Origin of the sequence: Streptomyces aureocirculatus (assembly GCF_000720475.1) — a bacterium.
Lineage (GTDB): Bacteria > Actinomycetota > Actinomycetes > Streptomycetales > Streptomycetaceae > Streptomyces > Streptomyces aureocirculatus.
In genome coordinates, this window is the sequence record NZ_JOAP01000002.1 from 114312 (window position 1) to 293687 (window position 179376).

Here is a 179376-nt window from a genome sequence, read left to right on the forward strand (position 1 = left end):
GGGAACACACCGCGACACCCGTCTGACGCTCCTGAACCTGATGCACAACCCGGCCACCCGGACCACCAAGACGCTGGCCTCCCTCATGATCGTGGCCCGCGCGGTCGCCCACATCCAGCGCACCGGCGAAGCCGTCATGATCATCACCCCGTCGAGTGCCAACAAGGCCACCGCGCTGCGCGACGCCGTGCGCCGGGCCCACGAGACCGGCCTCACCGACCCCGGACACCTGCGCATCGTGTGCGTCCTGCCCACCTCGTCGAGCCACAAGGTGTGGCGCTCGCCCCTGACCGACGACGCGGACCTGCGCGCCAGGAACCCGCTCGCCGTGCGCGACAGCGCGGGGTCCCACGAAGTGAAGGAGCTGGCCCGCGCGGTGGCCGACCAGGAGGCCGACGCGGTGTTCGCCCGGCACGGGACACGCCTGTGGCACACCCTGGACCTCGACAACTATGTCGTCGCGGACACCGCGAGGGCCCTGTTCGAACGCGACCGGCTGCCGTCCGTCCCGCGGGTCCACGCCCACGCCGTGTCCAGCGCGTTCGGGCTGCTCGGACACTTCTACGGCCAGCAGCAGCACACCGGGCGCGAATGGCCCGACACCGGCGCCCAGTACTTCCTCGTACAGCACCTGGACACGGCCGACATGGTGGCCAGCTACTATCACGGCGCCTTCGACCACCGCCCCGCGTGGCAGCACGGCGACGGCGTCTACACCCAGCACACGGATCCGCACTTCCCGCAGCGGACCTACGCCCCCGACGAACGGCTCGACCCCACCTTCTACACCCGCACCCCCGCGACATCGCCACGCATGAACGAGATCATCCGCAAGCAGGGCGGCGGCGGAATCGTCGTCTCCCTCGCCGAGTGCCTCGACCGGTACCCGCACATCCGGCGGCTCCTTGAGCCCGCGGGCGTCGAACTTCCCGCCGATCCGCGGCAGTTGCGTGAATGGTCCCTGGTGATGGCGGTGACGGGCGTCCTCAACGCCGTCGACCGCGAACTCCTCGACCTGCCGGAGGTGCTCGTCCACGGCTCCGGGTCGTACCACGCCGACCACTACCGGCCGCCGGAGAGCCACCATCTGCACCCGGTCGCCGGCTACGACAGCCTGCGCGACCTCGTCCACGCCGCGGCGAGCGGCTGAGGACCCCTCATGACCACGCAGCACGACGCCGCGCGCCCCACGGTCGCGGCCCCGCCGTCCGGTGCCGCGGCGCGGCACGGCGGCGGGGCCGCCCCGGCGCCCCCGTTCGGGCCCACGCGGGCCCGGCTCGCCTACTGGTGGAACAACACCCCCTCACCCGCGGGACGCGCCGCCCGCCGCGCCGCCGACAGCCTGCCGGGCACCGTACCGGCACTCGTCTCGCACGCCCACAACGGCGGGGTGAGCATCGCCTACGCCGGGCTCGGCATCGGCCGCACCAACATCCTCCAGCTCCTCGAACAGCAGCGGGCACAACTGGGGGCGCCGACGAGCCACCGCACGGCCGCACGTCTGCGTCGGCACGACCTCGCCGCGGGGTGCCTGCCCGACGCCGACCTGGTGGTGCTCGGCGCCGAGGAGCACACGCTCCGCGGACTGCCAGGACACGGCGCCGTCCTCGCGCCCTTCCGCCTCCATCTCGTCGTGGACATACCGGCCACCCATGAGGAGTTGCAGCGGCTGATCTCCAAACGCGAACGAGGGCAGTTCCGGCGCGATCAGCGCGCGCACGACTGGGACCTCGAAGAGGATCCCTCACCGGAGGCCCTCGCGTTCTTCTACGAGCGTCTGCACACGCCGACCATGCGGCAGCGGCACGGCGAACGCATCCGCACCGAACGCTTCGACGTCGCCCGCCACGCCGTGCTCCCCCGCGGCACGCTCTTCTTCCTCCGGCAGGCGGGCACGCGGGTGGCCGGGGTCCTGTGCCACTGGTCGAGGGACCGCCGCACCCTCACCACCCGGCTCCTCGGCGTCCTCGACGGCCTGGACGAGCACTACCGCAGCGGCGCGTTCAAGGCGCTCTACCACCATCTGCTGCGGTGGGCCTGCGACCACGGCGTGCCCCGCGTGGACTTCTTCGGCACCGAGGCGTTCCTCAGCAAGGGCATCTTCCAGTGGAAGCGCAAACTGGGGGCCCGCCCCGAACTGCCCCCCAACCACTTCTCCACCAAGCGCGTCAGGATCGAGGCCCGGCGTGACACACCCGCCGTCCGCGACTTCCTGGTGGCCAACCCCCTGCTGCGGACGGGCCCGCCGCGCCCAGGACCCGGCGCCGGTGTCCTCACACCGGTCTACTTCACCGACGACGACCGCCCGCCCCGCCTGGACCTCAGCTCCCGCTGCCCCGGCCTGCCCGCACCGGAGATCGTCCACCTGGACACCTTCTTGAAGGGCACCCCCCTGACGGCGGCGGCGCAGCAGCACCCCCAGACACCGGGAGTTCTGCCGTGAATCCCGCCCACGACATCCACGACATCGTCGTCCTCGGCACCGGCGCATTCGCGGGCGCCCTGGTGCGGGCCATCGCCCAGCGCGCGAGCGGCCCCACCCGGGTGCACCTGGTGAGCCAGGACCGCGAGCGCGCCGAGCACCTCGCCGGGGTCGCCCAGGCGCACGCCGTCATCGCCGGGCGGCCCGTCCGGTTCTGCCGGCACCGGCTCGACGTGCGCGGCGGCGCCGATCTGCGCCCCCTGCTCGCCCGCCACCGGCCACGGGTCCTCGCCGTCTGCACCTCCGACCTGTCGCCCGCGGAGACCCGCGGGCCCGCCTCCGCGTGGACGGACCTGGTCCGGGCGGCCGGGTTCGGCGTGACCCTGCCCCTCCAGGCGGCGACCGCGCTGCGCGCCACGTCGGCCTGCGCCGAGGCGAGCCCGGGCACGGCCGTGGTCAACGCCTGCTTCCCCGACGCCGTCAACCCGCTCCTGCACGCGGCGGGCCTTCCCGTCCTGTGCGGCCTCGGCAACGTCGCCACACTGGCCGGACTGATCCGCCGCGACCTGCTCATCGCCGACGAGTCACGGCTGAAGGTCCTCGCCCACCACACCCATCTGCACAGCCCGCCCACGCCCGCCGAAGAGGCGCAGGCCTGGCTCGACGACAAGGCCCTGACCCCGACCCACGACATCCTCGAAAGGGGCCGCCGCCACCCCCGCGCCGACCTCAACGAGATCGGCGCGAACGCCGGCGCCGACGTCGTCGACGCCCTGACGCACCCGCGCGACTACTACGCCGGACACGTACCGGCACCCAACGGCCTCCCCGGCGGCTACCCGGTCACCGTCACCGGCCACAGCATCGCCCTGCGGCTGCCACCGGGCACGTCCGAACGCCAGGCGGTCGCCCGCAACGAGCAGTGGTCGGGGCTCGACGGGATCACGGTGGACCGGCGCGGCAAGGCACAGTTCACGTCCGCGGCCCTGCACGCCCTGCGGGACCGCTGGCCCGACGCCCCCGCGACCTTCGCGGCACCGGACGTCGAAGACCTGCGCACGCTCCAGCTCGCTCTGCGCGACGACCTGCGCAGGCTTCCCGCGGCGCCCGTCGCGGCGGCTCCCTGACACCCGGCCGGGCACCCGCTCCCCGTACCGGGAGCCTCCGACACAACGGCACACAGCCTCCGACACACAGCCACACAGCGGCCGCCGGTCCGGCGGCCGCGGAAAGGACGCGCATGTGCGGCATCGTCGGCTGGATCGACTTCACCCGCGACCTCGGCCGGGAACAGGCCACCCTCCAGCGCATGACCGACACCATGGCCCTGCGGGGCCCTGACGACACCGGCACCTGGCTCGGCCCGCACACGGCGCTGGGTCACCGGCGTCTTTCCATCATCGACCTGGAGGGCGGCGCCCAGCCCGCCGTCGCCACGGCGGGACCGCACCGGGAACCCGTCGTCCTCGTCTACAGCGGCGAGGTCTACAACTTCCGCGAACTGCGCGAGGCCCTCAAGCAGCGCGGCCACCGCTTCACCACCCGCTCCGACACCGAGGTGGTGCTGCGCTCGTACCTCGAATGGGGCGCCTCCTGCGTCGACCGCTTCAACGGCATGTTCGCCTTCGCCGTGTGGGACGCCGCCCGTGAGGAAGTCGTCCTCGCCCGCGACCGCGTGGGCATCAAACCGCTGTACTACTCCACCTATCCGGGCGGCATCCTGTTCGCCTCGGAGCCCAAGGGCATCTTCGCCAACCCGCTCTTCCGGCCCGTCGTCGACGAGGACAGCCTGCCCATCCTCTTCAACGCCCGGCTCGCCCTGCCCGGCGAGACACCCCTGCGCGGTCTTCGCGAGCTGCGCCCCGGGCACGTCCTGCGCTTCTCCCGCAGCGGCGCCCACGAGTACCCGTACTGGCGCCTGGTCAGCCGCGAGCACCACGACGACCTGGACACGACCGTCGCCACCGTCAGGGACCTGATGGAGGACATCGTCGAGCGGCAGCTCGTCGCCGATGTGCCGCGCTCGGCGATGCTGTCCGGCGGCCTGGACTCCACCATCATGTCCGCCCTCGCCCACCGGGACCTGACCGCCGCGGGCGAGGGGCCGCTGCACACCTTCGCCGTGGAGTTCGCCGGTGACGAGCGGGACTTCAAGCCGACGAAGCTGCGGCCCGAGCGCGACGCCCCCTATGCCCGGCTCGCCTCCCGGTACCTCGGCACCCACCACCACAACATCGTCCTGCACACCGACGACGTCCTCGCGGCCCTGCCCGCCGCCCGCCGCGCCCGCGACCTGCCCTCGCTCGGCCAGTTCGACACCTCGATGCATCTGCTGTTCAAGGCCATCCGCGGCGAGTCCACCGTGGCGCTTTCCGGCGAGGCCGCCGACGAGATCTTCGGCGGCTACCCCTGGTACCACGACGAACGCCTGGTGTGGCGCGACCGGTTCCCCTGGATCGGGGACGCCCCGCGCCTCGCCGACGCCTTCGCCCCCGACCTGCACCGCCGTGTCCGCCCTGCCGACGCGGAGAACGACCGCTACCTCACCCTGAAGGCGGAGGTCCCCCGGCTGCCCGGCGAGGACGGCCTCAACGCACGCATGCGCGAGGTCATGTACTACAGCCTCAAGGGCCCGCTCGCCTACCTCCTCGACCGCAAGGACCGTATGAGCATGGCGGTGGGTCTGGAGGTGCGGGTGCCCTACTGCGACCACCGGCTTATCGAGTACGTGTGGAACGTGCCGTGGGACATGAAGAACGCCGACGGCCGGTGGAAGAGCCTGCTGCGCCTCGCCTTCGCCGACGTGCTGCCGCAGGAGACCCTCGACCGGCCCAAGAGCGGCTACCCGGGAACCCATGACCCGGCCTACGACGCGGACGTCATGCGCTCCATCGACAAGATCCTCAGCGACCCCTCGTCACCGCTGCACGGAGTCTTCGACCCCGAGCGCGTCGAGGGCCTCACCCGGGCCGGATCGAAGACGATGACCTGGCTCAACTCCAGCCATCTGCTCCTTCCCATCCTGGAAGTGGACGCCTGGATGCGGGAGTACGGGGTCACGCTCGCCTGAGCCCGTCCGTCCCGCTCCCGAACTTCCCGAACGGGTCCCGCGTCAGTCAGGGGCCACTTCCACGCGCTCGCTCCCGCCGTCCGAGAGGAACGCCGCGAGGACCTGCCCCTCCTCGGTGACGGCGGCGTGTTCGGTACGGGAGAGGCGCCGCAGCGGGGTGACCGACACCGTGCCCGCTTCGTCCTTGCCGCTCTTGCCGCTCTTGCCTCCCGTGCCCCTCTTGTCGCTCCTATCACCCCTGTCGCTCTTGTCGCCCTTGCTGACGGTCCAGGTCGCCGCTACCCGGCCGTCGACCAGGACGACGCGTGCGCCGTCGACCGACAGGTGGCGGTGGGCGTCGTCGATGATCCGGGTGCGGTCGTGGTAGCCGAGGATCGCGTTGTCGAACGCGGGCAGGAAGCGCACCGGCGCGGGCACATCGGGGTCCGGGCGCGGCGCGTCGGGGAGGTCGAGCAGCTCACGGCCCCGTTCGTCACGGAAGGCGACCAGTTCCCCGCGCGTCGCGGCGACCGCGGCCGGCAGCCCGGCGAGGCCGCTCCAGGCCCGCAGATCGGCCGTGGCCGCCGGACCGTAGGCGGCCAGATAGCGGCGCACCAGCACCTGCCCGACGGGGTCGGAGCCGTCATCGGGCAGTGGGTCGACGTCACGCCCCAGCCAGCGGGCGAGCGGAAGGTTGCGTACGCCGCCCTTGGTGCGCCACAGCCCTCGCGGCGGCACCTGGACCATGGGCAGGACACCGGCGATCAGCATCTCCCCCAGGGCGCGGGGCGCCGTCGCGGGCCAGCGGTCGGCGACCGCCCGGACGAGCTCGGCCATCGTGCGGGGCTCGCCGTCGGCCAGCGCCTCCCGGCCCGCCGCCGCGAGTTCGTCGAGGTCCACGTCCTTGAGGTCGCGGCGGTAGACGCCGAGCACCCGCTGGCGCAGCATCGCGTCGTGCCGGGACCGCCAGGCCAGGACGTCGTCGGCGGTGACGAGGTGAACCGTGCGGCGCATCAGATGCGTACGCACCACGCGCCGCTCGACGAGCAGGTCGGAGAGCGAGTCCGGCACGAAGGCCCGCAGCCGTGACCAGAGGCCGGTGAACGGCTCCTGCGGCTCCTGCGCCTGTAGGCCCCCGAGGTGGGCGACGGCGTCGACGACCGGCATGTCCGCGCGGTCCAGGAGCAACTGGCGGGCGAGGGTCGCGCGGTTCAGGGCGCGGGCGTCGAGCACGGTCCCCGGCTCACCGCCGGGTGCTTGAGGGCGCATGGGGCTCCTGAGGGGCTTACGGGTCGGTTCATCGGTGGCCGGCGCCGGGGTGCCTCGGCCTCCTCCGGCGGTGACCACCGTCCCAGAAGTTGCGGTCAGGGTCTGTCCGCTATGCGCCGTGTGGCTGCTCGGCGGGGGGCCGGGGCGGTCGGCGCAGTCCCGCGACGAGGAGCCCGACCAGGCGGCGCGTGTCGTACCGGGGGTTGCCGCCCGCACCCGCGCAGAGGCTCGCGACGCCGCGCAGGAGTTCGTAGGCGTCCTGGCCGGAGCGGATCTCACCCGCGGCCGCCGCGGCGTCGAGCAGCCGGGTGCACACGGGCAGGAGCCGGTCGAGGAAGTAGGTGTGCAGGGGGTCGAAACAGGGGTCGTCGGACTGCAGCACGGCGGCGAGTCCGTGTTTGGTGACGACGAAGTCGACGAAGAGGTCGATCCAGCGTGCCAGCGCGTCGTGCGGGGACGCCGCCGCCACGAGGAGTTCGGGTCCTGCCTCGGCGAGAGCCTCGACCTGGTGCCGGTAGACGGCGACGATCAGGTCCGCCCGCGTCGGGAAGTGCCGGTAGATCGTGGCGGTCCCCACGCCCGCCTGCGCCGCGATGTCGCGGATCGGCGCTTCCACGCCCGACGCGACGAAGACGGCGGCGGCCGCATCGAGCAGCGCCGCCTCGTTGCGCCGCGCGTCCGCCCGCTTGGGCCGCCGCGCCGCACGCGAGAGATCCCGTTCACCGGGCTCCATCCGCACTCTCCCTTCGCCCCGCCCAGACTAAACGGGACAGCGTCCCGTATCGTTCCCCTCAAGCGGGACAGCGTCCCGCTTCCATCGTCATCCCGCGATCAGCGAAGGATGGAACGAAGTATGCCGACTTATCTTCTGGTGCACGGTGCCTGGCACAGCGGGCGGTGCTGGGACCGGGTGGTGCCGCTGCTCGAGGCGGCGGGACACCGGGTGCTCGCCCCGTCGTTGACCGGCTACGGCGACAAGGCGCACCTGATCGGCCCCGATGTGGGCCTGGACACGCACGTCGCCGACGTGGTGGGGCTCATCGCCGAGCAGGACCTCACAGACGTGGTGCTCGTGGGGCACAGCTACGCCGGGCTTGTCATCTCCTCCGTCGCCAACCAGGTCCCGGACCGGATCGCGCATCTGGTCTACCTGGACGCGATGGTCCCGGAGGACGGCGAGACGGCGGTCGACGTCCTACCCGTCACCCAGGCCCTCATCGACCTGGCCACACGGTCCGAGAGCGGGTGGCGGGTGCCGCCGCCCGCGGGCCTGTTCGGGGTCACGGACCCCGCGGACGTCGCCTGGCTGCGTACGCTGCTCTCGGACCAGCCGGTGCGCTGCCTCCAGCAGCCCGTACGCCTGGACAACCCGGCGGTGCGCTCCGTCCCGCGCGCGCACGTCCACTGCGTCGTGGGCGTCCCGGAAGGCATCACCCGGCGCCCGGTCCCCGCGATCCAGCCGAACGGCTCCCCGTCCCGGGTGTGGGAGCTGCCGACGGGCCACGACTGCATGATCACGATGCCCGCCGAACTCTCCGGACTGCTGCTCGGGCTCGCCTGATCAGCGGCCCCGACCCCCCGGCCCCCGGTACGCGCCGAGGGGCCCGGTGCCGTCGCGACACCGGGCCCCGAGCCGTGCGACCGCTGATCAGGAGCCGAGTGCCGTCAGGGTCGCCGTCGCGTCCGCCAGGCCCGCGCCGCAGCCTCCGGAGCAGGACCCGGCCAGCGGGCGGGCGTTGCTCTTGACGGTGGACTCGACCTGGGCCGGGGTGATGCCGGACCGGGCCTGGTACATCAGCGCGGCCAGGCCCGCGATGTGCGGCGCGGCCATGCTGGTGCCCTGGTACGGGACGTAGTTCTCGCTGCCGACGCCGCGGGTGCCGGAGTTCAGCGTGGACAGGATGCCGTTCGCGGTGTTCGGCGACGTCTCGCCGCCGGGGGCGGTGATGTCCACGACGCTGCCGTGGTTGGAGTAGGAGGCCCTGTCGCCCTCGCGGTCACTCGCCGCGACGGCGATGACGTTCTTGCAGCTCGCGGGGTTGAAGTTCGCGGCGTTGGCGTTCGAGTTCCCGGCCGCGACGACGATCGTGGTGCCACGGCCCACGGCGGCGTCGATGGCGCTCTGGGTGCCCGCGTCGCACGCACCGCCGCCGCCCAGGCTCATGTTGATGACGTCGGCGGGGTACGGGTTGTTCGTCACGCCGCGTACGGTGCCGCCGGACGACCAGGTGATGGCGTCGATGATGTCGGCGGTCGTGCCGCCGCACTTGCCGAGCACGCGCACGGGCTGGATCTTGGCCCGGTGGGCGATGCCCGTGATGCCCTGGGCGTTGTCGCCCGCGGCGGCGATGGTGCCGGCGACGTGCGTGCCGTGCCAGGAGTTGTTGGTGTCGCGGGCGGGGACGGGCTGCCCGCCCGCGTCCGTGCCGCACTCGCCGCGGTTCATCCAGTCGCCGGGGTCCGCGGCACTGCTGTCGCGGCCGCCGCCGTCCTGGGCCATCCAGGGGTCGGAGATGAAGTCGTACCCGGAGACCACGTTGGCGGCCAGGTCGGAGTGCGCGACGTAACCGGTGTCGATCACGGAGACGTTGACGCCCGCGCCCGTCACGCCCTTGGCCCAGGCCCCCGGGACCCTCATGCCCGCGCGGTTCTCGAACAGGTCCCACTGCTGGGAGTAGTGGGAGTCGTTGGGGTCGGCCGCGGCGTACATACGGCTGTCCGGAACCACATAGGCGACGTCGGGGTCGGCCGCGAAAGCGCCCATGACCTCCTTGACGTCCTTGCTGCCGAGCTTGTCGCCGAGGTCGACGAGGGCGGCGCCGGTGCCGAGGCGCCGGTCGAAGCCGAGGCTCTCACCGACGTCCTCGCCCTTGGCGCGGACGTCCTTGTCCGCCTCGGCGTTGGACTTCGCCTCCTCGGCGCGTGCGGTGTAGCCGACGATGATGCGCTCGGACGGGACCGCCTTCGCCACGGACGCGCCGGGTGCGTCGGCGCGGTCCGGGCCCGGAGCTGCGAGGACGGTGGTGACTCCGGTGCCGAGGACGGCCGCGGCCGTCGCCGCGGCCAGGAGGGATATGCGGGTGCGTCTGGAACCCTTCAAGGAACTGCCTCTCACGGGCCGGTCCGGGACGTGCCGGACCGGCGGTTCGTACCGTGCATGACAAATGACCCGCGCCTGCTGAAAGGTGGAACCTGGGGTGTGGGGGTTCAGCAGGCGCGGCGGTGCGCGGGCAGCGCACGGTTCGCGTGCCGGGTCATCGGCGCCCGAGCCGTGCGTCGTGACGGCAGAGTTCCCCGCCTCGCCGTCAGGTGGGCGAGACAGTTGGCATGGATCCCTGCTGAGCGCCTTTGCACGACACCGGTCGGCCGAACGGGCGTCCGCCACGAATGGCCCGCGACAGATGAACGTTCGACTAACCGGATGGCAGGGAACTTATGGCCGAGCGAACACCACGCCTATCCGGAGGCCCCAACCTACGGATACGCAATTAACCAGCGCTTCGGGCTGGGCTGGTCTAGTCCTGACCTGGGGTTTTGGAGGTCGCGCTGTTGCCCAGGCCGTCAACTCCGCCCGCCGCAGGGGTGGTTGCACGATTCTCCGCCTGGGCTGCTTCGGCCGCTTCAGCGGCTTTGACCGCCTCGGCTGCTTCGGCGGCTTCGGCTGCTTCGGCTGCTTTGGCCGCTCCGGCTGCTTCAGCCGCTTCGACCGCTTCGGCCGTCTCGTCCGCGTAACTGCCGACGACTGCCAGTTCCTGCCGGGTCGCCGTGCCGAGCTTGCGCATGGCGCGGGCGACATGCTGCTCGACGGTACGGGGCGACAGGTGCAGGGTGGTGGCGATCTCGCGGTTGGTGAGACCGTTCCCCGCCAGTTCCGCGACTTCGCGCTCCCGGGGTGAGAGCTGGTCGCGGTACGAGGGCCGCCCCGGCCTGCGCCGGTCCTTCTCGGGCTGGTGGGCACGGGACACCGCGCGTACGCGGGCGGCGTCCCAGGCCGCGCCCAGGTCGCTGAACTGCCGGGCGGCGAAGGCGAGTTCCGTCAGGGCCCGGTCGCGGCCTCCGCCGTGCGCGCCGCCACCCGTGGCCCGGGGGCGTGTGCCGCCCCCTTCCGTGTCCCCGTCCCCGTCCCCGTCCCCGGCCCCGTCCCCGTCGTCGCCGTACGTCCCGGAGTTCGCCATCTCCAGGCCGCAGCGCCCGGCTCCCTCGGCCGTCAGGGCCCGGGCGTACGGCCGGGGCAGCGCGGCGAACGCGGCCCCCGCCTCCTGGTAGCGGGTCACGGCCTGCTCCAGGTCGCCCGTCACTTCGGCGAGCACGGCACGGGTCCACACCAGGGACGCCTCGGCGGTGGGGGACTCAAGGCCGCTCAGACCGCGGGCGAAGGCGTCCACGATCCCGCGGGCCCCGGCCGCGTCACCGTCCCGGGCCAGCGCTTCCACGGCCCACGGCGCCAGTTCCGCCGCCCATACGAACACGCCCTTGGCCAGAATGTTCGCCCACGCGGTACGGGCCTGGTCCGCGGCGCCCGCGAAGTCCTGCCGTGCCAGGGCCAGCCGGATGAGGGCTCCTGCGAGGGTCGCTCCGAGGGGTGCGGCGGCGTGCTCGGCCAGGGGCGCGTCCTTGCCGGACAGCCATGACGCCGCCGGGCCCCAGCCGCCCCGGGCGAGGTTCAGCAGGCCGAGGACGGTGCGGGCGTCGGCCGAGATGACGGGCATGTCGTCGGTCTCCCTGACGAACTCCTCACAGCGCTCGCCGAGGCCTTCCCAGCGCCCGGTGGCCCATTCGAGCAGCAGCCGGGTGCCGAGTGCCGTCCGCTCGGTGTAGGGGGCGCCGCTGCGGGCGGACAGTTCGAGGCCGTCGGCGAGGAGTTCGCGCGCCCGGTCGTAGTAGCCGAGCCAGACCGCGGAGTCCGCGGCGTTGCACAGGCCGCGTGCCACATGCCTGCGGCAGCGGGGGTCGGGGCTGTCGAACGGCAGCGCCTGCAAGAGCTGCCAGCCTTCGGGGTTGCCGTAGCTGAGGGCGAGACCGGCCCGGTTCGCGGCCACCGCGGTCTTGACGACCTCGTCGCCGCTGTCCGCGCTCGCCGCCTCGGCGTCCCGCATCCAGGCCAGGTGGACCTCCAGGGAGTTCCCCGGCCAGTACGGCATCGCCAGTGCCGACATGGCCCGGGCCGCCAGCTCCGGCCGCTCCTCGCGCAGCTCCGCGGCCGACTGTTCCAGCTCGGCCCAGCCGTGGGTGCTCATGCCGACCTGGTTGCACAGCAGCAGTCCCAGGTCCAGGCGCATCTCGCCGCGTACGGCCGTCGGCAGTTCCTCGTCCTGCACGATCTGCGTCAGCACTTCGACCGTCTGGTCCGAGCGCAGGCCGACGACGGCGCTGCCCGCGAGTACGGGGGCGAGGCGCGCTCGCGCGTGCCGCGGTACCAAGGGGGAGGCGAGGGCGCCTTCGAGCAGGGCGATGGCGTCCTGGTGGCGGCCCTCGGCGGCGGCCTGCCGGGCGGCCTCCTCGACGGTCCGCAGCCAGGCTTCCACCCGGCCGCCGGCCCGGTGGTGGCGGGCCAGCGCCGCCCAGGGCACCGGCTGTCGGCGTTGCAGCACGTCCGCCGCCCGGCCGTGCAGTTCCTGGCGTACGGGTCCCGGTACCGTCTCCAGGACGGCCGCCGCCGCGAGCGGGACCGGCAGGGCGTACCGGTGCTCCGTGTCCTCCACCAGGGCGGCCCCCTCCAGCGCGGCGAGCAGCGCACCTTGCCCACCACCTCCCACCCCCAGGGCCGTGGGCACACCCAGGCCGCCGCCCTCCACCCCCGCGACCTCCAGCAAGTCCTCGGCGGACGCCGGCTCGCCGAGGACCGCCGCTGCCCACACCACGCGCCGTGCGAGCCGGGGCAGGGCGTGTGTGCGGCTCAGTATCAGGTCGGCGAGGCGGACGGGTACGCCCGCCGCGTCGACGTCGGCCGGGGTGCAGCGCCTTCCCGCGCTGTCCCGCAGCACGGCCAACAGGTCCGTCACCACCTGGGCCACGCCGCCCGACCGCTCGTGCAGCCGCGCCACCGCCTGGGGCGTGCACCCCTCCCCCAGGATCTCCTTGGCCGCCTCCTCCACCTGCCCGGCGTCCCACGGCCGCACCAGGTGGCGCAGCACGACCAGGTCGTCCCCGTACCGGAGCGGCGCCGGGCCGAGCGGCAGACCGGGGCAGGCCAGTTCCTCGGGGCGGTACGTGACGACGACGGCAAGGCGCGGCCAAGGTCGCCGCAACAGGCCCCGTACCCGGGTCAGCTCCTCGTCGTCCGCCCGGTGCACGTCGTCGACCAGCACCAACGCGGGCCGCTCGGTGTCGATGGCGGGCGGCGGTTCGTCGCCGCACCGCCAGGTCGCCACCGTGCCCGCGGCCTCCGGCAGCGCGGCCAGGCGGCGCAGGAAACGGCTCTTGCCGGTGCCCGCGGCCCCGCCGACGAGCACGAGCACGGGACCGGCGCCCTTTTCGGTCAGCGTCCGCCGGATCCGGCCCACCCAGAATGCCTCACCCTGTGTGACCACACCGCTCCCGAACGCTGTCCACCAGGGCTTCCGGCTTTCTTTGCGTATCCGTAATTCGCCCGGCACTGATTGTTTTTGGCCCCTGCCGGTTGTCAGCGTGAGAGGCACCGGCGTTGCGACACCGCGGGCCAAGCAAGCGGGAGGACCGCATGATCACCGCCCAGCACGAGCACCAGCCCCGAACGGGCACCGGTGCGGCCCCGGCCGACGCCATGGCGTTCCCGGGGCGGACGGGCGCGCGGCGCGAGGCGCTCACCAGCCTGCCGGCCACGGCGGATGCCGCCCCGGCCATGCGCCGCTTCGCGACGACGTCCGCGCACGCCTGGCGCCTGGGGGACGGCGCCTGCGAGGCACTGACGCTCGTCGTCACTGAGCTGGTCACAAATGTCATACTGCACAGCGGCAGCCCCCGTGTCACCCTGCGGCTCAGGCTCCTCCCCGGCGCCCTGCAGATCGAGGTCCACGACACCGGCTGCTGGCACCGCCGCGTGACGCGGCGCCCCGGCGGGGACCCGGCGGACCTCCTCCACGCCGAGTCCGGCCGCGGCCTCGCCCTCGTGGAGGCGTACACGGCCCACACCACGATCCGCCCCTCACGCACCGGTACGACCGTCCTGGCCGAGCTGCCCCTCATCTGAACCACCGGCCGCGCCCGAGCCCCCGGCGCACCGCGAGACTCACACCTGCCGCCGCCGGGCGGACGCGGGCGAAGGGGGCGACCAGGGCGATGACGACCGGTATGCCGGAGATCAGGGCGAACTGGGCGAGCACCATGACGGCTGTAACTGGAGCGAGAAGCCTTCGTCAATAGCTTTCGTGATAGCTTCTAACTGGAACATGGGCCTATAGCTGACGAGGCAGGGAAAGCGGCACGCCATGGCGACGACGACCAGCACGACGACTCCGCGCGAGCGCTACCGCGCCCAGATCCGGGCGGAGATCAAGCAGCACGCCTGGGAGCAGATCGCCACCGCCGGAGCCTCCGCCCTCTCGCTCAACGCGATCGCCAAGCAGATGGGCATGAGCGGCCCCGCCCTCTACCGGTACTACCTCAACCGCGATGAGCTGATCACCGAACTCATCAGGGACGCTTACCGCAGCCTCGCCGACGCCATCCGCGCGGCGTCCGGGCCCGGCACCGACCTCGGCGTCCTCGCGCACGCCCTGCGCCGCTGGGCCCTGGACGATCCGCAGCGGTACTTCCTGATCTACGGCACGCCGATCCCCGGCTACCACGCGCCCGACGACACCACCGCCATCGCCGACGAGATCATGACGGCGCTGCTCGACGCCTGCCCCCCGGCGCTCCCCGACGCCCCCGCGTCCCCGCTCGAAGCCCACCTCGAAGAGCACCGGGCCTGGGCCGCCGACCACCCCGCACCCGCCGCCACCCTGCGCCGGGCGCTGTCCTTCTGGACCCGGTTGCACGGCGTCCTGTCCCTGGAGCTCGCCGGGCACTTCACCGGCATGGAGTTCGACGCCGCCCTGCTGTTCGCGGCGGAGCTGGACGACCTGCTCGCCGATGCGGGCGGGCCGCCCGGCCCCCGGTGACCTACCCGTTCACGGTGTCGCACTCAGCGGTGCTCGGGGCCGCCCGCACCGCAGCACACCCGGCGCAGTGCCGTCGGGCCGAGGTCTTCGATGGTGGGGTAGCCGTCGACCGCCATGATCAGGTCCGCCTCGGCGAGCAGCGAGCGCAGTATGTGCACGACGCCGTCCGTGCCGTCCAGTGCCAGACCGTAGACGTAGGGGCGGCCGACGCCCACGGCCGTGGCGCCGAGGGCCAGGGCCTTGACGACGTCGGCGCCTGAGCGCACCCCGGAGTCGAAAAGGACGGGCAGCCCGTCGACGGCTTCGACGACCTCGGGCAGGACGTCGAGCGCGGGCAGCCCGCCGTTCGCCTGGCGGCCGCCGTGGTTGGAGACGTAGATGCCGTCGGCGCCCAGGTCCTTGGCGCGCCGTGCGTCGTCGGGGTGACAGATGCCTTTGAGGATCAGCGGCAGCGTGGTCAGGGACCGCAGCCAGGGAAGGTCGTCCCAGGTGAGGGGCTTGCCGAAGATCCGGGCCCAGGTCAGGGCGAGATCACCCGGGTCGTTCTCGCGTCCCGGGGTGCGCAGGGCGCGGAAGGCGGGGTCGCTGGTGTAGTTGGCCAGGCAGTGGCCGCGCAACTGCGGGAAGTTGGCGATGGCCAGATCGCGGGGGCGCCATCCGGATATCCAGGTGTCGAGGGTGACGACGATGCCCGCGAAGCCCGCTTGCTCGGCGCGGTGGACGAGGCTTTCCGCCAGGGCCCTGTCCGTCGGGGTGTAGAGCTGGAAGTAGCCGGGAGTGTCGCCGAGTTCGGGTACGACCTCCTCCATCGGGTCGGCGCCCAGCGTGGAGGCGATCATGGGCACGCCGGTGCGGGCGGCGGCACGGGCGGTCGCCAGGTCCCCGTGTCCGTCCCTGGCGCAGATGCCGAGGACTCCGACGGGTGCCATGAACAGCGGCGAGGGCAGTGTCGTACCGAACAGGTCGACGGACAGGTCACGCCGTTCGGCGCCCACGAACATGCGCGGGACCAGGCCCCAGCGCGAGAAGGCGGCGCTGTTGGCGTCCTGGGTGTACTCGTCCCCGGCCCCGCCGGCCACGTACGACCACACACCCGGCGCCATGGCGTGCCGGGCCCGTTCCGCCAGCTCGCGGAAGCTCATGGGGTGTTCCGGGGCGATGCCGAACAGGCCGTTCAGATGGATCTCGTTCTGGTAGTCGCTGTAGGGCTGTGGTGCGTCGGAAAGGTGGGACAACGTGATCATGGCCTCTCTCAGCAAGTGCGGGCGGTCCTCGGTGCGTTTGCGGTACATGGGACGCGGACCTTCTTACACGCTTGGGCGGCCGTTTCCAGGCCCCGGGCGTCGCCTGCGTGGCTCACGCCCGTCCGTGGTCGAGGGTCACGACGTGGTCGGCGGCGGCGATACCGGCTTGCTCGTGGGTGACCAGGAGCGTGGTGCGGCCGCGGGTGGCGTCGAGGATGTCGGCGAGCACGGCGGCGGCGGTCTCCGGGTCGAGCCCCTCGGTGGGTTCGTCGAGGACGAGGACGGGCGGGTCGGCGAGGAGCGCGCGGGCCAGGAGCAGCCGTTGCCGCTGGCCGCCCGACATGGTGGCGCCGTCCCCGCCGACGAGGGTGTCCCAGCGGTCGGGCAGCGACTCGACCCAGTCGATGAGCCGGGCCCGGCGGGCCGCTTCGCGCAGCTCGGCGTCGGTGGCGTCGGGGCGGGCCAGGAGCAGGTTGGCGCGGATCGTGGCGTGGAAGACGTGCGCGTCCTGGGTCATGCCGGTGATCAGACGGCGGACGTCCTCGCCCGCGCAGTCGCCGAGTTCGCGCCCGGCGACGCGGATGCTTCCCGCTTCGTACGGGACGAACCGCATGAGGGCCGCGATCAGCGTCGACTTGCCGGATCCGCTGGCGCCGAGCAGGACCACCCGGCGGCCTGGCGGCAGCCGCAGGCTCACTTTGTCCAGGACCGGCGGGCCGAAGGGGCGGTGGCGTACCCGCAGACCGGAGATGTCCACGCCGAGCGGCCCGGCGCCGGGGGCGGGGAGCGGGGCCGGGGCCGCCGGCTCGACGACGGGCGGCGGCGTGTCGAGGAGGTCGGCCAACCGCCGTGCCGAGGCCCGCACTTCGGCCAGGCGCCGGGCCGCGGCGGGGAGCGGGGCGAGGGCTTCGAAGGAGACCAGTGCGAGGACCGCGAGGACGGTGAGGTGTACGGCGGGCAGCGCACCGGCCGCGTGCGCGTGCAGCGCGAGCCAGGTCACGCCGACGGTCGCACCGCCCTGGAGCAGCAGGACGACCGCCGAGGCGAGCGAGGTGGTGCGGGCCCGGTCCCGTTCGAGGGAGGCGATCCGGGCGGCGGCCCGCTCCATCCCCTCTTGGGCGCGCCCCCGGGCCCCGTACGCGGCGAGGTCGGCCGCTCCCTGTGTCAAGTCCAGGGCGCGTGCCGCCAGTTCGGCGCGAGCCGCCTTCTCCGTGTGGCCCGCGCGACGGGACAGCGTGAGCACGAGCGCGGGTACGAGGAGTCCCGCGACGGTGAGCAGTACACCGAGGAGTACGCCTGCCTCCGGCAGCAGCGCCGTGGCTGTCGCGGTGGCGGCCACGGCCACCGTGCCTGCGGCCGCGACCGGGATCAGGACGCGGAGCAGCAGGTCCTGGGCGGCGTCGACGTCGTCGACGAGGCGGGTCAGCAGATCGCCGCTGCGGAAGGCGGGGGTGCCCGCGGGGGCGAGCGGCACCAGCGCCTCGTACACCCGGGTGCGGAACCCCGCGACGGCCCGCAGCACCCCGTCGTGACCGAGGAGGCGGTCCACGTACCGCAGCGCTCCGCGCCCGAGGGCGAGGGCGCGCACCACGACGATCGCAAGGCTCACCGAGGCGAGCGGCGGCTGTTCCGCGGCACGGGTGATCAGCCAGGCGGCGGTGGCCGTCAGGGCGGCGGCGGCCACCTCGCTGCCGGCCGCGGCGAGCGCCGCGGGCAGCAGCCCGCGCCGGTACGGGAGGAGGTGGCGCAGCAGGCGGAAGGTGGGACTTGGCGCCCGCGCCGGGGCGGGGGCTTCGGGCCCGGGACGGCGTGCGGGGGCGGGGAGGAGTCCCACGGGGGTTTCGGTGGTGGTGGTCACGGGGTCACCGGGGGTTTCGGTGGTGGTCACGAGGTGGCCAGGGGTTTCGGTGGTGGTGGTCACGGGGTCACCAGGGGTTTCGGTGGTGGTCACGGGGTGGCCAGGGGTTTCGGTGGTGGTGGTCACGGGGTGGCCAGGGCTTCCGCGGGGGTCGGTTCGGGGTGGTGCAGGGCGCCTGCGTGGACCGTGACGACGCGGTGTGCGTGGGGCAGCAGGGTCGTGCGGTGGGCGACGACGACGGCCGTGCGGCCGTGCATCAGGTCGACCGTGGCGCGGGTGACGGCGGCCTCGCTCTCGGGGTCGAGATGGGCGGTGGGCTCGTCGAGGAGCAGTACGGGGGCGTCCTTGAGGAACGCCCGTGCCAGGGCGATCCGTTGGCGCTGCCCGGCGGAGAGTCCGGCGCCGTGCTCCCCGAGCACCGTGTCGTAGGCGTCCGGCAGCTCCGCCACGAAGCGGTCGGCCGCCGCGGCCCGCGCTGCTTCCCGTACCTCGGCGTCGCTCGCGTCGGGCCGTCCGAGGCGGATGTTGTCCGCGACGGACGCGGCGAACAGGTGCGGGCGCTGCGGCACCCACGCGAGGCGCTCCCGCCACGCGTCGGGGTCGAGGTCGGCGAGGTCGGTACCGCCGACCGCGACCCGTCCCGACGCGGGCGTCACGAACCCGAGGAGCAGCGCGAGGAGGGTGGACTTGCCCGCACCGCTCGGGCCGACGAGGGCCACGTGCTCACCGGGGCGCAGGGCCAGGGTCACGTCGCGGAGGGCGGGCTCGGCGCGACCCGGGTACCGGACCGTGACCGCGTCGAGGCACAGGTGCGCGGAGTGGACGTCGGGGACCGGGGGGTAATGGTCGGTGCGCTGGGCGGGGGCCGGGGTGCGGTCGGTGCGCTGGGCGGGGGCCGGGGTGCGGTCGGTGCGCTGGGCGGGGGCCGAGGTGCGGTCGGTGCACTGGGCGGGAGCCGAGGTGCGGTCGGTGCGCTGGGCGGGGGCCGAGGTGCGGTCGGTGCGCTGCGCGGGAGCCGAGGCACGGTCGGTGCGCTGCGCGGGAGCCGAGGTGCGGTCGGTGCACTGCACAGCGACCCCGGTGCGATCCACGGGCTGCGCAGCGACCCCGGTGCGATCCACGGGCTGCGCAGCGACCCCGGTGCGATCCACGGGCTGCGCAGCGACCCCGGTGCGATCCACGGGCTGCGCGGCGACCCGGGCACGACCCGTATGCCGCACAGCGACCGGAGAGCGGTCCTCGCGCCGCACAGCGACCGGAGAGCGGTCCTCGCGCCGCGCGGGCGTGTCGTCGTCGAGGGTCGCGAAGACCTGTTCGGCCACCGTCACGCCCTCGGCGCTGTCGTGGAAGGCCGCCCCCAGGGCGCGCAGCGGCAGATACGCCTCGGGGGCGAGGAGCAGGACGGTCAGGGCCGTGCGCAGGCTGACGTCGCCGTCGAGGAGTCGCAGCCCGACGGGTACGGCCACCAGGGCCACGGAGAGGGTGGCGACGGTCTCCAGGACGAAGGAGGACAGGAACGCCACGCGCAGCGTCCGCAGGGTCGCCCGCCGGTGCGCGTCGGCCATCTCCCCCACCACCCGGGCCTGGTGCCGCTCGCGCCCGAACGCACGCAGCGTCGGCAGCCCCGCCACCACGTCGAGGAAGTGACCGCCGAGACGGGCGAGCAACTGCCACTGGCGGGCGGTGCGCTGCGCGGTGTGCAGGCCGACCAGCGCGCCGAACACGGGAATCAGCGGCAGGGTGACGACGACGATCAGCGCCGACGTCCAGTCGGTCCACAGCAGCCAGGCGACCACCGTGAGGGGCACCACGGCGGTGGCCGCCATCGTGGGCAGGTAGCCGACGACGTACGGGTCGAGGGCGTCCAGGCCGCGGGTGAGCAGCGTGGCGGTCTCGCCGTGGCGGCGGGCCGCGAGGCGCAGCGGGTCCGTGTGCCGGAGGCGGGCGGTGATCCGGTCCCGCAGCGTGCGCTTGGCGTCGGCGGCGGCGCGCTGGGCGAGCGCGCCGCGGGCCCAGGTCGTCAGCGCGCGCAGCGCCATGACGACGGCCAGCGCGGCGGTCGGCAAGGCCCGTACGCCGTGCCCGGCGAAGCCGTCGGCGAGGAGGGTCGCCAGGAGGGCCGCCTGGGCGACGACGAGCCCGGCGCCAAGGAGGGCGAGCGCCGCGGAGCGCGCCAGATGGCGCCGCAGCGCGGGAACGTCCCGCAGCAGACGGCGTTCGACGGGTTTCATCCGGGTTCCCTCTCGTTGCTCCGCGTGGCGGAGAAGTGGCTGCGGCGCAGAAGTGGCTTCAGAAGTAGCTGGGGTGGCGGCGGCCCGTACGGCCCCGGAAGGCCCACCAGCTCCACGACTGGTACGCGAGGATCACCGGGACCACGAGGACCCCGAACCCGCTGAGGATCTTCAAGGTGGCGCCGTCGGTGACGGCGTGGCCGATGTCGAGCCCCGTGCCCGCCGAGCTGATCAGGAGGTACGGGTAGTGCCCCGCCCCCACGAGGAGCACGGGAAGGGCGGTCGCGCAGCAGGTGGCCGCGAACGCCCGGACGCGGTGCTTGTGGGCGAAGGACCACCAGGCTCCGGCGAGCGCCGCCGTGAACAGGGCGGCGACGACTGCCGAGGTCACGCGGTTGGTCATCGAGGCGCCCGCCCCGAAGAGCGTCAGGAGCAGCGCGAGCGCGCCGACGGCGGCGACCCCACGCAGCAGACGCGCCCCGACCCGGCTTGCGCGCGCGGCGAGTTGGGGTCCGGAGCGCAGCGCGACGAATCCCGCGCCGTGCGCCGCGAACAGGAGCGCGGTGGTCACGCCGCAGGCCAGCACGAACGGCGAGAACACGGCACCGAAGCCGATGTGGAAGCTCCCGTCGGCCCGGCGCGGCACGCCGTGCAGCAGCAGGCCGATGACGAGCCCCCAGCACAGGGCGGGCACCGCGCCGCCGAACACGATCAGGGCGTCCCACACCCGGCGGGCGCGGGCCCCGCCGGAGCGGCCGCGCAGTTGGATCGCCGCGTTGCCGAGGACGAGGCCGACGAGGATCGCCACGATCAGCGGGTAGAGGCCGGACAGCAGGGTGCCCTCCAGGTGCGGGAAGGCGCCGAACAGGACGCCGGTGAAGGCGACGAGCCAGACCTCGTTGCCGAGGAAGAACGGCGCGATGGCGTCGAGGGCACCGTTGCGGCCCGCGCGGTCTTCTCCCGCGCCGCCCCGACTGCCGAGCCAGGGGTGCAGCATCTGCACGCCGTAGTCATAGCCGCCGAGCACGAAGTACCCGGCGAGAAGCAGGCCGAGGAGGGTCAGCCAGAGGGTCTCCAGACTCATCTCGCTCAACTTTCCGTGACAGAAGAGAGGGGGGAAGAAGGTGCCGAAAGGGAAGCCGTGGCGTGCGGCAGGGGCGCAGGCGTTCGCGGTGCCAGTCCCGCGGGCGGCTGCGCGGGGAGCGGCTCGGTGGCGCCGAGCTGCGTGGCGTCCGGTCCACGCCGGGCGAAACGCGTGATCAGCGTCCAGTTCGTCACCGCGAGCGCGACGAACACGGCGACGAAGACGGCGCACGACACGGCCACCTCCGTCGTGCTCACACCGGAGAACGCGTCCTCCACCGTCAACTGGCCGTAGACCAGCCAGGGCTGCCGCCCGACCTCACGCACCACCCAGCCGCCCACGGAGGCGATGAAGGGGAAGGGGACCATCGCCACCAGGACGTACAGGGCGAGGCGGCGGCGCAGCAGCCAGTCCTTCCACAGCAGGACGACGGCGATGAGCGTGATGGTGGACACGGTGTTGCCGATGATGGTCATCACGTCCATCGAGATCCGCACCGTGTCCTGCCAGGGCACGTAGTCGCCGGGCCCGTGCTCCCTGACGAGCCGCGCCTGCGCCTCGGCGACACCACTGTTCCGCAGCACCGCGTCCTTCATGGGCTGGGTGCGCTCGATCACGGGCCGCTGCATCTCGCCGACGACGACAACGAAGAAGGAGGTGACCGTGGCCACCCAGAGCCCGAGGCGCAGTGACCCGCGGAACAGTTCGGTCTCCGTGGTGCGCCGCAGGAAGTGGTAGGCGCTCACTCCGGCGACGAAGACGCCGCCCGTCGTCAGCGCGGCGAGCGCGACATGGACGAGCGCCACCAGGGCGCTTGAGTTGCTCAGGAGCGCTCCGAAGTCGGTCAAGTAGGCGGCGCCGTCGCGGACTTCGTAGCCGACCGGGTGCTGCATGAAGCCGTTGGCGATCATGATCCAGTACGCGGAGACATACGCGGTCAGGGCGACGAGCCAGATGAGCGTGACGTGCACGCCCCTGCGCAGCCGGCCCCAGCCGAAGATCCACATACCGAGGAAGGTGGACTCGGCGAAGAACGCGATGAGGGTTTCGAGGGCCAGGGGGGCGCCGAAGACATTGCCCGCGAACTTGCTCAGGCCGCTCCAGCTCAGGCCGAACTGGAACTCCATGACGAGGCCGGTGACGATGCCGACCGCGTAGTTGATGACGTAGAGCTGGCCCCAGAAGCGCGTCATGCGCTCCCGGACCGCTCTCTTGACGGGATCACGGGTGAACGCGGCCCTGGTGTGCATGATCGCCACGAGGGGGACGAGCCCCATGGTGAGGATCACGAACAGCCAGTGGATGCCGGTCGTGGCCGCGAACTGGAGCCGGGCCAGATCCGCAGCGCTCATGGTGCGACCTTCCTGCTTCGACATACGACGAGGGGATGTGGACGAGGGGATGTGAGGGCCCCCGCATCGCGTGTGCAGGTGTCGGACGCCGTGGTCCGGAACCTGCGCGGTGACCCGTTGACGACCGTAGGGAAAATCGCTTATGCGTTCCAAGACCGGTTTTGCTATGTCAAGATAACCGTGAAGGCATGAGTAGAGGTGGACCGTGGATCTTCTGCAGTTGCGTTACTTCCAGGTCGTCGCCCGGTACGAGCACATCAGCCGGGCCGCGGCGGAGCTCCGCGTCGCCCAGCCCTCGCTCAGCCGCACCATCGCGCGTCTGGAGGCCGAGCTCGGCTCCCCGCTGTTCGACCGGCAGGGCCGCCGCATCCGGCTCAACCCGTACGGCGCGATCTTCCTGCGGCACGTCGACCGCGCCCTGAGCGAGCTGGACGACGGCCGCAGGGCGCTGCGCGACGCCCGTGACACCGGGCTCGGCCGGGTGGGCGTCGCCTCCGAGACCCTGCTGACGATCACTCATCTCCTCGGCAGCTTCCGGGCCGCCCATCCCCGGGCCGACGTGCGGCTCTTCCAGTCGACGGCACAGGAGATGGAACGCCAGCTACGGGCCCGCGAGGTCGACTTCTGCGTGGCGTCGCAGCCGCTGACCGGCACCGGCCTGAAGTCCGTGGAGCTGGCCCGCGAGGAGGTGCTGCTCGCGGTGCCGCGCGGGCACTGGCTCGACGGGCGGGAGAAGGTGACCGTCCCCGAGATCGCCGACGAGCCGTTCGTCACCACACGCCGGGGCCACTGGCAACGCACCCTGCTCGACCGGCTGTTCGCGGCCGAAGGTCTCACGCCGCAGTTGTCCTGCGAGGGCGACGAGCCGGGCGCCAGCCAGGACATGATCAGCGCGGGCCTCGGCATCGGTCTGATCCCGGCGATCTCCCGCCGCGTCGGCACGGATGTCGCGGTCCCTGTCGCCTGGGTGCACATGGACGCCCCGGGCTGCCACCGCGTCCTGTCCCTGGTGTGGAACGAGGACGGCTATCTCTCCGAAGCCGCCCTGAAGTTCCAGGAGTTCTGCACCAGCAGGCCCTTCATGACCCACCGCCTGCCCGACCCCCAGCGCGGCCGCGCCCGCCGCACCGCCCCGGCAGAAGCCCCGTAGCCCGACCCGGACTTCCTCTGCTACGCTCCGCCGCACCGCCATTCCCCCGGGCCCCGGACTTCGCGTGTCCCCACGGCCCATGACTGGCGGCGAGCCGTCAGGGGTGTCGCGTCCCCCAACGGCGACGATCACGTCCCACACTTCCCTTCGGTTCTTCGCTGCGTTTTTCCCTTCGGTTTTCCCCTTCTTCCCAGTGTCCGGCGTCCGTGCCACGGCGCGCTCCCGCGCGCGGCCCGACGCCGTCGAGGAGTTCCGTCATGCCCAAAATCACGTACATCACCGTCGACGGCACCGAGCGTGTGATCGACGTCCCGGTCGGTACGAGCGTCATGCGCGGCGCCGTACTCAACGACGTCCCCGGGATCGTCGCCCAGTGCGGCGGCAACGCCCAGTGCGCCACCTGCCACGTCTACGTGGACGAGGCCACCCTCGACAAGCCGGAGCCGGTGCGGCCCGACGAGGACGACATGCTCGGCTTCACCGCGGACCCCCGCAAGGAGGGCAGCCGGCTGAGCTGCCAACTCCAGGTCACCGAAGACCTGGACGGCCTCATCGTCCACCTCCCGGAACGGCAGTACTGATGACCGGCGGCGCACAGCCCGCTTCCGTGGTCGTCATCGGGGCGGGGCAGGGCGGTCAGCAGACCGCGGTGTCCCTGCGCGAGCACGGCTACCAGGGACGCATCACCCTCATCAGCGGCGAGGACGCGCTCCCCTACGAACGTCCGCCGCTGTCCAAGACGTACCTCAAGGACGGCGCGTACCTCCGGGGCGACAAGCAACTGTGGCTGCGGCCCGCCACGTACTACGTGAACCAGTCGATCGACCTGGTCGCGGGCACCGTGACGGGGATCGACCGGACGGCGCGGGCGGTCCGCCTCGCCGACGGGTCCTCGTACGAGTACGGCCATCTCGTCCTGGCCACCGGGGCCCGGGCCCGCACACTCGGCGTGCCGGGGGCCGGGCTGCGCGGGGTGCACACCCTGCGCACCGTGCGGGACGCCGCCGCGCTCGGGGCGTCGCTCGCCGCCGCCCGGCGTGCGGTGGTGCTCGGCGCCGGGTTCATCGGGCTCGAATTCGCCGCCGTGGCCCGGGAGTCGGGCTGCGAGGTGACGGTCGTGGAGACACGGAGCCGCCCGCTCGCCCGCGTCGTGTCGGCGCGGGCCGCGGCGCACTTCACACGGCTGCACCGGGAAGCGGGCACCCACTTGCTGTTCGGCCAGGGCGTGGCGGCGCTGCACGGCGACCGCCGCGGGAAGGTGGCGGCGGTGGAGACGGCCGACGGCCGTCAACTGCCCGCCGACCTCGTCCTTTTCGGCGTCGGCGCCGCCCCGCACACGGAGCTCGCCGCCGCGGCCGGTCTGCCGGTGGACGACGGCATCACCGTCGACGCGCGGCTGCTGACCGCCGATCCGCACATCTCGGCCATCGGTGACTGCGCGTCGTTCCCGGCGCCCCGCACCGGGGGCCGGCTGCGGCTCGAATCGGTGCAGAACGCCGTCGGCCACGGCAGGCTCGTCGCCGAGCGGCTGACGGGGAGCCTTCGCGCGTACGACGAACTGCCCTGGTTCTGGAGCCGTCAGTTCTCCACGACCCTGCAGATCGCCGGGGTCGACGAGAGACCCGACCGCGAGGTGGTGCTCGGCGACGACCCCGACGCGTTCTCGGTGCTCCTCTTCCGGGGGAACGAGCTGCGGGCCGTCGAATCCGTGAACCGCCCCGGCGACCACATCGCGGCCCGCCGCCTCCTCCACCGGCGGGTCCCACTGAGCCCGGCCGGAGCGACCGCACCGGGCTTCACCCTCAAGGGGTACCTCACGGGGGCGTCGACCGGGTGATCGTGGCGAGGGCGGCACGGAGTTCCGTGTCGCCCGGCCGCGGCAGGGCGTGCCTGTGGGCGGCGATGTGACCGTCCGGCCGGACGAGCAGCGCCCCGTGCGGGCCGATACCCCAGTGGGCGGCGTGTTCCCCGGGGAGGGGCTCGACGCGCACCGGCCACGGTCCGGTGCCGAGCCGCTCCCAGGAGGCCGGGTCCGCGGTGAGCAGCGTGAACCACTCGCCGCAGGCGTCCAGCGTGGAGCGACCGGACGCGGTGCCATCGGCGCCGGCCCCCGCCCCTCCCCCGGGCTCGGGCTGGGGCTGGGGCTCGGGGCCTTCGGACGTGAGCCAGAGGTGCGGCAGGCGGTGGCCGGGCCCCACGGTGGGGACGTAGTCCGTGGCGTCGTCGGCCGACGTGTCAGCGGCGTCGTCGGCCGACGTGTCAGCGGCGTCGTCGGCCGACGTGTCAGCGGCGCCGTACGCGACACCGAGAACCAGGCCGAGCTGGGCGAAGTACCGGTCCGACCAGGGCAGTTCGACCGGCTTCGACGCCGACCCCGCGGTGCCGGAACGGAGCTGGGCGCGGCGTCGGTGCTGCACGTTCAGCATCAGCCGGGTGTTCTCCACGGCCCGGTGCAGGGTCCGGTGGGCGACGGGCAGGCGCTCCTGCGCGTAGGTGTCGAGAAGGTGCGGTCCCGCCCACCCCTGGCGGACGCCCGCCAGTTTCCAGCACAGGTTGTGCACGTCGGCCAGGCCGGTGTTCATGCCGAGGCCACCGGTGATCGGGACCGCGTGCGCGGCATCGCCCGCCAGCAGGATCCGGCCGTGTCGGAGGCGTTCGGCGACGAACGCGTTCATCACCCAGTGCTGCACCCGCACCACCTCGACCCGCACGTCGGTGCCGGGGCCGAGGGCCCGGGCGACGGTCGTGGGCCAGTCGGCGCGCGCCGGGTCGTCGGGGGTGAGGCCGAACCAGATCCAGCCTCCTTCGGGGTGGACGGGGGCGAAGGAGCCGTGGGCGGTGAAGTAGACGCCTGCGGGCCGGTCCGCGCACCAGCGGTCCAGGTCCGCGTCGAAGACGACGGTGGTGAAGCTGCCCATCGCGCCCGGGCCCGTGGTGCCGATGCCGAGCAGTTGCCGGACGGTGGAGTGCGCGCCGTCCGCGGCGAGTACGTGCTGGGCCCGCACCCGCGTCCCGGCGCCCCGCTCGTGGTCGACGAGCGAGGCCACGACGCCGTCGCCCTCGGGGTCCTCGGTGAGGCCGACGAGTTCGACGCCGAAGCGCACGGGTGCGTCCGCCGCGTCGAGGAGGACGGGCTCGATGCGGTCCTGCGAGGTGACCACGCCGCGCACCGGGCTCTCCGGCACCCGCGCGTCGATCCCCACCATCGCGGCGGTGGCGAACTCGGGGCCGCGCAGGGTGTCGCGGAAGCGGATGCGGCCGTACTCGGGTGCGAACGCCTCGGCGGTGATCCGGTCGGCGAGACCGAGCCCGCGGAAGATCTCCATCGTCCGCACATTGACGAGCCGGGAGCGCGGGAACGGGGACAGGCCCCGGCGCTTCTCCACGAGCAGCGTCCGCACGCCCCAGCGTTCGAGGAGCACCCGGGCGGCGAGCCCGACCGGACCGCCCCCGACGATCAGCACCGGCACCTCGTCACCCACCGTCATGGGTTCAACCTTCCGTACCCGGTGCCCGGCCGCAACGCCCGTGCGCCGAGGTGCGCCAGGTGCACCCGAACGCGCCCAGGACCGCCGGGCCGCCCGGCCAGTCTCCGCGCCCGGGACCGGTTCCAGGGTGGTGAACTCGTGGTGGGACCGGATCAGCAGGGACGCCTCCTCCGGGCAGGGAGCGGTGTGCGGCGCGGCGTCGAAGACGTGGGTCAGCCGTTCCCGCGCCCGGTACGGGGGCCGACCCGGGTCGCCGGTCGCGGCGAAGGCCGTCCACGCGGCCCCCATCCGCGCCGCCAGTCCCCGGTCCCGTCGGCCAGGTTGTCGGGACCCGCGACCAGGCCCAGCGCGAGGGACTGCGGCGGGCTCTCGGCGAAGGCGTCGGCCTGCCGTGTCCCCTCCCAGGGCGGGGCGGGCTCCGGTGGCACCAGGCGCAGCGCGCCGACCGGCGGCCCACTCTCCCATCTCTGACCGGCACACGTCTCACATATTGTCATGTACAGGCCTATCCTCAGGGGTCGTCAGTGCCCCGTACGGAGTCGGCGTCGGCCTCCCGAGACCTCGGAGAGCCGTCGACGCCGGCACGCCCGTGCGCGGCAGCTCGCCCCCACCGAGGAGACATCTGTGTTGAAGCGCCTGTTCATGGCCGCCGCCCTCGCGGCCGCGGCCACCCTGGTACCCGCCGCGCCGACGTCGGCGGGCGACACCGCACCGCCACGCGCCGAGGCCTCGCCGGTCCCGGCCGTCGGCGAGGAGAGAGCCGTCGACGTCGCACTCGGGTCCGCCGGTAACCGGACACGGCACGAGATCCGGCACCCCGGAGCGGCCTACGTCAAGGTCCACTTCGCCCGCCTCGCACTGGCGCCCGGCGACCGTCTGACGGTGGCCGACCCGGCCGGACGCGAGGTCCACACCTACCGCGCCGACCCCACCCGGGGGCCCGCACCGCGCGGCGACGCGAGCTTCACCCGGCACGGCCGCACCGGCTTCGCCGCGATGTCCGTGGACGGGGACACCGCCGTGGTCACCCTGCACACCCGCCAGGGACGGGATTCGGCCGCGCACATCGACCGGTACTGGCGCGGCTACACCCAGACGGAGATCGACACCAAGAACCCGAGGAGCGTGTGCGGCGCCGACGGCCGCCGTGACGCCGTCTGCTACCGGACCAGCCATCCGGCGCAGTACGCGGCGTCGCGCGGGGTGGCCCGCATGCTCAAGAACGGCGGCGGCTGGTGCACGGCCTGGCGCGTGGGCCGGGGCAACCACATGATGTCGAACAACCACTGCGTGAAGAACCAGGCCGAACTCGACACCATCGAGGTGCAGTTCGACTACGACTGCGCCACCTGCGGCGGCAACGACCCGCGGCCGGGCACCAAGGTCGGCGCGAACGCCCTCCTGCGCACCTCACCGGGCCTGGACTTCACGCTGTTCAACGTCGACAACTTCGACCGGATCACCCAGTTCGGCACGCTGTTCCTGGAGACACGCGCGCCGATCGCGGGCGAGCAGACCTACATAGCAGGACACGGTGACACCAAGCCCAAGCGCATATCGATCTACGAGGAGCGCGACGGCGGCGCCCTGTGCGGGGTGCGGAACGCGCAGCTCGGCACCGAGGACGTCGGGTACAACTGCGACACCTCGGGCGGCAACTCCGGCTCCCCGGTCCTCGCCTCCTCCTCGCACAAGGTGATCGCCCTGCACTGGGGCGGCTCCTGCCCGAACAACGTCGGCACCCGCATGGACAAGATCTACCCCCAGGTCCAGGACCTGATCGACAACCGCCCCTAGGGGCCTGTCCGACAATTCCCGTCGTCGCCCGGAGGGCGGCCCCGCGGCGTCAGGCGCGTGCTCACGTCGAGCCGGGTGCATCGCGTCGCGGGGCAGGAGGGAGTCTGACGACAGGCCCTGGGCGAGGGCGGTCGGCCCGAGGGCCCGGGAGGGCGTCCTGGGCCGCCTCCTCCCCCTCGGACGGCGATCTCAGATGGCGATCGACTGCTGCAACCAGCGGCTGACGCGGTACGGGAGCCACCAGGCGTACTCCCCGACGTCCAGGACGAGTTGCTCGGCGCGGAAGTCGTCCAGGGCGGCCTGCGGGACGGTGTCGGCGCGGGCGCCGTGGTCGAGCAGGACGACGGCCCGCTCGTACTCGGGTTCGTCGGCGGTGAAGCGGCGCAGCTCCCCCCAGCGTCGGTCGCGGATCTGGAGGAAGCCAGGACCCTTGCGCCACAGGCACTTGCACAGATAGTGGCCGCGCCGCCAGGAGCGGAGCGACTCCTCGGCGGTCTCGGGGCCGAGCAGCGCGGCGGGCGGCTGGAGGTGGCTGAGCACCCGCCAGGTCTCCCCCGCGTCCGGGGCGAGCCGCAGGTCCCACTCGACCATGACGGCCCGCGCGGTCAAGTCCCTTACGAGGCTCAGCGCGTGCAGGACCGCGGCCGGGTCGGCGGTGGCGGTGAGGTCCACGGGCGCGGGCAGCCGCACCCGGCGGGCGCCGAGCTCCCACAGGCGCGCGGCCTCGCCCCCGGCAGGACCGGGCAGTGGCACCTCGCCCAGGAACATGCCGGGCAGCGCGCACGCGGCGGGGTCGTAGTCACGCCAGGCAAGGAGCGTCGGCGTGGTGAGGGTGGCGGTCATCGGACGGACTCCTCCGGTACCTGGGGCTCTTGGCGTTCTTGTGGTTGTTGGGGTTCCTGGGTGGGTCAGGCCGGTTCGGGGACGGCGGCTCCGTCGGCCGTCGCGGGAACAGTGGCGCCTGCCTCCGCGGGTTCCGCGTGGATGTGCCGCATGAAGTCCAGGCGGAGGAGGTCCTCGTTGACCGCGGCCGGGGCGATGTGGACGTACTGGCCCGCGTCCGCGAAGACGACGCCGAGGGCGAGCCAGGAGTCGAGGAGTTCCTGGACCTGCGCCTCGTGGCGGGCGGCGCCGGGCACGCGCGCGGCGGCCTTGCGGGTGAGGGCCAGGGTGCTGTGCGGCTGGTCGAGGAGGCGGAAGACGGCGAGCTCGAAGGGGTCGGTCAGCTCCCTGACCCGCCAGTCGAAGGTGCGTCTGCGGCTCACCAGGACGATGCGGTCGCCGTGGTCGTCGTGGGTGAGGCGGGCGTCCGTGTGGTGCTTCTTCCAGTCGGCGAGTGCCGCGTTGAGGGCGCCGACCGTGGGCTCGCCGATGCCGCGGGCGGGCGCCTCGAAGACGTACGCCATGTCGTACAGCTCTTCTTCGGGCAGGTCGTAGGTGAAGCGGTAGTGGGCCTCGGGGCGCAGGCCCGTGAAGCCCAGTTCGGGGCGCTCGAAATAGGGGCTGAAGCGTTCGATCGCGATACGGGCGGACAGGTCGACGGGCGGGTCGAGGTGTTCGAGGGCGGGGATCTGCGCGATGACCGGGTCGTAGTCCTCGGCGCTCTCACCGGGGAAGCCGTGCAGATAGTTCCAGGCGACGGAGAGGCCGGTCTCGGCGCCGTCGCGCAGCATCCGGACGTTCTGGCAGCCGCTGACGCCCTTGTCCATCAGGTCCAGGACCCTGCTGTTGAGGCTCTCGATGCCGGGCTGGACGTAGATCAGTCCGGCGTCGGCGAGGGTGCGCAACTGGCCGCGCCTCATGTTGGCCTTGATCTCGATGTGCAGGCGCAGGTCGTAGCCGCTGTCGATGATGCGGGGCAGGACGGTCGTCAGATAGCGCATGTCGAGGATGTTGTCGACGACGTACATGTCCAGGACGCGGTGGCGGCGGGCCAGGTCCATGATCTCTTCGTAGAAGGTGTCCGGACTCTTGGAGCGGAACTCCATGAACGAGCCGTTGAGCCCACAGAAGGTGCAGTGGTGCTTCTCGCCCCACCAGCAGCCGCGGGCGCCCTCGACGACCAGCTTGGGCTCCACCCAGTTGCGGGCCACCGACGCGGCGAGGCGCTCGAAGTAGCCGCCGTAGTCGGGCGGCAGGATCGCGGCGGGCGGCAGCGGCCGGGCGGCCATCGCGTTGGCGACGCTCTTCCCGGCCGCGTCGCGGTGGCAGAGGCCGGGGATGTCGTGGAGCGGGGTCTTCCCGGTGAGCGCGGTGAGCAGGCCGGGGAAGGCGGCTTCGCCCTCGCCGCGTACGACGTGGTCGACGAAGGGGAAGTTGCGGTGCACGGCTGCGCCCTGTTCGCCGTCGCAGTTGGCGCCGCCCATGACGGTCACGATGTGCGGGGCGAGTTCCTTGACCCGGCGGGCGGCCGCGAGTGCGGCGGTGTTCTGCTGGAAGGTGGAGGTGAAGCCCACGACGTCGGGTCCGTCCGCCACGATCTGCCGGGCGATCGTCTCCACGAACTCGGGTACGGTGCGGTGCAGTTCGCGCGTCATCTTCATGCGCGCCGACTTCAGCTTGCCGGTCATCGTGGCGGTGAACTCGTTCTCGCGCCAGGCCGGGTCACCGTAGAGGGCGGAGGAGAAGACCCAGTCGCCGCACCCCATGAAGTACGAGGAGAGCGCGTAGTACTCGTAGTCGTCGCCCGTGAACTCGGTGCGCTCGGTGATCCAGTCGGTGAACATCAGGTTGGCGTGCAGGACTTCGGCACTGGCGCCGGGGACGCGCTCGTCCACGCTCCGTTTGAGGATGCCGAGGGCCAGCGACGGCAGGTCGATGGGCGACCAGGGCATGTTGACCAGCAGTACGCGCATGGGCGCTCTCTCCTGACGATGGCCTGACGGTGGTGAGGGCCTGCCGGACCCGGAGGTCCTGGCGGTGGTGCGGGCCGGCCGGACCCGGGGCGCCCCGGGTCCGGCCGGTTGGGGATCAGTCCTCGACGCTCTCTTCGCCGTCCTCGGCGTTGCGGAACGGGACGGTGACCGTGATGCCGACGCTCGGCTTCCGGTTCGTCTCGTCCTCCGCGAGCGGGTCGTTGTGGATGACGTCCTTCTGCATGGGCTCTCTCCTCTCGGTGATGTCAGTGCGTGACGGTGTGGTGCGCCGACCCCTCTCCGTGCGGAGCGGGGCGTCTGGGTGGGGTGGTGCGGGCGGTGCGGCGCAGCTCCCGGTCGAGGAAGAGCACGGCGCGGCGCAGCACGGCCACGTGGTCGCCGCCTTCGTAGCCGTCGTGCCCGGAGTCCAGCCACAGGGACTCGTGCCGGGCACCGTTCGCGTCGAGGGCGGCGAGGTAGGAACGGACCTGGCCGGCGGGGCACTTGGTGTCGTGCGTGGCCGCGACGACCAGGAGCGGGTCCTGTACGCGGTCCGCGTACCGGATCGGGGAGCTGTGGGCGTAGCGTTCGGGCACCTGCTCGGGGGTGCCGCCGAACAGGCGCTCGTCCAGGGCCCGCAGGGCGGGGGTGGACGACGCGTGGGCGGCGGCGTAGTCGGCGACCGGTTTCACCGCTACGCCCGCCCGCCACAGGCCCGGCCTGGTGCCGAGGGCGAGCAGGACGAGGTAGCCGCCCCAGGAGGTGCCCCACAGGCCGGTCACGTCCGGGCGGATCAGGCCGCGCGCGGTGAGGTCGGCGTGCACGGCGGCGAGGTCGGCGACCTGGGTGTGGCCGACGCCGTCGCCGAAGGCGCGCTGCCAGCGGGGGCCGTAGCCGGTGGAGCCGCGGTAGTTGACCCGGGCCACGGCGAAGCCGGAGGCGACCAGCGAGTGCACGGTGCCGTCGTAGGCGTCCCGGTCGTGGTCGGCGGGGCCGCCGTGCACCAGGAACACGGCGGGGTGCGGGCCGCGGCCGTCCTCGGGGAGGCTGAGCAGGGTGTGCACCGCGCCGTCGGGCCCTGGCGTGCGGACGTCCCGCAGGGTGCCGGGGACCCGGCCCGCGACGGTGCCGAGCGGCGGCAGCGGGGTGCCCGCGGTGGAGGTCATCCGTGGCGGGTGCGCGGTGTCGGTCCAGAGGGTGTGCAGGTCGCCGCCGGGGCGTGGGGCCGCGTCGAGGAGGGTGCCGGGCGGGGTGGGCACCGGGTCGAGGGTGCGGCTCGCCAGGTGGGCGCGGTGCAGCAGGGAGCGGCCGTGGCGGTCCTGGCGGATGAGCACGGAGTGGCCGTCCGGGTACCAGCGGGCGGTGATCTGGGTGTCGAAGGCGCACCGGTCGTGGGTGGTGGTGCCGGTCGCGGGGCTCCAGGTGGCGAGCAGATAGCGGTCCTCTCGCTCCCGGACGAGGAGCAGCGTGGGGTGCGGCCCCGCGGGCGCGAACCCGAGGGCCCACAGCCTGCCGTGCGGGCCGTCGCCGGGCAGCTCCGCGACCACGGTGCCCGCGGTGGTCAGGACGGTGACGGCACGGGGCGAGTCGGCGGCCCGCGTGAGGGCCAGCAGGTCGCCCGCGGGGGTGAGTCCGGCGAGGGCGGCGGGTCCGTCGACGCGCGTCACCTCACGGCCGGGGCCGCCGCGCCACCCGAGACGGACCGTGGTGCTGTCGTCCAGGCCGATGCCGATGGCGACGAGGGGTTCGCCGGTGCGGGCGGGGTGGCGGAGGGTGGCGGGCGGGACGGTGGTGGCGGGCGCGCCGGGGACGGCGCCATACGGGACGGCGGTGGCGGGCGCACCGGGGACGGCGCCATACGGGACGGCGGAGGCGGGCGCACCGGGGACGGCGCCATACGGGACAGCGGAGGCGGGCGCACCGGGGACGGCGCCGTACGGGACAGCGAGCCCCCGCGCGGTCCCCTCCGGTACCCCGGTGAGGCCGGGCCGGTCGGGGCCGCCCGTGAAGGCCTTGAAGCGCCAGTGTCCGACCCCCCGGGCGTCCTCGGCGAACCACCAGACGCGGGCGTCCTGGTCGATCGCGCCGTGCAGGGTGCCGCCCGGCCTGTCGGTGACCCGGCGGGCGCGGCGTGTCGTGGCGTCCCAGGTGAAGACCTCGCAGCGGCCGTCGGCGTCGGAGGTGAAGACCATCCGGTGCGGCTGAGCGGCGCACACCTCGGGCAGGGCGGCCCGGTACACCTGGAAACGGCTCATGCGGCGGCCTCCGCGAGGGCGGCCCGCCGGGTGGTGTGCACGGCGAGCAGGACGAGCAGGGCGGCGCAGCCGAGTGCGGGTGCGGCGGTGTCCACCCGGTCCGCGAACAGACCGGCCAGCACCGGGGCGAGCGCGGCGGTCCCGCCGGAGGCCGTCGCGAGCACCGCGCCGACGCGCGCCTGCACCGCGGCTTCGGTCACGAGGAGCACCCGCGCCTGGAGGACCACCGCGGGCAGCGGCACGAGCAGACAGATAGCGCCGAGCAGCACCCCGTACGTCCAGGGCCCGGTGGCGGTGGCGAGCACCGCGGTGAGCGGTACCAGCAGCCAGGTCACGGCGGTGAGGAGGCGGGCGGCGCCCACCCGCTTCGCTGCCCGGGGCGCGGCGAGCGAACCGGCGAGCCCCGCGGCGCCGGAGACCCCGAGGACGGCGCCGAGGGACAGCGCGTCCGCGCCGGAGCGGTCCAGGGCGAACACGGCGGCGTAGTACAGCGCGACGGCCACGCCGTTGACGAGCGCGATCCACACCAGGACGAGCCGGAGCAGGGGCTGTTGGCGCACCAGCCGAAGGCCCGCCGCGGCCTCGCGGAGCAGTCCGTCGCCGGAGGGCTCCGCCGGGGCCGTCAGCTCGGCGCGCATGCCACGTACGCAGACGGCGGTGACAGCGTACGAGACGGCGTCGGCCACGAAGGGCAGCGCACGCGTGAGCTGGTAGGCGGCGCCGCCGACGGCCGGGCCGAGGATCAGGGCGCCCTGGTCGGCGGCGGCGAGCCGGGCGACCGCGCGGGGCTGGTCGGCGGGCGGGCAGATCAGGGCGACGGTGCCGCGCGAGGCGGCCTCGTGGCAGGCGGTGGCGAACCGTTCGACGAGGACCGCGGCCAGGAGGTGCGGAAGCGTGAGATGTCCGAGGGCGAGCAGCAGGGCGACGGAGCCCATGGCGAGGGCGGAGACCGCGGCGGACCAGAACATGATGGTCTTGCGGGCGCCGCGGTCGGCGGGGATCGCGGCGAGCGGGCCGAGCAGGATCCCGGCGGCCGGCGAGAGCCCGGCTACGAGCCCGGCGGTCTGCGCGGAGTGGCCGAGGGAGAGGAGCAGCAGCGGCAGGACGATGCCGGACGCCTGGGTGCCGAGCGCGTCGGCGGCGTTGGCCCACCAGAAGAGGCGGAAGTCACGGGAAGGGGTGCCCCGGGCCGGCCGGGGCCGCGGTAACTCGCCGTCGCGGTCCGGTATGTCCGCCTGCGCCTGTGGCTCCACGCAACCCCCCTCACAAACATGAAGCACTTGTGGAGACGTGTGTAGAAAGTGAAACGAGCGGGATCGTAGCCAGGCCGCTGAGCGGGCTACAAGGCGTCGGAGGCGGTGACCGAAAAGCGCGGTGCGGCACGGCGTCGCACGGAGGGCAGAGCGGAAGCCAAGGGGAGGAAAGAATTCCGCCGGGCGCCTTGGGACTGCCGCGACTCATGGGTCAGATGTGATGTGAGGGGCGCCGGAAGGACCATGCCAAGACATCAGGGCCACCTGACATCGCGGCGCGCGCCTGTGGCCGCCCCGGGAACCCGGGGCGGCCACAGGAACGATGAAAGCCGCGTGAGGATGGCTGGTTCCGCTCCCTGACGACGACAACGCCGTCCGGGAGCGGTCAGTGTCCGCAGGAGCGGAGGCGGGGCGGGGGCGGTGCTCAGTCCTCGCCCTCGAGGTCCCCCTCGGTCTCCAGGTAGGCCTGCCGCAGCGCTTCGAGCACCGCGGGGTCGGGCTTGGCCCACATGCCGCGGGACTCGGCTTCGAGGAGGCGCTCGGCGATCCCGTGCAGCGCCCAGGGGTTGGCCTGCTGGAGGAACGCGCGGTTCTCCGGGTCCAGGACGTAGGTCTCGGTGAGCTTGTCGTACATCCAGTCGGCGATGACGCCCGTGGTGGCGTCGTAGCCGAAGAGGTAGTCGACGGTGGCGGCGAGTTCGAAGGCACCCTTGTATCCGTGGCGGCGCATCGCCTCGATCCACTTGGGGTTGACGACCCGGGCCCTGAAGACGCGCGACGTCTCCTCCACCAGGGTGCGGGTGCGGACCGTCTCCGGCCGCGTCGAGTCGCCGATGTACGCCTCGGGGGCCGTGCCGCGCAGGGCACGGACCGTGGCGACCATGCCGCCGTGGTACTGGAAGTAGTCGTCGGAGTCGGCGATGTCGTGCTCGCGGGTGTCGGTGTTCTTCGCCGCGACCGCGATGCGCTTGTACGCCGTCTCCATCTCCTCGCGCGCGGGACGGCCTTCGAGCTCACGGCCGTAGGCGTAGCCGCCCCACACCGTGTAGACCTCGGCGAGGTCGGCGTCGGTGCGCCAGTCCCGGGAGTCGATGAGCTGGAGCAGACCCGCGCCGTACGTGCCGGGGCGTGAGCCGAAGATACGGGTCGTGGCGCGGCGTTCGTCACCGTGCTCGGCGAGGTCGGCCTGTACGTGCGCGCGCACGTGGTTGACCTCGGCGGGCTCGTCCAGGGCGGCCGCCATCCGCACCGCGTCGTCGAGCAGCCCGATGGTGTGCGGGAAGGCGTCGCGGAAGAAGCCCGAGATGCGCAGCGTGACGTCGATGCGGGGGCGGCCCAGCTCCTCGTACGGAACGGGTTCGAGGCCCGTCACACGGCGGGACGCGTCGTCCCAGACCGGGCGGACACCGAGCAGCGCGAGGGCCTCGGCCACGTCGTCGCCCGCCGTGCGCATGGCGCTCGTACCCCACAGGGAGAGGCCGACGGACGTGGGCCAGGTGCCGTTGTCGGAGCGGTAGCGCTCCAGGAGCGAGTCGGCGAGGGCCTGCCCCGTCTCCCAGGCGAGGCGCGAGGGCACGGCCTTGGGGTCGACGGAGTAGAAGTTGCGGCCGGTCGGCAGCACGTTGACCAGGCCGCGCAGCGGCGAGCCCGACGGGCCCGCGGGCACGAAGCCGCCGTTGAGGGCGTGCACGGCGTGGTCCAGCTCCGCGGTGGTCGCCGCCAGGCGCGGGACGACCTCGCGGGCGGCGAACTCCAGGATGGCGGTGACCTGTTCGCTGTGCCCCTCGGGCACGGCGTCCGGGTCCCAGCCGAGCTGCTCCATCCGCTCCACCAGGGCGCGGGCCTTGGCCTCCGCCTCGTCGGCGGTGGTGCGGGTCGCCGCGGACTCGTCCAGGCCGAGCGCCTCGCGCAGCCCGGGCAGGGCCGTGGTGCCGCCCCAGATCTGGCGGGCGCGCAGGATGGCGAGGACGAGGTTGACGCGGTCACCGGCCGCGGGCGGCGTGCCGAGCACGTGCAGGCCGTCGCGGATCTGGGCGTCCTTGACCTCGCACAGCCAGCCGTCGACGTGCAGCAGGAAGTCGTCGAAGCCGTCGTCGTCGGGCCGGTCGTCGAGGCCGAGGTCGTGGTCCAGCTTGGCGGCCTGGATGAGGGTCCAGATCTGCGCCCGGATCGCCGGGAGCTTGGCCGGGTCCATCGAGGAGATCTGGGCGTACTCGTCCAGGAGCTGCTCCAGGCGCGCGATGTCGCCGTAGGAGTCGGCGCGGGCCATCGGCGGGACGAGGTGGTCGATGAGCGTGGCGTGCACCCGGCGCTTGGCCTGGGTGCCCTCCCCCGGGTCGTTGACCAGGAACGGGTAGATCAGCGGCAGATCACCGAGCGCGGCATCCGGGCCGCAGGCCGCGGACAGGCCCGCGTTCTTGCCGGGCAGCCACTCCAGGTTGCCGTGCTTGCCCAGGTGGATCATCGCGTCGGCGCCGAAGCCGCCGTCCTCGGCGGCCGCGGCGATCCAGCGGTAGGCGGCCAGATAGTGGTGCGAGGGCGGCAGGTCCGGGTCGTGGTAGATCGCGATCGGGTTCTGGCCGAAGCCGCGCGGCGGCTGGATGAGGATCAGCAGATTGCCGAAGCGCAGGGCCGCGAGGACGATGTCGCCGTCCGGGTTGCCGCTGCGGTCGACGAACATCTCGCCGGGCGCGGGACCCCAGTGCTCCTCGACGGCGGTGCGCAGCTCCTCGGGCAGGGTCGCGTACCAGCGCCGGTAGTCGGCCGCCGGGATCCGCACCGGGTTGCGGGCGAGCTGCTCCTCGGTGAGCCAGTCCTGGTCGTGGCCGCCCGCCTCGATCAGCGCGCGGATCAGCTCGTCGCCGTCGCCGGAGACCAGTCCTGGCACCTCGGTGTCGCCGAAGTCGTAGCCCTCCTCGCGCAGGCGGCGCAGCAGGGCCACGGCACTCGCGGGCGTGTCGAGGCCGACCGCGTTGCCGATGCGGGAGTGCTTGGTCGGATAGGCGGAGAGCACGAGCGCGATGCGCTTGTCGGCGGCGGGGATGTGGCGGAGCCTGGCGTGCCGTACGGCGATCCCGGCGACGCGGGCGGCGCGCTCGGGGTCGGCGACGTACGCGGGCAGGCCGTCGGCGTCGATCTCCTTGAAGGAGAACGGGACGGTGATCAGACGCCCGTCGAACTCGGGCACCGCGATCTGGCTCGCGGCGTCGAGCGGCGAGACGCCCTCGTCGTTGTCCTCCCAGGCGGCCCTGGATCCGGTCAGGCACAGGGCCTGGAGGATGGGCACGTCCAGGGTGGTCAGCGCGCCCGCGTCCCAGGACTCGTCGTCGCCGCCCGCGGACGCATCGGCGGGCTTGGTGCCGCCCGCCGCGAGGACCGTGGTGACGATGACGTCGACGGCCCGCAACTGCTCGATCAGCTCGGGCTCGGGGGCGCGCAGCGAGGCGACGTACAGCGGCAGCGGCCTGGCGCCCGCGTCCTCGACGGCGTCGCACAGCGCGTCGACGAAGGCGGTGTTGCCGCTCATGTGGTGGGCGCGGTAGTAGAGCACCGCCACGACGGGGCCCTCGACGCCGGCGCGGGGCGTGCGCTCCAGCGGGCCCCAGCTCGGCGCGGCGGCGGGCGCGTCGAAGCCGTGACCGGTGAGCAGCACGGTGTCGGAGAGGAAGCGCGCGAGCTGCTCCAGGTTCCCCGGGCCGCCGTGCGCGAGGTAGGCGTGCGCCTCCGCGGCGATCCCGACGGGCACGGTGGACGCCGCCATGAGCTGGGCGTCGGGGGCCTGTTCGCCGGTGAGGACGACGACCGGGCGGCCGTCGGCGAGCAGCAGGTCCAGGCCGTCCTGCCAGGCGCGGATGCCGCCGAGGAGGCGTACGACGACGAGGTCGACGCCGTCGAGCAGCCCTGGGAGGTCTTCGAGGGGCAGCCGCGCCGGGTTGGCGAAGCGGTAGCGGACCGGTCCTGCCGCCGCGCGGGCGCTGAGCAGGTCCGTGTCGGAGGTCGACAGGAGCAGGATGCGGGGGGACGGGGCGGTGTCCCCGGATGCGGGCAGCATGCGGTGTCTGGCCTTCCTCGGGGTCCGCGCCCCGGGCGGTGTCTGACGGCGGGAGTTCCTGACTCGCCCGGCCCCTGGGGGCCGGACTCACAGTGGCGGGACCGCGCCGGATTCACACCGGCTTCCTCCCCTGTCGCCGTCTGGCGATGGCGGACCGAATGATCCACCGAGGAGCATAGTAGGCCGCGACCGGGCACATGGAGAAGGTGCACCCGATGTGATCGTAGGTATGCTCGCCGCCGTGACCACGGCTCCCCTTCCCTCATCGTCCCAGGCCACAGCGGCCACACGGGACCGCGGTGACGCCTGTCCCGGCACGCTGCGGCTGCATGAGGCGCACGACGGCGCGCTCGCCAGGGTCCGTGTTCCCGGCGGTGTACTGACCGTCCGGCAGGCGGAGGCGCTCATGAGCGCGGCCCGGCGGTTCGGCGACGGTGAGTTGCATCTCACCTCGCGCGGCAACATCCAGTTGCGGGGGCTGCGCGACGCCTGCGGCGCGCAGCTCGCCGAGCTGCTCGACGCGGCGGGGCTGCTGCCGTCCGCCGCGCACGAGCGGGTGCGCAACATCGTGGCCTCGCCCCTGTCCGGCCTCGACGCGCACGGCCTGCGGGACGTGCGGCCCTGGCTCGCGTCCCTCGACGCGGCGCTGTGCGCCAGCGAGGCGGCGCCCGCCCTCTCGGGCCGGTTCCTGTTCGCGCTCGACGACGGCCGCGGGGACGTGGCCGGGCTCGACGCGGACGTGACGCTGCGCGCGGTCGCGGACGGCGGCGCGCTGCTGAGCCTCGGCTCGGGCGCCGCGGCGCTGCACGTCTCCGGCGCGGATGCGGCCCGCGCCGCGCTGGTGGCCGCGGAGGAGTTCCTCGCGGCCGTGCGATCCTGCGGCGCCAAGGCCTGGCGGGTGGACGAACTCGCGCTCGCCGACGGCGCGTTGCTGCGGCAGGTCGGCGCGCGGCTGACGGCCGACGGCATCGTCCACACCGGCCGCGCGCGGGCCCCGGGCGCGGCGGGCACCGGCGGTGGTCCGGCGCCCGGCGGTGGTCCGGTGCCCGGCGGCGCTTCGGGGGCGGACGGCGCTTCGGCGCCCGGCGGTGGTCCGGTGCCCGACGGCGGTCCGGTGCCCGGCGGCGCTTCGGTGCCCGACGGCGGTCCGGTGCCCGGCGTCGTGGGGGACTTCGCCGCGCTGTCCGTGCACGCTCCGCTCGGCCGCCTCTCGGCCCTCCAGTGGCAGGAGTTGACGCGCCTTGCCGCCCACTCCCCCGCCGGTGAGCTGCGGTTGACCCCGTGGCGTGGCGTCGTCGTGCCCACACCGGGCCGGGGCGCGGACCGGGTCGACGAGGCGCGGGCGCGCCTGTCGGCCGTCGGCCTCGTCACGGAGGGCGACTCTCCCTGGCTCCTTGTCGGCGCCTGCATCGGCAGGCCCGGATGCGCCAAGTCCCGCACAGACGTACGGGCGGACGCCGGCCGGACCCTCACCGAGGTCCCGTCCGACAGCCTGCCCCTGTACTGGTCCGGATGCGAACGGCGCTGCGGGCACCCCCGGGGCGAGCACATCGACGTGATCGCCGCGGACGACGGCGGTGGCTACCGGCTTTCGGTGGCCGCCCCCGCGGGTGCCCCGCCAGCCGCCGCCGGGGAACGCACCCCGCGCACCGTCGACCTCGACGACCCCTCCCGACTCGCCGCCGCCCTGGCGACGATCACCCCACGCCCCTGACCCCATGACCCGCACGACATGACCCGTACGACATGACTTGCACGACATGACCCTCACGACGACCGAGAGCAGCGAGAAGAACACCGTGACGACCTACGACTACGAGAAGGACGGCGCGGCCATCTACCGCCAGTCCTTCGCCACCATCCGCGCGGAGGCGGATCTCGCGGCACTCCCCGCCGACGTCAGCCAGGTCGCGGTCCGGATGATCCACGCCTGCGGGATGGTCGACCTCGTAAAGGACCTCGTGTACAGCCCGGATGTCGTGGCCCGGGCCCGCGCCGCCCTCCGTGCCGGCGCGCCCGTCTTCTGCGACGTGCAGATGGTCGCGAGCGGAGTGACCCGCAAGCGGCTGCCCGCGGACAACGACGTGCTGTGCACCCTGTCCGACCCGGCCGTGCCGGACCTCGCCGCGAAGCTGGGCACCACCCGCAGCGCCGCCGCGATGGAGCTGTGGCGCGACCGCCTCGAAGGTTCCGTGGTCGCCGTCGGCAACGCGCCCACCGCGCTGTTCCGGCTCCTGGAGATGATCCGGGACGGCGCGCCGCGGCCCGCCGCCGTCATCGGTGTGCCGGTCGGCTTCATCGGCGCGGCCGAGTCCAAGGACGCCCTGGCGGCGCAGTCCCTCGGTCTGGAACATCTGGTCGTGCGGGGCCGTCGCGGCGGCAGCGCCATCGCCGCCGCCGCACTGAACGCGATTGCGAGCGAGGAAGAATGAGCGCCAAGCTGTACGGGGTCGGGCTCGGCCCCGGCGACCCGTCCCTGATGACCGTGCGGGCGGTCGAGGTCATCGCCGATGCGGATGTGATCGCGTACCACAGCGCCCGGCACGGCCGGTCCATCGCCCGCTCGATCGCGGCGCGGCACATCCGCGCCGACCACATCGAGGAACGCCTCGTCTATCCCGTCACGACGGAGACCACCGATCACCCGGGCGGCTACCGGGGCGCCATGGAGGAGTTCTACGCCGAGGCGGCGGCCCGGCTCGCCGCGCACCTCGACGCGGGGCGCACCGTCGCGGTCCTCGCGGAGGGCGACCCGCTCTTCTACGGCTCGTACATGCACATGCACAAGCGGCTCACCGGGCGCTACGACACCGAGGTGATCCCCGGCGTCACCTCGGTGTCCGCGGCCGCGGCCCGCCTCGGCACCCCGCTCGTCGAGGGCGAGGAGGTCCTGACGATCCTGCCGGGCACGCTGCCCGAGGAGGAGCTGACCGCCCGGCTCGCCGCGACGGACGCGGCGGTGGTCATGAAGCTTGGCCGCACCTTCCCCAAGGTGCGGCGGGCGCTGGCGGGTTCGGGCCGTCTGGACGAGGCCCGTTACGTCGAGCGGGCCACCATGGACGGGGAGCGCACCGCGCGGCTCGCGGACGTGGCCGAGGATTCGGTGCCGTACTTCTCGGTGGCCGTGCTGCCGAGCCGGGTCGGCGCGGAGCCGCGGGAGCGGGCCCGCGGTGAGGTCGTCGTGGTGGGGACGGGCCCCGCCGGGCCGCTGTGGCTGACGCCCGAGACGCGCGGGGCCCTGGCCGCCGCCGACGACCTGGTCGGCTACACCACGTATCTGGACCGGGTGCCGCACCGTCCCGGTCAGGAGCGGCACGGCTCCGACAACCGGGTGGAGTCCGAGCGCGCCGAGTTCGCTCTCGACCTGGCCCGGCGCGGGCGGCGGGTCGCGGTCGTCTCCGGCGGCGACCCCGGAATCTTCGCCATGGCGACGGCCGTCCTGGAGGTCGCCGCACAGCCGCGGTACACGGACGTGCCGGTGCGGGTCCTTCCCGGGGTGACCGCCGCCAACGCGGCCGCCGCCCGCGCGGGCGCCCCGCTCGGCCACGACTACGCCACCATCTCCCTGTCCGACCGGCTCAAGCCGTGGGAGGTCATAGCGGAGCGGCTGCGCGCGGCCACCGCCGCCGACCTGGTCCTCGCCCTGTACAACCCCGGCTCCCGCAGCCGCACCTGGCAGGTCGGCAAGGCCCGCGAACTCCTCCTGGAACACCGTGCTCCTGACACCCCGGTGGTCGTCGCCCGCGACGTCGGCGGCTCCGGTGAACGGGTACGGATCGTCCGCCTCGCGGACCTGGACCCGGCCGAGGTCGACATGCGCACCGTCCTGCTTGTCGGCTCGTCGCAGACGCGGGCCGTGCGGCGCGGGGACGGCGAGGAGATCGTCTGGACACCGCGCCGCTATCCGGAGGCGTGAGGGTCCGGTGCCCGGGGCTCGGGGGGGGCGGTGCCGGTGCCCGGGGGGTCTGCGCCCGGAGGCCGGGCGGCACGCCCGTACCCGGAGACCCAGTTCCCGTCCCGGTACCCGCGGCTCGGGGCTGTGTCTGCGCTCGGTCTCCGGGCCCGGAGACCGAGCGGCACGCCCGTACCCGGAGACCGGGTTCCCGTCCCGGTACCCGGGGCTCGGGGGGTGTGTCTGCGCTCGGTCTCCGGGCCCGGAGGCCGGGCGGCACGCCCGTACCCGGAGACCGGGTTCCCGTCCCGGTACCCGCGGCTCGGGGCTGTGTCTGCGCCCGGTCTCCGGGCCCGGAGACCGGGCGGCACGCCCGTACCCGGAGACCGGGTTCCCGTCCCGGTACCCGGGGCTCGGGGGGTGTGTCTGCGCTCGGTCTCCGGGCCCGGAGACCGGGCGGCATACCCGTACCCGGAGACCGGGTTCCCGTCCCGGTACCCGCGGGCTCGGGGGCGCGTGCCGCGTCGCCCCGGGGCGGAGAGGCCGCCGCTCCCCGTTCCGGACCGGTCCGGTCCGGTCCGGGTGGTCTCACTCCGTCCCGGGCGGTACGCCCCCCGCGAGGTACGCGATGATCCGGCGGGCCGCCGTCTCCGGGTCCGGCACGACCGGGACGCCCTCGGGCACCGGCGGCCTGCGCACCACGACCACGGGAATTCCGGCCTCGCGGGCGGCGGTCAGCTTCGGCGCGGTGGCCGCTCCGCCGCTGTCCTTCGTCACGACGACGTCGATGGCGTGCTCGCGGAGCAGCGCGCGTTCCCCTTCGAGCGTGAAGGGGCCCCGGTCGAGCAGCACCTCCATGTGCGCCGGGTGCGGGGCCTCGGGCGCGTCCACCGACCGCATGAGGAACCACAGGTCGTCCAGGTCCGCGAACGCGGCGAGGCCCATGCGTCCGGTCGTCAGGAACACCCTGCGGCCGAGCGCGGGCAGCAGCTCCGCGGCCTCGCCGAGCGAGCCCGCCTCGTGCCACACGTCGCCGTCGACCGGGTCCCAGCCGGGCCTGCGCAGGCCGAGGAGGGGAACGCGGGCGGCGGCCGCGGCCCGCGCCGCGTGGAAACTCATCGTCCGCGCGAACGGGTGCGTGGCGTCGACGAGCAGGTCCACGCGGTGCGCGCGCAGCCAGTCGGCGAGCCCGTCGGCGCCCCCGAAGCCGCCGACCCGCACCTGTCCCACGGGCAGCCGGGGGCTCGCGACCCGGCCCGCGAGGGAACTGGTCAGTTCGAGGCCCGGCAGCTCGGGCAGGCCGTGCAGCCGCTCGGCCAGGTGCCGGGCCTCCGTCGTTCCGCCGAGAATCAGTACGTGCACGAGAGTCCGGGTCCGTTCATGAGTGACAAGTCAGTACGTGACGGCGGCGCCACGCGGCCCACCGACGACGCGGCGTCGGGCGCCCCCGCCACGAAAGGCGCCCGCGCCGCGAAGGGCGGCCGCGGCGCCCAGTTGGAGCACACCGGTCTGCGGCCCGGCTGGACGACCGGTGCCTGCGCGACCGCCGCCACGACCGCCGCGTACACCGCCCTCCTGACCGGCGACTTCCCCGACCCGGTGACCATCACCCTGCCCCGGGGGCAGACCCCCGCGTTCGCGCTCGCGACCGAGGAACTGACCGGCGCGTACGCCATGGCGGGGGTGGTGAAGGACGCGGGCGACGATCCCGACGTCACGCACGGCGCGCTCGTGCGGGCCACGGTGCGGCGGCTGCCGCCGGGGTCCGGGGTGGTCTTCAGGGCGGGCCCCGGCGTGGGCACGGTCACCCGTCCCGGTCTGCCGCTGCCCGTGGGGGAACCGGCGGTCAACCCCGTGCCCCGGCAGATGATGCGGGACCACGTCGCCGCCGTCGCCGCGCTCCACGGCGGCAGCGCCGACGTCGAGGTCACCATCGCCGTCGACCACGGCGAGGAGATCGCCAGGTCCACCTGGAACCCGCGGCTCGGCATCCTCGGCGGTCTTTCCGTGCTCGGCACCACCGGCATCGTGGTGCCGTACTCCTGCTCGGCGTGGATCGACTCCATCCGCCGGGGCGTGGACGTGGCGCGCGCGGCGGGGCGCACCCATGTCGCGGGGTGCACGGGGTCGACGTCGGAGAAGACGGTCGTCGCCGAACACCAACTGCCCGAGGACGCCCTGCTGGACATGGGCGACTTCGCGGGCGCGGTCCTGAAGTACATCCGCCGCCACCCCGTGGACCGCCTGACGATCTGCGGCGGGTTCGCCAAACTGTCCAAGCTCGCGGCGGGACACCTCGATCTGCACTCCGCGCGCTCCCAGGTCGACAAGGGCTTCCTCGCCGCCCTCGCCCGGCGCGGCGGCGCGGACGAGGCCCTCGCGGCCGCGGTGGCGGACGCCAACACCGGACTCGCCGCGCTCCAGCTCTGCCAGGGGGCCGGGATCGCCCTTGGCGACCTGGTCGCGGTGGCCGCGCGGGACGAGGCGCTCGCCGTGCTGCGCGGGGCGCCGGTCGCGGTGGACGTCATCTGCATCGACAGGGCAGGGACCGTGGTGGGCCGCAGCACGGTGGCCTGAGCACGCGGCACCCCTCGCGGAGCACTCAGCACACGTGCCGCCCCGCACCCCTCGCGGAGCGCTCAGCACACGTGCCGCCCCGCTCCCCTCGCGGAGCACTCAGCACACGTGCCGCTCGCGCTCCGGCGAGTACAGGTGGCTGTCGCGGAACTGCTCCGCGCCGAGGGTCCGGCCCACCATGATGACCGCGGTGCGCAGGATGCCCGCTTCCGTCACCTTCGCGGCGATCTCGTCGAGGGTGCCGCGCAGGACCACTTCCTCGGGGCGGGAGGCGTAGGCCACGACCGCGGCCGGGCAGTCGGCGCCGTAGTGCGGGAGCAGTTCCTCCACCACGCGGTCCACGTACCTGGCGGCCAGGTGCAGCACGATCAGCGCGCCACTGCGGCCGAGGGTGGCCAGGTCCTCGCCCTCGGGCATGGCGGTCGCGCTGTGGGCGACCCGGGTGAGGACGACGGTCTGGCCGACGGTCGGCACCGTCAGCTCCCGCTTCAGGGCGGCGGCAGCGGCGGCGAAGGCGGGCACACCGGGCACCACCTCGTAGGGCACCCCCGCCGCGTCGAGGCGCCGCATCTGCTCGGCCACCGCGCTGAACACCGACGGGTCCCCGGAGTGCAGCCGGGCCACGTCCTGTCCCTGTTCGTGGGCGCGGACCAGCTCGGCGGTGATCTCGTCCAGGTCGAGCTGCGCGGTGTCCACGAGCCGTGCGTCCGGCGGGCATTCGGCGAGCAGTTCGCGCGGCACCAGACTGCCCGCGTACAGACACACCCGGCAGGCGGCGAGCGTCCGGGCGCCCCGCACCGTGATCAGGTCGGCGGCACCGGGTCCCGCACCGATGAAGTACACGGTCATGTGGCTGCTCCTGCGCGGTCGGGGGGTCCGTCGGGGGTCTGGGCGGGCGGGGCGGAGGGTGCGGCGGAAGGCTGGGCGGAGGGTGTCGCGGAAGCCTGGGCGGAGGACGCCGCCGGAGCCTCGGCGGAGGGCTCCGCGGCCCCCGTGGGCTTCTGCGCCGACCACTGTGTCACCGGCATCGCCTGCCGCCACCCGGTGAAGCCGCCCACCGGCACGGCGTGGGCCACCGCGAGGCGTACGAGTTCGCCGCCGTGGCGGCGGTGGGCGTCGGCGAGCAGTGCCTCGGACTCCAGGGTCACGGTGTTGGCGACCAGGCGGCCGCCGGGTGCGAGCGCCGCCCAGCAGGCGTCGAGCAGGCCCGGCGCGGTGAGTCCGCCGCCGATGAACACGGCGTCGGGCCGCGGCAGCCCGGCGAGGGCGGCGGGCGCGGCGCCGGTGACGACGCGCAGGGCGGGCACGCCGAGCCGTTCGGCGTTACGGGTGATGCGTTCGGCCCGTACGGCATCGCGCTCCACGGTGACCGCGCGGCAGGTGGGGTGGGTGCGCATCCACTCGACGGCGATCGAGCCGGAGCCGCCGCCGACGTCCCACAGGAGCTCGCCGGGGGCGGGCGCGAGCGCGCCGAGCGTGGCGGCGCGGATGTGCCGCTTGGTGAGCTGGCCGTCGTGCTCGTACGCCGTGTCGGGGAGCCCGGGCACGGCGCCGAGCCGGAGGGCGTCCGGGTCGCGGTGGCAGGTGACGGCGACGATGTTGAGGGCGTCGCCGGGGGGCTCTGCCCAGGTGTCGGCGGTGGACTCGGCGGTGGTCCGTTCCCGCGCGCCGCCGAGCTGTTCGAGGACCCGCATCCGGCTCGGGCCGTAGCCGCGGTCGCGCAGCAGGGCGGCGACGGTGCCGGGGCCCGTGGCGTCCACGCTGAGCACGAGCAGCCTGCGGCCCTCGTGCAGGGCGGCGGCGAGGCGTCCGGCGGGGCGCCCGACGAGCGTGACGACCTCCACGTCCTCCTGCGGCCAGCCGAGCCGTGCGCAGGCGTGGGACACGGAGGAGGGGTGCGGGAGTACGCGTACCGCGGTGGCGCCGAGTTCTTCGGTGAGGGCCCGCCCGATGCCGTGGAACATGGGGTCGCCGCTGGCGAGGACGGCGACACGGCGTCCCGCGTGGGCGGCGAGCAGCGCGGGCACGGCGGGGCGCAGCGGCGAGGGCCAGGTGATCCGCTCCCCGGCGCACCGGGACGGCAGCAGGTCCAGTTGCCGCGGGCCGCCGATCAGGACCTCCGCGTCGAGCAGGGCCGCGCGGGCGGCGTCCGTGATCCCCTCCCAGCCGTCGGCCCCGATGCCGACGACGGTCAGGGCGGCCGGTCCTGGTCGTGCGGGGCTCACTGGTCGACACCTCGGGCTTCGGGGGCGGGGAGCGTCTCAAGGGAGACACCCAGGGGATCTCAGGGAAGATACCCGGGGGAAAAGCACTCTACTGGGCGTTGACCAGCACACCTTCCCTCGGGTTCCCTCGGGTTCCCTCGGGTTCCCTCGGGTTCCCTCCGGTTTTCTTCCTCGGCCCCTCCCCCGGGCGCCCCGGGCGCCCGCGGGCGCCCGGGGGTCGCGCTCAGGCGTCGCTCATCTCGTCCATCAGGTCCAGGAGTTCCTCGGTGACGAACTCCTCGATCGGGCAGGCGCCCGAGAGCGTCGAGAAGTAGCGGTCGGACAGGTCGCCGCTCGTGGCGATGGCGCGCAGCATCTCCAGGTGGTGCTCCGGCGGGTTCAGCTCGGCCGTCTTGAGCGTGCTCTTGTAGTCCGGGACGAGCATCTCGGTGCGCTCCTCGGCGAACTCCCCGAGCGCCTTGTCCAGGCGCTCCGGGTCCTGGAGGCTGTCGCCCACGCACTCGACGAGGAGCTGGGCCTGGAGGAAGGCGTCGGTGATGCCGCGGGCCGTGATGGAGTCCTTGTGGTGTCCGGCGTCACCGATGAGGGCCCAGCCGGGCCCGGCGGCCTTGCGGAAGAAGTTGAGCTGGTTGCCGGTGCCGAAGAGGCGCTCGACCTGCTCGCCCTTGTCCATCTCGGCACGCACCTCGGGCGCGGTCCGCTCGGCGCTGTCGAGCAGGGCCTTGAGTCCCTCGCCCTTGAGGGCCGCGAACTCGGCCTGTGGGAAGTACGCCGCCACCAGCGTCGCGCCGTCGTTGGTCGGTACGGTGCCGACCCAGCTCCCTGGGGTGTGGTAGAGCCGGAACTCGGCGGGCAGTCCTGACCAGTAGCTGTAGTAGCAGCAGGTGAGGGTGGGTGCCTCGACCTCGTGCGGTGCCTGCACCTTCGCCGCGACCGTCGACCGCATGCCGTCGGCGCCGATGACGAGCCGGGCGCGTTCGACCGTCTCGGTCCCGCCGGAGCTCAGCCGGACGCCCACGACCCGGTCGTCCTCGAAGACGAGGTCGGTGACCGAGCAGTTCTCGCGCAGCTCGGCACCGGCGTCGACGGCGGCCCGCGCCAGGATCTGGTCGAGGAGGAAGCGCCGCGGCGCGTAGGCCGCCTGCTGGCCGTCGACGGGCCAGGAGACCCCCTGGACGCGAATGTCGCCGGCGGTGTACGTGGCCCTGTCCAGGGGCGGGCAGCCGGTGGCGATCACCTCCGGCAGGACGCCCCACTGGTCCAGGAGCGCGACGCCCGGCTGGTGGATGTACAGCGTCGACAGTGTGTCCTTGGGGAACTTGCTGCGTTCGACCATGAGCACCCGGTAGCCGGCCCGTGCGAGCTGCAGCGCCGCCGGAGATCCAGCACACCGCGCCCCGACCACAATCACGTCGTACACGAAATAACTCCTTGTCCTGCACCGACTCTCGCCGGCCGGGTCTGTCTGGGTTACGGGGAGGGCGGGAGGGGGGCACGCCCCGGCCGGTGGCCGGGGCCTGCCTCCCTCCCCTGATCAGGCGGTGCTACGCGGCGGCCATGGCCTCGCGCAGGCTCCTGGGCCGCAGGTCGGTCCAGTTCTGCTCGACGTGCTCCAGGCACTTCTGGCGCTCGTCGGGGCCGAAGACGGACGTCCAGCCCGCGGGGACATCGGCGAACGAGGGCCACAGGGAGTGCTGGTCCTCGTCGTTGACCAGCACGAGGAACGTGCCGCTGGTGTCGTCGAACGGATTCGTGCTCATGAGGGGCTCCTAGGCCTTGAGGTAACGGTTGATGACGTCGCAGATCTCGGCCGTGTGCTTCGGCCCCGTCATGCCGAAGTGGGTGGCTTCGATGTCGTACGACCGCACACTGCCCTGTACGTAGGGAGCCCACATCTCCGCGGACGGTTCCGAGTTGACGGTCGCGTTGAAGAACGCCACGTCGCCCCGGTAGACGGGCTGGGTGTACTCCCTGACGAGCCGGACGTGCTCGACCATCAGCGAGGACCCGTTGTGGATCAGGGCCTGCCGCTCGGCCTCGTCCCCGCCGCCCGGCAGATAGCCGCTGAGGAACTCGCGTGCCTCCGTCGGGTCGAGGACCACGTCCTTCTCCGCGAACACCGCGGCGGGGACGGCGTCCAGGATGGCGACCAGCGGTACCTCGTGGCCGCGCTCCTGGAGTTCGGCGGCGATGGCCTGGGAGAGCGTGCCGCCCATGGAGTGGCCGACGAAGTGGAACGGCCCCTCCTGCTGTACGCCGAGGATCTGCTCCACGTAGTCCTTGACCATCTCGTCGAAGGTCGCCGGCACCGATGTGCCGTCCCAGCCGCGCGCCTGGATGGCGTGGACGGGCCGGTCGCCCAACTGGACCGCCATGCCCAGATACGACCAGGACAGGCCGATGCCGGGGTGGATGAACCAGACCGGGGCCTGGCTGCCGCCGGTCTTCAGGGGCAGCACCACACCGAAGGGGTCGGTGTGGCCGCCGGTGTCGCCGCCGGCGGTGAGGTGCTCGGCGAGTCCGGCGACGGTCGGGGCCTGGAAGACGACCCGCATCGGCACATCGAGCATCAGCACCGTACGGATACGGCTCACCAGACGCGTCGCCCGCAGCGAATGACCGCCCAGGTCGAAGAAGTTGTCGTCGATACCGACCTTCTCCACACCGAGGACGTCCGCGAACAGGCCCGCGAGGACCTCTTCCTGCGGCGAACGCGGCGCCCGGTAGGCCGCCGAACCCGTCAACTCCGGCGCGGGGAGCGCCCGCTGGTCCAGCTTGCCGTTCGGGGACAGCGGCAACCGCTCAAGGAGCACGAACGCCGCGGGGACCATGAACTCCGGCAGCTTCGCCGCCACGAACTCCCGCAGGTCGCCCGTGGTCACATCCGCCGCGTCCGGCGCCGGGACCGCGTACGCGATGAGCTGCTTGCCGCCCGCACTCGTCCGCGCGATGACGGCCGCCTGGGCCACCTTCGGGTGGGCGGCCACCGCGGCCTCCACCTCGCCCGGCTCGATACGGAAGCCGCGGATCTTCACCTGCGAGTCGGCGCGCCCGATGTACTCCAGCTCGCCGTGCTCGTCCCAGCGCGCCAGGTCACCCGTGCGGTACATGCGGGCACCGGCCGGACCGAACGGGTCGGCCACGAAACGCTCCGCGGTCAGCGCCGGGCGGTTGTGGTAGCCGCGTCCGACACCGGCTCCGGCCATGTACAGCTCGCCGATGGCGCCCGGTGCCGCGGGGGTGAGGCCCGGGCCCAGGATGTAGGCCCGCAGGTTGCCCAGCGGGCGTCCGATCGGCACACCGGAGGTGTACTCGCGCTCGGCGTCCAGGCCGTGAGCCGTCACGTAGAACGTCTCACTGGGCCCGTAGCCGTTGACGATCCGCGCCTCGGGCCAGTTCGCCCTGATGCGCTCCACCAGGGAAGGCGTCAGCGCCTCACCGGCGAACACCAGCGACTTCGGCTGTACGCGGTCGCCGAGCTGGTCGACGAGTTCGGCGAAGGCCGACGGCACCGAGCTGATGACGTCCACCTCCCATGTGTCCCGCTCGGCCAGGGCGAGGACGTCGCGCACGATCTCGACGCTGCCGCCCGTGGTGAGCGTGGAGAACAGCTCGAAGGCGGCGACGTCGAAGCCGATCGAGGTGCTGGTGAGCATTCGCCAGCCCGGCTCCACGCCCACGTGCCCGACCAGGCCGTCGAGAGCGTTGACCAGGTTGGCGTGGGTGATGCTCACGCCCTTGGGCAGGCCCGTCGAACCCGAGGTGTACACCTGGTAGAGCAGGTCGTCGGACAGGAGCGCCCGGGTGCGCTCGGCGGCGCCGAGGTTGCCCGCGGGCTGTCCGGAGACGTCCGTGGCCTTGAGGCCGCCGAGGTCGTCGAGCAGCAGTCGCTCGGCGGCCGTCCGCTGGGGCAGGACCGTGGCCGCGGTGCTGTCCGTGATGATCAGCCGGGGCTCGGCGGTGGCCAGGATGTGCTCCAGGCGCGTGCCGGGGTAGCCCGGGTCGATCGGCACGTAGGCGGCGCCGGTCTTGAGGACCGCCAGGATCGCCACCACGAGCTGCGGGGTGCGCGGCAGCACCACGGCCGCCAGGGTGTCGGCGCCCACACCCCGCGTGAGCAGGTGGCGGGCGAGCCGGTTGGCGCGCTCGTTCACCTCCGCGTAGGTCAGCCGCTCGTCCTCGCAGACCACCGCGGTGGCCTCCGGGGTGCGCGCGGCCTGCTCCTCGAACAGGCCGATCACGGTCTCGCCGTGCACCTCGGCCGCCGTGTCGTTGAAGCGGTTCAGGACCAGGTCGCGCTCGTCCTCGTCCAGGACGTCGAGGGCGGCGAGCGGCGTGTTCGGGTCGTCGGCGAGCTGCTGGAGCACGCGTCCGAGCCGGGCGCCGATCCGCTCGATCTCGGCGGCCGTGAACATGTTGTCCTGGTACTGCAGGCCCAGGCGCAGGTTCGGGTCGGCGGTGCCCGCCAGCATCAGCGGGTAGTGGGTGCCGCTGAGCATGCGGATGCCGGTGACGGTGACGCCCGCCGACGTGTGGGCCTCGGTGAGTCCCTCGCGGTCGACCGGGAAGGACTCCAGGATCACCATCGAGTCGTACAGGTTGCCAAGGCCGAGGGACTCGTGGATCTCACTGAGGCTGTGGTGATGGTGGTCCATCAGCACGGTCTGGTGCTCCTGGAGGCGGGTGAGGACCTGCGCCAGGGTCTCCTTCGCGGAGTAGCGCACGCGCACCGGGAGGCTGTTGATGAACAGACCCACCATGTCGTCGGCGCCCGGAAGCTGCGGCGGCCGACCCGCGACGGTGGTGCCGAACACCACGTCCTCACGCCCGGTCAGGTTGCCGAGCAGCACACCCCACACGCCCTGGATGAGGGTGTTGAGGGTGATGCCCAGCTCACCGGCCCTGCGCGTGAGCGCCCGTGAGGTCTCCGCGCTGAGCGGGAGCTCCAGTTGGCCGAGACCGCCGCCCTGTTCGGTGGCGGCGACCGAGGCCAGCATGGTCGGCTCGGTGACGCCCTCCAGCTCCTCGCCCCACACGCGCACCGCTTCGTCGTGGTCCTGCTCGGCGAGCCAGGCCAGGAAGTCGCGGTAGGAACGCACCCGCGGCAGGCCGGACGCGTCGCCCTCGGCCTCGTACAGCAGGATCAGGTCGCGCATGAGGTGCGCGAGCGACCAGCCGTCGTACAGGGCGTGGTTGACGGTCAGGACCAGCTCGGAGTGGTCGGGGTCCATCTGGACGAGGGTCATGCGCAGCATCGGCGGGTTCGCCGGGTCGAAGTGCGCGGAGTGGTCGGCCGCCAGGAGCTTCTCCAGCTCCTCGCTGCGCCGCTCCTCGTCGAGGTCGCGCAGGTCGACGGTCTGCCAGGGCAGTTCGACGTGGTCCAGGACGAGCTGGACCTGCTCGCCCGCGGCGTTGGTCACGAACGCGGTCGCCATGTTCGGGTAGCGGCCGAGCAGTGCCTGGCCCGCGACGCGCATGCGCTCGGGGACCACGCTGCCGGACAGGTGCAGGACGAGCTGGATCTGGTAGGCGTCGAAGGACGACTCGGCCATGACGCTGTGGAAGAGGATGCCGGACTGGGCCGGGGTGAGCGGCCACACGTCGTTCAGACCGGGGTAGTTCTCCTCCCACGCCTCCAGGTCGCGCTGGCCGACCTTGACCAGCGGGACGTCCGAAGGCGTCAGACCGCCCGCGCCGGGCTTGGCGGCGTGCCGTGCCAGGCCCTGAAGGGCGGTGCCCCACAGGTCGGCGAGCTCCTGGGCCTCCGCCTCGGTGAGCAGACCGGTCGGGTAGCCGATCTCGGCGCTGAGCTGCGGGCCCTGCTCACCGTCCAGGACATAGGAGTTGATCTCGATCGGGGCGATCGCCGGCATGTCCGCGTCCAGCTCGGGGGACAGCCCCTCCGCGTCCGCGGCGATCGTCCAGCCCGTCGCACCCGTGTGCTGCGGCTTGGTGTCCGCGCCGAACCGGCCCAGGTAGTTGAAGGAGATCTGACCGATGGCGTGGGCCGCGAGGACCTTCGCGGTCTCGGGGTTGAGGTAGCGCAGCATGCCGTAGCCGATGCCCTTGTCGGGGATCGCGTTGAGCTGCTCCTTGACCGCCTTGACCACGCCGCCCGCGGACCGGCCGCCGGTGAACGCCTCCTCCAGGTCGAAGCCGCCCACGTCCAGGCGGACGGGGAACATGCTGGTGAACCAGCCCACCGTGCGGGACAGGTCCGCGCCCGGGGCCGCCGCCTCCTCACGGCCGTGGCCCTCAAGGCGAAGCAGCGTCGAGGACGCCTCGTTCTCGGGAACGCCGCGGGCCCTGCGCCACTTGGCGACGGCCACGGCGAGCCCGGTCAGCAGACCGTCGTTGACTCCGCCGTGGAACGCGGCGGGCAGCGTGGTCAGGAGCGTCTCGGTGGCCGCCACCGGAAGCTGCACCTGCACGGTCCGCACCGTGGAGCGCAGATCCAGTGCCGCGTCGAAGGGGCGTGAGCCGATGACCGGGTCCGGTCCCTCGACCACCGTGCGCCACAGCTCCAGCTCCGCCACCCGCTCGGGGCGTGCCGCCTCCTCGGTGAGGGCGTGCGCCCACTGCCGTGCGGAGGTGGCCACGGGCGCCAGGGCCGGGGTGCGGCCCGCACGGACCTGCTCCCAGGCCTCGGCCAGGTCGGGCAGCAGGATCCGCCAGGACACTCCGTCCACGACCAGGTGGTGCAGGACCACCATCAGGCGTCCGGCCTGCTCGGGTCCTGCGTCGCACCACACGAACCTGGCCATCTGCCCGGCCCTCGGGTCCAGTTCGCCCGCGGCCGTGTTGAGCTCGGCGACGGCCTGCTCGCGCCAGCGGTCCTGGTCCCAGGCGCCGTCGCAGGAGATGCGGCGGACGAGCGCGGCCACGTCGACCGTGCCCGGCTCCGCGACCTCCAGACTCGGCTCGGGGGCCATCAGGCCCGGCTCGGCGCCCGTGATCAGACGCGAGCGCAGCATGTCGTGGTGGTCGACGACCGCGGTGAGCGTCGCGGTCAGCTCCCGCGCCTCGATGCCGACGGGCAGTTCGAGGACCATCGACATGGTGAACCGGTCGTAGCCGCCGCCCAGTTCGGTGATGTAGCGGGCCACGGGCAGGAGCGGCATGGTGCCCACGCCGCCGCCCTCCAGCTCCTCAAGAACGACCGTGTTCCCGCTGCTCGCGCGCGCGGCCTCGGCGAGGTCGGCGACCGTGCGGTGCTCGAAGATCTGCCGCGGGGTCACCTCGATGCCCTGTGCCTTGGCGCGCGAGACCACCTGGATGGAGCGGATGGAGTCACCGCCGACGGCGAAGAAGTCGTCGTCGACACCGACCTGTTCCACGCCGAGGACCTCGGCGAAGACCGCGGCCAGGATCTGCTCCTCCGCGGTGCGCGGCGCACGGTACTCGCCGCCGCTCACCTCCGGCTCGGGCAGCGCGGCCTTGTCCAGCTTGCCGTTCGGCGTCAGCGGCAGCTCGTCGATCAGGACGAACACCGAGGGCACCATGAACTCCGGCAGGCGTCCGGTGGCGAACTTGCGCAGCCCGTCCACGGAGACACCCGTGGTGAGGTCGAAGTCGTCGTCGGCTCCCGCCTCCCGGTTGCCCGTGGGCACCACATAGCCGACGAGTTGGGTACTGCCCCGGACCTTGCGGGTCAGGACGACCGCCTGGGCGACGCCGTGGTGCTCGGCGAGGGCCTTCTCGATCTCGCCGGGCTCGATGCGGAAACCGCGGATCTTGACCTGGTCGTCGCTGCGGCCCAGGTACTCGAGCTGCCCGTCGTTGCCGCGGCGCACCACGTCACCGGTGCGGTACATGCGGGTGCCCGCCGGGCCGTAGGGGTCGGCCATGAACGTGCCGGACGTCTGGGCGGACCGGCCGACGTAGCCACGGGCCAGGCTCGGCCCCGCCACGTACAGCTCACCCGGCGAGCCCGGCGGGACCGGGGCCAGACGCTCGTCCAGGATGTAGATCCGCGCGTCGGTGATGGCCGTGCCGATGGGGGCGCGCTCGGCCGTCAGCGGGGTGCTCGCGGTGGCACACACCGTGGTCTCGGTGGGGCCGTAGGCGTTGATGAGCTTGCGGCCCGGCGCCCACTCCGCGGCCAGGGCCGGCGGGCACGCCTCACCGGCGACGGTGAGGACCCGCAGGTCGGTCAGGCGCTGCGCGGAGCCCGCGGGCATGGTGCCCACCACGCTCGGCGGCACCGTCACATGGGTGACGTTGCGGGTGGCCAGGGTCTCGGCCAGGTCCTCGCCCGCGACCTTCTGGTGCGTGGGCACGATGATCGCGGCGCCCGTGGTGAGCGCCATCACCAGCTCCCAGAACGCGGCGTCGAAGCTCGGCGAGGCCTGCTGGAGCACGCGTGAGGTGCTGTCCAGGTCGAAGTGCGCCGTGTGCGTGGCGCTCAGCGCGGCCAGGCCCGTGTGGGTGACGCTCACGCCCTTGGGGCGGCCCGTCGAGCCCGAGGTGTAGATGACGTAGGCCGGGTTGTCCGCGCGCAGGTCGGTGAGCGGGTCGGTGTGCGGCAGGCCCTGGAGGTCCTGTGCGAACGCCGGGTCGTCGATGGGGACGAGGCGTGTCGGCAGGCCCGTGGGCAGGTCCCCGGCCGCCGAGGCGGTCGTGAAGACCACTTCGGGGCGGGAGTCCTCGACCATGTAGGTGATGCGGTCGGCGGGGTAGTCCAGGGCGATGGGCAGATAGGCCGCACCGGCCTTGAGGATGCCGAGGGCCACCGCGACCTGCTCGGCCGAGCGCGGCATCGACACGCCCACCGGCTGCTCCGGGCCGATGCCCCGGGCGATCAGCCAGTGCGCGACGCGGTTCGCCCGCGCGTCGAGCTCCTCGTACGACCAGGCCTGGTCGACCGACTCCACCGCGAGCGCGCCCGGTGCCTGCCGCACCCGCGCCGCGAACAGCGCGGGGAACGTGGCGACGTCGACGGTGGGCTCCGACTGCTGTGCCTCGGCGAGGAGCAGTTCGCGCCGCTCCTCCGCGGTCAGCAGGTCCGCGGTGCTGATGCGCTGGGTGGGGTAGGTCACCGCCGTGGTGAGGAGCTGCTCCCAGCGCGCGATCAGCGTCTCGATCGTGGAGGCGTCGAACAGTTCCGTGGAGTACTCCGCGACCACCGAGATGCCGGCGGGCGATGTGCGGTCGGTGAACGTCTCGCTGAGGCTCAGCATCAGGTCGTAGCGGGCGGTGCCCGTGCCCACGCCCTCACCGCGCACCCGAAGCCCCGGCAGCTCGAACTCGGCCTCCTCGTTGTTCTGGAGTACGAGGGCGATCTGGAACAGCGGGTGCACCGACGCCGACCGCTTCGGGTTCAGCTTCTCCACGAGCGTCTCGAACGGGATGTCCTGGTGGGTGTACGCGGCCAGGCTGGCCTTGCGCACCTGTCCGAGGAGCTCCGCGAACGTCGGGTCGCCGGAGGTGTCCGTGCGCATCACCAGGGTGTTCACGAACAGGCCGATCAGGTCCTGCAGACTGTCGTCGGTACGTCCCGCGATGCCGCTGCCGATCGCCACGTCGGTGCCCGCGCCCATCCGGGTCAGGAGCGCCGCCATCGTCGCCTGGAGCACCATGAACGGCGTAGCACCCGAGGCGCGGGCCATCTCCGCGACGCCCTCGTGCAGCGAGGCGGGCAGCGTGAACTGCAGCAGGTCGCCGTCGTAGTTCAGTACCGCGGGGCGCGGCCGGTCGCTGGGGATCGTGCACTGCTCGGGCAGCCCCGCCAGGTGCTTGGCCCAGTACGCGTACTGCTTGCCGAACAGGCTGTCCGGGTCGTTGTCGTCGCCGAGGAGCTCGTGCTGCCACAGGGTGTAGTCCGCGTACTGCACCGGCAGCGGCTCCCACGCGGGGGCCGCGCCCCCGGCGCGGGCGGTGTAGGCGGTGGCCAGGTCCTGCGCGAGGGGTGCGGCGGACCAGCCGTCCGCCGCGATGTGGTGGACGACCATCGCCAGGACGAACTCGCCCGGTTCCGTGCCGAACAGCCATGCCTTGAGCGGCATTTCGTTGGCCAGGTCGAAGGTGTGCCGGGCCGTTGCCCTGATCGCCGCCTCCAGGCCGTCCCCGCTCGCCACCGGCTCCACGGCCAGGTGGATGCGGACCGCCTCGGGGTCGAGGATGTTCTGGTACGGCTTGCCGTCGACCTCGGGGTAGGCGGTGCGCAGCGACTCGTGGCGTGTGATCACGTCGTTGAGCGACGCCTCCAGGGCGGCCACGTCCAGGTCACCGCTGAGGCGCAGGATGAACGGCATGTTGTACGTCGCGGACGGGCCCTCGAACTTGTGCAGGAACCACAGCCGCTGCTGGGCGTGCGACAGCGGCAGCCGCTCGGGGCGCCTCTCGGCGCGGACCAGGGGGATGCGGGTGAGCGCGCTGCCGTCCAGGTGCGGCACGATGCCGGCGACCGTCGGGTGCGAGAACAGGGTCCGCAGTTCGACCTCGGCGCCAAGCGCGGAACGAATGCGGCTGATGAGCTTGGTGGCGAGCAGCGAGTGTCCGCCGAGGGTGAAGAAGTCGTCGTCGATACCGACCCGCTCCAGGTCGAGGACCTCGGCGAACAGCTCGCACAGCAGCTCCTCCTGCGGGGTGCGCGGCGCCCGCCCCGCGGCCTGCCCGGCGAAGTCCGGCGCGGGCAGTGCCCGCCGGTCCAGCTTGCCGTTCGCGGCGAGGGGCAGCGACGGGATCGCCACCACCGCGGCCGGCACCAGGTGTGCGGGCAGCCGCTCCTGGAGGTAGCCGCGCAGTGAGCCGACGAGGCCGCCGATCCGTGCGGCCGCCGCGGGGGCGTTGGCAAGGAGCCGGTCGCTGCGGCCCGAGGGCAGGTACGTACCCGTGAACTGTCGTGCTCCCAGGGGCCCGTCGGTGAGCACAAGGGCGTCGAAGCACTCGGCGGCCGACGCCGACCACGTCATGAGGACGCTCCAGCCGCGCGCGGCGGCCCAGTCGTGCACGTCCTGCGGGTCGAGGGCGGGTCCTCCGGCCGCGGGGGCCTCCAGGACCCCGGCGCCCACGGCGAGTTCCAGCTCACCGGTCAGACGGGCGTTGGGGATGCCCGTGACACGGACGGGGCCGTTCTGGGCGGCGCACGGCTGCACCAGGTCGGCGAGGGTGTCGGCCTCCCGGCCCCAGGCCAACTGCGGCACCTCGGCCAGGTCGCTCTGGCCGGCGGCCTGCTTGTGCAGGACGACCTCGTAGCGGTGCCGGGTCAGCTCGTTGTGCGCCGCGCCCAGCTTGAGGCGGATGTCCGCGCCGGCCGCGCCGTGCCGCTCGGCCCACTGCGTGAACCACTCGGGGTCAAGGACCAGTTCGGGTTCGGTGAGGATGGCCCGGGCGATGGCCGCCCCGGCCTCCGTCGGGGTGGAGTCGGGGTGCTGGGTGTACTGCACGCCCGTGCTGAACAGCGGCAGCGTCGCCGCGTTGCGGACGTCGCCGACCACGATCCGGCCGCCGTCGGAGAGCAGCTCGAAGGCCTGCGCGAGCACCTGGTCGAGGTATTCGGCGTGCGGGAAGTACTGGATGACCGAGTTGAGGACGATGACGTCGAAGTGGCCCTTGGGGAGGCCGGTGACGTCTTCGGCCTGCGCGTGCCGCAGTGTCACCTTGTCGGCGAACCCGGCCTGCTCGGCCTCGCGGGTCAGCCGCTCGATGACGGCCGATGAGAGGTCGCTGGCCCAGTAGTGCTCGACGTGCGGCAGGGCGTGCGCCATCAGCAGACCCGAACCGACACCGAGTTCCAGGACCTGGCGCGGCTGCCAGCGGATGATCTGCTCGACCGCCGCGTCCCGCCAGTGCCGCATCTCGTCCAGCTCGATGGGCAGTCCGTCGTAGCTGGAGTTCCAGCCGAAGAAGTTCTCGCCCCACTCGACGCTCTCGCCCGAGTAGACCTGGTCGTAGATCTTCTCCCACTCGTCGACCTGCTGCTCGGCCTGCTCCGTGTCCTCAAGGCCGTCCAGGTCGGGAACGACGTAGGCCACGAGCTGCTTGTCACCGGAGCCCACGCCGCTCTGGGCGACGACCACGGACTGGGCGACGCCCGGGTGCGTGGCCAGGGCCCGCTCGACCTCGGCGGGCTCGACCCGGACACCGCGGATCTTGACCTGGTCGTCGTCGCGGCCCGCGTACTCGATCTGCCCGTCGGCGTTCCAGCGCGCCAGGTCACCGGTGCGGTACATCCGGGACCCCGCGGGGCCGTGCGGGTCGGCCACGAACCGCTCGGCGGTCAGCGCGGCGTTGCCCAGGTAGCCGCGAGCGATGTTGCCCCCGACGTACAGCTCCCCCACGACGCCCGGCGGGACGGGCGCGAGACCCGGGCCGAGGATGTAGGTGCGCATGTTCCCGAGCGGCACACCGATCGGGGTGTTGTCCGCAGCCTGCCACTCCTGGCCGGCCTGTACGGCGAAGGTGGTGGCGTAGAAGGACTCGGTCTGGCCGTAGGCGTTGACGATCCGGACCTCGGGCAACGCCGTACGGATGCGGTGCACGAGCGTCGCGGGCAGCGCCTCACCGGCGAACACGACCGTCTCCAGGCCGGAGATGGCGGCCATGCGGTCGCCGAGCTCGGCGAAGACGGACGGCACCGTGCTGATGACGGACGCCGACACCGACTCGCGCTCGGCGAGCACGAGGGCGTCCCTGACGACCTCGACGGTGCCGCCGTGTCCCAGCGTCGTGACGGTCTCGAAGACCGACACGTCGAAGTTGATGGACGTGCCGGCGAACATCCGCGTGTCGGCGCCGACGCCCACCCGGTCGGCGAGCCGCGTCACACCGTTGACGACGTTCGCGTGGCTGATCACCACGCCCTTCGGGGTGCCGGTGGAGCCGGAGGTGTACATCACGTACGCCGCGTGCTCCGGGCGCAGCTCCGCCACCGGCAGGCTGGCGCCGTCGGCGCTCTCCAGGTCCACGTCGCCCAGGAACAGCGTCGGGACGTCCGTCTCCGGGAGCACGCCGACGGTGTCGGCGTCGGTGAGGACGAGCTGCGGTGCGGCGCTCGCCAGGATGTGGTCGAGGCGCGTGCTCGGGTACTTCGGGTCGATCGGCAGATAGGCGCCGCCCGCCTTGAGGATGCCGAGCATGCCGGTGACGAGGTCGGCGGAGCGCGGCAGCGCGAGGCCGACCACGGTCTCCGGGCCGACACCGCGTCCCGCCAGGTCGCGGGCGAGGCGGTTCGCGCGGGCGTCGAGCTCCGCGTACGTGTACGACACCTCGCCGAAGGTCACCGCGACCTTGTCCGGGGTCGCCGCCGCCTGCCGCTCGAACAGACCGGGGACGGTCAGCTCGGGCGTGGCCGCCGCGGTGTCGTTGACCTCGGCGAGGAGCTGGTGGCGCTCTTCGGGCGCGAGCAGGTCGAGGGCGCCGGCGCGGACCTCGGTGTCCGTGGCGAGCTGCGCGAGGACGTGGCCGAAGCGGGTGGCGATCTCCTGCGCCCGCTCGCGGCCGAGCAGGTGGTGCTGGTGCTGGAGGCTGACCTTCAGGTGCGGCTCGGCGAAGGCCATCACCACCAGCGGGTAGTGGGTGCTGCTCATCGGGCTGATGCCGGTCACCGCGATACCGGCGGCCGAGTACGCCTCGCTGAGGGCGGCGCCGTCGATCGGGTACGACTCGAAGACCACCATGGTGTCGAAGAGCGTGCGCAGACCGGTGGCCTGGTGCAGGTCGAGCAGGCCGTGGTGGTGGTGGTCGAGGAGCGCGCTCTGGCGCTCCTGGAGCTCGCCGAGCACCTCGCCGAGGGACTGGCCGGCGGCGCACTTCACCCGTACCGGCAGGGTGTTGATGAACATGCCGACCATCTCGTCCACGCCCGCGACCTGCGGGGGACGGCCGGAGACGGTGGCGCCGAAGACCACGTCCTGGCGGCCGGTGAGGCCCCCGAGGAGGAGCGCCCAGGCGCCCTGGACCAGCGTGTTGAGGGTCAGGCCGAGCTCGCCCGCGCGGCGGGAGAGGGCACGGGACTGCTCGGAGGTGAGCGGCACGTCGACCTGGCCGACGCCGCTGGGCTCGACCTCCGTGCCCCCGGTGCCCGCGGGCACCAGGAGCGTGGGCTCGTCGACGCCGTCGAGCTCCCGCGCCCAGGCGTCCACCGAGGCCTGCCGGTCCTGGCGGGAGAGCCAGGTCAGGAAGTCGCGGTAGGTGCGGGCCCGGCCGAGGCCCGAGGCGTCACCGGCCGAGCCGTACAGGCGCAGCAGGTCCTGGATGAGCAGCGGCACCGACCAGCCGTCGAAGAGGACGTGGTGGGCGGTGAAGACCAGGTCCCACTTGTCGTCGCCCAGGTTGATCAGCGTCAGGCGCACCAGGGGCGCGTCGGCCAGGTCGAAGTGGGTGTTGTGCTCGGTGTCCAGGAGCTGCGCGAGCTGCTCCTGCCGGGCGCTGTCCGTCAGGGCGCTCAGGTCGTGCTCGTGCCAGGGCAGTTCGACGGCGTTCTGGACGATCTGCACCCGGTCGCCCGCGTCGTCGGTGACGAACGCGGCCCGCAGGTTCGGGTAGCGGTCGAGCAGCGCCTGTCCGGCCGCGCGCATCCGGGGCGGCTCGACGGCACCGCTGAGGTGGAAGACGAACTGCATCTGGTAGGCGTCGAAGGTGGCGCCCGCCAGCTCGGCGTGGAAGAGCAGACCGTTCTGCATCGAGGTGAGCGGCCAGACGTCGACCAGGCCCTCGTACGTCTTCTCCCAGTTGTCGAGCTGGTTCTGACTCACCCGCACGAGCGGCACGTCGGACGGCGTGAGGCCGCCCGCGTCCGACTGCGTCGCGTGCTTGGCGAGGCCTTCGAGGGCGGTGCGCCACAGCGCGGCGAGCTCCTCGACCTCGGCCTGGGTGAACAGGCCCGAGGGGAAGTCGAGGCGGGTGGCAAGGCGGGGGCCCCGCTCGCTGTCGGTGACGTAGGCGCTGACGTTCAGCGCGGCGAGGGCCGGCATGGAGCCGTCGGGGTCCGCGAGGAGTTCGGTGGTGCCCTCGGTCTGGTTGAAGCCGAGGCCGCGGAGGCTCTCCGGCATGTTGGCCGAACCGGCGTAGCGGCCCAGGTAGTTGAAGGACACCTGGCCGGTGGCGTACCGCTTCAGGATCTCGCTGGTCTGCGGGTTGAGGTAGCGGAGCAGGCCGTAGCCGATGCCCTTGTCGGGGACGGCGAGGAGCTGCTCCTTGACGGCCTTCACGGCGGCCCCGGCGGCGGCGCCGCCGTCGAGTGCGTCGTCGATGTCGATGCCCGCGACGCCGAGGCGTACGGGGAACATGCTGGTGAACCAGCCGACGGTACGGGACAGGTCGGCGCCGGGGGCCGCGGCCTCCTCACGGCCGTGGCCTTCGAGGCGGAGCAGCAGCGAGGACGCCTCGCTCTCGGCGACGCCGCGCTGCTTGCGCCACTTGGCGACGGCGAGCGCGAGCGCGGCGAGCAGGCCGTCGTTGACGCCGCCGCGGTAGGCGGCGGGCAGGCTGGTGAGGAGTGCCTCGGTGGCCGTCTCGGGCAGGTCCATGTGGACGTACTCGACGGTGTCGATGGTGTCGACGGCCGGGTTGAGGGGGCGGCTGCCGAGTACCGGGTCGGGCCCGGCGACGATGGAGCGCCACAGCGCGAGTTCCGCGGCGCGGTCGGCGGTCTTGGCCTGCTCCACCAGGGCGTGGGACCAGCGTCGGGCGGAGGTGCCGACCGGTTCGAGCTCGGGGGTGCGGCCGTCGCGGATCTGCTTCCAGGCCTCGGTGAGGTCGGGCAGCAGGATGCGCCAGGACACACCGTCGACAGCGAAGTGGTGCAGGGACATGACGAGGCGGCCCGCGTTCTCGGTGCCCGCGTCGAACCACACGAACTGCGCCATGACCCCGGCTTCGGCGTCCAGGCGGTCGGTGGCGGCGTCCAGCTCGGCGGCGGCCCGCTCGCGCCAGCCCGTGTCCCAGGCGTCGGTCCAGGTCACGCGGTGGATGAGGGACGCGACGTCGACGGTGCCGGGTGCGGTCACCTCAAGGCCGGTCTCCGGTCCTGTGACCAGGCGGGAGCGCAGCATGTCGTGGTGGTCGAAGACCGCCGACAGCGTCGCGGTGAGGCCGGCCTCGTCGATGCCGACGGGCAGGTCGACGGTCATCGACATGGTGAACCGGTTCAGGCCGGTGCCGATGTCCATCAGGTAGTGGCCGACGGGCAGCAGCGGCATGAACCCGGCGCCGCCGCCCTCGAGCTCCTCCAGGACCACGCGGGCATGACCGGCGCTGACGGCGGTCTCGGCCAGGTCGACGACGGTGCGGTGCTCGAAGATCTGCCGCGGGGTCACCTCGACACCCTGCGCACGGGCACGCGAGACGACCTGGATGGAGCGGATGGAGTCACCGCCGACGGCGAAGAAGTCGTCGTCGATGCCCACCCGGTCCAGACCGAGGACCTCGGCGTACACCCCGGCGAGGACTTCCTCGACCGGAGTGCGGGGCGCGCGGTAGGTCGTGCCGGTGAACTCCGGCTCGGGCAGCGCCCTGCGGTCCAGCTTGCCGTTGGGCGCGAGCGGGAGCCGGTCCAGCATCACGAACAGCGACGGCACCATGAACTCCGGCAGCCTGCCGGACACGAACTTCCGCAGCTCGCGGGACGAGACGGTGGCGGTCAGGTCGACCTCGAGGTCGCCGAGGCTCTCGACGGTGCCGAGGCCCGCGTCGCCCGCGCCCTGCGGCACGACGTAGCCGACGAGCTGGGTGGAGCCGCGCCCCTGGTGGGTGACCACGACGGCCTGTGCCACACCGGGGTGCGCGGTCAGCGCCGCCTCGACCTCACCGGGCTCGATGCGGAAACCGCGCACCTTGACCTGCGCGTCGTCACGGCCCACGTACTCCAGGCTGCCGTCGGACGTCCAGCGCGCCAGGTCACCGGTGCGGTACATCCGCGCACCGGCGGGACCGTAGGGGTCGGGGACGAAGCGCTCGGCGGTCAGCCGGGACCGGCCGAAGTAGCCGCGCGCCACATTGCCCGCGACGTACAGCTCACCCACGACGCCGGGCGCCACGGGCTTGAGGCCTGCGCCGAGGACGTAGGTGCGCATATTGCCGAGGGGGGAGCCGATCGGCGCGCTGGCCGTGCCGGTCCACGTCTCGTCGGCGGTGAAGGTGGTGGCGTAGAACGACTCGGTCTGCCCGTACGCATTGACGACGCGCACGCCGGGGATGACGGCGCGTACGCGTTCCACGAGCGACGCGGGCAGGGCCTCGCCGGCGAACACGACCGCCTCGGCCTCGATCTTGCCGCCGACCTGGTCGAGAAGCTCGGCGAACACCGACGGCACGGTGCTGATGACGCCACCGCTCCAGCCGCCGCGCTCCCCGATGACCAGAACGTCACGGACGACCTCGAGGGTGCCGCCGACGGTGAGGCAGGTGATGGTCTCGAAGACGGAGACGTCGAAGTTGACGGATGTGCCCGCGAGGACCCGTGTCCCGGCGCCGATGCCCACCGAGTCGGCCAGGCGCAGCACGCCGTTGACGACGTCGCGGTGGGTGATGGTCACGCCCTTGGGCAGGCCCGTGGAACCCGAGGTGTACATCACGTACGCGGCGTTCGCGGGCCGCACCACGGCGAGCCGCACGTCCGGGCCGGGAGCGTCGAAGTCGACGTCCTCGACGTACAGGTGCGGCACGTCCGACCCGGGCAGGACGCCCGCGGTGTCGGCGCTGGTCAGCACGAGCTGCGGGCGTGCGTCGGACAGGATGTAGCCGAGCCGGGTGCTGGGGTACTTGGGGTCGATCGGCAGATAGGCGGCGCCCGACTTCAGGATGCCCAGCATGCCGACGATCAGGTCCGCGGAGCGCGGCAGCGCCAGGCCCACGACCGTCTCCGGGCCCGCACCGCGGCCGACGAGTTCCCGCGCGAGGCGCTCGGCCCGCGCGTCGAGCTCGGCGTACGTCAGCTCCAGGTCGCCGAAGAGGACGGCGGTCGCGTCCGGGGTCGCGGCGACCTGCCGCTCCAGGAGGCCCGCGACGGTCAGCTCGGGCGTCTCGGCCGCGGTGTCGTTGAAGCCGCGCAGGACGAGCTCGCGCTCGTCGGCCTCCAGGACGTCCATCAGCGCCACGGGGCGGTCCGGCTGCGCGGCGAGCTGCTCGATGAGGCGCACGAAGCGGGCCATGACGGCCTCGATCGTGGACCGGTCGAACAGGTCGGTGGCGTACTCCAGGAAGATCAGCAGACCCGGCTCGTCGGGGTCGTTGAAGAAGTTGAACTCCAGGTCGAACTTGGCCGTGGGCGTCGCCATCGGGCCGAAGTGCGCCTTGACGCCCGGCAGGTCGAACTCGATCCAGCCGCGGGTCTCCCAGGTGAACATCACCTGGAACAGCGGGTGGTAGGCGGTGGAGCGCTCCGGGTTGAGGATCTCCACCAGACGCTCGAAGGGGGCGTCCTGGTTGTCGTACGCCGTCAGGGCCTTGTGCTGCACCTGGGCGAGGAGCTGCTCGAAGGACGGGGTGCCCGCCAGGTCGGCGCGGAGGACCCAGGTGTTGACGAAGAAGCCGACCAGCTCGGCGAGGTCGTCGTCGGTGCGGCCCGCGATGGTGGAGCCGATCGCGATGTCCTCACCGGCGCCGAGCTGCTGGAGCAGCACCGCGAGTGCGGCCTGGAACACCATCGGCGTGGTGACCTCGGCGCGCTTGGCCAGGTTCTCGACCTTGGTGAGCAGGGCGTCGTCGAGGGTGAGGCCGAAGCCGTCGCCGTTCCGGCTGGCGGCAGGGGGGCGCGGACGGTCGGTGGACAGGCGCATCGGCTGCGGCACGCCGGTCAGCTCGTCGCGCCAGTAGTCGAGCTGGGCGGACAGGACGCTGTCGGGGTCGTCCTCGTCGCCGAGCAGCTCGCGCTGCCACATGGTGTAGTCGACGTACTGGACCGGCAGTTCCTCCCAGTCCGGGGCGTCGCCGCGGACACGGGCGGTGTAGGCGGTGGCCAGGTCGCGGGAGAGCGGCTCGATGGACTCGCCGTCGCTGGCTATGTGGTGGATCAGGAGCAGGAGCTGGTGCTCCTGCTCGCTGACGCGGAACAGGGTGCCGCGGACCGGGATCTCCTCGGACAGGGTGATCGCGTAGTTGGCGGCCTTCTTGATCGCCTCGTCCACTCGGTCCTTGCCCACCTCGAACAGCGGGATGTCCAGGCGGACCTCCTCGGCGGGGAGCACGTGCTGAGCGGGGACGCCGTCGGCGCTCTCCACGATGAGGGTGCGCAGGCTCTCGTGCCGCGTGACCACGTCGCGGACCGCCTGGACGAGCGCCTCGACGTCCAGTTCACCCGTGAGCCGGATGAGGAAGGGGACGTTGTACGTCGCGGACGGACCCTCGAACTTGTCGATGAACCACAGTCGCTGCTGTGCGAAGGACAACGGGATCATTACTTGGCACTCCTGTTCATCTTGCGCAGGGCAGGGCGGCTCGCAGCCGATGCGTTCTTCACCGTGCGCGCCAGATCGGCGATGTCGTTGGCCTTGAAGACCGCTCGGATGGGCACGCTGGCCCCAAAGGTCTTGCTGATCCTGCTGGTGAGGCGGGTGGCGAGCAGGGAGTCACCGCCAAGGTCGAAGAAGTCGTCGCTCATGCCGACCCGCTCGACCTTGAGCAACTGCGCGATCAGCTCGCACAGTTGCTTCTCCTGGGTGGTGGTGGGTGCCACATAGGCACGGCCCGTGGACTCGGGCTCGGGCAGCTTGGCCTTGTCGACCTTGCCGTTGGCCGTCAGGGGCAGCTCGTCGAGGAGCATGAACACCGCGGGGACCATGTACTCGGGCAGGGTCTGCGAAGCGAAGGTGCGCAGCTCCTCGACCGACAGGGCCGCGGCACCGGCGCCGTCACCGGTGTCGGTGGTGGCGGGGCCGCCGTCGGTCCTGACCGGCACGACGTACGCCACGAGCTGCATGCCCTGTCCAGGGGCGCTCTCGTGCGGGACGACCACGGCCTGCGAAACGCCGGAGTGCTTCTCCAGGACGGCCTCGGTCTCGCCGGGCTCGATGCGGAAGCCGCGGATCTTGACCTGGGTGTCGGCGCGGCCCTGGAAGGCCAGCTCGCCGTCCTCGGTCCAGGCGACGACGTCGCCGGTGCGGTACATCCGCTCGCCGGGCTCGCCGAACGGGCTGGCCACGAAGCGCTCGGAGGTCAGCGGGAGCCGCCCCAGGTAGCCGCGGGCGAGGCCGACACCGGTCAGATACAGCTCACCGGCGACGCCGGGCCCGACCGGGTGCAGGCGGTCGTCGAGGACGTGGGCGCCCATGTTGTCCATGGCCCGGCCGATCGGGATCGGCTCGGTCACGTCCTCGGCTCGGGTCATCGGGCGGCAGGTGGCGTACGAGGTGGTCTCCGTCGGCCCGTACACGTCGTAGACGGTGATGCCCGGGCAGGCACGCAGGACCCGGCGGACGGCGGTCGGGGAGACCACCTCGCCGCCGGTCCAGACTTCCTGGAGGCCCGCGAAGGCGTCCGGCTGCTCCTCGGCGATCACCCGGAACAGGGCGGAGGTCACGAAGAGCCCGGTGAGCCGCTGCTCCTGAACGAGCTTGGCGATGGCGGGGGCGTCGAGGTGTCCCTGCGGTGCCACCACGACGGTGCCGCCGCTGAGCAGCGGCACCCACATCTCATAGGTGGAGGCGTCGAAGGCGAGCGGGGCCTGCTGGAGGACCCGGGTGTGCGCCCCGCTCCGGAAGCGGCGGTCCACGACGAACGCGGCGACGTCGCGGTGGCTGATGCCGACGCCCTTGGGCAGACCGGTCGAACCGGAGGTGTAGAAGGCGCACGCGAGCTGCTCGGGGTGGCGCGCGACGTCCCGCACCGGCTCGGCGGAGGCCTCGGCCAGGGTGGCGAGGGTGGCGCTCTCGTCGAGGACGAGCAGCGGCCAGTCGCCGTCCGGCAGTTGCGGGGCGATCCGCTCGTCGGTGACGAGGACGGTCGGCGCGGCGTCGCCGAGCATGAACCGCAGGCGCTCGGCCGGGTAGTCGGGGTCGATCGGCAGGTAGGCGCCGCCCGCCTTCAGGATCGCGGTGACGGTCACGATGTACTCGGCGGAGCGCTTGAGCGCCACACCGACCATGGAGTCCTGCACGACGCCGCGCGCACGCAGCACGTGGGCCAGGCGGTTGGACCGCTCATCGAGTTGACGGTACGTCAGTTCGTCGCCGTCGAACACGATCGCGGCGGTGTCGGGGGTCCTGGCCACCTGCTGTGCGAACAGCTCCCCGAGGGTGTGCTCGGGAACCTCCGGGACGTCGTCCGTCGCGAGGCCCGCGAGGACCTCATGGCCGGCGGGCTCGGCGGCCATGTCGCTCAGGCGGGTCCCCGGGTCGGCGGCGACCTGCTGGAGCACCCGGCCGTACAGGTCCGCCATCTCCTGCGCCTGCTCGCGGCTGAAGAGGTGGTGCTGGTATTGGAGGCTCAGGCGCAGGTAGGCGCCGTCGGGGTAGACGAACACGGCGACCGGGAAGTGGCTCGCGGTGAAGGACCGGATGCCGGTGACGGTGATACCGGCCGCCGCGCTGGCCTCGCCGATGCCCTCGCGGTCGAGGGGGAACGACTCGAAGCCGATGAGGCTGTCGAACAGGGCCGGGAGTCCGGCGGCGCGCTGGATCTCGGCGAGACCGTGGTGGTGGTGCTCGAACAGCGTCGCCTGCCGTTCCTGAAGGCCCGTCAGCATCTGGGCGACGCTGTCACCGGGGGCGTAGGGCACGCGCACCGGGAGGGTGTTGAGGAACATGCCGACGATGGAGTCACCGCCGGGCAGCGTGGCCGGGCGTCCGGCCACCGTGGCGGCGAGCACCACGTCCTGCCGGTCGCTCAGCCGGCTGAGCACGACTCCCCAGGCGCCCTGCACCAGGGTGTTCAGGGTGACGCCCACCTCGGCGGCGCGGCGCGGCAGTTCGCGGGCGTCGTCGGCGGGCAGCGGGACGTCGACCTGTCCGATGCCCGCGCTGTCGGCGTCCGGGTCGGCGTCGGGCGCGACCAGGGTCGGCTCCTTGAGGCCCGCGAGCTCCTGCGCCCACGCGTCCGCCGACTCCTGCGGGTCCTGCTGGGCCAGCCAGGCCAGGTACTCGCGGTAGCTACGGGCCCTGGGCAGTGCCGAGGCGTCGCCTTCGGTGGCGTACAGGCGCAGCAGGTCGCGGGTGAGCAGGGGCAGGGACCAGCCGTCGAAGTGGGTGTGGTGGGAGGTGAGGACCAGCTCGTGGCGGTCGGCGGCCAGGGTGAGCAGCGACATGCGCAGCATCGGCGGCGTGACCGGGTCGAAGTGCACCTTGAGGTCGCTGGAGAGGAACTGCTCGTACGCCGAGTCCCGCATGGTCTCGCCGAGGCTGCTGAGGTCGAGGTACTGCCAGGGCACCTCGACGCCGTCGACGACGAGCTGGATGAGTTCGCCGTCGGGTCCGGGGACGTAGGCGGTGCGCAGCACGGGGTGCCGGTCGAGGACGGCCTGGGCGGCGGTGCGCAGTTGGGCGTGGTCCACGGGACCCGAGAGCTTCAGCACGTACTGGACCTGGTAGGCGTCGAACTCGGCTCCGGCCTCGCGCGACATCATCGAGTGCACGAGGAGACCGAGCTGTAGCGGCGAGACCGGCCAGATGTCGGAAAGGCCCGGGTAGCGCTGCTGCCACTCGTCGATGTCCGCCTGGCTGACGTCGACCAGGGGCACGTCGGAGGGGGTCAGGCCACCCGCGTCGGGCTGTTCGGCGTGCCGGGCCAGGCCGTGCAGGGCCTGCACCCACAGGTCGGCGAGTTCCCGCACGTCCGCCTCGGTCAGTACGCCTTCGGGCGCGGTGAGCAGGGCGCCCAGGCGGGGGCCTTGGGGGGTGTCGGTGACGTGGGCGTTGATGTCGAGTTCGGCGTGTGCGGGCATCCGGGGGTCGTGTCCGGCGTCCAGCTCGGCCAGTTCGGCCACGCCCGGGTCCTGGGTGAAGCCCAGACCGCGCAGGTCCGCGGGCATGTCCGCACCCGCGGAGAAGCGGCCCAAATAGTTGAAGGAGATCTGCCCGCTGCCGTGCTGTTCAAGGACGGTGGCGGTCTCGGGGTTGAGGTGGCGCAGCAGGCCGTAGCCGATGCCCTTGTCGGGCAGGGCCAGGAGCTGTTCCTTGACCGTCTTGATGAGCGTGCCCGCCGCCGCGCCGCCCGCGAGGGCCTCCTGGAGGTCGATGCCGCTCACGTCCAGGCGGGCCGGGAAGACGCTGGTGAACCAGCCCACCGTGCGCGCCAGATCCGCGCCCGGGGCGGCGGCTTCCTCACGGCCGTGGCCCTCCAGGCGGATCAGGGAGGACTTCTCGTCCACGCCGCGTGCCGCGCGCCACTGGGTGACGGCGAGCGCGAGCCCGGCGAGGAGGCCGTCGTTGACGCCGCCGTGGAAGGCGGCGGGCAGCGTGGTCAGGAGCGTCTCGGTGACGTCCGCCGGAAGCTGCACCCGGGTGTGGGAGAGGGTGGCGACCACGTCCACGGCCGGGTCCAGACGGCGCGCGCCAAGGACCGGGTCGGGGCCTTCGACGACCGTGCGCCACAAGTCCACTTCGGCGGCGCGCTCAGGGCGCTGGGCCTCTTCCACCAGGGCGTGTGCCCAGCGGCGTACGGAGGTGCCCACGGGGGCGAGTTCGGGGCTGTGGCCGTCGCGGACCTGGCGCCAGGCGGTGGCCAGGTCGGGCATCAGGACGCGCCAGGACACACCGTCGACGACGAGGTGGTGCAGGGCGACGAGCAGGCGCCCGGCCCGCTCGGGGCCCGCGTCGAAGAACACGAACTGCGCGACCACGCCCGCCGCCGGGTCCAGCCTCCCGGCCGCGGCGTCGAGTTCGGCCAGCAGCAGCGTGCGCCAGGCCTCACCCTCCCCGCCCTGCGCGCCCTCCGCGGTGTGTGTGTCCCAGAACGCGTCACAGGGGACGCGACGTATGAGCCCGGCCGCGTCCACCGAGTCCGGCGCTCCGACGATCAGACCGCCGCCGTCGGCCTCGGTGAGGCGGGCGCGCAGCAGGTCGTGGCGCTCGATCACGGCACCCAGGGTGGCGGCGAGCTGAGCCTGCCCGATGCCTTGGGGCAGTTCCAGGACCATGGCCTGCAGGAAGCGGTCGAAGCCGGGGCCGCGCTCCATCAGGAAGCGGGTGACCGGCAGGTGCGGCAGGAAGCCGACACCGCCACCCTCCAGTTCCTCCAGCACCACGACGTCCTGGCCCTGGGCGTCAGCGACCGCCTCGGCCAGCGCCGCCACCGTGCGGTACTCGAAGATCTGCCGGGAGCTGACCTCCACTCCCCGGGCACGGGCCCGCGAGACCACCTGAAGCGACTGGATGCTGTCGCCGCCAAGCGCCAGGAAGTCATCGTCGACACCGACCCGGCCCGCGGACAGGACCTCCGCGAACGCCTCGGCAAGGGCCTCCTCCACCGGTGTGGCGGGTGCGCGGTAGGCCGCGCCGCGGAACTCCGGCTCCGGCAGAGCCTTCTTGTCCACCTTGCCGTTCGGCGTCAGCGGCACCTCATCGATCACCATCACCACACCCGGCACCATGAACTCCGGCAGTTGGGCCGCGGCGAACGCCCGCAGCTCCGCCGCACCGAACCCCGCCGCCAGCGCCAGATGCCCCGTCCCGCTGCCCCGCTCGGCCTCGTGGGAGTCCTCATCGGGCACCGCCACCACGTACCCGACCAACTGCTTGCCCCGGCCCTCGGCCTCGTGGGCGACGACGACGGCCTGCCGCACCCGCGGGTGCGCGGCCAACGCCGCCTCCACCTCACCGGTCTCGATCCGCAGCCCGCGCACCTTCACCTGGTCGTCACTGCGGCCCAGGTACTCCAGCTCACCCCCGGAACCCACCCGCACCACATCACCGGTGCGGTACATCCGCCCGCCCGAAGCATCGAAGGGGTCGGCCACAAAGCGGGTACTGCTGAGCGCGTGACGGCCCAGGTAACCGCGGGCCAGACTCGGACCCGACACATACAACTCACCGGACTCACCCTCCGCCACGGGGGCGAGACGGTCGTCCAGGACGTGTACGCGGGTGTCCGTGATCCGGGTGCCGATGGGCGCACTCCCCTCGGACAGGGGCTTGCTGAAGGTGGCACAGACGGTGGTCTCGGTGGGGCCGTAGGCGTTGATGAACCGGCGGCCCGCGCCCCACTCCGCGACCAGGCCGGGCGGGCAGGCCTCACCGGCGACCACGATGAGCCGCAGGCCGGTGAGTGCCGCCGAACTGCCCGCCGGGAGGGTGGTGAGCACGCTCGGCGGCAGCGTGGCGTGCGTCACGGAACGCTCGGCCAGGGTCTGGGCGAGGTCGTCGCCGACCAGGCGCTCCTGCGCGGGAAGCACCAGCGTCGCACCCGTGGTCAGCGCCATCACCAGCTCCCACACCGCCGCGTCGAAACTCGGCGAGGCGAACTGCAGCACCCGTGAGCCGGGCTCCACACCCAGGCCGTCCAGCATGGCGGTCCGCAGCGCGGCGAACCCGCCGTGGGTGACCGTCACGCCCTTGGGACGCCCCGTCGAGCCCGAGGTGTAGATGACGTACGCGGCATCCGCGGCCCGCAGCGGAGCCACCCGGTCGGCGTCGGCAGGGTTCGTGGCCGCGGCGGCCGCCCAGGCCGCCACCGTCTCCGGCGCGTCGACCGCCACCACGTCCGCGCCCAGGCCCGACGGCAGCACCCCCGCCGCGTCCTGGGTGGTCAGGACCACCGCGGGCGCCGCGTCCCCGACCATGTACGCGATCCGGTCCTTGGGGTAGTGCAGATCCACCGGCAGATACGCCGCACCCGCCTTCAGCACACCGAGGACCACCGCGACCTGCTCGGCCGACCGCGGCATCGCCACCGCCACCAACCGCTCAGGACCCACAGAAGCTCAAAACGGTGTGCGGGAGTCGAGTGGCGTCGGCGCGGCGAGGAACGCGGGGCCGATGAGGCAAAGAACCCCGCACGGGTGTCCCTGCCGCTGCCGGAGGCGCGGTTCTGACCGGTGGCGGCATCCGCCGCGTCTGTCACCGGGGCCTGCGGCGCGTCGTTGCGCAGCGTGAACTCAAGTCGTTCGGCAGCAACCAGATGTTCGACAGCGGGCAGGGGGCTTCCCCGTGCGCTCCGGCTCGTCGGCGCCGGGGAGCACCGGCACCGCTGTCGACGTCACGGCTCGCGGCCGCGCGGCCGGTTCTCGAATTTCCCCCGGCCGGCGATGGCGGCTCCGCGCCATTGAGCTCCCCCTTCAATGAACTGTGCTTAAAAGAACCCAGCGCGATCGCCCCCACAGTGGCGATCCACGGTCCAGCAACCTGATCACCGGACGATCGCTCCGGCTCTTCTCACTCAAGGGCACGCGACAGAGTGCGTGCCCTGGGGCCGATGCCCCCGCATCCCCGTCGCGTGTTCCTCGTGTCCCTGCCGAACGAGCGATTACTGGGCGCCCGTTCCGTTGGTTCTCGGTTCGTCCCGGTCGCTCACCCCGTTCCCTGAGCGACCCCCGAACACCAGCAAAGACTCCGTCCTGCGGGCCGTGGAGTCAAGCGCCTTCAGAACCCGGCCGGACTGCTGACGAAATCTTAAACCGCGCCATGGTTACGGGACTTGGACGCCCTGCCGCGAAGGATGTGAACAACAGGTGGGCCGGGCCTCGTCAACCCTTCTCACGCCTTCACCGAAGGGCCCGGGAGCATTGCCGGAAGCCACACCCAGGGGATTTCGCGGGCCGGGTCTCCACAAACAGGGGAACAGTTCTGCCGAGTTATCAGGAACACACGTCAACGTTCCATATCGTCGGCAGAGTTCCTCTGAACAGAACAGCGGGCCCGCTTATTCGGTACACCGTGGTGACAGAACTCAGGAGACGGCTTATCGCGGTCCGGCGGTGAGCCCATGAGGGCGCCGAACCCGCGGGCAAGGCATGGCACCGAGTGTCCCGTCAGCAGGACACTGGGCGCACCATGTCCGACTTATCAGCTCATAGCATCCCAGCCTCTCGGGCCGCTGCAACCTCCTCGCAACGTCGAGGACCCTTCACTGGTCGGCGCAGGCACGATTCGCCCACGGACGGGAGACTCACGAGCCATGGCTGACACCCCTCGCGTGGAGCTGACACCGGCCGCCGCCGATCTGCTGCGGAAGCTGCGGCAGGCCCACGGCCCGCTGATGTTCCATCAGTCCGGCGGCTGCTGCGACGGCAGCGCGCCGATGTGTTATCCGGACGGAGAGTTCCGCACGGGTGACTCCGACATTCTGCTCGCGTCGCTCACCGTGGCGGGGGTGTCGGAGCCAGTACCGTTCTGGATGTCCAAGACCCAGTTCGAGGTGTGGAGCCACACCCGGCTCATCGTCGACGTGGTGGCGGGCCGGGGCAGCGGCTTCTCCCTGGAGGCGCCCGAAGGGGTGCGTTTCCTCATCCGTTCCCGGCTGGTCGGCAGCTAGCCACCACTGTCTGGTCAAGTCCTCCTGGCACTGGGAAAGTTGGGCGGCCCGGCTCCTATCAGAGGGGGACTCGTGACACGTCGTACGCAGTGTGGTGGACGGTGCGGAACCGGCTCCCGGCGGTGGGCGGGCGGCAGAGGTGCGCTGACCTTGTTCACGGCTCTGACCACGCTGGCCGGTGTCGCCCTCACCGGGGCGACACCGGCCGGTGCCGTTTCCGGCGGTGCCCCCGGCGGCCCGTCGGGGAGCATGCGGATCGCCCCCGGCGTGGCGTACCGCGACTACGACATCCCGGCCGCGAACGGCACGGCCCACGCCCATGTCCTGGACGTGAACCTGCGGGACCCGCGCGTCCGCGTCGGCCTGCTCCACCCGGGTGCGGTGGGCGCCCGCCAGGCGGTGTCCGCGATGGCGGACCGGGCGGGCGCGGTCGCCGGAGTCAACGGCGACTTCTTCAACATCACGGAGACCCAGCACCCCGGTGTCGAAGCCACGGGTGCGCCCGTGGGCCCCGCCGTCGCCGCCGGCCGCCCGCTGAAGGCGGCCGTTCCCGACGGCCAGCGGTTCGGGCCCGCGCTGCCGCCCGGCACCACCACCGAGGACGTCCTGGGGGTGGGCACCGACGGCAGGGCCCGCCTGGACCGCATGAGCCTGGACGGCCACATCAACTCCCGGCAGGGGCGGCAACCGCTGCGCGGTCTCAACCAGTACGCGCTGGCGGAGGGCTCGATCGGCGCGTTCACCAGCCTGTGGGGCAGCACCTCACGGGTGCGTGCGACCTGCGGCACCGACACGGACCGGGGCGCGCCGTGCAGCACGGACACCTACGAGGTGACGGTGCGTCAAGGCAAGGTGGCCGCGGCAGCCGACACGCCCGGCCGCGGCGCCATCGCGGCGGACACCACGGTCCTCGTCGGCCGCGAGGCGGGCGCCAAGGAGCTGCGCAAGCTGTCGGTAGGCGACTCGGTGCAGGTGCGGCACCGCCTCGTCGCGTCCGCCTCCCGGGTGCCGTACGGCTTCGCGCTCGGCGGCTATCCCGTGCTGCGTGACGGCGCGCCGCTGGCCGGGCTCGACGCGAAGGTCTCCGCGGTGCGTACCGCCGCCGGTGTCTCCGCCGACGGCAGGCGTCTCTTCCTGCTCGCCCTGGACGGCGCCGCCGAGTTCCGCACCGGACTGACCATCGCCGAGGTCGCCGCCGCCCTGCGCACCCTCGGCGCGGACGACGGCTTCAGCCTGGACGGCGGCGGTTCGAGCACCCTGGCCGCGCGGGCACCGGGCGCGCCAGCGGTGTCGGTGCGCAACCATCCGAGCGGCGGCGCGGAACGGCCCGTGCCCAACGGCATCGCGGTGTTCTCGGGCAAGTAGTTCTCCGGCACAGTAGTTCTCGGGCATGTAGTTCTCGGGCGAGCGGGCGTTCTCGGGCGAGCGGGCGTTTCGGGCGAGCGGGCGTTCTCGGGCGAGCGGCCTCACCCCGCGTCGCGCACCGCCACCAGGCCGTTGAACACACCGACGTACGCGGTGCCGTCCGGGCCGAGGGTCACGGGCGCCCAGTTGTTGTCGTACGCGACGCCCGTGCCGGTGAGCCGCTTCCAGCGGGGCTCACCGGTGCGGAAGTCGACGGCGGTCAGGTACCAGGCGTCGACGCCGAGGCGGTGCGGTTCCTTCGTGTAGAAGTAGAGGAGCCCGTTCGCGGCCGACAGTTTGGGGACGGTCGACGGGGAGCGCACGGGGCTCTCCCACACCGTGTCGCAGCCGCTGCCGTCCGCGCGTACGTCGATCCGGGTGACGCCGCCGACGACGCTGCGGCCGAAGGTGAGCGACGTGACGTTCTCGTAGCCGTAGTTGTTCTCGACGACGAGGCTGTTGCCGTGACTGACCATGGAGTTGTCGGTGGTGGACGCGTCGGCGCCGAACACCGGGACCTTGCAGACCTGGCGGCGGCTCGCGGGTATGCCGGGGTCGCGGCGGTGGACGAGGACGTTCATGCGGCCGTCGGCGTTGTCGGTGATGGCGACGTAGTCATCCTCGGTGCCGAACAGGTCGGGGGTGGTGCCCGAACCCTGGTTCACCGAGCCCGGTTTGGTGCCGGTGCCGCGGTCGTAGGTCTCGCGCCACAGGATCTTCGGGGTGCCGTCGGGCGCGGCCTCGAAGCTGTACAGGGCGTGGTCGGAGACGATCGAGACGCCGTCGGCGGCGACGGAGAACGAGTTCTGGATCTCCTCGCCGGTCAGCCGGACCGAGCGGATGTCCCCCGTGCGCGGGTGGACGGTGCCGACGCGCCCCTGCCGGGTCACCCACCAGATCCTGCCGTCCCAGTCGGGCATGACGGAGGTGACCGGGTCGCAGGTGCCCGTGGGGTACAGGTTGGTCCAGGACACGCAGTCGTGCGGGACGTGCGCCGTCAGGTCCCAGTCGTCCTCGACGACGAAGCGCCAGGTGCCGTCGGCCGCCTGCTCGTGGGCGAGCCTGACGATGTGCTGCCGTGAGTCGGCGAGCACCAGCCGGTCCCGGTCGTCCAGGTACGCGTAGGCGCCGCCCGAGGTGTCCTTGAAGATCTTGGAGAAGTCGAGCCGCGTGATGGCCTCGACGGTGGAGGGACGCTGAGGCAGCTTGTGCTCCGCCAGCGTGCGCAGCGTCCGCGGGTCGAGAAGCTTCACCAGGAACCCGGTGAAGGTGCCGCAGACGGTCACGAGGCGCCCGCCCTTGTCGAAGGTGACGGTCGCGCACTCGCCGCCGATGGCGGCCATCTTCTCGCTGGTCACCTCCGGCGCACGGCCGAGTGGGCCGCTCCAGGGGTACGTTCCGCTGCCCGCCGCGTCCGCGTGCATGCCGCTGCGGCCGTTGGCGGCCAGGTACGGGTGCTGGGGCGGTGGGGTGCCGGGGACGGGGCGGGGCGTCGCGGGCGCGCCGGTGTACGGCTCGACGAGCCGGTGGCCGGGGGCGTTGGGTATCTCGTCCGCGTACGCCGGGGCGGCGAGGGCCGGGAGTGCGGCGGCCGTCAGGGCGAGGCACAGGGCGAGGACGCCGCCGCGGGCGCGGCCTCGGTTGCTTCGGGCGATGCGTGGCATGGGGCGAAGTTAGGGCCGACCCCTTGAAGTGTCCATGAATGTACGGGAGTTGTTCACGGGACAGAAACGATCATGATCACGACCGGCCACGACCGGCCACGACCGGCCACGACCGGAAAGTCAGGGCATCAGGGCATCAGGGCAGCAAGGCATCAAGGGTGGATTCCGCTGACGATGTCCGCCGTCGCCGTCATGCCGTTGTGGATGGTGGGCGCGACGCTCGTGCTCGCGAGATAGAAGCCGAGCAGCCCGCACACCACGGCGTGCGACACCTTCATGCCCCCGCTGCGCAGCAGGATCACCGCCACGATCGCGAGCAACAGCCCCACGGAAATCGAAACAGCCATCACGGACCTCCTCCGCCACGCCGGAATCACGCCTTTCGGCCGCAAGTGTGGCGTAGCGGAGGGTTTGTCCGGGCGACCGGCGTGTCTGCCGGACGAGTGGTTTCCCGGGAGTCCGGGCGTACGGGCCGTTACCTTCCGCGCGCGTCGAGGAACGCCTGGAGGCCCGCCAGGTCGTCGGTGTTGAGGTGGTCGACACCGGCGGCGAGGAGTTCACCCCACACCGCGTCGCGGGCGGGTCCTGGCAGATCGGGGGTGGCCCAGAAGCGGACGCGCTGTCCCCGCCGGTGCGCCGCCGAGACGATGCCGCGCAGCTTCCCGCGTTCGGCGGGCGGGATCGGGCCGACGCCCCGCCAGGTGAAGTTGAGCGACCAGTTGTCGCTGATGAGCGGGATGAAGGAGGCGGGGGCCGCGGTGCCGAGATCGGCGAGACGGCCGTCGTAGAAGGCGCGGCGCACCCGCTGCCCCACCATCGGCACCCGGGCCGCGCGGTCGCCGGAGATCACGGCCGTGACGGCGGAGCGGTACACCTTGCCGTGGGCGTACGTGGTGAACAGGTGCCGGTAGCGGCGAAGGCGCAGATCCAGCTCGCGGTACGTCGACGCGCCCTCGGTCTTGATGTCGATCAGGAGCTGGAACTGGCCCTGCCGGCGGGCGTACACGGAGCCGTGGTGGGTGCGGACGCGGGCGGCGAGCGGGTCCAGGTACAGCGATTCGAGGGTGCGGGCCGGGTCGAGGTCCTCCGGGTCGTGGGCGACCAGGAGCTTTCCGTCCACGAGGAAGATGTCGGCCTCGACGCTGGTGAAGCGGTGGTCGAGGGCGTCCAGGAGGGGACGGGCGTGTTCGTAGTCGTTGTGGGCGTGGGCCTGGGCGAGGGGACGGGGGCGGTGGCGTCGTGCTCCCGCGGGCGCGGGGCCCGGGGACCGCGTGGCCGGGGCGGCCGGGGTCGCGGCGTGTGCCAGGCCGGGCGTGGCGACGGCGGTCGCGACGGCCGCGCCGAGGGTGGTCAGGGCTCTGCGGCGGGTGAAGGCCATGGGGTACCTCCCAAAGGACAGGGTGGGGTGGGGACAGCGTGAGTATGAGGCTCCGCTCGCGCCACGAAACCTCTCTGTCCTGGGAGTTGGCGCTGTCGACGCCGTGAGTTCACCGCGTGCGCGGTCAGCCCCGTACCTCCGGGTTCGCGCAGTGCGCAAGGGGCTCGCCCCGCAGGTGGCGGCCGACCTCCGCGGCGACGATACGGGCGGCCTTGTGGGCGACTTCCTGGCTGGCGCCCGCGATGTGCGGGGTCATGACGACGCCGGGGGTCGTGAGGATGCGGGATCCGGCGGGGACCGGTTCCCGCGGGTAGACGTCGAAGCCCGCGCCGGCGAGCTGTCCGCTGTCCAGGGCGTCGCAGGCGGCGTCGTAGTCGAGGAGCGCGCCGCGGGCGCAGTTCACCAGGATCGAGCCGCGCGGCATCCGCGCGATCTGCTCGGCACCGATCATCCCGGTGGTCTCGGCGGTGACGCGCGCGTGCAGCGACACGATGCGGGAGCGCGTCAGCAGCTCGTCGAGCGTGACGGGTTCGGCGATGCCGGTGAGCGCCCGCGGGGACACGTACGGGTCGTGCACGAGCACCTCGGCGCCCATGGCCACCAGGATCCGTGCGACGCGGCTGCCGATCGCCCCGTACCCGACCAGACCGACGGTCGCGCCCTCGATCTCGATGCCGCAGTTGTCGTAGTCGTAGTAGTCGCCGCGCCAGACGCCCTCGCGCAGGTCGGTGTGCGTGTCGCCGACGCCGCGCGCGGCGGCGAGGAGCAGTGTGAGGGTGTGTTCGGCGGTGGCGACGGCGTTGCGGCCCGGGGCGTAGCAGACGGCGACGCCGTGCCGGGTGGCCGCCTCCAGGTTGGCGTTGACGGGCCCGCCGCGGCTGACGCACACCAGCTTCAGGCCGGGGCTCGCGGCGAGGACCCGTTCGGTGAGCGGCGCCATCTGTGTCACGCACACCTCGGCGCCGCGCAGCGCCTCGATCAGCTCGTCCTCGGTGCCGGAGGCCTCGATGACCTCGCCGACGGGGCCGAACGGCGTGTGCGGCCAGGGCAGCGTGAGTTCGCGGACGTCCACGGCCACGGCACCGCCGACGGCCTTGCGGACCTCCGCACCGAGCAGGCGCGGCAGGACGAAGTGGTCGCCCGCGGCGAGAACGGTGGTGCCGGTCGTTCCGGTGGTGCTCATCAGGGCCTCTTTCTGTACGGGGGATGCCGGTCGGCGCGTGGGCCGTCGGTCAGTGCGTGGGGTGCGCGGGCGCGTTGTAGCGAAGGAGCGACGCCTGGCCGCCGCGCAGCCGCAGTTCGGTGAGCGCGCCGTTGTCCATGTGCGGGAACACGCGGCGGTACGCGCTGAGCGGGATGCCGAGTTCGTGGCACAGGGTCAGGCGCAGCAGCGTCGAGTGCGCCACGACGAGGACGCGGCCGTCGGGGAACTCGGCCGCGAGGTCCGCGAGGCAGGCGCTCGCGCGGGCGGCGGCCTTGCGCGGGTCCTCGCCGTCCGGCAGGTGGTGGGTGACGGGATCGTCGAGGAACGCGTCGAGCTCCCCGGGGAAGCGTTCGCGCATCTCCGCCCGGGTGAGGCCTTCGCCGCGCCCGAAGTCGACCTCGCTGAGGCGCTCGTCGACGCGGGGCGGCACGCCGATGGCCTCACCGGCGGGCGCGGCGGTCAGGCGCGCACGGGACAGCGGTGAGCTGAACACGGCGTCGATGTGCTGCCCGGCCGCCCAGGCGGCGAGTTCGGCGGCCTGGAGCCGGCCGCGCGGGGTGAGCGCGACGTCGGTGCGGCCCGCGTAGCGGTTGCCGTCGTGCCAGACGGTCTCGCCGTGGCGTACAAGGATGAGGTGGGTCACTGCGCTGTCCTCACGTGGTTCACTGCGTGGTCTTCTCACCGGTCCGTGCGTGGTCTTCTCACCGGTGCGTCGCCGACCGGTGTGCTCTGCTGCGGGCGTGGGCGGCGAAGTCCGGGGGCAGCAGGCCGCGGTCGGCCAGGGCGTCGACGAAGCCGATGTGGACGGGCAGCCAGCGCGCCGTCCGCGCCGGGTCCGGTGCGATCTCGGTGCCGGTGCGCACCATGGCGGCCGCGGCGTCCCGCACCGGCACACCGCTCGACGTCGCCGCGAGCACCGCCATGCCGACGGCGCTCTCGGCCTGTGCGGGCAGGTGCACCGGGCGGCCGAGCACGTCGGCGCGCAGTTGGTTCCAGTAGGGGTTGCGCGTCGCGCCGCCGGTGAAGGTCAGCGGCCCTTCGACGGGTGCGCCGATGTGGTCCAGGTAGTCGAAGCACAGCCGCTCCACGCAGGCGACGCCGAGCAGGTACGCGTGGAAGAGGCCCGCCTCCCCGCGTGGCCGACCGAGGACGAAGGGCTCGGCGTCGATGGCGCGGAACGGGAACCGTTCGCCGCCGCTCGACACCAGCGGGTAGGCGACGGCGTCGTCGTCGACGGCGGCCCCGGCCGCGGTGAGCCGTGCGAGGTCGGCTCCGGGGAACTCGCGCGCGAGCACGCCCGCGCCGCTGCCGGACGCGCCGCCCGGCAGCCAGGTGGAGCCGGGGCCGCGGTGGCAGTAGACGACACCGCCGGGGTCGCGCACGAGGTGCGGGCTCACTCCCTTGAGGACGAGGGTCGTGCCGAGTACCGAGTTCCACGCCCCGGGTGCGAGGGCGCCCGCGCCGATCTGCGCCGCGCAGCCGTCCGTCATCCCGGCGACGATGGCGGTGCCCTCGGGGATGCCGGTGGCCGCGGCGGCCGCCGCGCACACGGCGCCGAGCACGGCGCCGGGGCGGACCACGTCGGGCAGCAGTTGTGCGGGGACGCCGAGTTCGGTGAACTCCGGGGCGGGCCAGCGTTCGTCGACGAGGTGGTAGCCGCTTTTCAGGGCGTGGCTCGCGTCGCTCGGTACCTGCCGTCCCGCGAGGCGCCGGGTGACGAGGTCGGGCTGGTGCAGCAGCCGTGCGTCCGGGCGGGCGGCGGCGGGTTCGTGCTCCAGGAGCCACAGCAGCTTGGGCAGCGCCCAGGACAACTGCATGGAGCGGTAGCCGAGCTCGCTCCAGACCTCCGCGCCCGCCGCGTTGACGCGCTCGGCCTGGTCGGCGGCGCGTCCGTCGTCGTACATCAGGCCCGGGGTCAGCGGGGTGCCGTGGGTGTCGGACAGGAGGATGGTGCCGGAGGTCGCGTCGAGTGCGAGGCCGCGGACACGGGCCGGATCGTCGAGTGCGGACGTCGCCTCGCGGCAGGCCGCGGCGAGCGCGGTCCACCACTGCTCCGGGTCCTGCTCGTGCCGGTTCCCGTCGCGGTGACTGGTCAGCGGCCGGGACGCGGCGGCGAGCACCGTGCCCGCGGAGTCGACGGCGACGCAGCGGGCGCTCTGCGTACCGAGGTCGAGGCCGAGCCAGACGGCGTCGGGCGGGAGGCGGTGCGGGTCAGTCACGGGGAACTCCTGAGGGTGCGGCGGTCGCGTCGGCGGGGGTCGTCGCGGACGCCTCGGGGGTACGGGTTCCGGGCGCCGCGGGGGTACGAGCCCCGGATGCAGCGGGGGTACGAGTCCCGGGTGCAGCGGGGGTACGAGTCCCGGGTGCAGCGGCGGTACGGGTTCCTGGCGCCGCTGCCGTCCACCCCGCGTCCCGCGCGATCCCCCGCCAGCGCAGGAACTCCTCGTACAGACCGGTGTAGAACCCGGCGCGCTCCGGGTCCGGCTCCCAACTGGTGCGCATCCGCACGTACTTGCTGGCGGCGCTGTGCATGCTGGATTCGGCGCCGGTGAGCACGAGGCCGGTGAGGAAGGCGCCCTTGGCGCCCAGTTCGGTGTCGCCGGAGCGGGCCGTGGGCACGCCGGTGGCGTCCGCGATGAGGCGGCACCAGTCGTCGCTGTTGGCGCCGCCGCCGCACAGCCGCAGCTCGGTGACGCTCGTCCGGGAGGCCGCGAGCGAGTCCCGTACGACGAGGGAGAGACCGTCGAACACCGAGCGTGCCAGGTCGGCGGGGGTGTGGTTGAGGGACAGGCCCCAGAACGCGCCGCGGGCGCGGGGGTCGAGGAACGGCGCGCGTTCACCGGCCGGGGACAGATACGGCAGGAACATCAGGCCGTTCGCGCCGGGGGGCGCGGAGAACGCGAGGGCGCCCAGTTCCGGCGGCCCTTGGAGCTGGAGGGTGCGCGCGGCCCAGCCGAGCACCTCGACGCCGTTCAGGGTGGGGAAGGCGCGCAGGACACGCTCGCGGCCCCGGTAGGCGATGTTGATGCCGGACGGTTCGCCGGTGGTGTCGACGTCCTTGCGGACGATCTCCGTACAGATGGTGGTGCCGAGGATGCCGCACGCCTGGCCGGGGTTGACGACGCCGACGCCGCGGGCGGTGGAGGCGATGTCGTACGGCGCCATCACCACCGGCAGGCCCGCCTGGACGCCGAGCTGGGCCGCGGCCTCGCCGGTGATCTCGGCGATCCGCTCGTGCTCGCCGAGGACCCGCGGCAGGAGCCGTGCGTGCGCGGTGAGGCCGAACAGCTCCACGATGTCCGGGGCGTAGTCGCCGGTGGCGTGGTCGAGGAACGGCGCGGAGGCGTCCGACTCGTCGATCGCGGTCACGCCGGTCAGCTTGAGGAACAGCCAGCCCGCGGCGGTCAGTGAGGCGCTGGAGCGGGCGAGGCGGTCGGGGTCGTGGGCGGCGAGCCAACTGAACACGGCGTTCGGCATGCCGCTGCACGTCAGCGAACCGTTGCGGCAGAACGCCGCGTCCAGGACGCCCTCGCGCTCCCAGCGCGTCAGGATGTCGCCCGCGCGCCCGTCGGACCACAGGACGGCGGGCCCGGTGGGCCGCCCCGCGGCGTCCACGAGCCAGGCGCCGTCGCCCTGCGCGGTGAAGGTCACCAGCCAGACGGGGTCGGCGCCCGAGGGGCGTTCGGCGAGGGCGGACAGAGCGGTGCGGACGGTGTGGACGACGGCGTTCCACACGGCTGCCATGTCCTGCTCCGCCCAGTTGGGGTGGCGGCGCTCCACCTCCGTCGCGAGCCGGGAGACGGCGAGTTCACCGCCCTGGTCGTCGAAGACAACCGACTTGATCATGGTGGTGCCGACGTCGATGGCGAGTACCGACATGATGGTTCACGAACCCTTCGAGACGGAGGCAGGGGCGGGGGTGACGGCGGGCGCGCCGGGCCGCGGTGCGGGGCCGCTGTCCGCGGCCGTGGTCCTCAGTACGAGGGTGAGGCCGGCGCTCACCGCATGGAACCCGGCGAAGATCCAGACGACACCGGCCACACCGAGCGGCCCCTGGAAAAGGCTGACGACGAGCGGCCCGACGAAGGTGGAGGCCCCCGCCCCCAGGTTCAGGGCGGCCATGGCCTGGCCCTTGTGGGCGGGGGCGATGGCGGTCATGAGGGCGGAGAGCGGTACGTACCCGGACAGGGTGGCGCCGTAGAGCACGGCGACCAGGACGCACAGCGCGTACCGGTCGCCGCCCGCCGCGGGGACGTAGTAGAGGAGCAGCGTCGAGAGTGTGCAGCCGACGCCGCCGCACCAGGCCACCGTCGCGCGCCAGCCGACCTTGTCGCCGACGACGCCGAAGAGCAGGTTCGTGACGATGTTCGTGGCGAACATGATGGCGAGCAGTCTGAGCCACTGGGCGTTCGAAAGCCCGACCTCGTGCCGGAACCACGCCGGAAGCATCACCAGAAAGCCGAACTGCGAGGCCGTGTTGAGCATCCGCACCACGGCACCGGCACCCACGCGCGGCTCCCTGACGAGGATGGTGAGGCTGCCGGCGAGCCCGGCGAGCGGGCTCTCCCCGGGCGGGGCGAGCCGCGTGGTCCCGGCGCGCTCACGGACCAGGAGCAGTGCCACGAGCCCGCCGGCGACGACGACCGCGAGCGCGGCCCACAGGGTGCCGCGCTCCCCCACCCGGGGGATGAGCAGGCTGGCGATGAGCGAGCCGAGCGTCGGCAGGCCCGCCGAGAACGCCGACCAGAACCAGCCCATGGCGCTGCCCATCTGCCGGGGCGGCGCGACCGCGGCGATCCACACCAGGAAGGCGTACGCGAACAGCGGGTAGGCCAGGCCGCGCAGGCCGTAGCCGATCAGGAGCAGCGGGTACGCCTCGCTCGGTACGGCGACGGCGAGGAAGAAGACGTGCGTGACGACGAAGGCGGCGAGGCCGAGCCACATCACGCGGCGCGGACCCCACAGGTCGGAGAGCGCCCCCGACAGCCAGCCCGCGACGGCACCGGTGACGCCGTACACGGTGAAGACCATCGCGACCTGCGACGAGGAGATGCCGAGGTCTTCGAGGTACGGGGAGAGGAACCCGGCTTCGATGCCGACGCCCGTCATGAAGACGAGCAGTCCGAGGTAGCCCCAGGACAGGGGCTGCGGAATCCCGGCGCGTGTGAACAGCGAACGCGGCCGGGCGGTGTCGCCCGGGACGGGCGGCACGGGGGTGTTCGTCATGGAAGCTCCCCTGGGGACGGTGGGGCGACGGGACGGCGGACGGTGCGCGGCGCTGGGGTGAGCAAACCGCTGGCCGAAAAGGCACGTCAAACACCGGGAAAATCCTCACGCGGCCGGGCCCGGCCGCCGTGTGACGCGGGCGGCGGCCGTCCGCCCCTGACTGGGGCCCTGGGATGCCGGTGGCGTGAAGTACGTGAGAACATCACACCGGGATTTCACATGGGGACGGCACAGGGCACGGGGTGGAGACAGGTCCATGGGAGAGCGTGCGGCGGGGCGCGCGGCCAGCGCGGAAGAGCCCGCAGCGGGCACCGAAGGGGCGGAAGGGGGCGCGGCCGGTCGTGACGATGTGCGCGGGCAGCGGCGGCGGCAGGTGCGGGAGCGGGTGGTCGAGAGCGGCTTCGTGCGGGCCGCCGACCTCGCCGAGGCGTTCGGGGTCAGCCTGATGACGATCCACCGCGATCTGGACTTCCTCCAGTCGCAGGGCTGGCTGCGCAAGGTCCGCGGCGGGGCGACGGCACTGCCATCGGCGCAGTTCCACGGCAGTGTCGCCGAGCGCATGACGGCGATGGCGCAGACGAAGCAGCGCCTCGCGCGCGCCGCGGCCCGCCTCCTGGTGCCGGGTCAGACGGTGCTGCTCGACGACAGCACGACCTGTCTGCGTCTGAGCCGCGAACTCACCGGGCACACCCCGCTGACCGTCCTCACCAACTCGCTGCCCGCGATCACGGCCCTGGCCAAGGAGCCGGGTGTCTCGCTCATCGCGCTCGGCGGCAGCTACTTCCCCGCGTACGACGCGTTCATGGGCCTGCACACGGCCGACAGCGTGGCGGCGTTCCGCGCGGACGTCCTCTTCATGTCGACCACGGCGGTCACCCGCGGCCGCTGCTATCACACGTCTCCGGAGACGGTGCAGGTCAAGCGGGCGATGATGGCGGCGGCGACGCGGCGCGTGCTGCTCGCCGACCATACGAAGTTCACCCGCGACGGCCTGTACGCCCTGGCGCCGCTGACCGACTTCGACCTGGTGGTCGTGGACGACGGTCTGGCGCGGGAGGAGGTGCGGGCGATGCGGGAGCGGGGGACGGAGGTGCTCGTGGTGGAGCGGGGCTGACCCGTCCGCCCACTGAATCCGCAAGGCACCTTGGCGGCCCGGCCCGAGGCGTACGACGAAGCCGCCTGCCCGGTTTCCCCCGTGGGCAGACGGCTCGCATCGGATGTCCAGAGGTAGAAGCCGGGGCAGGCGATATGGTGCTCTGCCGCTGAGCTACGCCGACCCGGGGTCGACGACGGGATTCGAACCCGCGACCGCCCGTTCCCTGAACGAAGTAGCCCGCCCCTTCGCACCTGGACGTCTCCACCGTAGCGGGGGCAGCGCGCCGGGGCACGGGATTATTTCGCTGCCGGGCGCTCGGCGGCACCCTGCGCCGCGCCCACCAACTCGCCCCACTCCACCGTCCGTTCGCACCATCGCTCCAGCAGCACCCGGTCGTGGCCCACGGCAAGGAGCCCCGCGCCGCTCTCGGCGCGGTACTCCTCGACGGCGGCCACGAGCGCGGCCGTCGTGGAGGCGTCCAGCATGGCCGTCATCTCGTCGCAGATCAGCCAGCGGGGGCGCAGGACCAGGGCGCGGGCCAGGCAGGCGCGCTGGAGCTGGCCGTCGCTGACCTCGTGCGGGCGGCGGCCGAGCAGGTCCGTGCCGAGGCCGACGGTGCGGGCGAGGTCCGGCACCCGCTCCTGGACGTCGGCGGCGCGTCCGGTGGCCCGCAGCGGTTCCGCGATGAGCTGGGTGAGGGTCAGACGCGGGTCGGCCGACAGGCGCGGCTGCTGGAAGACGACGCCGAACGCGGTGCGCTGGGCGCGTGGTGCCCGGTGCCGCCAGCCGCGGGCCGGTTCGCCGTCGACGACGACCTGGCCGCGGTCCGGCTGGTGCAGGAGCGCGGCGACCCGGGCGAGCGTCGACTTGCCGCAGCCGCTGGGGCCGAGCAGGCCCACGGACTCGCCGGGCGCGACGGTGAGGCTGACGTCGCGGACGACGGGCGCGCGGCGGTCGTATCCGGCCGTCAGGGAGCGCAGTTCAAGCACGGGGGGCCTCCAGCGCCGCGGTGACCGGGTGGTGGCAGGCGACGCCGGGTGCGGCGAGCGCGGGGAGCGTCCCGCACGCCGTGTCCGCGCGGTGGCAGCGGGCGGCGAAGGCGCATCCTTCGGGCAGCGCGGACAGCTCGGGCGGCATGCCGGGTATGGGGGTGAACTCCCGGTCGGGCAGGGCGTTCAGGAGGCCGCGGGCGTAGGGGTGGCGCGGTCCCGGGTCGCCGAAGAAGGCGTCCGCTTCGGCGATCTCGACGACGCGGCTCGCGTACATCACGGCGACGCGGTCGGCGATGCGCTCGGCCGCCGCGAGGTCGTGGGTGATCAGGAGCAGGGCGCGGTCGTCGCCGACGTGGCGGCGCAGTTCGTCCACGGTGCGGTCGACGAGCTCGCGGTCCAGGCCGGTGGTGGGCTCGTCGGCGAGGAGCAGCGGGGCGTCGCCGATCAGCGCGAGGGCGGTGGCGGCGCGCTGGGCGAGGCCGCCGGACAGCTCGTGCGGGTAGCGGTCGAGGTGGCCGAGCGGGAAGGACGCGCGCTCGGCGGCGGCAGCGGCGGCCTTGCGCAGGTCGGGCCTGCGGACCCCGGCGAGTTCCCGCAGGGTCTCCTCCAGTTGGGAGCGCACCGTGCGTACGGGCGTCAGGTGCGCCGCGGGGCTCTGCGGTACGAGGCCGACGCGCCGTCCGCGCACGGTGCGGGCCAGGGTGCGTTCGTCGGCGGTGAGCAGGTCGGTGCCGTCGCCGAGGAGTGCGGCGCCCGCGGTCTCGGCGTTCTCGGGCAGCAGGCCGAGCAGCGCCGACGCGAGCACGGACTTGCCGCAGCCGCTCTCGCCGACGAGGGCGAGGCACTCCCCCGCGGCCAGGTCGAAGCGGGCGTCGGTGACGGCGGCCACATGGGTGCCGCCGCGCATGCGGAAGCGTACGGAGAGCCCCCGTACCGAGAGGACGGGCCGGGTCACAGCATCAGCTCCGATCGTCGGCGCGGGTTGATCCGGTCCCGCCAGGCGCCCGCGAGGCCCGCGATCGCCAGGGTCGGCACGATGATGAACAGGCCCGGGAAGAGCGTGGGCCACCAGTCGCCCGCGAGCAGCGAACTGCGGGCGCCCTGCACCAGGGTGCCGAGGCTCGCCTGGTGCGTCGGCAGGCCGAGGCCGAGGAAGGACAGGGCGGACTCGTGCCAGATGGCGTGCGGGACCATCAGGACGGCGGCGAGGCCGGCCTGGGGCAGCACGCCCGGCAGCAGGTGCCGCACGGTGACGCGCCACCGGGAGGCCCCGCCGGAAATGGCCGCGTCGACGTAGGGGCGCGAGCGCAGCGACAGGACCTCGGCGCGCACGATGCGGGCCGTGGAGAGCCAGTGGGTGAGCGCCACGGAGATCACGACGGGCCATACTCCCGGCCGGAACATCGCCACGATGAAGATGCCGAGCAACAGGTGCGGAACCGACGAGAACACGTCGACGAGCCGCATGACGACCCGGTCGACCCAGCCGCCCGCGGAGGCGGCGAGCGCGCCGACCGCGGTGCCGATGACGGTGGCCACGACGGCGGCGACCACACCGACGAGGAGGGAGACGCGCAGCCCGTAGACGCAGCGCAGGAGCAGGTCGCGGCCCACGTCGTCGGTGCCGAAGGGGTGCTCCAGGGATGGCGGCAGGAGCTTGTCGGCGAGGTGGACGGCCTGTTCGTCGAGGTCCGCGAGGGGCGGCACGATCAGGACGGCGAGGACGACGGCCACGACGATCGCGGCCGAGCTCCACACCCGCCATGCCCGTGTCGAGCGGGACGCCTTGCGGCTGCCCGCGACGGACCGCCCCGCCACCGGGCGCCAGACCGTTCCCGTGTCAGCCGTCGTTCCGGCACCGGCCGTCGTCCTGGTCTCAGCCATCGAATCCCACCCTGGGGTCGGCGAGCCCGTAGAGGAGGTCCGCGAGCAGGTTGCCGAGCAGGACCGCCACCGTGGCGAGCGCGGTGAGCGCGGCGAGCAGCGGGAAGTCCACGGATGTCGCGGCCTGCACGGTCGCGGCGGCGATGCCGGGCCAACTGAAGACGGTCTCCACGAGCAGCGCGCCGGTGATCAGTTCGGGCACTCGGGAGCCGACGAGCGTGAGCACCGGCAGCATGCCGGAGCGGAACGCGTGCTTCAGGAGCACGGTCCGCTCGGCGAGGCCGCGGGCGCGGGCGCCCCGGACCGGGTCGTCGCCGAGCGCGTCGCCCACGCCCTGGCGTACGTACAGGACGAACCAGGGCAGTTGCGAGACGGCGAGCACGGCGGCGGGCAGCACGAGGTGCCGGGCCACCTGCCCCGCCGTCACGGCCACGCTGGAGGTGTCGGTGAGCCCGCCGGCGGGCAGCACGCCCAGTTTGAGGGCGAAGAGCCACACGGCGAGCAGGCCGAGCCAGAACGGCGGCGCGGCCTCCAGGGTGTAGGCGAGGGACGTCACGCAGCGGTCGAGCCAGCCGCCGGGGCGGCGGGCGGCGAGCACGCCGAGCGCGGAGCCGACGAGGACGGCGAGGACGAACGCCGTCGCGGCGAGCAGCACGGACCAGCCGACGCGTTCACCGATGGCGTCCGCGACGGGCTGGCGCAGCGTGCTGGAGTCCCCGAGGTCGCCGTGCAGGGCCGCGGTGAGCCAGTCCCACCAGCGGGAGACCAGCGGCTTGTCGACGCCGAGGTTGGCGCGGAGCTGGTCCAGGTTCTCCTGGGACGAGGTGAGCCCCGCGGTGCCCGCGTACGCCTTGACGGGGTCGAAGGGCGAGGCCTCGGCGACGGCGAAGACGCCGAAGGTGACGGCGAGCAGGACGGGGACGGCGAACAGCGCCCGCCGTCCCACGAGCCGCGCCATCGGACCCCAGGGCAGTTGCCTGGTCACTTCTGCGGCTGCCAGTCCTCGACGTTCCACCAGGGCCCGGAGGCCAGGCCGTGGTCGTGCGGCTCGACCTGGGTGGAGAGGTCGCCGTAGGACTTGTTCACGACGTAGAGGTGGTCGATGTGGGTGAGGAAGGTGTAGCCCGGGTTCTTCACCAGTTCGCGCTGGACGGTGTCGTAGGCGGCCTGCCGCTTTGCGTGGTCGCCGCTCTTGCGGGCGTCCTCCAGGGCCTTGTCGACCTTGGGGTTGTCGTAGTGCGCCATGTTGTTGAAGCCGTCACCTGCGAGGGCGGACTTCAGGAGCGTGTACTGGTCGAAGTCGGGGTCGGCCGGGGAGCCGCCGCCCGCGAGGACCGCGTCCTTGGGCATGCGGGGCTCGATGACCTCCCAGGTGCCGGACTGCACCTCGACCTTGACGCCGAGCTTCTTGGCGTCGGAGGCGTAGGCGAGCGCGTGCTCCTGGCGGAGCTTGTCGCCGGAGAGGTACCACAGCGGGAACTTCGCCTGGACGCCGTCCTTCTCGCGGATGCCGCCCTTGCCGGGCTTCCAGCCCGCGTCGTCGAGGATCTTCTTGGCCCGGGTGAGGTCGAACTCGCGCTCGGTGCCCTTGGTGAACCAGGGGCTGTCCGTCGGGACCGGGCCGTAGGCCTCCTTGCCCGCGCCCTCCAGGATGGAGTCGACCATGGCCTTGCGGTCGACGCCGACGTCGAGTGCGCGCCGCACGGCGGTGTCGCCCGCGACCTTGTTGCCGGTCGGCAGGGTCACCACGCGGTAGTCGAAGGTCTTGGCGGCGTACGTCTTCTTGTCCGCGTCGGACTTGAAGGTCTTGGCGAGGTTCGGCGGCAGGATGGCGCCGTCGAGGTCGCCGGTGCGCAGGCGGGTGGCGCGCAGGTCGTCGTCCTTGACGATCGCCATCGTGAAGTTCTTGATCTTCGGCGCGCCGCCCCAGTAGTCCGGGTTGGCCTTGAAGACGAGCTTCTCGCCCTTGGACCACTTCACCAGTTCGTAGGGTCCGGTGCCGATCGGCTCGGTGGTGAAGGCGCCGCTGTTCACGTCCTGCTTGCCCGCGACGTGCTGGGGCGCGATGGGCAGCACGGTGCGCTCGGCGAACGGGGCGTAGGGGTACTTGAGGTGGAAGACGACGGTGTCGTCGCCCTTGGCCTCGACGCTCTTGACGGCGTCCAGCTCGGTCTTGGCGGCGTTGTTCGTCTTCTTGTCGAGGATCGTCTCGTACGTGAAGACGACGTCCTTGGCCGTGAACGGCTTGCCGTCGCTGAACTTGACGCCCTTGCGCAGCTCGTAGGTGTAGGTCGTGCCGCCGTCGGCGACCTTCGGCAGCTTCGCGGCGAGCGCGGGCTTGAGCTTCATGTCCGCGTCGTGCGTGAGCAGCCCGTCGAAGATCTTGGAGTTGCCGTCCTTGCCGTAGCCGAGGAGCGGGCTGAGGGTCTCGGGTTCGTACGCGATGCCGACGACCGCCGACGTCCCGGAGCCGCCCTTGCCGTCGTCCGGTGACGAACAGGCCGACGCGGCGACCGCCAGTGCGGCGGTCGCCGCGACCGCGCCCGTGGTCCGTATGGATCGGGCCCTCATGCTCCACACCCCTACTGAAGATCAATCCTTCTTGCGAACAGCTCGCAATTATGCCTCATGTAATGGGTGCGAAAGGGAGGGGTGTCCTACGGCTTGTGGAGCAGGCCCAGGTCAGGGCGGTGCGGGAGGTCCCGGGGAGGGGCGCGGGGAGCGTCAGGGTGCCGGCAGCGCGACCAGCTCCGCCAGGGCCTCCTTGTGCTGTCCCGCCGTGCCGAGTCCGATCGAGTCGGCCTTGGCGCGCTTGAGGTAGAGGTGGACGGGGTGCTCCCAGGTCATGCCGATGCCGCCGTGGAGCTGGAGCGCCTCTTCGGCGGCGCGCACCGCCACGGGCGCGGCATACGCCTGCGCGAGGGCCGCCGCGAGGTTCGGTTCGTCGCTGCCGGTGGCGAGGGCGTCGGCGGCGTACCGGGCGGCGGCGCGGGTGTTCACCACGTCCAGCCAGCTCTTGGCGAGCCGGTGCTTGAGCGCCTGGAAGGAGCCGACGGGCCGGTTGAACTGGTGCCGCTCCTTGGTGTACCGGACGGTTTCCGCCAGGCACCACTCGGCGATGCCGAGTTGTTCGGAGGCGAGCAGCCCGGCACCGGCGCGCAGACCGAGGCGTACCGGGGTGTCCGCGCGCGCCGCGAGCCGCCGGGCCGGGGCCCCGTCGAAGGTGACCACGGCCAGCGGACGGGTGCGGTCCAGGGACGTCTGCGGGGTGACGGTGACGCCGTCACGGCCGGTGTCGGCGGCGAACAGACCATCGGCGGTCGGGACGAGCAGGATGTCGGCGACCGCGGCGTCGGCGACCCCGGTGACCTCGCCGTGCAGCGTCCCGCCGGAGTACCGCACCGGCGCCCGGTCGGCCCCCGGCGCGGTGGCGAACGGCACCGCGAGCCCGCCGACCGTGCGTCCTGAGGCCAGCGCGGCGAGCAGTTCGGCGGCGTCGTCGTCCGGGCAGGCGAGCAGCGTCTCCGTGGCGATGACGGCGCTCGTCAGGAACGGCACGGGCGCCACCGTCCGGCCGAGTTCCTCCAGGACGACGGCGGCCTCCCGGTGCGTGGCGCCCTGCCCGCCCCGGGACTCGGGCACGAGCAGCCCGGCGAGGCCCATGCCGTCGGTGAGCGTCTTCCACAGCTCGCGGTCGTGCGGCTGCTCCGACTCGGTGCGGGCGAGGACGGTGGCCGCGTCGCAGCGGTCGGCGAGCAGGGAGCGCACGGCGGACCGCAGCGCCTCCTCCTCCTCGGTGTAGAGCAAATCGGACTGTGCGGGCTCTACCGTCATCGGTTCAGGTCCTTCCAGGCGACGTCCTTGTCGGTGCGCGGTTCCTGCGGCAGGCCGAGGACGCGCTCGGCGACGATGTTCAGGAGCACCTCGCTGGTGCCGCCCTCGATGCTGTTGCCCTTGGCGCGCAGATAGCGGTATCCGGCCTCGCGCCCGGTGAAGTCGACGAGGTCGGGCCTGCGCATCGTCCAGTCGTCGTACAACAGGCCCTCCTCGCCGAGGAGTTCCACTTCGAGGCCGCTGATCTCCTGGTTCAGCCGGGCGAAGCCGAGCTTCATGCCGGAGCCCTCGGGCCCCGGCTGTCCCGCGACGAGCTGTTGCCGCAGCCGTTCGCCGGTGATCCTCGCGACCTCCGCCTGCACCCAGAGCGTGAGCAGACGCTGGTGCAGGTCGTGGGTGCGCAGTTCGGGGCGCTCCCGCCAGGCCCGCGCGACCGGAGCGATCATGCCGCCCTCGCGCGGGATCCGCATGCCGCCGATGGACACGCGCTCGTTCATGAGGGTGGTCTGCGCGACCTTCCAGCCGTCGCCGACCGGGCCGAGGCGGTGGCTGTCGGGGATGCGTACGCCGGTGAGGAAGACCTCGTTGAACTCGGCCTCGCCGGTGATCTGGCGCAGCGGCCGCACCTCGACGCCCGGGTCGGTCATGTCGCAGAGGAAGTACGTGATGCCGCGGTGCTTGGGCAGATCGGGGTCGGTGCGGGCGATGAGGATGCCCCAGCGGGCGGTGTGCGCGCTGGACGTCCACACCTTCTGCCCGTCCACGATCCAGTCGTCGCCGTCACGGACGGCGCGGGTGCCGAGCGCCGCAAGGTCGGATCCGGCGCCCGGCTCGCTGAACAACTGGCACCACACCTCGTCGCCGATCCACAGCGGCCGCAGCAGGCGGCGCTTCTGCTCGTCGGTGCCGAAGGCCAGGATGGTGGGGGCGGCCATGCCCAGGCCGATGCCGATGCGGCGCGGGTCGTTGTCGGGCGCGCCCGCGGCCTCCAACTCGGCGTCCACCACGGCCTGCAGCGAGCGCGGGGCACCGAGACCACCGAGGCCTTCGGGGTAGTGGACCCAGGCGAGCCCGGCGTCGAAGCGCGCCCCGAGGAACGCGGTGCGTTCGGTGGTCGCGACCGGGTGCGCGGCGAGCAGGTCCCGGGTGCGGCGGCGGAGTTCGGCGGCGTCGGTCATGCGGCGGCCCCCTCGGTGAGCGCGGGCAGGACGGCCACGCGGCCCGTGGTGGTCCCGTCGGCGACGCGCTGCACGGCCTGCGCGGCCCCGTCGAGCGGCACGCGCTCGCTGATCAGCGGCTTGATGGCACCTTTGGCGGCGAGCTGGGTGAGGTGGTCGTGGCACTCCAGGACCGCACGGGGGTCCTTGGTGTTGTACAGGCCCCAGTGCAGGCCGACGATCGAGTAGTTCTTCACCAGGGCGTGGTTCAGGGCGGGCGTGGGAACGGCGCCGCTGGCGAAGCCGACGACGAGGATGCGGCCCTCGAAGGCCACGCACTTCGCGGACTTGGCGTAGGCGTCGCCGCCCACGGGGTCGTAGACGACGTCGGCGCCGCGGCCGCCGGTGGCCTCCTTCACGGCGCCCACGATGTCGTCCGTGCGCCGGTCGACGACCAGGTCGCAGCCGAGCCGCCGGGCGACCTCGGCCTTCTCGGCGCCGCCGACCACACCGATGACGGTGGCGCCCGCGGCCTTGCCGAGCTGCACCGCCGCGCTGCCGACACCGCCCGCCGCCGCGTGCACGAGCAGGGTCTCGCCCGCCGTGAGCCGCGCGCGCCGGTGCAGGCCGAACCAGCCGGTCTGGTAGCCGATGTGCAGGGCAGCGGCCTCCGCGTCGTCCAGGGCCTGTGGCGCGGGCAGCAGGGCGGCGGCGTCCGCGAGGGCGTACTCGGCGAAGCCGCCGTGCGGCAGGGCCGGGGTGGCGATGACGCGCCGCCCGTCCTCGGTCTCGCCGCAGATCTCCACGCCGGGCGTGAACGGCAGCGGCGGGGTGATCTGGTACTGGCCGCGGCACAGCAGCGCGTCCGGGAAGTTGACGCCCGCGGCGCGGACCTTCAGGAGCACCTGGCCTTCGCCGGGCACCGGCAGGTCGGCCTCTTCGAGCCGCATCACCTCACCGGGCTCGCCGTTGCGGTGTACGTGCCATGCGCGCATGCGGGGCCTCCACGCTGTAGTCGACCGTGCTCCGGTCGCATACTAAGCGGTCGCTTGCCCTTTGGGGAACAGTGCGCGGGGGCAGGCTCCCGATTCCGGCGCCCGCCCTCGTCACTCCTCCTGATCGCGCTTCGCCGCGGGCCGCGCGCGTACGTGCATCCGCTCCCCCTGCGGCCCGAAGAGGCTGAGGAACTCCACCGGCCCTTCCCCCGCGGACCCGAACCAGTGCGGCACCCGGGTGTCGAACTCCGCGGCCTCGCCGGGGCCGAGCACCACGTCGTGCTCGGCGAGCACCAGACGCAGCCGCCCGGAGAGGATGTACAGCCACTCGTACCCCTCATGGGTCCTGGGGTCGGGCTCGGCGGAGCGCGCGGGCTCGATGACCTTGTACGCCTGAAGCCCGCCCGGCTGCCGGGTCAGCGGCACCATCGTGCGCCCGTTCCGGACGATGGGCTTGGCCCGCACCCGGGGGTCGCCCACCGGGGGCGCGCCCACGAGTTCGTCCAGGGGCACCTGGTGCGCGCGGGCGATGGGCAGCAGCAGTTCCAGGCTCGGTTTGCGGCCCCCCGATTCGAGCCGCGACAACGTACTGACGGAGATCCCGGTCGCCGCGGAGAGCCCGGCGAGGGTGGCCCCCCGCTCCTTACGGATCTTGCGGAGCCGGGGCCCGACGGCGGTGAGCACCTTGTCGGTCTCACCGCCGCCGGAGTTGTCGTCGGAACTGAGGTTCTTGTCGGCGCTTCCCATGCCACCATTGCAGTTTCAGCAAGCGCTCATGTCAATCCAGCACATCATGCGCCGACCGGTCCACACCGGCGGGGCACTTTCCCCTACCGACCGAAAACCTCAAAGGCCACCGCGGGCTTCCCCCCGAACCGGGGAGCGAGCTGCTCGGCGTACCCGGCGAGAAACGTACGGCAGTAGGTCTCGGGATCCTCGTCGGTCAGCACCTCCAGATACGTCCGGTGTTCGAGCAGGGAACGAATCCCCCGCTCAAGACCGGCCGTGGCGTCCACCGCATGGGTGGGAGTGTCGGTGCCGGCTACGGCAACCCACCGCACCCCGTCCCAGGGCTGAAGCCCCTGCTCGGTCAACTCGGGGAAGATCCACCGATTCCCCGCGTCCGAGGCGGCGTCGAGCGTCGCACGCCCGACGGCGACGTGGTCCGGGGTGTTCCAGGCGACACCGCCCCAGGTGTCGCGGTGGTTGAGGGTGATGACGAGCTCGGGCCGGTGCCTGCGGATGGCGGCGGCGATATCGCGGCGCAGCGCCGTACCGTACTCGATCACACCGTCGCGGTGGTCGAGGAACTCCACGGTGTCGACGCCGACGACGGCGGCACTCGCCCGCTGCTCCCGCTCGCGCAGCGGCCCCGCGTCGGCGGGCGCGATGGTGTCGATGCCCGCCTCGCCGCGCGTCGCGAGCAGGTAAGCGACCTCGCGCCCCGCGTCGGTCCACGCGGCGATGGCGCCCGCGCAGCCGTACTCCAGGTCGTCCGGGTGGGCGACGACGGCGAGCGCCCGCTGCCAGTCCTCGGGCATGGGGGCGAGCTGGGCGGGCGTCGTCGCGCTGTTCTGCTGGTCGGTCATGGGCGGCAGCCTATGGCGTACGGCTCGCGTGCCGCCCAGGACCGGTCGGACACCTCCCAGGACCGGTCGGACACCTCCCAGGACCGGTCGGACACCTCCCAGGTCCGGTCAGAGTTCGCCGCGCGCCAGGCCGAGCAGCCGGTCGAGGACCCGGGAGCCACCGGCCCGCAGCCCGTCGTGCTCGAACTCGTCCGTCACCCAGGTCCGAAGCCCCCGGATCGTGCGGGCGGTGCGCAGGGAGTGCTCGGTGTCGACGTACATGTCGTCGTGGTAGACGGCGGCGGCCGCGGGGACCTCGTTGACGGCCAGGCGCGCGGGGTCGTACAGGGCGGGCCAGTCGGTGCGTTCGGCGAGCAGGTCGGCCGTCTCGCGCAGGGGGCGCAGGGCCGGGTCGCAGTCGAACATCCAGCGCTGCACCGCCTCACCGGTGAACAGCGGCGCCGTGCCGTCGGCGAGGCTCTTGCCCGCGTCGAAGCGCGGGAACTCGGCCCGCACCCGCTCCGCCGACCAGGCGGTGGGCCGCCCGTCCTGGGCGTAGATCGCCTCGTGCAGGACGGCGTACAGCGGTGCCGCGGCGTACGACAGGATCGCCTGGGCGGCTTCCTGGAAGGCGTCGGACAGGGCGTGGCCCGCCGGGGTCCGCACGAAGGCGTCCTCCAGGAGGTAGTGCAGGCGGTGGCTGCCGTCCCCGGTGCCGAGCAGGATGCCGAGGGACTGGAAGGCCTCGGGGGTGAGGCGATAGCCGCCGGGGAGCACGGGCTCGTGCTCGGCCACGTACTCGACGACGCGGGCGGCGCGCTCGGCGTCCTGCGGGTAACAAGCGTAGTGCGCGAGGGTCTTGCGCTCCATGCGGGGGTACGCGGCGCGGTACACATCGTCCGCGTGTCCGTCGAGCGTGGGCAGACCACCGGTGATCAGGGCGGTCGCGAGGCCCTCGGGTGCGGTCGACAGATAGTGCGTGACGCAGAAACCGCCGAAGCTCTGGCCGAGGACCGTCCACGGCGCGCCGCCGGTCACCTCGGTGCGGATCGTCTCGCAGTCGCGCACGATCGCGTCGGCGCGGAAGTGGCCGAGGTACTCGGCCTGTTCACGCGGGCCGCCGCGCAGGGGCAGCGTCTGCCGGTTGGCGGGGGTCGAGCTGCCGGTGCCGCGCTGGTCGAGCAGCAGCACCCGGTGGTCGCGCAGGGCGCGGCCGAGCCAGGCCTGCTTGCCGCTGAAGCGCTGCGCGCCGAAGCCGGGGCCGCCCTGGAGGTACACCAGCCACGGCAGCCCGGCGTCCTCACGGCCCGCGGCGACACACTCCCGCGCGAACAGCTCGATCCGCTCACCGTCCGGCACACCATGATCCAACGGCACACTGAACCAACGATCGGTGAGCACGACTCCGGGCTGACGGTACGACTCGCTCAAGCCAACTCCTAGGGAGGGGGTATCGGCCCGTCCGGCGTTCGAGGACGAGCCCTTGGGGCGGCAGGGGTCCCCCCACGGCGCCCCCGCCAGATTACGCTGCGGGCACAGGCACCCGATGATCGACAGGAGGCACCGGCGATGCGCATCGCGCTGTTCCTGACGTGCGTCAACGACACGCTGTATCCCGGCACGGGCCGCGCCGTGGTGAAGCTCCTGACCAGACTGGGTGTGGACGTCGACTTCCCGGCGGCGCAGACCTGTTGCGGCCAGGCGCACTACAACACCGGGTACCGGCACCAGGCCGAGCCGCTCGCCCGGCACTTCTCCGATGTCTTCGGTGCGTACGAGGCCGTCGTGACGCCGTCCGGATCGTGCGGGGCGATGGTGCGGGAGCTGTATCCGCGGATGGGGGAGCGGGCCCGCGCCGAGGGCCGGGGAGACACGCTCGCCCGCACGCTCGCCCCCGTGGTGCCGAAGACGTACGAGCTGACGGAGTTCCTGGTCGACGTCCTCGGCGTGACCGACGTCGGCGCGTACTTCCCGCACTCCGTCACCTACCACCCCACCTGCCACGGTCTGCGCTCCCTCGGCCTCGGCGACCGGCCAAAGCGCCTGCTCTCCGCGGTACGGGGTCTGACACTCGCCGAGCTGCCCGGCGCGCAGGAGTGCTGCGGCTTCGGCGGCACGTTCGCCGTGAAGAACGCCGACGTGTCGGCGGCGATGGGCGCCGACAAGGTACGCGGCGCCGAGTCGACGGGCGCGGAGGTCCTGTGCGCGGCGGACAACTCCTGTCTGATGCACCTCGGCGGCACGATGACCCGGCTGCGTACGCGGATGCGGCCCGTCCACATCGCCGAGATCCTGGCCGCCACGCAAGAGGAGCCCTGGTCATGAGCCGAACCTCCGGCGGGACGTTCGTGGGGATGCCCGCCTTCCCAATGCCCGCCTTCCCCGAGGCGGCGCGCGAGGCCGTCGGCGACGCGACCCTGCGCGCCAACCTCCGCCACGCCACCCACACCATCCGCGACAAACGCGCGCGGGCCGTCGCCGAACTCGACGACTGGGAGCGGCTCCGCGAAGCGGGCAAGCAGATCAAGGACCACACCCTGCGCCACCTCGGCCGCTACCTGGAGCAGTTGGAGGAGGCCGTCACGGCGGCGGGCGGCACCGTCCACTGGGCCGCCGACGCCGACGAGGCCAACCGCATCGTGACCGGCCTGGTCGAGGCCACCGGTGAACGCGAGGTCGTCAAGGTCAAATCGATGGCCACACAGGAGATCGGCCTCAACGAGGCCCTGGAGGCCGCGGGCATCCGCGCCTATGAGACCGACCTCGCGGAGCTGATCGTGCAGCTCGGCGACGACCGGCCCTCCCACATCCTCGTCCCCGCCATCCACCGCAACCGCGCCGAGATCCGCGACATCTTCCGCTCGGAGATGGCACGTTGGGGCCGCCCCGCCCCCGAGGGCCTCACCGACACCCCCGCCGAACTCGCCGAGGCCGCGCGGCTGCATCTGCGGGAGAAGTTCCTGCGCGCCAAGGTCGGCATCTCCGGCGCGAACTTCATGGTCGCCGAGACAGGCACCCTGGTGGTCGTGGAGTCCGAGGGCAACGGCCGGATGTGTCTGACGCTGCCCGAGACCCTGATCTCCGTCGTCGGCATCGAGAAGACCGTGCCGGCGTGGCGGGACCTGGAGGTGTTCCTGCAGACGCTGCCGCGCTCCTCGACCGCGGAGCGCATGAACCCGTACACCTCGACGTGGACCGGCACCACGGACGGCGACGGGCCGCGCGCCTTCCACCTCGTCCTGCTCGACAACGGCCGCACCGACACCCTCGCCGACGAGGTGGGCCGGCAGGCGCTGCGCTGCATCCGCTGCTCGGCGTGCCTGAACGTGTGCCCCGTCTACGAGCGCGCGGGCGGGCACGCGTACGGCTCGGTCTACCCCGGGCCCATCGGCGCCATCCTCAACCCCCAGTTGCGCGGCACGGCCACCGCGCTCGACGCCTCCCTCCCCTACGCCTCCAGCCTCTGCGGTGCCTGCTACGAGGTGTGCCCGGTCGCCATCGACATCCCCGAGGTCCTCGTACACCTGCGGGAACGCGTCGTCCAGGGCGGCGAGTTCACCCGGCACGGCGCGAAGGTGACCCTCAGACCGGCCGGGGGGCACGCCGCCGAGCGGGCCGCCATGCGCGCCGCGGGCCTGGTGTTCGCCCGGCCGGGACTGCTGCGGGCCGGTCAGCGCCTGGCCGCACGCACCCGCAGGGCGCACCCCCGGAAGCTGCCGGGCCCGGGGCGGGCGTGGAGCGCGACCCGGGATCTGCCCACGGTGCCGGAGGAGTCGTTCCGCGACTGGTGGCGGCGCACCCGGGAACGTACCGGACGTACCGACGACCGGGAGGCCGGCGCATGAGCAGCAGGGAGATCATCCTCGGGCGGATCGGCCGGGCTCTCGGTCCGGTCCCCGACGAGCCGTACGAGGCAGCCGTCGACCGGGGTTACGCGGACGCGCACGGTGACCTCACCACCGGGCGGACCGTCGACCTGCTCGCCGAGAACCTCGCCGACTACCGGGCCCTGGTGCACCGCGCCGACCACGCCCGACTGCCGGAGGTCCTCGCGCGGCTCCTCGCCGCCCGCGGCGCCCGCACCGTGCTCGTGCCGCCGGGGCTGCCGCCCAACTGGCTGGCGGACTCGGGCGCGGTGCCCGTCCCCGACCGTGCCGGGAGCACGCCCGCACAGCTCGACCGGGCCGACAGCGTGGTCACCGGCTGCGCGGTCGCCGTCGCCGAGACCGGCACGATCGTCCTCGACGGCTCCCCCGATCAGGGGCGCCGCCGCATCACCCTCGTCCCCGACCATCACATCTGCGTCGTCCGCGTACCCGGCCAGGTCGTCTCCTCCGTACCGCGGGCACTGCGGCGGCTCGACCCCGCGCGTCCCCTCACCTGGATCTCCGGTCCCTCCGCGACCAGCGACATCGAACTCGACCGCGTCGAGGGCGTGCACGGTCCCCGGACCCTGGAGGTCGTGCTCGTCGAGGGGGCCGAGAGCCCCGACCGAGCGTGTGCGGGGACGATCACGCGCGGTTAGCGTGAGGGGATGATCCGGTTCGAGCAGGTGACCAAGCGCTACCCGGACGGCACGACCGCCGTGGACGGCCTCTCCTTCGAGGTCGCCGAGGGCGAGCTGGTCACGCTCGTCGGCCCGTCCGGCTGCGGCAAGACGACCACCATGATGATGGTGAACCGCCTTGTCGAACCGACATCGGGCCGCATCTACGTGGACGGTGAGGACATCGCCGGGGTCGACCCGGTGAAGCTGCGGCGCCGCATCGGCTACGTCATCCAGCAGGTCGGCCTCTTCCCGCACCGCACCGTCCTCGACAACACGGCGACCGTACCGGCCCTCGTCGGCTGGAAGCGGGCCAGGGCGCGGGAGCGTGCGGCCGAACTCCTCGACCTGGTGGGGCTCGACCCCAAGATCTACGGCCCGCGCTACCCCGAACAGCTCTCCGGCGGTCAGCGGCAGCGGGTCGGCGTGGCCCGTGCCCTCGCCGCCGACCCGCCGGTGCTCCTGATGGACGAACCGTTCGGCGCCGTGGACCCGGTGGTGCGGGAGCGGCTCCAGAACGAGTTCCTGAACCTCCAGCGCACCGTGCGCAAGACCGTCCTCATGGTCACGCACGACATCGAGGAGGCCGTGCGGCTCGGTGACCGTGTCGCGGTGTACGGGCAGGGCCGCATCGAGCAGTTCGACACGCCGGGAACCGTCCTCGGCACGCCCGCGACACCGTACGTGGCCGAGTTCGTGGGCGCCGACCGGGGCCTGAAGCGGCTCTCGGTGACCGAGATCGAGGCCGACGACCTGGAGCAGCCGCCCGTCGCCCGCCTGGACGAGTCCGCCGCGCGGGCCGCCGCCCAACTGCGCGGGGACGACGCCCGCTGGGCGATGGTCCTGAACGCCGACGGCGATCTGCACGGCTGGGTCGGCGTCGACGAGGTGGCGCTCGCCGGAGCGGACGCCACCGTCGGCGACCTGGCCCACCGCATGAACGCGTGGGTGCCCGTCGGCACTCCCCTGAAGCAGGCGTTCGGCGTGATGCTCCAGCACGACGCGGGCTGGGTCGCCGTCGTGGACGGCGCCCGCTTCGTCGGCGTCCTGACCCCGGCGAAGCTCCACGAGGCACTGCGGCGGTCGGTGGACGCGGATGCCCACGGTGTGGGGCGCGGGGATGTGGAGTTCGATTCGGTGGCCGACGCGTAGCGCCTTCCGGCACGGGACACCCCTGCGTCAGAGCAGGCCCTTGTCCCGCAAGTACGTCGTCGCCACGTCCTTCGGCAGTCTGCGCCAACTGTCCACCTGGCGGTTCAGGTCGGCCAGGTCCTCGGTGGTGAGGACGGTGTTGAGACGGGACAGGGCGTGGGCGACGCCCTTGCTGCCCGCGTGGGAGCGGTTGACCACGGGGACGATGTGGTCGGCGTTCTGGAGGTGCTTGTCGTCGGCGAGGAGGACCAGGTCGAACTCGTCGAGGGTGGCGTCGGTCGTGGTGGTGAGGACCATCTGGTCCTGGCCGCTCTGCACGGCCTTCTTGGCCTGCGTGGTGCCGACGCCCTTGGGGTCGACGCCGGTGACGTCGATGCCGTACACCTTCTTCAGGCCGGGTTCGCAGTAGGGCCGCTGCACGCACTCGTCGCCCGCGGCGAGCCGTACCCTCTGGTTGGACCTGCCGAGGTCGCTGAGGGTCTTCAGGCGGTGCTCGCGCGCGTAGGAGGCGGCGACGGCGAACGCGTTCTGGTCCACGGCGCGGCCCGCGTCGAGGACGGTGAGGCCGCGCGGCGCGGCGAGGTCGCGCAGGGCCCTCATGGTGGCGGCGAGGTCGGGTGAGCCGACGGGCTTCGCGTCGGCGCCGTTGGCCTTGGCGTTGAGCCAGTCGGCGAAGGTCGCCGCGTACTCCGGGACTACGTCGATCTGCCCCGACTCCAGGGCGGGTTCGTAGAGCTCGCGGTTGGCGACGGTCAGGATCTCGGTGCCGTAGCCCGCCTTGTCCAGGAGCAGGGCGTACATCTGCGCCAGCAGGTCGCTCTCGGTGAAGCCCGCGGAGCCCACGACCAGGTGTTCGCTGTCGCCGGGCGGCGCGGTGACCTCGCCCCGGTTCTCCAGGGACGGACCCGAGCCGCACCCGGCGGCGAGCAGGGCGAGGGCAGCGGCGAGCATGCCGTACCGGGCGCGCCGGGCCCGCCGTTCGCGCCGAGCGCCGTGTCGTCGGGTGCGCACCCCGCTCACCCCTTTCCGTTCCGGCGGGCCCGCCCGGGCGCGAACCGCTCCGCGATCTCGAACAGGCCCTCCACGAGCAGCGCGAACACCGCCACGAGCACCGCGCCCGCCACCACCTGCGGTGTGCTGGCCAGGTTGAAGCCCGCCGTGATGATCCGGCCGAGGCCACCGCCGCCCGCGAGTGCCGCGATGGTCGCGGTGGCGACGAGCTGGACGGCGGCGAGCCGCACCCCGCTCATGATCAGGGGCAGTGCGAGCGGCGCCTCGACCCGCCACAGGAGCTGCGGCCCCGTCATGCCCATGCCGCGCGCGGCCTGTACGACGCTGCGGTCGACGCCGCGCATCCCCACGTACGCGTTGGTGAGCAGCGGCGGCACGGCGAACAGGACGAGGGCGACGACGGTGGGGCCCTCGCCCCACCTCCCGAGGGGGGTGAGGAGCAGGAGCACGAGCACCGCGAAGGTCGGTACGGCGCGGCCGACGTTGGAGATGTTCACCGCGAGCGCGCCGCCCCTGCCGAGGTGGCCGAGGACCAGCGCGACGGGCAGCGCGACGAGGCAGGCGATGAGCAGGCACACGACGGTGAGGACGAGGTGCTGGGTGAGCCGCTGCCAGATGCCGCCGTCGCCCGCCCAGTGCGCGGAGTCGGCGAGCCAGTCCCAGGCGTCGGCGAGGGTCTTCATGAGCGGGCCGCCCCGCTGTGGGTGTTCATGAGCGGGCCGCCCTCGTCCAGGGCGTGAGCAGGCGTTGCACGCCGAGCAGCAGCAGGTCGGCGAGGACGGCGACGAGCACGCACAGCACGGAGGCGGTGAGGACCTGGGCCTTGAAGTAGGTGTTCATGCCGGAGTAGATGAGGTTGCCGAGTCCACCGAAGCCGACGATCGCGCCGACGGTGGCCAGCGAGACGGCCGAGACGGTGGCGATGCGCAGGCCCGCCATGGCCGCGGGCAGGGCGAGCGGCAGCTCGACGGTCAGGAGCAGCCTGATCGGGCCGTAGCCCAAGCCGCGGGCGGCCTGCCGGGTCTCCTCGGGCACGGCGCGAAGGCCCGCGAGGATGTTGCGGACGAGCAGCGTCAGCGAGTACAGCACGAGGCCCGCGACGACCAGCGTCGACGACAGGCCGTAGACCGGGAGCAGCAGCGAGTACATCGCGAGTGAGGGGATCGTGTACAGGACCGTGGTGAGGGCGAGGACGGGCCCCGCCGCGAGGCTCCAGCGGCGGGCGAGCACGGCGAGGGGCAGGGCGATCGCGAGGGCGAGGACCACGGAGAGCGCGGTCAGCTCCAGGTGTTGCAGCACGGCGTCGACGAGGATGTCGCGGCGGGTGCTCAGATATTTGCCGCAGATCCACTCGTTGCGCGCGAGGCAGTCGTCCGGAGGCGCGGTCACCCGTCCATTCCAGCGGGCCCGGCGGGGGGCGGCACGCGGTGGTGGCCCGTACGGGGTCGCTTCCCCCGCCCGGACCCTCCGCCCGGCGGGGGCATGCCTCTGTCGCCGGGGCGCGCTCCCCTTGCCGCGGGGGCGCACTCCCCGTGTCGCCGGGGTGCAGGCCCCCTGTCGCCGGGGCGGGTGCCCGGCCTATGATCCGGTCCGGCCTCGTCCTGGGAGGACTGTTGACCGTCGGACCCGCGACCGCCGAGACCGTCTACGAGCCCGTCCCCTACTGGGCCAAGGTTCCGCACGGGGTGTGGCTGAAGGAGGCCACCTCCGTCGCCGTCGACTCCGAGGACCGCGTCCACGTCTTCAACCGGGGCAACATGCCGGTCGTGGTCTTCGACCGTGACGGGCACCTCGTCGACATGTGGGGCAACGACACCCCGTTCGCGGGCACGGAACTGTTCGAGGACCCGTACGGGAACCTGACGCCCCGCTGGAAGGGCTGCCGTTTCCAGCGCGCCCACGCCATCACCGTCGACCACGAGGACCACCTCTGGCTCGTGGACGACATCGGCAACCGCGTCACCAAGACCGACCGCCAGGGGAACACCCTCCTCACGCTCGGCACCGGCCGCCCGTCCGGCTTCCAGAGCGGCGAACCCTTCAACCGCCCCACCGACGTGGCGATATCACCCCGCACCGGCGATGTCTTCGTGACCGACGGCTACGGCAACTCCCGCGTCCACCGCTACGACGCCGAGGGCCGGCGCCTCGGGTCCTGGGGCGAACCGGGCAGCGCCGAGGGCCGGTTCAGCCTGCCGCACGGCATCGCGCTGTTCGGCGACGACGCGGTGATCGTCTGCGACCGCGAGAACCACCGGGTGCAGGTGTTCTCCCTGGACGGCGCCTTCCGCACGTCCTGGCACGTCCACAAGGCCGTCGCCGTGTGCGCGGGCCGCGGTGCGGACACCAACGTGTACGTCGCCGAACAGGGGCCGCCGCCGGTGCAGTACGGCGTGCCGGGCCTCGGCCACAAGATCCAGATCTATGACCTCACGGGCCGCCGTGTCACCGGGTTCGGCGCCGACCTGCCGGGCGAGGAGCCGGACCGGTTCAACTGGCTGCACAGCGTCGCCGTCGACTCCGAGGGCAGTGTCTACGCCGCCGAGGTCTCCTACGTCGAGGTCGGCAGCAAGCTGACGCCGCCGCGCGAGCTGGTGAGCCTGCGCAAGTGGCGCCGCGTGCGGGGCTGAGGCGTGGCGCAGCGTGGGGCTGACGCAGGGCGCCGCGTGCGGAGCTGACGCAGGGCGCCGCCTGCGGGGCTGACGTACGCAGCCGATCCCCGTGACGTTCAGCCGTCCCCCCTGTCCGCAAAAGCGACGCAAGCCTTGCGCTAATCTTGCACGCATGACGCGACGACTTGCTCAAGTGGCCAAGAAGGTCGGGGTCAGCGAGGCCACGGTCAGCCGGGTGCTCAACAACAAGCCCGGCGTCTCGGAGGCCACCCGGCAGGCGGTCCTGTCCGCCCTCGACGTGCTCGGCTACGAGCGGCCCACCCAGTTGCGCGGGGAGCGCGCCCGCCTGGTGGGCCTCGTCCTGCCGGAGCTACAGAACCCGATCTTCCCCGCGTTCGCCGAGGTCATCGGCGGCTCCCTCGCCCAGCAGGGCCTCACCCCCGTGTTGTGCACGCAGACGAAGGGCGGTGTCTCCGAGGCGGACTACGTGGACCTGCTGCTCCAGCAGCAGGTGTCGGGCGTGGTCTTCGCCGGCGGCCTCTACGCCCAGGCCGACGCGCCCCACCACCACTACAAGCAGCTCGCCGCGCGCAACATCCCGGTGGTCCTGGTGAACGCGGCCATCGAGGACCTCGGCTTCCCCGCGGTCTCGTGCGACGACACCGTGGCCGTCGAGCAGGCCTGGCGCCATCTCGTCTCGCTCGGCCACGAACGCATCGGCCTGGTGCTCGGCCCCGCCGACCACATGCCCTCGCAGCGCAAGCTGGCCGCGGCCCGCGCCCTCACCGAGGCGGCGGGCGGGCGGCTCGCGGAGGAGCGCGTCGCGCGGGCGATGTTCTCCCTGGAGGGCGGCCAGGCCGCGGCGAACAGGCTCATCGAGTCCGGGGTCACGGGCATCGTCTGCGCCAGCGACCCGCTCGCGCTCGGCGCCGTCCGCGCGGCCCGCAGGCGCGGCCTCGACGTACCGCGGGACGTGTCGGTGGTCGGCTTCGACGACTCGGCGTTCATGAACTGCACCGAGCCGCCGCTGACCACGGTCCGCCAGCCCATCGAGGCGATGGGCCGGGCCGCGGTGGAGCTGCTTTCGCTGGGGATCGCGGGCAGTTCCGTACCGCCGGAGGAATTGCTCTTCGAGCCGGAACTGGTGGTGCGCGGCTCGACGGCTCAGGCGGTGCGCCCCTAGGGACTAGCGGCTTCGGAAGCCGCCTGGCCGCACGCAGGAGCTTTCCCCGCGCGCGTCTCGGCATGTCATCGCCGAGCGATGTCTCGTCGTGCACTGCCTCTCCACTGTCAAATAATTACGAGTTCTGCTCGATATATTGCGCTCCTGTGTGCGCGGTGCTTGAGTGAGCGCCGCCGCACAGCGCACCGCTGTGGGCTCCCCGCTCCCGCTGCCCAGTCCGCGCGCCCGCCCGCACGGGTGGTGGCGCCGCCCAAAAGGGGTCCACCGATGACACGCTCCGGGACACGCCGTCCCCGCACCCACCGACGTCACACGGCGGCACTCGCTTCCGCGCTCGCCCTCGCCACCCTCGCCGCCTGCGGCACCAGCAGCAGTGACGACGGCTCAGGCGGCGGCGACGCCGTGGACACGGCTCAGGCGGCCGCACCCCTCGACCCGAAGACCAAGGTCACGCTGACCATCGACTGCATGCCGCCGGCCACCGAGAAGGCCGAGCTCAAGCAGTGGAAGGAAGACGTCGAGAAGTTCAACGAGAAGTATCCGAACGTCACGATCGAGGGCAAGCAGACCGACCCCTGTCTGGAGCCGCCCCGGTTCACGGCGATGCTCAAGGCCGAGTCGCAGCCGGACGTCTTCTACACCTACTTCACCGACCTCCAGCAGGTGCTCGACAACGACGGCGCCACCGACATCAGCGCGTACGTCAACGACAGGACGGTGCCCGCGCTCAAGGACATGGACCCCGACGTCCTGGACGTCCTGAAGCAGGACGGCAAGCTCTACGGCCTGCCCTACAGCAACTACACGATGGGCCTCCTGATCAACCGCCCGCTGTTCGAGAAGGCCGGTCTCGACCCCGACAAGCCGCCCACCACCTGGCCCCAGGTGCGCGCGGCGGCGAAGAGGATCGCGGCGCTCGGCGACGGCACCGCCGGGTTCGGCGAGTACAGCGCGGGCAACAACGGCGGCTGGCACTTCACCGCCACCACCTACGGCCTCGGCGGCGACATCGTCGACGAGGGCGGCAGCAAGGCCGCGTTCGACGACGCCACCGGCAAGCGCATCCTCGACAACCTCAAGGCGATGCGCTGGGACGACGACAGCATGGGCAAGACCCAGCTCCTGAAGTGGGGCGACCTGCAGAAGCAGATGGCGTCGGGCAAGCTCGGCATGTTCCTCGCCGCGCCCGACGACATCACGTACATGGTGCAGAACCTCGGCGCGAAGTACGAGGACTACGGCATGGCCCCGATCCCCGGGCAGCGGGCCACGCTCTTCGGCGGCAACGACTACATGATCAAGAAGGGCATCTCGCCCGACAAGGTCAAGGCCGCGATCGCCTGGATCAACTTCAAGTTCCTCACCCCCGGCAAGGGTCAGTTCGACTGGGCCCGCACCAAGGCGGACGGCCTGCCCGTCGGCCTGCCCCAGCCCAACTTCTGGACCGGCGCCACCAAGACGGCCCACGACAGGGCGCGCGCCGCCAACTCGACCATGCCCGTCGCGAACTTCAAGGCCTTCACCGACAATCGCGTCCAGGGCAAGCCCGAGCCGCCCAAGGCGCAGGAGATCTACAAGGTCCTCGACACCGTCATGTCGGCCGTCCTCACCAACAAGAACGCCGACACCGGCCAACTGCTCGACACCGCCGAGCGGCAGGTCGACCAGATCCTGGCGAACCAGTAGGGGGCACCGTGTCGGCCCCCACCCTGTCGAAGCGGCAGCCGCCACCCCCCGCCCCGGACGCCGGCGCGCCGCGCATCCCGCGGGACCGTGCCGCCTTCCGGCAGGCACTCAAGCGCAACCTCACCGCCCACGGCTTCCTGATCGGCGCCGTGCTCTGCTTCTCCCTCTTCTCCTGGTACCCGATGGTCAGGGAGTTCTTCCTGGCCTTCGAGAAGCGCGAGAACGGCCGGACCGTCTGGGCCGGTTGGTCGAATTTCACGTACATCTTCAACGACCCCGCGTTCTGGCAGGCCTGGCGCAACACCCTGCTGTTCACCGGGCTCGCGCTGCTCCTCGGCTTCGTCGTGCCGTTCGTGGTGGCCCTGGTCCTCAACGAGTTCCGGCACGGCAGGGGCTATCTGCGGCTCCTGGTGTATCTGCCGGTGATGCTGCCGCCGGTCGCGTCGGTGCTGCTCTTCAAGTACTTCTACGACCCCGGGTACGGCCTGTTCAACCGCGCGCTCGGCGCGGTGGGCCTGCCGGAGCAGCAGTGGCTTCAGTCCACCGACACCGCGATGCTGTCCGTGGTGATCGCCGCGACCTGGATGAACATGGGCGGCGCGACCCTGATCTATCTGGCCGCGCTCCAGGGCATCCCCGGTGAGCTGTACGAGGCCGCCGAACTCGACGGCGCGGGGATCCTCCGCAAGATCTGGCACGTCACCGTCCCGCAGACCCGGCTCGTGCTCTCGCTGATGCTGCTCATGCAGATCATCGCGACGATGCAGGTCTTCGTGGAGCCGTTCCTGCTCACCGGCGGCGCGGGCCCCGAGGGCGCGACCCTGACCGTCGTCCAGCTCATCTACCAGTACGCGTTCACCTTCAACAACTACGGCAGCGCGGCCGCGCTCGGCCTGGTGCTGCTCGTCCTGCTCGCCGGGTTCTCGGCGGCGTACGTCCGGCTCAGCCGCGCGAGCGAGGAGTGAGGGAGCCCCCGATGACGACGCGCACACTGATCTCCCCCGCCCAGCTCGCCCGGCCGCGCGGCAAGTTCCTGTACTGGAGCGCCTTCGCCCTGGTCCTTGCGGTCTTCACCCTGGTCTTCGTCGGACCGCTCTACTGGATGGTCACCAGCGGCCTCAAGTCGCCCCAGGAGTTCGCGCGGACCCCGCCCACGCTGGTCCCCGAGAACGCCCACCCCGGCAACTACGCCGACGCCTGGGGCGTGCTCGACCTCGCCAAGCTCCTCGGCAACACCCTGTACTACGCGCTCGGGGCGCTCGCCTTCCAGTTGGTCCTCGACGTGGCCGCCGCCTACTCCCTGTCGAAGCTGCGGCCCGCCCTCGGCAAGCTGATCCTCGGCGCGATGCTGCTGACCCTCATGATCCCGGCGGCCGTCCTCGTCGTACCGCAGTACCTGACGGTTCTCGACGTGCCGATCATCGAGCGGAACCTCGTCAACTCGCCCTGGGCGATCTGGCTCCCCTCGGTCACCAATGCCTTCAACATCTTTCTGCTCAAGCGGTTCTTCGACTCGATCCCGCGCGAACTGCTCGACGCCGCCGCCATCGACGGGGCCTCGCCGCTGCGCACCCTGCGCTCGGTGGTCCTGCCGATCTCCCGGCCGATCCTCGGCGTCGTGTCGATCTTCGCGGTGGTCGGGGTGTGGAAGGACTTCCTCTGGCCCATGCTCACCCTGCCCGACCCGGGCAAGCAGACCATCAACGTCGGGATCTACTCGCTCGCCGCGAGCGTCACCGAGAACTGGCTGCTTGCCGCCCTCGTCATCGCATCCCTGCCGACCCTGGCGATCTTCCTGGTCTGCCAGCGCCACATCATGAGCGGCCTCACGGCGGGCAGCCTCAAGGGCTGACGTCGCCGACGCCATCGACGGACTCCGCCCGGCACTACAGCACCCGAAAGGACCTCTCACCGTGGCAGTCACGCGACCGACCACCCCCGGCTCCGACTGGTGGCGCTCCGCCGTCATCTACCAGGTGTACGTACGCAGCTTCGCCGACGGCGACGGCGACGGCACCGGAGATCTGGCGGGGGTGCGCGCCAAGCTGCCGTATCTGGCCGAACTCGGCGTCGACGCCCTGTGGTTCAACCCCTGGTACCTCTCGCCGATGGTCGACGGCGGCTACGACGTGGCCGACTACCGCGTGCTCGACCCCGCGTTCGGCACCGTCGCCGAGGCCGAGAAGCTCATCGCGGAGGCCCGCGCGCTCGGGCTTCGCACCATCGTCGACATCGTCCCGAACCACGTCTCCGACCAGCACGTCTGGTTCCGGGCGGCGCTCGCCGCGGGCCCCGGGAGCCCCGAGCGCGAGCTGTTCCACTTCCGGCCGGGTCGCGGTGCGGACGGTGAACTGCCTCCCAACGACTGGCCCTCGCAGTTCGCCGCGTCCGCCTCCACCTGGACCCGGGTGCCGGACGGCGAGTGGTACCTGCACCTGTTCGCGCCCGAGCAGCCCGACCTCAACTGGGCGCACCCCGCGGTCCGCCAGGAGCACGAGGACGTGCTGCGGTACTGGCTCGATCGCGGGGTCGCGGGCGTACGCGTCGATTCCGCGGCCCTGCCCGCCAAGGATCCCGCGCTGCCTGACTTCGTCGAGGGCCGCGACCCCCATCCCTTCCTCGACCGGGACGAGCTGCACGACATCTACCGCTCCTGGCGGGCCGTCGCGGACGAGTACGGCGCGATCTTCGTGGGCGAGGTGTGGCTGCCGGACTCCGAGCGCTTCGCCCGCTATCTGCGCCCCGACGAGTTGCACACCGCCTTCAACCTGTCCTTCCTGAGCTGCCCCTGGGACGCGGCCGGGCTGCGGACGTCCGTCGAGGAGACCCTCGCCGAGCACGCCCCGGTCGGCGCGCCCGCGACCTGGGTCCTGTGCAATCACGACGTCACCCGCACGGTCACCCGCTACGGCCGCGCCGACACCGGCTTCGACTTCGCGGCGAAGGCCTTCGGCACCCCCACCGACCTGGCGCTCGGCACCCGCAGGGCCCGCGCGGCGGCGCTGCTCTCGCTGGCCCTGCCGGGTTCGGTGTACGTCTACCAGGGCGAGGAGCTCGGCCTGCCGGAGCACGAGGTGCCGGTGGGCCGGATCCAGGACCCGATGCACTTCCGCTCCGGCGGCAGTGATCCGGGCCGCGACGGCTGCCGCGTTCCGCTGCCGTGGACGGCGGACGCACCGTACGCGGGCTTCGGTTCGGCGGTGGAGCCATGGCTTCCGCAGCCCGCCGACTGGTCCGCGTACGCGGCCGACCGGCAGTCCGCCGACGCCTCGTCGATGCTCGCCCTGTACCGAGAGGCGCTGCGGATCCGGCGGTCCGTGCCCGGCTTCGGTGACGGGCCGCTGACGTGGCTGCCCGCGCCCGACGGTGTGCTGTCGTTCGCCCGCGCCGACGGCCTCCTCTGCGTGGTCAATCTCGCTGCCGCGCCCTGTGCGCTGCCCGCCCGCACGAGCCTCCTGCTGGCCAGCGGTCCCCTGGACGACGAGGGGCAACTGCCGCGGGACACGGCGGTCTGGCTCCGGGTCTGACCGCCCTGGCCCGGGTCCTGGCCGTCGTGCGCTACTCCCGCTTCATCGACCAGTCGAGCGCCCGCACCGGCGAGGTGGCTGGGCAACCCCCTGGTGCGCACGGGCGCGATGAACTCTGCCCCTACCCACCGAACTCGGGCACCTTCACGCTCACCGACGGCGGCGGCAACCCCGCTCCCCCGTCCGCGGCCTGGGCCGCCAGAACCCGGACCCTCTCCGTCCAGGGCAGCCCCGACGGAGCTGGGCGAGTTGCTCGCGGCGCAGTCCGCGCGCCCTGCGCCGCCGCCCTTCGCGGTGTACGGCGCGAACGAACTGCCCTCGGAGCGGTTCGAGGCGGCGGCGTGCTCACCCGCCCGCGGCCACCAGCTTCTCGTACCCGACGAGGCGGACGCAGGTGGCCACCCCGCGGATGATCTGCTCGACCTCCGCCAGGTCCGAGTAGGTGGGGCTGACGCGGATGACGCTGTCCCGCGGGTCATTGCCGTACGGATGCGTGGCGCCCGCCGGGGTCAGGGCGATGCCTGCCTCCTTGGCGCGGCGCACCACCTCACCTGCGCAGCCGTCGGGGACGTTCAGGACGATGAAGTAGCCGCCCTTGGGCGTGGACCAGGTGGCGAGGCCGGTGCCGCCGAGCTCTTCGGCGAGTACGCGCAGCACCGCGTCGAACTTGGGGCGCAGCAGTTCGCGGTGGCGCCGCATGTGGGCGCGTACGCCGTCGGCGTCCCGCAGGAACAGGACGTGCCGGAGCTGGTTGACCTTGTCGGGGCCGATGGAGCGCTTGGCGCTGTGGCCGCGCAGCCAGGCGACGTTGGCGGGCGACGAGCCGAAGAAGGCGACGCCCGCACCACCGAAGGTGATCTTCGAGGTGGAGCCGAAGACGAAGGCCCGGTCGGGGTGGCCGGCCGCGGAGCACTCGGTGAGGATGTCACCGACCTCGGTCTCCTCGTCGGTGAGGTGGTGCACCGCGTAGGCGTTGTCCCAGAAGACGCGGAAGTCCGGCGCGGCGGTCGGCATGGTGGCGAGGGCGCGGACGACGGTGTCGCTGTACGTCGTGCCGTCGGGGTTGCTGTACTTGGGCACGCACCAGATCCCCTTGACGGCCGGGTCGGCGGCGGCGATGCGCGTCACCTCGGCCATGTCGGGGCCCTCGGCCGTCATCGGTACGGGGATCATGTCGATGCCGAAGCGCTCGCACAGCGAGAAGTGCCGGTCGTAGCCGGGCACCGGGCACAGGAACGCGATCCGGTCCTCGTCGGCCCAGCGGCGCGGCGCCCCGGGCACGGTGCCGAGGAGCGCGTGGACCAGGCAGTCGTGCATCAGCTCAAGGCTGGAGTTGCCGACGGCGATGAGCTGGTCGACCGGCACCTGGAGGAAGCCGCTGAACATCTCGCGCAGCTCGGGCAGCCCGTTCGGGGCGCCGTAGTTGCGGCAGTCGGTCCCGTCGGCGGCGGTGTGGCGGTCGCCCGGCAGGCGCAGCAGGTCGGCGGACAGGTCGAGTTGGCGGGCGGACGGCTTGCCGCGGGTCAGGTCGAGCGAGAGCCCCTGGTCCAGCAGATCGGCGTACGCACGCCGGGCCTCCTCCAGGCGTGCCACCGCCGGTCCTGTTCCGGCGGGTACCTGAGCGGAAGTCGTCATGGTGCCGTCCTTCGGGTGCGTCGTACGGGGCGGCCGGTGCCGCGCGGGCACCGGCCGTGTTCGAACCATGGTGGCGCCTGCCCCGTACCGGCGCGGGCATGTCCCAGAGGGTGGACACCCCGCATGGCGCTCCTCGTATCGATTGCGACTGTCACCACGACGCTAGAACATCCAGCTCACCGGACCATGCTGCTGCCCGGCTCACACTTCGTGGGGCGGGCGGTATCGGCGGCGAAGGGCCCCTCGGCGCCGAAGGCCGCTGCCGCGAAGCGCTCGCCCATGCGGAGGTGGGTGGCCGCGTCGGGGTGCAGGGCGTCGGGCAGCGGCAGTTCGGCGAAGTCGCTCTCGCCGTAGAGCACGCGGCCGTCGAGGTAGTGCACGTTCGGGTCCTGCTCCGCCCGCTGCCGGACGATACGGGCCAGCTCTTCGCGGATGACGGTCAGGGTCAGCTTCCCGCTCGCGCGCTCCGCGGGGTCGCCCGCGGCCGAGAAGCGCAGGCGGCCCTCGCTCGACGCGCTGAAGTCCGGTGCGCTGGGGCCCGGTGTGTCCTCGTGGATGGGGCACAGGATGGGCGACACGACGAGGAGCGGCGCGGTGGGGTGGCCCTCGCGGAGGGTGTCGAGGAAGCCGTGCACGGCCGGGGCGAAGGCACGCAGGCGCATCAGGTCCGCGTTGACCACGTTGATGCCCAGCTTGACGCTGATCAGGTCGGCGGGCGTGTCCCGCATGGCGCGCGCGGTGAAGGGGTCGAGCAAGGCGCTGCCGCCGAGGCCCAGGTTGACAAGCTCTACTCCGGCGAGCGCGGCGGCGCGTGCGGGCCAGGTGCCGGTGGGGGTCGCGGCGTCGGAGCCATGGCTGATCGAACTGCCGTGGTGCAGCCACACCTTGCGGCCGCGGTCCGGCACCGGTTCCACGGGGGCGTCGGCGCGCAGGGCGACCAGTTCGGTGGTCTCGTTGTGCGGCAGCCAGATCTCGACGTCCTTGGCACGGTCGGGCAGGCCGGTGAAGCGGACGGTGCCAGGCTCGCCGGGCGTGTGCTCCGCGGTGCCGGTGGTCATGTCGATGGTCAGCGTGTTGCCGCCGGTCACCTGGGCCCGCGCGGTCAGGGTTCCGTCGACGAGCAGGTCGTACACGCCGTCCGGGCGCGGCGGGGCACCGACGTAGACGCGCTTGGTGGGCAGCGTGTCCAGTTCGACGGTGGTGGCGCGGGTGCGCAGGGCCAGGCGGACGCCGGAGGGCTGGGACTCGGCCATGGCGAGTTGCGCGTCGGAGCACTGGGCGCGGGCCCGGGCGGGCAGCCGGTGCGGGAGCACGCCACGCGCGGTCCGCTCCAGTTCCAGGGCGCCGCGCAGGAGGTCGGCGGTGAGGGGTGTGGTGTGCATGGTGGCAACCTGTCGGTCGGGCTTCGGTACTCGGTACTCGTACTCGTACTCGGGCTCCGGTACTCGCTACTCGGTACTCGGTACTCGGTACGAAGGGGTGGTGCGTCCCGGGGCGGAGGCGGCCCGGGGCGGCGGTCAGGGCGTCGTCGGCCAGTTCCGCAGCAGCGCGTCGAGCGCGTCCACGATCCGGGCCCAGGACTCCTGCGAGTCGGGGGCGCTGTGGCTGAAGCCGCCCGCGGACTCCAGGCTGACGTAGCCGTGGAAGACGCTGCCGAGGAGCCGGACCGCATGTGTCTGTTCGGGTTCCGCCAGGTCGTAGCCGCGCAGGAGCGCGCGGGTCATCCGTGCGTGCCGGACACCGGCGCTCGCCGCCGCGGTCTCGGGGTCCAGGGGCAGCCTGGCCGCGGTGTACCGGCCGGGGTGCTCGCGGGCGTAGTCGCGGTAGACGTCGGCGAACGCGGCGAGCGCGTCCTTGCCCGCCCGTCCGGCGATGGCGGCGGCACACCGGTCGGCGAGCTCCTCCAGGGCGAGCAGGGCGATCCTCGTCTTGAGGTCGTGGGAGTTCCTCACATGCGAGTACAGGCTCGCGACCTTCACGTCGAAGTGCCTGGCGATCGCCGAGACGGTCACCTGGTCGAATCCGACCTCGTCGGCCAGCTCCGCCCCGGCCCGGGTCAGCCGCTCGGCGGTGAGTCCTGCGCGTGCCATGTGCGTCCTCTCCTCGTCCTGAAGTGATTATGCATTTACCTAACACTTTTAGGCAAATATCTAAGCCTGAAGCCCAGGTGACCGGGTGCTGGCACACGGAAGAGGGGCCCTCCTCCGGGAGGGCCCCTCTTCCGTTCCGCGTGGCGCGCGGCGTCGTGCTTCGTACGGCTCAGACCGCCACGGCGGGGTACGTCGGGTACTCGACCCCCGAGACGTGCTGGACGACGCGGATGACCTGGCAGGAGTAGCCGAACTCGTTGTCGTACCAGAGGTAGAGGATCGCGTTGTCGCCGTCGACCTTGGTGGCGCCCGCGTCCACGATCGAGGCGTGCCGTGAGCCGACGAAGTCCATGGAGACGGCGTCGGGCGCGGTGGTGAAGTCGATCTGGCGCTTCAGGGGCGAGTTCAGCGAGACGTCGCGGAGGTGGTCGAGGACCTCTTCGCGGGTGGTCTCGCGGCCCAGGCGCAGGCTCAGGATGGCGATCGACACGTCCGGGACGGGCACGCGGATCGAGCTGCCGGTGATGGGCGCCTTCAGGTCCGGCAGGGCCTTGGCGACCGCGGAGGCGGCACCGGTCTCGGTGATCACCATGTTGAGCGGCGCCGAGCGGCCGCGGCGGTCGGCCTTGTGGTAGTTGTCCAGGAGGTTCTGGTCGTTGGTGAACGAGTGGACGGTCTCCACGTGCCCGCGCAGCACACCGTACTCGTCGTCCATGGCCTTCAGCGGCGGGACGATGGCGTTGGTGGTGCAGGAGGCGCAGGACAGGATCTGCTCGTCCGGCTTGATCGTGTCGTGGTTGACGCCGTGCACGATGTTCGGGACGTCACCCTTGCCCGGTGCGGTCAGGACGACCTTGTCGACGCCGGGGCGCAGGTGCTGCGAGAGGCCCTCGCGGTCGCGCCACTTGCCGGTGTTGTCGATGAGGATGGCGTCCTTGATGCCGTACGCCGTGTAGTCGACCTCGGACGGGTCGTTCGCGTAGATCACCTTGATGGCGTTGCCGTTGGCGACGATCGTGTTGGTCGCCTCGTCCACGGTGATCGTGCCCTGGAACTGGCCGTGGATGGAGTCGCGGCGCAGCAGCGAGGCGCGCTTGACGAGGTCCTCGGCGCCCCGGCCGCCGCCCTGACGGACGACGATGGCGCGCAGCCGCAGACCGTTGCCGGAACCGGCCTTCTCGATCAGGAGGCGGGCGACGAGGCGGCCGATGCGGCCGAAGCCGTAGAGAACGACGTCGCGGCCCGCGCCGCGCTCGATCTTGTTGGCGCCGGTGGCGCCCGCGACGGCCTCCGCGGTGAACTCCGCCACCGACAGACCGCGGTCGTCGGCCCGGTACGTCGCGGCGAGCATGCCGATGTCGATCTGGGACGGGCCGAGGTCGAGCGCGGTGAGCGCCTGCAGGAAGGGCAGCGTCTCCGTGACCGAGAGCTCCGCGCCCGCGATCTGCCGGGCGAAGCGGTGGGTCTTGAGGATGCTGACCACCGACTTGTTCACCAGGGAGCGGCTGTGCAGCAGGACCGTGACGTCCCGCTCGCGGTGCAGCTTCCCGATGATCGGGATCATCGACTCCGCGATCTCCTCGCGGTGCTTCCAATTGGTGAACGAGTCGTCATTGACAGTCACAGGAGTATCTTTCGAGCTAGGCGGCGCTCATATGCTAACCCCACTGATTTTCGGTCCTTCAACGGGTGCCCCGGTTCCTGCGTGAGCCCGCCCCGGCCGGGTACGCGGCAGGCCCCGCGTTGCGCGGCGGCGCACCCCGGGCCAAGGTCGTAGTCAGGCTCACAAGGAGGCCAGAGGCATGCCCATCGCAACGGTTAACCCGGCGACCGGCGAGACCGAGCGGACCTTCGAACCGCTCGGCGCCCACGAGATCGAGGAGTGCCTGGCCCGCGCGGCGGCGGCTTTCGATCACTTCCGCACCACCCCCTTCACCGAGCGCGCGGCCCTGCTGCGCCGCGCGGCCGACCTCCTCGACGAGGACACCGAGGACATCGCGAGGACCATCACCACGGAGATGGGCAAACCCCTCGCGGCGGCCCGCGCGGAGGCGGGCAAGTGCGCCAAGACCATGCGCTGGTACGCGGAGCACGCCGAGGGGCTGCTCGCCGACGAGCACCCCGACGAGGGCGACGTGCGCGACTCCGGCGGTGCCCGCGCCTTCGTGCGCTACCGCCCGCTCGGCGTGGTCCTCGCCGTGATGCCATGGAACTTCCCGCTCTGGCAGGTGGTGCGGTTCGCCGCGCCCGCCCTGATGGCGGGGAACGTCGGGCTGCTCAAGCACGCGTCGAACGTGCCGCAGACCGCCCTGTACCTGGCGGACCTGTTCCGGCGCGCGGGCTACGACGAGGGCTGTTTCCAGACGCTGCTCGTCGGCTCCGGCGCCATCGAGGACATCCTGCGGGACGAGCGGGTCGCCGCCGCCACGCTCACCGGCAGCGAGGGCGCGGGCCGCTCGGTCGCCGCGATCGCGGGTGACGAGATCAAGAAGACCGTCCTGGAACTGGGCGGCAGCGACCCGTTCGTGGTGCTGCCATCGGCCGACGTGGACGCCGCCGCGCGCACCGCGGTCACGGCGCGGGTACAGAACGCGGGCCAGTCCTGCATCGCCGCCAAGCGGTTCATCGTGCACGAGGAGGTGTACGAGGCGTTCCTGGAGCGGTTCGCCGCGGGCATGCGGGAGCTGACCGTCGGCGATCCGACGGACGAGGGCACCGATGTGGGCCCGCTCTCCAGCGAGCAGGGCCGCGACGACCTGGAGGAGCTTGTCGACGACGCCGTGCGCGGCGGCGCCACCGCCGTCTGCGGCGGGCAGCGGCCCAAAGGCCTCGACCGCGGCTTCTACTACGAACCGACCGTCCTGACCGGCATCACCACCGGGATGCGCGTCCACCGGGAGGAGACCTTCGGTCCCGTCGCCACCGTGTACCGCGTCGCGGACCTGGACGAGGCCCTGGCCGTGGCCAACGACACCTCGTTCGGCCTCAGCTCCAACGTGTGGACCCGGGACGAGGCCGAGCAGGAGCGGTGCGTACGCGACCTCCAGGCGGGCGGGGTGTACCTCAACGGCATGACCGCCTCGCACCCGGCGTTCCCCTTCGGCGGCGTCAAGCGCTCCGGCTACGGCCGTGAGCTGTCCGGGCACGGCATCAAGGAGTTCTGCAACACCACCACGGTGTGGCACGGGGCGTGAGCGTCCCACCGGACGGAAGGCGGTGGCCCGGATGGAGCCCGTCGAGGCGCTGAACCGCATCGCCTTCCTGCTGGAGCGCACCCAGGCGCCGACCTACCGGGTGCGGGCCTTCCGCACCGCGGCGGCCGCCGTCGGCGCGCTGTCCCCCGACGAGCTCGCCGAGCGGGTGCGCACCGGCTCCCTGGAGCAGCTCAAGGGCGTCGGCCCCAAGACGGGCCAGGTGGTGCGTGAGGCACTGGACGGCGAAGTGCCGGGCTATCTCGCCCACTTGGAGGAGGAGGCCGACAAGCCGCTGGTGTCCGGCGGCGAGCACCTGCGGTCCCTGCTGCGCGGCGACTGCCATCTGCACTCGGACTGGTCCGACGGCGGCAGCACCGTCGAGGAGATGGGGCGGGCGGCCGCCGCCATCGGCCACGAGTGGGCGGTGCTCACCGACCACTCGCCCCGGCTGACGATCGCCCGCGGCCTGTCCCCCGAGCGGCTGCGCGAACAACTGCGGGTGGTCGCCGAACTCAACGAGACCTGGGCCCCGTTCCGGCTCCTCACCGGCATCGAGTGCGACATCCTGCTCGACGGCGAACTCGACCAGGAGCCCGAACTCCTCGACCGCCTCGACGTCGTGGTCGTCTCCGTCCACTCCAAGCTGCGCATGGACGCGCCCGAGATGACCCGCCGCATGATCAAGGCCGTACGCAATCCGCACGCGGACGTACTCGGCCACTGCACCGGCCGCCTCGTCACAGGACGCGGCCGCCCCGAGTCCGCCTTCGACGCCGACGCGGTCTTCGCCGCCTGCGCCGAGTCCGGCACCGCCGTGGAGATCAACAGCCGCCCCGAGCGCAAGGACCCGCCGCGCCGGCTGCTACGCCGGGCGGTCGAGGCGGGCACCCTGTTCGCGATCGACACCGACGCCCACGCGCCAGGACAACTCGACTGGCAGGTTGTGGGCTGCGCCCGCGCCGAGGAGTGCGGGGTGCCGCCCGAACGCGTGGTCACTACCTGGAGCGCCGAGGACCTGCTCGCCTGGACCGGCCGGTGACGTGGCTCGCCCGGCTCAGCCGGTGACACGCGAAGAAGGCAGGCACCACCGGATGTGTGCCGGCGGGTGCCTCCCCGGCGCGCGAAGCCCCGCCCGCTCCGCGCCGGGCGGCGACCGCGCGGTGACTTCGGGCGAGCCGGGCGCGGCTCGCCCGCGCCCGGCCCTCGCCCTGCACGCGAAAGGGTGTCGCGGGAGCGTGCGCACCGCGCCGTCACCCCGCGGGCGGAACGGTCAAGTCACTTGTGTGCGGCCGTAGTCGGCGCGTCGCGGGGAGCTCTGCGTCACCGGTCGGCGGGACGGTGCAGGCCGATGTACTCCCCCATGGCGGCGGCCCCGTACTCGAAGACCGCCGTGGGGTCCGGCGCGATGTCCATGATGTGGCTGTTGACCTCGAAGCCCACCATGCCGTGGAGCTGGGTCCACACCACGAACATGCGGGCCATCACGGAGCGGGGCAGCCCTTCGAGGAGGCCTGCGGCGAGCGCGTCGACGTTCTGGCGCATCCCGTCGGTCAGCGGCGCCTCCCCCGGCCGGTCGCCGGTGAGCTCGCCCGCCTTCTGGGCGTCGCGCAGGACGGCCACCATCGCCAGGACGATGCGGGCGACGGCCTCCATGGTCTCCGGCGGGGCGCTGTACCCCGGCACCGGACGGCCCCAGAGCAGGACGTACTCCTCCGGGTGGGCCACCGCCCACTCCCGGATGCCCTGCCAGACGGCCACCCAGCGCGCCAGCGGATCGGCGCCCGCCGCCACCGCCGCCTCGGCCGCTGCCTCCGTGCTGTCCGCAAGGGCCCGGTAGGAGCCCAGGACGAGCGCGGACAGCAACGCGTCCTCGTCGGGGAAGTGCTTCCCCACGTCCTGAGCGCCGACACCGGCGTCCGCGGCCACCGCCGCGGGGTCCAGGTTGGCCCGGTGCCGTTCCGTGAGCCGCTGTAACGCGGCCGGCTTGAGCCGCCCGATGACGGCCTCCCGCTCGAGCTGTTCCTCGGTAGAAGTCATGATCCGGACTTTTCCAGATCCCCGCCCGGGTGTCGATTACCTCCGCGGTAGCAGGCGGGCCGGGGGCCCGGCGCTCCACCGGTCCTCAAGCGGGCCTTGAGCGGCGGTGGGTGAGAACCGCCTCTCCGGCAGCGGCACGGGGGTCACGGGAGCCGGGTGCCGGAGCTGTCGCCGGACCCCTCACCTGTCGCCGGACGCGTCGCCGTTCCTGTCACCGGACGCGTCGCCGAACCACCGGGGCAGATGGGCGAGCAGATCCCGCTGGTCCTCCCCGACCCACGCCACATGGCCGTCCGGGCGCAGCAGCACCGCGGGTACGTCCAGGTCCTCGGTGACGTCGACGACGTGGTCGACCCGGTCCTGCCAGCCCGTCACGGAGAGGCGGCCTGTCCGGTCGAGCAGCAGCCCGCGGCCCTCGTGCATCAGTTCGTAGAGGCGCCCGTTCTTCAGCTTCACGTCCCGCAGCCGCCGCCCGAGGAGTTCATGGCCCTCGCCGAAGTCGTAGCGGACCCCGACCGCGGTGATCATCCCGGTGACGTACCGGTTGACGTCCTCGAAGTCCATCAGCTTCGTGAACAGCTCCCGCAGCGCGGTCGCGCCCGCTCCGGTGCCGAGGAGCGTGATCTGCGCGCGGGTGTTGTCGATGACGGCGGCGCCCACCGGGTGCCGTTCCGCGTGGTAGCTGTCGAGGAGGCCCTCCGGTGCCCAGCCGTTGACCGCGGCGGCCAGCTTCCAGCCGAGGTTGAACGCGTCCTGCACACCCAGGTTGAGCCCCTGGCCACCGGTCGGCGGGTGGATGTGCGCCGCGTCGCCCGCGAGGAACACCCGGCCCACGCGGTAGCGCTCGGCCTGCCGGGTGGCGTCGCCGAAGCGGGAGAGCCAGCTCGGCGAGTGCACGCCGAAGTCGGTGCCCGCGAACGCCCGCAGTTGCTGCTTGAACTCCTCCAGGGTCGGCGCCGTCCGGTCCTCGCAGACGCCGTCGGCGGGCACGACGACGCGGTACCTGCCCTCGCTGCCGTCCCCCTCGGGGGTGACGGCGAACCGCAGTTGGGTCTTGTTGACCTCCTTGACGGCCGCGGCGATCGTCGCCGGGTCCTCGGTCGCCGCCATCTCGCCGAGCAGCGTCTCCACCGTGGCGGGCTCGCCGGGGAAGCCGACACCGAGCAGCTTGCGCACCGCGCTGCGGCCGCCGTCGCAGCCGACGAGGTAGCGCGCCCGCAGCCGTGTGCCGTCCGCGAGTTCGGCGATCACCCCGCCGCTGTCGGAACCGCCCTCGGGGGCGCCGTCGGCGTCGGTACCGGCGTCGTCGTCGGCGTCGTCGCCGGACTGGCTCAGGCCGACCAGTTCACAGTTGCGCCGGATCTCGACGCCGAGTTCGGCGGCCCGCTCGTCGAGCAGCCGCTCGGTGACGGGCTGCGGGGTGGCGACGCCGTAGGGGTGGGCCGTGTCGAGGCTTTCCGGCCACGGTTTCACGATGCCGCCGAAGAGGCCGCCCACCTGGAACTTCTCACTGACCGCGAGGAATCTGTCCAACAGGCCGCGCTGGTCCATCATCTCCACGCTGCGCGCGTGCAGGCCCTGCCCGCGTGACTGCCGGGTCGGCTCGGTCAACTTCTCGAGCACGACCACATGTACGCCGGCCAACCTCAGCTCACAGGCCAGCATCAAGCCGGTCGGTCCGCCGCCGACGATGATCACGTCACTCATCGCACACTCATTTCCGCAGGTCCTGGCCTTGCCGGGGAATTCTGCGGCACGACGGGGGCCTTGCCGCAAGTCCCCCTGTGCGCTATACATTGACCATGGCGGGGAGCAGATGCTCCCCGTTTTCTGCGTCGAGGACGATCTCCGCCGAGCCCCGGCTTGTTTGGGTGCCTTGGAGTCCTTGGACTCCTTGCGTTCTTTGGGTTCCTTGGGTTCCTTCCGCGGGCGCGAGGCGCGTCACGTCGACGGAGCCCGCACCCGTACGCGGTACGGGAATCAGAGTCCACAGGGCGGCGAGCGCGGCGACGACGGCGAGCAGGGCGGCGGCTCCGGCGCGGCCCTTCGCCCAGCGGGCCCGGAACCGTACGGGGTCCTCCACCAGGACCCTGGTCAGCCAGGCGGCGGCCAGCGAGACCGCGATGACGACGCCGGTCCGTTGCCGGCCCGTCATGCCGAGCCGTTCCTCGTCGAGGAGGAGATACACGGGCCAGTGCCACAGGTAGAGGCTGTAGGAGAGCCTGCCGAGGCGGCGCAGGGGACCGAAGGCCAGGGTCCGGCCGACCGGGGTGCGGGGCGCGTGGGCGAGGCAGGCGATGAGGAGTGCGGCGGTCAGGGCGTGCAGGAAGAGGCCGCCCTGGAACAGGGAAGGGGCGTGCTGCCCGTCGGCCGTGCCCCAGTAGACGCCGATGCCGCAGACCAGGACCACGCTGATCGAGGCGGTCGCCCGCTCGCCGACACGGGTCAGAAGACCGGCCAGGAAGCGTGTGACCGGGGCGGTGGCCACCAGGGCGCCGAGGAGGAGGGAGAAGGCGCGGGTGTCGGTGCCTTCGTAGACGCGGGTGGTGTCCGCGGGTTCGGTGAACGCGATCATCAGGGCGAGGGAGAGGACGGCTCCGGCCGCGGCCAGGGCGGCGACCCGCCGTTCGCCCTTGCGGCCACGGGCCGCGACGGCGACGACCACGGGCCAGAGCAGATAGAACTGCTCCTCCACGGCGATGCTCCACAGATGGCTGAAGACACGTGTGTCGGCCGCGTTCCAGTACCCGATCTGTTCGGTGATGAAGTGCCAGTTGGCGAGGTTCGCCGTCACCCACGGCGCGTCGTCGAGGGCGTTGCGCAGCAGTGTGGGCGTACCGAAGGACCAGACGAGGACCAGGGTGCCCGCGACGGTGACGGCGAGCGCGGGAAGCAGCCTGCGGGCGCGCCGCCCCCAGAACGCGGCGAGGTCGACCCGCCCGCCTGCTGCCCGTGTCTCCTTCAGGAGCAGGCCGGTGATCAGGAATCCGGAGAGGACGAAGAACAGGTCGACCCCGAGGAAGCCGCCGCCGAACTGCCCCGCGTGGAAGAGCAGCACGCCGGAGACGGCCAGACCGCGCAGTCCGTCCAGGGGTGCGATGTGCCGGGCGCCGACCGGCGCGCCGCCGGTCGCTGTCCCGGTGGCTCGGGGGCGCCGGTGGGTGCGGGGGCTGGCGGTGTCGCCCGATGCGGTGTGGGCTTGGGCTGTGTCGCCCGGTGCGTCGCGGACTTGGGCTGTGTCGCCCGGTGCGGCACCTCCTGGGGCGCCGGGGTCTGGTGTGGTGCGGGCGGGCATGGGGCTCCTGGGGAGTCGGGTGCGCCGGGCTGTAGCTGTACGGGAGGGGCGGGGGCGGCGGTGGTCCGCCCCCGCCCCGTCGCCCCGCCACCACGGCTACGCGGCTACGCGGCTACGCGGCTACGCGGCTACGCGCAGCCGAGTCGGCTGTACGCCTTGTCGCCGGTCCACGCACCGGTGGCCCACTTGTCCACGGGCGCGGGCTCGAACCCGTACCGCTTGCCCAGTTGCTCGCCGAACCACTTGGCGAAGGAGGCCGAGCCCTGCTGGCAGGAGTGGATGCCGTCCTTGCTGCGCTGTGCCTTGGCCGCGGTGCTCGCGGCGCCCCACAGGGCGGTGGCGTCGAGGTGGTGGACGGTGTCCGGGCGCTCGGCCGCGACCTTCGCCGCGGACCGGGGCGCGGTCTTGATCTCGGCTTCGTGCTTCTTGTAGAAGTCGTCCAGCTTGAAGGGGGGCGCGGAGACGATGAGGAGTTCGGCGCCCGCGTCCTCGACGGTCTTGGCGAGGCGCGCGTAGGCGGCGCGCTGTTCGTCGGGGGTGCCCCAGTCGTAGGTGGTGATCTGGTAGGCCACGACGTCGGGGCGGAAGGACTTCAGCTTCTTCGGGAGGTCCTTCCAGGTGCCCGCCGCGAGTTCCTTGCCGACGACCCCGCCGCCGCCCGCGGCGGCCATCGAGCCGAACTCCACACCGGCGGACTTCATCGCCGCGCCGAGCGCGGGGGCCTCGACCTCCGCGATCGAGTCGCCCATCCACAGGAGCCGCTGCGGCTTGGTGTGCTTCCCGGTGGTGTCGGACGTCTGCTCGTCAGGGTCCGCGGCGGAGGTGCGCTCGTCGGAGGCGCCGTCGGCCGAGGACGAGCAGGCCGCGAGGGCGAGCAGGGCCGTCGCGGCGGCGAGGGCGGCGGCAGCGGCGCGCCCGCTGCCACGGGTGGGGAGGCGGCGCCGGGTCGTGAGGGTGGTGTCGCTGTTCATGACTCAAGCTCACCCCGTGCCCCCGGCGGGCGGGCGGGCCGTCATCGTTTCCTCATCCAGCGGGGGCAGCACGGCCACAGGGAGCGAGCCGTACGGTCATCCGGCGCCCGGAGCGGCGGGCCGTCATCGTTTCCTCATGAAATGCGGAACCGGGCGTCATACGCTTCCCCCACCCTGGTCGACGAAGGCCTCGCCGCCCCTCGGCCACCCCCCAGCCCCATAGCCCCCCAGCCCCATAGCCCCACAGCCCGCAGCCCGCAGCCCGCAGCCCGCAGCCCGCAGCCCGCAGGAGATGAGCGCACCACCCATGGCACGAGTTCTGCTCGTCGAAGACGACCCCGCGGTCCAACGAGGTGTGACCCTCGCGCTCCGGCGCAGGGGGCACGAGGTGGAGGTCGCGGCCAGCGGCGAGAGCGGGCTCCTCGCCCTGGAGCGGTACCGGCCCGACCTGGTGCTGCTCGATCTGATGCTGCCGCGGATGAGCGGCCTGGAGGTGTGCCGCAGGATCCGGGAGAGCAAACAGGTCCCGATCATCATCCTGTCCGCGCGCGGCGACGAGATCGACATGGTCGTGGGCCTGGAGGCGGGCGCCGACGACTATATCATCAAACCGGCGAGCGGCCAGCTCATCGACGCCCGGATCAAGGCGGTCCTGCGCCGGGTCGCCCCCGCCCAGGGCGGCCCCTCGGCTCCCGCGGCGACGGGCACGGAACAGCACGGCGACCTCACCGTGGACCGCACGTCCCTGGTGGTGTCCCGGCACGGCACGGAACTGCCCCTGGCCCCCTCCGAACTCAAGCTGCTGCTCTTCATGACGGCGACACCGCACCAGGTCTACAGCCGTCAGCAGCTCCTGGAGCAGGTCTGGGAGCACTCCTTCTACGGCGATGTCCGCCTCGTCGACGCCTGCGTGATGCGACTGCGGGCCAAGATCGAGGACGATCCGCGCAAGCCGGTGTACGTGCAGACCGTGCGGGGCTTCGGCTACCGCTTCGGACCCCTGTGATGGCTCCCGGGTTCCGGCCGCCCCCGAGGCGGCGGCTCCCCCGCCGGTTCCGGCTCCCCCGAGGCTTCCGCCTGCCGCGGGGGCTGCGGGTGCGGCTCGTCGTCGCCTTCCTGCTCGCCGCCGCCTTCGGTGCGCTGCTCACCGCGGGCCTCACCTACCACCGGGGCCGCGCGGCGATCCTGGAGCGGACCGAGAGCACGGCCGTCGCCGACCTGCGGGCCCAGCTCGACTCGCTCGCCCCGGAGCTGTCCTTCCCGCCGCGCGCCGAGGACCTGCGGGCGCTCACCGTACAGCTCGACCGGGCGGGCGGCTCCCGGGGGTGGCACGCCACCGCTGCCTACCGCGACGGCGAGCCGGTGTCGGCCGCGCCGGAGCCGCCGCCCGTACCCTCCTCGCTCCGCGCGGCCGTGCGGCACCGGCACGGCGCGGCGTACGAGCGGATCGAGCGCGGCGGCCGCCCCTGGCTGGTCGTCGGCATGCCCGTCGCCTACGCCGACGACGGCGGGCGGGCCGGTGACAGGGGCGAACTCTCCGGCCTCACCGTGTACACCTCCTTTCCCCTCGACGACGACGCGGCCGACATCGACGCGCTGGTCACCGCGGCGCAGGCGGGCGCCGTGCCCGCGCTCGCGCTCGCCGTCGTCCCCGCCCTGTTCGCGGCCCGCAGCGTGCTGCGTCCCGTACGCAGGCTGCGCAGCGGCGCCGAGTCCATCGCCGGTGGAGAACTCGGCACCCGCCTGGACGCCGAGGGGCGTGACGAACTCGCGGACCTGACGCGTTCGTTCAACGCCATGGCCGCGACCTTGGAGAAGGACGACGCCGAGCTGCGCCGGATGGAGGCGGGTGCGCGCCGGTTCGCCGCCGACGTCGCCCATGAGCTGCGTACGCCGCTCGCGGCGATGGCCGCCGTGACCGAAGTCCTCGACGAGGACGCCGCGTCGGGGGTGCTGCCCGCCGACACCGCCGACGCCGTGCGGCTGATCAGCGAGGAGACCCGCTCCCTCGCCCGCCTGGTCGAGGATCTGATGGAGGTCTCCCGCTTCGACGCCAAAGCGGCTCCCCTGGACGTGGTGGAGACGGATCTGCGCACCCTGGTGACCAAGACGCTGCACCTGCGCGGCTGGGCCGACGACGAGCGGGTCGTCGCCGATCTGCCGGAGCCGGTTCCGGTGCGCGCCGATCCGCGCCGCGTCGACGTCGTCCTGGCCAACCTCATCGGCAACGCCCTGCGGCACGGCCGCCCGCCCGTCACCGTCGCCGCCCGCGCCGAGGACGGCCTGGCGGTCGTCACCGTCACCGATCACGGTCCCGGCATCCCCGAGGACGTGCTCCCCCACGTCTTCGAACGGTTCTTCAAGGCCGAGGAGGCCCGCACCCGCTCCCAGGGCAGCGGCCTCGGCCTGGCCATCGCCCACGAGAACGCGCTGCTGCACGGGGGCACCCTGTCCGCGGCTGACACGCCCGGCGGCGGCGCGGTGTTCACCCTCGCGCTGCCCCGCGCCGCCACCCCGCAGGAGCGGCGATGACGTACCGCACCCGTATGCGCCGCTCCCCGCACGCCGGTCCTGCCGTTCCCGCCGTCCGCTCCCTTCTCGCCGTTCTCGCCGTGTGCGTGCTGCTGCTCGGCGCCGTCACCGGTTGCGGGATCTCGCCGTCGGGTCCTGTGCGGGCGGGTGCCCCCGCCTCCGGCGTCCAGAAGCCCGGCACCGACCGGCATTACGTACGCCTCTACTTCGCCGGTCCGTACGGCATCCGTGCCGTCTCCCGCCCGGCGGACGAAGCGCTCGGCCCGCAGCGGGCCCTCGAGCTGCTCCTGAAGGGCCCCACCCGGGCCGAACGCGAGCGGGGCCTGGTCAGCCAGGTGCCGCCGATGGGCGGGGAGCTGACCGCCGCCGTGTCCGAGGGGGCCGTGGACGTGTCCGTGCCGGTGGCGGTCAACACCGGCGAACTCGATGTCACCGCCGTCAGCCAGATCGCCTGCACCGCCGCGCACGCCCGGGTCCCCGGCGGCAGGGCCGCGACCGAGGTCGACATCCGCATCCACGAGAACAACATCCGTTCCGAGAGGCCCTGGACGATCCGGTGCAACCGCAACGGCAACGCCGTACCCGCGGGCTGAAGCAGAGTGACGGGTCACGGGTGGCGGGGGCCGCCGGGTGCGCTCGACCGGTCCTGCCGACTCCAGCGCGGCGGGACGGGGGCCGAGGCGTCCGCGTGCACCGGCCGGTATCACCCTCACGGACCTGCAGAATCCGCCGAAGACGGGGTACACGACCGGACATGCAGACTCACAGCCATATCGTCCTGGCCGCCTCGGGCGGCGCCTCGCTGGCCCTCGTCCTGGTCGGCGTCGTCGTGGTCGCCGGCCTCCTCGCCATGTTCGTCGCCGGTCGGCGCCGCGCCGCTCAGCGCACCCGCAGCAGCACGCCCGCCCACGGCGGCGACCCGGCCGGTGGCGAGGCCCAGCGCGGCACCACCTGGCAGACCCCCGACGACGACCCCGACCAGGGCAACCCCCGCCCCTGACGGTCCTGACGCGGTACGGGGCCGGACGCCTCAGTCGTCGGCGGTGTCCCTGAGTACGTCGCAGGTGTGCTGGAACTCCTCCATCAGGCGGGTGGCCTCGACGACGAGGACTCCGTACGGGCGGGAGGCGTCGGCCAGCGGCAGCTCGTACTCCCCGACCGCGTTCAGAACCGTCTGCAGCGCCTCCTGAGCGAAGGCGGCCCGCCTGCGCATCTCCTCGGCCTGCTCGGCCAGGGTGTCGCTGTCGAGTTCGGCGACGACGTGGGCGATGTCGCGCAGTCGGCGGGCGAAGTCGGCGGACGCCTCCAGGAGGGGGGCGTAGGTGTAGGTCTCCTCCGTCTCCCGCCACTGGTCGAGGCTGCGGGTGAGCGAGCCCAACTGGTACACCGCTCGCTCCAGGGCGTTCAGGGCGTTGCGATAGCGGTCGAAGGTCAGATAGCCGCGGTGCGCGGGCAGCAGCCGCCGCGGGTTGAAGGGCAGGCTGCTCTCCGCGGTGCTCAGCCCGGCGCGGGCCTGCCCGACCGCGCGCTGCGCGCGCTCCCCCGCCGTACGCCACTGCCCGGCGCGCTCGCTGTCGACGTCTCCGCTGCTCAGGCCGTCGGCCATGTCGTCGAGGAGGGACTCCATCTCGGCGGCGAGGGCGCGCAGGCCCTGCTCGGCGCTGCGGTAGCGCAGCGGGGGCGCGATGCACAGGTTGACGATCAGGCCGACGCCGCAGCCGATGAGTACGAGGAGAATGATCTGCCCGAGATGGAGGGCCCTGTCGGTGTTCGTGGTGGTCGTCGCATAGGTGGAGAACGCGAAGAACGCCGCGGTGGCGACCTGGGAGCGCTGCTCCCCCAGCGCCTGCCACTGGCCCAGCGTCAGCGCGATGGCGGCGACCACCGCGAACGCGAACAGGTCGGGCCCTGCCGTGAACCCGATCGCGGCCTGCACCGCCACGCCGACGATGACCGCGGCGGTGTAGCGCAGGGTCTGCAACACGGACCGGTAGATCGTGACGTTCATGGTCAGCACCGCGGAGAACGGTGCGAACGCCGGTGACGTCGCGTTCAGCAAGGCATGCGCGATCCACCAGGACAGCGTCGCCGCCAGCACACACTTCGCGATCAGCAGGGCCGTGTCGCGCTCGCGCCCCGGCGCACCGTACGCGCGCGCCACCCACGCCAAGACCCTCCGCACCCGATCCACCACGCGCTCCGACTTCTCCTTCTGTTCACGGTCCCGCGAGTCAGGGACTGGAACAGCACACGTAACCACAACGAACAAGGCGAAACAGGGAGGAATCAGGGTTGGACGGGCGGCGGGGCGGCGCGCGGCGCCGGGGCCTGCTCGGTCACCAGGACTGATCGGCCGTCAGGGCTACTCGGTCGTCTGGACTGCTCGATCGTCTGGACTGCTCGATCGTCCGGACTGCTCGATCGTCCGGGCTACTCGGTCGTCAGCAGGCCCGCGCGGAGCTTGCCCACCACGCGGGAGAGCAGCCGGGAGACGTGCATCTGCGAGCAGCCGAGCGCGTCCGCTATCTGCTGCTGGGTCCGCTCCTCGACGAAGCGGAGGTGGATGAGGGTGCGGTCGCGCTCGTCGAGTCCGGCGATCAGCGGGGCGAGGGAGTGGAAGTTCTCGACGAGTTCGAAGGAGTGCTCGTCGATGCCGATGAAGTCGGCGAGCATCGTGTCGGACTCGTCGTCGGCGCTGCTGACCGCGGCGTCCAGGGAGACGGCGTTGTAGCCGTTGGACGCCTTCTGTGCCTCCGTGACCTCCGACGGCTCCAGTTGCATCAGCTCCGCGAGCTCCGCCGTGGACGGCAGCCGGCCGAGGCGGGTGCGCAGTTCCTCGGTGGCCTTGGACAGTTCGATGCGTGCTTCCTGAAGGCGGCGCGGCACGTGCACGGCCCAGGAGGTGTCACGGAAGAACCGCTTGATCTCACCGGTGATGTACGGGACGGCGAAGGAGGTGAACTCGACCTCGCGGGTGAGTTCGAACCGGTCGATCGCCTTGATCAGGCCGATGGTGCCGACCTGCACGATGTCCTCCATCTCCTGCGGGCCCCTGTGCCTGAACCGGGAGGCCGCGTACTGCACGAGGGAGAGGTTCATCTCGATCAGGCAGTTGCGCACGTACTGGTACTCGTGCGTGCCCTCCTCCAGCCCGGCGAGGCGGTCGAAGAACCGCTTGCCGACCTCTCGCGCGTCCTTGGGTGCGATGGAGGAGGGGTCCGTGTACGCGCGTTCGACGAGATCTTCTCCGGCCTGACCGGCCTGGGCCTGTCCGGCCTGACGGGTGTGGGCCTGCTCCCGCGCCTTCACGGTGATCATCTATGTCCGCCCCTTCGAATCGAGCCTGTCTTCACCCCCGTAGCGCGCCGCTTACCCGGGAAGCAGCCGCACATGCGTGTCTTCTTCCGGTGTCCCGCACGCCCCGTCGCCCACGGGATGTGCCACGTTTACGGGACGGCTGAGCGGCCAGGCGTACCGTCAGCACCTGATGTCGATGCCGAGGGAGCGTGAGCGGACATGACCGCCAACGAGAAGGCCAAGGCGAAGTTCGAGCAGACCACCGGTGCCGCCGCCCAGGCCGCCGGACGCGCCGTGGGCAACGAGCGTCTCACCGCCAAGGGCCGCGCCCAGCAGATGAAGGGCGACGCACGCCAGGCCAAGGAGAAGACGAAGGACATCGGCAAGCACTGAGCACCGCAGCGCCGCAGCGCCGGAGCGCCGGAGCGCCGGAGCGCCGGACACAGCGACACACAGGCCGGTGGGGCGCCCCCTCTTTGAGGGGGCGCCCCACCGGCCTGTGTCGTAGTCCTAGTGCGGCATCCGGCAGGCCGACGGCCACCACCCCGGCATGTACGGCCTGTGGGTCACCGCCCGCGGTGGCCCTTTGCCCGGACGCAAACGAACGGATACGGGTGGGAGGTGGCCCGCCGCGGTAGGCATGGCGCGTGCAGACCTTCCTCCCGTACGCAGACTTCACGCGCTCCGCCACGGTCCTCGACCGGGCCCGTCTGGGCAAGCAGCGGGTCGAGGCCCTTCAGGTGCTGCGCGGCCTGACGGTGCCGGGCTACGGGTGGCGGCACCACCCCGCGGTACGCATGTGGACCGGCTACGAGGAGGCCCTGGTCCGCTACGGGCTCGACGTGTGCGCGGTGTGGGTGGCGGAGGGACGCACCGACACCTGCGCCGCCACCTTGGTCACCGACTTCACCCGGCACCGCCCCGGCACCGCGGTCCGCGCCCAGGAGCAACTCGCCGCCGACGGCGAACTGCCTCCCTGGCTGGGCGACCCCGCCTTCCACCGCAGCCACCAGTCAGCACTGGTACGCAAGGCACCGGAGGTCTACGCCCCCCTCTTCCCGAACGTCCCCGACGACTTGCCCTACGTCTGGCCGACCTCGGACCGTGCCCCTTCATAGCCCACGGCCCACGCCTTCGCCACGCCACCCCTCCCCCAGGAGCCACGTCACCGCTGCGTCGAACGATGTACCGGCATCTCATTCGACGCTACGACCCGCAGGTGCGCCCGGGCGCCGAGGATGGTGAGTGATCACGTGACGTACGCCGTCGAGCGAGGAGAGACGCATGACCGGGCTCGCATCCCGTGCCGCCGTGCCCACACGCCCCGGCGCCCTCGGGCGCGCGCTGGGCGGCGCGCTCCTCATGGGCGCGGCGTTGGGCGCGGGGACCGAGCTCGGGCCGGTGGTCGCCGATGCGCTCGGGCTGACCGGGTTCGCGGCCCGGATGGTCCCCGCCCTGCTGGTCAGTGCGGTGGCAGTGCCACTGGTCGGGTACGCGTTGCGCCGACGGGGCGGCTCGCTGAAGGACATCGGTTTCGCTGGCGCGGGGGCGAACGCACGGGCTCTGCTCGTCGGGGCGGGGGTGACCCTGGCGGCCGCGGTACTCGTCCTCGGCGCGGGGACGGCCGCCGGGATGCTGCGCTGGACGCGCCCCGACCTGTTCGCACTCACTGGGTACGTCGTGACGAACGGGGTGGTCGCGTTGCTCCTGGAGGCGCTGCCCGAGGAGACGACGCTGCGGGGTTACGCGTGGACGTCCCTGCGCGACAGGTTCGGCGGCCTCGGCGCCGCACTCGGCACGACCGCCCTGTTCCTGATCACACCCGGCGTCTCGACGGTGGTGGGCGCGGGGGTGGCACACCTCTTCGGCCGTGCAGCCGGGCCTGTGGGGGTGGCCCCCGGCGGGCAGGATCCGGTCGGCTACCTGATTCTGCTCACGGTGTTCGGCGTGATGCTCCTCGCGGCCCGCACAGCGACCCGGCGCGCGCCGCTGTGCGCCGCGATCGGCGCCCACCTGACCTTCCTGACCGTCAACCGGGTCGTGTTCGAGGGCGACCGACGCGACGCGGGCTGGTACGCCGAGCTGTCGTCACCCGGGGTGGAGCTTCTCGTACCGGTGTACGTGCTGGTCGCGGCGGCCGGGTTCGCGGTGTGGCGGCGGGTGGAGCGGCGGCGCGGAGACGGCCCGGACGGGTCCGGGCCGTGAGGACCCGAGGCTGTCGTACTACGTCCCGGCCTCGATGGCTTCTTCCTCGTGGAACCACACCGCTACGCGACCATTGGTGAGCACGACGTAGTAGTTGCCTCCCCCGTCGGCTCCGAGGGACCACACGTCGTCGTCGGACAGCTCCGTCTCGTAGTCGGAGTCGAGGATCCGGCAGTCGTTGGCCGCGAAGTCGAAGGCGTACGACCAGTCGTGGATGTCGAGGACCTGGGGCAGGGCACCCGCTCGGGCCCTGCGGTCGAAGCCGGCCAGCGCGGTCGCCGCGTCGCGCGGGAGCCTCGCGAGGAACGGGTCGACCGGGCGGGTCGACGCCGGGAGTTCGGCTCGTGGCGCGTCGGCGAACCAGCGCGCCAGATCGGCGTCGAGATCCCGCTCCACGTATCCGGTCAAGCGATCAACGGTGAGAGGCATGCGCAGAGATTAGCCCGCACGAGGCGCCGAGATCAGTCCCCGGGGGATTGAGATCGGTTCCCGGCGTGCTGAGAGGAGCCCCGGGTGGAGCCGCCGAGTCGTCGGGGCATCAGGGGACCGGCTGTGGGTAGTCGGACAACGAATCGGACAACGCCCACCGCCATGTCGGGGGCCCTGGGGAGGAACATCATGGCCGGACTCATCGCACGCCTCAAGGCTTACAGTCGTACGCCGCAGGGCCGGCGGACCATCGGCTCCGCGCGCCGGGCCGCCTCCGACCCGCGCAAGCGCGCTCAGGCCCGCTCGCTCCTCGGTCGACTGCGCGGGCGCCGCTGACACCTCGGAGCCGCAGCGCCGTCACCGGTACGCCCGTGTGGCACATGGGCGTACCGGTGACTCAAAATCCACGAGAGGGGTACCGGAAACACGTCCTGACGCACGGACGGAGGCCGGGCCCCCGGATGCCTGGCTCTCCGCCCGGAGGAGAGACCACGATGGCGACGCATGAAGACGACGCTGGGCAGTCCGTACCGGCCACGCCGCCGGGGACAGCCACCGACGGAGACGGCGTCGCACGCCGTCGACCGCTGCGCGAGCGGCACGTCGAGGAGACGGTCGAGGTCGCGGTGCCGGTACGGACGGCGTACAACCAGTGGACGCAGTTCAAGTCCTTCCCCCGCTTTTCGTCCGTGGTGCTCGACGTCGAACAGGTCAGGCCCACCGTGACCGCCTGGACCATCGGCTACGGGCCCCTGCGGCGCCGTTTCGCGGTCGAGATCCTGGAGCAGGACCCCGACGCCTACCTGGCCTGGCGCGATCTGCGGCAGCATCCCTCCCACCAGGGAGAGGTCGAGTTCACGCCGACGCGGTCCGGGGGCACGGCGATCACCGTCCGGATGTACCTGGAACCGCGGGGAGCCGCGCGGGTCCTCACCCGCTCCTGCCGGGCGACCCGGCTGACCGCCCGCCTCGTGCGCGGCGAACTGCTGAACTTCAAGCGGTTCATCGAGGGCCTCGGTCAGGAGGGCGGGGCCTGGCGCAGCACCATCCGCAACGGCCGCGTGCAGCACGACCACCCGGAACCGCCCCGCAGCCGTGTGGCCCAGTGGCCCGTCGGCTGAGCGACGTCGCGTACCCGCAAGGAGGAAGGCGAACCGATGCAGAACCCGTCCGGCGAGGAGCCGGAGACCGCCCTGTCCGTGACACCGCCGAAGAAGTGGGCTGCCGGGGTCCCCGCGGTCGTGCACGCGCTGGAGTACTCCCTGGAGCAGACCTCCCCGAAGAAGACCGGGGTGGACCTGCTGACCATGAACCAGGTGGGCGGAATCGACTGCCCCGGCTGTGCGTGGGCGGACCCGGCCCCGGGCCGGCGCCACCGCAATGAGTACTGCGAGAACGGCGCCAAGCACATCAACGACGAGGCGACCACACGCCGCGTCACCGCCGGCTTCTTCCGCGAGCACAGCGTCTCCGACCTCGCGGGCCGCTCCGACATGTGGCTCAACCAGCAGGGGCGGCTCACCGAGCCGATGATCAAACGGCCCGGCTCGGACCACTACGAGCCGATCAACTGGAACGACGCCCTGGGCGTCCTCGCACGGGAACTGAAGGCACTGGCTTCTCCCGACGAGGCCGTCTTCTACACCTCCGGCCGCGCCAGCAACGAGGCCGCCTTCGTCCTCCAGCTCTTCGCCCGCGCCTTCGGCACCAACAACCTGCCCGACTGCAGCAACATGTGCCACGAGTCCAGCGGCTTCGCGCTGAGCGAGACCCTGGGCACCGGCAAGGGCACCGTCAGCCTCGACGACCTCCACCACGCCGACCTGATCTTCCTGGTCGGGCAGAACCCCGGCACCAACCACCCGCGTCAGCTCTCCGCCCTGGAGGAGGCCAAGCGCAACGGCGGCCGGATCGTGGCGGTCAACCCGCTGCCTGAGGCCGGGCTGCGGCGCTTCAAGAACCCGCAGAAACCGAGCGGGATCATCGGACGCGGCACCCAGATCGCCGACCGCTTCCTGCACATCAAGCCCGGCGGTGACCTCGCCCTGTTCCAAGCCCTCAACCGCCTGCTGCTCGAGGCCGAGGACGTCCGGCCCGGGACCGTCCTCGACCACGCCTTCATCGACACCCACACGTCCGGCTTCGAGGAGTTCGCCGCGCACGCCCGTACCCTCGACTGGGACGACGTGTACGCCGCGACCGGACTGACCCGCGAGGAAATCGAGAAGGTACGCGACGAGGTCCTGCGCAGCGAACGCGTCATCGTCTGCTGGGCGATGGGCATCACCCAGCACAAGCACGGCGTGCCCACCATCCGCGAGATCGTCAACTTCCTGATGCTGCGCGGCAACCTGGGGCGCGCCGGTACCGGCGTCTGTCCGGTGCGCGGCCACAGCAACGTCCAGGGCGACCGCACCATGGGCATCTGGGAGCAGATGCCGGACACCTTCCTTGACGCCCTGCGGGAGGAGTTCGCCTTCGACCCGCCGCGCCCGCACGGCCTGGACTCGGTGAACGCGATCAAGGCGATGCGCGAGGGCCGGATCAAGGTCTTCCTCGCCCTGGCCGGCAACTTCGTACGGGCCGCTCCCGACAGCGAGGTCACCGAGGAGGCGATGCGCTCGTGCCGGCTGACCGCTCACATCTCCACCAAGCTCAATCGCTCGCACACCGTCTGCGGCGACACCGCGCTGATTCTGCCCACCCTGGGTCGCACCGAGCGTGACGTCCAGGCCGACGGCGAGCAGTTCGTCACCGTCGAGAACTCCATGAGCGAGGTACACACCTCCCAGGGCCGCCTGGAACCGGCTTCCCCGCTGCTGCTCAGCGAAGTCGCCATCCTGTGCCGCCTTGCGCGCCACACCCTGGACGGCAAGGCGGACATCCCCTGGGAGACGTTCGAGGGCGACTACGGCACCATCCGTGACCGCATCTCCCGCGTCGTGGCGGGCTTCCACGACTACAACGCACGAGTGACCCGCCCCGGAGGCTTTCAACTGCCCAACCCGGTCAACGAGGGCGTGTTCCCCAACAAGGTCGGCAAGGCCCTGTTCACCTGCAACGAAAGCGTCGTCCCCCGGGCGCCGAAGGGGCACCTGCTGCTACAGACACTGCGCTCGCACGACCAGTGGAACACCATCCCTTACACCAACAACGACCGTTACCGCGGCATCCACGGCAGCCGCCAGGTCGTGCTCGTCAACCCGGCCGACCTGACCGAACTCGGCCTGACCCAGGGCGAACACGTCGACCTGGTCAGCGTCTGGGCGGACGGCACCGAACGCCGTGCCGAGGACTTCGTGATCGTGCCCTACCCCGCCGCCAAGGGTTCGGCCGCCGCCTACTACCCGGAGACGAACGTTCTGGTGCCGCTGGACAGTGTCGCCGACATCAGCAACCAGCCCACGTCGAAGGGCATCGTCGTCCGCCTCGAACCGCTCCGCGGGGCGCGGTGAGGACTGGCCCTGCGGCACCGGCGTAGCCTCCCGTCCCGAGCGAACGGGACGTTCGGCCTGTCCGGGCGGGGCACAGGCCAAGGTCCGGTCAGGGGCGCTGGTCGCGGAACGATGTGAGGAGACCGCCCGCCCGGCGGCCCTCCACGGTGACCGACACCCGCCCCGGGTCGAGCTCGTCGAGACCGATGACCTTCGTCGTATTCCGGACGCGGACGGTGACGGATTCGATGCCCCGCACCCGGGACAGGTCGAGAGGCGCCCGGCGCGGCCTGCGGTGGAGATTCAGGTGCAGCCGGGTGAGGCCGGGGAAGAGGGCGGCGAAGTCGGGCAACCTCGCCGTTTCCGCCACCCCCTTGAGCCGCAGGGACGTGATCGAGGGCAGTGCGACCTCCGGGAGAGCGACACGGTCGGCGAAGCTGAGGCTCAGCGTGGTCAGCAGCGGAACGGCTTGGAGCGCGGAGAGGTCCAGGCCCACTGGCACGCAGTCGAGCACGAGTTGCTGGATGCCGCTGTCGGCGAGTGGTTTCAGGGACAGCGTGGACGTCGGATTGCGTACGTGCAGGCGGCGCAGCCCGGTCAGACCGCCGAGGGCGGGAAGCTCCGATGTGCGGTGGTCGGCCGTGCCCAGCGCGAGCGACACCACGGAGTCCCGGTCGAGGACGGCGGAGAGCTCGTGGATCAGCGACGGCTGGGGGAGCGAAAGGTTCGGCGCCTCGGGGAGCTGGCGCAGACACGTCACCTGCTCCGCGTTCGTCACCGGGATCTCGATGTCGTCGCAGCGGCATCCCCCCCGGCCACCCGTGAGGAGGCCGACAACCTGGCGCAGGCGGGCGCGGTGGTCCTCGACGTGCTGTCGGGACCGGCCGGCATGACGGAGGAGCAGGCTGTCGCGAGCGTGCGCACGATCGGGCTGATCGGGGGCCCGGCCGCCCTGCAGCGGATGCAGGCGTACAAGGACGCGCCCCAGCGCGGTGTCCGGCAGGAGGTCGTCAACGCGTGGCCGCGGTTCGACACGGTCGAGTTCACCGAGTCCATCCTGGCCAGGGCTCTGGACGCGATGACATGCTCGGTACGCATGCAAGCGCGTCCATCTCATATCCAGTGGCCCCATCCGTGTTTCCAGTGGGACCAATCCGCTGAGGGAACGGCTCCGAATGACTCATGACAGCGCTCGATCTGACGACTGGCCGTCGCCAGGCGGCCCAGAAGGGGTTGTTCCCTCATGGCAGTCACCCGTACTCGGCGCCTGACCACGCTTGTGGCCGTGCCGGCGGCAGTGGTACTCGCCGCTTCCTCTCCGTCCCTGGCCGGCGACTCCCACACCGCCCACGCCACGGATCAGGGGCAGAGCTACCAGATCAACCTCGAGCAGATGAACGACACCGGAGCGCAGGGCACCGCCTTTGTGACGGTGGACGGCACCCGGTTGAGCGTGAAGATAGAAGCCTCCGGGCTGGTCCCCGGACAACCGCACGCGCAGCATATCCACGGCTCCACAGACGGGCACGACTTCCACTGCCCGGACGACAGTGCCGACAAGAACGGCGACGGTATCGTCACCACCGCCGAGGGGCTTCCCGCCTACGGTGACATCAACATCTCGCTGACCACCAGGGGCGACACGTCGAAGAAGAGCGGCCTGGCCGTGGAGCGGATGCCCAAGGCCGACAGTGCGGGCAAGCTCTCCTATTCCCGCACCATCACGGTGTCGCAGAAGGTCGCCGACCACATCAAGGACCTGCACGTCGTCCAGCACGGCATCGACGCGAACAACAACGGCACCTACGACTTCGGCAAGGGCAAGAGCGAGCTCGACCCGAAACTCCCCCAGGAGGCCACCGCGCCTGCCGCTTGCGGCATGGTGAAGGGCGCAGCCGTCGGGTCCATGCCGGTGGGCGGTGTCGAGACCGGTTCCGGCACCACCAAGGGTATGGAAGCCCCGGGCATGGTGGCTGCGGGGGGCGCCGCGCTGCTGGGCGCCGGGGCTCTCTTCGCGCTGCGACGCCGTGCGCAGGGTGATGCACGCCGAACCCGCTGAACCTCGACACCCCAGGAGGACGTGAGAAACGGCAGGAGGCCCAGGTGAGCAGCGAAGATGAAGCCCCTCAGAAGCCGCGGCCAGCACAAGGCCCGCTGCAGGGCGGTGGTCGACGCGCCGCCATCGGGTCTGCTCAGCGGGCACGGCGGGCGGTGTTGGCCGGCGCCGCGTGCGTCCTGCTCGCCGCTGGCGGTCTGCTGTTGACCACCGCAGCAGACCGCCGGGCCGCCGCGCCGCCCGCTCTGGCGGACAGCCCTGAAGCCTCATCTGCGAAGGCTCCGAACCCGGACCCCTCCAAGAGGCGGACCACCTCCACCACCAGCCCTCCCAGCGTCAGTCCGCTGGCGCACTCCGCCCCGGTGGAGGTGTCGATTCCGGCGATTCACGTGCGTTCTCGGCTGGAGCGGCTCGGCCTGGATCGCGACAAGGCGATGCAGACACCGCAAGATCCCGCCCGGGCAGGCTGGTACCACCCGGGCCCCGCGCCGGGCGAGAAGGGACCCGCTGTGATCGCCGGCCACGTCACGTGGAACGGCGAGCGCGCCGTCTTCTTCGACGTCGCCAGGCTCACCGCCGGCGACCGGATCGATGTGGTTCGAAAGGACGGCGCCACGGCGCGCTTCGCGGTCGAGCGCATCGCCCAATATCCCAAGGCCGAATTCCCCACCATCGAGGTGTACCGCAACCTCGACCACGCCGGACTACGGCTCATCACCTGCGCCGGGGACTACTCGGCAGCCGACGGGCGGTACGCGGACAACATCGTCGTCTTCGCGCGCCTCGTCTCCCGCCAGTCCTGACACCTGCGACGCCGTGGCGGGCCCGGTCCTTGGCGTCGTACGCAGCGTGCCGACTCCGTCGAGCAACTGGTCATGTTCGCTGCGGCGTTCGCTGGTGAGCCCCCAGCCAACACCGAGTGCGCACCGACAGAGGAACTGCCCGACCGCCGCCTACTGGATGGCACCGCGCAAGGCAGGACTTACGGTGAGGCCCGCACTGCGCAGAACCCTCACCCAGTCGCCGTAGGTGAGCTGATAACTGGTCGCGCCGTCGCCTTCGGCGACGGTGTCCAAGTCAGGTGTGGGAGGGGATCCGAGTCCAGGCCGACCGGCGGCGGGCGGAAGCCCTCAAGGCCGCACTGCCCCCACTGCTGGCCAAGGACCACTGCCAAGCGGTCGCGCGGCCGGCTCCTGGTGGACGCCGACGAGAAGACGTTGGTCGCCCTGGCGGCCGACGGCACCGTGACCGACGACATATGGCTGCCGGCCCAACCCAGACCTCCGCAGGGAGGGCGCCGTGTCCCGATCTCACTGTCCGACAGGACCTGATCCCGAGGGGATGCGCTCTGTGCGTCTCCCCTCGGGCCGGGCCGTCAGGCGTCGACGCCGTACTTCTTCCGTAGATAGGTCACATACGGACCGGCGTCCAGGGGTCCCCCGGCGGCGCGCCGTAGTGTTTCCGGGGCACTGAACTTGCGGCCGTACTGGTGGACTTCGCGGGCGAGCCACTCCACCAGGTCGCCGAACTCTCCCCGCTCGAACCGCTCGTCCAGGCCGCCGAGTTCCGTTTCCGCGCGCTCCCAGATCTGGAGGGCCACTACGTCGCCCAGGGTGATGGTGGGGAAGTAACCGAAGCCCAGGTCGAACCAGTGCGGGTCTTGCAGCACCCCTTCGGTGATGTCGCGAGGTTCCACGCCGAGCGTGGCGCGCATGGCTGCGGCGAAGGCGTCCGGCAGGTCTCGTGGCGCCACCGTCCCGGCCAGCAGTTCCCGTTCGAGCCGGTAGCGCAGGATGATGTGCAGCCCGTAAGTCACCTCGTCCGCCGCGGTGCGCACGGCGGTGGGCCTGACGGTGTTCATCGCGCGGTAGAACCGCTCCAGGGGCACCTCCCGCAACTGCTCGGGGAACTCCTCCTTCAGGCGCGGGTAGGCGTACCTCCAGGTGGACATGCGCCGTCCGACGACGTTCTCCCACAGGCGGCTCTGTGACTCGTCGAGTGCCGACGAGGGCGGTTCCCGCAGCGGGGAGCGGCTGAGCGAGTCCGCCACCTGCCGCCGGTAGAGGCCGTGCCCGAACTCGTGCAGGACGCCGAAGATGCCGCGCAGTCCGCCACTGTCGAAGCGGCCCGTCACGCGTACGTCCCTCGCGGCCAGGGAGAGCTGCGAGGGGTGGACCGACCGGTCGAGCCGCCATGAGCCCTCGTCGAAGCCCCAGTGGCCGAGCAGCCACAGCGTGAACCGGCGCTGCCGGTCCGGGTCGAACTGCCCCGTCAGCACGTCCGTGCCGTCTTCAGCGGCGTCGCGCAGGTTTGCGAGTACCTCCCCCAGGGCCGGTTGCACCTGGGCGAACACCGCGTCGACCTCTGCGGCGGTCATGTCGGGCTCGTAGTCGTCCAGGAGGGCGTCGTAGGGGTCGGTGAGCGTGCCGAACGCCTCCGCGTAGGCACGCCGCAGATCCACGACCCGCTCGAACTCGCCGAGAAGGATCCCGAAGTCCCGCTCGGCTCTGGCCCTCTGCCACAGTCCGAAGCTGCGCGCCTGGCATGCCGCGATCTCCAGGCGGATTCCCTCGGGGACGCGCCGCGCCTTGTCGCTGTCGCGGCGCAGCGCCCTGATCAAGGCCGCCTCGTCGGATTCCGGGTCGAGCCGTGCCACCAGGGGGGCGGCGCGCTCCAGGAGCCGGGCGAGTTCGTCGGAGGCCCAGCGATCCTGCACCGCGCGCTCGACGGCGGCGTGCTGGTGCATCCGTTCGTCGCCGCCACCAGCCGGCATGTGGGTCTCCTCGTCCCACACCAGCAGGTAGCCCGCCTTCTCCAGGTCGGCGGTCTGGGCGGCGAACGTCCACAGTTCCTCGATCACCCGGTCCATCGGTACGTCCCTCCCGTAGCGGGGCGGTGCCGGGCGCGGGTCATGCCCCGGCCGCCTTGAGCAGCGTCAGGAAGCCCTCGCGACAGGCTTCGAGGGTGCGGTCGATGTCGTCCTCGGTGTGCGCGGCCGATATGAACCAGTGGTGGTCGGGCTCGAAGAAGACCCCTCTGCACACCACCGCGCGGAAGAAGGCCTCGCGGCCCACCGCCCGCCGGTCGAGGTCTGGGTCGGTGAACTCGAGGAAGGGCATGGGCGCATAGCCCACGGCGCGTACCGGAACGTCGAGTTCCGCGATCAGGGCGCGGAATCCCTCAAGAAGCCGCTCGCCCATGCGCCACACATGCCGCAGGGCGTCCGTGTCCCGCACCACCGTCGTGGTCGCCAGCGCCGCTGCCATCTCGGCGCTGTTGGTGAAGAACGTGGACTCCATGTGAGTGCGCGACAGGCCCCGCATGACGTCCTCGCGCCCGGCGATGGCCGACAGGGCGTGCCCGTTCGACATGCCTTTGCCCACGGTCACCAGGTCGGCGTCCACGCCGAAGTACTCCTGGGCGCCGCCGAGCGCCATGCGGAAACCCGAGCGCAGCTCGTCCAGGACGAACAGCGCCCCGTGGGCGTGGGCTGTCCGCCGCACCTCGTGCAGGAACCCGGGCTCGGGGGCGTCGGTCTCGAAGGGCATCATGATGACGCAGGCGATGTCGTCGCCGTACTGCTCGAACGCCGCGCGCACGGCGGGCAGGTCGTTGTACTCGAAGGTCAGCGTCTCGCGCCGCACCGCGGGCAGCAGCCCCTCCGGGCGGGGTGTCGACCACTCGTGCCAGCCGTGGTAGCCCCACTGGAGCACCTTCTTGCGCCCGGTGTGCAGGCGGGCGAGCCGGACGGCCGCCGCCGTCGCGTCCGAGCCCGTGCGCATCAGATAGACCAGGTCGGCGTTCGGGAGTACGGAGGTCAGGAGCTGCGACAGCTCCACCTGGACCGGGCGCCACAGCGGGGAGGTGCAGGTTCCGCTCGCCAGCTCCCGGGTGACCGCGTCCAGGACCCTGGAATCGGCGTGGCCGAGCAGGACCGTGCCGTATCCCAGGATGTAGTCGATGTACTCGTTGCCGTCGGGGTCCCACAGGCGGCTTCCGGAGGCCTTCGCGGCGAAGCGGGGGTAGGTGCCGCAGGTGAACGTGTCGAAGTCGAGGCCCTGGGTGAAGGTCGCCATCCAGGCATCGTGCCGCTCGCCTCGGGAGAGCAGTTCGTCGGTCGCCTCCAGGCGCAGGGGCGGTGTTCCAGCCATGACGGGGTACTCCTTGGGTAGTCAGTCGGCCGTGCGGGGGCTGTCGGAGTCGTCCCCGGAGGGGGCCGCGACGGGGTTGTCGGCGGGGTCGGTCTCCGTCGGCATGACGATGTGCCGGAGTTCGACGTAGGCGACGAACGCCAGGCCGCAGACGGCGGCCCCGGCGACCAGCAGTGGCACGCGCAGCCCGAAGACCTGGGCCACCGCGCCGCCCACCAACGAACCGATCGCGGTGCCGCCCCAGGCGATGACGCGGTAGGCGCTGATCACCCTGCCGAACAGGTGCTGGGGGATGTACGCCTGGCGGTAGGTGACGGTGATCACGTTCCACACGCCGCTGGCCAGGCCCGCCAGGGAGAATCCCGCCAGGGCGACCGCAAGGTGGTGCACGGAGCCGATGGCCAGGTAGCCGAGGCCGAACACGGCGAGGGACGCGACGAGGGCGTAGCCGCCCGGGATCACCCGGGTCACCCGGGGGGCGACCAGGGACCCGAAGATGGAACCGACCGCGCTCGCCGTCATCAGCAGGCCGAACCCGGCTGTGCCGAGGCCGAGTTGTTCGAGGGAGAAGAGGACGAGGACCGCGTAGACGCCGCCGTCCACCACCATCCACGCTCCGAGGATGAGGGCCATCGTCCGGATGGGGCGTTCGTTCCAGAGCCAGCGAAGGCCGGTCCGTACGGCCTCCATCATGCGTTCGTCCTCCTTCTCCTGCGCCGCGTGGTGAGCGACGAGGCCCGGTGGCAGCCGGATGGCGGCGACCAGGACGGCAGCCAGGAGGAAGCTGGCCGAGTCGAGGAAGAACGGCAGGGTCGCGGCGGCGGCGAACAGCAGACTGCCCAGCGGGGGGCCGACGAACTCGCTGCCGGTCAACTGGAGCGACTGGAAGCGGCTGTTCGCGACCGTCAGCTTGTGCTGGGGCACCACCGCCGGGAGCAGGGCCTGGGAGGCGGGGTCGAAAAGGGTTTCGCCGACACCGAGGAGAAAGGCGATCACGGCGACCAGCAGGAGCCACTTCCAGGACTCGGGTGAGGCGATCGCGAGGAGGGCGAGCACCAGGACGAGCGCGGCGCGCGCCCCGTCGACGTACACCATCGTCCGGCGCCGGTCCCAGCGGTCGACCAGCACACCGCTGAAGAGGGCTACCGTGAGCCACGGCAGCCAGCCCGCGAAATTGACGATGCTGATCAGGAACGCGTTGTGGGTGAACTCGGCAGCGAGCAGCGGAACGGCGGTTGCTCGCACGCCGTCCCCGAGGGTGGATATCGCCGCGGCCGTCAGGAGCGCGTAAAAGGGCCGGCCGAGCCCCTTCTCCGCCGCCACGCGCGTCACGCGCCCGCGCCGGCGACCGCTGCCGGCCTCCAGACGTGGCGAGTGGCGGCAGCGGCGGGAAAGCCAGCGAATGGACCGGTGAACAGGGCAGCGGCTGGGGTAGCTGATTCCACTGCCCCGTTGCCTGCTTCATGGGGGAAAGAGACCACGGGCGAAACTCCTCGGACGTAGCGACTTCGTCGATTCGAGGGCGCGACTGCTCGGCGGGAGAACCCAGGTGGCGGCAGCACTCGGAAAACCCTCCGCGCCCCTCGCCCACCGCTTTTGTCGAGCCGGTGTCAGGGGGTTGACGCCGCCGTTGCGAGGCCCCTGATGGTCTGGTGTTCGAAGGCATCGGTGAGACTCAGGCTGATGCCGTGGTCGTCGGCCGCGGCGATCATCTGCATGCAGAGCAGCGAATCACCTCCCAGGTCGAAGAAGTTGTCGGTGCAGCCGACGGTCTCGACCCCCAGGACGCGCTGCCAGATGCCGACCAGGGCCGTTTCGAGGTCGGACGCCGGTGCGACGCGCTCGGTCGTGGGCCGGTCGGTCGTGGGCTTGGGCAGGGCCCGCAGATCCGTCTTGCCCTGCACGGTCCTCGGGATCCGCTCCAGTGGGACGAAAACCGCGGGGACCATGTAGTTGGGCAGGGCGGTGAGCAGGGTGTCGCGGATCTCGGAGACGGTGGGCGCCTGCCCGTCCCAGCCCAGGAGGTACGCGACCAGGCGGCGCTGCCCCCGGTCGTCGTCATGGACCATGACCACCGCGTCCTGGGCCACGCCGGTCTCGCGCAGTGCCTTCTCGACCTCGGTCGGCTCGATGCGGTAACCGCGGATCTTGATCTGGTCGTCGAGGCGGCCGAGGAACTCCAGCCGCCCGTCGGGCAGCCAGCGGGCGCGGTCCCCGGTGCGGTAGGCCCGGTCCCCCGCTCGCGGCGAGAACAGGTCGGGTATGAACCGCTCGGCGGTCCAACCGGGGTGGCCCGCGTAACCCCGGGCGACGGCCACGCCGCCGATCAGGAGCTCTCCGGGGATGCCGACCGGCAGCGCGCGCAGCGCGTCGTCGACCACGTACACCCGCACGTTCGGCAGCGGCCGTCCGATCGGGGGCCGTCGCCCGGAGACGAGGTCGTCGGCGGTGAGGTCGGTGGCGGTGGCGACGCCGGTGGTCTCCGTGGGCCCGTAACCGTTGCGCAGGCGCACCCGGCCCCGGGTCACCCGGTGCCAGGCGGCCGCCAGCACCGCGCTGACCGCCTCGCCGCCCACGGGAACGAGCCGCACCCGCTCCGGCAGCGGGGCCTCGGCGGTGTCGAGGAACCGCACGATCTCGCTCCAGAAGGCGGTGGGCAGCCCCATGACGGTGACATCGGCCTCGTCGACCTGCCGCAGGAAGGTGCGGGGCTCGGCCGGTTCGACCCCGAGTACGAGTGTGGCGCCCCGGGTCAGGGTCACGAAGATTTCCTCCGCGTGGGTGTCGAACGCGAAGGACGCCAACTGCAGGACGCGGTCGGCGGGCGTGATTCCGAAGTCGTCGGCGGTGGCCTCGACGAAGTTCACCAGGGAGCGGTGCTCGATGCCGACTCCGCGCGGGGTGCCCGTGGATCCGGAGGTGTACAGGACGTGGCACAGACCTCGTTCGTGGCGGGGCACGCCGATGTCGTCCGCGTCGTGACTGGTCCAGGCCTCGTCGTCCAGGCTCACCCACACCGTGCCCTGTGGCAGGGTCAGCGGTGCCTCGCCCGGCGCCCGCCCCACCACGGCGCTGACGGCGGCGTCCGCAGCGAGCCAGGTCAGGCGCCGGCCGGGCAGCGAGGGGTCGAGCGGTACGTAGGCGGCACCGGCCTTGAGGACGCCGAGGAGGGCAAGGACGAGTTCGGGAGAGCGGTGCAGGCAGACGCCGACGGGGTCCTCTGCGCCGACCCCTCGGGCCCGCAGCTCGCGGGCCAGTTGGTTGGCCCAGCGGTTCAGCTCGGCGTAGGTGACGTGCCGGGTTCCGCTCTCCAGGGCGACGGCGTCGGGAGTGCGGGCGGCCTGGGCCTCGAAGAGGTCCACCATGGTGCGGCCCTCGGGTCGCGTGCGGGTCGTGCCGCTGAAGTCGGCGAGGGCCTGGTCCACTGTGGCGTCGCGCAGGGCGATGTCCGAGACGCGGCCGTCCGGGCCGAGCGTGCACATCTGCGCGAGGATGTCGCAGTAGTGGGTGGCCATCCGCTCGATGGTGGCGCGGTCGAACAGTTCCGTACTGAAGTCCCAGATGAGCCGGATGCTGTCCGGTTCGTCGGTGGGCGGTCCGAGGATGCGGCGCCGGGTGGAGGGGATGACGACGATGTCGAGGTCGACCTTTGCGGCCCCCGCGTTCAGCCCCTCGTGGACGTCGATGGTCAAGGCGTCGTCATCGACCCGCGCCATGGGCAGGTCGTGGAAGCTGAACAGCACCGGCGTCACGGGGTTGACGGACAGGCTGCGGCTGATCCGCAGGTCGCGCACCACGTTGCTGAAGGGGATGTCCTGGTTGTCGAGGGCGTCGCACAGCACGGTGTGCGTGCGCTCCAGGAGGCTCCCGACCGTCGGGTCGTCCGCCAGGGGTATGCGCAGCATGACGGTGCTGACCAGCATGCCGATCATGCGCTGCGCGCTGGGGGCGGAGCGGTTGGCGACACCGCTGCCGATGACGAGGTCGGCCTCGTCGCTGTAGCGCCGCAGCAGCACGGTCAGGGCGGCGAGCATGTAGCCGAACAGGGTGACCTGCCGGTCCTTCGCCGACTCGCGTACGCGGTGGGCCAGTTCGGGGTCCATGACGAAGTCGTGTGTGCTGCCGTGGAAGCGCTGGACGGCGGGCCGGGGCCGGTCGAGGGGCAGGGCGAGGCTGCCGGGCAGGTCGCTGAGCTGCTTGCGCCAGTACTCGAGGCCCTCTGGCAGCCGCTCCGCCAGCTCCTGACGGTCCTCTTCGGCGTACTCCCAGTACTGGGCGCTCGGCGGCGGCAGCGGGTCGGGCTTACCGTGGCTGTAGGCATGGTAAAGGCGGACGAATTCGTCGGCGAAGATGACGAACGAGCCGCCGTCGTGGATGAGGTGGTGCTCGCTCTGGAGCAGGCGGTGCTCGTCCTCGGCCACCTCGAACAGGGTCCAGCGGATGAGCGGGAGCCGGGCGGGGTCGAACGGCCTGGTGACGACCTCGCGCACGGCCTGGTCGTAGGCGTCCTGCCGCTCCCGTTCGCTCAGGCCGGCCACGGAGCGGACCTCGATCGCCGCGGGCACGGGGGCGTGCACGCGCTGGTAGGGGCGGCCCTGGTCGGTGGCGAAGGTGGTGCGCAGCGCGGAGTGCCGGCGGATCACTTCGTCAAGGGCCCGCTGGAGCGCGTCACGGTCGAGCCGCCCGCGCAGGTCCAGCCAGGCCTGGAACATATAGGCGGGTTGTCCTTCGAGTTGGGAGAGGAACCACATCCCTTCCTGTACGCCGGTGAGGGGAGCCACGTGCTCCACCGGGGCGTCCTGGTGGGGATCTACGGCCATGGCGCAGCACCTCTTTCACAGTCCGGTCACACGAGGCAGCGGGGACCGACGCCGGTGCCCCTGGCAGCGGCGTGCGTGTACTCGGTGGGTGTTGTGAGGAGTTGTCGGGCGTAACGTGGGACCTTGGCGGGAGGGTGGGCGGCCGTCGGCTCAGCGTCCGGGACCTCGACGCGTGCCGGTTCGGCGGGCGCGGTCGTGGTCAGCGGCGCCGGGCCTTGGCCCGGGCTTCGCGGCGGTGTTCCTCCCAGCGGCGGTTCTCCTCGTGCTGGAGGCGGACGTCCTGCCGGGCGCGCACCATCAGGAGTTCGCGCTGGAGTTTACGCCAGCTCCGCAGGCGCTCGGGGGTGAGCGTGCCGTCGTCCACGGCGCCGAGGACCGCGCACCGGGGCTCTGAGGTGTGGGTGCAGTCCCGGAAGCGGCAGTCCTCGGCCAGCTCCGCGATGTCGGCGAACGCGTCGTCGAGGCCTTCGTCGTCCCACAGTTGCAGTTCGCGCAGGCCCGGGGTGTCGATGAGGAGGCCGCCGCCGGGCAGGAGCAGCAGCTCGCGGTGGGTGGTGGTGTGCCTGCCCTCGTCGCCGCCGGCGCGGGTGGGTGCGGCGGCCATCACCTCGCGCCCGGCGAAGCGGTTGACCAGGGTGGACTTCCCCACGCCGGAGGAGCCGAGGAGCACGGCCGTGGTGCCGGGCCCGATCCGCGCCCGCAAATCCTCGCAGCCGAAGCCGGTGTGCGAGCTGATGACGTGCAAGGGAACGCCTACGGCGACCTCGGCGACTTCGGCGAGCATCTCGCTGACGTCGTCGAAGCGGTCCGCCTTGGTCAGCACGATCTCGGGCACGGCGCCGCTGGACCACACGGCGACCAGATAGCGTTCGAGCCGCCTGGGTTCCAGGTCGGGGCCGAGCGACGTGACGACGAACGCGATGTCCACGTTGCTCGCCAGGGTCTGGGCGGTGGTCGCGCGGCCCGCCGCGTTGCGCACGATCGCGGAGGTGCGAGGCAGCACCTGCCGGACCAGTTCCTCGGACATGCCGACCCAGTCACCGACGGCGACGTCCACGCCGTCGTTGAGCAGCCGCCGCGGCAGGCGCGTGCGGATCGTGCCGTCCTCCGTCGCCACGTCGAAGGCGCCTGAGTGCACGGCGACCACACGGCCGGGCGTGAGGTCCTCCATGAGTTCGCCGTCGCGCGACGGCTGCCAGCCGTAATCGATCAGCGTTCCTGATAACACAGCTCTTACCTTCGCTCATGCGGGTGGATGAAGGCCCGCGTGATGACCATGACTCGGGGGCTGAGTTTACTTGGCATTTTATGTGGCTCCTTGGGACAAGGACAAGGGCGCGGTCAGTTCGTCAATTTTTTGCCACCCGTTTCGTGCCCCCAGGGCGCGGGCGTACCGCTTCTTTTCCATGAACACGGCACGAACGGCACGGCACTGACAGCTCCGGAATAAATGGCTGACACTCTGCCTGCTTATTCTTAACGAACTCGGCGATGATGGATGTCGACGTCTCGGGGCGGTGACGGCCTCTCGGAGAGCGCGGAAAAGCGGGGCATGGGAAAACGGCCGGGGTCGAGGGCGGAGAGCGTGGGCAGGAATTTCCGCGGGACCGAAGACACCGATGAGACCCCCAGCAGAAAGCGAAGGACATGACGACGGACATCCCGGTTTCCGACGACCCCCATGCCGAAGCGAACGAGCGCCGCGACCCAGCACGTTCCGAGGCCGCGGCCGCGCGGACCCCGCCCGCGATGCTGCGTTCGCTGGCGTATCTGGTCTCCCCGCCGGACGCCACCGGCACCGTGGTGGTGCCCCACGCCTTCGGCGGTGTGTCGCTGTTCGCGCGCTCCCTGATCGGCCGGCTGCCGCAGTCGGCCGCGCTGCTCACCCTTCAGGCACACGGCCTGTCCGGCGGCGAGCCCGACACGTCGCTTCCGGCCATGGCCGGACGCTATGTCGGGGAGCTCGACGCGGCCGAGCCGCCGCGGCCGACGGTCGCCCTCGGCTTCTGCATGGGGTACGGCATCGCGCTGGCCATGGCGTCCCGGGCGCCGGAGCGCTTCGCCGCGCTCGTCCTGATCGATCCGGGCCCGGACGAGCCGAGCGGCGACGACAACGTCGCCATCTTCGCCTTCGACCAGATCCCCGAGCAGCACCGACCGCCGTGGCCGATGTTCCGGGCGGCGGACCGGGCGACGCGCCTGGCCTGGCTCGCCGATGTCTTCCGCCGCAAGGGTGTGGGCGAGGACGCCGCGGCCCGGGTCGTGCACGGCATGTACCGGGTGTGGGAGGCGAACGCCGGGTGCGCGCCGATGCGGAACGCCGACGTGGTGCCCGAGAACACCCGGGTCGTGATGGTGACCGAGGACGAGGCGGGGCTGCGCGACCGGTTGCGGTGGACGCGCCCGGTGCGGGTGGAGCCCATGCCGCCCCGGCGCGGTCCGCGCTTCACCGACCTGGACCTCGACACGGTGTCCCGGGTCGTCGGTGACCTGGTGACGTGAGCCGACGCCCGGGTCGTCGGTGTCCTGGTGACGTGAGCGGGCGGCGACCGCCCTGACCGGTGTCACGCCTCGGCCCGCTCTCCCCCCAGCAGGGTCTCGGCGAAGGAGAACCGGTAGCCGCCGAGCACCTCCCGGGGGGCGAACGCCGCCAGGTCACCGACCGGGGAGTCGGGGAAGGCGAGTTCGGCCTGCCCCGCCCACACATCGGCGTACGTCTGGTCCGTGCTGCCGCCGGTCACCAGCTCCGTCTCTCCCGGCTTGTCGGGGGTCCAGGCCGGGAAGCGGCGGGTGTGCACCATCGGGTGGCTCATCAGGGCGGGCGGGTCGGCGGGGCGGTCGAGGACGACGCGGGCCTCGGCCAGCCTGCGGTGCCCGGCCGCCAAGGTGCCCGCGAAGGCGGTGCCCGCGGCGAGCGGCGCCCCGGCCCTGCCGATGCCGAAGCTGCGGGTCATCGCGATGTCCCCGAGCTTCTTGGGATATCCCTGGACGAGGCCGCGTACAAGGGAGAAGTCGGCATCCACCCAGGCGAGGGGGCAGCGCACGGCGGGCCTGCCCCGCCAGGTGCAGGCGACGAACAGGGAGAACTCCCGGAACTGGGCGCGCACCGGGTCCTCCAGTTCCGCGCCGTCGTCGCAGCACGACTGCCAGTCGCCGAAGACTGCCGCCGCCGTGCCGTCGATTTCTCCCCGCCGGAGTGCGGGCGGCAGAAAGGCGCGCACCGCATCCGGGTCGGTGCGGAACGCGACGTAGAGCACATCGCCGGAGAAGTGCCACGGCGGTGGCGGCACCAGGGAGGAGCGGCCGTCGGGCGACAGGGGCAGCGTGTAACCCGACGGGCCGTCAGAGGCCGTGGTGACGGGCGCAGCCGGGGGTCCGGCCTCCGGATGATGCGCCGCTGTGGTCTGCTGCCCGTTCGGTGCGGTGGTCATCGGTTACGGTTCCTTCCGGATGCCTCGGTGATGGCCCGGGCGAGGGTCTGGCCGGCAGTGGCCAGCGTGGGGGCGGAGTGCATGGAGTAGGACACGCGGACGGCCTGACCGCCGTCGCCCAGGCGGGCCCGGAACGGCCCGCCGTGCAGCACATGGGCGCCGTACCGGGCCGAGAGCTTCTCGACGGTGTCGGCCAGGACACCGCCGCTGAGCCGCAGCCACACGAAGAAGCCGCCGCCGGGGCGCTCCCAGCGGGCTTCGGCCCCCGCTGCCGGGGTCAGCGCGCCCAGGAGTGCGTCCCGTCGCTCGCGGTACTCGACGCGCAGGTGCTGAAGGTGGGCGGGGAACTCGGGCGACGTCAGGAGCGAGGCCGCCGCCAGCGCGCCGATGTGCGCCATGCCGCCGCCACTGGCGAACAGCGGGGCCCGCTCAAGACGGGCCCTCAGCGCGGCACCGCCGACGAGACAGCCCACCCGCAGTCCCGGCGCGAGGACCTTCGACAGCGTCCGTACGCCGATGACAGGTCCCAGGGAGCCCAGGGCGGTCAGCGACGGCGGCGGCGGATCCCCGAAATGCAGCTCGCGGTAGGGGTCGTCCTCGACGATCGTCACGCCGAGGTCCGCGCACGCCTCGACGACGGCCCGGCGCTGGGCGGTGGTCCAGGTCCGCCCCGTCGGGTTGTGGAAGGTGGGCTGGAGGTAGGCGAAGGCGATCCGCTCACCGGCGCGGCGGGCGGCGCGCGCCGCCGCGGTGAACTCCGCAGCGGTGGGCACGCAGTCGTCCGTGCCGACGGGCAGCGGCCGCAGTTGGTGCCGGCGCAGGAGGTCGAGCGCCACGCTGTAGCTGGCACGCTGGACGAGGACTCGGGCGTCCGGGGTACCCAGCTCCTCGCACAGCAGAGCCAGCGCATGGCTGGCACCGGCGGTGACGAAGACGTCCCGTGCCGTCCAGTGGCCGTCCTCGGCGCCCGCCGTCCAGGCCGCGAGGGCCTCCCGCGCAGGGGTGGGCCCCGCGTTGGCCCCGTAGGCCAGCGCGGCCGGTCCGTACCGGTCGAGCGCGACGGCCTGGTGCCGGGCCACGAGGTCCGTGGGGAGCAGTGCCGGGGCGGGCTGGCCGACGCGGAGGTCGAGTCCGTCGTCCGACTCGACCTGCACGATGCCCGGCGCGCCGCCGATGGCGCACGCCGTCCGTCGATTCGGGGCGGCCATGGGTCAGTCCAGCACGTGCATCCGCTGCCGCTGCCGCTGTCCCGCCCACACGTCGGACATACGGTTCAGGGCCTCGGCGAGGACGTGCGGGTCGCGGGCCAGGGCGATCCGCACCTGGTCCGTGCCTCCGGAAGGGTCGGCCCAGTAGAACTGTCCCGCGGGCAGCACGTGCACGCCGCGTTCCTTGAGGGCCCGCCGGGCGGACAGGCTCCTGTCGGCGGACGGCAGGCGCAGTCGGCAGACGCTGACCCGTGAGTCGGGGTCGAGCAGGGTGACACCGTCGAGGTCGGTGACCGTCTCGGCGACCACGCGCCGGTTGGTGCCGATCAGGTCGTGCAACTGGGCCATGCCACCGGCCGCGTAGTCCTTGGACAGTTCCTCGACCAGGCGCAGCACCAGCGGCGAGACACTCAGCAGCACCTCGCTCATGATCTTCTTGATGGGCCGTTCCATGCGCGGGCTGACCGCGAGGAAGCCCAGTTTGAGTTCGAGCATCGGCCACAGCTTCCCGGTGTCCTCCAGGAGGATGTAGTCCGTGCCCGCAGCTTCCAGGACCCGGTACATGTCGTACTGCGTGCGCTGGTCGAACCCTCGGAAGGAGGTGTCGACACACAGCAGCACGTCCCGCTCGGTGCTCCAGCGTGCCAGGTCGGTCAGAGCCGCCTCGTCGAGCCGCCAGCCGGTCGGGTTGTTGGGGACCGTCAGATACAGACAGGTGACGTCGGCGGGCACGGCCCGCTCCCAGTCGCCTTCCGCGAGGACCTGCTCGGCGACGGGCACCAAGTCCACATGGCCGCGCAGGAGGTCGGCGATGCTGTCGAACGTGGGGTGGATCAGCGCGACCCGGCCGGACCTGCGCTGAAGCAGTCGGCCGACGGCCATGGTCGCCACCGATGACGAGTAGACGCTCAGGACCTGGCCCGTCGCGACAGGGGCCCGGTTCTGGCCCAGGGCCGAGAGGAACGCGGTCTGCGCCCTGCGTTCGAGTTCCTCGAAGGGTGCGTCGCGGACTTCCGCGAACCACTGCGGCAGGCGTGCGACGAGCGTGCTCTGGGCCGGCGTCGGCAGTTGCCGGGCGTGGCCGTCGGACAGGTTGATGGGGGCGTCGAGAGCTTGCTGTTCGATCTCCGTGAGATTCAGCACGGAACACCGATCCGGGAAACAGGCGACGGGCTGCACATAGAACGGTCCTCTCCACGGTGGGGTGCACGCCCTCAAGGGCTCAAGGCGCGTCGGATGTGCGGGCGGCGGCCACGGCCCGCCCGCGCAGCGGGGATTTCTCCTGCGCGCGCGACTTGAGGCACGGAAGACAGCGGCGCGTACAGCGAAGGCGAGCAGAGCGGAGGCGGGTATGGCGGCGGGGCGGAAGGCGGCCGGGACGGAGGCGATGTTTCTCTTCGGGGCGCACGCGCTCAGACGAGGTGGCGTTCGGAAATACTTCCGGTGCGGTTTTTCCGGGTGGCCCGGTGTTCGGCGATGTGGTGCGCGATATCGCGCAGGGCGGTGTTCGGGTCGAGCAGCATCGAGGTGCGCAGGCGAACTCCCAGTTCTTCTTTGACCCGGCCGATGATGCGCATGACGGCGAGTGAGTGGCCCCCGGATTCCAGGAGCGAGTTCTCGGGGCTCAGGGCGTCGACGCCCAAGACGTCGCCGCACAGCGTGAGCAGCCGCTCCGTCACGTCCGAGGCGTCGTCCCGCCGCTCCGTGACGTCCGAGGCGTCGTCCCGCCGCTCCCTCACGTCCGTGCCGCTGTCGTGTCGCTCCGTCGGCCGGCCCCGGAGCCGGCGGCGCAGAGCCTGGCGGTCGACCTTGCCGTTGGGGCTCAGCGGAAACGCGTCGAGGACGAGCGTGCGATGGGGGATCATGTACGAGGGCAGGGCTTCGGCGAGCCAGGCGCGCAGCGCGTCCTGGTCGACCTGGTCGGCCGTGCCCCCTGCCCGGGGCCGAACGCAGGCGACCAGCGCGCGCACGCCGTCCTGCTCGTCCTGGAGGACCACGGCGTCGCCGACGTCGGGCCGCTCCTCGATGGCCGCCTCGATCTCGCCGAGTTCGACACGGTATCCGCTGACCTTTACCTGGAGGTCGGCCCGGCCCACGAAGGCGAGGGTTCCGTCGGTGTGCCGTCTGACCAGGTCACCCGTGCGGTAGAGCCGCCGTCCCGGCGTCCGGGCGAAGGGATCCGCCACGAAGTGGGCCGCCGTCTCACCGGCCCTCTCGGCATAGCCACGTGCCACGAACGCACCCCCGATGTAGAGTTCCCCGCTGTCCGGCGCGGCCACCGGCCGCAACCGCTCGTCGAGGACGTGCAGTTCGTAGCCCCGCAGCGGTGTGCCGATGGGGACGGTGTCGTCCGTGGCGGCGCAGTCCCGCACCTGGTGCCAGGACGCGTACGTGGCGGTCTCGGCCGGTCCGTACATATGGACGAGGCGCCGTGGCGGCCTGGCGGCCAGCACGTCGGCGACGCGGCGCGGGTCGGCCGCCTCGCCGCCGAAGAGCACCGTGTCGACCTGTGCGAACAGGGCTGGATCCTGCTCGACCAGGCGGTGGAACAGCGCGGTGACCACCAGCATGGCCGTGACGCCGCGTAGTTGCAGCGCCGCGCGCAACCGCTCGGGGTCGAGCAGGTCACGCCGGTCCACCTCCACCAGCGTGGCACCGTTCAGGAGCGCTCCCCAGATTTCCCACGCGCAGGCGTCGAAGGAGTGGCTGGCGGCCTGGGCGACCCTGCTGGTGCGGTCGATGGCGGCGTAGGGCTGGTGGGTGGCCATGTTCACCACGGCGGCGTGCGTGGTGGCCACGCCGCGTGGGCCGCCGGTGGAGCCCGAGGTGAACACGACGTAGGCGAGTGCGTCCGGGTCCGCGTCGTGCACGGCCGTCACCGGGGTGGGGTCGTGCGTCATGGCCTCGTCGATGTCCAGGAGGCGGCACGTCATGTCGCCGTACCCGGCGGAGGTGGTGGGATCGACGAGCACCACGTGGGCCCCGGCGTCGCCGATCATCGCGGCTCGGCGGGCCGCGGGGTATCCGGCGTCCAGTGGAACGTAGCCGCCACCGGCCATCAGGACGCCCAGTGCGCCGATGACCATGTGCTCCGTACCGGTCACCGAGACGCCGACGGCGTCCTCGGGGCGCACGCCGGCCGCTGTCAGTGCCGCGGCCACCGCACGCGCTCGCTCGTCAAGCTCCTGGTAGGTGAGGAGGTGTCCCCGCGCGGTGATCAGCGCGGAGTCATGCGGAGTCTCCCGCACCCGGCGGAGAAAAGTAGGGGGAATCGACTGTCGAGTGGGCTCAGAGGGGTCAACGGTATGCGAAGACCCCACAGTTGCGGTCGGCTGTCGCATTGTTCGATGGTCGCTTGCTGTGGCCACGTATAACAGCACTCTTTGCGCCGAGATCGAAGCCCCGTGCGGAACGCGTGCTGCACAAGGGGAAGACAGAGCGCTGCGGCGATAACGCGCCACGCCGGAACTGTCGGGACTCCCTGGCTTACGATAACGTCCCTCTTCATCCGGTTGCACGTACCAGCGACCCGCATTGGATCATGGCCAACAAGGCGATAGTTTCACCTATCGGGTCACAAGGCGATGAGCCCGGCGTCCGTCGGCTGAAATCCGCAGGCGTCGAAGTAGAACGGCCGGTGTTCCTCGTCGAAATCCACGTGCAGCCACTCGCATCCGGCTGCTCGGGCACCCCGTACGGCCTCGGCGACGAGGCGTGTGGCGATGCCTCGTCGCTGGAACTCCTTGTCGACCAGCGTGTCCAGCACGAAGGCGTGCACGCCGCCGTCCCAGGCGACGTTCACGAACCCGACGAGCCGACCGCCGGCCTCGGCCTTCCCGGACGCGCCGCCCGTGTCGGCTCCCCCGGACTCCCTGGCCACGACCCACCCGAGGCTGTGCCGCTGCACCTGCTCCCACCAGCCAATGAACAGCGCGGAATGACCGAACCCTTGACTGTGCAGGGCGTTGAGGGTGTCATCGTCGAAGTCGCCGCGCCATTCGTATGAGATCTGCATGCGCCGATCCTAGTGGCCTTCACAGGCCACCTCTGACACGGTCAACACGCCTGCGTGCGACGGCCGTACGGCGCGGGCACCGTGCCCGGCGCCGATCACCGAAGCGGCAACTCTCCGAAGGCCGCCGAGGCAACTCCCCCGACAGAATCAGCCGATCATACGAGTTATCGCGCCGTCCGCGCCGGGGCGATGCGTGCCGTCACAGGAGAACCGAGCACACCTAGGGAAACACCTTTCTGTCCTATGGCCCCCCTGGGGTGGCCACGTCGTGCGAAGGGGTGTCACCAGTTCATGTCTCCCACCGCCACCGCGCCACCGCCGACATCCGTCCGCCCGCCACATCCGCCGTCAGCGACCGGCCGGCCCCCGCTGCCCTCCGTCACCGGGACGTGTGAGGGCCGGTGCAACCATGCCTGAGCCGTCGTCGGCCACGAGCGGACCGCCCAGGGGCCCTCTCCTGCCGGAACAAGCACGCTTCCTCGAACGTGACTTGCCCAACCCGCACCACTGGAACGTCAGTCAGTTGTACGCGGTGCCCCCGGAGCTTGGCTTCGACCGCGTCCGCGCCGCGGTCCGCGCCGTCGTTGCCTGCAACGACGTACTGCGGCTGCGCCTGGACGGGGACGGATACACCCTGCTGCCCGCGGACGAGCGGTTCGACGCCACCGCCCGCGACACCGCGGGGCTCACCCCGGACGAGCTGACCGCGTTCGTCACGGCGGACGCACAGAAGCTGCACCAGGAATTCGTCCTTGGGCAGGGCCCCTTGATGCGCTGTGTCCACTACACGCACCCGGTCGCACCGCGCCTGCTGCTCCTGTGCCACCACTTCGTCGTGGACCAGGTGGGGTGGCTGCTGCTCCAGGCCCAACTGGACGCCGCGCTGCGGGGAGCGGAGGTCAAGCCCCCGGCCGTCTCCTACGACGACGCCACCCGATGGCTCGCCGACCGGGCGCGCTCCGCCGAGCTGGCCGCCGACGCCGAGGCGTGGGAGCGGCTCGTGGGCACGGGCCGACCGCCCGAGCCGGGGCCCGGAAGCGGGCCCAACAGCGTCGGACTCACCGAGCTGACGTGCGCCCGGCTCCCTGCCGCGGACGTGCAGAGCCTGCTCGGTCCGCTGGCCGGGGGCGACCGGGTCACCATCAACGCCGTCGCTGTCGTCTCCGTACTCAACGCGCTGTTCCCGGGTCAGGACGATGTGCGGGCCACCGTCAACCTGATCGGCAGCGGCCGTCGCGGCATCCCGGGCATGCCCAACCTGTCGGGCACGATAGGGGACTTCACCTGTCTGTACCCGGTGACCGTGGACCTGGCGACGAGTGCCCCCGTCGTCGACCAGCTCCACGCGGCGCAGCGACACCTGGACCGGGTGCCGTCGGCCGGGATCACCTTCGGGCTCCTGAAGTACCTCGGCGAGCCGCGGGTGCGCGAGCGGCTCGGCCGCCTGCCCATCGGTGACATCACCGCCAACTACGTGGGGCGCAGGCTGCCCTCCCGGCTCACCGTGCTGCGCGAGGTGCCCGAGTCCTCCGGCGACGACCTGCCGCTGGGCGGCGAGCGGGACAACCTGCATGAGGTGGACTTCGTACTCGACTCCGGGTCGCTGGAGATCCGCTGGTACACGAGCAGCGGCCGCTATCCGCAGGCGCGGGTCGAGAGCTATCTGGCGCACGCGGTGGGGGCGCTGTCGGGAGCCGGGGCGCCGGACGCGGGACACGGCGGGGACACCGTCCGGGCCGAAGAACGGGAGGGAGTCCGACATGGCTGACACGACATCCGCTGAAGCCGTGGTGAGCGAGGTCTGCGAGTACGTCGTCGCCGTCACCGAAGGCCGTCTGGACCGCTCCGTCCTGGACGCGGACAGTCTGCTGTGGTCGCACGACGGGGACCGGGCCCTCGGCCTCGACTCCGTGGAGATCATCGCCCTGATCTACCGGCTCGAAGAAGTGAGCGGCGGCCCGCTGCCGACGCAGTTCGAGTTGATGACGTCGGTCAGTGTGCGGGACGTGGCGGAACTCCTCACCCGGACCCGCGGGTAGGCGCCCCCGCTGTTCCGACCGGTACGACCCGTCCTGGCCGGGCCCGGTGCGCCCGGGCCCGGCCAGGATGTTCACAGCTCGCGCAGGACGTTCTCCGCCACATAGCGGCTCAGGGCGAGCGTGGTCAGCGACGGGTTGGCGGCACCGGCGCGCGGAAACACCGACGGTCCGGCGACATACAGCGGCCCGAGGCCGCGCACGCGTCCCGTGTCGTCGACGACCGGCCCGCCGAGCGGCAGGGAGCACGACTCGTGGTCGAGGCTGCCGAGTCGGCAGCCGTAGGGGGCCGCACGTCCCGGGGAACGCCGCGCGCGGGACACGGCCGTATCGAAATCGGGCCAGTCCTCGGCGGCCGCGAGGTCCGCGCCGCCCGCCACCCCGAGGGCGTCGGCGAGCGCACGCAGGAGTTCCCGCTGGCGCCCCAGCACCTCACGGTCGTTGACGCTGTGGCCCACCGTGCAATGCGGGCGCCCTTCCTCGTCGAACCCGAACTGGCTGGCGGGTGAGGGGAGTTGTTCCCCCATGGCCCACACGTCGAGCAGCCCGGTGCCTTCCGTGCCGGTGATCTCCACCATCACGTTGGAGCGGGCAGCGGCGTCGCGCACGGCGAGCACGGAGGCGTCGACGGGCCCCTCGCCCGGCACCGCGGCGACCCAACCGCGCACGAGGTGGTCGACGATGGCGTACGTACCGGGCACCGCCACTCCCGCGCGGTGTCCGGCCCGGGCCAGGAGCCGGGCGTTGTGCACCGTTCCCGCGCACAGCACGACGGCGCGGGCCCGTACGCTCTCGGCTCCCCCGGCCGCGCGCACCTCGACGGTTCCGTCCGGCGCGGGCACCAGGTCCTCGACCGGCCATCGGTCGCGTACGGAAGCGGCGGGCACGCCGCCAACGGGTGAATACGCCTCCCAGGAGAACTCCCCCCGCGGGTCATCGCCGAGGACACGTACGGATCTTGGGGTCACGGTCGCGTCGCCGTACCCCCGGCTTCGCACGGTGTCGAGCAGGGCGGACTCACGGTCGTCGAGCGGCGTGAGCAGGGCGCGGCCGGTCCACCGCTCCAGTTCCTCCCACACCTGGCCGTAGAGCCCGGTGCCGCCCGGTTCGCCCAAGCGTTGCCGGACCGCTGCGGGCCAGTCCGTGAGCGCGTAGGGCTCGATGGGCAGACAGATTCCGCGCCAGTAGAGGGACCTTCCGCCGACGCGCCTGCGCAGCCCGCAGCGGCGGTCGTAGTGCGGTCCGGGGGCCGGGGCGAAGAAGGGGGCGAAGTCCGCGTCCGCTCCTGGGTCGGCCAGGACCGCCGACTCCGGTTTCGCCGCCACGTGGCTGCGGCCGGAGTCGGGGCCCGCCTCCAGGACGATGACCGGGACACCGCTGCGGGCCAGCTCGGCGGCGACCGCGCCGCCGCTCATTCCGCTGCCCACCACGGCTACGGGGATGTCCTTCACGTTGTCCTCCTCGCGGGGCCCGTCATCGCGCCGCGTCCTCGGAGTCGTGGAGCAGCTTGCGCAGTTCCTCGACGATGCGGTGGGAGGCATGGCCGTCGCCATAGGGGCAGCGGAGGCCGGCCAGGCGCAAGCGGCGCTGTTCGGCGGTCGACAGCCAGTGCCGGATCGTGTGCCCGAGCCGTTCGCCGGGCGGCACCAGGGCGCCGAAGGTGCCCTGGATCTCTGGCCGTTCGGTGCTTTGCCGGACCACGAGGATGGGCCTCTTGAGGATGCTGGCCTCCTCCTGGAGGCCCCCGGAGTCCGAGACGAGCAGGGCGGCTCCCGAGGCCAGGGCCAGGAACTCGGGGTAGTCCAGGGGGTCGGCGATCCGCAGGGGGGCGAGCAGGGGGCCGAGGCCGAAGCGGACGAGGCTGGAGCGGGTGCGCGGATGCACCACGAACAGTACCGGCAGGGGTGCCCGGCTCAGCTCGGTGAGCAGGGTCCGCAGCATGTCGGGGGCGTCCACGTTCTCCGGCCGGTGCAGGGTCACCAGGACGTACTGGTTCTCCTTGACGCCGTGCGCGCGCTGGAGGGCCTCGCGCGCGGCGGTGTCGGGGAGCACCTTGGCGACGGCTTCGACCACGGTGTTGCCGGTCACCGCGATCCGGTCCGGGGCGATTCCCTCGGCCAGCAGGTTGTCCCGGCTGACCGACGTCGGCGCGCAACACAGGTCGGAGAGGTGGTCGATGAGGACGCGATTGTGTTCCTCGGGCATGCGCCGGTCGTAGCTGCGCAGGCCCGCCTCGACGTGCAGCAGCGGGTGGCCGCCCGCGTTGGCGGCGAGCGCGCCCGCGAGCGCGGAGGTGGTGTCGCCCTGCACCACCACCGCGCGGGGGCGCCAGCCGCTGAAGAAGCGGTCCAGGGCCGCGACGGCCGCGCCGAGCTGACCGCCGCGGCTCTTGCCGCCGACGTCGAGGCGCAGGCGGTAGCGCCGGGTACCCATGCTCAGGCTGACCCGGTCGGACATGGCCGCGTCGAAGTGCTGGCCGGTGTGCACCACGTGGGCGCGGCGGCCGAGGAGCTCTATGACCGGCGCCAGCTTGATGATCTCTGGGCGGGTGCCGAGGACGATCGCGATGCCGTCGTTCCCCGGTTGCGGGCTCACCTCGCCGTCGAGGCCCACGCTCGACGGCGAGGTGTCCGTCTCCCCGGGTCCGGCCACCGGCCCGGCCAGGGCTCCGCCCCGGTCGTCGATCGGCGCCTCGGCCCTCATCCCGCTTCCGCCTCGGTCACGGGCCCGGCGAGCGCGCGCAGCGCCGCCGGGACGGCGGTGGCGAACCGTGCCGGGTCGGTCAGGTGCACCGCGGCCAGGCCGAAGTCCCGCACCGCGGTGACGACGTCGGGGTTGTCGTCGACGAACACCGCCTGCGCGGGAGAGCAGCCGCAGGCGTCCAGCAGGCGTTCCAGGTAGACGTGCGTGGGCTTGACCGCCCGCAGCTTCCAGGAGGAGGCGAGCACGTCGAAGTACCCGAAGTGGCCGAACGCCGCGTTCTTGGCCCGGTCCCACGCCTCGGCCTCGTTGTTGGCGAGGGCGAGGACGAGCCCGGGGTGATTGGCGCGGATGCGCGCCAGGGCGTCGAACACCGGGCGGTGGGCGCGGACGCCCGCCAGGTACAGGGCGGTGACCCGTTCGCGGTCGAGGTCCGGGGTTTCCGGTGCCCCGGCTGCCGCCAGCGCGTCGGTGAGCACGTCGAAGACGCCCCGCGCGTTCGTCTCGTACGCGGCGTCGCGCCGGTCCAGCTCCGCGCGCAGCCGGTCGGCGTCGGCGCCGTACCGCTCGGCGAGTTCGGGCAGGAAGCCGGACTCCTCGGTGACGTTGTTGAACAGGACTCCGCCCGCGTCCACCAGCAGGGCCCCGCGCATCACAGCCACTCCATGTTGTCTCGGGTCCAGTCCAAGTTGAGCCGCAGGCCGTCCGCCAGCGAGTGCTGTGGCTCCCAGCCGGTGGCCTTGCGCAGGGCCGTGGCGTCCGCCTGGAGCTTGTGGACCTCTCCGGGCCGTGCCGGGCCGTGCCGCAGCGGCGATGCCGACCCGGTGAGGGCGAGAACCTGCCGGGCCAGGTCCGCGATGCTGTGGTCGACTCCGGTGCCGATGTTGTACGGCTTTCCCTCGGGCGGCAGTTCGGCCAGGCGCAGGAACGCGTCGACCGTGTCGGCGACGTAGGTCAGGTCGCGGGTCTGGGTCCCGTCGCCGTTGACCATCAGGGGCCGGCCGCGCAGGGCGCGCGCGAGGAAGAGCGGCACCACGTCGTAGACGTGCCGCGGCCCGTAGCAGTTGAAGGGGCGGACGATGGTCAGGGGCAGGCCGAACGCGTCGTGGTAGGAGCGGGCGAGGCGGTCGCAGGCGACCTTCGACGCCGCGTAGGGGGTCGCGGGCTCCAGCGGGTCGCCTTCGGCGATCGGTCCGGGGTGGGTGCCGTAGACCTCGCTGGAGCTGGTGACCAGCAGGTGTCGCGGCCCCGCCGCCCGGGCCGCCTCCAGGACGTTCAGCGTGGAGGCGATGTTGGTCTGGACGACCGTGGCGGGTTGGGTGAGGGACGCGGGCACATAGGCGTCCGCGGCCAGGTGGAACCAGGTGTGGGCGCCGCACGCGGTCAGGGCCGCCACGGCGTCGGGCCCGGCGAGGTCGACGTGGAGGAGGGCGTCGAGGCCTCCCACGGTCCGTTCGGTCAGATTCCGGAAGCGGGCGGTGACCTGGGAGCGCGACGTCCTGCGGACGACGGCGGTGACGCGGGCGCCGCGGTCGACGAGTGCCTCGGTGAGGTGGGAGCCGACGAACCCGTCCGCTCCGGTGACGAGGACCGGGTGGTTGTTCCACTCCATGTCCGCCGCCCTCACAGCGCTGGGGAGTGCGTCGTCGGCCGGGCCGGTGACGGCGCGGCCGCGGGGCTGGTGGGTGCCGGTTCCGGTGGTGGGGGCGGTCCCGGCAGGTCCTGCAGTGCCGGTCGTAAGCGCTCGGTCAGGAAGCTCAGTTCGTCGTCGGACGCCGTCAGCGGGGGCGCCACGATGAGCCCTTCGCCGCCACCGTCGTGCCGGTAGCCGTTGAAGGGGTACAGCAGCAGCCCCTGTGCGCGGGTCGTGCGCATGGCCGCGTTCAGGGTGCCGGGGGCCAGCTCGACGCCGTAGTAGTGGCCGCGGCCGCGTACGTCGGTGACGGCGGGCACGGTGGCGAGGGTGCGGCGCAGGTCCGTGCCGAGGCGGGCGCCGCGGCCCTGGGCGTCGGTGAGCGCACCCGTGTCCTCGAGGACGTCGAGCACGGCGAGGCCGACGGCGGCCTGGAGCGGGCTGGCGGACATCGTGCCCATCATCGGCAGCGGCGTCCCGGCGGTGAGGATGTCCTGCGCGATGTGCGGGGCCACCAGGACCGCGGAGATCGGCAGGTAGCCCGCGCCGAGACCTTTGGACAGCACCGTGATGTCGGCGCTCGCGCCCGGCCAGTGGTCGGCGGCAAGTGCCCTGCCGGTCCGGCCGAGGCCGGTGAGCACCTCGTCGTGGAGGGTCAGCACGCCCTGGTCCGCGCACAGCGACCGCACCCGGGCCAGATAGCCGTCGGGTGCCTCGTAGGCACCGCCCGTGGTGCCGTTGACCGGCTCCATGAGGACGGCGGCGACGCTCTCCGGGTCCTCGCGCAGGGCCTCCTGTACGGCGTCGGCGCAGTCGGCGCGGCACTGGGTGTGGCGGCAGCCGCGGTGCATGTCGGGGTAGGGCGGGTCGAAGGCGGGGGCCAGGCCCATGGCGTCGTCGGGGTGGGGGCGGCGTCGGCGGTGACCGGACAGGCCCAGGGTCAGGGCGCTGTTGCCGTGGTAGCTGAGCGAGGCGGTGAGGACGCGGTGGCGGCGGTGGCCGCCGCGGGCCCGCTGGGCGAGGCGCGCCAGGGAGATGGCCATTTCGACGGCGGCGGTCCCGGTGGAGGCGAAGACGACGCGGTCATCGGGGCGCCCCACGAGGCGGGTGAGGCGGCGGGCCAGTTGCTCCTGGAGCCCGGGACGGAGTGCTCCCGGCGACGCGAACGCTCCGGTGGTGGCCTGCTCGGCCAGGGCGCGGACCACGGACGGACGGCCGTGGCCGACGTTCACGCAGATCAGGCCGCTGGCGGCGTCCAGGACGCGGCGGCCGTCGGTCAACTGGAGCCAGGAGCCTTCGGCACGGGCCCAGGGCAGCGGCGCAAGGGACTGGCGCGCGGCAAGCAGGCGGTCTCGGTCCTGGGGTTCGGCTGTCCGGGCCGCGGGGGTGGTCAACTGCGCGGCCGGGTCGGGGCCGGCCGCGGAAAGGGGGATCGTCACACGAGCTCCTGCCAGTTCATCGAGGGGTGGGGGTCGGCGGCGAGGCGGAGGGCCTGTGCGGCGAACATCGACGCCCAGGTGTTGAGGTGCCGCTCCGGGGCGCCGGGTCGGTACGGGACAGCCGCCTGGCCGTCGGCGAGATGACGCAGGTCGGCGCTGAGCAGCGCGGCCTCGGCGGCGGTGTCCGCGTCGGGCAGTCGGTGCAGCAGCGCGAGCCGCAGGGTTTGGGCCACGACGTCCGACTGCCGCTCGCCGACCGGTGTCGGGGCGCCCCGGGCCAGATCGACGAAGCCGGGGAAGCCGCCCGTCGGCAGCCGCTGCTGCCACACCCAGGCCGTGAGCGCGCGGGACCGGTCCAGGGCGCGGGTGTCCCCGGTGTGGTCGGCCCACATCCAGAGCCCTTCGGCGGCGTAGCACAGCGCGTGCAGGCTGAGGACGGTGCTGCCGGGCCGGGTGGGCGGCGGGAACGCGTCGGGCTCCTGCCAGGTGTGTGCCTCATCGGTGAGTGATGTGGCCAGTCGCATGGCTCCCGGGAGCCCTTGGTCCGCGGCGGCCAGCAGCGCCTGCACGGTCTTCAGCAGATGGACCCGGCCGCGGGTGGACCAGGCGGCGGGCAGGGGCCCTGGCTCGGTGCCTGGGACGACGGGGGGCAGCGGGCCATGCGCGGCGGCCGCGCGCACCAGCACGTCGGCGTACGCCAGTCCGGCGTCCACCAGGCGGGGCGCGGCCGTGGCCCGGCCGAAGCGCAGCAGGCCGTGGGCGATCATCGCGACGTCGAAGGTGTAGACGGCGCCCTGGGTCTTCTCCGAACGGGCCGCGAAGTCACCGGCTTCGGCCCGTGCCGCGAGCCAGTCGGCGGCGTCGGTGGCACGGGCCGCGGCAGTGGGGCCGAGGCCGGTGAGGAAGGTGAGGATGTAGCCGGTGATCTCGGGGTAAGGCGCGGAGAGTTCCCCGGTCTCCTCGTCACGCCAGCCGCAGAACGCTCCGGAGGGAGCCTGGGTGGCGCCGGCCACCAGCCATCGGCTCAGTGCGTCGGCGGCTCGCGCGCAAGCGGTGCGGGGGGCGTCGGCGGCGGGTGGGGTGGCGGTGGATCGCGGGCCCGCGGCTGGGGTGCCGGGCGTGGGCGGGGTGCCGGGGGACGGGGTGCGGATACTCACTTGTGGCCGATCCTCCTCAGGGCGGGGCGGGCGGGGCCCGGGCAGGGTTCCGCCCGCGGGCTCAGGCTCCGCCGAGCAGCGACTCGTAGGCGCGGATGTGGTTCCGTACGACCGCGTCGATCGAGAACCGGTCCAACGCCTCCTTGCGGGCCCGCTCCACGATCGCGGAGGTGTCGGTATCGAGGACGGTGCGCATCGCCTTCGCGAGCGCGGGGACGTCGCCGGGCCGGTAGAGCAGTCCGGTCTGCCCGTGGGTCACCACCTCGTCGTGGCCCTCCACATCCGTGGTGATGACAGGGCGGCTGCTCGCCATGCCCTCGGTGAGGGCGATGCCCCAGCCCTCGTGCGAGGAGGGCAGCACCATCGCGTCCGCCGCCGCGTACAGCGTCGGCATGTCCTGCCAGCTCAGCCCCTCCTCCCACAGCACGTGCCGCGCCACGCCCAGCTCTTCGGCCTGGCGTACGAGGCCGTCGACGTACCCGGAGTTCGAGCGGCCCGTGGGGGTGGTCAGAACGAGCCGGGCGTCCGGGTGGGTGGTGTGCAGGTCGGCGAGCGCGGCGATGGCGTCCTCGACGCGCTTGCGCGGCACCGGGCGAGCGGGGACGAGGAAGACCGGCTCGTCGTCGAGTCCGTGCTCCGTACGCCAGCGCGTACGGGCCTCGGGGAAGGTCCCGAACGCGGTGAGGTCGGTGCCGAACTCCACCACTGTCGCCGGTTCGGTGAAGCCCGCCTCGCGGGCCCAGCGTTCGTAGGCCTTCGATCCGCACAGCAGTAGGTCGGGGTGGAGGTTGTCGACCAGGCCGCGCTGGAGCGCTCGTTCCAGCGGGTAGTCGGCCCACAGGTCGAAGACGCGCACGCCCGGGACGAAGGTCTCGAAGAGGGAGACGACGAGCTTGCTGCGGACGCTGGGCCGCACCCAGCTCACAAGGAGCGCGGGCACGTAGTTGAAGACATGGACCACGTCGGCGTCGGTGGTGCTCAGCTCGGCGTGCAGGCGCTGGACTGCGTCCTTGCAGTCGAGTCGCTGGCAGGCGGCGACGAGCCCTGTCACCTCTTTGACGGTGACTTTCCCGGTGCGGTAGAGGTCCCGTTCGGCACTCGCGGGAGCCGCTTCGGTCACGACGGTCACGTCGTGGCCCGCGGCCGCGAGTCCTTCGGCGACCTGGTGCACATGGGTCTCGCCCCCGCCGACGACCGGGGGATACTTCTCGGCGATCAGGGTGATCTTCATATCGTCTCCCGGAGGGCCTTGGCGAGGGCGGTCGTGGCGGCCGTGAGGTCGAGGCCGGGCGGGCAGCCGATGAGCAGCCCTCGTGCGGCCAGCTCGTGGGCGTGCGCGTAGGGCTGGTGCACCACGTGCTCCAGGGCGTCGAAGCACGGCTGCTCGGGCAGCGAGGCGCCGAGGAAGCCCCGCGGTTCGACGGAGTGGGCGGCGAGCACGTCGGCGATGTCGCCCAGGGGTGCGCCGGCCGGCGCGAGGAGCGGAACCGCGAACGGCGAGGCGCCGGGACCGGTGGGATCGCCGAGGACCCGCCAGCGCGGGAAGTCGGCGACGACCTCGCACAGCGCCCGGGCGGCGGCCCTGCGCTCCTCGGCCATCTCCGGCTCACGGGTCAACTGCACAAGGCCGAAAGCCGCTTGAAAGTCCGTCAGCTTGGCGTTGTAGCCGACGCGCAGATGGATGTACCGCTCCTCTCCACCCACCCGGCGCCGACCCACCGGGTAGCGCATCCGCTCACCGCTGTAGGCGAAGTCCCGGCCGAAGGCGCGCAGGCTGCGCAGCAGTTCCGCGTCCTTGGGGTCGTCGCAGGCGATGACGCCGCCTTCGCCCATGGTGAGGTGGTGGCCCGCGTAGAAGCTGAAGGTGGCCAGCGCCCCGGTGCCGCCCACGCGGACCCGCCCGTCGGTGGCGCCCAGCGATTCGCAGCAGTCCTCGATGAGGACAGCGCCGCTCCGCTGGACGAGGTCGCCGAGCCGCCGGGAGTCCAGCGACTGCCCAAGGGCGTGCGGGAGAAGCGCCGCCTTCGCTCCGTGCTGCCGGACGGCCTGGTCCACCAGGTCGAGGTCGACGTTCACCCCTCCCGGTTCGGTGTCCGCGAAGACCGGTGTGAGGCCGAGTTGGACCACGGGGGTGACCGCGCTGATGAAGGTGGCTCCGGAGACCACCACCCGGTCTCCGGGGCGCAGCCCGTGGCGTTCGGCCACCGCGGCGAGGGCCAGGAGGTTGGCGGTGCTGCCCGAGGTTACGGCCACGGCGTGGCGGAAGCCGAAGCGCGCGGCGAAGGCGGCTTCGAACTCCGCGGTGGTCCGTCCGGTCGCCAAGTCCCCCGACCGGAGGGCCGCGGTGACCGCGGAGATCTCGCGCTCGTCGTGGCGGGGACGCCCGAAGGGCAGGGCCCAGTCACGGGTGCCGACCGCCACGGGACTTCTGACGGGACTTCTGTCGTGCCGCACGGGTGGGGCGTGCCGCTCCAGCGGCTCGCTCATGGTCCGGCTCCCTTCGGAAGGCGAAGCGGTCAGCTTCGGAAGGCGAAGCGGTTGGCTTCGGAAGGCGAAGCGGTTGGCTGGTGTGCGTACGGGTTCGGGGTCGCCCTTGAGCCGGGGCGCGGCCAGGTCGTGGGGGGCAGACGTGTTGCGTCGCGAGAGCGGAGCGGTGCACCGCAGTACTGTGACCGGTCCGATGGCGCATTCCGGGCATGGCGGGAGCGATTCACCCCGCACCTGGCAATGACGTGATACTCAGTTGACGTGGGCCCGCCTGGCGCTTGGCGTACTTGCGCCACCGCGTGCGCCCGGTCGGCGAACGGCTTGACGGAAAGCTGTGCGCGCCTTTCGTGGAATCGTGCCAACCTTGGCATCGCGGGTCCCTGTCACCGCACACATTCCTCAACGGGATGGCGTGAATTTACTAGCGGTCCGCGCACGCCAGGCGCAGCGGCCGCGTTCGTACGCATGCGGCGAGCGGGATTCTTCAGGTACGCGACGCCGGCTCCAAATCCACATGAGTCCTCTTCTGTTGCCGGGTAGCCGATGAGTGCTCGGCTTCTTCCTGGCGCGCAACGGACTTCGGAGTAGAGAGGTGAGTGAGCCCAGTTCACAAGGAGGCTGACCCTTACCAGAGGTGACATTGGAAGACTGACACGCTCACGAGAGATGGGTCAACGAAGTCGTTGGCCACAGAACCTTTTTGAACCCACAGGGAAACTTCCCTCCGGGGCGTTTGGCTCTGTATATTCCGGGTACTGCTTCTAGGCCGTCCAGCACTTTGCCCCCTCCAGCACCTTGCACCTCACAGGCCACAGGCCTATGGAATCCAGGCCGGTAAAACCTCGTCCTGTTCTTATCGACTCCGCGGCTCCTGGCCTGTCGATCGACGCGCCGCTGTGACTCGGGTGGGTAGCGGACTGTCGCGCGACGCGCGCCTCTCGGTACTCGCGGTAATCGTCGGACGCGGTCTCCCTCGCCTGCGCCCCCATCTGCTCCCCCGCCTCCGGCGTACCCGCAGCCGCCCGGTCGGGTTGCACCGTAGGGGGCGGCTGTCGACGGCAGGTGGCTGGGTACCCGGACGGGTTGCTGTTGCCCGGGCGCTGAAGGCTGGGGCCCTTCCCTGGCTCCGCCGGGAATGGGCCGCAGTCGGTGGCTGGCCTTTCCTGCAAGAACTCGTCGATATAAGAGGTGCCGAAAGGTACGACCTTGTTGAGGCCGCCGACTCGGCGCGCGACGCACCCGACCCCGCGGCTCTGCTCAGGCTGCAAGCAGCGTGTTCCGGAGCATGCGACTCGGCCTGTGTTTCGTTCTGTGTCCCACTGACCGGAACGATGCTTGATGGGCAGGGGACTTCCCCGGGATGCTGGGGGGAGCCCGCGTTCCTCTACGTCGTTCCATGACCGTCCTCACGGCTGTGATGCTCGCCAGCGTCTCCACAGTTGCCGTCGCGAGCGCCATCGAGTTGCGTAACGAGAGCACCGAGTTGTGCCTCGGTATCGACCAGAAATGGCGCCTAGCCTGGGTGGCTCCCACCGGACAACGGGCCCGCCTCGTCAACGTCAGGTCAAACCTTTTCCTGGGCATCACCAACGCAAGTCACGAATGGAACGCGAAAGCAGTCCAGTGGGAATGCAACGGAAATGCCGACCAGACCTGGCACTTCTGATCCGTTCCTGCGTTCTCACACGGGCCCGTGCAGTCATGCGCAAGGCCGGTGAGCCCGAGGGCTCCGGGTAGGGCGGAGAGCTGTTGACTGCTCTCCGCAACGCTCGCGGCACTGCTCCGTCGTGCTCGGTACCGCCACGGCCGCGCCTCAGCAAGGTAGTCGGCCGCTTCGGGCGACGGCCGCTGCGCTAGTGGGCGGACAGGAACCGCGAGCATGGACGGCTACCCGATCGAAAAGGACAGCAGTGAAGTTTACCCGTAACAAAAAGGCCTCGCACCATACGTCCGCTACCTGCACCCTACGCCTGGCCACATGGTTTGCCGTCGCCATGGCGCCGATTGCTGTTCTGGCACTATCGACGCCCGCACGCGCCGTGGTGATGTTCTCGAACGGGTTCGAGGGCACCCAACGCGACACGTGGGAAGGGACCTATGAAGGCGACGCCGGGAACGGCTTTGAGGTCAACCAAGGAATGTCCCACTCCGGCCGGAACAATGGATGGTCCTGGGCCCGCCAGGGCAGTGCACGGTTAGGGACCCGGGCCACGGTAGCCGAGCTCGATTGGGGCTGGTCCTGCAAGGCCCAGATCTGGATACAGCCGGAGAACAGCGCCTCGTTCATACTGCGGGCCAGGGCCGCAAACGGCAGGGTACTGGCCGAGACAACTCATTGACTCAACGCCGGCTACGCCTACCAGGCCGTCGAAACGACGTCCTGGAATGCACTCGGCAACACCAGGGTGTTCGTCGATGCCACCATCACTTCGCGCGATGGAGCCCTACGGACGGCGCGGATCGACGACCTGACAGTGGACTGCATCGTCGAAGGATAAGGCGTGTTGTGCATGGCCGTTGAGATCACACTGAGCGCGTCGGTGCCCGAGCCCTGACTGGACGATTCCGACCAGAAGGCCATCTGCACCGTCTGCACCGTCCCCACGGCTCCGTCAGAAGATCTCATCACCCCAACCTGCCTCCCCCCGACAAGAGTTGTCCCGCCGGGGCTCACAGCAAAAGTCCCCAGCGGGTCAGCCCGGCTATCGCGCCGCGCTGGACGTTCCCTCGGAGATAGCGGTGCGCATAGCCAACTGGCGTTGCAGTCCGGCGCTGAGGGCTGCGGGCAGCTCTCCGGATTGGGCCCAGGCCAGCAGGTCAGCGGCCAAGTGCCTGATCCGGATCAGAGCGAAGTTCAGAGTCCCCGTCAACACGTTGCTGATGCAGGAGGTCCTGGCCGGTCCGAGCCCTTGACCATGCCGGGATTGGCGTTGTAGATGCTCATGCCGTCGGGCAGGTCAGCCGTGTACGTCCTCGGCGGTTGCCGCGCCACCGCCCGCCGGGGCCAGGCCGTGCAGGCTGTCGGCGGCGGCCCGGGTGCGCGTCGCGTCCCGGCCGACCAGGACGACGCTCTGACCGGCCTTGACGAGGTGGCGTGCCCATCACCAGGCCCAGGCCCGAGGCTCCGCCCGTGATGACCGCGGTCTTGCTGCTCATCGCTGCTCCTCTTTTACGGTGTCCTTGACGCCGGCGGCCTGACCTGTCGGGCGGGAGCCGTCGATCACTTCGCGGAGAAGCGTGTGCAGGCGCAGCCTGCTCTCGTGGTCGAGGAGGGCGAAAGGTGAGTGCTCGGTGGTGTGCTGGATGACGCGATCGCGCAGTGCGCACCCCTCCGGGGTGAGCTGGACGACTTTCGCGCGGCGGTCGGTGGGGTGGGGTACGCGGCGGACCAGGCCGCGCTTCTCCAGCCGGTCAATCATCGACGTGGCGGTTGAGGCGTCGCACTGAAGGAGTTCGGCCAGACGGCCCGCGGTCGTCTCCCGCCCGCGACTCAGCCTCCACAGCGCATCGGTCTGAGTGTCAGTCAGCCCCGCTTCCCGGGCCAGCTCCTTGAGCTCGGCATGCACCTGGGTGCGGATCGGCCCGCGCCCGCCCGGCTGTCAGCTCAGACCGGGAGCGGCAGGCCGGCGGCGTGGAAGAGCCGGTCACGAGAGGCCGCAGCATCGTCGAAGACGGCATCGCCTCCCTTCAGCACACCGTTCTCCTTGAGGACGCCACCGGCCACCACGACCAGGTCGACATTGCCGGCGTGGCCACCCGCGACGATCGTGGCCGCGACGTCCGTGGCGGGCAGCATGTTGGCGTGATCGAGGCGGATCATGATCAGGTCGGCCTCCTTGCCCGGGGTCAGGCTGCCGGTCCTGTCGTCGATGCCCGCGGCTCGGGCGCCCTCGATGGTCGCGAAGGACAGCAAGTCGGCGGCGTTGAACGTGGGCAGGCCAGGAGCACGGTCCATGGGTCCGGCCGCACCGGCGAGGATCAGTTGCTGATAGGCGAGCGTTGCCCGCATGACGCCGAACATGTCACCGCTCACGATCGTCTCGGTGTCCACGCTGAGGCTCGGGCGGATACGGGCGGCCAGCAGCCGGTTGGTGGCCGGCTATCCCAGGCCCGGCGTGAAGACCTCCAGGGCGCCGGCCACGGACGCGGTGGCGCCGCGGGCGGCCAGCATTCTCAGCTCCTCGTCGGTCGACGTGCACAGATGGATGAATGTCATGTCCGAGGCGAGCAGCCCGGTCTCCTCCAGATGCCGTACGGCCTGCTGCTCCGCCCCCCACTCGCCGAGGCCCACATGCATGCTGATGCGCAGGCCCAGCTCACGGGCGAGCCGGATGTCATGCTCGGACACCTGGAGGGTGGTCAGCTCCGGTCCGCGGAGCATTGCGTTGAGGGTCACTCGTGCCGAGTCGTCGGAGAGCACCTCGTTGCGGATGCCCCGAATGTCGTCGGGATGAGTGCGGTCGCTGCCGAACTGCCACTGCTCGGCCTCCGTCGACAGCCAACCGTGGTCGAAGACGGCGCGAATGCCCGACTCCCAGTGCGCGGCGATCGCCGCGTCCGAGTGCTCGGGGCTGTTGCTGATGTGCGACTCGTCCCGCACGGTCGTCACCCCGGAGTCGAGGGACATCAGGTCCGCCGCCAGGTTACCGACGTGTACGTCCCGGGGGTCGAAGTACTGTCCGAGGCCGATCTGCACCTGGCTGCGATATTCCTGGTAGGTCCAGGCGGGGCCGAGGTTGCGCAGTGCTCCCTGCCAGTTGTGGCGGTGGGTGTCAATGAAACCGGGCAGCACGACGTTCCCTGTGCCGTTGATGACCCTTGCCCGGTCGTCGGACAGGTCCCGGCCGATCTCAAGGATTCTGCCGTCGTCGAGAAGGAGGGATGGCGGGTCGGGTCCGCGTCCGGTCCGGGTGCGGACGTGGATCACTTCGCGGGGGTGCCACGTGGGCGCCGGGAGGCAATCCAGACGGCGCCGAACGTGAGCAACGCGCTGAGAATGGTGAGGACGGAGGGGGATCGGCCGCCCGAAGGGACCAGGAAGTCCAGGGCGATCGAACCAGTGAGCTGCCCCGCGACAGAGGCCATGCTCAGCAGCAGGACACCGATCCGGCGTACCAGGAACGCCGAGGAGCCGATGAACACCACGCCGCACAGTCCGCCGAGGTAGACCCTCGAGCTGGTGGGCAGCGGGTGCCCCCGGGCTCCCCTGCACGAGTGTTCTCACCGCCCAGGCCGCCACGAGGAACACCGCACCGACGAGGAAGTTGAGCCAGGTCGCGGCGAGCGGCGAGCCCGACACGGCCGTCGTCGCTCCATTCAGGGCTTGCTGCACACCGAGGAGAAAGCCGACGGCGGTGGCGGCGAGGGTCGGCAGGATGATCGTGACCGGCGAGAGGGTGTCGGCGAAACGGGGCAGGGCGGACACGACTGCGGCCACCAGGATGACGGCCGCTCCCGTGAGCCGGGCGGCGCCCGGGCGCCGCACGCCGCCGCCGATACCCCGGCTGTCCACGATCAGACTGCCGAAGGTCTGACCGGCGATGGCCGACACGGTGAATACGGCGACTCCAGTGACCAGCGCGGCGGTGGACTGGGCCAGGGCGAACGCGCCGCCTAGCACACCGGCCAGCAGGTACCGGCGGGGGAGCCGGCCGTCCCGTGAAGCGCCGGCCAGGCTGCGCAGCGCACCGCGCAGCCTGGGGGAGAAAAGCGCGAGGAAGGACAGCAGGACGAGTCAGACCGAGAAACTGATCGCCGCCGCGGCGATGCCGTCGTGGAGGCGATGGCTCAGTTCACCGTTCAGACGGGCCTGTACCGGTACCACCAGGCCGACTGCGACGGCTGCCACGACGGCCGGCGAGCCGCCGCGAGGCACGGAGGGGCGGGGCGGCGATGACCCGACCCGGGTGGTGCGGTGGGAGTGCTCATGTCGAAATTCCTCAAGAAGGGCCGCGGCCGGACAGGGCCCGGTCGACCCGGCCGCTGATGGTCGGTCGGGTCCCGCCTGCGGTGGACCCGAGGCGGGGGTCTCTCAGAAGTCCGTACGCGCAGAAGTCCGTACGCGAGTCCGTATGCGCAGAAGTCCGTACGCGCGATGTCGTCGAGGACCGACGGTCCCGTGGGGAGCCAGCCCAGGACACGCCGGGCCGTGTCGCCCGAAGCGCGCTGGTCAAGGAGCAGGGCCTCGCCGAGCAGCCCGAGCCGGTCGAGCGTCTGCACGACCGGCTCCGGCTCGGGCTCGACGCGTCGCGTCCGGACAGGCCGACAGAGCGGCTCACGGCTTCGGTGATCTCCCGTACGATCGGGTTCGCGCCGCTGGCGCCCATGAAGTACGAACTGGCCGGGGCCTTCTCCAGCGCGAGCACGTAAAGCTCGGCCAGGTCGTCCACGTGCACGGTGCTCCCGTGCTGATCACCGGGACCGATCATGGTGAGCGCCGGGGTGTTTCCGGCGGTTCGAGGACCGGTGGCGACGAGGTTCAGCAAACCGCCGCCGTGGCCGTACACCGCCGGTGAGCAGTACGCGCATGGTCATCCTCCTTCGCTGACGTTTCCTGGCCGGGGTGTTGGCCCGCACGGCGACAGTCGCTCCGCCCGGCTATCGCGTCCAACGAACGTTTTCGAATGCTCGATCGCATATACCGATCAATAAGGAGGGGTGTGGACCAGAAGCGGACCGGCAACCGGCTACTGGGCGAGGCGTTCCTCCACCGCTCGCGCGTGCCGCTCGACCAGGCGCCGATCGATCATGTCACCGCCGCCGAATGGGCCGCCCTCCAGCAGGAACTCGGCGACAGTGAAGCAGACGCCCAGGAGTTGGAAGACGGCGTTATCGACGGCTGCTCCCCGTGGGCCTGCCGGGGCGAAGTCGAGCCGGTCCAGGACGATTTCGGGCTGGCCGCTTGATACTCGATCTGTTCGCCGGTCCCGGGGGATGGAGCCAGGCTCTGACCGTGCTCGGCGTGCGGGACGTGGGCCTGGAATGGGACGAGTGGGCGTGCAAAAACCGGGCAGCGGCAGGGCAGTTGACGATCCGCACCGATGTCGCCACCTATCCTCTCTGGCCGTTCCTCGGCAGGATCACCGGGCTGATCGCGAGCCCGCCGTGCCAGGCATGGTCGATGGCCGGCAAACGCCTCGGGCTCGTCGACCAGCCCCTGGTCCACCAGGCCGTCGCCGATCTCGCTCAGGGGCTGGACACCTGCGCCAAGCTGCTCGCCGCCTGCCGTGACGAACGCTCCCTGCTCGCCGCCGAACCCATGCGCTACCTGCACGCCCTGCACCAGCACGGCCAGCCGGAGTGGGTCGCGATGGAAGAGGTCCCCGACGTGCTGCCCCTGTGGCGCCAGTACGCCGCGATCCTGCGGACCTGGGGGTACTCGGTCTGGACGGGGGTGTTGAACGCGGCCGACTACGGGGTGCCGCAGACGAGGCGGCGGGCGATCCTGCTCGCCTCGCGCACGCGGACCGCCGCGCCGCCGCCCACGCACGCCAAACTCGACGAGCCCGACTCGCTGTTCGGCCCGGGCCGCGCCCGCTGGATATCCATGGCCGAAGCCCTGGGCTGGGGCGCCACCGACCGTCCCGTACCCACCGTCTGCGCCGGAGGCGGACCCGGTGGCGGGCCCGAACCCTTCCCCTCCGGCTCCCGCAAGACCCTCAGCGACGCCCGCGACCGGGGCACCTGGAAACCGCACCCGCCCGCCAACTCGGCCGTCGCTGCGGCGGATGGCCGGGGGGCGAGGGCCGTCCACGCTGAGCACCCCACCGCCCCCGTGATGCCCACGGCGTGGCGCTGGACCCTGCGCAACAACAACCAGGCCAACGCCACCGTCCGCACCATCGACGAGCCGGCCGGGACCCTGTTCTTCGGCCACCGGGCCAACGAGTGCGTGTGGCAGGCCGAGCCGGTCGCCCCCACACCACCGGGCGCAGACCCGGCCCCCGATCCGATCCGGATCACCGCCGCCGAGGCCGGCATCCTGCAGACCTTCCCCGCCGACTATCCCTGGCAAGGCAACAAGGGCCAGATCTTCAGCCAGGTCGGCAACGCGGTCCCGCCCCGGCTCGCAGCCCACCTGCTGGCACCGCACCTCGGCAAGTCCCTCACCCCCGACGACTTCACCCTGGCCGCCTAATGCCCCATTCCCCCTCCGACGAGAACGACGACCTGGACCGCCTTCCGCCGCCCCCACCCGTGCACTACGCCGAACAGTCCCTGCTCGGCGCCCTCCTGCCGGAGCCCCACCGCCTCGACGAGATCGGCCCGCTGGATCCGGGCCACTTCTCCAACCACACGCACGGCGAACTGTTCCGCGCCATGCGCACGGCGTCGGCCCCCGATGCCGAGCAGCACTGCACGAGCCCGGCCTGGCTGAACAGCGTCCTGGACGCGGCCCGCCCTCACGCTCCCGGGCTGACCGCCTCCTACCTGCACACCCTCATCCAGGTCTGCCCCTGGCCCCAGCACGCGGCCACGTACGCCCGGATGATCCGCGCCGACCACGCCCGCCGCAGCCTGCACATGCACGCCGAGCGCCTGGCCCAGACCGCGGTGGACACCACCCTGCCCCACCGCGCGAAGGCCACCGTCCAGCAGGCCGACGCCCTCGCCCGGTTCCTGGACGACCTCTCCGGCCGCTTCGCCTCGCACCCCGGCTCCCTGCCTCGCACCGCCCTGCCGCCATCCCCCGCCAGGGACACGAGCGAGGAAGCCCTCGACGAAGAACGCCTCCTAATCGCTACCGCGACCGCGTACCCTGCCGAGACCCGTCAGATGCGCTGGCTCGTTGCCGAAGACTTCGCGTTCCCCCTGCACGCGGCGCTGTGGCAGTGCCTGGCCGCGCTCACGCACCGCGGCGAAGCCGTCGACCCGATCACCGTGCTCTGAGAAGCCCAGCACCGCGGCCTGCTCGCACACGACATCGCCCCCGCCGGCCTGCTGACCCTGCTCTCCACGCCGGTCGGCTCACCCGAACACTGGGGCGAGAAGGTCCTGCAGCGCGCTCTGCTCACCCGCGCGCAGACCGTCGCCGTCAGCATCACCGCCTTCACCGACGATCCGGCCAACAGTCCCCACCAGGATCACCGGCAGCCGGCGGGCTCTGGCCGACCTCACCGCCGTGCGCTCCCGCTGGCAACAGGCCACCAGCCCAGCAGTACCGCGTACCGCCCGCCCGGCCCGAACCCCTGCTGCCCCTCGGGCCGGGCCGCCGCGGATCGCCCCCGCCCCCGTCCGAACCACCCGCTAGACCCCCGGCCCGGGCCGACCTCCTCATCGGCCCGGACCGGCGAAACGAGCCCCTATGCCCGACACCGCGCCCAACGCACACGTGCACCTCGCCCTGCACCCCCAGCACCCCAGCGCCGTCGTTGCCACCCTCACCGGCAGCACGCTGCACACCGCCCGCGCCACCCTCGCCTCGGAAGGCTTTAGAGATTATCTCATTTGGCTCGGTAGGCTTTGGGGCGTGACAGGGATCGTTGAGCGGTTGGTGCCGGATGAGCTGTGGGAACTGTTTCAGCGGGTGG

At 72.3% G+C, this 179376-nt stretch carries 131 protein-coding genes, 3 pseudogenes and 1 riboswitch (1 of these 135 cut by a window edge); of the genes and pseudogenes, 52 read left to right on the forward strand and 82 right to left on the reverse strand.

Features of this window, described 5'->3' with window-relative positions; all coding sequences use genetic code 11:
* From IG78_RS0102480 to asnB, 4 genes are all read left to right on the forward strand, one after another.
* Window positions 1–1150 carry the 3' portion of a DUF6002 family protein gene (locus IG78_RS0102480; protein ID WP_030559375.1) on the forward strand. It extends 221 nt beyond the left edge of the window, so 1150 of the gene's 1371 nt are visible here — the last part of the coding sequence; the start codon falls outside the window, past its left edge; its stop codon occupies window positions 1148–1150.
* A 9-nt stretch (window positions 1151–1159) separates the two neighbouring features.
* Window positions 1160–2443 (forward strand): GNAT family N-acetyltransferase, encoded by a 1284-nt coding sequence (locus IG78_RS0102485; RefSeq protein WP_030559376.1) that lies wholly within the window; start codon window positions 1160–1162, stop codon window positions 2441–2443.
* A complete protein-coding gene (locus IG78_RS0102490) occupies window positions 2440–3549 on the forward strand; it encodes a hypothetical protein (protein WP_030559378.1) in 1110 nt (369 codons plus the stop codon). Before IG78_RS0102485 ends, IG78_RS0102490 begins: the two co-directional genes overlap by 4 nt.
* A gap of 113 nt (window positions 3550–3662) precedes the next feature.
* The gene (asnB, locus tag IG78_RS0102495; RefSeq protein ID WP_030559379.1) at window positions 3663–5492 is read left to right on the forward strand and encodes an asparagine synthase (glutamine-hydrolyzing); all 1830 of its coding nucleotides are present in this window, start codon (window positions 3663–3665) and stop codon (window positions 5490–5492) included.
* A 42-nt stretch (window positions 5493–5534) separates the two neighbouring features.
* Here the strand turns inward: asnB and IG78_RS0102500 are convergent, their stop codons facing one another.
* Window positions 5535–6740 (reverse strand): winged helix DNA-binding domain-containing protein, encoded by a 1206-nt coding sequence (locus IG78_RS0102500; protein ID WP_031128807.1) that lies wholly within the window; start codon window positions 6738–6740, stop codon window positions 5535–5537.
* Between the two features lie 109 nt (window positions 6741–6849).
* Window positions 6850–7473: a TetR/AcrR family transcriptional regulator gene (locus IG78_RS0102505; RefSeq protein ID WP_030559382.1), complete on the reverse strand. Its 624-nt coding sequence runs from the start codon at window positions 7471–7473 to the stop codon at window positions 6850–6852.
* 120 nt (window positions 7474–7593) lie between these two features.
* Between IG78_RS0102505 and IG78_RS0102510 the strand changes: the two genes are divergently transcribed.
* Complete coding sequence (locus IG78_RS0102510) at window positions 7594–8301, forward strand: alpha/beta hydrolase (protein ID WP_030559383.1); 708 nt, start codon at window positions 7594–7596, stop codon at window positions 8299–8301.
* Window positions 8302–8397: 96 nt separating this feature from the next.
* On the opposite strand, the pseudogene IG78_RS0102515 reads toward IG78_RS0102510, so the two are convergent.
* Together IG78_RS0102515 and IG78_RS0102520 are read right to left on the reverse strand one after the other, a co-directional pair.
* Window positions 8398–9807 (reverse strand): annotated as a pseudogene (locus IG78_RS0102515) (S8 family peptidase); the annotation flags it as partial.
* A 448-nt stretch (window positions 9808–10255) separates the two neighbouring features.
* Complete coding sequence (locus IG78_RS0102520; protein WP_063760689.1) at window positions 10256–13270, reverse strand: LuxR C-terminal-related transcriptional regulator; 3015 nt, start codon at window positions 13268–13270, stop codon at window positions 10256–10258.
* A gap of 149 nt (window positions 13271–13419) precedes the next feature.
* On the opposite strand from IG78_RS0102520, the gene IG78_RS43815 reads away from it, so the two are divergent.
* Entirely contained in the window at window positions 13420–13908 is a 489-nt protein-coding gene (locus IG78_RS43815) for an ATP-binding protein (protein ID WP_051852312.1), read from the forward strand.
* On the opposite strand, the gene IG78_RS49020 is transcribed toward IG78_RS43815, so the two are convergent.
* Window positions 13901–14044 (reverse strand): hypothetical protein, encoded by a 144-nt coding sequence (locus IG78_RS49020; protein ID WP_157855744.1) that lies wholly within the window; start codon window positions 14042–14044, stop codon window positions 13901–13903. The genes IG78_RS43815 and IG78_RS49020 overlap by 8 nt on opposite strands.
* 102 nt (window positions 14045–14146) lie before the next feature.
* Between IG78_RS49020 and IG78_RS0102535 the strand changes: the two genes are divergently transcribed.
* On the forward strand, window positions 14147–14821 hold the full coding sequence (locus IG78_RS0102535) for a TetR/AcrR family transcriptional regulator (protein ID WP_030559389.1): 675 nt from the start codon (window positions 14147–14149) through the stop codon (window positions 14819–14821).
* Window positions 14822–14844: 23 nt separating this feature from the next.
* Here IG78_RS0102535 and IG78_RS0102540 read toward each other — a convergent pair whose 3' ends face one another.
* From IG78_RS0102540 to IG78_RS0102565, 5 genes are all read right to left on the reverse strand, one after another.
* Complete coding sequence (locus IG78_RS0102540) at window positions 14845–16065, reverse strand: alpha-hydroxy-acid oxidizing protein (protein ID WP_037685516.1); 1221 nt, start codon at window positions 16063–16065, stop codon at window positions 14845–14847.
* Between the two features lie 112 nt (window positions 16066–16177).
* Complete coding sequence (gene cydC, locus IG78_RS0102545; RefSeq protein WP_225882068.1) at window positions 16178–17986, reverse strand: thiol reductant ABC exporter subunit CydC; 1809 nt, start codon at window positions 17984–17986, stop codon at window positions 16178–16180.
* 59 nt (window positions 17987–18045) lie between these two features.
* The gene (locus tag IG78_RS52390) at window positions 18046–20154 is read right to left on the reverse strand and encodes an ATP-binding cassette domain-containing protein (protein WP_347400149.1); all 2109 of its coding nucleotides are present in this window, start codon (window positions 20152–20154) and stop codon (window positions 18046–18048) included.
* A 58-nt stretch (window positions 20155–20212) separates the two neighbouring features.
* A complete protein-coding gene (gene cydB, locus IG78_RS0102560; RefSeq protein WP_030559393.1) occupies window positions 20213–21238 on the reverse strand; it encodes a cytochrome d ubiquinol oxidase subunit II in 1026 nt (341 codons plus the stop codon).
* A gap of 5 nt (window positions 21239–21243) precedes the next feature.
* Window positions 21244–22590, reverse strand: coding sequence for a cytochrome ubiquinol oxidase subunit I (locus IG78_RS0102565; protein WP_078965102.1), 1347 nt, complete (start codon window positions 22588–22590; stop codon window positions 21244–21246).
* A gap of 205 nt (window positions 22591–22795) precedes the next feature.
* On the opposite strand from IG78_RS0102565, the gene IG78_RS0102570 reads away from it, so the two are divergent.
* The 3 genes from IG78_RS0102570 to IG78_RS0102580 all read left to right on the forward strand — a co-directional run bounded on the left by IG78_RS0102570 (window position 22796) and on the right by IG78_RS0102580 (window position 25577).
* On the forward strand, window positions 22796–23740 hold the full coding sequence (locus IG78_RS0102570; RefSeq protein WP_051852313.1) for a LysR family transcriptional regulator: 945 nt from the start codon (window positions 22796–22798) through the stop codon (window positions 23738–23740).
* Window positions 23741–23997: 257 nt separating this feature from the next.
* The gene (locus IG78_RS0102575; protein ID WP_030559398.1) at window positions 23998–24321 is read left to right on the forward strand and encodes a 2Fe-2S iron-sulfur cluster-binding protein; all 324 of its coding nucleotides are present in this window, start codon (window positions 23998–24000) and stop codon (window positions 24319–24321) included.
* Window positions 24321–25577, forward strand: coding sequence for an NAD(P)/FAD-dependent oxidoreductase (locus IG78_RS0102580; protein WP_030559400.1), 1257 nt, complete (start codon window positions 24321–24323; stop codon window positions 25575–25577). The genes IG78_RS0102575 and IG78_RS0102580 overlap by 1 nt, the downstream gene beginning before the upstream one ends.
* On the opposite strand, the gene IG78_RS0102585 is transcribed toward IG78_RS0102580, so the two are convergent.
* Window positions 25555–27228, reverse strand: a complete 1674-nt coding sequence (locus IG78_RS0102585) for an FAD-dependent monooxygenase (protein WP_030559401.1) — start codon at window positions 27226–27228, stop codon at window positions 25555–25557. The genes IG78_RS0102580 and IG78_RS0102585 overlap by 23 nt on opposite strands.
* 624 nt (window positions 27229–27852) lie before the next feature.
* On the opposite strand from IG78_RS0102585, the gene IG78_RS0102590 reads away from it, so the two are divergent.
* Window positions 27853–29025, forward strand: coding sequence for a trypsin-like serine peptidase (locus IG78_RS0102590; protein ID WP_225882066.1), 1173 nt, complete (start codon window positions 27853–27855; stop codon window positions 29023–29025).
* 189 nt (window positions 29026–29214) lie between these two features.
* Here IG78_RS0102590 and IG78_RS0102595 read toward each other — a convergent pair whose 3' ends face one another.
* From IG78_RS0102595 to cobN, 6 genes are all read right to left on the reverse strand, one after another.
* Entirely contained in the window at window positions 29215–29868 is a 654-nt protein-coding gene (locus IG78_RS0102595) for a DUF5825 family protein (protein ID WP_030559404.1), read from the reverse strand.
* Window positions 29869–29933: 65 nt separating this feature from the next.
* Window positions 29934–31880, reverse strand: coding sequence for a RiPP maturation radical SAM C-methyltransferase (locus tag IG78_RS0102600; protein WP_030559405.1), 1947 nt, complete (start codon window positions 31878–31880; stop codon window positions 29934–29936).
* A 115-nt stretch (window positions 31881–31995) separates the two neighbouring features.
* Window positions 31996–32124, reverse strand: a complete 129-nt coding sequence (locus IG78_RS52120) for a hypothetical protein (RefSeq protein WP_263972716.1) — start codon at window positions 32122–32124, stop codon at window positions 31996–31998.
* A gap of 22 nt (window positions 32125–32146) precedes the next feature.
* Window positions 32147–34135 carry an alpha/beta hydrolase family protein gene (locus IG78_RS41625; protein WP_051852314.1) on the reverse strand — a complete coding sequence of 663 codons (1989 nt, stop codon included), beginning with the start codon at window positions 34133–34135 and terminating at the stop codon, window positions 32147–32149.
* The gene (locus tag IG78_RS0102615; protein WP_225882065.1) at window positions 34132–35388 is read right to left on the reverse strand and encodes an MFS transporter; all 1257 of its coding nucleotides are present in this window, start codon (window positions 35386–35388) and stop codon (window positions 34132–34134) included. The genes IG78_RS41625 and IG78_RS0102615 overlap by 4 nt, the downstream gene beginning before the upstream one ends.
* A gap of 424 nt (window positions 35389–35812) precedes the next feature.
* On the reverse strand, window positions 35813–39439 hold the full coding sequence (cobN, locus tag IG78_RS0102620) for a cobaltochelatase subunit CobN (RefSeq protein WP_030559409.1): 3627 nt from the start codon (window positions 39437–39439) through the stop codon (window positions 35813–35815).
* Window positions 39440–39469: 30 nt separating this feature from the next.
* Window positions 39470–39613, reverse strand: a riboswitch (cobalamin riboswitch).
* A gap of 55 nt (window positions 39614–39668) precedes the next feature.
* Here cobN and cobG point away from each other — a divergent pair.
* Genes cobG through IG78_RS0102635 form a run of 3 tightly spaced genes read left to right on the forward strand, consistent with a single transcriptional unit; the run spans window position 39669 to window position 43355 of the window.
* Window positions 39669–41153: a precorrin-3B synthase gene (gene cobG / locus IG78_RS0102625; RefSeq protein WP_199813257.1), complete on the forward strand. Its 1485-nt coding sequence runs from the start codon at window positions 39669–39671 to the stop codon at window positions 41151–41153.
* A 46-nt stretch (window positions 41154–41199) separates the two neighbouring features.
* Complete coding sequence (locus tag IG78_RS0102630) at window positions 41200–41871, forward strand: precorrin-8X methylmutase (protein WP_051852315.1); 672 nt, start codon at window positions 41200–41202, stop codon at window positions 41869–41871.
* Window positions 41868–43355: a precorrin-2 C(20)-methyltransferase gene (locus tag IG78_RS0102635; RefSeq protein WP_030559413.1), complete on the forward strand. Its 1488-nt coding sequence runs from the start codon at window positions 41868–41870 to the stop codon at window positions 43353–43355. Before IG78_RS0102630 ends, IG78_RS0102635 begins: the two co-directional genes overlap by 4 nt.
* A 564-nt stretch (window positions 43356–43919) precedes the next feature.
* Here the strand turns inward: IG78_RS0102635 and IG78_RS0102640 are convergent.
* Window positions 43920–44693: a cobalt-precorrin-6A reductase gene (locus IG78_RS0102640; protein ID WP_030559416.1), complete on the reverse strand. Its 774-nt coding sequence runs from the start codon at window positions 44691–44693 to the stop codon at window positions 43920–43922.
* 18 nt (window positions 44694–44711) lie between these two features.
* Here IG78_RS0102640 and IG78_RS0102645 point away from each other — a divergent pair, with 18 nt between their 5' ends.
* Entirely contained in the window at window positions 44712–45908 is a 1197-nt protein-coding gene (locus IG78_RS0102645) for a cobalt-precorrin-5B (C(1))-methyltransferase (RefSeq protein ID WP_078965116.1), read from the forward strand.
* Window positions 45909–46007: 99 nt separating this feature from the next.
* Here IG78_RS0102645 and cobM read toward each other — a convergent pair whose 3' ends face one another.
* The 6 genes from cobM to IG78_RS0102680 all read right to left on the reverse strand — a co-directional run bounded on the left by cobM (window position 46008) and on the right by IG78_RS0102680 (window position 73919).
* On the reverse strand, window positions 46008–46757 hold the full coding sequence (gene cobM / locus IG78_RS0102650; RefSeq protein ID WP_030559419.1) for a precorrin-4 C(11)-methyltransferase: 750 nt from the start codon (window positions 46755–46757) through the stop codon (window positions 46008–46010).
* Window positions 46754–48133, reverse strand: a complete 1380-nt coding sequence (cbiE, locus tag IG78_RS0102655; RefSeq protein ID WP_078965098.1) for a precorrin-6y C5,15-methyltransferase (decarboxylating) subunit CbiE — start codon at window positions 48131–48133, stop codon at window positions 46754–46756. The genes cobM and cbiE overlap by 4 nt, the downstream gene beginning before the upstream one ends.
* A gap of 223 nt (window positions 48134–48356) precedes the next feature.
* The gene (locus IG78_RS0102660; RefSeq protein ID WP_030559421.1) at window positions 48357–49553 is read right to left on the reverse strand and encodes an NAD(P)/FAD-dependent oxidoreductase; all 1197 of its coding nucleotides are present in this window, start codon (window positions 49551–49553) and stop codon (window positions 48357–48359) included.
* Between the two features lie 124 nt (window positions 49554–49677).
* On the reverse strand, window positions 49678–49893 hold the full coding sequence (locus IG78_RS0102665; protein ID WP_030559422.1) for an MbtH family protein: 216 nt from the start codon (window positions 49891–49893) through the stop codon (window positions 49678–49680).
* A 9-nt stretch (window positions 49894–49902) separates the two neighbouring features.
* Entirely contained in the window at window positions 49903–67470 is a 17568-nt protein-coding gene (locus IG78_RS41630; RefSeq protein WP_037685472.1) for a non-ribosomal peptide synthetase, read from the reverse strand.
* Window positions 67470–73919, reverse strand: coding sequence for an amino acid adenylation domain-containing protein (locus IG78_RS0102680; RefSeq protein ID WP_430738976.1), 6450 nt, complete (start codon window positions 73917–73919; stop codon window positions 67470–67472). Before IG78_RS0102680 ends, IG78_RS41630 begins: the two co-directional genes overlap by 1 nt.
* Window positions 73920–75118: 1199 nt before the next feature.
* Between IG78_RS0102680 and IG78_RS0102685 the strand changes: the two genes are divergently transcribed.
* Both IG78_RS0102685 and IG78_RS0102690 read left to right on the forward strand, forming a co-directional pair.
* Complete coding sequence (locus IG78_RS0102685; RefSeq protein WP_030559426.1) at window positions 75119–75475, forward strand: DUF779 domain-containing protein; 357 nt, start codon at window positions 75119–75121, stop codon at window positions 75473–75475.
* Between the two features lie 267 nt (window positions 75476–75742).
* Entirely contained in the window at window positions 75743–76840 is a 1098-nt protein-coding gene (locus IG78_RS0102690) for a phosphodiester glycosidase family protein (RefSeq protein ID WP_404827692.1), read from the forward strand.
* Window positions 76841–76941: 101 nt separating this feature from the next.
* Here the strand turns inward: IG78_RS0102690 and IG78_RS0102695 are convergent, their stop codons facing one another.
* The 8 genes from IG78_RS0102695 to IG78_RS0102730 form a co-directional block, all read right to left on the reverse strand.
* Window positions 76942–78543, reverse strand: coding sequence for a hypothetical protein (locus IG78_RS0102695; RefSeq protein WP_030559429.1), 1602 nt, complete (start codon window positions 78541–78543; stop codon window positions 76942–76944).
* 152 nt (window positions 78544–78695) lie between these two features.
* Window positions 78696–78890, reverse strand: a complete 195-nt coding sequence (locus tag IG78_RS0102700; RefSeq protein ID WP_030559430.1) for a hypothetical protein — start codon at window positions 78888–78890, stop codon at window positions 78696–78698.
* Between the two features lie 128 nt (window positions 78891–79018).
* Window positions 79019–79921 carry a phosphatidylinositol-specific phospholipase C/glycerophosphodiester phosphodiesterase family protein gene (locus IG78_RS0102705; RefSeq protein ID WP_030559432.1) on the reverse strand — a complete coding sequence of 301 codons (903 nt, stop codon included), beginning with the start codon at window positions 79919–79921 and terminating at the stop codon, window positions 79019–79021.
* 124 nt (window positions 79922–80045) lie between these two features.
* Entirely contained in the window at window positions 80046–81104 is a 1059-nt protein-coding gene (locus IG78_RS0102710) for a 2-hydroxyacid dehydrogenase (RefSeq protein WP_030559434.1), read from the reverse strand.
* A 49-nt stretch (window positions 81105–81153) separates the two neighbouring features.
* On the reverse strand, window positions 81154–81768 hold the full coding sequence (locus IG78_RS0102715; protein ID WP_030559435.1) for a histidine phosphatase family protein: 615 nt from the start codon (window positions 81766–81768) through the stop codon (window positions 81154–81156).
* A gap of 58 nt (window positions 81769–81826) precedes the next feature.
* On the reverse strand, window positions 81827–83344 hold the full coding sequence (locus tag IG78_RS0102720; RefSeq protein WP_030559436.1) for an FGGY-family carbohydrate kinase: 1518 nt from the start codon (window positions 83342–83344) through the stop codon (window positions 81827–81829).
* Window positions 83337–85004 carry an FGGY family carbohydrate kinase gene (locus IG78_RS0102725; protein WP_225882063.1) on the reverse strand — a complete coding sequence of 556 codons (1668 nt, stop codon included), beginning with the start codon at window positions 85002–85004 and terminating at the stop codon, window positions 83337–83339. Before IG78_RS0102725 ends, IG78_RS0102720 begins: the two co-directional genes overlap by 8 nt.
* Before the next feature lie 6 nt (window positions 85005–85010).
* Window positions 85011–86351: an MFS transporter gene (locus IG78_RS0102730; protein ID WP_030559439.1), complete on the reverse strand. Its 1341-nt coding sequence runs from the start codon at window positions 86349–86351 to the stop codon at window positions 85011–85013.
* A 256-nt stretch (window positions 86352–86607) separates the two neighbouring features.
* Here IG78_RS0102730 and IG78_RS0102735 point away from each other — a divergent pair, with 256 nt between their 5' ends.
* The gene (locus tag IG78_RS0102735; protein WP_078965094.1) at window positions 86608–87465 is read left to right on the forward strand and encodes a DeoR/GlpR family DNA-binding transcription regulator; all 858 of its coding nucleotides are present in this window, start codon (window positions 86608–86610) and stop codon (window positions 87463–87465) included.
* 278 nt (window positions 87466–87743) lie between these two features.
* On the opposite strand, the gene IG78_RS0102740 is transcribed toward IG78_RS0102735, so the two are convergent.
* From IG78_RS0102740 to IG78_RS0102790, 11 genes are all read right to left on the reverse strand, one after another.
* Entirely contained in the window at window positions 87744–88436 is a 693-nt protein-coding gene (locus IG78_RS0102740) for an ABC transporter ATP-binding protein (RefSeq protein ID WP_030559441.1), read from the reverse strand.
* Window positions 88429–89346 carry an ABC transporter ATP-binding protein gene (locus IG78_RS0102745; protein WP_225882075.1) on the reverse strand — a complete coding sequence of 306 codons (918 nt, stop codon included), beginning with the start codon at window positions 89344–89346 and terminating at the stop codon, window positions 88429–88431. The genes IG78_RS0102740 and IG78_RS0102745 overlap by 8 nt, the downstream gene beginning before the upstream one ends.
* Before the next feature lie 44 nt (window positions 89347–89390).
* Window positions 89391–90323, reverse strand: a complete 933-nt coding sequence (locus tag IG78_RS0102750) for an ABC transporter permease (RefSeq protein ID WP_037685469.1) — start codon at window positions 90321–90323, stop codon at window positions 89391–89393.
* Window positions 90316–91308: an ABC transporter permease gene (locus IG78_RS0102755; RefSeq protein WP_030559446.1), complete on the reverse strand. Its 993-nt coding sequence runs from the start codon at window positions 91306–91308 to the stop codon at window positions 90316–90318. Before IG78_RS0102755 ends, IG78_RS0102750 begins: the two co-directional genes overlap by 8 nt.
* Window positions 91305–92894 carry an ABC transporter substrate-binding protein gene (locus tag IG78_RS0102760; protein WP_030559447.1) on the reverse strand — a complete coding sequence of 530 codons (1590 nt, stop codon included), beginning with the start codon at window positions 92892–92894 and terminating at the stop codon, window positions 91305–91307. The genes IG78_RS0102755 and IG78_RS0102760 overlap by 4 nt, the downstream gene beginning before the upstream one ends.
* Window positions 92895–93047: 153 nt before the next feature.
* Entirely contained in the window at window positions 93048–94157 is a 1110-nt protein-coding gene (locus tag IG78_RS0102765; RefSeq protein WP_030559448.1) for an acyl-CoA dehydrogenase family protein, read from the reverse strand.
* Window positions 94154–95335 (reverse strand): acyl-CoA dehydrogenase family protein, encoded by a 1182-nt coding sequence (locus tag IG78_RS0102770; protein WP_030559449.1) that lies wholly within the window; start codon window positions 95333–95335, stop codon window positions 94154–94156. Before IG78_RS0102770 ends, IG78_RS0102765 begins: the two co-directional genes overlap by 4 nt.
* The gene (locus tag IG78_RS0102775) at window positions 95332–96309 is read right to left on the reverse strand and encodes an NADPH:quinone oxidoreductase family protein (protein ID WP_030559450.1); all 978 of its coding nucleotides are present in this window, start codon (window positions 96307–96309) and stop codon (window positions 95332–95334) included. The genes IG78_RS0102770 and IG78_RS0102775 overlap by 4 nt, the downstream gene beginning before the upstream one ends.
* Before the next feature lie 111 nt (window positions 96310–96420).
* Window positions 96421–97056, reverse strand: a complete 636-nt coding sequence (locus IG78_RS0102780) for a helix-turn-helix domain-containing protein (protein ID WP_051852317.1) — start codon at window positions 97054–97056, stop codon at window positions 96421–96423.
* An 83-nt stretch (window positions 97057–97139) separates the two neighbouring features.
* Entirely contained in the window at window positions 97140–97898 is a 759-nt protein-coding gene (locus tag IG78_RS0102785) for a PIG-L deacetylase family protein (RefSeq protein ID WP_051852318.1), read from the reverse strand.
* Window positions 97899–98006: 108 nt separating this feature from the next.
* The gene (locus IG78_RS0102790; protein ID WP_030559454.1) at window positions 98007–99308 is read right to left on the reverse strand and encodes an alpha/beta fold hydrolase; all 1302 of its coding nucleotides are present in this window, start codon (window positions 99306–99308) and stop codon (window positions 98007–98009) included.
* A gap of 138 nt (window positions 99309–99446) precedes the next feature.
* On the opposite strand from IG78_RS0102790, the gene IG78_RS0102795 reads away from it, so the two are divergent.
* From IG78_RS0102795 to IG78_RS0102810, 4 genes are read left to right on the forward strand one after another with little or no spacing between them, the layout of a single operon-like run.
* Window positions 99447–100202, forward strand: a complete 756-nt coding sequence (locus IG78_RS0102795) for a (Fe-S)-binding protein (RefSeq protein ID WP_030559455.1) — start codon at window positions 99447–99449, stop codon at window positions 100200–100202.
* Window positions 100199–101722, forward strand: a complete 1524-nt coding sequence (locus IG78_RS0102800) for a lactate utilization protein B (RefSeq protein WP_031128783.1) — start codon at window positions 100199–100201, stop codon at window positions 101720–101722. The genes IG78_RS0102795 and IG78_RS0102800 overlap by 4 nt, the downstream gene beginning before the upstream one ends.
* Entirely contained in the window at window positions 101719–102402 is a 684-nt protein-coding gene (locus tag IG78_RS0102805; protein ID WP_030559458.1) for a LutC/YkgG family protein, read from the forward strand. Before IG78_RS0102800 ends, IG78_RS0102805 begins: the two co-directional genes overlap by 4 nt.
* Window positions 102403–102411: 9 nt before the next feature.
* Window positions 102412–103575: a betaine/proline/choline family ABC transporter ATP-binding protein gene (locus tag IG78_RS0102810; RefSeq protein ID WP_030559459.1), complete on the forward strand. Its 1164-nt coding sequence runs from the start codon at window positions 102412–102414 to the stop codon at window positions 103573–103575.
* Between the two features lie 27 nt (window positions 103576–103602).
* Here IG78_RS0102810 and IG78_RS0102815 read toward each other — a convergent pair whose 3' ends face one another.
* The 3 genes from IG78_RS0102815 to IG78_RS0102825 form a co-directional block, all read right to left on the reverse strand.
* Entirely contained in the window at window positions 103603–104526 is a 924-nt protein-coding gene (locus IG78_RS0102815; protein WP_030559460.1) for an ABC transporter substrate-binding protein, read from the reverse strand.
* A gap of 65 nt (window positions 104527–104591) precedes the next feature.
* Window positions 104592–105269: an ABC transporter permease gene (locus tag IG78_RS0102820; RefSeq protein ID WP_030559461.1), complete on the reverse strand. Its 678-nt coding sequence runs from the start codon at window positions 105267–105269 to the stop codon at window positions 104592–104594.
* A 25-nt stretch (window positions 105270–105294) separates the two neighbouring features.
* A complete protein-coding gene (locus IG78_RS0102825) occupies window positions 105295–105975 on the reverse strand; it encodes an ABC transporter permease (RefSeq protein WP_030559462.1) in 681 nt (226 codons plus the stop codon).
* A 224-nt stretch (window positions 105976–106199) separates the two neighbouring features.
* On the opposite strand from IG78_RS0102825, the gene IG78_RS0102830 reads away from it, so the two are divergent.
* The 6 genes from IG78_RS0102830 to IG78_RS0102855 all read left to right on the forward strand — a co-directional run bounded on the left by IG78_RS0102830 (window position 106200) and on the right by IG78_RS0102855 (window position 113594).
* Complete coding sequence (locus tag IG78_RS0102830; RefSeq protein ID WP_030559464.1) at window positions 106200–107216, forward strand: peptidyl-alpha-hydroxyglycine alpha-amidating lyase family protein; 1017 nt, start codon at window positions 106200–106202, stop codon at window positions 107214–107216.
* Window positions 107217–107370: 154 nt separating this feature from the next.
* A complete protein-coding gene (locus IG78_RS0102835; protein ID WP_030559465.1) occupies window positions 107371–108381 on the forward strand; it encodes a LacI family DNA-binding transcriptional regulator in 1011 nt (336 codons plus the stop codon).
* Between the two features lie 267 nt (window positions 108382–108648).
* Window positions 108649–110067, forward strand: a complete 1419-nt coding sequence (locus tag IG78_RS0102840) for an extracellular solute-binding protein (protein ID WP_030559467.1) — start codon at window positions 108649–108651, stop codon at window positions 110065–110067.
* A gap of 8 nt (window positions 110068–110075) precedes the next feature.
* Window positions 110076–111032, forward strand: a complete 957-nt coding sequence (locus IG78_RS0102845) for a carbohydrate ABC transporter permease (protein WP_030559468.1) — start codon at window positions 110076–110078, stop codon at window positions 111030–111032.
* Between the two features lie 11 nt (window positions 111033–111043).
* Window positions 111044–111919: a carbohydrate ABC transporter permease gene (locus IG78_RS0102850; protein ID WP_030559469.1), complete on the forward strand. Its 876-nt coding sequence runs from the start codon at window positions 111044–111046 to the stop codon at window positions 111917–111919.
* A 61-nt stretch (window positions 111920–111980) separates the two neighbouring features.
* Entirely contained in the window at window positions 111981–113594 is a 1614-nt protein-coding gene (locus IG78_RS0102855; RefSeq protein ID WP_030559471.1) for a glycoside hydrolase family 13 protein, read from the forward strand.
* A gap of 345 nt (window positions 113595–113939) precedes the next feature.
* Here IG78_RS0102855 and IG78_RS0102860 read toward each other — a convergent pair whose 3' ends face one another.
* The 4 genes from IG78_RS0102860 to IG78_RS0102875 form a co-directional block, all read right to left on the reverse strand.
* Entirely contained in the window at window positions 113940–115229 is a 1290-nt protein-coding gene (locus tag IG78_RS0102860; RefSeq protein WP_030559472.1) for an aspartate aminotransferase type Ic, read from the reverse strand.
* Between the two features lie 176 nt (window positions 115230–115405).
* Window positions 115406–116611: a GDSL-type esterase/lipase family protein gene (locus IG78_RS0102865; protein WP_051852319.1), complete on the reverse strand. Its 1206-nt coding sequence runs from the start codon at window positions 116609–116611 to the stop codon at window positions 115406–115408.
* Window positions 116612–116746: 135 nt separating this feature from the next.
* Window positions 116747–117319 carry a TetR/AcrR family transcriptional regulator gene (locus tag IG78_RS0102870; protein WP_030559475.1) on the reverse strand — a complete coding sequence of 191 codons (573 nt, stop codon included), beginning with the start codon at window positions 117317–117319 and terminating at the stop codon, window positions 116747–116749.
* Window positions 117320–117488: 169 nt separating this feature from the next.
* The gene (locus tag IG78_RS0102875) at window positions 117489–118943 is read right to left on the reverse strand and encodes a glyceraldehyde-3-phosphate dehydrogenase (protein WP_030559476.1); all 1455 of its coding nucleotides are present in this window, start codon (window positions 118941–118943) and stop codon (window positions 117489–117491) included.
* Window positions 118944–119121: 178 nt separating this feature from the next.
* On the opposite strand from IG78_RS0102875, the gene IG78_RS0102880 reads away from it, so the two are divergent.
* The gene (locus IG78_RS0102880) at window positions 119122–120513 is read left to right on the forward strand and encodes an NADP-dependent succinic semialdehyde dehydrogenase (RefSeq protein ID WP_030559477.1); all 1392 of its coding nucleotides are present in this window, start codon (window positions 119122–119124) and stop codon (window positions 120511–120513) included.
* Between the two features lie 31 nt (window positions 120514–120544).
* Window positions 120545–121552, forward strand: coding sequence for a PHP domain-containing protein (locus IG78_RS0102885; protein ID WP_030559479.1), 1008 nt, complete (start codon window positions 120545–120547; stop codon window positions 121550–121552).
* A 281-nt stretch (window positions 121553–121833) separates the two neighbouring features.
* On the opposite strand, the gene IG78_RS0102890 is transcribed toward IG78_RS0102885, so the two are convergent.
* From IG78_RS0102890 to IG78_RS0102905, 4 genes are all read right to left on the reverse strand, one after another.
* Window positions 121834–122550, reverse strand: a complete 717-nt coding sequence (locus IG78_RS0102890) for a TetR-like C-terminal domain-containing protein (RefSeq protein WP_051852320.1) — start codon at window positions 122548–122550, stop codon at window positions 121834–121836.
* Between the two features lie 180 nt (window positions 122551–122730).
* On the reverse strand, window positions 122731–124257 hold the full coding sequence (locus tag IG78_RS0102895; RefSeq protein WP_030559482.1) for an FAD-dependent monooxygenase: 1527 nt from the start codon (window positions 124255–124257) through the stop codon (window positions 122731–122733).
* Window positions 124258–124339: 82 nt separating this feature from the next.
* The gene (locus tag IG78_RS0102900) at window positions 124340–125845 is read right to left on the reverse strand and encodes an acyltransferase family protein (protein WP_078965091.1); all 1506 of its coding nucleotides are present in this window, start codon (window positions 125843–125845) and stop codon (window positions 124340–124342) included.
* A gap of 128 nt (window positions 125846–125973) precedes the next feature.
* Entirely contained in the window at window positions 125974–126816 is an 843-nt protein-coding gene (locus IG78_RS0102905; protein ID WP_030559484.1) for an SGNH/GDSL hydrolase family protein, read from the reverse strand.
* Between the two features lie 307 nt (window positions 126817–127123).
* Between IG78_RS0102905 and IG78_RS0102910 the strand changes: the two genes are divergently transcribed.
* The 4 genes from IG78_RS0102910 to IG78_RS0102925 all read left to right on the forward strand — a co-directional run bounded on the left by IG78_RS0102910 (window position 127124) and on the right by IG78_RS0102925 (window position 130348).
* Window positions 127124–127822, forward strand: a complete 699-nt coding sequence (locus IG78_RS0102910) for a response regulator transcription factor (RefSeq protein ID WP_030559487.1) — start codon at window positions 127124–127126, stop codon at window positions 127820–127822.
* A gap of 89 nt (window positions 127823–127911) precedes the next feature.
* The gene (locus IG78_RS0102915) at window positions 127912–129348 is read left to right on the forward strand and encodes a sensor histidine kinase (RefSeq protein ID WP_225882062.1); all 1437 of its coding nucleotides are present in this window, start codon (window positions 127912–127914) and stop codon (window positions 129346–129348) included.
* Window positions 129345–129941: a hypothetical protein gene (locus tag IG78_RS0102920; RefSeq protein WP_225882061.1), complete on the forward strand. Its 597-nt coding sequence runs from the start codon at window positions 129345–129347 to the stop codon at window positions 129939–129941. Before IG78_RS0102915 ends, IG78_RS0102920 begins: the two co-directional genes overlap by 4 nt.
* 161 nt (window positions 129942–130102) lie before the next feature.
* Window positions 130103–130348 carry a DUF6479 family protein gene (locus IG78_RS0102925; protein WP_030559491.1) on the forward strand — a complete coding sequence of 82 codons (246 nt, stop codon included), beginning with the start codon at window positions 130103–130105 and terminating at the stop codon, window positions 130346–130348.
* A gap of 30 nt (window positions 130349–130378) precedes the next feature.
* On the opposite strand, the gene IG78_RS0102930 is transcribed toward IG78_RS0102925, so the two are convergent.
* Together IG78_RS0102930 and IG78_RS0102935 are read right to left on the reverse strand one after the other, a co-directional pair.
* The gene (locus IG78_RS0102930) at window positions 130379–131509 is read right to left on the reverse strand and encodes an FUSC family protein (protein ID WP_030559493.1); all 1131 of its coding nucleotides are present in this window, start codon (window positions 131507–131509) and stop codon (window positions 130379–130381) included.
* A gap of 269 nt (window positions 131510–131778) precedes the next feature.
* Entirely contained in the window at window positions 131779–132666 is an 888-nt protein-coding gene (locus tag IG78_RS0102935) for a SigB/SigF/SigG family RNA polymerase sigma factor (RefSeq protein WP_030559494.1), read from the reverse strand.
* Window positions 132667–132864: 198 nt separating this feature from the next.
* Here IG78_RS0102935 and IG78_RS45190 point away from each other — a divergent pair, with 198 nt between their 5' ends.
* The 3 genes from IG78_RS45190 (at window position 132865) to IG78_RS0102950 (ending at window position 134850) form a co-directional block, all read left to right on the forward strand.
* Window positions 132865–133038, forward strand: a complete 174-nt coding sequence (locus IG78_RS45190; RefSeq protein ID WP_078965088.1) for a CsbD family protein — start codon at window positions 132865–132867, stop codon at window positions 133036–133038.
* 254 nt (window positions 133039–133292) lie between these two features.
* A complete protein-coding gene (locus IG78_RS0102945) occupies window positions 133293–133763 on the forward strand; it encodes an MSMEG_6728 family protein (protein WP_030559496.1) in 471 nt (156 codons plus the stop codon).
* A gap of 166 nt (window positions 133764–133929) precedes the next feature.
* Complete coding sequence (locus IG78_RS0102950) at window positions 133930–134850, forward strand: CPBP family glutamic-type intramembrane protease (protein ID WP_031128775.1); 921 nt, start codon at window positions 133930–133932, stop codon at window positions 134848–134850.
* Between the two features lie 18 nt (window positions 134851–134868).
* Here IG78_RS0102950 and IG78_RS0102955 read toward each other — a convergent pair whose 3' ends face one another.
* Window positions 134869–135258, reverse strand: a complete 390-nt coding sequence (locus tag IG78_RS0102955) for a hypothetical protein (RefSeq protein WP_225882060.1) — start codon at window positions 135256–135258, stop codon at window positions 134869–134871.
* A 210-nt stretch (window positions 135259–135468) separates the two neighbouring features.
* Between IG78_RS0102955 and IG78_RS50010 the strand changes: the two genes are divergently transcribed.
* The 3 genes from IG78_RS50010 (at window position 135469) to IG78_RS0102965 (ending at window position 138734) form a co-directional block, all read left to right on the forward strand.
* Window positions 135469–135615 (forward strand): hypothetical protein, encoded by a 147-nt coding sequence (locus IG78_RS50010; RefSeq protein WP_169749668.1) that lies wholly within the window; start codon window positions 135469–135471, stop codon window positions 135613–135615.
* Between the two features lie 158 nt (window positions 135616–135773).
* Window positions 135774–136400, forward strand: coding sequence for an SRPBCC family protein (locus IG78_RS0102960; protein WP_030559500.1), 627 nt, complete (start codon window positions 135774–135776; stop codon window positions 136398–136400).
* 36 nt (window positions 136401–136436) lie between these two features.
* On the forward strand, window positions 136437–138734 hold the full coding sequence (locus tag IG78_RS0102965) for an FdhF/YdeP family oxidoreductase (protein WP_030559501.1): 2298 nt from the start codon (window positions 136437–136439) through the stop codon (window positions 138732–138734).
* 88 nt (window positions 138735–138822) lie between these two features.
* Here the strand turns inward: IG78_RS0102965 and IG78_RS0102970 are convergent, their stop codons facing one another.
* Window positions 138823–139491: a hypothetical protein gene (locus IG78_RS0102970; RefSeq protein WP_030559502.1), complete on the reverse strand. Its 669-nt coding sequence runs from the start codon at window positions 139489–139491 to the stop codon at window positions 138823–138825.
* Window positions 139492–139569: 78 nt separating this feature from the next.
* On the opposite strand from IG78_RS0102970, the gene IG78_RS0102975 reads away from it, so the two are divergent.
* The 3 genes from IG78_RS0102975 to IG78_RS0102985 are packed head-to-tail and all read left to right on the forward strand — an operon-like array spanning window position 139570 to window position 141572.
* The gene (locus tag IG78_RS0102975) at window positions 139570–139899 is read left to right on the forward strand and encodes a hypothetical protein (RefSeq protein ID WP_030559504.1); all 330 of its coding nucleotides are present in this window, start codon (window positions 139570–139572) and stop codon (window positions 139897–139899) included.
* 57 nt (window positions 139900–139956) lie between these two features.
* A complete protein-coding gene (locus IG78_RS0102980) occupies window positions 139957–140772 on the forward strand; it encodes a GVDTG sorting domain-containing protein (protein WP_030559505.1) in 816 nt (271 codons plus the stop codon).
* 44 nt (window positions 140773–140816) lie between these two features.
* A complete protein-coding gene (locus IG78_RS0102985; protein ID WP_225882059.1) occupies window positions 140817–141572 on the forward strand; it encodes a class F sortase in 756 nt (251 codons plus the stop codon).
* A gap of 572 nt (window positions 141573–142144) precedes the next feature.
* On the opposite strand, the gene IG78_RS0102995 is transcribed toward IG78_RS0102985, so the two are convergent.
* The 5 genes from IG78_RS0102995 to rsgA form a co-directional block, all read right to left on the reverse strand.
* Window positions 142145–143638 carry a carboxypeptidase M32 gene (locus IG78_RS0102995; protein WP_030559507.1) on the reverse strand — a complete coding sequence of 498 codons (1494 nt, stop codon included), beginning with the start codon at window positions 143636–143638 and terminating at the stop codon, window positions 142145–142147.
* A 40-nt stretch (window positions 143639–143678) separates the two neighbouring features.
* The gene (locus tag IG78_RS0103000; protein ID WP_030559508.1) at window positions 143679–144920 is read right to left on the reverse strand and encodes an aspartate aminotransferase family protein; all 1242 of its coding nucleotides are present in this window, start codon (window positions 144918–144920) and stop codon (window positions 143679–143681) included.
* Window positions 144921–144941: 21 nt separating this feature from the next.
* Window positions 144942–146252: an MFS transporter gene (locus IG78_RS0103005; RefSeq protein ID WP_051852321.1), complete on the reverse strand. Its 1311-nt coding sequence runs from the start codon at window positions 146250–146252 to the stop codon at window positions 144942–144944.
* 278 nt (window positions 146253–146530) lie between these two features.
* Window positions 146531–149740 (reverse strand): non-ribosomal peptide synthetase, encoded by a 3210-nt coding sequence (locus IG78_RS0103010; protein WP_051852322.1) that lies wholly within the window; start codon window positions 149738–149740, stop codon window positions 146531–146533.
* Between the two features lie 199 nt (window positions 149741–149939).
* Window positions 149940–150968: a ribosome small subunit-dependent GTPase A gene (gene rsgA, locus IG78_RS0103015; protein WP_051852323.1), complete on the reverse strand. Its 1029-nt coding sequence runs from the start codon at window positions 150966–150968 to the stop codon at window positions 149940–149942.
* A gap of 419 nt (window positions 150969–151387) precedes the next feature.
* Between rsgA and IG78_RS0103020 the strand changes: the two genes are divergently transcribed.
* Window positions 151388–152242, forward strand: a complete 855-nt coding sequence (locus IG78_RS0103020; RefSeq protein WP_030559514.1) for an alpha/beta fold hydrolase — start codon at window positions 151388–151390, stop codon at window positions 152240–152242.
* A gap of 62 nt (window positions 152243–152304) precedes the next feature.
* Here IG78_RS0103020 and IG78_RS0103025 read toward each other — a convergent pair whose 3' ends face one another.
* The 5 genes from IG78_RS0103025 to IG78_RS0103045 all read right to left on the reverse strand — a co-directional run bounded on the left by IG78_RS0103025 (window position 152305) and on the right by IG78_RS0103045 (window position 158394).
* Window positions 152305–153171 carry an acetoacetate decarboxylase family protein gene (locus IG78_RS0103025; RefSeq protein WP_051852324.1) on the reverse strand — a complete coding sequence of 289 codons (867 nt, stop codon included), beginning with the start codon at window positions 153169–153171 and terminating at the stop codon, window positions 152305–152307.
* Window positions 153168–154379, reverse strand: coding sequence for an aminotransferase-like domain-containing protein (locus IG78_RS43825; protein ID WP_051852325.1), 1212 nt, complete (start codon window positions 154377–154379; stop codon window positions 153168–153170). The genes IG78_RS0103025 and IG78_RS43825 overlap by 4 nt, the downstream gene beginning before the upstream one ends.
* 3 nt (window positions 154380–154382) lie before the next feature.
* Window positions 154383–155522 carry an aminotransferase class I/II-fold pyridoxal phosphate-dependent enzyme gene (locus IG78_RS0103035; protein WP_030559518.1) on the reverse strand — a complete coding sequence of 380 codons (1140 nt, stop codon included), beginning with the start codon at window positions 155520–155522 and terminating at the stop codon, window positions 154383–154385.
* 269 nt (window positions 155523–155791) lie between these two features.
* Entirely contained in the window at window positions 155792–157627 is a 1836-nt protein-coding gene (locus IG78_RS0103040; protein ID WP_030559520.1) for a non-ribosomal peptide synthetase, read from the reverse strand.
* Between the two features lie 326 nt (window positions 157628–157953).
* On the reverse strand, window positions 157954–158394 hold the full coding sequence (locus IG78_RS0103045) for a GNAT family N-acetyltransferase (RefSeq protein WP_030559521.1): 441 nt from the start codon (window positions 158392–158394) through the stop codon (window positions 157954–157956).
* A gap of 409 nt (window positions 158395–158803) precedes the next feature.
* Here IG78_RS0103045 and IG78_RS0103050 point away from each other — a divergent pair, with 409 nt between their 5' ends.
* A complete protein-coding gene (locus tag IG78_RS0103050; RefSeq protein WP_078965082.1) occupies window positions 158804–160162 on the forward strand; it encodes a condensation domain-containing protein in 1359 nt (452 codons plus the stop codon).
* Window positions 160155–160433, forward strand: coding sequence for a phosphopantetheine-binding protein (locus IG78_RS0103055; RefSeq protein WP_030559524.1), 279 nt, complete (start codon window positions 160155–160157; stop codon window positions 160431–160433). The genes IG78_RS0103050 and IG78_RS0103055 overlap by 8 nt, the downstream gene beginning before the upstream one ends.
* Window positions 160434–160504: 71 nt before the next feature.
* Here IG78_RS0103055 and IG78_RS0103060 read toward each other — a convergent pair whose 3' ends face one another.
* The 8 genes from IG78_RS0103060 to IG78_RS43830 all read right to left on the reverse strand — a co-directional run bounded on the left by IG78_RS0103060 (window position 160505) and on the right by IG78_RS43830 (window position 169846).
* Window positions 160505–161881, reverse strand: coding sequence for a GMC oxidoreductase (locus IG78_RS0103060; RefSeq protein ID WP_030559525.1), 1377 nt, complete (start codon window positions 161879–161881; stop codon window positions 160505–160507).
* Window positions 161882–161903: 22 nt separating this feature from the next.
* Window positions 161904–163133 (reverse strand): non-hydrolyzing UDP-N-acetylglucosamine 2-epimerase, encoded by a 1230-nt coding sequence (wecB, locus tag IG78_RS0103065; protein ID WP_078965081.1) that lies wholly within the window; start codon window positions 163131–163133, stop codon window positions 161904–161906.
* Window positions 163130–163783: an HAD family hydrolase gene (locus IG78_RS0103070; RefSeq protein ID WP_051852326.1), complete on the reverse strand. Its 654-nt coding sequence runs from the start codon at window positions 163781–163783 to the stop codon at window positions 163130–163132. The genes wecB and IG78_RS0103070 overlap by 4 nt, the downstream gene beginning before the upstream one ends.
* A complete protein-coding gene (locus IG78_RS0103075) occupies window positions 163783–164742 on the reverse strand; it encodes an NAD-dependent epimerase/dehydratase family protein (protein ID WP_030559529.1) in 960 nt (319 codons plus the stop codon). The genes IG78_RS0103070 and IG78_RS0103075 overlap by 1 nt, the downstream gene beginning before the upstream one ends.
* A gap of 11 nt (window positions 164743–164753) precedes the next feature.
* Window positions 164754–166202 carry a class-III pyridoxal-phosphate-dependent aminotransferase gene (locus tag IG78_RS0103080; protein WP_225882058.1) on the reverse strand — a complete coding sequence of 483 codons (1449 nt, stop codon included), beginning with the start codon at window positions 166200–166202 and terminating at the stop codon, window positions 164754–164756.
* A complete protein-coding gene (locus IG78_RS0103085; RefSeq protein ID WP_157855748.1) occupies window positions 166199–167359 on the reverse strand; it encodes a hypothetical protein in 1161 nt (386 codons plus the stop codon). The genes IG78_RS0103080 and IG78_RS0103085 overlap by 4 nt, the downstream gene beginning before the upstream one ends.
* Window positions 167360–167420: 61 nt before the next feature.
* Window positions 167421–168590, reverse strand: a complete 1170-nt coding sequence (locus IG78_RS0103090) for a glycosyltransferase family 4 protein (RefSeq protein ID WP_030559534.1) — start codon at window positions 168588–168590, stop codon at window positions 167421–167423.
* Window positions 168587–169846: a DegT/DnrJ/EryC1/StrS family aminotransferase gene (locus tag IG78_RS43830; protein ID WP_078965078.1), complete on the reverse strand. Its 1260-nt coding sequence runs from the start codon at window positions 169844–169846 to the stop codon at window positions 168587–168589. Before IG78_RS43830 ends, IG78_RS0103090 begins: the two co-directional genes overlap by 4 nt.
* A 1396-nt stretch (window positions 169847–171242) precedes the next feature.
* Here IG78_RS43830 and IG78_RS0103100 point away from each other — a divergent pair.
* Window positions 171243–171512 carry an RICIN domain-containing protein gene (locus IG78_RS0103100; RefSeq protein ID WP_030559537.1) on the forward strand — a complete coding sequence of 90 codons (270 nt, stop codon included), beginning with the start codon at window positions 171243–171245 and terminating at the stop codon, window positions 171510–171512.
* Window positions 171513–172202: 690 nt separating this feature from the next.
* On the opposite strand, the gene IG78_RS0103105 is transcribed toward IG78_RS0103100, so the two are convergent.
* The 6 genes and pseudogenes from IG78_RS0103105 to IG78_RS52130 form a co-directional block, all read right to left on the reverse strand.
* Window positions 172203–172442 carry a hypothetical protein gene (locus IG78_RS0103105; protein ID WP_157855749.1) on the reverse strand — a complete coding sequence of 80 codons (240 nt, stop codon included), beginning with the start codon at window positions 172440–172442 and terminating at the stop codon, window positions 172203–172205.
* Between the two features lie 556 nt (window positions 172443–172998).
* The gene (locus tag IG78_RS0103115) at window positions 172999–173412 is read right to left on the reverse strand and encodes a MarR family winged helix-turn-helix transcriptional regulator (protein WP_225882057.1); all 414 of its coding nucleotides are present in this window, start codon (window positions 173410–173412) and stop codon (window positions 172999–173001) included.
* A 38-nt stretch (window positions 173413–173450) separates the two neighbouring features.
* Entirely contained in the window at window positions 173451–173897 is a 447-nt protein-coding gene (locus IG78_RS50985; protein ID WP_225882056.1) for an amidohydrolase family protein, read from the reverse strand.
* 48 nt (window positions 173898–173945) lie between these two features.
* Window positions 173946–174773, reverse strand: coding sequence for an amidohydrolase family protein (locus IG78_RS50990; protein ID WP_225882055.1), 828 nt, complete (start codon window positions 174771–174773; stop codon window positions 173946–173948).
* Window positions 174770–174991 (reverse strand): DMT family transporter, encoded by a 222-nt coding sequence (locus IG78_RS52125; protein WP_263972718.1) that lies wholly within the window; start codon window positions 174989–174991, stop codon window positions 174770–174772. The genes IG78_RS50990 and IG78_RS52125 overlap by 4 nt, the downstream gene beginning before the upstream one ends.
* Before the next feature lie 130 nt (window positions 174992–175121).
* Window positions 175122–175721 (reverse strand): annotated as a pseudogene (locus IG78_RS52130) (DMT family transporter); the annotation flags it as partial.
* A 110-nt stretch (window positions 175722–175831) separates the two neighbouring features.
* On the opposite strand from IG78_RS52130, the gene IG78_RS50465 reads away from it, so the two are divergent.
* The 5 genes and pseudogenes from IG78_RS50465 to IG78_RS50470 form a co-directional block, all read left to right on the forward strand.
* Window positions 175832–176215 (forward strand): hypothetical protein, encoded by a 384-nt coding sequence (locus IG78_RS50465; RefSeq protein ID WP_030559541.1) that lies wholly within the window; start codon window positions 175832–175834, stop codon window positions 176213–176215.
* A 290-nt stretch (window positions 176216–176505) separates the two neighbouring features.
* Window positions 176506–176751 carry a hypothetical protein gene (locus IG78_RS41650; RefSeq protein ID WP_225882054.1) on the forward strand — a complete coding sequence of 82 codons (246 nt, stop codon included), beginning with the start codon at window positions 176506–176508 and terminating at the stop codon, window positions 176749–176751.
* Window positions 176748–177983, forward strand: a complete 1236-nt coding sequence (locus IG78_RS0103140) for a DNA cytosine methyltransferase (RefSeq protein ID WP_030559543.1) — start codon at window positions 176748–176750, stop codon at window positions 177981–177983. Before IG78_RS41650 ends, IG78_RS0103140 begins: the two co-directional genes overlap by 4 nt.
* A complete protein-coding gene (locus IG78_RS41655) occupies window positions 177983–178735 on the forward strand; it encodes a DnaB-like helicase N-terminal domain-containing protein (protein WP_318657863.1) in 753 nt (250 codons plus the stop codon). The genes IG78_RS0103140 and IG78_RS41655 overlap by 1 nt, the downstream gene beginning before the upstream one ends.
* Window positions 178736–179150: 415 nt before the next feature.
* Window positions 179151–179376, forward strand: a pseudogene (locus IG78_RS50470) (hypothetical protein); the annotation flags it as partial.

Bases quoted from the DNA above. Each gene is read 5' to 3' on its own strand.
- IG78_RS0102485 (WP_030559376.1), top strand. From the start codon at position 1,160: ATGACCACGCAGCACGACGCCGCGCGCCCCACGGTCGCGGCCCCGCCG.
- asnB (WP_030559379.1), top strand. From the start codon at position 3,663: ATGTGCGGCATCGTCGGCTGGATCGACTTCACCCGCGACCTCGGCCGG.
- IG78_RS0102500 (WP_031128807.1), bottom strand. From the start codon at position 6,740: ATGCGCCCTCAAGCACCCGGCGGTGAGCCGGGGACCGTGCTCGACGCC.
- IG78_RS0102505 (WP_030559382.1), bottom strand. From the start codon at position 7,473: ATGGAGCCCGGTGAACGGGATCTCTCGCGTGCGGCGCGGCGGCCCAAG.
- IG78_RS0102510 (WP_030559383.1), top strand. From the start codon at position 7,594: ATGCCGACTTATCTTCTGGTGCACGGTGCCTGGCACAGCGGGCGGTGC.
- IG78_RS43815 (WP_051852312.1), top strand. From the start codon at position 13,420: ATGATCACCGCCCAGCACGAGCACCAGCCCCGAACGGGCACCGGTGCG.
- IG78_RS49020 (WP_157855744.1), bottom strand. From the start codon at position 14,044: ATGGTGCTCGCCCAGTTCGCCCTGATCTCCGGCATACCGGTCGTCATC.
- IG78_RS0102535 (WP_030559389.1), top strand. From the start codon at position 14,147: ATGGCGACGACGACCAGCACGACGACTCCGCGCGAGCGCTACCGCGCC.
- IG78_RS0102540 (WP_037685516.1), bottom strand. From the start codon at position 16,065: ATGATCACGTTGTCCCACCTTTCCGACGCACCACAGCCCTACAGCGAC.
- IG78_RS52390 (WP_347400149.1), bottom strand. From the start codon at position 20,154: ATGAAACCCGTCGAACGCCGTCTGCTGCGGGACGTTCCCGCGCTGCGG.
- cydB (WP_030559393.1), bottom strand. From the start codon at position 21,238: ATGAGTCTGGAGACCCTCTGGCTGACCCTCCTCGGCCTGCTTCTCGCC.
- IG78_RS0102565 (WP_078965102.1), bottom strand. From the start codon at position 22,590: ATGAGCGCTGCGGATCTGGCCCGGCTCCAGTTCGCGGCCACGACCGGC.
- IG78_RS0102575 (WP_030559398.1), top strand. From the start codon at position 23,998: ATGCCCAAAATCACGTACATCACCGTCGACGGCACCGAGCGTGTGATC.
- IG78_RS0102580 (WP_030559400.1), top strand. From the start codon at position 24,321: ATGACCGGCGGCGCACAGCCCGCTTCCGTGGTCGTCATCGGGGCGGGG.
- IG78_RS0102585 (WP_030559401.1), bottom strand. From the start codon at position 27,228: ATGACGGTGGGTGACGAGGTGCCGGTGCTGATCGTCGGGGGCGGTCCG.
- IG78_RS0102595 (WP_030559404.1), bottom strand. From the start codon at position 29,868: ATGACCGCCACCCTCACCACGCCGACGCTCCTTGCCTGGCGTGACTAC.
- IG78_RS0102600 (WP_030559405.1), bottom strand. From the start codon at position 31,880: ATGCGCGTACTGCTGGTCAACATGCCCTGGTCGCCCATCGACCTGCCG.
- IG78_RS52120 (WP_263972716.1), bottom strand. From the start codon at position 32,124: ATGCAGAAGGACGTCATCCACAACGACCCGCTCGCGGAGGACGAGACG.
- IG78_RS41625 (WP_051852314.1), bottom strand. From the start codon at position 34,135: ATGAGCCGTTTCCAGGTGTACCGGGCCGCCCTGCCCGAGGTGTGCGCC.
- cobN (WP_030559409.1), bottom strand. From the start codon at position 39,439: ATGCTGCCCGCATCCGGGGACACCGCCCCGTCCCCCCGCATCCTGCTC.
- cobG (WP_199813257.1), top strand. From the start codon at position 39,669: ATGCTCGCCGCCGTGACCACGGCTCCCCTTCCCTCATCGTCCCAGGCC.
- IG78_RS0102630 (WP_051852315.1), top strand. From the start codon at position 41,200: ATGACCCTCACGACGACCGAGAGCAGCGAGAAGAACACCGTGACGACC.
- IG78_RS0102635 (WP_030559413.1), top strand. From the start codon at position 41,868: ATGAGCGCCAAGCTGTACGGGGTCGGGCTCGGCCCCGGCGACCCGTCC.
- IG78_RS0102645 (WP_078965116.1), top strand. From the start codon at position 44,712: ATGAGTGACAAGTCAGTACGTGACGGCGGCGCCACGCGGCCCACCGAC.
- cobM (WP_030559419.1), bottom strand. From the start codon at position 46,757: ATGACCGTGTACTTCATCGGTGCGGGACCCGGTGCCGCCGACCTGATC.
- IG78_RS0102665 (WP_030559422.1), bottom strand. From the start codon at position 49,893: ATGAGCACGAATCCGTTCGACGACACCAGCGGCACGTTCCTCGTGCTG.
- IG78_RS41630 (WP_037685472.1), bottom strand. From the start codon at position 67,470: ATGATCCCGTTGTCCTTCGCACAGCAGCGACTGTGGTTCATCGACAAG.
- IG78_RS0102685 (WP_030559426.1), top strand. From the start codon at position 75,119: ATGGCTGACACCCCTCGCGTGGAGCTGACACCGGCCGCCGCCGATCTG.
- IG78_RS0102695 (WP_030559429.1), bottom strand. From the start codon at position 78,543: ATGCCACGCATCGCCCGAAGCAACCGAGGCCGCGCCCGCGGCGGCGTC.
- IG78_RS0102700 (WP_030559430.1), bottom strand. From the start codon at position 78,890: ATGGCTGTTTCGATTTCCGTGGGGCTGTTGCTCGCGATCGTGGCGGTG.
- IG78_RS0102705 (WP_030559432.1), bottom strand. From the start codon at position 79,921: ATGGCCTTCACCCGCCGCAGAGCCCTGACCACCCTCGGCGCGGCCGTC.
- IG78_RS0102710 (WP_030559434.1), bottom strand. From the start codon at position 81,104: ATGAGCACCACCGGAACGACCGGCACCACCGTTCTCGCCGCGGGCGAC.
- IG78_RS0102725 (WP_225882063.1), bottom strand. From the start codon at position 85,004: ATGTCGGTACTCGCCATCGACGTCGGCACCACCATGATCAAGTCGGTT.
- IG78_RS0102730 (WP_030559439.1), bottom strand. From the start codon at position 86,351: ATGACGAACACCCCCGTGCCGCCCGTCCCGGGCGACACCGCCCGGCCG.
- IG78_RS0102735 (WP_078965094.1), top strand. From the start codon at position 86,608: ATGGGAGAGCGTGCGGCGGGGCGCGCGGCCAGCGCGGAAGAGCCCGCA.
- IG78_RS0102745 (WP_225882075.1), bottom strand. From the start codon at position 89,346: ATGCGCGGCGGCACCCATGTGGCCGCCGTCACCGACGCCCGCTTCGAC.
- IG78_RS0102750 (WP_037685469.1), bottom strand. From the start codon at position 90,323: ATGGCTGAGACCAGGACGACGGCCGGTGCCGGAACGACGGCTGACACG.
- IG78_RS0102760 (WP_030559447.1), bottom strand. From the start codon at position 92,894: ATGAGGGCCCGATCCATACGGACCACGGGCGCGGTCGCGGCGACCGCC.
- IG78_RS0102765 (WP_030559448.1), bottom strand. From the start codon at position 94,157: ATGACGGTAGAGCCCGCACAGTCCGATTTGCTCTACACCGAGGAGGAG.
- IG78_RS0102770 (WP_030559449.1), bottom strand. From the start codon at position 95,335: ATGACCGACGCCGCCGAACTCCGCCGCCGCACCCGGGACCTGCTCGCC.
- IG78_RS0102775 (WP_030559450.1), bottom strand. From the start codon at position 96,309: ATGCGCGCATGGCACGTACACCGCAACGGCGAGCCCGGTGAGGTGATG.
- IG78_RS0102780 (WP_051852317.1), bottom strand. From the start codon at position 97,056: ATGGGAAGCGCCGACAAGAACCTCAGTTCCGACGACAACTCCGGCGGC.
- IG78_RS0102785 (WP_051852318.1), bottom strand. From the start codon at position 97,898: ATGACCGACCAGCAGAACAGCGCGACGACGCCCGCCCAGCTCGCCCCC.
- IG78_RS0102795 (WP_030559455.1), top strand. From the start codon at position 99,447: ATGCGCATCGCGCTGTTCCTGACGTGCGTCAACGACACGCTGTATCCC.
- IG78_RS0102800 (WP_031128783.1), top strand. From the start codon at position 100,199: ATGAGCCGAACCTCCGGCGGGACGTTCGTGGGGATGCCCGCCTTCCCA.
- IG78_RS0102805 (WP_030559458.1), top strand. From the start codon at position 101,719: ATGAGCAGCAGGGAGATCATCCTCGGGCGGATCGGCCGGGCTCTCGGT.
- IG78_RS0102810 (WP_030559459.1), top strand. From the start codon at position 102,412: ATGATCCGGTTCGAGCAGGTGACCAAGCGCTACCCGGACGGCACGACC.
- IG78_RS0102815 (WP_030559460.1), bottom strand. From the start codon at position 104,526: ATGCTCGCCGCTGCCCTCGCCCTGCTCGCCGCCGGGTGCGGCTCGGGT.
- IG78_RS0102820 (WP_030559461.1), bottom strand. From the start codon at position 105,269: ATGAAGACCCTCGCCGACGCCTGGGACTGGCTCGCCGACTCCGCGCAC.
- IG78_RS0102835 (WP_030559465.1), top strand. From the start codon at position 107,371: ATGACGCGACGACTTGCTCAAGTGGCCAAGAAGGTCGGGGTCAGCGAG.
- IG78_RS0102840 (WP_030559467.1), top strand. From the start codon at position 108,649: ATGACACGCTCCGGGACACGCCGTCCCCGCACCCACCGACGTCACACG.
- IG78_RS0102850 (WP_030559469.1), top strand. From the start codon at position 111,044: ATGACGACGCGCACACTGATCTCCCCCGCCCAGCTCGCCCGGCCGCGC.
- IG78_RS0102860 (WP_030559472.1), bottom strand. From the start codon at position 115,229: ATGACGACTTCCGCTCAGGTACCCGCCGGAACAGGACCGGCGGTGGCA.
- IG78_RS0102865 (WP_051852319.1), bottom strand. From the start codon at position 116,611: ATGCACACCACACCCCTCACCGCCGACCTCCTGCGCGGCGCCCTGGAA.
- IG78_RS0102870 (WP_030559475.1), bottom strand. From the start codon at position 117,319: ATGGCACGCGCAGGACTCACCGCCGAGCGGCTGACCCGGGCCGGGGCG.
- IG78_RS0102880 (WP_030559477.1), top strand. From the start codon at position 119,122: ATGCCCATCGCAACGGTTAACCCGGCGACCGGCGAGACCGAGCGGACC.
- IG78_RS0102885 (WP_030559479.1), top strand. From the start codon at position 120,545: ATGGAGCCCGTCGAGGCGCTGAACCGCATCGCCTTCCTGCTGGAGCGC.
- IG78_RS0102890 (WP_051852320.1), bottom strand. From the start codon at position 122,550: ATGACTTCTACCGAGGAACAGCTCGAGCGGGAGGCCGTCATCGGGCGG.
- IG78_RS0102895 (WP_030559482.1), bottom strand. From the start codon at position 124,257: ATGAGTGACGTGATCATCGTCGGCGGCGGACCGACCGGCTTGATGCTG.
- IG78_RS0102900 (WP_078965091.1), bottom strand. From the start codon at position 125,845: ATGCCCGCCCGCACCACACCAGACCCCGGCGCCCCAGGAGGTGCCGCA.
- IG78_RS0102905 (WP_030559484.1), bottom strand. From the start codon at position 126,816: ATGAACAGCGACACCACCCTCACGACCCGGCGCCGCCTCCCCACCCGT.
- IG78_RS0102910 (WP_030559487.1), top strand. From the start codon at position 127,124: ATGGCACGAGTTCTGCTCGTCGAAGACGACCCCGCGGTCCAACGAGGT.
- IG78_RS0102920 (WP_225882061.1), top strand. From the start codon at position 129,345: ATGACGTACCGCACCCGTATGCGCCGCTCCCCGCACGCCGGTCCTGCC.
- IG78_RS0102925 (WP_030559491.1), top strand. From the start codon at position 130,103: ATGCAGACTCACAGCCATATCGTCCTGGCCGCCTCGGGCGGCGCCTCG.
- IG78_RS0102935 (WP_030559494.1), bottom strand. From the start codon at position 132,666: ATGATCACCGTGAAGGCGCGGGAGCAGGCCCACACCCGTCAGGCCGGA.
- IG78_RS45190 (WP_078965088.1), top strand. From the start codon at position 132,865: ATGACCGCCAACGAGAAGGCCAAGGCGAAGTTCGAGCAGACCACCGGT.
- IG78_RS0102950 (WP_031128775.1), top strand. From the start codon at position 133,930: ATGACCGGGCTCGCATCCCGTGCCGCCGTGCCCACACGCCCCGGCGCC.
- IG78_RS50010 (WP_169749668.1), top strand. From the start codon at position 135,469: ATGGCCGGACTCATCGCACGCCTCAAGGCTTACAGTCGTACGCCGCAG.
- IG78_RS0102960 (WP_030559500.1), top strand. From the start codon at position 135,774: ATGGCGACGCATGAAGACGACGCTGGGCAGTCCGTACCGGCCACGCCG.
- IG78_RS0102965 (WP_030559501.1), top strand. From the start codon at position 136,437: ATGCAGAACCCGTCCGGCGAGGAGCCGGAGACCGCCCTGTCCGTGACA.
- IG78_RS0102980 (WP_030559505.1), top strand. From the start codon at position 139,957: ATGGCAGTCACCCGTACTCGGCGCCTGACCACGCTTGTGGCCGTGCCG.
- IG78_RS0102995 (WP_030559507.1), bottom strand. From the start codon at position 143,638: ATGGACCGGGTGATCGAGGAACTGTGGACGTTCGCCGCCCAGACCGCC.
- IG78_RS0103000 (WP_030559508.1), bottom strand. From the start codon at position 144,920: ATGGCTGGAACACCGCCCCTGCGCCTGGAGGCGACCGACGAACTGCTC.
- IG78_RS0103010 (WP_051852322.1), bottom strand. From the start codon at position 149,740: ATGGCCGTAGATCCCCACCAGGACGCCCCGGTGGAGCACGTGGCTCCC.
- IG78_RS0103020 (WP_030559514.1), top strand. From the start codon at position 151,388: ATGACGACGGACATCCCGGTTTCCGACGACCCCCATGCCGAAGCGAAC.
- IG78_RS0103025 (WP_051852324.1), bottom strand. From the start codon at position 153,171: ATGACCACCGCACCGAACGGGCAGCAGACCACAGCGGCGCATCATCCG.
- IG78_RS43825 (WP_051852325.1), bottom strand. From the start codon at position 154,379: ATGGCCGCCCCGAATCGACGGACGGCGTGCGCCATCGGCGGCGCGCCG.
- IG78_RS0103045 (WP_030559521.1), bottom strand. From the start codon at position 158,394: ATGCAGATCTCATACGAATGGCGCGGCGACTTCGACGATGACACCCTC.
- IG78_RS0103050 (WP_078965082.1), top strand. From the start codon at position 158,804: ATGCCTGAGCCGTCGTCGGCCACGAGCGGACCGCCCAGGGGCCCTCTC.
- IG78_RS0103055 (WP_030559524.1), top strand. From the start codon at position 160,155: ATGGCTGACACGACATCCGCTGAAGCCGTGGTGAGCGAGGTCTGCGAG.
- wecB (WP_078965081.1), bottom strand. From the start codon at position 163,133: ATGAGGGCCGAGGCGCCGATCGACGACCGGGGCGGAGCCCTGGCCGGG.
- IG78_RS0103070 (WP_051852326.1), bottom strand. From the start codon at position 163,783: ATGCGCGGGGCCCTGCTGGTGGACGCGGGCGGAGTCCTGTTCAACAAC.
- IG78_RS0103075 (WP_030559529.1), bottom strand. From the start codon at position 164,742: ATGGAGTGGAACAACCACCCGGTCCTCGTCACCGGAGCGGACGGGTTC.
- IG78_RS0103090 (WP_030559534.1), bottom strand. From the start codon at position 168,590: ATGAAGATCACCCTGATCGCCGAGAAGTATCCCCCGGTCGTCGGCGGG.
- IG78_RS43830 (WP_078965078.1), bottom strand. From the start codon at position 169,846: ATGAGCGAGCCGCTGGAGCGGCACGCCCCACCCGTGCGGCACGACAGA.
- IG78_RS0103100 (WP_030559537.1), top strand. From the start codon at position 171,243: ATGACCGTCCTCACGGCTGTGATGCTCGCCAGCGTCTCCACAGTTGCC.
- IG78_RS50465 (WP_030559541.1), top strand. From the start codon at position 175,832: ATGGTCGGTCGGGTCCCGCCTGCGGTGGACCCGAGGCGGGGGTCTCTC.
- IG78_RS41655 (WP_318657863.1), top strand. From the start codon at position 177,983: ATGCCCCATTCCCCCTCCGACGAGAACGACGACCTGGACCGCCTTCCG.